This is a genomic window from Nocardiopsis sp. iso_237, from assembly GCF_056173345.1.
This window is the reverse complement of sequence record NZ_CM149669.1, coordinates 2,740,977-2,971,662: the sequence shown is the minus strand read 5'-3', so window position 1 is coordinate 2,971,662 and position 230,686 is coordinate 2,740,977. Positions and strand designations below refer to the sequence as shown.

193 protein-coding genes and 3 pseudogenes (2 of these 196 only partly in view) are annotated in these 230,686 nt (G+C 71.1%); 80 read left to right on the top strand and 116 right to left on the bottom strand.

Annotation, left to right across the window (positions count from 1 at the left end):
* On the top strand, positions 1-1,021 hold the final stretch of the coding sequence (locus AC0VYM_RS13590) for an acetate--CoA ligase family protein (protein WP_475462632.1). Its footprint begins 1,067 nt before the window's first position; the window shows 1,021 of its 2,088 coding nt (coding positions 1,068-2,088); its start codon lies beyond the left edge, outside the window; the stop codon is at positions 1,019-1,021.
* 140 nt (positions 1,022-1,161) lie between these two features.
* Here AC0VYM_RS13590 and AC0VYM_RS13585 read toward each other — a convergent pair.
* The 5 genes and pseudogenes from AC0VYM_RS13585 to AC0VYM_RS13565 form a co-directional block, all read right to left on the bottom strand.
* Positions 1,162-1,464, bottom strand: a pseudogene (locus tag AC0VYM_RS13585) (3-oxoadipyl-CoA thiolase); the annotation flags it as partial.
* A gap of 503 nt (positions 1,465-1,967) precedes the next feature.
* Positions 1,968-2,246: a DUF2637 domain-containing protein gene (locus tag AC0VYM_RS13580; protein WP_475462631.1), complete on the bottom strand. Its 279-nt coding sequence runs from the start codon at positions 2,244-2,246 to the stop codon at positions 1,968-1,970.
* A gap of 277 nt (positions 2,247-2,523) precedes the next feature.
* Positions 2,524-5,151, bottom strand: coding sequence for an RNaseH domain-containing protein (locus tag AC0VYM_RS13575; protein ID WP_475462630.1), 2,628 nt, complete (start codon positions 5,149-5,151; stop codon positions 2,524-2,526).
* Positions 5,151-8,450 carry a hypothetical protein gene (locus AC0VYM_RS13570; RefSeq protein ID WP_475462629.1) on the bottom strand — a complete coding sequence of 1,100 codons (3,300 nt, stop codon included), beginning with the start codon at positions 8,448-8,450 and terminating at the stop codon, positions 5,151-5,153. Before AC0VYM_RS13570 ends, AC0VYM_RS13575 begins: the two co-directional genes overlap by 1 nt.
* A 20-nt stretch (positions 8,451-8,470) precedes the next feature.
* Positions 8,471-9,625, bottom strand: a complete 1,155-nt coding sequence (locus AC0VYM_RS13565; protein WP_475462628.1) for a restriction endonuclease-related protein — start codon at positions 9,623-9,625, stop codon at positions 8,471-8,473.
* A 507-nt stretch (positions 9,626-10,132) separates the two neighbouring features.
* Between AC0VYM_RS13565 and AC0VYM_RS13560 the strand changes: the two genes are divergently transcribed.
* The gene (locus tag AC0VYM_RS13560; RefSeq protein WP_475462627.1) at positions 10,133-10,738 is read left to right on the top strand and encodes a hypothetical protein; all 606 of its coding nucleotides are present in this window, start codon (positions 10,133-10,135) and stop codon (positions 10,736-10,738) included.
* A 160-nt stretch (positions 10,739-10,898) separates the two neighbouring features.
* On the opposite strand, the gene AC0VYM_RS13555 is transcribed toward AC0VYM_RS13560, so the two are convergent.
* On the bottom strand, positions 10,899-11,633 hold the full coding sequence (locus AC0VYM_RS13555; RefSeq protein WP_475463031.1) for a DUF2637 domain-containing protein: 735 nt from the start codon (positions 11,631-11,633) through the stop codon (positions 10,899-10,901).
* A 230-nt stretch (positions 11,634-11,863) separates the two neighbouring features.
* Between AC0VYM_RS13555 and AC0VYM_RS13550 the strand changes: the two genes are divergently transcribed.
* A complete protein-coding gene (locus AC0VYM_RS13550) occupies positions 11,864-12,061 on the top strand; it encodes a hypothetical protein (RefSeq protein ID WP_475462626.1) in 198 nt (65 codons plus the stop codon).
* Positions 12,062-12,225: 164 nt separating this feature from the next.
* On the opposite strand, the gene AC0VYM_RS13545 is transcribed toward AC0VYM_RS13550, so the two are convergent.
* From AC0VYM_RS13545 to AC0VYM_RS13510, 8 genes are all read right to left on the bottom strand, one after another.
* Complete coding sequence (locus tag AC0VYM_RS13545; RefSeq protein ID WP_475462625.1) at positions 12,226-13,053, bottom strand: alpha/beta hydrolase family protein; 828 nt, start codon at positions 13,051-13,053, stop codon at positions 12,226-12,228.
* Between the two features lie 878 nt (positions 13,054-13,931).
* On the bottom strand, positions 13,932-14,750 hold the full coding sequence (locus AC0VYM_RS13540; protein ID WP_475462624.1) for an SAM-dependent methyltransferase: 819 nt from the start codon (positions 14,748-14,750) through the stop codon (positions 13,932-13,934).
* Positions 14,751-14,867: 117 nt separating this feature from the next.
* Positions 14,868-16,118 (bottom strand): cytochrome P450 family protein, encoded by a 1,251-nt coding sequence (locus AC0VYM_RS13535; protein WP_475462623.1) that lies wholly within the window; start codon positions 16,116-16,118, stop codon positions 14,868-14,870.
* 75 nt (positions 16,119-16,193) lie between these two features.
* On the bottom strand, positions 16,194-17,411 hold the full coding sequence (locus AC0VYM_RS13530; RefSeq protein ID WP_475462622.1) for a cytochrome P450: 1,218 nt from the start codon (positions 17,409-17,411) through the stop codon (positions 16,194-16,196).
* Positions 17,411-18,022, bottom strand: a complete 612-nt coding sequence (locus AC0VYM_RS13525; RefSeq protein ID WP_475462621.1) for a GTP-binding protein — start codon at positions 18,020-18,022, stop codon at positions 17,411-17,413. Before AC0VYM_RS13525 ends, AC0VYM_RS13530 begins: the two co-directional genes overlap by 1 nt.
* Positions 18,003-18,359, bottom strand: coding sequence for a DUF742 domain-containing protein (locus AC0VYM_RS13520; RefSeq protein ID WP_475462620.1), 357 nt, complete (start codon positions 18,357-18,359; stop codon positions 18,003-18,005). The genes AC0VYM_RS13525 and AC0VYM_RS13520 overlap by 20 nt, the downstream gene beginning before the upstream one ends.
* A complete protein-coding gene (locus AC0VYM_RS13515) occupies positions 18,356-18,760 on the bottom strand; it encodes a roadblock/LC7 domain-containing protein (RefSeq protein WP_475462619.1) in 405 nt (134 codons plus the stop codon). The genes AC0VYM_RS13520 and AC0VYM_RS13515 overlap by 4 nt, the downstream gene beginning before the upstream one ends.
* A complete protein-coding gene (locus AC0VYM_RS13510) occupies positions 18,760-20,112 on the bottom strand; it encodes an ATP-binding protein (RefSeq protein WP_475462618.1) in 1,353 nt (450 codons plus the stop codon). Before AC0VYM_RS13510 ends, AC0VYM_RS13515 begins: the two co-directional genes overlap by 1 nt.
* 657 nt (positions 20,113-20,769) lie before the next feature.
* Here AC0VYM_RS13510 and AC0VYM_RS13505 point away from each other — a divergent pair.
* Positions 20,770-21,153 carry an RNA polymerase-binding protein RbpA gene (locus AC0VYM_RS13505; protein ID WP_017535724.1) on the top strand — a complete coding sequence of 128 codons (384 nt, stop codon included), beginning with the start codon at positions 20,770-20,772 and terminating at the stop codon, positions 21,151-21,153.
* 88 nt (positions 21,154-21,241) lie between these two features.
* Here the strand turns inward: AC0VYM_RS13505 and AC0VYM_RS13500 are convergent, their stop codons facing one another.
* The 5 genes from AC0VYM_RS13500 to AC0VYM_RS13480 form a co-directional block, all read right to left on the bottom strand.
* Complete coding sequence (locus AC0VYM_RS13500; protein WP_475462617.1) at positions 21,242-22,045, bottom strand: HAD-IIA family hydrolase; 804 nt, start codon at positions 22,043-22,045, stop codon at positions 21,242-21,244.
* A 79-nt stretch (positions 22,046-22,124) separates the two neighbouring features.
* Positions 22,125-22,919: an SCO1664 family protein gene (locus AC0VYM_RS13495; RefSeq protein WP_475462616.1), complete on the bottom strand. Its 795-nt coding sequence runs from the start codon at positions 22,917-22,919 to the stop codon at positions 22,125-22,127.
* Positions 22,920-22,927: 8 nt separating this feature from the next.
* Positions 22,928-23,512: a DUF3090 domain-containing protein gene (locus tag AC0VYM_RS13490; protein ID WP_475462615.1), complete on the bottom strand. Its 585-nt coding sequence runs from the start codon at positions 23,510-23,512 to the stop codon at positions 22,928-22,930.
* 48 nt (positions 23,513-23,560) lie between these two features.
* Positions 23,561-24,340 carry an MSMEG_4193 family putative phosphomutase gene (locus AC0VYM_RS13485; protein ID WP_475462614.1) on the bottom strand — a complete coding sequence of 260 codons (780 nt, stop codon included), beginning with the start codon at positions 24,338-24,340 and terminating at the stop codon, positions 23,561-23,563.
* Positions 24,341-24,448: 108 nt separating this feature from the next.
* Positions 24,449-25,288, bottom strand: a complete 840-nt coding sequence (locus AC0VYM_RS13480) for an undecaprenyl-diphosphate phosphatase (RefSeq protein WP_475462613.1) — start codon at positions 25,286-25,288, stop codon at positions 24,449-24,451.
* Positions 25,289-25,470: 182 nt separating this feature from the next.
* Between AC0VYM_RS13480 and AC0VYM_RS13475 the strand changes: the two genes are divergently transcribed.
* Positions 25,471-26,424, top strand: coding sequence for an aldo/keto reductase (locus AC0VYM_RS13475; RefSeq protein ID WP_475462612.1), 954 nt, complete (start codon positions 25,471-25,473; stop codon positions 26,422-26,424).
* Between the two features lie 25 nt (positions 26,425-26,449).
* Here the strand turns inward: AC0VYM_RS13475 and AC0VYM_RS13470 are convergent, their stop codons facing one another.
* Positions 26,450-28,714, bottom strand: a complete 2,265-nt coding sequence (locus AC0VYM_RS13470) for an LLM class flavin-dependent oxidoreductase (protein WP_475462611.1) — start codon at positions 28,712-28,714, stop codon at positions 26,450-26,452.
* An 88-nt stretch (positions 28,715-28,802) separates the two neighbouring features.
* On the opposite strand from AC0VYM_RS13470, the gene AC0VYM_RS13465 reads away from it, so the two are divergent.
* Together AC0VYM_RS13465 and AC0VYM_RS13460 are read left to right on the top strand one after the other, a co-directional pair.
* A complete protein-coding gene (locus AC0VYM_RS13465; protein WP_475462610.1) occupies positions 28,803-29,309 on the top strand; it encodes a MarR family winged helix-turn-helix transcriptional regulator in 507 nt (168 codons plus the stop codon).
* Positions 29,310-29,391: 82 nt separating this feature from the next.
* On the top strand, positions 29,392-31,137 hold the full coding sequence (locus AC0VYM_RS13460; protein WP_475462609.1) for a helix-hairpin-helix domain-containing protein: 1,746 nt from the start codon (positions 29,392-29,394) through the stop codon (positions 31,135-31,137).
* 44 nt (positions 31,138-31,181) lie between these two features.
* On the opposite strand, the gene AC0VYM_RS13455 is transcribed toward AC0VYM_RS13460, so the two are convergent.
* Positions 31,182-34,601: a phosphodiester glycosidase family protein gene (locus AC0VYM_RS13455; protein WP_475462608.1), complete on the bottom strand. Its 3,420-nt coding sequence runs from the start codon at positions 34,599-34,601 to the stop codon at positions 31,182-31,184.
* A 462-nt stretch (positions 34,602-35,063) separates the two neighbouring features.
* Here AC0VYM_RS13455 and AC0VYM_RS13450 point away from each other — a divergent pair, with 462 nt between their 5' ends.
* Positions 35,064-35,930 (top strand): metallophosphoesterase family protein, encoded by an 867-nt coding sequence (locus tag AC0VYM_RS13450; protein WP_475463029.1) that lies wholly within the window; start codon positions 35,064-35,066, stop codon positions 35,928-35,930.
* A 207-nt stretch (positions 35,931-36,137) separates the two neighbouring features.
* On the opposite strand, the gene AC0VYM_RS13445 is transcribed toward AC0VYM_RS13450, so the two are convergent.
* A complete protein-coding gene (locus AC0VYM_RS13445) occupies positions 36,138-36,533 on the bottom strand; it encodes a Fur family transcriptional regulator (RefSeq protein ID WP_475462607.1) in 396 nt (131 codons plus the stop codon).
* Positions 36,534-36,784: 251 nt separating this feature from the next.
* On the opposite strand from AC0VYM_RS13445, the gene AC0VYM_RS13440 reads away from it, so the two are divergent.
* The 8 genes from AC0VYM_RS13440 to rpmF all read left to right on the top strand — a co-directional run bounded on the left by AC0VYM_RS13440 (position 36,785) and on the right by rpmF (position 40,979).
* A complete protein-coding gene (locus tag AC0VYM_RS13440; protein ID WP_475462606.1) occupies positions 36,785-37,888 on the top strand; it encodes a CobW family GTP-binding protein in 1,104 nt (367 codons plus the stop codon).
* 2 nt (positions 37,889-37,890) lie between these two features.
* The gene (gene rpsR / locus AC0VYM_RS13435; RefSeq protein WP_475462605.1) at positions 37,891-38,142 is read left to right on the top strand and encodes a 30S ribosomal protein S18; all 252 of its coding nucleotides are present in this window, start codon (positions 37,891-37,893) and stop codon (positions 38,140-38,142) included.
* 96 nt (positions 38,143-38,238) lie between these two features.
* On the top strand, positions 38,239-38,475 hold the full coding sequence (gene rpmB / locus AC0VYM_RS13430; RefSeq protein WP_475462604.1) for a 50S ribosomal protein L28: 237 nt from the start codon (positions 38,239-38,241) through the stop codon (positions 38,473-38,475).
* On the top strand, positions 38,475-38,780 hold the full coding sequence (gene rpsN, locus AC0VYM_RS13425) for a 30S ribosomal protein S14 (RefSeq protein WP_475462603.1): 306 nt from the start codon (positions 38,475-38,477) through the stop codon (positions 38,778-38,780). The genes rpmB and rpsN overlap by 1 nt, the downstream gene beginning before the upstream one ends.
* A 168-nt stretch (positions 38,781-38,948) precedes the next feature.
* A complete protein-coding gene (locus AC0VYM_RS13420; RefSeq protein ID WP_475462602.1) occupies positions 38,949-40,196 on the top strand; it encodes a GTP-binding protein in 1,248 nt (415 codons plus the stop codon).
* Between the two features lie 127 nt (positions 40,197-40,323).
* Positions 40,324-40,488, top strand: coding sequence for a 50S ribosomal protein L33 (gene rpmG, locus AC0VYM_RS13415; RefSeq protein WP_014908751.1), 165 nt, complete (start codon positions 40,324-40,326; stop codon positions 40,486-40,488).
* 28 nt (positions 40,489-40,516) lie between these two features.
* Complete coding sequence (locus tag AC0VYM_RS13410) at positions 40,517-40,759, top strand: type B 50S ribosomal protein L31 (RefSeq protein ID WP_475462601.1); 243 nt, start codon at positions 40,517-40,519, stop codon at positions 40,757-40,759.
* 49 nt (positions 40,760-40,808) lie between these two features.
* Entirely contained in the window at positions 40,809-40,979 is a 171-nt protein-coding gene (rpmF, locus tag AC0VYM_RS13405; protein WP_475462600.1) for a 50S ribosomal protein L32, read from the top strand.
* A 279-nt stretch (positions 40,980-41,258) separates the two neighbouring features.
* On the opposite strand, the gene AC0VYM_RS13400 is transcribed toward rpmF, so the two are convergent.
* From AC0VYM_RS13400 to AC0VYM_RS13380, 5 genes are all read right to left on the bottom strand, one after another.
* Positions 41,259-41,813: a pentapeptide repeat-containing protein gene (locus AC0VYM_RS13400; RefSeq protein ID WP_475462599.1), complete on the bottom strand. Its 555-nt coding sequence runs from the start codon at positions 41,811-41,813 to the stop codon at positions 41,259-41,261.
* Between the two features lie 8 nt (positions 41,814-41,821).
* Positions 41,822-42,124 (bottom strand): multiple cyclophane-containing RiPP AmcA, encoded by a 303-nt coding sequence (gene amcA / locus AC0VYM_RS13395; RefSeq protein WP_475462598.1) that lies wholly within the window; start codon positions 42,122-42,124, stop codon positions 41,822-41,824.
* A gap of 126 nt (positions 42,125-42,250) precedes the next feature.
* A complete protein-coding gene (locus AC0VYM_RS13390; RefSeq protein WP_475462597.1) occupies positions 42,251-43,867 on the bottom strand; it encodes a GMC family oxidoreductase in 1,617 nt (538 codons plus the stop codon).
* 21 nt (positions 43,868-43,888) lie between these two features.
* A complete protein-coding gene (locus tag AC0VYM_RS13385; RefSeq protein ID WP_475462596.1) occupies positions 43,889-44,323 on the bottom strand; it encodes an HIT family protein in 435 nt (144 codons plus the stop codon).
* Positions 44,324-44,382: 59 nt separating this feature from the next.
* Positions 44,383-45,120 carry a hypothetical protein gene (locus AC0VYM_RS13380; RefSeq protein WP_475462595.1) on the bottom strand — a complete coding sequence of 246 codons (738 nt, stop codon included), beginning with the start codon at positions 45,118-45,120 and terminating at the stop codon, positions 44,383-44,385.
* Positions 45,121-45,378: 258 nt separating this feature from the next.
* On the opposite strand from AC0VYM_RS13380, the gene AC0VYM_RS13375 reads away from it, so the two are divergent.
* The gene (locus tag AC0VYM_RS13375) at positions 45,379-46,257 is read left to right on the top strand and encodes an MBL fold metallo-hydrolase (protein WP_475462594.1); all 879 of its coding nucleotides are present in this window, start codon (positions 45,379-45,381) and stop codon (positions 46,255-46,257) included.
* A 426-nt stretch (positions 46,258-46,683) separates the two neighbouring features.
* On the opposite strand, the gene AC0VYM_RS13370 is transcribed toward AC0VYM_RS13375, so the two are convergent.
* The gene (locus tag AC0VYM_RS13370) at positions 46,684-47,649 is read right to left on the bottom strand and encodes a helix-turn-helix domain-containing protein (RefSeq protein ID WP_475462593.1); all 966 of its coding nucleotides are present in this window, start codon (positions 47,647-47,649) and stop codon (positions 46,684-46,686) included.
* Positions 47,650-47,772: 123 nt separating this feature from the next.
* Here AC0VYM_RS13370 and budC point away from each other — a divergent pair, with 123 nt between their 5' ends.
* The 3 genes from budC to AC0VYM_RS13355 all read left to right on the top strand — a co-directional run bounded on the left by budC (position 47,773) and on the right by AC0VYM_RS13355 (position 50,377).
* Positions 47,773-48,576 carry a meso-2,3-butanediol dehydrogenase gene (gene budC / locus AC0VYM_RS13365; RefSeq protein WP_475462592.1) on the top strand — a complete coding sequence of 268 codons (804 nt, stop codon included), beginning with the start codon at positions 47,773-47,775 and terminating at the stop codon, positions 48,574-48,576.
* A 311-nt stretch (positions 48,577-48,887) separates the two neighbouring features.
* Complete coding sequence (locus AC0VYM_RS13360; protein WP_475462591.1) at positions 48,888-49,055, top strand: hypothetical protein; 168 nt, start codon at positions 48,888-48,890, stop codon at positions 49,053-49,055.
* A 1,001-nt stretch (positions 49,056-50,056) separates the two neighbouring features.
* On the top strand, positions 50,057-50,377 hold the full coding sequence (locus tag AC0VYM_RS13355) for a hypothetical protein (RefSeq protein ID WP_475462590.1): 321 nt from the start codon (positions 50,057-50,059) through the stop codon (positions 50,375-50,377).
* Positions 50,378-50,876: 499 nt separating this feature from the next.
* Here the strand turns inward: AC0VYM_RS13355 and AC0VYM_RS13350 are convergent, their stop codons facing one another.
* The 8 genes from AC0VYM_RS13350 to AC0VYM_RS13315 form a co-directional block, all read right to left on the bottom strand.
* A complete protein-coding gene (locus tag AC0VYM_RS13350) occupies positions 50,877-52,826 on the bottom strand; it encodes a DUF3732 domain-containing protein (protein ID WP_475462589.1) in 1,950 nt (649 codons plus the stop codon).
* A 31-nt stretch (positions 52,827-52,857) separates the two neighbouring features.
* Positions 52,858-53,319 (bottom strand): three component ABC system middle component, encoded by a 462-nt coding sequence (locus AC0VYM_RS13345; RefSeq protein WP_475463028.1) that lies wholly within the window; start codon positions 53,317-53,319, stop codon positions 52,858-52,860.
* A 20-nt stretch (positions 53,320-53,339) separates the two neighbouring features.
* The gene (locus AC0VYM_RS13340; protein WP_475462588.1) at positions 53,340-54,551 is read right to left on the bottom strand and encodes an ABC-three component system protein; all 1,212 of its coding nucleotides are present in this window, start codon (positions 54,549-54,551) and stop codon (positions 53,340-53,342) included.
* 1,204 nt (positions 54,552-55,755) lie between these two features.
* A complete protein-coding gene (locus tag AC0VYM_RS13335; protein ID WP_475462587.1) occupies positions 55,756-56,514 on the bottom strand; it encodes an SDR family NAD(P)-dependent oxidoreductase in 759 nt (252 codons plus the stop codon).
* Positions 56,515-56,618: 104 nt separating this feature from the next.
* Positions 56,619-57,383 (bottom strand): enoyl-ACP reductase FabI, encoded by a 765-nt coding sequence (gene fabI, locus AC0VYM_RS13330; protein WP_475462586.1) that lies wholly within the window; start codon positions 57,381-57,383, stop codon positions 56,619-56,621.
* 25 nt (positions 57,384-57,408) lie between these two features.
* Entirely contained in the window at positions 57,409-58,113 is a 705-nt protein-coding gene (gene fabG / locus AC0VYM_RS13325) for a 3-oxoacyl-ACP reductase FabG (RefSeq protein WP_475462585.1), read from the bottom strand.
* Between the two features lie 199 nt (positions 58,114-58,312).
* Positions 58,313-58,972 (bottom strand): response regulator, encoded by a 660-nt coding sequence (locus tag AC0VYM_RS13320; RefSeq protein WP_475462584.1) that lies wholly within the window; start codon positions 58,970-58,972, stop codon positions 58,313-58,315.
* Complete coding sequence (locus AC0VYM_RS13315; protein WP_475462583.1) at positions 58,947-60,251, bottom strand: sensor histidine kinase; 1,305 nt, start codon at positions 60,249-60,251, stop codon at positions 58,947-58,949. The genes AC0VYM_RS13320 and AC0VYM_RS13315 overlap by 26 nt, the downstream gene beginning before the upstream one ends.
* A gap of 347 nt (positions 60,252-60,598) precedes the next feature.
* Here AC0VYM_RS13315 and AC0VYM_RS13310 point away from each other — a divergent pair, with 347 nt between their 5' ends.
* The 3 genes from AC0VYM_RS13310 (at position 60,599) to AC0VYM_RS13300 (ending at position 65,786) form a co-directional block, all read left to right on the top strand.
* Positions 60,599-61,363 (top strand): ABC transporter ATP-binding protein, encoded by a 765-nt coding sequence (locus AC0VYM_RS13310; RefSeq protein WP_475462582.1) that lies wholly within the window; start codon positions 60,599-60,601, stop codon positions 61,361-61,363.
* A 5-nt stretch (positions 61,364-61,368) separates the two neighbouring features.
* Entirely contained in the window at positions 61,369-64,089 is a 2,721-nt protein-coding gene (locus tag AC0VYM_RS13305; RefSeq protein ID WP_475462581.1) for an ABC transporter permease, read from the top strand.
* Positions 64,090-64,193: 104 nt separating this feature from the next.
* Positions 64,194-65,786: an MFS transporter gene (locus AC0VYM_RS13300; protein ID WP_475462580.1), complete on the top strand. Its 1,593-nt coding sequence runs from the start codon at positions 64,194-64,196 to the stop codon at positions 65,784-65,786.
* Positions 65,787-65,791: 5 nt separating this feature from the next.
* On the opposite strand, the gene AC0VYM_RS13295 is transcribed toward AC0VYM_RS13300, so the two are convergent.
* From AC0VYM_RS13295 to AC0VYM_RS13275, 5 genes are all read right to left on the bottom strand, one after another.
* The gene (locus tag AC0VYM_RS13295; protein WP_475462579.1) at positions 65,792-66,088 is read right to left on the bottom strand and encodes a hypothetical protein; all 297 of its coding nucleotides are present in this window, start codon (positions 66,086-66,088) and stop codon (positions 65,792-65,794) included.
* A 183-nt stretch (positions 66,089-66,271) separates the two neighbouring features.
* On the bottom strand, positions 66,272-66,538 hold the full coding sequence (locus tag AC0VYM_RS13290; RefSeq protein ID WP_475462578.1) for a hypothetical protein: 267 nt from the start codon (positions 66,536-66,538) through the stop codon (positions 66,272-66,274).
* A gap of 77 nt (positions 66,539-66,615) precedes the next feature.
* On the bottom strand, positions 66,616-67,434 hold the full coding sequence (locus tag AC0VYM_RS13285) for a polyprenol monophosphomannose synthase (RefSeq protein WP_475462577.1): 819 nt from the start codon (positions 67,432-67,434) through the stop codon (positions 66,616-66,618).
* 133 nt (positions 67,435-67,567) lie between these two features.
* Entirely contained in the window at positions 67,568-68,374 is an 807-nt protein-coding gene (locus tag AC0VYM_RS13280) for a DeoR/GlpR family DNA-binding transcription regulator (RefSeq protein WP_475462576.1), read from the bottom strand.
* A gap of 57 nt (positions 68,375-68,431) precedes the next feature.
* Positions 68,432-68,566, bottom strand: coding sequence for a hypothetical protein (locus AC0VYM_RS13275; RefSeq protein WP_431872379.1), 135 nt, complete (start codon positions 68,564-68,566; stop codon positions 68,432-68,434).
* Between the two features lie 102 nt (positions 68,567-68,668).
* On the opposite strand from AC0VYM_RS13275, the gene AC0VYM_RS13270 reads away from it, so the two are divergent.
* Positions 68,669-69,448: a 4'-phosphopantetheinyl transferase family protein gene (locus AC0VYM_RS13270; RefSeq protein ID WP_475462575.1), complete on the top strand. Its 780-nt coding sequence runs from the start codon at positions 68,669-68,671 to the stop codon at positions 69,446-69,448.
* Between the two features lie 287 nt (positions 69,449-69,735).
* Here the strand turns inward: AC0VYM_RS13270 and AC0VYM_RS13265 are convergent, their stop codons facing one another.
* Positions 69,736-70,890, bottom strand: coding sequence for an acyl-CoA dehydrogenase family protein (locus AC0VYM_RS13265; protein WP_475462574.1), 1,155 nt, complete (start codon positions 70,888-70,890; stop codon positions 69,736-69,738).
* A 267-nt stretch (positions 70,891-71,157) separates the two neighbouring features.
* Between AC0VYM_RS13265 and AC0VYM_RS13260 the strand changes: the two genes are divergently transcribed.
* Complete coding sequence (locus AC0VYM_RS13260) at positions 71,158-72,090, top strand: LysR family transcriptional regulator (RefSeq protein ID WP_475462573.1); 933 nt, start codon at positions 71,158-71,160, stop codon at positions 72,088-72,090.
* 21 nt (positions 72,091-72,111) lie between these two features.
* On the opposite strand, the gene AC0VYM_RS13255 is transcribed toward AC0VYM_RS13260, so the two are convergent.
* Genes AC0VYM_RS13255 through AC0VYM_RS13240 form a run of 4 tightly spaced genes read right to left on the bottom strand, consistent with a single transcriptional unit; the run spans position 72,112 to position 76,104 of the window.
* Positions 72,112-72,582, bottom strand: a complete 471-nt coding sequence (locus tag AC0VYM_RS13255; RefSeq protein ID WP_475462572.1) for a hypothetical protein — start codon at positions 72,580-72,582, stop codon at positions 72,112-72,114.
* Positions 72,579-73,169, bottom strand: coding sequence for a hypothetical protein (locus tag AC0VYM_RS13250; RefSeq protein ID WP_475462571.1), 591 nt, complete (start codon positions 73,167-73,169; stop codon positions 72,579-72,581). The genes AC0VYM_RS13255 and AC0VYM_RS13250 overlap by 4 nt, the downstream gene beginning before the upstream one ends.
* The gene (locus AC0VYM_RS13245) at positions 73,166-74,203 is read right to left on the bottom strand and encodes an enediyne biosynthesis protein UnbU (protein ID WP_475462570.1); all 1,038 of its coding nucleotides are present in this window, start codon (positions 74,201-74,203) and stop codon (positions 73,166-73,168) included. The genes AC0VYM_RS13250 and AC0VYM_RS13245 overlap by 4 nt, the downstream gene beginning before the upstream one ends.
* On the bottom strand, positions 74,200-76,104 hold the full coding sequence (locus AC0VYM_RS13240) for an FG-GAP repeat domain-containing protein (RefSeq protein WP_475462569.1): 1,905 nt from the start codon (positions 76,102-76,104) through the stop codon (positions 74,200-74,202). The genes AC0VYM_RS13245 and AC0VYM_RS13240 overlap by 4 nt, the downstream gene beginning before the upstream one ends.
* A 222-nt stretch (positions 76,105-76,326) precedes the next feature.
* Here AC0VYM_RS13240 and AC0VYM_RS13235 point away from each other — a divergent pair, with 222 nt between their 5' ends.
* On the top strand, positions 76,327-78,768 hold the full coding sequence (locus AC0VYM_RS13235) for an excinuclease ABC subunit UvrA (RefSeq protein ID WP_475462568.1): 2,442 nt from the start codon (positions 76,327-76,329) through the stop codon (positions 78,766-78,768).
* A 96-nt stretch (positions 78,769-78,864) separates the two neighbouring features.
* On the opposite strand, the gene AC0VYM_RS13230 is transcribed toward AC0VYM_RS13235, so the two are convergent.
* The 3 genes from AC0VYM_RS13230 to AC0VYM_RS13220 all read right to left on the bottom strand — a co-directional run bounded on the left by AC0VYM_RS13230 (position 78,865) and on the right by AC0VYM_RS13220 (position 81,119).
* Complete coding sequence (locus AC0VYM_RS13230; protein WP_475462567.1) at positions 78,865-79,632, bottom strand: ABC transporter permease; 768 nt, start codon at positions 79,630-79,632, stop codon at positions 78,865-78,867.
* Positions 79,633-79,704: 72 nt separating this feature from the next.
* On the bottom strand, positions 79,705-80,688 hold the full coding sequence (locus tag AC0VYM_RS13225) for an ATP-binding cassette domain-containing protein (protein ID WP_475462566.1): 984 nt from the start codon (positions 80,686-80,688) through the stop codon (positions 79,705-79,707).
* 53 nt (positions 80,689-80,741) lie between these two features.
* On the bottom strand, positions 80,742-81,119 hold the full coding sequence (locus AC0VYM_RS13220) for a DUF3052 family protein (protein WP_475462565.1): 378 nt from the start codon (positions 81,117-81,119) through the stop codon (positions 80,742-80,744).
* Positions 81,120-81,400: 281 nt separating this feature from the next.
* Here AC0VYM_RS13220 and AC0VYM_RS13215 point away from each other — a divergent pair, with 281 nt between their 5' ends.
* Genes AC0VYM_RS13215 through AC0VYM_RS13185 form a run of 7 tightly spaced genes read left to right on the top strand, consistent with a single transcriptional unit; the run spans position 81,401 to position 88,950 of the window.
* Complete coding sequence (locus tag AC0VYM_RS13215) at positions 81,401-82,666, top strand: ester cyclase (RefSeq protein WP_475462564.1); 1,266 nt, start codon at positions 81,401-81,403, stop codon at positions 82,664-82,666.
* A gap of 13 nt (positions 82,667-82,679) precedes the next feature.
* Positions 82,680-84,188 carry a Dyp-type peroxidase gene (locus AC0VYM_RS13210; RefSeq protein WP_475462563.1) on the top strand — a complete coding sequence of 503 codons (1,509 nt, stop codon included), beginning with the start codon at positions 82,680-82,682 and terminating at the stop codon, positions 84,186-84,188.
* Positions 84,185-84,628, top strand: coding sequence for an SRPBCC family protein (locus AC0VYM_RS13205; RefSeq protein WP_475462562.1), 444 nt, complete (start codon positions 84,185-84,187; stop codon positions 84,626-84,628). The genes AC0VYM_RS13210 and AC0VYM_RS13205 overlap by 4 nt, the downstream gene beginning before the upstream one ends.
* Positions 84,625-85,845, top strand: a complete 1,221-nt coding sequence (locus AC0VYM_RS13200; protein WP_475462561.1) for an AarF/UbiB family protein — start codon at positions 84,625-84,627, stop codon at positions 85,843-85,845. Before AC0VYM_RS13205 ends, AC0VYM_RS13200 begins: the two co-directional genes overlap by 4 nt.
* A 31-nt stretch (positions 85,846-85,876) precedes the next feature.
* Entirely contained in the window at positions 85,877-87,268 is a 1,392-nt protein-coding gene (locus tag AC0VYM_RS13195; protein WP_475462560.1) for a KR domain-containing protein, read from the top strand.
* Positions 87,269-87,302: 34 nt separating this feature from the next.
* Positions 87,303-88,130, top strand: a complete 828-nt coding sequence (locus AC0VYM_RS13190; RefSeq protein WP_475462559.1) for an SRPBCC domain-containing protein — start codon at positions 87,303-87,305, stop codon at positions 88,128-88,130.
* Positions 88,120-88,950 (top strand): helix-turn-helix domain-containing protein, encoded by an 831-nt coding sequence (locus tag AC0VYM_RS13185; protein ID WP_475462558.1) that lies wholly within the window; start codon positions 88,120-88,122, stop codon positions 88,948-88,950. The genes AC0VYM_RS13190 and AC0VYM_RS13185 overlap by 11 nt, the downstream gene beginning before the upstream one ends.
* A gap of 60 nt (positions 88,951-89,010) precedes the next feature.
* Here the strand turns inward: AC0VYM_RS13185 and AC0VYM_RS13180 are convergent, their stop codons facing one another.
* The 4 genes from AC0VYM_RS13180 to AC0VYM_RS13165 all read right to left on the bottom strand — a co-directional run bounded on the left by AC0VYM_RS13180 (position 89,011) and on the right by AC0VYM_RS13165 (position 93,502).
* Positions 89,011-90,315: an AarF/UbiB family protein gene (locus AC0VYM_RS13180; protein ID WP_475462557.1), complete on the bottom strand. Its 1,305-nt coding sequence runs from the start codon at positions 90,313-90,315 to the stop codon at positions 89,011-89,013.
* Positions 90,312-91,418 carry an SRPBCC domain-containing protein gene (locus AC0VYM_RS13175; protein ID WP_475462556.1) on the bottom strand — a complete coding sequence of 369 codons (1,107 nt, stop codon included), beginning with the start codon at positions 91,416-91,418 and terminating at the stop codon, positions 90,312-90,314. Before AC0VYM_RS13175 ends, AC0VYM_RS13180 begins: the two co-directional genes overlap by 4 nt.
* 84 nt (positions 91,419-91,502) lie before the next feature.
* A complete protein-coding gene (locus AC0VYM_RS13170) occupies positions 91,503-92,138 on the bottom strand; it encodes a DUF6073 family protein (protein WP_387518557.1) in 636 nt (211 codons plus the stop codon).
* Between the two features lie 56 nt (positions 92,139-92,194).
* Entirely contained in the window at positions 92,195-93,502 is a 1,308-nt protein-coding gene (locus AC0VYM_RS13165; protein WP_475462555.1) for a HEAT repeat domain-containing protein, read from the bottom strand.
* 586 nt (positions 93,503-94,088) lie between these two features.
* Here AC0VYM_RS13165 and AC0VYM_RS13160 point away from each other — a divergent pair.
* Genes AC0VYM_RS13160 through AC0VYM_RS13150 form a run of 3 tightly spaced genes read left to right on the top strand, consistent with a single transcriptional unit; the run spans position 94,089 to position 96,561 of the window.
* The gene (locus AC0VYM_RS13160; RefSeq protein ID WP_475462554.1) at positions 94,089-94,910 is read left to right on the top strand and encodes a helix-turn-helix domain-containing protein; all 822 of its coding nucleotides are present in this window, start codon (positions 94,089-94,091) and stop codon (positions 94,908-94,910) included.
* Positions 94,907-95,863: a DUF1702 family protein gene (locus AC0VYM_RS13155; RefSeq protein WP_475462553.1), complete on the top strand. Its 957-nt coding sequence runs from the start codon at positions 94,907-94,909 to the stop codon at positions 95,861-95,863. Before AC0VYM_RS13160 ends, AC0VYM_RS13155 begins: the two co-directional genes overlap by 4 nt.
* Positions 95,860-96,561 (top strand): TetR/AcrR family transcriptional regulator, encoded by a 702-nt coding sequence (locus AC0VYM_RS13150; protein WP_475462552.1) that lies wholly within the window; start codon positions 95,860-95,862, stop codon positions 96,559-96,561. The genes AC0VYM_RS13155 and AC0VYM_RS13150 overlap by 4 nt, the downstream gene beginning before the upstream one ends.
* A 41-nt stretch (positions 96,562-96,602) precedes the next feature.
* On the opposite strand, the pseudogene AC0VYM_RS13145 reads toward AC0VYM_RS13150, so the two are convergent.
* The 3 genes and pseudogenes from AC0VYM_RS13145 to AC0VYM_RS13135 form a co-directional block, all read right to left on the bottom strand.
* Positions 96,603-96,926, bottom strand: a pseudogene (locus AC0VYM_RS13145) (flavin reductase family protein); the annotation flags it as partial.
* An 80-nt stretch (positions 96,927-97,006) separates the two neighbouring features.
* Complete coding sequence (locus AC0VYM_RS13140; RefSeq protein ID WP_475462551.1) at positions 97,007-97,465, bottom strand: acyl-CoA thioesterase; 459 nt, start codon at positions 97,463-97,465, stop codon at positions 97,007-97,009.
* Complete coding sequence (locus AC0VYM_RS13135) at positions 97,462-103,332, bottom strand: SDR family NAD(P)-dependent oxidoreductase (RefSeq protein WP_475462550.1); 5,871 nt, start codon at positions 103,330-103,332, stop codon at positions 97,462-97,464. The genes AC0VYM_RS13140 and AC0VYM_RS13135 overlap by 4 nt, the downstream gene beginning before the upstream one ends.
* 372 nt (positions 103,333-103,704) lie before the next feature.
* Between AC0VYM_RS13135 and AC0VYM_RS13130 the strand changes: the two genes are divergently transcribed.
* Entirely contained in the window at positions 103,705-105,015 is a 1,311-nt protein-coding gene (locus AC0VYM_RS13130) for an ABC transporter substrate-binding protein (protein ID WP_475462549.1), read from the top strand.
* A gap of 31 nt (positions 105,016-105,046) precedes the next feature.
* Here the strand turns inward: AC0VYM_RS13130 and AC0VYM_RS13125 are convergent, their stop codons facing one another.
* From AC0VYM_RS13125 to AC0VYM_RS13105, 5 genes are all read right to left on the bottom strand, one after another.
* A complete protein-coding gene (locus tag AC0VYM_RS13125; protein WP_475462548.1) occupies positions 105,047-105,709 on the bottom strand; it encodes a TVP38/TMEM64 family protein in 663 nt (220 codons plus the stop codon).
* Between the two features lie 32 nt (positions 105,710-105,741).
* Entirely contained in the window at positions 105,742-106,779 is a 1,038-nt protein-coding gene (locus AC0VYM_RS13120; protein ID WP_475463027.1) for an AI-2E family transporter, read from the bottom strand.
* Between the two features lie 47 nt (positions 106,780-106,826).
* Complete coding sequence (locus AC0VYM_RS13115) at positions 106,827-108,245, bottom strand: sensor histidine kinase (protein WP_475462547.1); 1,419 nt, start codon at positions 108,243-108,245, stop codon at positions 106,827-106,829.
* Positions 108,246-108,398: 153 nt separating this feature from the next.
* On the bottom strand, positions 108,399-109,214 hold the full coding sequence (locus AC0VYM_RS13110; RefSeq protein ID WP_475462546.1) for a TIGR03943 family putative permease subunit: 816 nt from the start codon (positions 109,212-109,214) through the stop codon (positions 108,399-108,401).
* Positions 109,211-110,287, bottom strand: coding sequence for a permease (locus tag AC0VYM_RS13105; RefSeq protein ID WP_475462545.1), 1,077 nt, complete (start codon positions 110,285-110,287; stop codon positions 109,211-109,213). The genes AC0VYM_RS13110 and AC0VYM_RS13105 overlap by 4 nt, the downstream gene beginning before the upstream one ends.
* A 157-nt stretch (positions 110,288-110,444) precedes the next feature.
* Between AC0VYM_RS13105 and AC0VYM_RS13100 the strand changes: the two genes are divergently transcribed.
* The gene (locus AC0VYM_RS13100) at positions 110,445-111,806 is read left to right on the top strand and encodes an MFS transporter (RefSeq protein WP_475462544.1); all 1,362 of its coding nucleotides are present in this window, start codon (positions 110,445-110,447) and stop codon (positions 111,804-111,806) included.
* 85 nt (positions 111,807-111,891) lie between these two features.
* On the opposite strand, the gene AC0VYM_RS13095 is transcribed toward AC0VYM_RS13100, so the two are convergent.
* The 8 genes from AC0VYM_RS13095 to AC0VYM_RS13060 all read right to left on the bottom strand — a co-directional run bounded on the left by AC0VYM_RS13095 (position 111,892) and on the right by AC0VYM_RS13060 (position 121,292).
* Positions 111,892-112,224 (bottom strand): hypothetical protein, encoded by a 333-nt coding sequence (locus AC0VYM_RS13095; RefSeq protein WP_475462543.1) that lies wholly within the window; start codon positions 112,222-112,224, stop codon positions 111,892-111,894.
* Positions 112,225-112,302: 78 nt separating this feature from the next.
* Positions 112,303-113,910, bottom strand: coding sequence for an alanine/glycine:cation symporter family protein (locus AC0VYM_RS13090; protein ID WP_475462542.1), 1,608 nt, complete (start codon positions 113,908-113,910; stop codon positions 112,303-112,305).
* Between the two features lie 184 nt (positions 113,911-114,094).
* On the bottom strand, positions 114,095-115,720 hold the full coding sequence (locus tag AC0VYM_RS13085) for a DEAD/DEAH box helicase (protein ID WP_475462541.1): 1,626 nt from the start codon (positions 115,718-115,720) through the stop codon (positions 114,095-114,097).
* A 346-nt stretch (positions 115,721-116,066) separates the two neighbouring features.
* A complete protein-coding gene (locus AC0VYM_RS13080) occupies positions 116,067-116,909 on the bottom strand; it encodes an enoyl-CoA hydratase/isomerase family protein (protein WP_475462540.1) in 843 nt (280 codons plus the stop codon).
* 71 nt (positions 116,910-116,980) lie between these two features.
* Positions 116,981-117,187, bottom strand: a complete 207-nt coding sequence (locus tag AC0VYM_RS13075) for a helix-turn-helix domain-containing protein (RefSeq protein WP_475462539.1) — start codon at positions 117,185-117,187, stop codon at positions 116,981-116,983.
* 278 nt (positions 117,188-117,465) lie between these two features.
* A complete protein-coding gene (locus AC0VYM_RS13070) occupies positions 117,466-119,064 on the bottom strand; it encodes an ABC-F family ATP-binding cassette domain-containing protein (protein ID WP_475462538.1) in 1,599 nt (532 codons plus the stop codon).
* A 272-nt stretch (positions 119,065-119,336) separates the two neighbouring features.
* Positions 119,337-120,656 (bottom strand): AI-2E family transporter, encoded by a 1,320-nt coding sequence (locus tag AC0VYM_RS13065; protein WP_475463025.1) that lies wholly within the window; start codon positions 120,654-120,656, stop codon positions 119,337-119,339.
* A gap of 228 nt (positions 120,657-120,884) precedes the next feature.
* Positions 120,885-121,292: a YccF domain-containing protein gene (locus AC0VYM_RS13060; protein WP_475462537.1), complete on the bottom strand. Its 408-nt coding sequence runs from the start codon at positions 121,290-121,292 to the stop codon at positions 120,885-120,887.
* A gap of 850 nt (positions 121,293-122,142) precedes the next feature.
* Between AC0VYM_RS13060 and AC0VYM_RS13055 the strand changes: the two genes are divergently transcribed.
* Positions 122,143-122,442, top strand: a complete 300-nt coding sequence (locus AC0VYM_RS13055) for a WhiB family transcriptional regulator (RefSeq protein WP_017588640.1) — start codon at positions 122,143-122,145, stop codon at positions 122,440-122,442.
* Positions 122,443-122,595: 153 nt separating this feature from the next.
* On the opposite strand, the gene AC0VYM_RS13050 is transcribed toward AC0VYM_RS13055, so the two are convergent.
* On the bottom strand, positions 122,596-123,915 hold the full coding sequence (locus AC0VYM_RS13050; protein ID WP_475462536.1) for a phosphoribosyltransferase family protein: 1,320 nt from the start codon (positions 123,913-123,915) through the stop codon (positions 122,596-122,598).
* 155 nt (positions 123,916-124,070) lie between these two features.
* Positions 124,071-124,631, bottom strand: a complete 561-nt coding sequence (locus tag AC0VYM_RS13045) for a GNAT family N-acetyltransferase (protein ID WP_475462535.1) — start codon at positions 124,629-124,631, stop codon at positions 124,071-124,073.
* A gap of 310 nt (positions 124,632-124,941) precedes the next feature.
* On the opposite strand from AC0VYM_RS13045, the gene AC0VYM_RS13040 reads away from it, so the two are divergent.
* The gene (locus tag AC0VYM_RS13040) at positions 124,942-126,144 is read left to right on the top strand and encodes an MFS transporter (RefSeq protein WP_475462534.1); all 1,203 of its coding nucleotides are present in this window, start codon (positions 124,942-124,944) and stop codon (positions 126,142-126,144) included.
* An 87-nt stretch (positions 126,145-126,231) separates the two neighbouring features.
* Here the strand turns inward: AC0VYM_RS13040 and AC0VYM_RS13035 are convergent, their stop codons facing one another.
* From AC0VYM_RS13035 to AC0VYM_RS13015, 5 genes are all read right to left on the bottom strand, one after another.
* Positions 126,232-126,996: a hypothetical protein gene (locus AC0VYM_RS13035; RefSeq protein ID WP_475462533.1), complete on the bottom strand. Its 765-nt coding sequence runs from the start codon at positions 126,994-126,996 to the stop codon at positions 126,232-126,234.
* A gap of 30 nt (positions 126,997-127,026) precedes the next feature.
* Positions 127,027-128,505, bottom strand: a complete 1,479-nt coding sequence (locus AC0VYM_RS13030) for a hypothetical protein (protein WP_475462532.1) — start codon at positions 128,503-128,505, stop codon at positions 127,027-127,029.
* A gap of 386 nt (positions 128,506-128,891) precedes the next feature.
* On the bottom strand, positions 128,892-129,650 hold the full coding sequence (locus AC0VYM_RS13025) for a hypothetical protein (RefSeq protein WP_475462531.1): 759 nt from the start codon (positions 129,648-129,650) through the stop codon (positions 128,892-128,894).
* Positions 129,651-129,705: 55 nt separating this feature from the next.
* Complete coding sequence (locus AC0VYM_RS13020; protein ID WP_475462530.1) at positions 129,706-130,080, bottom strand: hypothetical protein; 375 nt, start codon at positions 130,078-130,080, stop codon at positions 129,706-129,708.
* 261 nt (positions 130,081-130,341) lie between these two features.
* Positions 130,342-131,343, bottom strand: coding sequence for a YihY/virulence factor BrkB family protein (locus AC0VYM_RS13015; RefSeq protein ID WP_475463023.1), 1,002 nt, complete (start codon positions 131,341-131,343; stop codon positions 130,342-130,344).
* Between the two features lie 118 nt (positions 131,344-131,461).
* On the opposite strand from AC0VYM_RS13015, the gene AC0VYM_RS13010 reads away from it, so the two are divergent.
* The 5 genes from AC0VYM_RS13010 to AC0VYM_RS12990 all read left to right on the top strand — a co-directional run bounded on the left by AC0VYM_RS13010 (position 131,462) and on the right by AC0VYM_RS12990 (position 135,194).
* On the top strand, positions 131,462-131,551 hold the full coding sequence (locus AC0VYM_RS13010; protein WP_338042027.1) for a putative leader peptide: 90 nt from the start codon (positions 131,462-131,464) through the stop codon (positions 131,549-131,551).
* 183 nt (positions 131,552-131,734) lie between these two features.
* Entirely contained in the window at positions 131,735-133,432 is a 1,698-nt protein-coding gene (locus tag AC0VYM_RS13005) for a nitrite/sulfite reductase (protein WP_475462529.1), read from the top strand.
* Positions 133,433-133,522: 90 nt separating this feature from the next.
* Complete coding sequence (locus tag AC0VYM_RS13000; protein ID WP_017545529.1) at positions 133,523-133,729, top strand: hypothetical protein; 207 nt, start codon at positions 133,523-133,525, stop codon at positions 133,727-133,729.
* Positions 133,726-134,427, top strand: coding sequence for a phosphoadenylyl-sulfate reductase (locus tag AC0VYM_RS12995; protein WP_475462528.1), 702 nt, complete (start codon positions 133,726-133,728; stop codon positions 134,425-134,427). Before AC0VYM_RS13000 ends, AC0VYM_RS12995 begins: the two co-directional genes overlap by 4 nt.
* On the top strand, positions 134,424-135,194 hold the full coding sequence (locus AC0VYM_RS12990; RefSeq protein WP_475462527.1) for a sirohydrochlorin chelatase: 771 nt from the start codon (positions 134,424-134,426) through the stop codon (positions 135,192-135,194). The genes AC0VYM_RS12995 and AC0VYM_RS12990 overlap by 4 nt, the downstream gene beginning before the upstream one ends.
* 91 nt (positions 135,195-135,285) lie before the next feature.
* Here AC0VYM_RS12990 and AC0VYM_RS12985 read toward each other — a convergent pair whose 3' ends face one another.
* Entirely contained in the window at positions 135,286-136,467 is a 1,182-nt protein-coding gene (locus AC0VYM_RS12985; RefSeq protein ID WP_475462526.1) for an MFS transporter, read from the bottom strand.
* Between the two features lie 346 nt (positions 136,468-136,813).
* Between AC0VYM_RS12985 and AC0VYM_RS12980 the strand changes: the two genes are divergently transcribed.
* The 5 genes from AC0VYM_RS12980 to AC0VYM_RS12960 all read left to right on the top strand — a co-directional run bounded on the left by AC0VYM_RS12980 (position 136,814) and on the right by AC0VYM_RS12960 (position 143,556).
* A complete protein-coding gene (locus AC0VYM_RS12980; protein ID WP_475462525.1) occupies positions 136,814-137,482 on the top strand; it encodes a pyridoxine/pyridoxamine 5'-phosphate oxidase in 669 nt (222 codons plus the stop codon).
* A 113-nt stretch (positions 137,483-137,595) separates the two neighbouring features.
* Positions 137,596-139,227 (top strand): acyl-CoA dehydrogenase family protein, encoded by a 1,632-nt coding sequence (locus tag AC0VYM_RS12975; protein WP_475462524.1) that lies wholly within the window; start codon positions 137,596-137,598, stop codon positions 139,225-139,227.
* A 295-nt stretch (positions 139,228-139,522) separates the two neighbouring features.
* Positions 139,523-141,667 (top strand): glycogen debranching protein GlgX, encoded by a 2,145-nt coding sequence (glgX, locus tag AC0VYM_RS12970; RefSeq protein WP_475462523.1) that lies wholly within the window; start codon positions 139,523-139,525, stop codon positions 141,665-141,667.
* Positions 141,668-141,797: 130 nt separating this feature from the next.
* Positions 141,798-142,601, top strand: a complete 804-nt coding sequence (locus AC0VYM_RS12965) for a pyrimidine reductase family protein (RefSeq protein WP_475462522.1) — start codon at positions 141,798-141,800, stop codon at positions 142,599-142,601.
* A 166-nt stretch (positions 142,602-142,767) separates the two neighbouring features.
* Positions 142,768-143,556 carry a GntR family transcriptional regulator gene (locus AC0VYM_RS12960; RefSeq protein ID WP_475463021.1) on the top strand — a complete coding sequence of 263 codons (789 nt, stop codon included), beginning with the start codon at positions 142,768-142,770 and terminating at the stop codon, positions 143,554-143,556.
* A gap of 316 nt (positions 143,557-143,872) precedes the next feature.
* Here AC0VYM_RS12960 and AC0VYM_RS12955 read toward each other — a convergent pair.
* A pseudogene (locus AC0VYM_RS12955) lies at positions 143,873-144,244 on the bottom strand (hypothetical protein); the annotation flags it as partial.
* 253 nt (positions 144,245-144,497) lie between these two features.
* Between AC0VYM_RS12955 and msrB the strand changes: the two are divergent.
* The 3 genes from msrB to AC0VYM_RS12940 all read left to right on the top strand — a co-directional run bounded on the left by msrB (position 144,498) and on the right by AC0VYM_RS12940 (position 146,666).
* On the top strand, positions 144,498-144,944 hold the full coding sequence (gene msrB / locus AC0VYM_RS12950; protein WP_475462521.1) for a peptide-methionine (R)-S-oxide reductase MsrB: 447 nt from the start codon (positions 144,498-144,500) through the stop codon (positions 144,942-144,944).
* A gap of 257 nt (positions 144,945-145,201) precedes the next feature.
* Positions 145,202-145,870 carry a phosphatidylserine decarboxylase gene (locus AC0VYM_RS12945; protein WP_475462520.1) on the top strand — a complete coding sequence of 223 codons (669 nt, stop codon included), beginning with the start codon at positions 145,202-145,204 and terminating at the stop codon, positions 145,868-145,870.
* Positions 145,857-146,666, top strand: a complete 810-nt coding sequence (locus tag AC0VYM_RS12940; RefSeq protein ID WP_475462519.1) for a CDP-alcohol phosphatidyltransferase family protein — start codon at positions 145,857-145,859, stop codon at positions 146,664-146,666. The genes AC0VYM_RS12945 and AC0VYM_RS12940 overlap by 14 nt, the downstream gene beginning before the upstream one ends.
* Positions 146,667-146,742: 76 nt before the next feature.
* Here AC0VYM_RS12940 and hemQ read toward each other — a convergent pair whose 3' ends face one another.
* Together hemQ and hemG are read right to left on the bottom strand one after the other, a co-directional pair.
* The gene (gene hemQ / locus AC0VYM_RS12935) at positions 146,743-147,453 is read right to left on the bottom strand and encodes a hydrogen peroxide-dependent heme synthase (RefSeq protein ID WP_475462518.1); all 711 of its coding nucleotides are present in this window, start codon (positions 147,451-147,453) and stop codon (positions 146,743-146,745) included.
* Positions 147,450-148,925, bottom strand: a complete 1,476-nt coding sequence (gene hemG / locus AC0VYM_RS12930) for a protoporphyrinogen oxidase (RefSeq protein WP_475462517.1) — start codon at positions 148,923-148,925, stop codon at positions 147,450-147,452. Before hemG ends, hemQ begins: the two co-directional genes overlap by 4 nt.
* A gap of 116 nt (positions 148,926-149,041) precedes the next feature.
* Between hemG and AC0VYM_RS12925 the strand changes: the two genes are divergently transcribed.
* The gene (locus AC0VYM_RS12925) at positions 149,042-150,100 is read left to right on the top strand and encodes a DUF4349 domain-containing protein (protein ID WP_475462515.1); all 1,059 of its coding nucleotides are present in this window, start codon (positions 149,042-149,044) and stop codon (positions 150,098-150,100) included.
* A 78-nt stretch (positions 150,101-150,178) separates the two neighbouring features.
* Here the strand turns inward: AC0VYM_RS12925 and hemE are convergent, their stop codons facing one another.
* Entirely contained in the window at positions 150,179-151,147 is a 969-nt protein-coding gene (hemE, locus tag AC0VYM_RS12920; protein ID WP_475463020.1) for a uroporphyrinogen decarboxylase, read from the bottom strand.
* Between the two features lie 353 nt (positions 151,148-151,500).
* Between hemE and AC0VYM_RS12915 the strand changes: the two genes are divergently transcribed.
* From AC0VYM_RS12915 to AC0VYM_RS12900, 4 genes are all read left to right on the top strand, one after another.
* A complete protein-coding gene (locus AC0VYM_RS12915) occupies positions 151,501-152,076 on the top strand; it encodes a DUF3000 domain-containing protein (RefSeq protein WP_475462514.1) in 576 nt (191 codons plus the stop codon).
* Positions 152,077-152,203: 127 nt separating this feature from the next.
* Positions 152,204-153,451, top strand: a complete 1,248-nt coding sequence (locus AC0VYM_RS12910) for an HRDC domain-containing protein (protein ID WP_475463019.1) — start codon at positions 152,204-152,206, stop codon at positions 153,449-153,451.
* Positions 153,452-153,659: 208 nt separating this feature from the next.
* Positions 153,660-154,652: a tetratricopeptide repeat protein gene (locus tag AC0VYM_RS12905; protein ID WP_475462511.1), complete on the top strand. Its 993-nt coding sequence runs from the start codon at positions 153,660-153,662 to the stop codon at positions 154,650-154,652.
* A gap of 217 nt (positions 154,653-154,869) precedes the next feature.
* The gene (locus tag AC0VYM_RS12900; RefSeq protein WP_475462509.1) at positions 154,870-155,376 is read left to right on the top strand and encodes an FBP domain-containing protein; all 507 of its coding nucleotides are present in this window, start codon (positions 154,870-154,872) and stop codon (positions 155,374-155,376) included.
* On the opposite strand, the gene AC0VYM_RS12895 is transcribed toward AC0VYM_RS12900, so the two are convergent.
* The gene (locus AC0VYM_RS12895) at positions 155,360-157,189 is read right to left on the bottom strand and encodes an ABC transporter ATP-binding protein (RefSeq protein ID WP_475462507.1); all 1,830 of its coding nucleotides are present in this window, start codon (positions 157,187-157,189) and stop codon (positions 155,360-155,362) included. The two genes, AC0VYM_RS12900 and AC0VYM_RS12895, sit on opposite strands and share 17 nt — an antisense overlap.
* A gap of 216 nt (positions 157,190-157,405) precedes the next feature.
* Here AC0VYM_RS12895 and AC0VYM_RS12890 point away from each other — a divergent pair, with 216 nt between their 5' ends.
* The 4 genes from AC0VYM_RS12890 (at position 157,406) to AC0VYM_RS12875 (ending at position 161,679) form a co-directional block, all read left to right on the top strand.
* Positions 157,406-158,581 (top strand): thiolase family protein, encoded by a 1,176-nt coding sequence (locus AC0VYM_RS12890; protein WP_475463017.1) that lies wholly within the window; start codon positions 157,406-157,408, stop codon positions 158,579-158,581.
* Positions 158,578-160,671 carry a 3-hydroxyacyl-CoA dehydrogenase NAD-binding domain-containing protein gene (locus tag AC0VYM_RS12885; RefSeq protein WP_475462504.1) on the top strand — a complete coding sequence of 698 codons (2,094 nt, stop codon included), beginning with the start codon at positions 158,578-158,580 and terminating at the stop codon, positions 160,669-160,671. The genes AC0VYM_RS12890 and AC0VYM_RS12885 overlap by 4 nt, the downstream gene beginning before the upstream one ends.
* 122 nt (positions 160,672-160,793) lie before the next feature.
* Positions 160,794-161,093: a hypothetical protein gene (locus AC0VYM_RS12880; RefSeq protein ID WP_475462502.1), complete on the top strand. Its 300-nt coding sequence runs from the start codon at positions 160,794-160,796 to the stop codon at positions 161,091-161,093.
* A 124-nt stretch (positions 161,094-161,217) separates the two neighbouring features.
* The gene (locus tag AC0VYM_RS12875; protein WP_475462500.1) at positions 161,218-161,679 is read left to right on the top strand and encodes a MarR family winged helix-turn-helix transcriptional regulator; all 462 of its coding nucleotides are present in this window, start codon (positions 161,218-161,220) and stop codon (positions 161,677-161,679) included.
* Here AC0VYM_RS12875 and AC0VYM_RS12870 read toward each other — a convergent pair whose 3' ends face one another.
* Both AC0VYM_RS12870 and AC0VYM_RS12865 read right to left on the bottom strand, forming a co-directional pair.
* Positions 161,680-163,863 carry an MMPL family transporter gene (locus AC0VYM_RS12870; protein WP_475462499.1) on the bottom strand — a complete coding sequence of 728 codons (2,184 nt, stop codon included), beginning with the start codon at positions 163,861-163,863 and terminating at the stop codon, positions 161,680-161,682.
* Positions 163,864-164,029: 166 nt separating this feature from the next.
* A complete protein-coding gene (locus tag AC0VYM_RS12865) occupies positions 164,030-166,240 on the bottom strand; it encodes an MMPL family transporter (RefSeq protein WP_475462496.1) in 2,211 nt (736 codons plus the stop codon).
* A 150-nt stretch (positions 166,241-166,390) separates the two neighbouring features.
* Here AC0VYM_RS12865 and AC0VYM_RS12860 point away from each other — a divergent pair, with 150 nt between their 5' ends.
* Positions 166,391-167,164, top strand: a complete 774-nt coding sequence (locus tag AC0VYM_RS12860) for a TetR/AcrR family transcriptional regulator (protein WP_475462493.1) — start codon at positions 166,391-166,393, stop codon at positions 167,162-167,164.
* A gap of 15 nt (positions 167,165-167,179) precedes the next feature.
* Here the strand turns inward: AC0VYM_RS12860 and AC0VYM_RS12855 are convergent, their stop codons facing one another.
* Positions 167,180-167,854: a hypothetical protein gene (locus AC0VYM_RS12855; protein ID WP_475462490.1), complete on the bottom strand. Its 675-nt coding sequence runs from the start codon at positions 167,852-167,854 to the stop codon at positions 167,180-167,182.
* Positions 167,855-168,331: 477 nt separating this feature from the next.
* Between AC0VYM_RS12855 and AC0VYM_RS12850 the strand changes: the two genes are divergently transcribed.
* Positions 168,332-169,177 carry a neutral zinc metallopeptidase gene (locus AC0VYM_RS12850; protein ID WP_475463015.1) on the top strand — a complete coding sequence of 282 codons (846 nt, stop codon included), beginning with the start codon at positions 168,332-168,334 and terminating at the stop codon, positions 169,175-169,177.
* A gap of 2 nt (positions 169,178-169,179) precedes the next feature.
* On the opposite strand, the gene AC0VYM_RS12845 is transcribed toward AC0VYM_RS12850, so the two are convergent.
* From AC0VYM_RS12845 to AC0VYM_RS12810, 8 genes are all read right to left on the bottom strand, one after another.
* On the bottom strand, positions 169,180-170,571 hold the full coding sequence (locus tag AC0VYM_RS12845) for an FAD-dependent oxidoreductase (RefSeq protein WP_475462487.1): 1,392 nt from the start codon (positions 170,569-170,571) through the stop codon (positions 169,180-169,182).
* Between the two features lie 54 nt (positions 170,572-170,625).
* Positions 170,626-172,554 carry a 1-deoxy-D-xylulose-5-phosphate synthase gene (gene dxs, locus AC0VYM_RS12840; RefSeq protein ID WP_475462484.1) on the bottom strand — a complete coding sequence of 643 codons (1,929 nt, stop codon included), beginning with the start codon at positions 172,552-172,554 and terminating at the stop codon, positions 170,626-170,628.
* Positions 172,555-172,841: 287 nt separating this feature from the next.
* Entirely contained in the window at positions 172,842-173,612 is a 771-nt protein-coding gene (locus AC0VYM_RS12835; RefSeq protein WP_475462481.1) for a sulfite exporter TauE/SafE family protein, read from the bottom strand.
* A 39-nt stretch (positions 173,613-173,651) separates the two neighbouring features.
* Entirely contained in the window at positions 173,652-174,917 is a 1,266-nt protein-coding gene (locus tag AC0VYM_RS12830; protein ID WP_475462478.1) for a styrene monooxygenase/indole monooxygenase family protein, read from the bottom strand.
* A 762-nt stretch (positions 174,918-175,679) separates the two neighbouring features.
* Positions 175,680-176,957 (bottom strand): sugar ABC transporter permease, encoded by a 1,278-nt coding sequence (locus AC0VYM_RS12825; protein ID WP_475462475.1) that lies wholly within the window; start codon positions 176,955-176,957, stop codon positions 175,680-175,682.
* Positions 176,954-177,754 carry an ATP-binding cassette domain-containing protein gene (locus AC0VYM_RS12820; RefSeq protein ID WP_475462472.1) on the bottom strand — a complete coding sequence of 267 codons (801 nt, stop codon included), beginning with the start codon at positions 177,752-177,754 and terminating at the stop codon, positions 176,954-176,956. The genes AC0VYM_RS12825 and AC0VYM_RS12820 overlap by 4 nt, the downstream gene beginning before the upstream one ends.
* A 118-nt stretch (positions 177,755-177,872) precedes the next feature.
* Positions 177,873-179,015, bottom strand: coding sequence for an ABC transporter substrate-binding protein (locus tag AC0VYM_RS12815; protein WP_475462469.1), 1,143 nt, complete (start codon positions 179,013-179,015; stop codon positions 177,873-177,875).
* Between the two features lie 259 nt (positions 179,016-179,274).
* Positions 179,275-180,450, bottom strand: a complete 1,176-nt coding sequence (locus AC0VYM_RS12810) for an ROK family transcriptional regulator (RefSeq protein WP_475463014.1) — start codon at positions 180,448-180,450, stop codon at positions 179,275-179,277.
* Between the two features lie 128 nt (positions 180,451-180,578).
* On the opposite strand from AC0VYM_RS12810, the gene AC0VYM_RS12805 reads away from it, so the two are divergent.
* On the top strand, positions 180,579-181,184 hold the full coding sequence (locus AC0VYM_RS12805) for a uridine kinase family protein (protein WP_475462466.1): 606 nt from the start codon (positions 180,579-180,581) through the stop codon (positions 181,182-181,184).
* Here the strand turns inward: AC0VYM_RS12805 and AC0VYM_RS12800 are convergent.
* The 6 genes from AC0VYM_RS12800 to AC0VYM_RS12775 all read right to left on the bottom strand — a co-directional run bounded on the left by AC0VYM_RS12800 (position 181,178) and on the right by AC0VYM_RS12775 (position 193,317).
* Positions 181,178-183,301: a serine/threonine protein kinase gene (locus AC0VYM_RS12800; protein WP_475462463.1), complete on the bottom strand. Its 2,124-nt coding sequence runs from the start codon at positions 183,299-183,301 to the stop codon at positions 181,178-181,180. The genes AC0VYM_RS12805 and AC0VYM_RS12800 overlap by 7 nt on opposite strands.
* A 66-nt stretch (positions 183,302-183,367) precedes the next feature.
* A complete protein-coding gene (locus AC0VYM_RS12795; RefSeq protein ID WP_475462460.1) occupies positions 183,368-185,671 on the bottom strand; it encodes a serine/threonine protein kinase in 2,304 nt (767 codons plus the stop codon).
* A gap of 125 nt (positions 185,672-185,796) precedes the next feature.
* Entirely contained in the window at positions 185,797-187,092 is a 1,296-nt protein-coding gene (locus tag AC0VYM_RS12790; RefSeq protein WP_475462457.1) for a hypothetical protein, read from the bottom strand.
* Positions 187,085-189,115 carry a hypothetical protein gene (locus AC0VYM_RS12785; RefSeq protein ID WP_475462454.1) on the bottom strand — a complete coding sequence of 677 codons (2,031 nt, stop codon included), beginning with the start codon at positions 189,113-189,115 and terminating at the stop codon, positions 187,085-187,087. Before AC0VYM_RS12785 ends, AC0VYM_RS12790 begins: the two co-directional genes overlap by 8 nt.
* Positions 189,116-189,279: 164 nt before the next feature.
* Positions 189,280-192,042 carry an aconitate hydratase AcnA gene (acnA, locus tag AC0VYM_RS12780; RefSeq protein WP_475462451.1) on the bottom strand — a complete coding sequence of 921 codons (2,763 nt, stop codon included), beginning with the start codon at positions 192,040-192,042 and terminating at the stop codon, positions 189,280-189,282.
* A 339-nt stretch (positions 192,043-192,381) separates the two neighbouring features.
* Entirely contained in the window at positions 192,382-193,317 is a 936-nt protein-coding gene (locus AC0VYM_RS12775; RefSeq protein ID WP_475462448.1) for an LLM class F420-dependent oxidoreductase, read from the bottom strand.
* Positions 193,318-193,454: 137 nt separating this feature from the next.
* On the opposite strand from AC0VYM_RS12775, the gene AC0VYM_RS12770 reads away from it, so the two are divergent.
* The 7 genes from AC0VYM_RS12770 (at position 193,455) to AC0VYM_RS12740 (ending at position 202,242) form a co-directional block, all read left to right on the top strand.
* Positions 193,455-194,045, top strand: a complete 591-nt coding sequence (locus tag AC0VYM_RS12770) for an RNA polymerase sigma factor (protein WP_475462446.1) — start codon at positions 193,455-193,457, stop codon at positions 194,043-194,045.
* The gene (locus tag AC0VYM_RS12765) at positions 194,042-194,842 is read left to right on the top strand and encodes a zf-HC2 domain-containing protein (protein WP_475462442.1); all 801 of its coding nucleotides are present in this window, start codon (positions 194,042-194,044) and stop codon (positions 194,840-194,842) included. Before AC0VYM_RS12770 ends, AC0VYM_RS12765 begins: the two co-directional genes overlap by 4 nt.
* A complete protein-coding gene (locus AC0VYM_RS12760) occupies positions 194,839-195,729 on the top strand; it encodes an ATP-binding cassette domain-containing protein (protein ID WP_475462440.1) in 891 nt (296 codons plus the stop codon). The genes AC0VYM_RS12765 and AC0VYM_RS12760 overlap by 4 nt, the downstream gene beginning before the upstream one ends.
* Positions 195,726-197,258 carry a hypothetical protein gene (locus AC0VYM_RS12755; protein WP_475462438.1) on the top strand — a complete coding sequence of 511 codons (1,533 nt, stop codon included), beginning with the start codon at positions 195,726-195,728 and terminating at the stop codon, positions 197,256-197,258. The genes AC0VYM_RS12760 and AC0VYM_RS12755 overlap by 4 nt, the downstream gene beginning before the upstream one ends.
* A gap of 190 nt (positions 197,259-197,448) precedes the next feature.
* A complete protein-coding gene (locus AC0VYM_RS12750) occupies positions 197,449-198,381 on the top strand; it encodes a DMT family transporter (RefSeq protein WP_475462435.1) in 933 nt (310 codons plus the stop codon).
* Positions 198,382-198,572: 191 nt separating this feature from the next.
* On the top strand, positions 198,573-199,727 hold the full coding sequence (locus tag AC0VYM_RS12745) for a hypothetical protein (RefSeq protein WP_475462433.1): 1,155 nt from the start codon (positions 198,573-198,575) through the stop codon (positions 199,725-199,727).
* Positions 199,728-199,881: 154 nt separating this feature from the next.
* Positions 199,882-202,242, top strand: coding sequence for a M64 family metallopeptidase (locus AC0VYM_RS12740; RefSeq protein WP_475462430.1), 2,361 nt, complete (start codon positions 199,882-199,884; stop codon positions 202,240-202,242).
* A gap of 137 nt (positions 202,243-202,379) precedes the next feature.
* On the opposite strand, the gene AC0VYM_RS12735 is transcribed toward AC0VYM_RS12740, so the two are convergent.
* Together AC0VYM_RS12735 and AC0VYM_RS12730 are read right to left on the bottom strand one after the other, a co-directional pair.
* Positions 202,380-203,254, bottom strand: a protein-coding gene (locus AC0VYM_RS12735; protein ID WP_475455515.1) for an IS5 family transposase whose coding sequence is annotated in 2 segments (ribosomal slippage) — positions 202,380-202,888 and positions 202,888-203,254 — 876 coding nt in all. Because the reading frame shifts where the segments join, the coding sequence is not laid out codon by codon here.
* Between the two features lie 343 nt (positions 203,255-203,597).
* A complete protein-coding gene (locus tag AC0VYM_RS12730) occupies positions 203,598-204,893 on the bottom strand; it encodes a class I SAM-dependent RNA methyltransferase (protein WP_475462427.1) in 1,296 nt (431 codons plus the stop codon).
* A 228-nt stretch (positions 204,894-205,121) separates the two neighbouring features.
* On the opposite strand from AC0VYM_RS12730, the gene AC0VYM_RS12725 reads away from it, so the two are divergent.
* Both AC0VYM_RS12725 and AC0VYM_RS12720 read left to right on the top strand, forming a co-directional pair.
* On the top strand, positions 205,122-205,808 hold the full coding sequence (locus AC0VYM_RS12725; RefSeq protein WP_475462425.1) for a potassium channel family protein: 687 nt from the start codon (positions 205,122-205,124) through the stop codon (positions 205,806-205,808).
* Positions 205,801-206,508, top strand: a complete 708-nt coding sequence (locus AC0VYM_RS12720) for a potassium channel family protein (protein ID WP_475462423.1) — start codon at positions 205,801-205,803, stop codon at positions 206,506-206,508. The genes AC0VYM_RS12725 and AC0VYM_RS12720 overlap by 8 nt, the downstream gene beginning before the upstream one ends.
* 25 nt (positions 206,509-206,533) lie before the next feature.
* Here AC0VYM_RS12720 and AC0VYM_RS12715 read toward each other — a convergent pair whose 3' ends face one another.
* Positions 206,534-207,280, bottom strand: a complete 747-nt coding sequence (locus AC0VYM_RS12715) for a DUF3159 domain-containing protein (protein ID WP_475462421.1) — start codon at positions 207,278-207,280, stop codon at positions 206,534-206,536.
* A 237-nt stretch (positions 207,281-207,517) separates the two neighbouring features.
* Between AC0VYM_RS12715 and AC0VYM_RS12710 the strand changes: the two genes are divergently transcribed.
* Positions 207,518-208,648 carry a serpin family protein gene (locus AC0VYM_RS12710; protein ID WP_475462418.1) on the top strand — a complete coding sequence of 377 codons (1,131 nt, stop codon included), beginning with the start codon at positions 207,518-207,520 and terminating at the stop codon, positions 208,646-208,648.
* Between the two features lie 12 nt (positions 208,649-208,660).
* Here the strand turns inward: AC0VYM_RS12710 and AC0VYM_RS12705 are convergent, their stop codons facing one another.
* The 5 genes from AC0VYM_RS12705 to valS form a co-directional block, all read right to left on the bottom strand.
* Complete coding sequence (locus AC0VYM_RS12705; RefSeq protein ID WP_475462415.1) at positions 208,661-209,458, bottom strand: alpha/beta hydrolase; 798 nt, start codon at positions 209,456-209,458, stop codon at positions 208,661-208,663.
* 233 nt (positions 209,459-209,691) lie between these two features.
* Entirely contained in the window at positions 209,692-210,432 is a 741-nt protein-coding gene (locus tag AC0VYM_RS12700; RefSeq protein WP_475462413.1) for a PIG-L deacetylase family protein, read from the bottom strand.
* Between the two features lie 65 nt (positions 210,433-210,497).
* Positions 210,498-211,322 (bottom strand): DUF3710 domain-containing protein, encoded by an 825-nt coding sequence (locus AC0VYM_RS12695; protein WP_475462412.1) that lies wholly within the window; start codon positions 211,320-211,322, stop codon positions 210,498-210,500.
* Between the two features lie 59 nt (positions 211,323-211,381).
* Positions 211,382-211,858, bottom strand: a complete 477-nt coding sequence (dut, locus tag AC0VYM_RS12690) for a dUTP diphosphatase (protein ID WP_475462409.1) — start codon at positions 211,856-211,858, stop codon at positions 211,382-211,384.
* A gap of 116 nt (positions 211,859-211,974) precedes the next feature.
* Positions 211,975-214,548, bottom strand: coding sequence for a valine--tRNA ligase (valS, locus tag AC0VYM_RS12685; protein ID WP_475462407.1), 2,574 nt, complete (start codon positions 214,546-214,548; stop codon positions 211,975-211,977).
* 186 nt (positions 214,549-214,734) lie between these two features.
* Here valS and AC0VYM_RS12680 point away from each other — a divergent pair, with 186 nt between their 5' ends.
* Positions 214,735-215,010, top strand: a complete 276-nt coding sequence (locus AC0VYM_RS12680; protein ID WP_475462406.1) for a DUF4235 domain-containing protein — start codon at positions 214,735-214,737, stop codon at positions 215,008-215,010.
* A 187-nt stretch (positions 215,011-215,197) separates the two neighbouring features.
* Here the strand turns inward: AC0VYM_RS12680 and AC0VYM_RS12675 are convergent, their stop codons facing one another.
* From AC0VYM_RS12675 to AC0VYM_RS12665, 3 genes are all read right to left on the bottom strand, one after another.
* The gene (locus AC0VYM_RS12675; RefSeq protein ID WP_013153901.1) at positions 215,198-215,494 is read right to left on the bottom strand and encodes a DUF4193 domain-containing protein; all 297 of its coding nucleotides are present in this window, start codon (positions 215,492-215,494) and stop codon (positions 215,198-215,200) included.
* A gap of 458 nt (positions 215,495-215,952) precedes the next feature.
* On the bottom strand, positions 215,953-217,224 hold the full coding sequence (locus tag AC0VYM_RS12670) for a sensor histidine kinase (protein WP_475462404.1): 1,272 nt from the start codon (positions 217,222-217,224) through the stop codon (positions 215,953-215,955).
* Positions 217,221-217,874, bottom strand: a complete 654-nt coding sequence (locus tag AC0VYM_RS12665; RefSeq protein ID WP_475462402.1) for a response regulator transcription factor — start codon at positions 217,872-217,874, stop codon at positions 217,221-217,223. The genes AC0VYM_RS12670 and AC0VYM_RS12665 overlap by 4 nt, the downstream gene beginning before the upstream one ends.
* A 691-nt stretch (positions 217,875-218,565) precedes the next feature.
* Here AC0VYM_RS12665 and AC0VYM_RS12660 point away from each other — a divergent pair.
* Positions 218,566-218,730 (top strand): hypothetical protein, encoded by a 165-nt coding sequence (locus AC0VYM_RS12660; RefSeq protein ID WP_378739480.1) that lies wholly within the window; start codon positions 218,566-218,568, stop codon positions 218,728-218,730.
* A gap of 151 nt (positions 218,731-218,881) precedes the next feature.
* On the opposite strand, the gene AC0VYM_RS12655 is transcribed toward AC0VYM_RS12660, so the two are convergent.
* The 3 genes from AC0VYM_RS12655 to AC0VYM_RS12645 form a co-directional block, all read right to left on the bottom strand.
* Positions 218,882-219,694, bottom strand: coding sequence for an inositol monophosphatase family protein (locus AC0VYM_RS12655; protein WP_475462400.1), 813 nt, complete (start codon positions 219,692-219,694; stop codon positions 218,882-218,884).
* 206 nt (positions 219,695-219,900) lie between these two features.
* A complete protein-coding gene (locus AC0VYM_RS12650) occupies positions 219,901-221,943 on the bottom strand; it encodes a S9 family peptidase (protein ID WP_475462398.1) in 2,043 nt (680 codons plus the stop codon).
* 125 nt (positions 221,944-222,068) lie between these two features.
* A complete protein-coding gene (locus tag AC0VYM_RS12645; RefSeq protein WP_475462396.1) occupies positions 222,069-222,728 on the bottom strand; it encodes a GntR family transcriptional regulator in 660 nt (219 codons plus the stop codon).
* 164 nt (positions 222,729-222,892) lie between these two features.
* On the opposite strand from AC0VYM_RS12645, the gene AC0VYM_RS12640 reads away from it, so the two are divergent.
* Positions 222,893-223,741, top strand: coding sequence for an isocitrate lyase/PEP mutase family protein (locus tag AC0VYM_RS12640; RefSeq protein ID WP_475462394.1), 849 nt, complete (start codon positions 222,893-222,895; stop codon positions 223,739-223,741).
* An 81-nt stretch (positions 223,742-223,822) separates the two neighbouring features.
* On the opposite strand, the gene AC0VYM_RS12635 is transcribed toward AC0VYM_RS12640, so the two are convergent.
* Positions 223,823-224,854, bottom strand: a complete 1,032-nt coding sequence (locus AC0VYM_RS12635) for a ferrochelatase (protein WP_475462391.1) — start codon at positions 224,852-224,854, stop codon at positions 223,823-223,825.
* A gap of 131 nt (positions 224,855-224,985) precedes the next feature.
* Here AC0VYM_RS12635 and AC0VYM_RS12630 point away from each other — a divergent pair, with 131 nt between their 5' ends.
* A complete protein-coding gene (locus AC0VYM_RS12630; RefSeq protein ID WP_475462389.1) occupies positions 224,986-226,284 on the top strand; it encodes a D-arabinono-1,4-lactone oxidase in 1,299 nt (432 codons plus the stop codon).
* 27 nt (positions 226,285-226,311) lie between these two features.
* Here AC0VYM_RS12630 and AC0VYM_RS12625 read toward each other — a convergent pair whose 3' ends face one another.
* On the bottom strand, positions 226,312-227,457 hold the full coding sequence (locus AC0VYM_RS12625; RefSeq protein ID WP_475462387.1) for a hypothetical protein: 1,146 nt from the start codon (positions 227,455-227,457) through the stop codon (positions 226,312-226,314).
* 567 nt (positions 227,458-228,024) lie between these two features.
* Between AC0VYM_RS12625 and sepH the strand changes: the two genes are divergently transcribed.
* Entirely contained in the window at positions 228,025-229,470 is a 1,446-nt protein-coding gene (gene sepH / locus AC0VYM_RS12620; protein ID WP_475462385.1) for a septation protein SepH, read from the top strand.
* Positions 229,471-229,554: 84 nt separating this feature from the next.
* Here the strand turns inward: sepH and AC0VYM_RS12615 are convergent, their stop codons facing one another.
* Positions 229,555-230,686, bottom strand: partial view of a PH domain-containing protein gene (locus AC0VYM_RS12615; protein WP_475462383.1) — the 3' portion only. The gene runs 1,091 nt beyond the window's last position; the window shows 1,132 of its 2,223 coding nt (coding positions 1,092-2,223); its start codon lies off the right edge, out of view — the gene reads right to left on this strand; its stop codon occupies positions 229,555-229,557.

Genomic DNA, 230,686 nt, shown 5'->3' with positions numbered 1-230,686 from the left:
CCACAGCCTCATCGCCGACCTGGGCCTTGCCGGAGCACGACACGACATCGTCTCCAACGCCCTGCGGCTGATGCAGGACAGCGGCGAGTTCGACCTCATCGTGTTCGTCATCGGATCGTCCGCACGTCTGAACCCCGAGCTCGCCGTACAGGCGATCGCTGAGAGAGGCGGCCACGAGGTTCCCCTGGTCGCCTTCGCTCTCCCGGAAGCCCCAGACGCCGCCCACCTCCTCAACTCGTCCGAGGTACCGGCGTTCCGCACACCCGAGACATGCGCGGACGTCATCGCGGCTGCGTTCGATCGCCGTGTGAGCACCATCGCGACCACGACCGGGCTCCTCGCCCCCGGGACCGCCGGGTCGCACACGCTCGACGAGAGCGACTCGGCCACTGTCCTGGAGCGACGGGCGATCCGCACTCCCGCATCCGCGGTCATCGACATCGCCACGATCGACTCCCCCCTCGACCTGTCCTTCGGGTTCCCCGTCGTGGTCAAGGCCCTCTCAGCGGATCTCCCCCACAAGACGGAGGCCGGCGGAGTCGTCCTCGGCGTCGCCGACGAGCCGGGAATCCGTGACGCGACCAAACAGATCGTCGCCAACGTCGCCGAGTTCGACCCTCGTATCACCATCGACAAGGTGCTGGTCCAGCAGATGGCGGGTGCGGGGGTGTGTGAGGCGCTCGTCGGCTACAGAGTGAGCCCCGACGTCGGCCCTCTCGTCGTCCTCTCGACCGGCGGTGTTCTGGCCGAGGTCTTCGCCGACACTTCGGTGCGCCTGGCACCGGTCACCTTGGAGACCGCGCACGAGATGGTTCAAGAGGTGAAGGGGCTGGCTCCGGCCCGGGGCTACCGCACCGGCGCCGAGGGAGACATCGATGCCCTGGCCGCTGCCATCGTCGCCGTCTCACAACTGGCCGATCACGAGCCCGACGTACTCGAAGCCGAAGTGAACCCACTGCTGGTGGGCGTGAAGGGGGCCGGTGTCACCGCATTGGACGCCCTGGTGCGCGTGACCGACTGACGCCTCGACGGTCCTGGGCCCCTGAGAGCTCAGGACCGTCTGCTCACACCTCGACGTCGGCGATGCGGGCGGGGAGGACAGCATCGCGCGGTCTCCACAAACCGCACCGGTCCGAGACCGGCATCGAAAGTTCGAACCCGTCAGGGCCCCTCGCTGTACAGGACGACGGCGAGGCCCTGCCCCACCCCGACGCACAGCGCTGCCAGCCCGCAACTCGTGCGCGAGCGATCCGACGGGGCGAGCCCCGGAGGCCCCGAGCGGGCGCCCCAGCGCGATAGCGCCACCATTGGATCTGACGATCTCGGGGCCCAGATCCCTCCAGGCACGCAGGCAGGCCAGGGCTTGGGCGGCGAGAAAGCCTCGTTGAGCTCGACGGCGGTCAGGTCGGCCCAGCCGACCCCGGCCCGTTCGAGCGCGATCTCGGCGGCACGCACCGGCCCGACTTCCTTCCGTGCAGATTGCTAGCACTAGTACCTGGGAGATTTTTGCGAGACGCGAACGTCCCCTAACGGCTCCCAACCACCGCGAAGCGAATGCTTGTAAGCGCAGGTCGCTGCGACGCCGAAACTACCTCGACACGGCAGAGGTCTTGTCAGGCAACGGATCAAGGCGCCCCTGTTTTCCCCATTCGCCGCGATCTGCTCGCCAGTTGGCAGCGAACCATCGTCCTGTCGGTTGTCCAAAGCCCACTTCCCGGCGTCTCGCTGCACTTTGGGTGGCGGCCGATCGTTGTTGTCTGCCTCGATGTGGTCGACGTCCCCCGAGCTCGAACCTTGTTCTTGCACCACGCGCAGGTGCCGCGCCCCCGGGCCCTCAGAAGTCCTCTTCGCCTCTGCACCGTCCCCACGAAGGCCCTCATCGGCGGAGTGCGTACGCTCTGCGTCAGCAGTTCGTACGCCGTGCGCGGCCGTGCGGAACTCCCGCATCAACAACTCGTACGCCCCGATCAGGGAGAAGCTCGGCCAAGCATGGATGATCCGCGACCACACCGAGGGTCGGCCACCGCGACGTTGGCCGCCAGCGACGCGGCCAACCCGATGATCAGCAGACTCCAAGGCAGCAGACCACCCTCACGGCCGTTGCGCGCGTCGCTCAGCAGCGTCATGGAGGAGGCGACGATCATGCCGTCGACGGAGAGCGGGAACAGGGCTGCGCGCCACTCGGGCTCACCGTGACGCAAGGCGAGTTCGTACATGTGCGAGTAGGAGACAACCGCTGCGATCACGGCCAGCATCAGAACGGCGGCGATGGTTGTCCAGCGAGACCAAAGGGAGGGGTCCTTCACCGGTTACCACCGTCCAGCGACAGGTCAGTGCTCAGGACCAAGGTGCTCTGACCCCGTGGGGGAATGGTTGAAGTCCCCTGCGGACTCCGCCCCACGGCAGGACTACACGAACGTGCTCAAGATCTACTTGCGTAACTCAAGCGCTGAACTCGGGAGGGCCCTGTGGCCGGAGGTCTCTCCGCCGTCGAGAGCGATCATACGATCGCAAATTCACCCATCACACCGTTGCAGGACCAGGAATCTCATCCTCTTCAGTGTCGCCCTCAGCGTCGTGGTCCCCGTACTCGGGATGGTCGCAGTCCGCCCGGTAGGCAAGATGCAGTGGCACGGGGCGCACAGTTCGATAGTCCCATCCGACCGCTTGGTCACACATGCGAGCAATGAGCACAGCCAGATCGCCAGGCTCCCAGCACCCCTCTCGGGGGACAGTGATTTCGATCCTGCTAGTCGCGTGCATGTCCTTGGCCATGTGGCTGGGTACGACTTCATGGAAGTGTTCTCGCATGCGGTCCGTGCCCAGGCGCTGCGGTGACATGCTTCCCTGGTGTTGGTGGGAGTCCTGGGTGAAGAGCCAGCTGGTTTCGCCTCCTTTACCGTGGGAGAACAGGATTCTCTTCGAGTACGAAGGCTTCATCGTTCGAAGTTCGTCCTTGCGCTCGCGGTAGGCGGTAGCGGGCCTGGGCGCGTGGGCCCCAAGGGCGATTCGGGTGATGGCGACATCGACCCCGTCCTCGATGAGGCCCCTTCCGGGGAGCGGACCGGTAAGCGAGGTATTGCCACCGAGGGTGGGGTAGATGCTCTGCGCCCCCTCCTTGTCCGCGACAAGGACGACTCGGTTGGTCTCTTGCGGGAGAATCAGGCTATCCAGGGCGGTCTCGACGTGCTGACGCACCTCTCGGGCGCCTTCGCCGTCGCGACCCCAATTCTCCTCTCCGATAATTCCCGCATGGAATGCCGCGGCCCCTTCAGCCAGACGCAGCCATCGACCCTTGTCGTACATTTCAAAGCGTGTCGGCGTTTGAGGATCTGTGCCCAGGTGGGCTGCCACCAGCCGGACGACGAGCTTGGATGACTTCTTTGCCTGCCCGCGAACTCGTTTGTAATTGTGACGCCGGAAGTAAAGGCCCACGACTGTGGTCGGCGCGGACAGAGGTGACTTTTTGCGGATTCCGGGCGTCGCGCATGTCGCGAAACTGACGCGGTTGTCGATGATCCCGCAGTTCTGAAGGACGTTGCGGAGCGCCGACCGAGCAGGGTGATCGACCTTGGTGTCCTCGTCGCCGTCGCCCTGTCCCTCAGCGTTGAGGAACTGGCTGACGATGCCTGCTTCGGCAAGAGCTCGCCGGGTGGGGAACTTGCCGTCATTCTCGGCTCGAGTCCCGTTCCAGTTGGTCTCGCAAATAGCGACGACGAGTTGGTCGGGGTCAGTTGGCTTCAGACAAGGAGTCTTGCTGATGATGGCGGCTCGGTCGTGGATTCCGTGCATGACGAGTTCGGGTGACTTGCACATGACGAGGGTGACACTTGGGGTGATGTCGATCGCCGCCCCGTCGAAGGCGTCTTCCGGACCGGCGAGATCCGGGGGAAGGGCGAGGCCTTGTTCCGTTGTCAGTTCTTTAAGAATACGGAGTGGTGTGGTGTCCGAGTGGTAGAGGACGGCGATTCGGAGTGAGCGCCATCCGGCGTAGTTCACGGCTTGCTGAAGTTTATCCAAGGGGATCGGGCCGCGTGTGAGGCTCTTTTCGGGGATGTTGTAGCTTGTCGCATCGTAGATGAGCGGATCAGTGCCCAGGACGTCGCTGATGTGGGTGGCCATACGCAGGGTGAAGTAGGCACCAACACCTTTGCCGATCTTGTGTTTGCCCTTGCTTCGAAAGACGGCCCGTACGGTGTCGGGGGCGGCGTCTGCCTGTTCGGGAAGCGTGAGCGGTTCCAGGCCGCACGCTTGCACGATCGCGGCCGTGTGTCCACGGAACCTCGTTTCCCAGACCAGATTGCCGTTAGGGTCGGTGACCTTGTCTCCGTTTTCGTCCCGGAGGGGCAGAGATCGCACGGGGACCCGAAGGATAGTCGGGAAACGGGGGTGACGCACGTGAACAGTCTTGATGTTCTTGTAGGTGCGAGCGACCCGTGTGATGTGGCAGTCGACGCGAACGACGGGACCGGGGTGACCTCGCAGCGTCGTACCCACAGCTGATACGTAGGCCATGCCGAGCTCGGTGCGCTCGTTCTTCTGACCCTTGTATGTCGTGTAGAAGAGTGGGTAGTCCCAGGCGATGAGTGTCCTTCCCGTGCTGACCTGGAACGGTGTGGTGCTGTCATTGCGCGCGGCGTCCACGAGAGGGTGCGGGGCGAGCGTCTTGATGACGGACCAGCCGACCGCGTCTTTCCACCACCAAGGTCCAGTGATGTTGTCGGCCTCGTCGTGTTCGAGCGCCTCTGCCAGCGAAAGGATCCGTGTCCCTTCGAAGTCGACGTACTGGCTCAGCCATTCCCCGGTCCGTGGCGGTCCGTAGGAGAGTCTCTGCCAAGCGTCGAAGCAGGTCCTGGTCCGTTCAGGGAGGAGCGGTCCGTCCGAGACGAGCAGGCTGCGTTGGGAGAGTGGCGCGTCGTTGTGTTCGTTATTGCGCACAGTGATGATCACCATGTGTCCGGTCACTGCGGCCAGTGCGGTGCGCAATGCCCCGTGCGGGGTGGTAAACCCTTCCTTGGGGCGCCACCTCTTGGCCAGCCGATCCCACAGACGGGCGAAGTTGGGGGTGAGCGGGTAGACGTGCACCTCGCCCATCTGTTCCGCGGTGAGTGGGTAGTCCAGGGTGTAAAGGCGTCGAGGATAGCGGGCCATCAGGTGTTGGTCCCTTCGTCGGCGAAACTGAAGATCGCTCGAAGCGTGCTGCCGTAGATGTTCTCCAGGAGCGAGAGCTGTCCGTCGCGCTTCCACTGGTCACGCAGATCGCCGATGAGTCTGGGCAGGTCGCTGCCGGTGGAGGTGTCGTGGAAGGCGTGGTCGGCGAGGTAGAGCTCGCCCCGGTCTCCACCGCGGCGAACCCTGCCGCCCAGTTGGATCATGCCGATGAGCATCTCCGCGACGATGGACAGACGTACTTTGTCGGGTAGGGCCTGGAAGTAGTGGTGCGTACGGAAGAGCCCCTCATACACCCCGGTGGAGGTGACGGCCAGGTCGTGCAGCATCTTCGCGGGGTCGCTGGTGGGCCGGGACGTGGTGTAGGCGTGGCTGGAGATCAGTGCGAGCAGCTGGGCTGGCTCGTCCATGAGGGGGATGGGACGCACCGCCAGGACGACGTGACCGACGAGTGAGCGCCCGGTGGTGTCCACCATGTTCAGCCCGCGCTCAGCGATGGCCAGCGGCGCGATGAGAACTTTCGCCTTCGGGTGGTGGGGGAAGCTCTCAAGCGCGTCCGAGGAGATCTCGGTCCAGGTTGGCCTGCGACGGTAGTGGTTGGGCAGGGTGTTGAACTCTCCGGTGTCGACTCTGGTGGCGACGGCGATCGTCTCGGGGTCAGCGCCGGCGGAGATCATGCCCTCGGCCAGCTGCGCGGCGCCGATGTAGGACGTGCACGCCACCAGGATGCGAGCTCGGTGCTGGGTCGCGGGCCTGTTGGCAAGCTTTTTGAGGTTTTGGATCACGTGCTGGCCCCACAGGGCGCGTCCCATCTTCTGGTGGGCCATGTCCCGGCGAACGTCGGAGCTGCCAGAGATACGGATGCCTACACCGGTGTCGTCCTTCAGACGGAGGGGGCGCAGTCTGAGGGTTCCAGTGATGTCGTCGGGAACGTACCAGGTGGGTTCGACGATGAGATGGTGCATCGTGCCGCCCGGCATGTAGGCGGTGGCGGACATGCCGATGACGATCCGACGGCGCCCGACCAGGGCCAGGGCAGTGGTGTCGCCCAGCTGGACGGTGGAGGCGTGAGGGTCGTCCGTGAACGAGGTCAGCGCCAGTTCGGAGCGGTGTTTGTCCTCGTCGTCGTGGGCGGCGTTGAACCCGAACACCGGAGCGCCGAGTGGGCCGTAGGGGGCGGCGCGCCACTGCTTGTTGTCGTCGAGCATCTCGACGAGTTCATTGGCGGCGGTGATACCAGATGCCTTGAGCGGCGCTCCCGAGCGGGACATGTACTCGACCTGGGCACGGATCTGTTCGAGGTAGGCGCGGCGGACCAGGAGGTCAATCAGAAGCTCCCGGTCCTGGGCGGACACCGTCTCTGCCAGGAGAGGGGTGATCGCGTCAGCGATCCGCGTGTGCGCCCCGGCGTAGATGGGGTCCTCCCCGTTGCGGAGGTTGCTGGTCTCCAGCAGAACGCTGCGAAGACGCACCAGTCGGTCCTTGCTGTCTGTAACGCCTGGCACCGGGGGTACGTCCTGTTCCAGTGCGATGGCGGCCTCGTCGCGGGGGTCGAACAGCGTTTGGAAGGTGTCGTTCTGTTCGCGGCTGGGCGTGTCCTCCTCCGGGATCCGCCACAACATGCTGGTGCACCAGGAGTCCCAGCGTCGGGGCAGGATGAGTCGCCGGCGATTGGAACGCTGGGGTCCCCTGTCCTGCGGCCCGGTTTGGGCGATACGCCCGTGGGCGGCGTTGCTGACATAGCTTTCCGCCAGGAACTTGGCCTGCGCGATCTTGGGGTGGATATGCCGTTCGAGGTCGTACGTCAGCTGGCCTGAGCGCGAACTGAACTGTTCGCTGAGTTCCTGGAGGGCGCTGGGGTGACGACTGTCGTAACGGGCGAGCGTGACGTGGTGGGCGCTCTTGGAGAAGCCGGTGGCCTGGTAGGAGTCCACCTCGTCGATGAGCACTTGGTGGCACAAGTGCAGGACCGCCTCCTCGATCGTCATGCTGTTGCGGATAACCCCATTGGCGATGACCGGGATGTGCATCCGGCCGGACATGAGGTTGATGTGGTTGGTCACGATGATGTCGGCGCGCGCAAGGTCCGTCTGAGCACGGTGTTTACCGCAGAGCCCATGCCAGAGGCACCGGTATCGCTGTTTCTCCCCGGTATCGGGGTCCAGGCCTTCCAGGCTTGTGCAGGGTTCTTCGCCCGGCTGCCAGAGATCGACGTCCTGGACGTTGGTCGACTTGGCTTGGAGGGGGCAGCCGTAGGCGAACTCTCCGAAGGCGTCGCCCGCTTTCTCGCCCCTGCCAGCGTCGGTGTGAGTCCTGGCGAGCTTCTCAGCCGCCTTCTGCATGCTGTTCGGTGAGAGCAACGGCACGACCCGTGCAGTCTTGTGGCCGAGTTTCCGAAGCTCCTCGCGCAGCGTCAGGGTGAAGTCCAGGACGTTGTCGTTGCGCGGGACGACGATGCAGGTGACCAAACCATGTTCGACTCCCCATTCGGCGAGGAGTTTAGCCAGGATGCTCTTTCCGGATCCGGTGCAGGCACTGAGAACCCTGATCGTTCCCGCCGTGAGCGTCAGGGCATCTGCCCCCAGAGGGTGCCCGTCAGCGGTGCGCAGGTGCTTGGTCAGTCGGTCCAGGCACGCCCGGCGATGTGTCTGGTTGAACGCATCGTCCGCCTTGATGGCGATCTCACGTAGTTCGGGGATCGGCACCTTCTTCTCAGTCATATCCACAGGCCGTCCCAGGTCCGGTAGGTCTGGAGCTGCCTTGTCCTGTTCGGAGTCAAGGACGTAGTTGGCCTGGATGACTTGGTTTCCAGGGCTGGAGGGATCGGGGATTCGGGTTCTCACCTGAAAGTGACCGTTGGTCGCGACGGGGCGGGTCCGTCGCTCCTCCGCTGCCTCCCAGCGCTCATCCAGAACCCCAAGGATCCTGTCCACCAGGGCGGTGAGTGTTCGGTGCCTTTCCTCTGTGACGACGAAGTGGTCTTCGTCCAGCAGGGCGAACCCCTCGGGCATGTCAGGGTCGGAGATGACCGCCTCAACGGTGTTCCGGAACGAAGCGAGGATGGCCAGACGGCCTTTCCGGTGGAAGAGAAGCCGGGCGATGCGCCGACACTCCTCGTCAGCGAGCCGTTGGTAGTTGTCCCACAGGTGTGTGTGGCCGGTGATGAGAAAGTGCGCGTCCCTCAGAGCACCGGCGATCCGGAACTCCTCGTCCGCACGGTTCTCGAAGAGTCGTACCGCCATGGTCATGGCGCCCAGGGTCACCAGATGGCGGCTGCTCATCTTCGTCAGTGAACCGCCCACTACGCCCCCGCTTTCAGGGCCCGGCGAACCCTGGACTTGAACTGGTGGACGGTGCAGGGCGTGAACAGATCTTTAGGAAGTGAACGGCGCAGCTGGGGGATCTGGCCACGGCGATAGTCGGGCACCACGACGTAGCGCACACGGGGCGGCCTCGCCGCGATCTTCGAGGGACTGCAAGTATCCTTCAGGTCCACCTGGAACTCGGTGGGTCCTGCCTGCACGGTGATGTCCCACCGATCTTTGTGGGGCCAGCGCTGAACACCCGCCTCACCGATGCCGCTCTGAGCCACCAGCCAGTCCATGAGCTGGACTTCCGTGACACCGGGAACGGTGATGTAGCGCCAAACCGCTTCGTGGACGCACACAACATCTTCCGCATCGTGCGCCGTTACCTGAGACGGGCCCCCGATCGTCGGTGTTCCGTTCTTGCTCTCCCCAACTCGGAAAAGGCCGCGGTGCTGTCCATACCGGCAGTGGAGTGTGCCGCCACTCACGTGCATCGGCCAACGGCACACAGGGCAGGGGACGTACCAGGACCGTGCCTGCCAGATGAACCGCTGGTCAGGTGGGATCGGCACATGCGCGCCCGTGTGCAGCGCTCCCCGCTTCTGCAATTCATAGGTCACGGTCTCGTAGGGACCCGCTGGGACCTCGATCAGTAGGCGGCGCGTCGCCACGTACTCGTCCTGACCCGCGGAAACGAGCACCCCGTAGACAGCTCGCTCCACTTTTTCGAAGGCTTGGTGGGCCCACTGGGGGATCTTGTCCGCCGCTTCGCCGTGGTTCTCGAATAGTGCCTCGGCGTAGTCAGATCCGTACTCAACCGCGTCAGCAGTGAGAAAATCGTTTTCCTCTTCGAGGATCGAAAACGTGCCGAGGTCGTCAGGAAGGTCGTCCCAGGGCAGTGCGACCCACTCACGCATCGGCTGTCTGAGGTTCCTGATCATGTCAACGGGCGTGGCTGGTGCAGTACCCGGTGGCAGGAAGCTCAGCATGACGCCATGCATGCGGGAGACCTCCCGCCACGAATCCGGATCAATGCTCCGAACACTCCACGCCTTCGCGGCCCGAAGAGCAGCGGTAGTGAGGCCTCTGACCGTCTGGTCCCTGGCTTCTAGTGCGTTCTCCCGATGCACAGCACCTCGCAGCACCATTGATTTCAGAACGTCTGTCTAGCTCAAGAGAAAGTCTTCTCCAGTCCTACTTCCGACACTTCCAGCGCACTCCACAAGAGTTCACGTTTGAGGAATAATGCGTCGGCTGACCCGATCATAGCGAACCATGATCAGGCCATCAGGAAAACCTCAAACCCAGCCAGGCGACAAATGTTATATGTGGCAAATAAATGCCATATTAACGTCCATCTTTTTTCCCAAGTTCTCACATTGGCTGAGGTCGGTGCCCCGCTTGCCCACCAGAGCTCCGGGGGCGCGGGCTTCGACCCGGGGACCTTGGATAAGCTGGGACGGTGCCCGGAACACCAGACCGCCGAACGCCGAAACCACCGCCACCCCGGGAACCCCGGTTCCTCCAGCCCTGGCAGCGCGCCCTGCTGTGGTCCCTGGGCGGCATCGCCTTCCTCGCTGGGACGATGTCGGTGTTCGTCACCGAAAACGGCAGTGGGTCCTTGGCGGCTGGTCTTCAGCGGGTTGTCACTTGCCGTGGCCGTACTGGGGGACCGCATCGAGCACTTCGAGTTCGGCGGTGCCAGACTCCGGCTCCGAGCCGCCGCGGCCGATCGTTACGCTCAGGCTGACCAGGCCGAAGAGGACGGGGACGGTCAAGGCGCCGCCCAACTGCGCGACGAGGCCCGCACGCTGTTCGACGCGGCGGGTTCGCTCCTTGCCGACTACCGATCGACACGGACCAGCATGCCTTCGGGAGCCGCCCGGGTCCGCGCGTTGGAACGGATCATGTCGCGCACCCGCCACCTGGCGACAACACGGACCTTCGCTCCGCACGAGGTTCGCGACTGGCTGAGGAGCGGCAACGACGAAGAACGCATCACCGCACTCGGGCTGATGCAGGCCAACGCGCCCCTGCGCGACTTCGACACCCTTCTGGCCGTGCTTACCCAACCCCGCAGCGCCTTCGAGCACTACCAGGCCATGGTCCTAGCCGAGCAGATGCTCGATGACCTCGACCCCGAACAGCGCCGTGACCTCACGACGGCCCTGCTCACCGAACAGGTCCAGAACCTACGCCCGACCAGTGACCGCCGCGTTCTCAGCGACGCCATACTCCAGACCCTCACCCCCAGCAGTTGACCCCGTCTGGCCAGACCCCTCAGGTCCGGTCCAGGGGCCCCTGAACCTGCGGTGTAGACCAGACCCCCATGTATGTCAGACCGGAATGGGACGATCCCCCTCGCAATACAGTTCCCCACACCGAGGGTGACGACTCTGGGCGATATCTCCCACCAAAGGACTACGGGGTTCGGCGATGGCCCGGCGACCCCTGATCGTCCACGTGTGGTCGCCCCCAACCGGCGGGAGTAGTTCCGTGCTCAGCAAGACCACGCTGCTTGACCAGCCGACCCCAGCGCTCCTTGCGGTGGAACTGCTCCGCGATCACTCGCCCCTCTGGCAGCTTCCCTGTCTCACGTTCACGGGCGAGAGCCCACTGCCAAGCTCGGGTCTGAAATGGAGTGAGCGGCTGGGGTGACTCCTCCCGTCCCGACGAATCCATAACATGCAGACTTCCGCCCATGGAGGGCCCTTCCTCGATCTCATCACCCTTAGCAGCGTGCTCATCTTCTGCGGACGCAGTGCGCACGCACTGCGCGGTCGTGCGGAACTCGCGCATGAGCAGCTCGTACGCACCGATCAACGCAAACGATGGCCAGGCGTGAATGATCCTCGACCACATCGTTGGATCTGCGACAGCGACGTTCGCTGCCAGGGAGGCCGCAGAACCGATGATCAGCAGAGCCCAGGGCAAGAGACCGCCCTTGCGGCCCTGGCGGGCGTCGCTGAGTAGCGTCATGCTCGCGCCCACGATCATGCCGTCGACCGAGAGCGGGAACAGGGCGGCTCTCCACTGGGGTTCGCCGTGGTGCAGGGCGAGTTCGTACATGTGGGAGTAGGACACCACCGCGGCGATGCCCGCGAGCATCAGCACGGCGGCGATGGTCACTGCTCGTGACCAACGGGAGGGCTCCATCACGATCACTTCTTTCGTGTGATCGAGAGACCTTCACAGCAGCGGAGCCGCCGGTGTGGGTGGTGGGAGACGACCGTCTCCCACCACCCCTGGGAGATTCTTGGGAGACAGGAACGTCCCCCAACGGCTCCCAACCGCCGCGAAGATCCCTCAACAGAACCCTCTGACCTGCACTGATACTGGTTTTCACAGGTCACCGCAAGACCCCGTACTACCAGAACCTGGTCATCGTGGCCGTGTCGCTGGGCTTCGGCATCCTGTCGATCGTCGCGCCCGACTTCTTCGCGACCTTCCCGACGTGGGCCACGATGATCCTGCACTCGGGCATCGTCACCGCCACCGCGTCCGCGCTGGTGCTCAACGTGGTCTTCAACGTCCTCGGCGGCAGGGACCGTCCGGAGCGGGCCGATTCCGCTCCCGTGGCCTGAGCCGCCTCCCGTGCGGGCCCCGGGTCCGGATGGAGCTGGTCGACCCGACGGGGCACCGGCGACGGCTGTCGTCCAAGCCTGCCCGCGCTTCGCGTGGGCAGGCTTCCGGTCGCGCAGCACCAACCTGCCTCACCACGGCCCTGGGAACGCCTACCGACCGCTGCTCACCGCGTCGCGAACCTCCGGACGAACCACCGGGTGAGCACCCCATCAACCGCCACCGCCTCGGGCGACTGGGGAGCCGGTGCGAGCCCAGGCTCGTCGGCCAGCGGGTGGGCCAGGCCCGGCACCGTCGTCAGCTCGACCTCCTCCGGACGCGCGTACCGTCCACGAAGTTCGCTGACCAGGGAAGAAGCGTCTTCACGCAACGACGGGTGGTCGTGCTCGCCGCTGACCAGCAACAGTGGTGGCTCCCCACTCAACTCACCGGCGCGGGCGACGAAGTCCAGGCCCTCGGCCGCCCCACGGGAATCGGCGGTCCAACCGTAGGGCTGGCCGAGCCCGGCGGCGAGGAGTTCGACGCCAGTACTCACCCGCACGGCCGGGTTGACGAGCGCGACCGCCCCGATCGGAGTCGGCGGGGCCGTGAGGACCTGCAGCGCCACCGCCCCGCCGAGCGAAGCGCCGAGGACACCGATGGGCTGGTCGTCCACCGGTAGCTGACGGCGCAGCTCGGCCAGCGCGGCCGGGAACTCCTCCACGGCCTGGCGGATGATCGGGCCGAAGTACGCCAACAGGATGTCCTCGCGAGCGAGTTCGACGTGTCTGTCGAGACTGCCCCCGACCATCCGCGGACCGCACAGCGGCATACCCAGGTGGACCCGCCAGGAAGGGACACCGGCCATGGGCAGTGCCGCCGCGAAGGCCGCGTCGGTGCGGGGCGCGTCCAGCATGTGCCAGGTCACGATCAACCGCGCGGGGCCGTCGCCAGTCCCGGACGGCGGGAGGGCGGTGAAGGGCACACCTGCGGCTGTACCGGTGATCGCGTCCATACGCACTCCTACGGCTTTCGGGGGTGGATCGCCTCACCGTAGGGGAGGTCGGCCGGGCGCGGACGCCCTTTCTGCTGCGGGCAGAGGGCCAGGGCCTCGGCGTCCTCACCGCCTCACGCCTCGTTCGGATTCGCGTCGGTCCCACCGCTCTTGTGAAACGCGACCTTCCTCTGGCGTGCTACGACTTCCATCAGCCTCGTGTCGCGAGCATTCTGTTCATTGCCACAAGTGACCGCGTCCCACCGAACCAATGCATCATCCTGGTCGTGACAGTTCGCGACCTGGGTCTCCAAAGGGATCGATGACCGTTTTTGGCCCATCACGCGCGTCAGGGCCGGAGCGCCCACCGATTCCCAGGGATTGCACTACTCCCGGTTCCACGCCTTGCGCGGACACGCCCTGCGGTACCTCCCACTCCCAAGCGACCTCGCTGACACCGCTGGGTACCGGGGCGGGTGTGGTCGGGAAAGCATCGGCGACCGTGTGCTCCGTCGGCTGGTGCACGGCCAGCAACCACCAGAGGCCACCGTCGGGAGTCGTCAACCTCTCTTCCATGAGGGGGAACCGCACCACGTCGATGGCCGCGAGCAGGATCCCGCCGCAGACCAGCCCCAGACCAACCCAGCTCACCGCCTCCGGCCGGACTCGGCTGGCGACCCGCGACTCGTTCTCCACCTACGGTCCTCGTTCCTCACCGCGTTCGTGACCCGACTCCAGCGGACAGCATGGGCCAAGGTGCGGATACCGATCACTTCACCGTGTGACGGAGGACGACCCCCGGCCCCCGAGAACCTCGCGAGGTGCCATCGGACGCCGCCACGGCCACACGACCGGGGTCTCGACACGTGTCGGGACCCCGGTTCCCGTTTCGGGCGTGGTCAGGGCTTACGGGCCACCCCGCAGAAGTCGTCCACCTCGACGACCTGGCCCACCTCGACCTCGTTGGGGCGCCAGCGGGTCACCGACACCACACCCGGCTCCAGCAGGTCCAGCCCCTCGAAGAACCGCGCGATCCTCTCCGGGGTGCGGTTCACGCGCGGGTTCTGGCCGCTCTCGTTCCAGTGCCGCACCATCGCGTCCATCGTCTCGGTGTGGATCACGTTGGTGTCGTCGTACAGCACGAGGTAACTGCCGGAGGGCAGCGCCTCCACGAGTCGGCGGACGAGCGCGTACGCCTCGTCGTCGTCGGTGATGTGGCCGACGATCCCCATGAGCATCAGGGCGACGGGCTGGTCGAAGTCGAGGGTCCTGCGGGCCTCGCGCAGGATGTGCTCCGGTTCGCGCAGGTCGGCGTCGACGTAGTCGGTGGCGCCCTCGGGGGTGCCCACGAGCAGGGCGCGGGCGTGGGCCAGCACGAGCGGGTCGTGGTCGGTGTAGACGATGCGTGACTCGGGGGCGATCGCCTGGGCCACCTCGTGGGTGTTGTTCGCGGTGGGCAGGCCGGTACCGACGTCGAGGAACTGGCGGACCCCGACGTCGCGGGTGAGGTGGGTGACCGCGCGGACCAGGAACGCGCGGGCGGCGACGGCGATCTCCACGATGTGGGGGTTGGTACGGCGGATCTCGTCCCCGACGGCCCGGTCGGGCGGGTAGTTGTCCTTCCCTCCCAACCAGTAGTTCCAGACGCGGGCCGACTGGGGGACGGTGGTGTCCAGTCGGAGTCGCGAGGGGGTGGCACGCGTGTGGTCGTTGGCCATGGGGATCCCGTCGGTGTGGGGGGCGGACGGGTCTCAGGCTAGCCAGTGTGTCCGGTGCCCCGGCCGCCGTGACCGACCCGGGGCCGCTCCGTTCCGGAGCGCCCCGGGAGACTCCGCCTAGTCCCTCGGACGCAGCAGGACCGGCAGCTCCTTGAGGCTGTTGACCACGATGGAGGGGTGGTTCTCCAGCTTCTCGTCCGGGACGGCGAGCCGCAGGTCGGGGAAGCGCTCGAACAGCAGCGGGAGGGCGATCTGCCCCTCCATGCGGGCCAGGTGGGAGCCCGGGCACACGTGCGGCCCGTACCCGAAGGACATGTGGCGCCCCTTCTCCCGGGTCAGGTCGAAGGTGTCCGGGTGCGGCTCCTCGCCGTGCTCGTCGCGGTCGCGGCTGATCGCGCCGTAGGAGGTCATCAGGGCCTCGCCCTTGCGGATGGTCCGACCGCCGAGCTCCACGTCCTCGGTGGCGAACCGGAAGACCATGTTGGAGGTGGGCGGGTCGAAGCGCAGGGTCTCCTCCACGACCGCGTCCCAGCCGATCCTGCCCTCCTTGACCAGGTCGAACTGCTCGGGGTGGGCCAGCAGGGCGCGCACGGCGTTGCACAGCAGGTTGACGGTGGTCTCGTGCCCGGCCGCCACGACCACCTGGAGGGTTCCGCGCACCTCCAGGTCGGTGAGCGCGTCGCCGTCCTCCCCGGTGTTGAGGAGTTCGGTGGTCAGGTCGTCGCCCGGGTTGGCGCGCTTGGCCGCGATCATGCCCTCGTAGTAGCGCTCCAGGGTCGCGTAGGTCTCCAGGAACTCCTCGGGGCCGGTGACCGCGCTGAAGAACTTCACGTACATGTCGCGCAGGTAGCCGTGCTCGGCCGCGTCCACGCCGTAGAGCTCACCGATCACGCTCATCGGCAGTTTGAAGGCGAACTCGTCCTTGAGGTCCAGCGGCTCGTGCGCCCCGGCCTCCAGAGCGTCCAGGAGCTGGACGGTCAGGTCGTGGACGCGGGGACGCAGGCGCTCCACCCGCCGGGCCGAGAACGCCTTGGCGGTGAGCAGGCGCAGGCGCTTGTGCTCGGCGCCGTCGGTGCCCAGGAGGTTGGTCGGGGTGGGCGGGATGGTGCTCATCAGCGGCCACGTCGCGGGGATCCGGCCCTGCTGGTAGTCGTCCCAGTGAGCGATGTCCTTCACCAGGCGCGGGTCGGTGAGCGCCGCGCGGGCGGCCTCGTGGCGGGTGACGGCCCAGGCGGTCACCCCGTCGGGCAGCTCCACGCGGGTGACCGGACCGGCGGCGTGGAGGATCTCGCGTTCGGCGCGCAGGTTCGTGACGTAGGGGTCCAGGGTGACGGTTGCGTCGGTTCCATGCTGAACGGGACAGGGCATCGGTGCACTCCTCGGGTCGGTTCGGGGGATGGTGGGGAGGACGCGGGGATCGGGGCACACGAGGGCCGGGAGCCGTCAGTGGCCCCCGTAGGGATCGGTCGGGGTGAAGGTCACGGGCAGGGAGGCGACCCCCCGCACCCACGGCGAGGGGCGCCAGCACAGCTCCTCGGCGGGGACGGCCAGTTCGATGTCGGGGAGCCGGTCCACCAGCACCTCGACGCCGGTGACGGCGATGATCTCCGCGATCTCCCGCGCCGGGTAGGGGCACTGGTGGGGTCCGTGCGAGAACGACAGGTGGGCCTGGCTGCCGCGGTCACCGATCCGGCCCGCGGTGGAGCGCACGAGGGGGTCCCGGTTGGCGCCCGAGATCCCGAGAAGCACCAGGTCCCCCTGGCGGATGACCTGGCCTCCCAGCTCCACGTCGTGCGCGGCGAAGCGTCCCGCGTGGATCTGGGTGGGGGTGTCCTCCCACAGGACCTCGTTGAGGGCCTCCTGCACGCTGTTGCGTGCACCGGCGATGGACGCGCCGAAGCGGTCGTCGGTGAACATGAGCCGCAGCGCGTTGCCCAGCCACTCGGCCGTCGGCTGGTTGCCGCCGCCCAGCAGGACGATGAGCTCGGGGATCGCCTCCTCGTCGCTGTACGCGGCGGGGTGGCCGAGCAGCCGGGAGACGACGTCCGGCCCGGGCCTGGCGCGGCGCTCCGCCACGAGCTCCCCCATGGCGGCCATCAGCGCCTGCTGGGCGACCATGGCGTCGGGGCCCCCGTCGATCATGGTGTTCATGTCGTCGGCGAGGCGGTCGCCGCGCGGGTCGTCCAGCCCGTACATCCAGCTGAGCACGAGGGCGGGCAGCCGCGCCGTGTAGGAGGTGCGCAGTTCCGTGCCGTCGGTGGAACAGAAGGCGTCGATGAGCCGGTCGGCCATCCGCGCGGTGGTGGTGCGCAGCTCGTGCAGGTCGGTGCCGGACAGGGCGTCGCTGAGCGCGCCGGTGCGGCGGCGGTGCTCGGCGCCCTCGGAGTAGAGCACCGACGGCAGCTGGATCACCATGGGCAGCATCGGCCAGTCGGCGGGGACCAGGTGCCAGGAGTTCCAGCGGCTGGAGCTGCGCGCGAACGTCGTCGTGTCGTTCATGACCTGGTGCAGTTCCCGGTAGCCGACGACCAGCCACGCGGGGACGTCGCCCTCCATGCGTACGGGGACGACCGGCCCGTGTTCGGCCCGCATCCTCTCGTAGAGGCCGCCCGGGTCGGACTGGAACTCGGGGCCGTACAGCTGGACGGGGCAGCCGGTCATCAGGCACCTTCCGTGATCAGGGAACGCACGTGTTCCACCAGGGCGATGAGCACCTTCTTGGCCGAGTCGCGCTCGCGGGCGTCGCAGCGGAGCAGGGGGATGCCCGGGTCCAGGTCCAGGGCGGTGCGCACGTCCTCCAGGGAGTGCTCGGACGCACCGAAGTCGTTGTGCGCCACCACGAAGGGCGTGCCCTGGTCCTCCAGGCGGTCGATCGCGTAGAAGCAGTCCTCCAGGCGCCGGGTGTCGACCAGGACGACCGCGCCCAGTGCGCCGGTGAACAGCCGGTCCCACAGGAACCAGAAGCGCTCCTGGCCGGGCGCTCCGAACAGGTAGAGGACCGAGGTGGCGTCGAGGGTGATGCGGCCGAAGTCGAAGGCCACGGTGGTGGTGCGCTTGCCCTCGACCCCTTCCAGGTCGTCGATGCCCGCCCCGGCGCGCGTCATGGTCTCCTCGGTGGTCAGCGGGCGGATCTCGCTGACGGAGCTGACCATGGTGGTCTTGCCGACCCCGAAGCCGCCGACCACGGCGATCTTCAGGGCCTGTTCGGTGCTGTCGGCCAGCGGGGTGACCGGCTGGTCGGTGCGAGCGGGTTCAGAGGTTGTGGAGTGCAACGAGCACCTTCTCCAACACGTCCGGGGAGGCGAGGGGGTGCGCCGGTGAGGGCGCCGGGGCCGGGTGGCGGGCGGTGACCCGGCCGGTGTCAAGGAGGTCGGTGAGCAGGATCCGCGTGACCGCCACGGGCAGGCGCAGGTGGGCCGCGACCTCCACCACCGCCATGGGGCTCACGCACAGGCGCAGGACGGCGGCGTGTTCGGACTGCATGCCGGGGACCGGCGCGCTCTCCGCGACGATGAGGGCGACGGCGTCCAGGGAGTCGTCGGCGCCACGGCTGCGGCCCGAGGTGATGATGTAGAGCCGGTCGGGGCTCTCCCGTCGGTACGGGCTCACTCCGCTTCGGCTCCGACTCGGGACGGCGTGGTGAGGTGCTCGCCCATCTGCTCGACCAGTTCGTTCATGTTGTGGCCGACCAGCCCGGGCTCGGCCTCACCGTTGGTGATGACCGCCAGGTGGGTGCCGTGCCCCGCCTCGACGATGAAGAGGAGGCCGCCGTAGAACTCGGCCATCGCCTGCCGGACCCCGCCGCGGCCGTCACCGAACTCCACCGAGGCGCTGTGCGCCAGGCTCTGCACCCCGGCCGCGATCGCGGCCAGGTGGTCGGCGCTGTCGTTGCCCAACCCGGCGGTGTGGCACAGCTTGAGGCCGTCCCGGGAGAGCACGAGAGCGTGTCGGGTGCCGGGGGTGCGCTCCAGCAGGCCTTCGAGCAGCCAGGTCAGCGTCTTGAGGTCCATCATGTTTCCTTCGGTGAGTCGGTCGTCTCCTGGCCGCGCACGGCGGAGCGGAACGCGCCGAACCCCTGGGACGGGGTGCGGGGGCCGGCCTCCTTGGGGGCGGGCCGGTTGCGTTCCGCCGCCGCGAGGGACCGGCCCCGGCGGCGCATGGGCAGTCCGCTGTCCGCCCTGGGGGCGGGGGCCGTGTCGGCGGAAGGGGCCGCCGTCTCGCGGGAGGAGGGCTCGGGAACGGTGATCGGCTGTGCGGGGACGCTGGCGGGCAGCGGTTTGACGATGCGCTGCGGCAGGAGCAGGACCACGGCGGTGCCGCCCCTGGAGGAGGAGCGGAAGGAGACTTCGAGACCGTAGCGCTGGGCGATGCGGCCCACGACCGACAGTCCCAGGCGGGTCCCGGAGATGGTGGTGATGTCGAGGCCGTCGCTCACCGCGGCGCGGGCCCGGCGCAGTGCCTCCTCACCCATGACGAGGCCGCCGTCCTCGACCATGACGGCGATCCCGGCCTGGACCTCCTCCACGTGGACGTGGACCTCGGCGGTGGGCGGGGAGAACTTGGCCGCGTTGTCGAGGATCTCGGCCAGGGCGTGGATGACGCCCTCGGCGGCGAACCCGGCGACCGCCAGGTTGGTGACGCTGTGGGTGCGCACGCGCTGGTAGGCGCCGATGCGGCCCATGGCGCCGCGCAGGACGCTCTCCATGGGGATGGCCCGGCCCCAGCGGCGGCCCGACCGCGCGCCGGTGAGGATCGCGATGCTGTCGGCGACCCGCCCGGTCTGCGCGGTGGTGTGGTCCAGCTGCATGAGGTCACCGAGGACGTCGGCCCCGGCGTCGCCGTCGCCGTGGCGCTCCTGCATGCGGCGCAGGTCGGCGAGCATGGTGGTGGACAGCGCCTGGACACGTCCGGCGGCCGTCGCGCACGCGGCCATGGCGGCGGAGCGGCGGCGCTCGGAGGCGGAGATCTCGGTGGCCACGCTCCGAAGGGCGGCGGAGATCGCGGGGTCCGCCACCTCGGGCATCCGGTGCAGGACGGTGTCGGCGGAGTCACCGGCGCGCAGCTGCTCGACCATCCGGGGCAGGAGCCGGGTGGAGAGCGCCGCGGTCTCGGCGTGGGCCCGTTCGACGCGGGCCCGCAGCTCGGCGGCCTCGCGGTCGCGGCGTCCCAGGAGGAGCGCCAGGACGAGGATCAGCAGGAGCGCGATCCCTCCGGCGGTCAGGACCGGGGCCCACCCGTCGGGCCGGGCCGCCCAGAGCGCCCACCCCCAGGCGGGCAGGGCCGGTACCAGGACGAGCAGCCAGCGCGGGGTGGTCGACCCCTGGGGCGGCGCTCCGTCGGGACGGGGGGTCTGGTCAGTCATGGTGCTCCATGTCCGGACACGTCCTCACTCTTTGTACACGCCGAAGGGCACGCCGAACGGGCATCCTCGGCCCACGTGCACTGTTGTGTTACATAGGCGGTCGCAAGGCCCTCAACCTGCCCTTTGTTCACACAGCGAGCAAAGATACCACTTGACTCAACTGTCTCCCATGTCGAAACAATGACAATTACCGGAGTTATCAGACAAAGCCAGCGATACCGCACGGGGGGCGATACATCACCGGACCGGAGTGCGAAGCGACCGCCCGGAGAATCCCGGGGGAACGCCGACCGAATCCCCGGGTGCCTTTCCTCTAACCGCGCCGACGTGCGAATACGGACCCGCCCGAATATCCGCGTCCCCGACCTCGGGAACCTCGGACCACACCGGACCGGGTACCGCACGGAGGGGTCGCGGGCCACGGGCCCGGAGGCGGGGGTCGGGTGTGTCGGGGTGGGTGCGCGGACTTCGACACCCGGACCCCTAGAGTGGTGCAGGTCACAACCACCGGAGGGGCTCGGTGAGGCGGGCCCTCGTGGCGCGGGCGGGCTCCCGCGTCCGCCCGGGAGGTTCGACCTCAGGTCAGTGGGGAATCTTGACGTGGACCGACGCGTTACACCCCGCGAGACCGCACAAGCGCCTGGAGGCACCCACACGATGGCCGAGCGAGCACTTCGCGGCACACGGCTCGGGGCGACGAGCTACGAGAACGACCGCAACACCGACCTGGCTCCCCGGCAGGAAGTCACCTACGACTGTACCCGGGGTCACCGCTTCTCGGTCACCTTCGCGACCGAGGCCGAAATCCCCGCCGAATGGGAATGCCGTTTCTGCGGCGACCGCGCACTGCGCCGTGACGGCGGCGGCGAGGAACCCAAGAACACCAAACCGGTCCGCACCCACTGGGACATGCTGCTGGAACGCCGCAGCATGGAGGATCTGGAGGAGGTTCTCGCCGAGCGGTTGGAACTGCTCCGCGCCCGTCGCCGCGAAGAGGCGGCGAAGGTCGAGGAGATCGCCAAGCAGCGGCAGAGCGCCTGACCCCTGGGACGGCCCGACGGCCTGCCCCTCGACGGATACGGGGGCGGTGGACATGGTCCACCGCCCCCGTCGTCGTGTCCGGGTCCGGTCAGGCCTCGGTGCCGAAGGGGTCCTGGGTGTGGCCCACGAGCTCCTTGACCGACCCGAGCACCCGGGTGGGCCGGTAGGGGAACTGGTCGGCGGTGTCGCGGCCGGAGATGCCCGTGAGCACCAGGACGGTCTGGAGGCCGGCCTCCAGGCCGCTGAGGACGTCGGTGTCCATGCGGTCACCGACCATGAGGGTGTTCTCCGAGTGCGCGCCGATCCGGCGCAGCGCCGAACGCATCATGAGGGGGTTCGGCTTGCCCACGAAGTAGGGGCGGCGGCCGGTGGCCTTCTCGATCAGCGCGGCGACCGCGCCGGTCGCGGGCAGCGGACCCTCGGCGCTGGGCCCGGTCTCGTCGGGGTTGGTGGCGATGAACCGGGCGCCGTTGCGCACCAGTCGGATCGCCCGCGTGATGGCCTCGAAGCTGTAGGTGCGGGTCTCCCCCAGCACCACGTAGTCCGGGTCGCGCTCCGTCATCACGTAGCCCACGTTGTGCAGGGCGGTGGTCAGACCCGACTCGCCGACCACGTAGGCCGAGCCGCCGGGGCGCTGGGTCTGGAGGAACTGGGCCGTGGCCAGCGCGGAGGTCCAGATGGACTCCTCGGGGATGTCCAGCCCGGTGTTGAGCAGTCGCGCCCTCAGGTCGCGGGGGGTGTAGATGGAGTTGTTCGTCAACACCATGAACGGGGTCCCCTGCTCGCGCAGCTCCGCGATGAGCGTGTCCGCTCCCGGGATCAGGTGCTCCTCGCGTACGAGCACGCCGTCCATGTCGAAAAGGTAGTTCCACTCGTTGCTCACGTGCCCCATTGTGCAGGTACGGACCACTAAGGCGCCATTCCTACCGACCGGTATCCGCGTGTTGGGCAGTTGAGACTGCTCACACCGGTCACACGGGCGGCCAGGGGACGGAGGGCCAGTCGGGGGCCGGGTAGGGGTGGATGCCGTGGTGGATGAGCAGGTCCACGCGTTCGCGCACCGCGTAGGCCTCGGGTCCGGTCAGGTGGGAGGCCAGAGTGGCGCTGAGCGGGTCGTCCGGGGCGCGCAGCCGGGTGCGCAGGGAGGCCAGGGAGATCAGTGCCTCGTCGGTGAGGGGCTGCCCCTGCCACTGCCACAGGACCGTGCGCAGTTTGTAGTCCTCCGCGAAGGACACCCCGTGGTCGCAGCCGTACAGGTGCCCCTCGGGCGTGGGCAGCAGGTGGCCGATCTTGCGGTCGGAGTTGTTGATCACCGCGTCCAGGACGGCCATCCGGCGCAGCCCCGGGTGCTCGGTCTCCCGGGAGAGCGCGACGAGGTCGACGGTGGTGTCGCCGTGCACCCACAGCTGGACCATGCCCTCGCCGTAGGGGCCGTCGCGGTGGACGGTGGGCGGCACCACGGACCAGCCGAGCGCCTCGGAGACCGCGTAGGCCGACACCTCACGACCGGCGAGCGTGCCGTCGGGGAAGTCCCACAGGGGCCGCTCCCCCGCCACCGGCTTGTACACGCACACGGCCGAACGGGCACCGTCGGAGACCGTGCAGTACAGGGTGGCGTTGGAGGCCGCCGTCAGGCGCCCCTCCACGGTGATCTCCCCACGGCGCAGGAGGTCCAGCCCCTCGTCCGGGGTGAGCCCGCCGAAGGCCGCCGTGGTCACCGTCGGCGGTGGTTCGGCGGTCGGGGAGCCGCAGGTGTCGTCGTCCACGAGGTGCCTCAGACGAGACGGTCCGGGCGGTAGCCGTTCTGGCGCGCGCAGATGTGGCCGTTGGGGTCGAGCGGACGTCCGCAGAGCGGGCAGTCGGGGCGCCCGGCGGAGACGACCTTCAGGGCGCGTCCGGCGAAGGCGCGCGCCTCGCCGGGGCTGAGGTAGACGCGCAGGACGTCGCGGTGGGCGGGTGCCTCCTCCGCGAAGACCTCCAGCTCCTCCTCTTCGTCGTCCTCGACCAGCTCCTCGGTGGCGGTCTCGTCGATCTCCTGGGCCTCGATGATGACCCGGGCCACCTCGGCGTCCCAGGCCAGTGCGAGGGTGCCCACGCGGAAGTCCTGCTCGATGGGCTGTTCCAGCGGGCCGTCGTCCTCGGGCGGGGCGACGTCGTCCGGCGGCGCTCCGAAGCGGCGGTGCACCTCTTCCAGCAACTCCTCGATACGGGTGGCCAGGGCCTCCACCTGGGACTTCTCCAGCGCGACGCTGGTGATGCGACCCTCACCGACGGCCTGGAGGAAGAAGGTGCGGTCCCCAGGCTGGCCGACGGTCCCGGCGACGAACCGTTCCGGCGGATTGAACTGAAAGACGGGCATGGGTAGCACCCTAAGGGATGACGGTGACACGGTGCGATACGCCCACGGTCAGGGGCGGGGCGTCCCGTCCCCGGTCCCGTCCTCGGTCCCGGCCGTCTGTCCCGCTCCGCCGCCGACGGCCGCGTCGCCCCGGGTCTCCGCCGCCGTGGGCAGGGCCCCGGCCAGGGGCTCCCCGGTGTCGTTGAGCTTGTTCAGGAAGGGCCGGGTCCGCGTGTAGGTGATGGAGGTGACCGAACACGGGTCCACGCGCAGGCGCTGGAAGAGGTCGAGGTGCATGCCCAGGGCGTCGGCGACGATCGCCTTGATCACGTCGCCGTGGCCGCACACGACGTACACGGGAGGGGCGGAGCCGGGCGGGGCCTGTTCGAGCAGTCGGCCGTTCCAGTCCCGGACCGCCTCCACGGCGCGGGCGGAGGTCGTGGCCAGGGCCTCCCCGCCGGGGAAGCGGGCCGCGCTGGGGTGGTCCTGGACCACCCGCCACAGGGGTTCGGCGGCCAGTTCGGTGAGGGAGCGGCCGGTCCAGCTCCCGTAGTCGCACTCGACGAACCTGTCGTCCGTGGTGACGGAGGTGCCCAGGCGCTCCGCGATGGCCTCGGACGTCTCCTGGCAGCGTTCGAGCGGGCTGGACACGAGCGCGGCGGGGGCCAGCCCCGCCAGTCGATCGGCCAGGCGGGAGGCCTGGTCGCGGCCCACGTCGTTGAGGTGGACGCCGGACGCGCGGCCGGCCAGTCGCGGCCCGGTGGCGTCGGTCATGCCGTGCCGGACGAGCAGGAGGGTGATCGCCTCGGGCGCGGGGGCGTCGGCTGGGGTGTCTGCGGGTGTGGCCATGGCACCAGGGTAGGTCGCCCCGACCCTCGGGGCGGGCCACCGTGGCCGGTGGCCCGCCCCGGGGTGCGGAACGTCCTGGGACGCCCGGAACGCGGGCGGCGGGAGCGGCTATCCGACCCCGGCTCCGCCCTGCGGGGAGAGGGCCCCGGTGGTGACCAGCACGATGATGAGCACGCCCAGGGCGATGCGGTAGTACACGAACGGCATGAAGCTGTGCGTGGTGATGAACTTCATCAGCCAGGCGATGACCACGTAGCCGATCACGAAGGCGACCAGGGTGCCGACGATCGTGGCGCCCCAGCCCGCGTACTCGTTGCCGCCGATGTCGAGCATCTTGTACAGGCCCGAGGCGAACACGGCGGGCATGGCGAGCAGGAACGCGAACTCGGCCGCGGCCGGTCGGGAGAAGCCGAGCAGGCGGCCGCCGGTGATGGTGGCGCCCGAACGGGAGACACCGGGGATCAGCGCGAGGGTCTGGAACAGACCGAAGGTCACGCCCCGGCCGAGGGTGAGGTCCTCCAGCTCGTTCTGCTTGCGGGCGAAGTGGTCGACGGCGCCCAGGAGGAGGCCGAAGAGGATCAGGGTGAGGGCGATGAGGCGCAGGTCGCGGAAGACACCGTCGATCTGGTCCTCGAAGAGCAGGCCCAGGACACCGATGGGGATGGTCGCGAGGATGATGTACCAGCCCATGCGGGCGTTGACGTCGCCGCGCAGGTCCCGGTCGACCAGGGATCTGCACCACACGGAGATGATCGCCCACACCCGTTTGCGGAAGTACACGACCACCGCGAGTTCGGTGCCGATCTGGCTGACGGCGGTGAAGGCCGCACCCGGGTCGGACCAGCCGAAGAAGGCCGCGAAGACGCGCAGGTGGGCGCTTGAGGATACGGGCAGGAACTCGGTGAGTCCTTGGATGAGGCCGAGAACGACCGCCTCGAAGATGGACACTCGGTACGGACTTTCGTGACGGGTCCGAGCCCTCGGGGGCACGGACACGAACCAGATGGGGTGACGGCCCGGACGGCCCGCGTGACGAGAGGACGCGTCGGCGCTGGTCCGGCCCTCACCGACAGTACGCAGCGAAGATGTACCCAGGGCCTACTTCCGATGAACACGGTAATCTCCGCCGCATGGAACAGCGACAGGTGGGCAGATCAGGGCTCTGGGTGTCTCGTACCGCCCTCGGCACGATGAGCTGGGGAAACGACACCTCTGAGGAGGAGGCCGGGCAGCAGCTCACCGCCTTCGTGAACGCGGGTGGCACGCTCGTGGACACGGCGGACATCTACACGGGCGGCCAGAGCGAGCGGATCCTCGGGCGGCTCCTGCGCGGGACGGTGCGCCGCGAGGACGTGGTGGTGGCCACCAAGAGCGGGCACACGCCGGAGGCGTACCGGCCGGTGGACGGTTCCCGGCGCCACCTCCTGGCGTCGCTGGACGCCTCGCTGCGGCGCCTCCAGACGGACTACGTGGACCTGTGGCAGCTGCACGTGTTCGACCCGCGTACGCCTCCCGAGGAGACGCTGTCCGCGATGGAGACGGCGGTCACCTCGGGCAAGGCCCGCTACGTGGGCACGGGCGACCTCAAGGCCTGGCAGTTCGCCACGTTGGCGACCTGGCAGCGCGCCCAGCCCGGACGGGTGCCGCTGGTGAGCGCGGGCACGGAGTACTCGCTGCTCAACCGGGGCGCCGACCACGCGCTGCGCCCGGCCGCGGCGGCCAGCGAGGCGCACGTGATCGCCTGGTCCCCGCTGGGTCGGGGCGTGCTCAGCGCGAAGTACCGCAACGGGGTCCCGGCGGACTCGCGCGCCGCCTTCCCGCACATGGCGCCCTATGTGGAGCCCTACCTCGACGACCGCAGCCGCAGGGTGGTGGAGTCGGTGTGCACGGCCGCCGAGGGGTTGGGGGTGTCGCCGCTCGCGGTGGCGCTGAGCTGGGCCCGCGACCAGGACGGGGTGGCCTCCGCCGTGGTGGGTCCGCGTACGCTCTCCCAGCTGGAGGAGATCCTGTCCGTGGAGAGCGTGCGCCTTCCGCCGAAGATCCGCGACGCCCTGGACGACGCCACCGCCGGACCCGAGCGCTGAGGGCCCGGGCCCGCCGCGCCCGGGCTCAGGAACCGGGCGGGATCGGGAAGTTCTGGTCGAAGACGTGGTCCGGGTCGTACACGGCCTTGAGCGCCCGTAGGCGTCCCAGCGCCGGTTCGGGGAACGCCTGGGCCAGGACCTCGGGGCCGGTGCGCGTGTCGAAGCTCAGGTAGAGCCCCCGCGCCGCCTCACCCAGCTCCGCCCAGCGGCGGTCGAGGGGTTCGGCACGGCGCCCCATGGCGGCCAGGGAGAACTGGGCCGAGCGGTGCGGGTAGGCGGTGGCGTCGGCCGCGACGTCGTTGACCGCCCCGCCGACCTGGCGCAGCTGCATGAAGTAGGCCTCGCCCGTGGCGAGCGCCCGGGCCATGGCCTCGGCGGACTCGTCGGTGACGTGCTCCAGCAGCGCCGATCGGGCGACCGGTGTCCCGCCGCCCTCGTGGGGACCGGCGTGCCCGACCAGGACCGCCGGATAGGGGGCGACCTGCGCGCGCTGGTCCAGGACCGGGCCGACCTTGAGGAAGGGTTCCAGGGCCTGGACGGCCGCGTCGGTGTCGTCCCCGGCGAACACGACCATGGCCTGTGCCACGGGTCCCTGGCCGCCCCGGGCCTGTCCCAGGGTGAGGAAGGCGGTGACCTCGCGCGGCGCGGACTCGGCCACCTCGCCCCAGGTGCGGAGGAAGGCCGCCGTGTCCGAGGCGTCGTAGGCGAACTGGCCGAGGACGACGTCCCGGACCGGTGCCGCGACCGCCTCCACGGAGGTGACCGCGCCGAAGTTGGCCCCGGCGCCGCGCACCGCCCAGAAGAGGTCGGGGTGGTGCTCGGCGTCCACCCTCAGCAGGTCGCCGCCTGCGGTGACCAGCTCGACCGCGGTGAGGCGGTCGATGGTCAGCCCGTGGGCGCGGGACATGTACCCGAGGCCCCCGGTGGTGGCGAGCCCGCCGACCCCCACTCCCCCGTGGTCGCCGGAGCTGATCGCCAGGCCGTGCTGGTGCAGGACCGAGCCGACCTCGCCCCAGCGGGCGCCCGCGCCGAGCCGGACGAGGCCGGAACCGGCGTCCAGGACCTCCACCTCGTTCATCCGGCCGAGGTCGACGACCACGCCGCCGTCGTTGGTGGAGCGGCCGCTGATGCCGTGTCCGCCGCTGCGTACGTTGAGCGGCGCGTCCTGTTCGAGGGCGTAGGCCAGGGCCTCGGCCACCTGGTCGGGCTCGGTGGGGCGGAGCACGAGCCCGGGGCGGCCCCGCTGCATGTACCCGTGCCGGACCTTCGCGTACCCCTTGTCGCCGGGTTCGACCGCCGTGTCGCGCAGGGCGTGCGGGACGGCGTCGTAGTCGATGCCGGGGCGGCGGGCGGTGAGGGCGGCGGCGGGGCGGACCGGTCCGGCGGGGGTCCCGGCGCTGGCGCGTGCGCGTTCGACCGCCTCGCGCAGGGCGGGGGCCACCTCCTGTCCGAAGGTGTCGATGGTGCGCGGGTCGTCGGTGGGCAGCACGAACGTGGCGAACCCGTGTTCCAGGGCCAGGGGCAGCAGCTGTTCGACCCACTGTTCGGGCGGCCCTTGGAGGAATCCGCCGCCGACCGGGGAGAACGCGGCGCCCGTCAGGTTGATCAGTCGGCGGATCTGCCGCGGGTCGCGGCCGTGTTCGCGCGCGGAGTCGTCGATGGTCGCGTTGAGCCCGGACAGGTCCTCGGGCTGGACGTAGCCGAGGCTGGGCAGCCAGCCGTCGGCCTTGGCGCCGACCAGGCGGAGCATGCGGGGCTTGTAGGCGCCCAGCCAGATCCCGATGTCGTGGGCGGGCTCGGGGCCGCGCTTCATGCCGTGGACGGAGTAGTGCTCACCCTGGAGGCGCACCCCGCCGCGGGCGTCGGTGTCCCACACCGCGCGGATGAGGTCGATCGCCTCGGAGAGGGCGTCCACGGACTGGCCGGGGGTGCGGCGTCCGCCGCCCATGGCGTGGATGGCGTCCCAGATGCCCCCGGCGCCGAGGCCCAGCTCGAAGCGGCCCTGGGAGAGGCGGTCGAGGCTGGCGGCGGCGCGGGCCAGGACGGCGGGCGGACGCAGGGGCAGGTTGACCACGTTTCCGGAGACACGGAGGCGTTCGGTGCGGGCGGCGACCCAGCTCAGCAGGGTCCAGGTGTCGAGGAAGTCCGGGTTGTAGGGGTGGTCCTGGAAGGTGGCCAGGTCCAGCCCGGCGGCTTCGGTGAGCTCCGCGAGCCCGACCACGCGGTCGGGGTCCTGGGCGGTCGGCGTGAGGAAGGTGCCGAACTCCAGGGGGTGTCCGTAGTCGGGCATGGCCTGGTCTCCCGGGGATCGTTTGTGTGGCAAATGATGTTCAGATCAACTTATCTGGTTCAACACCTATTCCTGGTAATCTCGGGCCATGACACCCACCACGCCGGAGCCCGACACCGGCACCGGGGACCACAACCTGGGCTGGTCCCTGGCCGTGCTGCTGCGCCGCTGGCACGAGCACGTGGAGGCGGCCCTCGACGACCTCCCGCACGGCAGCCGCGGCTACCACGTGCTGGCCGCCGCCTCCAGGGGAGACGCCCCCACCCAGGCGGCTCTGGCCGAGCGCCTGCTCATCGACCGCAGCGTGATGACGTACCTCATCGACGACCTGGAGGCCGCCGACCTGGTCCGGCGCCGGGCCGACCCGGCCGACCGCCGGGTGCGCAGGGTGTGCTCCACCGACCACGGCGCCGAGGTCCTGGCCAGGGCCGACCAACTGGTCGAGCACGTGGAGGAACGGCTGCTGGGCGGACTGGACGCCGACACCCGGGCGCTCTTCCGTGCCGCCGCGGGGCGGGCCGCCACCGCCGTGCAGGAGGCCTCCCCCGACACCGACCCCTGCGCCGCCGTCCTCCAGGTGACCCGGGACACGTGAGCCTGTGGACGGCGAACACCGCGTGTCGCCGCGAGTCGGTAGGCTCCCTCCGAGTCCACGAACCACCTGACGAGGGGAACCGGTGTCCGAGGCTGTCGAGAAGGTCCTAGCCGTCCTTGACCGGATGGGCGCGCCGCACGCCCTGGCACCGCGCCTGGTGTCCGCGCTGGGCCCCCAACCCGCCGCCGAGCTGGACGCCAACCCCTGGCTGCTGCTGCGTCTGCCCGAGGTGACCGTCGAGCAGGCCGACTACTGCGCCCGCAAACACCTGGGCGGGGCCGCCCGCCCCGACGACCCCCGCCGCCTGGGCGCCCTGGTCGGCCACACACTGCGCACCGCCGCCCGCCGGGGCCACACCGCGATCGAGGAGAAGCGGCTGACCACGGTGGTCGGCCAGCTCGGGGTCGCCGACCCCCGCTCCGCGCTGGAGGCCGCGGTCGCCGCCGAGGAGATCGCGCTGTTCGAGGGCGGCGACGAGGCCGACGACGACTTCGACTTCGAGGAGGGCGGTGTCCCGGAGGTACCGGACCTGCCCGACCCCGAGCGCCACTACGCCCCGCACGACGTCGGCCACGCCGAACAGCGGCTCGGTGAGCAGCTCCTCCGGCTGATCGGTGGCAGCGAGCCGATCATGGACCCGATGACCGCCGCGGAGACCCTGGCCGCCGCCACCGCGGAGCACGGTCTCGCGATCTCCGAGACCACCCGGGAGGCGCTGCTCACCGCCACGATGCGCCCGGTGACGGTGGTGCACCACGGCCCCGGCGACCAGGCCGAGACCGCCCGGGCCCTGCTCTGTCTGGCGGCGATCGCCCGGGAGAGTCAGGTGGGGATCGCGGTGGTGACCCCCACCGCGCCCACCGCGGCCGCCGTCAACGCGGACCTGGACCGGCTGCTGGGCGAGGGCGAGCCGCCCGTGCGCGCTTGGTCCCTGGCCGCCCTGCTGTCCGGGGACTCCTCCCCGGCGGGGATCGTGGTGCTCTGCGAGTCGATGTCCCTGGGCGTGGCCCGGATGGCCGACCTGGTGTCGACCTGCGTGGACGACGCCCACCTGGTGCTGCTGGCCGACCCCGACCAGGCCCCCTCCGCCACCCCCGGGCGCGTGGTGGTGGACGTGGCCGCCTCGCGCACCGCGCACGTGGCGGTCGTGGCCGACGACGCCGAGCCCTCCCCCGTGGCCGTGCTCGCCCGCGCGGTCGCCGAGGGCGACTGGCCCGAGGTGGAGGCGCCCGACCGCGAGGTCGTACGGGTCCCGGCCGCCTCCGGTGAGGAGGCCGCCCACCGCGTCACGCAGCTGGTGACCGACTCCATCCCCCGGGCGCTGGGGATCGGCTCCGACGAGGTCCAGGTGGTCACGTGCCGCGAGGACGGCCCGGCCGGTGCCCGCGCGCTCAACGCCGCCTGCAAGGAACGCCTCAACCCCGGCCCGGGGGCGCACGGCGGCTTCGACGTGGGCGACCGCGTGGTGCTCACCGCGCAGGGCCCCGGCTACGGCCCGGGCGACACCGGTCACCTGCGTGAGGTGTCCGAGGGGGCCGTGATCGAGCTGACCGACGGCACCCGGGTCACCGTCACCGACCCAGCCGCCCTGCGCCCGGGCTGGGCCGTGAGCGTGGCCGTGGCCCACGGCAGCCGCTGGCCCGCCGTCGTGGCGGTCTTCCCGCCCCAGGTCCCGGTGTCCCGCCCGCAGGCGTACACGGCGCTGACCAGGGCCACCCGGCACGTGTCCGTGGTCGACGCCACCGAGGGAGCCCTGGAGACCGGCGTGCGCGAGACCCTCGCCCCGGACCGCACCACCCGTCTGGCCCTCATCCTCCGCGCCGGCTGACCGAAGGCGCGGCCCGGATCCGCCGGGCCGCGCCGTGCCACCGGTCAGGGCGTGAGTTCGACGGTGGCCTGTTCGGTGATGCTGTTCACGGTGACACCGAGCTCCACGGTCCCCTCCCCCAGGGCGGTGAACCGTCCGGTCGACGGGTCGAACACGGCGACGTGGTCGTCCCCGGCGTCGTCGGCCGATCCGATGTGCACGTCGTCGGAGCCGAACCAGTCGGCGCTGACCGGTGGGGCGACCGGCACCGGAGCGTCGTCGTTGTCCACCGTCGCGGTGACCTCGGCCTGCTCCCCCACGGCGACCGAGGCGGGCGCGTCCAGCTCCAGCCCGTCCACGTGGGGCCGCAGCTCGGTCACCACCCAGTCCTCCTCTCCATCGGTGTTGACGCCCCACAGCGACCAGCCGGTGAAGCCGCCGTCGGCGGGACCGGCCGAGGGGTTCTTGCCGACGTTGCCGTTCACGACGTAGGGGACCCCGTCCACGCGGTCCGCGTGGAACATCCCCACGTGCGCTCCGATGAAGGCCGCGCCCTTGCCTGTCTCTGCCTGGAAGCCGGACAACCAGCTCTCGACGGTGGCCGCCTCCTTGCGGTCCGCCAGCTCGCTCGCCTTGGTGGGCAGCGGGTCGCGGAGGGGTACGTGCTGGGCGACGACGACGGACGTCACCGAGGGGTCGTCGGCCGCCGCGTCCAGCTGCTCCCGCAGCAGCCGCAGCTGGGACCAGTCGCTGGCCTGGTAGGAGAGTCGCGCCGTGTCCAGGAGGACGAACCTCGTGCCGTGGTGGTCGACCACCTGGTGGGTGTCGCCGAACGCCTCCCGGAAGTTGTCCAGGGTGCCCCCGGAGACCTCGTGGTTGCCCGGCACGTAGTAGTAGGGCAGCTCCCCCTCCAGCTCCTCGTCGAGGATCCTCCGGGCCAGCGCGAGGTCCTCCGGCGCGGCCTCGTCCACGAAGTCGCCGTTGATGATGAGGAACTCGGCGTCGCTGGCGCGGATCTCCCGGAGCGCCCGCCGCGTGTAGGCGACGATCTCGCTGTCCGGATCCCGGGCGACGAACTGCGCGTCCGACAGGACGGCGAACCGCCAGTCCTGCGCGGCCACCTCCGCGCCGGGGGCCACCACCGGGTCGACCACCGGGTCGGCGGGTGGCACGTCGACCGACGGCGGCACCATGGCGGTGAGTTCGTCGATGACCACGTCCCCCTCGTAGCTCGCGCCGGGTTCGGTCTCGGCGAAGTAGACGCGACGGAGCGACAGCGGGTACTGCGTGCCCGGCGGGACCTCGAAGACCAGCTGCCGCCACCCCGGTTCGTCGAGGTGGCCGGCCCGCAGCGCGGGCACCAGCTGCCCGGCTCCGTCCCAGACCTGGAGACTGGCCCACTCCCCGTTGCCCTCGGAGTGCACCCAGGCGCGCAGCTCCTGCGGCTGACCGGGGATCTCCCGTTCCCCCGGGGGCAGGACACCGCCGGTGCGGGTCCCGGTCGAGGCCGTGAAGTCGTAGGTGAGCCGCACGCCCTTGCCCTGACGGCCCTCGGCCACCGCGACGTCGCCGTCGGCGCGCTCACCGAAGTACGACCAGTCGGCCGCGTCCTCGAAGTCCGCGACGACGACCTCCTCCAGCCCCACGGTGACCGCCATGGTCGTCTCGACGTCCCCGACCCGTACGGTGGCGAGCGTGGAACCGCTCTCGGTGGCGGCCCGGACCTCGAAGCGCCCGTCCTCGGTCACCGAGACCCGCGCGACGCTCTCGTCGATGGTCAGCTCGACGTCCTCCGGCTCGATCGGTGCCGCGAACCCGTCCGCGTCGTAGCCGGTCACCTGGAGCACGGCGGAGGCCTCCGCGTCGGCCAGCCCCACCCGTTCGGGCGTGGTCCGGATCCTCGCCAGCTCGCCCAGGACGGTCAGTTCGATCTCGCCCCGGGCGCGGAGCTTGCTGGCCGTGACGGTGGCGGTCCCGGCGGAACGGGCGGTGAACACACCGTCGCGGTCCACCACGCCGACCCGGCCGTCGTCGGACCGCCAGTTCGGCACCGCCTCGGCGGGCCCGTAGGTCTCGTCGTGGCCCGCCGCCGTGAGCGTCCGTGTGAGTCCGGGGAACACCCGGTCCGTGCGCGCGGGTGCGACGTGGCCGGAGCCGTCGGCGCTTTCAGGGGTGGTCCTGGTCTCCACCCAGAATCCGTCGACCCGACCGCTGCCCTCGGGGGCGAACAGGCCCAGGCCGTTGGGCACGAGGCGTTCCGCCCCGTCCGAGGGCCGGTTCTCCACCCGCACCCCGTCGGCGCCCGGGGTGCGCGCCACCATGGTGGCCGAGCCGCCGCCGTCCAGGTTGACCGCGGTGTGCGCACCGGCCTCGACCATCATCTCGCCCAGCTCGTCGAGGCCGACACCCGCCGCGAACGAGGGCTGCCGTCCGTCGACGCTGAGCAGGTACATCCGCGATCCGTCCTCGGAGAAGCCGATCGCCATGCGCGGCGCGCCCGGGGTGTTGTCACCCTCCGAACCCCGCCGCACCTCGCCGTCGACGACGAGCATCTGGCGGCCGTTCAGGGCGGCGTGGATCTCCTGGTCCCCGCTGGCGCGCGCGTCGTAGTCGACGGCGACCGGATCACCCACCGCCAGGTCGGCCAGGGTCCGGGCACCGGCCTCACGACCGACCAGGACGAAGGCGTCCTCGGGGATGTCACCCCCGCGCGGTTCCTCCACGACCTCGGTGACCACCCCGTCGGTGACGACGACCTCCCGCGTGTCCGAGGTGTCCTCGACGACCCGGCACCGGCAGTAGGACCCCCACAGCGGGGTGAACGCGGCGATCTCGTCGGCGCCCAGCGCCGGTTTGTTGATCGCGTCCAACGACGCGGTGGTGTCGGGCAGCTCGATGGTGCCCTCGAAGAACACCTCACCGATCGAGCCGAGCCCGTCGGGGGTAAAGACGGCGGAAGACTCCCTGTAGTCGTTGGTCATGGGCGACTGGATCAGCTCACCGGACCTGACCCCCACTCCCTGCGGCGCTCCGGAGGCGTTGATGTCGAAGAAGTCGCCGTTCACCGCCGCGACCGCACCGGCCCGGTCGGCCTGGGCGCTCAGGGCCTCCCGACCGGTCACCTGGCCGGGGAAGAGGTAGTCGACGCTGACACCGCCGGTCAGGTCCGTGGTCAGCAGGTCGGCCTGGAGCCAGTTGGGCGTTCCCGTGTACCCGTCCGGCCCGTAGGCGTCGAACGAGGTCAGCGTGACCCCGGGGGCGACCGGGCGCTCGGAGTTGAACGTCTCCAACCGGGGATCCGGGTCGTCGGCCCTCGCGACCGAGCCGTCCGGCGGGATCTCGACGGTCTCACTGAACCCGGTGTGCTCCCGGGGGTCGTCGCGGGTGTCGGCCGCACCCGCGACCGGGGTGAGAGTGAGGACCAGGACGGAACCCGCCGCCACGAGGGCACTCGCGCGTGAACGGATCGACCACCGGCGATTCATGGAAAGCCTCCGGGCGGCTGGGGGATCGAGGAAGCCCTGTGCGTGAACTTCCTATCAGCCAGCCGAACCGATGTGTAGGAGGTGAACCGTCGTCGTGGCCCGTTCACTCACCTGGGAAACGGTCCCCGATCAATGACGTGAACTGCGTGAAGGCACGTCCGCCATCGACACCGAAGAAATCCTTGGGTGCCCAGATTTCACCTGGAAACAGCCGTTTCGTCACGAACAGGCCGACCGGTGGCGCCCTTTCCTTCGACCGATTCACCGCAGGGACCCTGGGCGACGTGGACACGCGCAGGAAACGGTCCGCGGTCGAGGGGAAATGGCGGGGACCATCATTCGCCGTCGCCCCCGGCGCGGAGCGGACCGCCCGCACCGATCCCGGGTCCGATAGCGTTCCCCTGTTCCGCCGCCCCGGCGCGCCGTCTGACGAAAGGAAGGTGAGGATTCCCCGTGTCTTCCGTGCCAGCCCTTCCACCCCGGTCCTCCGACAGCCCTCGGTTGTTCGCCGTCAGCGACCTCCACGTGTCCCATCCCGAGAACCGGGACATCGTCGACCAGCTGACGCCGTCGACCGAGGGCGACTGGCTGATCGTGGCCGGAGACGTCGGTGAGGTCTTCGCCGACATCGAACGGACCCTCAGCACACTCGCCAGCCGTTTCGCCCGCGTGATCTGGGTACCGGGCAACCACGAGCTGTGGACCCACCCGTCCGACCCGAACCAGCTCCGAGGCGAGGCGAGGTACCGCGCCCTGGTCGACATGTGCCGCCGTCTCGGCGTGCTCACCCCGGAGGACCCCTACCCCGTCTGGACCGGTGACGGGGGCCCGGCCCAGGTGGTGCCGCTCTTCCTCCTCTACGACTACTCGTTCCTCGCGCCGGGCACCGATTCCAAAGAGAGCTCGCTGGCCCTGGCGAAGGAGAAGGGCGTGGTGTGCACGGACGAGTTCCTGCTGCACCCCGACCCGTATCCGAGCAGGGAGGCGTGGTGCGAGGCCCGCGTGCGCGAGTCCGAGCGCAGGCTCGCCCTGTGCGACACGGAGACCCCGAAGATCCTCGTCAACCACTACCCGCTGGTCGAGGACCCGACCCACGTCCTGCGCTACCCGGAGTTCGCCCAGTGGTGCGGCACCGCGCGGACCGCCAAGTGGCACCTGCGCCCCGACGTGACCGCGGTGGTCTACGGTCACCTGCACATCCCCCGGAGGACGGTCCACGACGGCGTCCCCTTCCGGGAGGTCTCCCTGGGCTATCCGAGGGAGTGGCGCCACTTCGGAGACCGCCGCAGGTGGCCCGTCCAGATCCTTCCGGTGCCGGAACAGGACTGACCGGACCGCACGCTGCCCGTGAGCTCGGCGCCCGGCCACGAGGCGCCGACGTGAGTGCGCGCGGAACCGTTCATCGCCCGAATCCGGGGGCATGCTCGGCGAGGCGTGGGCCACGGTCGAGCCCGAAGGAATCCTGGTTGACCGCCGGTTCTCCGACGGTGATGTGACCTGGTAGCACGATCTGACCGAGACGTGCCCAGCGCCGGTTCACCGGCAGCGCGGGCACACGCCGGTGAGTTCGAGGGTGTGGTTGATGTACTCGAAGCCACTCGTCCGCCCGACGCTCTTCACCGCGTCGGAGATCCCGTCGAGCCGGGTGATCTCCTCCACCACGCCGCAGAGACGGCAGAAGAGGTGGTAGTGGCGGACGGATGTGGCGCACCGTCGATAGAGGCGTTCCCCTTCCGGTGACCGGATCACGTCCAGCTCACCGTCCTGCGACATCCGGTGGACCGTGCGGTAGACGGTGGACAGGCTGGGCGGGGTGGAAGCCGGTGCCGTCTGCCGCTCGATGCCTCGGAGAATCTCACGACAGCTCAGGAACCTGCTGCCGCCGTCGAGAGCCCTGAGCACGGCCTTCCGGTACTTGGGTGTGTTGGCCATGTCAGTCGACCGCCCGGCCCGGTGCCTCCAGCGCCCGGGGAACTGCCCGGCGTTGACTTCGCACTACGTACACGAGATGGACTCCTGGGGAGCGCGAGCCGATCAGATGAAAATGATTATCAGCACCGTAGCACGCGCATGCCCCCTCGATCCGACCCGCCCGCCGGAGCGGGCGCCCTCCTGGTCTGTGTAGAGTATGGAAACGGTTTTCATTTTCATCACTGAGGCGACACCCAGGAGAGGAGCACCCGATGCGCATCGCACTGGTCACCGGCCTGCACGCAGAGGCGCGAACGAAGGCCGTGGACGAGTTGCTCAGGGCCGTCCCTCGATCGATCGCGGTGCACCATGACATGAGGGACATCGGTGACGGGGTGGTGCGCCGAGTGGTTCGGCACCCCGCGGGCACCAGCAGGAGCGAGCAGGTGGAACTCGACCACGCCTGTGCGTCGTGCACGGTGCGGGAGGACCTCATCCCCTACCTCCTGCGCACCGCGGCCGACGGTCGACACGACCTGTGCGTCGTGGACTCCTGGGAGGGCCTGGAGCCCCGGTCACTCGCCGAGAGCATCGCCGCGCAGTCGGAACTCGCCCTGGCCACCGTCGCCACCGTGGTCGACACCACGCGACTCACCTCGGACGTGGGCAGCCCGGACGAACTGGGCGACCGCGAGATGGACATCGCCCAGGACGACACCCGCACCGTCGCCGAAGTCCTCAACCGGCAGGTGGAGTACCCCCACGTCCTGGTCCTCTCGGCGGAAGCGGATCACGCTCACGCCCGCGCGCTCCTGCACCAACTCAACCCCGCAGCGGCGATCGTCACCTCGGGAGCCGACCTCTCCGTTCTCCTGGACCAACGGTTCGACCCGGAGTCCGCCCACCGGCGCCTCAACCCGTCCTGGGCGCACTACATGGACCACGACGAGACCCAGGGGGTGAGCACCGTGACCTGGACGAGAAAGCGCCCGATGCACCCGGAGAGGCTCTCCGCCGCCCTGGAACAGATCGTCGCGATGTCCCTTCGTGGCCGAGGACGATTCTGGCTGGCCAGCCAGCCGGACACCCTCCTGGTGTGGGATTCCCACCAGGACCTGCTCATGGTCGAAAGTGGCGGACCGTGGCTGAGTGCCCTGCCCGAGGCAGCGATGGAACTGGTCTCCCCGGACCGGCGCGCCAGAGCCCTCATCGACTGGGACCCGATCGTGGGTGACCGTCGCCAACACCTGTCCTTCACCGGTGTCGGCATGGACACCGCGTCCCTCCTCTCACTCCTGGACTCGTGTCTGGCGACCGACACCGAAGTCGGCCAGGAGTTCCAGAACGACCCGTTCGCCGAGTTCTCAGAAGGGTGACCATGACCCCGAGCAAGCGCCGTACCGAAAGGACGCCAGGCAGGCGCTCCTTCACCAATCCGCTGGGCGAAGCGACCCACGTCGACTACAAGGACACCAACCTGCTGCGCAAGTTCATCTCGGAGAAGGGCAAGATCCGCAGCCGTCGCGTCACCCGGGTCACCGCACGACAACAGCGTCTGATCGCCGCGGCGGTCAAGAACGCCCGCGAGATGGCCCTTCTTCCCTACCCTTCCTCCGCACGTCAAAGCTGAACGTGTGAAACCCGAACCCACAGCCGTCGCGACCGTTCTCACGACAGCGGAGAAGCGAACAGAGCGCGACCCAGAGAAGGAACAGGAGAAAAGACCATGGCCCGAGTCTGCCAGGTGACCGGGAAGGCGCCGAGCTTCGGTAATGCCGTCTCCCACTCGCATCGGCGCACCAAGCGTCGGTTCGACCCCAACATCCAGAACAAGCGTTACTGGCTGCCCAGCGAACAGCGCTTCGTGAGACTGCGGCTGAGCGTCAAGGGCATGCGCGTCATCGATGCCCGCGGTATCGAACGCGTGGTCGCCGACATCCGTGCCCGAGGGGAGAGGGTCTGATGGCCAAGAAGAGCAAGATCGCCCGCAACGAACAGCGTAAGGCCGTCGTCGCGCGCTACGCCGAGCGACGGGCCGAGCTCAAGCGCCTGATCAGGAGTCCGCACACCAGCGAGGCCGAGCGCGTGGCGGCGGTCGCCGAACTGCGTCGCCAACCACGGGACGCCAGCGCGACCCGGGTCCGCAACCGGGACGTGATCGACGGTCGTCCCCGCGCGCATCTGAGGAAGTTCGGAGTGTCGCGGATCCGGTTCCGGGAAATGGCGCACCGTGGTGAACTCCCCGGGGTCACCAAGTCCAGTTGGTAGTTCCGGACCCAGCCGGTTCAGTGCGACGCCTTGGTTCCCGGAGCGGGCACTCCCTCCGGGAACCGATCCCCTCACCGCACCAGTAAATGGAATGTCCGTCCCAACCGGAACAATGGTCTGTCCCCTTGGGTCTGGGCTCTTCACGGTCCACCGAAAGAAGAAGTAGCGATGGGCACCCCGAACGCTCCGACGACACTTCCTGTCACCGTTCTCTCCGGATTCCTGGGAGCGGGCAAAACCACTCTGCTCAACCACGTGCTGGGAAATCTGGACGGTGTGCGGGTCGCCGTGATCGTCAACGACATGAGCGAGATCAACATCGACGCCGACCTGGTCAGGGGCGAGGGGCACCTGTCCCGGACCGATGAGCGACTCGTGGAGATGACCAACGGCTGCATCTGCTGCACGCTGCGCGACGACCTGTTGGAGGAGGTCGCCGAGCTCGCGGCGCGAGGTCGCTTCGACCATCTCCTCATCGAGTCGAGCGGCATCTCCGAACCCATGCCGGTGGCGGCCACCTTCGCCGTCCCCGGGCCCGACGGCACCCCGCTCCTGGAAGGGGCGCGTCTGGACACCATGGTCTCGGTGGTCGACGCCGCGGGGTTCCTTCACGAACTCGACAGCGGGGATGACCTGGTCGAGCGCGGCCTGGACGCCTACGAGGACGACGAACGAACCGTCAGCGACCTGCTCGTCGACCAGGTGGAGTTCGCCGACCTGATCCTGGTCAACAAGATCGACCTGGTGACCGAGGACCAGGTCGACCGCGTCGAAGCAGCCGTCAGACGACTCAACCCTCTGGCACGAGTCCTGCGGATCCACCATGGACAGGTGCCCCCGGCCGAGTTGGTCGGGGCCGGCCTGTTCGATCCGGAACGAGCTTCACGGGCACCGGGCTGGGTTTCCGAACTCAACGGCGACCACGTGCCCGAGACCGAGGAGTACGGCATCTCCAGCCTGGTGTTCCGGGCTGACCGGCCCTTCCACCCCGATCGCCTCTGGAGGATGATCACTTCCGGGTTCGAAGAGGCCGGGTACGGCACGATCCTACGTACCAAGGGGTTCTTCTGGCTGGCGAGCCGCCCACGGATGACGGGACTGTGGTCCCAGGCCGGGCCGGTCGCCCGCTTCGAGCCGACCGGAGTCTGGAACCCCGCCGACGGACCGTCCTTGGGTTACTCCGCCGAGGACCTCGTGGACAGCGAACCGGTCACACCCCGCCAGGAGCTGGTCTTCATCGGTCAGGACCTGCGTCGAGACGCGCTGGATGCGGCTCTGCGCTCCTGCCTGTTGACCGAGGACGAGTTGCGTTCCTCCTGGGACCGGTTGCCCGACCCCTTCCCGGAGTGGGACGTGCGGGGCATGCACGACCACCATCAGTCTGGGCCCGTCGCCGACGGGCCCGGTTCGCAGTAGCAGGCCAGGTCGCGCTGGCACGTACACGACCCAGCGACCTCAGCGGGCGGTGCTGATCTTCGGGAGCGCAACTCGCGCTTCAAGAGAACGGTTGCCGCATGCAAGGTCTGGTCCCCGAAAGGAACCCATGGCACGCAACGACGTTCGACCCATCATCAAGCTCCGATCCACGGCGGGCACCGGAACCACCTACGTGACCCGCAAGAACCGCCGCAACACCCCGGATCGTCTGGTCCTACGCAAGTACGACCCCAAGATCCGCCGCCACGTCGAGTTCCGCGAGGAACGCTGACCGAACACCCGCACCCAACGGAGAACCCATGCAGAAGGACATCCACCCCAGGTACGAGCCCGTCGTCTTCCGTGACAAGGCGGCCGACTTCGCGATTCTCACCCGTTCCACTCGGACCAGCGACAGGACCATCGAGTGGAACGGCGACACGTACCCGGTGATCGACGTCGAGATCTCCAGCGCCAGCCACCCCTTCTACACAGGCACCTCACGCGTGGTGGACACCGCTGGCCGGGTGGAGCGCTTCCAGCGCCGCTACCAGCGCAGGTAGCCACGACCGATCACCCGGCCCTCATCCCGAACCGAAAGGAGCCACTCCCATGGCAGCACCCAAACGCAGGATGTCGCGGTCCAACACCCGCACGCGCCGATCCCAGTGGAAGGCCACGGCCCCCGAACTGGTGACCCTCCACATCCGAGGCCGCGAGCACCGGGTTCCCCGCAACCTCGTTCGCGCCTACCAGCGCGGTCTCGTTCCCCTCCCGGACTAGTCGCGTTTCCTGGACCACACCACCTGGCCTGGGGTGCAGACTCTCTCGGGTGAGGTGCCTCTGCCCCTACCCGTGGTGGTTCTGTCAGAGGCATGACCGACACCACTGAGGCCCTCTCCCGCGAAGTCCGTGCTCTCGCCCGCCTATGGGCGGGCGAGAGCACTCGCGGCCAGGTGCGTTACCTTCTCGGTGGCTTCCAGTATCAGCTTGAAGTGGTCCCTTGCTCAGGGGAAAGCCGCTGCATGTACGGAGGCCAGTCCTGGTTGAGCGCAGCCGCGCCTACAACGGGATCTCCGCGATCGTGAGGTCCAAATCGCGGATCATGACCTCGCTCAACTGCCGGAGCTGGATCTCGGTCACCTTCGCTCCGTGGAGCGAGGCCAGCCCGGACAGGTTCGACAGGTCGCTGCCGCGCAGGTCGGTGCCGGACATCTTGGTGTTCTTGATGTCCGCGGCGAAGGTGCAGTCGTCGAAGACCGCATCGCGCAGGTCGCTTCCGATGATCTCGGCTTCCTTGAAGGAGCAGCCGACGAACGCCACATCACCGGTGACCTTGACCTGCTCCCAGCTGGCGTAGTCGAACTGGCAGCCCTCGAAGAGCACGTCAGTCATCGAAACGCGCGCCAGTGACACCCCCATCAGCCGTGAACCCGTGAACCGGCACCGGTTCAGGGTGGTGTCCACCAGGCGGTGTGAGGTCAGGTCGAGGGAGGTGAAGTGGGTGTTGGCGACCTTCTCCTCCTCCAGCGGGTTGGGGTAGGGCCAGGCGCGCACCGTCGGCTCGTCGTCGCTGGGCAGGAGCACTTTCGCGCCCCGGATCTCGGCGGTCTGCACAGGTTCCCCTACTTCTTCCAGTTGTCCCACGTCGAACGGTTGTCCCAGGGGCCTCCGCCGACGTTGTCCCAGGTGTCGCGGTTGTCGCGGTTGTCGAACAGCCCTACCGGGGTGGCCGGTTGGAGCCGGTCGATCAGGTCGGCGGCCCGCTCGATCGCGCGGGCGGCGTCGTAGCGCGTGTCGGTGACCGCCTCGGTTTCGGTTCCGGTCAGCTCGGTCAGATCCAGGCGCAGGATGCGGGCCAGGCGGGCGATGACAGCTCCCGAACTTGAACATCGCGATGCTGGGTTCGCGCGCGTGGAGAACGGCACCGGAGATCGAGCGTCGGCCGGTCGACCCGGCCTGCAGGACGACCTCCGGTTCGGCAGGACGAATCGCCCGCCACCGTCCACGACGGCACCGCCCGTTCGCCCTGCCCCTGAGGCTGGCCGTTCGTCTCAGCCCTGCTCGGTCGCGAGAATCTCCGCCGCCCGCTCGCCGATAACGATGGAAGGCGCCATGGTGTTGGCGACCGTCACGTGGGGCAGCACCGAGGCATCGGCGACGCGAAGGCCCTCGATGCCGTAGACCTTGAGGCTCGCGTCCACCACGGCCCCCTCATCCCGACCCATCCGGGAGGTGCCGCTCTGGTGCCAGTAGGTTTCCACAGCGTTCCGCACGAACATCTCCACCGTGTCAGCCGCAGAGGACGCCGGGGACACCTCCCGCTCGACGAACGGGCGGAGCGCCGCGGAATTGCCGATCTCCCGAGCCATGGCAACGGCGGACAGGGCCGAGCGCACGTCATCCGGATCGACGAGGAAGTTCGTCTCGATGCGCGGTCGGGCCATCGGGTCCGTGCTCACCAGACGGACCCGACCACGACTGCCACGGCGTGGGCGCATGGCGGGCATCAGGGTGAAGCACCGCTCCGGCGGCGGGTACTGCACCGCACTCTCGGGGGAGACGGACGGCGCCGGCGAGACGTACATGACGAACTCTGGGGCGCCCGGCCGTGTTTCGTCTTCCCAGAAACAGACGGCCTGGCTGCGTGTGGGCATCGGCAGCGGCACGTCCGTCGCCTCCCACATACAGGGGAGACGTATGTGGTCATCAAGGTTTCGCCCGACGCCGGGCAGGTGCTGGATCACCGGGATGCCCAGGGTCCGCAGTTCGCCCTCGTCCCCGATACCGGACCGCATGAGCACGGCCGGGGTACCGAGCGCGCCCAGCGACAGCACCACCTCTCGCGACGCGTGGGCGCGCACCACCTTGCCGTCGCGCACGAGCTCGACACCGTGGGCCCGCCCCGCGGAGAGCAGAACGCGGGAGACCGTCGTGCTCGGGAGCACCATGAGGTTCGGCCGCCCCACACGTTCGGCGACGTAGCGACGGAAGGGGGTCTCCCGCACGCCGTCGTGGATGTTCTCGTCCCGCACGGCGCATCCGGAGGCCTCCTCCATCAGGATCCCGTTGGCGCTGTCGAATCGAGGGACGCCGCCTTCCTCGGCGCCGTCGAGGAAGGCGGTAAACAGCGGATGCACGTCCTGCGACGGCCGTACCCGCATCGGCCCGCCGACCCCCCGACGCTCGGGGTCGGGCGAGCCCTGCCAATCCTCGATGTCACGGTAGTGCTCCAGCACGTGCGCGTATCCCCACGCGGAATCGCCTGCGGCATCGGCGTAGGAGTCCCAGTCGCTCCGGTGACCACGAGCCCACACACCCGCGTTGACGGCCCCTCCCCCGCCCAGTCCACGACCGGTGGCGTAAGCGAGTCGGCGCCCGTTCAGATGCCGGTTCGGCTCCGTGACGTGGCCCCAGGTCCGCTCAGTGCCGAGATTGGTCGGCCACAGGTCGGGATCGCGGACACGCTCGTCATCGTCGTCGCCGCCGCTCTCGACGAGCAGGACAGTGACGGCCGGGTCGGCCGCGAGTCTCCCAGCGAGAACGGAACCGGACGACCCGGCGCCGCACACGATGTAGTCGAACGCGGCACCGTCGTCCAGATGGTCGGCGAATACGAGCCGCGAGGTCGCGGTCGCCGCGGTATCGGCTTGTTCATGGGGGGTGCTCATGTTCGGCGTCTCCTCGAAGTATCAGCCGCGGTCGGTGTCCCGGGCCTGTTCATAACCGAGTTCGAGCAAGGCGGCGCGCAGTTTCTCCGCGGCGTCCTCCAGAGAGGACTGGTCCTCCTCCGGTTCGGCCTTGCTGAAATCGAAGTCGGACATGTCCCAGACGGGAGAGACATGTATATGCAGGTGTGGCACCTCGAAGCCCGCGATGACGAGGCCGACTCTCGGAGCGTCCCAAGCCCGCTGCACCCCTTTCCCGACGGCTTGGGCGACCTCCACGCACCGGCCCAGAAGCCCGCTGTCGGTGTCCGTCCACCGGTCGATCTCGCGCCGAGGAACGACGAGGGTGTGGCCGGGCCGCAAGGGCGCGATGGTGAGAAACGCGGTGACCTCGGGATCCCGCCAGACAAAGCGTCCGGGCAGTTCACCGGCGATGATGCGTGAGAACAGAGTGGGCACGGCCGAAGTACCTTTCACATGCGGTGAGCGGACCGTCCGCGGAGGGGCGCGAACGGGTTCTATCGGTGTCCCTGGTCCTGGGTGGGATCCGAGGGCCGGAAGGAAAGTTCCTCACGCGACCACCTGGTGTCCCGTTGAAAGGCTTCGTCGTCGAAGCCCTCGAGGGTGTCGCGGAGCTGACGGAGATTGCCTTGTGTGAAGTACAGGGCGCGCAAGGTGTACTGAGACACGGCCATGGTGTGCCTGCGGTCCTCGTGCGGGATCAACCCCATCTCGGCGGCGCGGCGGTGCCCCCACACCACATCTCGGATATCCTCGTCCACCTGTCGCAGGCGGGCGTCGACGAGGGCGAGCAGGCTCGACTGTGGTGCCCCGCGGCCGAGAAAGACCCGGAGCAGTAGGGGGTCTTTGACCGTCATGGTGTCCTCGTCGCCTTCGACGACCCAGAGTCGCAGCGCGCTCTCGCCCTCCTGGGTGATGCGGAACACCTGAGCACGGCGCGATCCGCCCAAGGACACCTCACTGTCCTGGACCAGGCCCAAGGCCAGTAGACGCCGCAATTCTCGGCGGATGTGGCTGACGGCCGGCGCCGAGTAGAAGAAGCGCAGGGCGAAGGCCGTCCGTTGCTTGATCTCGCCCGCTGAGAGCATCTCACCGTTGACGGACAGGATTCCGAGGACGGCGTACGCGGTAGCGGTCAGCTCCTCGGCCGCCTGGTGTGGCTCGTGTGACGCCTCGTACTCGGTGGCCGTGTCGCCGTCGACCCCCGTCCGGGGCGTGTCGCTGTTGTCCTTCATGCGCGAAGCATAGGCGGCAGGGGCGCCATCCATGTACGGGAAGTCACCATCACGTGCAACTATTAGTCCAACAGAAGGAGGTCGCTCCACGCGAGGCACACGCGCCCTCGACGCGAGCGATGCAGTGAAAAACAGGCCATGCAGACCACTTTGACCGACAAGTCCAGGCAAGCGATGACACACGAAGGCCACGCAACACCCCCTTCCCATGAGACTATTAGCCTCATGGAGAGTAGTCGATCGCCAAGAGGAGTAGCAATGGGGAACTCGGACACCGAGGACCGGCTGCGGCGACCGGCGCGCATCCGTTCGTTGCGGGTGGGTGAGCTGAGCGTGAGTTATGTGCCGGACGGAGCGGTCAAGATGGTTCCGCGCAGCCTCTTCCCGACGACGTCGGACGAGACCTGGGCACGGAACAGCCGGTACTTGGACCCGGCCGGTAGGTTGACGATCAGCGCGGGCGGCCTGCTGATCGAACATGGTGAACGAGCCATGCTGGTCGACGTCGGCTACGGCCCGTTCACCGAGCCGATCTCCATGATGGAACACGGCATGGCGTCGATGTACGGCGGTTCGCTTCTGGAGAGTCTCGCCGAGCTCGGACGCGACCCCCACGACATAGAGGCGGTCGCGATCACCCACCTCCACATGGAGCACCTGGGCTGGGCCGCGCACCCGGAGCCGGGCGGCACCCTCCCCGCCTTCGGACACGCGCCGTACCTCGTCTCGCGGCGGGAGTGGGAAGACCGCCACACGACGTTCGGAGTGACGGAGGAGATCGCGGACACCCTCGCTCGACGGGTGCGTGTCGTCTCGGACGGGGACGAGGTCTTTCCAGGGGTGCGCGCTGTCGCGTTGCCCGGCCACACGGCCGGGCAAATGGGATACGAACTCACGTCCGGTGACGACCGGCTGCTCGCGTTCGCCGACGTGCTGCACTCCCCAGCGCAGGTAGCGCACCCGGATTGGGTGACCGTGGGCGAACCGGCGCCCGACGCCTCGGCCGGGCTCCGGCGCCAGGTGCTCGGTCGGCTCGCCGACCAGGACATCATCGGGTTCGGTATCCACTTCGCCGACGTCCCCTTCGGCCGGGTACGCCGTACTGGAGACGTCTTCGACTGGGAGCCGCTGGCCTAGGTCGTGTTTTTTGGATCATTCCTCCCGCCCGTCGCCCGCCACCACCCTCAACGGACGCCTTCGGCGCTGTGTCCTCGCGTTACCACCAGGCTGCCTCTCGCCGCGCCGATGAAGCTCGGACAGCCAAACCCGGGCGGGCCCCCGCTGTGCGACACTGCGGAGCTTGCGTAGCAGCGCACAGTAGGGGCGACGGCCGCTCGCATCGATGGCGGCTCCGCCGCCACCGGCGAAAGCATCCACAAAACACTTCCTAGGCCGAAGTCGCGACTCGGCCGACGGCTCCGGGTAGCGGCCGACGCCGACCCCCGGACTCCGGCAGTACGGTGTCCGGCGGACATTCCGGTCGGGAAAGGGGCCCCGGGGAAGGATGCGCGCAGTCGCTCCAACCGTGGTTCGCCTTCGTGCCTCTGCCCGCCGACAGGCCCACTATCGGCCAGTCTGATCCTCTGACCGGTGGTTCTGCCGAGCGTGCTCGGTGGGTGTGAGTCCGTAGCGCTGTTTGAAAGCACGACTGAAGTGGCTGCTGTCGGAGAACTGCCAGTGCGCGGCGATTTCCGCGACGGTCAAGCGAGACGCCGAGAGCGCCCGCCCGGCCGACTCCAAGCGCTTCTCCCGGATATAGGCGGTCACCGATTCCCCGCAGGCCGCGAAGGCGCGCTGCAGGGTACGCACGGAGACGTTCAGTTCCCGGGCCAACATCGCCGACGAAAGGTCGGCGTCGGTGAGCCGCTGCTCCGCGAGGTCCTTGGCCGCCTGGACGAGGGTCGGAGCGAGGCGAGTGTCCACATCGTCGAAGCCGCGCTGCGCCACCGCGGTGGCCAACTCGACCAGCGTGTCCCGCGCGGCGCGGGCACCGGCCGGGCTCAGATCGGCCAGAACCTCTTCCACCATGGTGGCATGCGCGACTAGGAGGCGGACCTCGGCGGCGTCGGCGTGGCCGGTGACTCCGCGGCCGGGGAGTGACAGGGAGAAGGGGGCGGCGGGCAGCACGACGCACCGCGCGCGCGTGTGGGGCGGGAGCGCGAAGTGAGGCGTTCCCGCGGCATGCCGCAGCAGGAAACCTCCCGCCGCCACGGTATGTTCCACGCTGTTCCGCCTGCTGCCCAGAGCCCAGGCTCCGCTGTGCACCAGCCATAGGCGGACCTGATCGGTGTCCTGAACCGGTTCGTCCGCCGTCCGCGCCGCCGATGCTCCGTCCACAGTGGTGATGGCCACGTCATGCACCTTGGCGGCACGGAAGCGTACCCGGAAGTCGGCCGCTGTCGCCGCGCTGAACCTGGGGAGAGGGAACTCGTCTCCGACGTGGGCGCGCCAGTTCCGTTCGTAGTCGTCCCGACCGGTGGTGGCCGCTTGACGTGAGTCGAGCGAGAAGGATGCGGTCTTGTCGTCCATGGTGCCACCAGTCTGCCGTCGGGATGTGTGTCGCCGATCTTCCAGTCGGTCGTCGCCCTGGTACAAGCCGAGGCTTCGACAATCTTCGTAGTGTGCGAAGCACCCACGTTTCAGGAGGACTCGATGAACGAGCGGCACGACCACCGGCACGACAGGCAAGACCGAAACGGCCGCGTGGCCGTGATCACCGGCGCGGGAGGAGGCCTGGGTGTCCACATCGCGCACCGCTTCGCCGCTGACGGATACACCACCGTACTGGTGGGGCGTACCGAATCGACCCTGCGCCGGGCCATCGAGAGCGGCCAGGGCGGAGGAGACATGCACGCGTGTGTCGGCGATGTCTCCGACCTGGCCGCCATCACCGCGCTCATGGACGGGGTCGCCGAGCGGTACGGGCATCTGGACGTCCTCGTCAACAATGCGGGGCTGGCTCGGCCGGGCACCGTGGAGAGCACGAGCGAGGACACCTATCGCGCCATGATGAGCGTGAACGTCGACGGTCTGTTCTTCGCTTCCCGCGCTGCCCTACCCCACCTGCGCGCGGTCGGTGGATGCATCGTCAACATCGGATCCGTCGGTGGCGTGGGTGGTGACTGGGCACAGGCCGCCTACAACGCGACCAAGGGCGCGGTGGTCAATCTGACCAACGCGATGGCTCTCGACCACGGCCGGGAGATCCGGGTCAACGCGGTCCATCCCGGCGTGACGACCAGCCACGAGGAGATCCGCGCGGCGCTCGCCGAAGGCACGTCACTACGCGACCGGTTCGACGACCGAGTGCCCATGGGCAGGCCCGGCGATCCCACCGAGGTGGCCGCTGTCGTAGCGTTCCTCTCCGGCTTCGGCGCTTCGTACGTCAACGGCGCGCACATCGCCGTCGACGGTGGCCTGACCGCGTCGAACGGCCAGACCGCTCTCTACCACTGACACACCACGACCGCGGCTGTCGACCCGGTCAGGGGAAGCTCGGTGTGGGCCGATGGCACGCCAGACCCATCAGCTGGCGAGCGGTGCGAGACACCTGCGTCGCGGGACTGCCGTGGGGTCTCTGACCAGCATCCTGACCACGAACAAAAGTGACCGGTTTCGGTGGAATCCTGTCCGGATCGGCTGTGGACAGGGACCAATCGGTTCTATGAGACTCAGCTGGATCTGGCCGGTGGTACTGGGCGTGATCGCGGCGGTGCTGGCAGGGGTCTGGATCCTGGCCCCGGGCGTTCCCCGGCCTGGGGTGGGGGTTGGATGGGCTGAACCAGACCTCAGGAATCGTCTCCCTGGAGGTGGCCGTGGCGACTCTGGTCATGGCCGTGTGGACGCTCTGCACGGGCCCGCCCTCGGACGACAGTGCCCAGGACAGGGGCGGTGACTCGATCCACATCAACAAGGCGCGGGCCAGGGGACTGTGACGGGGAAGGAAGGCTCGGAGGCGGAACCGACCGGGGACCGGATCCGGATGCGGGGCATTCGCGCTGGTAAGGACGTAGTCGGAAAGAAGACCACCCGAGCCCGCCGGAGGCCGTCCCGGTGACCGTCGAGGAAGCGACACCCCAGGTGCCTGTGGCCGACATTGACATGCGGTGGATCGTCGCCGGGAGCGACGTCATTGGGCAGTTGATCAACCTGCCCTGACCGCTGCCCACTGCCCTGTTCTCCCTGCCCCGCCGCCGACCAGATTGGCGGGCCGCGTGACGGAGCTGGAGGCGCTGCTCACAGAGCTCGCTCCTGCTACCGACGACGGTACGGACACCGATGTGTCCCCGGCCGGGAACGCCTCCTCGGGAGTGGTGCTCTCGGTGCTAGTCGGGATGGGCGGGGTGGGCAAGACCGCACTGGCCCTGGCCGCTGGTGCGATCTCTCGCTATAGGGAGTGGTTCTGCGCCGAGCTGTACGTGGACCCACGCGGCTACACCCCCGGTGCTGAGGCGTTGTCGGCGGAGGCGGAACTAGACGTGCTGCTACGCCAGATGGGCGTGGACGTCCAGGAGATCCCACCCGAAGCTCAGAACGTGCCGCCCACTACCGCTCCGCCCTGGCGAAGCTGTCCCAGGCCGATGAGCGTCACCGGCCGGTGCTGGTGGTGGCCGACGACGCCCACTCCGCCGCCAGGTACGGCTCCTGCTGCCCGGGACAGGCGAGCACCGGCTCCTAGCCACCACGCGCGGCGGCTTGCACTCCCTGGCCGGCGCCCACCACCTGGACCTGGACGTGTTGGACCCGGCGGACTCCCTGGCGCTGTTGGCCTTCGCCCTCAAGGCGGCTGACCCCCAGGACACGCGCGCTGACGACGTGGTGGAGCTGAGCAGGTTGTCCGAGTTGTGCGGGCACCTGCCGCTGGCGCTGGAGATCCGCCGGAGCCCAACTCGCCCGCAAGCCCCGCCTGTCCCCGAGCACACTCTCCGAGCGGCTGGTGAAGGCTGTCTCCCGGGTCGACAAACTCAAAGACCACGGTCCTCATGCCGAACCGACCCGGGTACTGCGGGCAGTTTTCGACACCTCCCGGGATCAGCTCACCCCCGAGGAGGTGCGGGTGTTCCTGCTCGTGACCGCCGCTCCGGGCCCGACCACCTCTACCGTCTCGGCCGCAGTACTCACCGGCTTGGTGGGCGACGAGGTTCAGGAGCTGTTGGAGGAGCTGCAGGCCGCGCACTTGCTCACCCAACCTGCCCACACCTGCCCACGACCTGCTTACCGACCACGCCACCACCTGCTTGGCTTCCAGGCGCTGTGAGAGCAGGTCAGCGACCATTGCGCCACCTGCTCTCAGCAGGAATCGTCAGGCTGAAGACCGCTTCGATGAATCCATCCATGCCCCCACTGTGGCCAGCCCAGAGGAGTCATCTCATGACCAGCCAGTCATACATTCACCGATGTAGCGCACCGGCTCTGCCGTGAGTGACGGGAGGCGATCCCGGCACACGCTAGAGCCTCCATCACGCTCAGTACAAGACACCGCCACGCGCATTCCTCAGATCGGATCAACGTCGAGAACGCCTTGGCCCGACCAGAAACGTTGGAAGCAACTGATGCGCCGGACCCATCGGCGGGAGAACCTCCCGGCGACGTATCGGGCTATCGCCGGGCTGGTCTCCGACCGCACCGCGAACGTCTGACAAGGACCACGGACGGGACCACCATGTCTCACCCGCTATCAAGCACCAACTCGTAAGGTCGGCCACCCCTGGCGGGGTGTGGTTCCCGGCACGCCGGGATCGGCTGTGCCAGCAACCTCAGTCGAGCCACTCCAACGGAATCAGCGCAGTGCGATTACCTTCGGCGTCGGGACGCCAGTTGCCGATCACGGCTTCCTGGAACCAGTCTTCGGGCAGGTTCGCGTGGTCGCAGACGATGATCTGGAACGATCCGTTGTTGAGCCGGACGACGTCGTTGAGGAGTTGGAAGTAGGCGGTGACGGTTGTCCAGTCGGCGTCTTCGATGGTGGAGGCGTCACGGGGCTTTTCCGGGAAGAAGGCCTGGGTCGGCTGGTCGAGCATGAGGAACCCGGGGACGGGCCGGTTGTTGCGTCGCAGGTAGGTGTGCAAGGCGAGGTGGGCGACCAGGTGGTAACCAATGTGGTTCTTAGCGCTGCCGATACGTGTGAGGGGCAGCCGCCCGGCAGGCCGTCTGAGGACGACGTTGAGAAGCTTGAGGCTGATGGCCACTTCGGTGGCGTCCGCTGCGCCTCCAAGGTTGAGCTGCTTGGCCCAAAAAGTCATGCCGATGGCGATGTCGGCGAGGCTGCGCTCGGTTTCGGCTGCTACATCGTCTTCATCGACGAGCTGTTCGAGCGTGGTCGTGCGCTCTTCGGCGAGGGCGAGGTTGTGGCGCAGGCGGGTGATGTCGTCGTTTGTGCCTGTGCGGGTGAGTGCTTCCGAGATACGGCCTTGGACGTGAGCAACCCGCAGGTTGTATTCCTGCAGGCGGCTCATGCGTTCGTCGCTGGCGAGGAGTTCTCTGAGCTGGGTGCCATTCAGCCTGAGCTGTTCGGCCACGGCGGCACGTTCAGTCTGCAGAGCGAGTCGGTGCTCTTCCCGAACGGGCTGGAGGGTTCGCGCCTGGGCAAGTTCTTGTGAGAGATGGTCAGTCAGCTCGGAGATGTCCTGCGCGGTGGGGTCGGGGTGTGGCAGGGGCTGGGTACACATGGGGCACACGCTGGTGTTGTGCTGGCGTTCAGGGCCCAGAAGCTCGAGCGTCTTGAGGCGGTCGAGCTGAAGGTGGAGTTCGCCTGTGAACGCGCGGCCCTGCTGCTGCCAGCGGTCGACTGCGGCCAGTGCCTCGTCGAGGTCCTGGAGCTGTTCGCGCAGCACGCGTCTTTCGTCGTTGAGTTCCTGGCGCCGGTCGCGTATGTCGAGTGGGGCCGCGGTCTGGGGCGCGGTGGCCAGGGCCTGGTGGAGAAGGTCGAATACCTGTGCGTTCTCGAGGGCTGCGGGGACATCAGTGAGGAGGCCTTCGGCCTCCGCGAGGCGTACGAGGGCTAGGCCGTTTGCGTCCATGGCCTGCTGGTGGCGCAAGGCGTCTTCGAGTTTCCGCTGTGCTGCGCGCTGGGTTCGCCGGGCTTCGCCCAGATGGTGGCGGCGCAGTGCTTGTTCGGGGCCAGCTGCTCCGAGGAAGTACGGCAGGGTGTCCTTCAGTGCCTGTGCCATGCCGGACTCGGTCTGGCGGTGAAACAGAGCCGTCTGGTCTGCGATCTCGTTCTGATTCTGGAAGCAGAGCAGGGCCGCTTGGGCGATGGAGACGTCGAAGGCGCTGCGGGCGGCACCGGTGGGTGGCTGGAAGCGGAAGTCCTCGATCCCCAGGCGCGCGCTGATTTCGCTGCGCAGGGCCGCGGCGTTGGAGTTGGTAACAAGTTCGTCGGAACGTGGGATTCCGAGCGTGGAGTCGCCGGTGCGGATGAAGGCGTTCTGGGTGGAGGCTCCGGCCGGGCGGGGCCGTGCCAGGACCATGCGCGAGGTGTCCGAGAAGGTGACCAGGAGGGCGTACCAGCCGACGGTCTGGTCGATCAGGTCGTCTGGCAGGTTGGGGGCGCGGCGTCCGAGGCAGTAGTCGACGATGGTGAGAACTTCGGACTTACCGGTTTCGGACTCGCCGGTGAGGATGTTGAGAGCCCCAGGACGAAAGCGCAGGAGCCTTGGGGTTTTCCTGCCGTCTCGGTGGTACAGGGCCAGGGCGAGCAGCTGCATGACGGTTCTGGGGCTCCTTTGCAGGGACGGGTCAGGGTCGGACGCCGAGGGTGGTGAAGGCTCGAGTGGGGTCAGTTACGGCGAGCCAACGGCCGACGAGTGCAGCTGCGCGGGCGCAGTCGGCGACTTCCTCGCCGGGGGCAGCGGACGGGGGTTTGGGGGCGCGGGGGCAGATCAGTCCGACTGGAGTGACGTCTATGGCGTGGTGGCGTATGGCGGTGCGCAGACTAATGCGGGTGTAGGTGGTGAGTGTCGCGGCGCGTTCGGCGAATGCAGCTTGGAGGCGCGGGTGGTCGTTGGCCCAGGCGGTGAGTGTGACGGTGGACTTGGTTGGGAGAGATTCTCGTGTGTCTGTGGGCAGGACGAGGGGCAGGATCAGGAACGCGCTGGGCCAGGGCAGGGGTTGATGCGCTCTTTTTGTTGCGGCGTTGACGGCACTGGCCAGGAGGTAGGCGCCGAAGGCAGGGTTGAAAAGCGCTTGTGCCTCCGACACGTTGCGGTGGGAGTCGGTCGTCACTGTTCCTGCGCTTCGTCGGGGCTCTTACAGCGGTTTTGGTAGTCAGGGTGCCAGCCGAGTTGCCGCTGGGGCGTGGCGGTGTCGGCCTGGTCGGATAGGCCGTGGGTGCTTCCTTTGCCGACCCAGGGTGCGGTGACTGTGCCAGAGCGCAGCGGGGTGTCGGCGACGCGGTCCATGGTGTCGTCCAGGATTTCCTGACCGATGTCCTGGCGTGCTTCTTCGCTCGTGTCAGCGGGGATGCGCCGAGTGCGGCGGCGGAAGGCTGTCTCCCACTCGTAGTGCAGTTCGCCTTCGTATTCTTCAAGCCGTTCCGGGGTGATCTTGAAGGTGCGTAGCCATTCGGAACGCTGTGCCCGGGCGAGGTGGTAGTCACGCAGGTGCATCGCGACTTCGCCGTCGGGAAGGCCGATCCACCGCATCTGAGTGACGACCAGGCGGTCGCTGTAACCGGCGATCTCAGCCTCGGTGAGGTTGCGCAGGGTTTCGGTGATCGGCAGGTGTTTGCCGGTATAACGGCCGGTGACCTCGTCGCGGCGGCACATGAGTTCCTGGGCGCTGGCGGAGGCACGTCTACGCTGAGGGTTCTTGCGTTCCAGGAGTTTGACCGCCACGCCGTACCACCACCCTTTGATCTCCTCGAGGGCCTCCTGAGCGTGATCGCTCGGCGTGATCCCCAGCTCCTTGGCCAGGCTAGGGTCGAGGTCTGACATCAGCGGGGCGCCGCCGTTGACGGTGATGGCGCTGACGAGCTCCTGCCGCCGGGCCGGGGTAAGGCTCATGAACAGTCGGCGGTCCTCGGCGGTGGTGTCGGGTCCTTTCTCGTCGTTAGCAGCTTGCTCCATGCGCTGCAGCGCCCTGGCTTCGTCTCTGTCCGGGCCAGCGCTGAGGTAGTGGAAGAAGGTGCCCGGTAGTGCGATCTGGGTCGAGACGAGGCGCAGGATGGGCATGGCGGCGCCTGAGGGCTCTGAGAGCTTTTTGAGGGCGTCGATCCAGGATCCAACCGAACGCCAGAAGTCTTTCCCGGTCTCACTCAGCGAGCCAGCGGCTTCGCGGTGCTTGGCCTGCAGGAGTTCCCGCGGCGTCTTGTCCTGGTCGAGGAACTCGATGTCGTCGAGGAGTTCCATGCGGACCTCAGCGGTTGGGTCCTGCCAGCTGCGGCGGGCGAGCTCGAGCAGGGCAAGCTCGCACTGGTAGAGATATCCGGTCATCTGCCCTGCCGCCGAATGCGACCTTGCTCGTGCCACGTTCCCCACTACTGCTCGTGCTTGTCCCAGCGGTCGCGAGTCTCAGCCCTATGACTGACCACACCAGAACCTAGGTGTATTTACCCTGAGCGTAACGTCTGGCTGTGTCGCGGCTGGTCATTCCTTGCGACGAAAAGCGTCAGCGAGAGGCGGCGGGTTCCTCAAACTTGTGTGGAGCTTCTGGTGTCGCGACTGGTCATGTGCCCCGAAACAACAGCGACAGCGAAGGGCATCAGTCCCTGGCCCCTGGGTGTGTCCCGCTGGTCCCGGCCACGGTGCTCGAAGTTGACCTGTGTGGGGAACTGCTGGGGCCTTGCTGCCTGAGCTCCCGGGGGTGAGTTTCGGCCCGCTCCTCGAAGTTGATCTTGCTACCAGAAGCAAGTCCGACGTCGGACTTGCTTCTGGTAGCAAGATTATCGAGAATATGCCGGCCTCGGAAGCGTTCGACGCATTTCGGCCCTGGTTTGAGGCACTCCAGCTACGCACCCCACTTGCCTGACGACCCCGCTCCCTCTCCTGTACCTCCGGCTGAACCCCTGCCCACCAGCGCCCTTGCCACGCTGTAGTGCCGCAAAGAACGACCGGCCAGGACATGTCCAGACGTTGGGAGCAGGTGTTTCGTGCCGGGTGTAGTAAAGGATCATCGGCACGGCCGAGCCCTGAGGAGGCTGAGTGACTTCTTCGACCGGCCGTTGCACGGGCAGCGAGGATTTCCACACTCCCCAGCAGCCAGTATTCCTGGAACCGTTGTGTACTGGCAGAGCACACGCGTCGCGTGCACGAAAGCCATCATCCGAAAACCTCGCCCTCAACCATCGGACGCCGCCAACGGCCCGTGTGTGCTCCGTAGTTTTGGACCGGGGCAACACCTGACGGCACGACGTGGCACAGGATGGCATCCTGATTCGGATGGTGTGGGACGCAACGGCACGAAGTGACACGTGACGGCACGCAACCAGGGCACTTCTGATCCGATGGTCCTTGCGGCAAGAGGGCATGCCGCAGCGCAGGGGACGGCTGCTGTTCAGAGGCGGGCCCGACCACTTCACCAAAAGGCTCAGGGCATGGAGATGTGTAAGTCCCGTGGCGGTTTCTCTTCATGGCCCTCGGGTCATCGGACCACGGAGCGGGGCCCGTGCTCCTGTAGTTCGGGAGCACGGCCCCCGGGTCAGACCTGGTCGAGGAAGCCGCCGTCGACGACCAGGTTCTGGCCGGTGACGTAGGTGGCGGCAGGGCTGGCCAGGAAGGCGACCGAGCGGGCCACCTCCTCCGGGCGGCCCAGGCGGCCGTAGGGGACGCGCTCGCGGACGCTCTCGTAGAAGTCCGGGTCGCTGCCTCGGCGCCGCTCCCAGCCGCCGCCAGGGAACTCGGTGGGGCCCGGCGAGACCGTGTTGACCCGTACGCCGTCGGGCGCCCACTCACGGGCGAGCGAGGACGCGTGGTGGTTCAGGGCCGCCTTGACGGCTCCGTAGGAGCGGGCGCCGGCGGGGGTCGTGACGTGCAGCGCCGAGGTGGTGGAGACCAGGACGACCGAGCCGCGCTCGGAGCCGATCAGGTAGGGCCTCGCCGCCTCCGTGAGGCGCACGAACGGCATGAGGTCCGCGTTGAACCCCCGCTCCCACTGGTCCGGGGTGGGCGCGCTGCCACCGGACACGTTGGACACCAGGACGTCCAGGCCGCCGAGCTCGGAGGCGGCGTCGTTCACGAAGGACGGCAGCGCGATGTGGTCGGTGACGTCCAGGGAGCGCGTGAAGACCTTCGCCCCCGCGTCGGAGAGCTCCCTCGCGGTCTGGCCCAGCGCTTCGGCCCCGCGGGCGCAGATGGCCAGGTCGGCGCCCTCCTGGGCGAACACCTGGGCGATGGCGCGGCCGATCCCCCTGCTGGCACCGGTCACCACGACCCGCGCCCCCGACAGTCCCAGATCCATACCGTCCGCCTTCCGAAACGACACCGTGCCGCGGGGCAGATGGTACCGGTGCCGCGAACACACGTGTGGGCGGCGCCCCGGTCGGGGTGCCGCCCACACACGGATCAGGCTCCCGTGGAGTGGAACCCGCCATCGACGTGCACGATCTCGCCGGTGGTCGCCGGGAACCAGTCCGACAGCAGGGCCACGACCGCCTTGGCGGCGGGCTCGGGGTCGCTGACGTCCCAACCCAGGGGCGCCCGCTCGGGCCAGTGCCTGGCCAGCTCCTCGAAGCCGGGGATGCTGCGGGCGGCCATGGTGCTCAGCGGACCGGCGGAGACCAGGTTGACCCGGATGCTCCGGTCGCCCACGTAGCGGGCCAGGTAGCGCGCGGTGGAGGTCAGCGCGGACTTGGCCACGCCCATCCAGTCGTAGATGGGGTAGGAGACGCTGTTGTCGAAGTCCAGGGCGACGACGGATCCGCCCCGGTCCATGAGGGGCAGGAGCGCGGTGGTGAGCGACTTCAGCGAGAACGTGGACGTGTGCATCGCCTGGGCGACGTCGTCCCACTCGGTGTTGAGGAAGTTGCCGCCCAGCGCACCCTGCGGGGTGAAGCCGATGGAGTGCACGATGCCGTCGAGGCCGTCGACGTGCTCCCCGACGCGTTCGGCCAGGCTCGCCAGGTGCTGGTCGTCGGTGACGTCCAGTTCCAGGACGGGCGGCGTCTCGGGCAGGCGCTTGGCGATGCGCTGCACCAGGCCCATCCGGCCGTAGCCGGTGAGCACGACCGTCGCGCCCTGTTCCTGGGCGAGTCGGGCGACGTGGAAGCCGATGGAGGAGTCGGTGAGCACACCGGTGACGAGGATGCGCTTGCCTTCGAGGATTCCCATGGTGGTCCGTCCTGTTCTTCGGGGATCAGTGGCCCATGCCGAGGCCGCCGTCGACGGGGATCACGGCGCCCGTGACGTAGCCGCCGCCGGGGCCGGTGAGGAATCCGACGGTCTTGGCGATGTCCTCCGAGGAGCCGAGGCGGCCCAACGGGACGTTCTTCTTGATCTCGGCCTGGCGGTCGTCGCTGAGGGCCGCGGTCATGTCGGTCTCGATGAAGCCGGGGGCGACGACGTTCACGGTGATGTTGCGCGAACCCAGTTCGCGGGCGAGGGAGCGCCCGAAGCCGACCAGCCCGGCCTTGGAGGCGGCGTAGTTGGCCTGCCCGCCGGAGCCCAGCAGGCCCACGACGGAGGAGATCAGGACGATGCGGCCGAAGCGCTTGCGCATCATGCCGCGCACCGCGCGCTTGGCCACCCGGAAGGAACCGGTGAGGTTGGTGTCCAGGACGGAGGAGAAGTCGTCCTCGCTCATGAGGGCGAGGAGCTGGTCCTTGGTGACCCCGGCGTTGGCGACGAGCACCTCGACGGGGCCCTGGGCGTCCTCGACCTCCTTGAAGGCGGCGTCGACCTGCGCGGAGTCGGTGATGTCGCAGCGCACGCCGAGCAGGCCCTCCGGGGGTTCACCGGAACGGTAGGTGACCGCCACGTTGTCCCCACCTGCCGCGAGCTCACGGGCGATGGCCAGACCGATCCCTCGGTTGCCACCGGTGACCAGTACTGAGCGCGACATAGGGGCTCCTCTTCTCTGCGGCTTGTGGTGAACAGCCACGATGTGTTGTTCCGGGTGCGGATCGCCTTGCAGGTTACCGAGCTACCGGCCGGTAGACGCAACCGAGGCGGGGCAGGGGACCACTCCGGACGATCCGGACGATCCCGTACGGCGTGGAGTGCCCGGTGGCGGGGCGATGGAAGGGTCGGGGTGAACCCGGTCACGCCCATCCCGCGTCGTGCGCGAGGATGGCGGCCTGCACCCGGTTGGACATCTCCAGCTTGGCGAGGATGCGGCTCACGTGCGCCTTGACCGTGGTCTCCCGCATGTCCAGGGCACGGCCGACCTCGGCGTTGGACTTGCCCTCGGCCACCGCGACGAGTACCTGCCGCTCCCGTTCGCTGAGCACCGAGAGCCTGTCCAGGGCCTCGGTGCGGCCCGCCGCGGAGTCGGCGGGGGCGGGCGAGGCGAAGCGTTCGAGCATGCGCTTGGTGACGCTGGGCGCGAGCATCGCGTGGCCCTCGTACACGGTGCGCACGGCGTTGATCAGCTCACGGGGCGGGGTGTCCTTGAGCAGGAACCCGACCGCCCCGGCCCGGAGCGCGGCGTGCACGTACTCGTCGAGGTCGAAGGTGGTGAGCAGGACGACCCGGGGCGGCCGGGGCAGCGTGCTCAGCCGCGCGGCGGCGGCCAGACCGTCGGTGCCGGGCATACGGATGTCCAGCAGCACGACGTCCGGACCGAGTTCCTCGGCCAGGCTGACGGCCTCCTCGCCGTCGCTTCCCTCACCGACCACCTCGATCCCGGGGTCGGCCTCCAGGATCATCCGCAGGCCGGACCTGACCAGGAGTTCGTCATCGACCAGGAGCGTGCGGATCACCGTCGGTGGCCTCTTCCTCGACTTCGGTGTTCGGATCGGGGGCCGTGTCCTCCCCCAGGGGCAAGATAGCGCGCAATCGCCATCCTCCGTCCGGGCACACCCCCGAGCTGAGCTCTCCCCCGGCCAGGACCACGCGCTCGCGGAGCCCGGTCAGGCCGAACCCGCTGCGCGGCGGGGCGTGGACGGGGGCGCCGACCGGGTCGTTGGCCACCTCCACCTCCAGCTGGTGCTCGCCGTGGTGCAGCCACACCTCGACGGGGGCACCGGTGGCGTGCTTGGCGGCGTTGGTCAGCCCCTCCTGGACGATCCGGAAGGCGGTGCGCTGGACCGCGACCGGCATCGGGCGGACCCGGCCGCTCTCCTCCCGGCTCACCCGCATCCCGGCCCCGCGCCACTCGGTGATCAGGCGGTCGAGGTCGCCCAGGACGGGTTGGGGGGCGGTGGGCGCGGTGTCGGTGTCCCCGTCACGCAGCACCCCGAGGATGCCGCGCAGCTCCGAGAGGGCCTCGCGCCCGGTGGTGCGGATGAGCCCGGCGGCCTCGACGGTGCGTTCGTCGGTGGCCGAGACCTCCAGCCCTCCCGCGTGCAGGACCATGAGGCTGACCCGGTGGGCGACGACGTCGTGCATCTCCCGGGCGATGCGGGTCCGTTCGGCGCCGATGGCCTGCTCCGCCATCATGTGCTGCTCGCGTTCGAGTCGTTCGGCCCGCTCGTGGAGGCGGTCGACCAGCTGCCGCCTCGTACCGATCCACAGCCCGGCGATGACCGGAACGACCAGGTAGAACACGGCCAGGATGACGTAGGCGACCGGGGTGGAGTAGTAGAGGACCCCGAGGGTCAGGAGGGAGAGCGCGAACCACATGGCGAGGGGCCGGCGGTCGCTGAAGTGCGCCGGGTAGGAGTACAGGCCCACCATGAGCGGGATCGGGTTCCCGTACAGGAACAGCATGAGCAGCCCGGTGACCAGCAGCCAGGAGGGCTTGCTGCGCCGCCAGAGCATCGTCACGGAGGCCAGCGTCCCGGGCAGGGCGTAGGCCAGGAAGCCCACGGCGAAGACGGCCGCGGGGCTGTCGATGAGGACGATCCCCATCGCGAAGGGCGTGGTCAGCAGCCCCGGGCCGGTGGTGGTTCCGGCGAGCATCATCAGCCCGCTGAACGGCAGGGTGAAGACGGCGTAGCACCAGTCGGCCAGGCGCAGCCGTCGCTTCCACCACCAGTTCCAGTTGTGGCTCAACAGGGCACTGAAGTCCCGCAGGCGATCCCGCAACCACGTTTTCATCCGCCAGAGTCTACGGTGGCGCTCCCGGCGGGGGTCGTCCGTTCGACCGACCCGGAGCGTCGGGGGTCCCATAGTAGATTCACCGCCATATACGCAGCTCAGACCCGATTTCCGTTGAGGTGGGCCGTTCCTCCCCAGGACGGACCCCCTACGAAAGTCGGGGGTGGAACCTGACGAAGGAGTCGCGAACCCGCTCGGTGTCATGCCTTTGGCCGGTACGAGGTTCAGCCCCGAGACCGAGGTGTCGGGGGTCTTCCCGCACCTAGCGTGGAGACACACGCCGAGGAGCACGGTCCGTCCCGATCCGCCGGCATCCTCACCTTCCCGATCTCTGGAGTTGTTCTGTCGTGACCGAGTCCGCTGTGAAGCCCACGTCCCCGGTCCAAGCCCCGCCGGTGGTGGTGGCTCGGGGGCTCACCAAGATCTACGACACCGGCGGCAGCCAGGTGCACGCCCTGGCCGGTGTGGACGTGGAGTTCCACCGGGGCGCGTTCACCGCCATCATGGGCCCCTCCGGCTCGGGCAAGTCGACCCTGATGCACTGCCTGGCCGGGCTGGACGTGCCCACCTCCGGCACCGTGCACCTGGGCCGCACCCAGATCACCGGTATGCGCGACGGCGACCTCACCCTGCTGCGCCGCGACCGGATCGGCTTCATCTTCCAGTCGTTCAACCTGCTGCCGATGCTGACCGCCGAGCAGAACATCCTGCTCCCCTCGCAGATCGCCAAGCGCAAGGTCGACCAGGCCCGCTTCGACCACATCGTCGACGTCGTGGGGCTGCGCGACCGGCTGAACCACCTGCCCACCAAGCTCTCCGGCGGCCAGCAGCAGCGTGTGGCCGTGGCCCGCGCCCTGCTCAACGCCCCCGAGGTGGTCTACGCGGACGAGCCCACCGGCAACCTGGACTCCCGCTCGGGCGCCGAGGTCCTGGCGTTCCTGCGTGACTCGGCCAAGGACCTGAACCAGACCATCGTCATGGTGACCCACGACCCGGTCGCGGCCTCCTACGCCGACCGCGTGGTGTTCCTGCGCGACGGCAGCCTGGTGGACGAGGTGCACTCCCCGACCGCCGAGGTCGTCTCCGAGCGACTGCTGAAGCTGGAGGCCTGAGCTCCATGCTGCGCACCACACTCGCCGGGCTGAGACTCCACAAGTCCCGGTACGTCACCACCGTGCTGGCCATCCTGCTGGGTGTCATGTTCGTCTCGGGGACCCTGGTCTTCGCCGACACCCTCAAGGCCAGCTACGAGAAGTCCGTGATGGGGTCGGCCACCAGCGTCGACGCCATCGCCGTCCCCGAGGCGGAGGACGGCGTGGACGAGGACGGCTTCGCCCTGCAGCCGGTCCCCTTCGACGACGCGACGCTGGACGACATCCGCGCCCTCCCGCAGGTCTCCGAGGCGGACGGCCTGGTGAAGGGCGAGGCCGTACTCCTGGACGCCGAGGGCCGGGCGTTCGGCTTCGTGCCGCCCGCCGCCGTGGCGTTCGGTGAGACGACGCGGTTCTCCGCGAGCGAGGGAGAACTCCCCTCCGCCGACGACGAGATCGCCCTGGCCACGTCCACCGCGGACCAGACCGGTTTCGAGGTCGGTGACACCGTCACGGTGCTCGACCCCGAACAGGAGAAGCGCGAGTTCACCGTCACCGGCCTGGTCAACTTCGGTGTCGACCCCGGTTACAGCTTCGGCGGCGCGCTCGTCTTCCCGCCGGACACCATCCAGGAGATGACCGGTGCCACCGGTTACTCCGAGGTCAACGTGCGGGCCGCCGAGGACTCGTCCCCGGGCGAGGCCGCCACGGCGGTCGCCGAGGTGACCGGTACCGACGTCCAGACCGGTGACGAGTTCGGTGAGGAGATGGCCGAGAGCGCGGGCGCGCAGACCGAGATGCTGCGGATCGCGCTGCTGCTCTTCGGTGTCATCGCGATGTTCGTCGCCGGGATCGTCATCTACAACACCTTCGCGATCCTCATCGCGCAGCGTCAGCGCGAGCTCGCCCTGCTGCGCTGCGTGGGCGCCAAGCGCGGCCAGGTCTTCCGTTCCGTGCTGGGCGAGTCGTTCGTGGTCGGGCTCGTCGCCTCCGCGCTCGGCGTGCTCGCCGGTGTGGGCGTGGGCGCGCTCGGTGCCAGGTTCGGCGGCCAGCTGGTGGAATCCGACGTCACGGCCACCGTGGTCGTCAGCCCCACAGCGGTGATCGTGGGGCTGCTGGTCGGCACCCTGATGACCGTGTTCTCCGCGCTGGTCCCGGCCACCCGCGCCACCCGTGTGGCCCCGCTGACGGCACTGCGCACCAGCGCCACCGCCTCCGGTCTGGAGAAGGGGACCGGCTGGGTGCGCGTGGTGTTCGGCCTGCTGGCCTTCGGCGCCTCCGCCGCCCTGGTGGTGCTGAGCCGGTCGATGAATCAGGACCCGAACAGCCTGTTCGTCGTGACCGGAGCGGCCCTGATCGCCTTCGTGGGCGTGGTCGTCCTTGGCCCGCTGCTGGTGCGCGGGATCGTGAAGGTGGTCGGTGTCCCGCTGCGCCGCGTGGGCGTGCCCAGCATGCTGGCGGTGGACAACTCCACCCGGAGCCCCCGCCGTGCCGCGACCGCGATGATCGCCCTCACGGTGGGCGCCACGCTCATCACCGGCTACTCGGTGATCAGCTCCTCGTTCGAGACCACCCTGACCGAGCAGCTGGACGAGCAGTTCCCGGTCGACTACCAGATCAGTGCCCAGTACGCGCCGGAGGGACCGAACACCGCCGCTCCGGAGGAGGGTGCCGAGGAGGGCGCTGCCGAGGAGGGTGAACTCTCGGAGGCCTCCCTGGAGGAGGGCGCCCCGGAGGAGGGTGCTCCCGAGGAGGGTGCGCCCGAGGACGCCGCCGTCGAGGAGGCCGTCGCGGAGGACGCGCCCGTCGACGAGGCGAGCGGTGACCCCCTCGTCCCGAGCGAGGTCCAGGAGGAGCTGGCCGCGAGCCCGCTGCTGGACAAGGTGATGTCCGAGCGCTCCACCTACCTGGAGGACGAGTCCTCTCCCGGGTCGATGGCTCTGCCGGTGACCGCGTTCTACGGCGCCGAGGTGGGCACCGACATCAAGGGCGAGGTGGTCGAGGGTGACCCGACCGACCTGGAGGCGGGCAGGGTGGTCCTGTCCCAGAACTACGCGGAGGGCGTGGATGCCGGTGACACCTTCACCGTCCCCGCGCCGAGTGGGGACCTCGACCTGGAGGTCGCCGCGGTCGTCGCGGACGACGCCTCCTTCTGGGGCGCGATCATCTCGCCCGAGGACTTCTCGGCGGCCTTCCCCGAGATCACGGAGAGCCGCTACCTGCACCTCCGTGCCGCTGACGGGGCCGACCCGGCCGAGGTGCGCGAGGCCGTCTACACGGCGGTCGACGAGTACCCGATGGTCCAGGTCATGTCGGTCGCGGAGATGAAGAACCAGTTCTCCGAGATGATGGACATCGCGTTCTACACGATCGCGGCGATGCTGGGCCTGGCGATCATCATCGCGGTGTTCGGCATCTCCAACACGATGGCGCTGTCGGTCCTGGAGCGCACCCGGGAGTCCGCGCTGCTGCGGGCGCTGGGTCTGGCCAAGGGCCAGCTGCGCCGGATGCTGAGCGTCGAGGCCGTGCTGCTGTGCCTGATCGGCGCGGGGATCGGCATCTCGCTGGGCGTGCTGTTCGGCTGGGCCGCCGGTGCCGCGGTCCTGCCGGGCCTGGTCTTCAGCATCCCGACCGTCCAGATCGCGGTCTTCATCGCGATCGCGGTCCTGGCCGGTCTGCTGGCCGCCGTGCTGCCCGCCCGCCGGGCCGCCGGGACCTCGATCACCGGAGCGCTCGCCAGCGAGTAGCCCCCGGTCAAAACCGAACAGGACGACGGAAAGTCGGCGCGGACCCCCACCCACGGGCGGGGGTCCGCTCCTATGGTGTCGGTAGTCCTCGGGAGGGGTGTCGTATGAGTGGTTCGGCCTCGGTGCCGGTCGCCGGGCAGGTCGTGTGGGGAACCCCGGCGGCGCGGTGGATGCTGACCGCCACGGTCCTGGGTTCGGGGATGGCCTTCCTGGACTCCACGGTGGTGACGGTGGCGCTGCCCGCCATCCAGGGCGATCTGGACACGGGTCTGGCCGGTCTCCAGTGGATCGTCAACGGCTACATGGTCACGCTGTCCGCGCTGATCCTGCTCAGCGGCTCCCTCTCCGACCGGTTCGGCCGGGTGCGGCTGTTCATGGTGGGCGTGGCGGTCTTCGCCCTGGCCTCGGCGCTGTGCACGTTCGCACCGACCCTGGAGTGGCTGGTGGCCGGGCGGGTGATCCAGGGCGTGGGCGGAGCGCTGCTCACCCCGGGGAGCCTGGCCATCCTCCAGGCGGGGTTCCGCGAGCAGGACCGGGCACGGGCGATCGGTGCGTGGTCGGGGCTGACCGGTGTGGCCTCGGCGGTGGGCCCCTTCGTGGGCGGCTGGCTGGTGCAGATCGGTGACTGGCGGCTGATCTTCCTCATCAACCTGCCGATCGCGGTCGTGGTGCTGCTGATCGCCTGGTTCCGGGTGCCCGAGTCCCGGGACACCTCCGACGTGGGGCGCCTCGACTACGGCGGCGCGCTGCTGGGCGTGGTGGCGCTGGCCGGGATCACCTACGCGCTGATCCAGTGGGGCGCGGTGGGAGCCACCCCGGCGGTGTGGACCGGCGTGGCCGTGGGCGTGCTGGCGCTGGCCGCCTTCCTGTTCACGGAGGCACGCGGTACCTCCCCCATGCTGCCGTTGGGCATCTTCCGGTCGTTGCCGTTCAGCGTGACCAACGGGGCAACGGTGCTCATCTACGGGTCGCTGGGGCCACTGCTGTTCCTGATGGTGATCTATCTCCAGGAGGTGGCGGGCTACTCCCCGATCGCGGCCGGGGCCGCCTCCCTGCCGATCACCGTGCTGATGCTCCTGTTGTCCGCGCGCTCGGGGAAGCTCGCCGCCCGGATCGGCCCCCGGATCCAGCTGGTGCTCGGCCCCCTGCTGCTGGCCGCCGGGTTCGTGACACTGTCCCGGATGGACGGCGACGCCCCGTACCTGACCGGGGTGCTGCCGGGGGTCCTGCTGGTGGCGCTGGGTCTGTCGACGACCGTGGCACCGCTGACCGCGACGGTGCTCGCCTCGGTCCCGGAGCGGCACGCGGGTCTGGCCTCGGGGGTGAACAACACGTTCGCCCGGGGCGCGCAGCTGATCGGTGTGGCGGCGGTGCCGGTGCTGGCGGGGATCGGTGGTTCGGGCGGTGGGGGCTCGGCGGGCGGGCACTCGGCGTCCCTCGCCGAGGGGTTCGGTACGGCCATGCTGATCCTCGCGGGTCTGTGCGTCCTGGCTTCACTGTGCGCCCTGGTGCTGCCGCGCGGCCGGATGCCCGAGGCCTCCGAGGCCGCCGACCGGGGATCGCTCCCCGAGGAGACCAGTGCGGTCGAACCGCTCGGTGAGGAGCAGCCGATGCGGTTCTGCGGGGTGACCGGTCCCCCGCTGCGCTCCTGCCCGGGGTCGACCGCCGGGAGCGGGGCCGAACACGCGGGTGACTGAGGGGGTCAGCTCCCGTACCCCTCCGGGGGGTGGTCGTTGACGGCGTTGGGGTCCGAGACCACGCTCAGCGCCTGCTCCTCGGCGCTGGGGTCGTCGCCCCAGCGCTGTCTGGGAACGGCGCCGCCCAGCCGTTCGGCCCGCACGCCCTCGGAGATCCCGAGGCTGCCTCGGCTGTCGTCGTCCTCGAAGTCGTAGCTGAGGATGTTGTGGTCGGGGTCGAGGACCCGCTCTCGTTGGGCGACCTCGGTCGCCTGTGGGTCGTCTCCCAGGTCCAGGTCCACTTCGTAGGGCTGCTCGGTCACGGTGTCCGCCTCCTTACCTGAGTTCTTCCCCGCTTTGACCTTCGAGATCACTTCTCTCCCCCGTCCCTGTGGACGACTTCGCGTGGGCGCGCGCGAGCCCCGGGCGCACGACGGCGCCCGGGGCTCGGCGGATGTCCCGCGGTCGGGCCTCGGAGAGCGCGTTCTCCGAGGACGTCGCTCCGGTCAGGTCTGGTCGGGCTCGTCCACCTCGTGGACGGCCTCGGACTCCGCTCCGGGGTCGTCGAGGTCGAAGTCCTCACGCGGGATGACGTCGTCGCGTTCCTCCCGGACCTCCTCGTCGATACCGCGTTCGGTGGCGGCGCTCTCGTCCTCGAAGGTGTAGCCGTAGACCGGCGCGTCCGGGTTCTGGCGGCTCTCGGCCTCGGCGATCTCGCTCTCCTGGGGGTCCTCCCCCATGTCGGCGTCCACGTCGTAGGGCTGTTCGGACATGTGTCCCCCTTGCTCACCGTCCAGTTACCCGCATGATCGCAGTTCGGGGGTGATCGGTGAAGGGGGACACGGCCCCGTCAGTGCCTGGCGTTCTCCGCACGGCGCAGCCTCAGCGGACGCAGGGCCGCCTCCAGGGCGACCGCGCCGTCGAGCTTGCTCTGGCCGACCACCCGGTCCTCGAAGTGGATGGGGATCTCCATGATCTTCTGGCCGCGCCGGAAGGCCCGGTAGTGCATCTCGACCTGGAAGGCGTACCCGGTGCTCTCGATGCTGGCCAGGTCCAGGACCTCCAGCGCGGAGGCCCGCCAGACCTTGAACCCGGCGGTGACGTCCTGGACGGGGATGGACAGCACCCGCTTGACGTAGGTGTTGGCCCAGCCGCTGAGCAGGCGGCGGCGCAGGCCCCAGGCCTCGGAGAGGCTGCCGCCGGGCACGTAGCGGCTGCCGATCACCACCCCGGCGTTGGTGGAGTGCAGGGTGCCCAGGAGCTGGGGGACGTAGCCCACCGGGTGGCTGAGGTCGGCGTCCATCTGCACGACGTAGTCCGCGCCGTCCGCGAGCGCGCGGGTCATGCCCTCCACGTAGGCGCGGCCGAGGCCGTCCTTGCGGGTGCGGTGCACCACCGAGAGCCGTCCGCCGAGCTCCACCGCGAGCTTGTCCGCGACCTCCCCGGTTCCGTCCGGGGAGTTGTCGTCCACCACGACGACCCGCAGTCGGGGCAGGTCCAACGCCATGAGCTGCCTCACCAGGACGGGCAGGTTCCCGGCCTCGTCGTAGGTGGGCACGACCACGGTCAGGGCCGAACTCCGCCAGGGTTCGGGCAGCGCCACCGGTTCGGGGGTGATCCGCACCGGAGCGGTCGGTACGGGCTCCGGGTGCGACGGGTGGGTCGGCATGCTCGGCGGCTCCTGAGTGGGTGGACGTCGATACTGTCGGGGCGGGTGCGTCAAGGATCACGCATCGGGTGTTCACCACACAATAGGTGCGGGCGGTGGAGTACACGCCCCTTTCACCATCAAGCGGTCGGGCTCACTGGCCCCGCTCGTCGGCCACGACGGTGACGTGCACGAGGGCCCCGGTCTCCTCCAGTGTCATCAGCACTTCGGGGTCGGCGCTGCTGTCGGTGACCAGGTGGGCGATCTCCTCGGGGGCCACGGTGGTCACCATGGTGTCGGCGCCGACCTTGGTGTGGTCGGCCAGGACGATGGTCTCCTCCGCGCAGGCGGACAGGGCCCGGTCGACGCTGGCCACGGCGGGGTTGGGGGTGCTCAGACCGCGGTCGGCGCTGACCCCGTTGCCGGACAGGAAGGCGCGGTTGACCCGCAGCCCGGCCAGCGACTCCTCGGCCGCCGCCCCGACCAGGGCCCGCATGGGCGCGTGCAGGGTGCCGCCGGTCATGACGACCTCGACCCCGGCGGCCACCGCGAGCACGTCCGCGACGCGGAGGGAGTTGGTGACCACGGTGAGGTCGCCGTGGCCCAGAAGCGCCCGGGCGAAGGCCTCGGCGGTGCTGCCGGGCCCGATGGTGATGGCGTCGCCGGGACGGACCAGGCGGGCGGCGACCGTGGCGATGGCGGCCTTCTCCGCGGCGCACTGGCCGCTCTTGCCGGTGTAGCTCTGTTCGTGTCCGATCCGGCCGGGCAGCGCGGCGCCGCCCCTGCGGCGGTCCAGCAGGCCCTCGGCCTCCATGGAGCGCACGTCACGCCGGACCGTGACCTCGGAGGCGCGCACCTTGGCAGCGATGTCGCGCAGGGACATGCTGCCGTTGGCCCGCACCAGTTCCAGGATGCGCTCCCGGCGCTCGGCGGCGAAGGCCGGTCGGCTCTCCTCGGTCATGGGTACGGTCCGCCCTTCCGTGCTGTCGGTGGCGCACGGTCGGGGAACCGCGCCTCCCTAGAGTACGGACCCGTCTCTGGTGGGCTGTGCCTCCTCCTCCGGCCTGTCGGACAGGAGGGTCACCAGGAAGAGCACAGTGAGGGCGACGAGGCCGACGAGGGCTCCGGCACCGAGCATCATGACGACAGACATCTGAGCCTCCAAGGGGGCGGGCTGACCTGCCACTTACCGGATGCCCCGTTTGGGTCGGCCTCACACCACCGATCGTCCGGAAGATCGGCGACAATGGGGGGCATGACCCTCAGCTCCGCGCCCCTCGACACCACGGTGTGGTGGGCCCACACCTCCGCCGCGAGCGAACGCCTGCTGCGACTGCTGGACCGCTCCGAACGCGAACGCCAGTCGCGGTTCCGCCTCCAGGCCGACCGTGACCGCCACCTGCTGGGCCGGGCCCTGTCCCGGCTCGTGCTGGCCGACAGGGCCGGTTGCGCTCCGGAGGAGGTGACCTTCGACCTGCACTGCCGCTCGTGCGAGGAGAAGTCGCGCACCGGCGCGGACGGGGGCCGGAGCGGCCCGGAGGGCCCGCACGGCAAGCCCGTTCCCTCGGGGACGGCGCGGGGGTGGGAGATCTCCGTCAGCCACTCCGGCGAGTGGGTGGCCCTGGCGCTGACCCGGGAGGTGCCGGTCGGCGTGGACGTGGAGCGCATCTCGGAGACCCGCGACCTGGCCGGGCTGGCCGGGTACACGCTGGCCGACGACGAGCAGCGGGCGTGGAACGCGCTGGCGGAGAAGGACCGGGCGGGGGCGTTCTTCGGTTACTGGGCGCGCAAGGAGGCGCTGCTCAAGGCGACCGGCCTGGGGCTGTCGGGCGGGTTGCGCAGGGTGGTGGTCAGTCGGCCGGACACGGGGGCGCGGTTGGTGTCCTGGGAGGGCGGCGGCGGCCCCGGGGCCGCCTGGCTGTCGGACCTGGACCGGGGCCCTGAATACCGGTCGGCGCTGGCCGTGCTGACCGATCGCGAGGTGGAGCTGACGGTGCACCCTGCCGAGCGCACCGCCGACCTCCTCCGGAGGTAGCCCCGGGGGGGTGCGCCCCTGCCCGTGAGCGCCCACGGGTCCGGCGTCCGGACCCTGGGAGCACCCGTGACGCGGCCCTGACCCGCCCCTCTCCCCCGGCTCCGGGAGCAACCCCGCGCGGCGCGGGCCACGCAGCGGTACGTCCGCAGGCGGAGCCGATCACCCATGAACCGACACCCCACCCCCGGTACGACGTGATCCACGCGGGACCGACGGACACCGGGGCGGCGCCGCGCGGACGCCGCCCCGGAGGGTTCACCCGGGTCCGCTCCGGGGGAGGGCGCGGGCTACCCCTCCTTGGCGAGGTGCCGACTGATGACCAGGCGCTGCACCTGGTTGGTCCCCTCCACGATCTGGAGCACCTTGGCCTCACGCATGTAGCGCTCGACCGGGAAGTCGCGGGTGTAGCCGTAGCCGCCGAAGACCTGGACGGCGTCGGTGGTGACCTTCATGGCGGTGTCGGTGGCCATCAGCTTGGCCATGGCGGCCCGTTGGCCGAACGGGCGCCCGGCGTCGCGCAGGCGGGCGGCGGACAGGTACAGCTCACGGGAGGCGGCGACCTGCGTGGCCATGTCGGCCAGCATGAAACCGATCCCCTGGAAGTCACCGATGGCCCCTCCGAACTGGCGCCGCTCGCGGGAGTAGGCGACCGCGGCGTCCAGAGCGGCCTGGGCCAGGCCCACCGCGCACGCGGCGATGCCCAGGCGACCGGAGTCGAGGGCGGACAGGGCGATCCCGAAACCGCGGTCCTCCTCCCCCACCAGGGCCTCGGCCCCCAGCTCGACGTCGTCGAAGAGCACCCCCGCGGTCGGTGAGGAGCGCATGCCCATCTTGTGCTCGGGGGCGGCCGAGCCGAGACCGACGGTGTCCGCCGGGACGTGGAAGCAGCTGATCCCGCGCGCGCCGGAGTCCGGGGCCCCCGTGCGGGCGAAGAGCGCGTAGTAGTCGGCCCGTCCGCCGTGGGTGATCCACGCCTTCGCGCCGTTGACCCGGTAGCCGTCCGAGGTGCGCTCGGCGCGGGTGGCCAGGGCGGCGGCGTCGGAGCCGGAGGAGGTCTCGGACAGGCAGTAGGCGCCGAGGAGTTCCCCGCCGACCATGGCGGGCAGGTGCGCGGCCTTCTGCTCGTCGGTGCCGAAGGTGGCGAGCGGGTAGCAGGAGAGCGTGTGGACGCTGACGCCGAGGCCGACCGCGAGCCAGCCGCGGGCGAGCTCCTCCACGACCTGGAGGTAGACCTCGTAGGGCTGTTCACCGCCGCCGTACTCCGCCGGGTACGGGAGTCCGAGCAGTCCCGTCCGGCCCAGGGTGGTGAAGACGTCGCGGGGGAAGACGGAGTTCTCCTCGTCCTCGGCCGCGCGCGGGGCGATCTCCTTGTCCACGAGTTCCCCGGTCAGCTCCAGGAGCTGTTCGGCCTCGGGTGTGTGCAGCGTGCGTTCGACCGCCATGAACTCTCCCACGGTTGGGCGCCCAGGTGCGCCTCGGACCGACCGGCTTCGCGGGGTTGACCACGAAGTAGTAGGCCATCCAACTATATGGTGACGCACGGCACCTTATCCCAACGAACCGCACCGGAGGGGACCCGGGTCGGCCCGGACCGGTCGGCCTTGGACAGAAGGGCGGAACGGGGCCGGAACACCGCACGGGATGTGCGACTCGTCCGTTCTGGCCGCGACGTCTGTACACGGAGCCCCCCGGCGGCCTAGATTCCACGCATGGACCTCGAACTCCGCCATCTGCGTACGATCTGCCTCCTGGCTGACACCGGCAGCGTCACGAAGGCGGCCGCCGCGCTGTCCACGTCGCAGCCCGCGCTGACGACCCAGTTGCAGCGGATCGAACGCGAGGTGGGCGGCCCCCTCTTCCACCGGGGGCGCGCGGGGGTACGGCCGACCGAGCTCGGTGAGTTCGTGCTGGTCCGGGCACGTGCGGTGCTGTTGTCGATGGACGACCTGCTGCACGACATCACGGCGCGCGGCGCCTCACCGAGCACGCTGCGCGTCGGCGGGGTCGGCCCCCTCACCGTGGAGCTGTCGGCACGGCTGCCGGAGGTGTTCCCCGACGTCCCGGTGCACGTGCGCACCGAGTACTCCCCCAAGCTGGTCACCGACCTGGTCCGCGCCGGGCGGCTGGACCTGGGGACCACCATCGACTACGTGGACCGCGACCTGCCGACCGACGGTCCGCTGGCCTGGGCGATGCTCGCGGTGGACCCCCTGCACGTGGCGCTGTGGGCGGAGCACCCGCTGGCCCGGGAGACCCACATCCGGTTGGAGGACCTGGCCGAGTGCCCGTGGGCGCTGACGCCCCCGGACGGCACGGGCTGGCCGGAGTGCTTCTACCTGGCCTGCCAGCGGGCGGGGTTCAGCCCCCAGGTGCCCTACCGGCTCTACGAGAGATCGGAGATCCGCGATCTCATCGCGGACCGCCGGGCGGTCGCCCCGTGCCAGGTGGACTTCGAGTCGGGCCGCGGCGTGGTGGTGCGGCAGTTGGAGGGCGCCCCCATACAGCTGCGGCACCTGCTGGTCTGGCGCCGCGACAGCCCGGTGGACCAGGCCTCGGACCGCATCGCCAGGCTCGCCCGCGAACTACTGGACCGGACGCCCGTGGACGGGGGCCGCACGGCCGCGCGGCCCGTCCGCCCCTGACGGACGGGCCTCCGGACGTACTCAGGCTCCGGAGCGGTCCGGGGCCGATCCGTTCCTCGCCCTTCCGGCGCGCGGCAGGTGCGTCAGCGCCCACGTTCCCATGGCGGCGCCCACCAGGATGAGCGCGGCGGTGGCGATCCACTCGTGGGAGCCGTCCGGGTGGTAGACCCGCGTGGTCGAGCCGATGTCCACGGCCGCTGACCGCGTGCCCGTCTCGCAGGCCAGGTCGCCGCCCGACAGGAACACCCCGGCGAGCTCCACCGCGCCGTCGTCCGACCGGTAGTCGCCGTAGCAGGTGCAGGACTGGTGCCCCAGGTGGCTGACGCACTCCACGGCGGTGGCCGTGAAGCGGCCGGGGTCCCCGTCCGCACGGGCCGCCCGGACGGCGCGGTCGACGTTGGCCGCTCCGAGGTACACCACGAACACCGCCAGGGCGAGCACCACCAGGGGGAAGGCACGTCCCCCGGCGCCTCCGTGCCGGGAACCGCTCACCGCAGTGACCCTTCCGGGTCGTCCGCACCCGAGTCCCGGGCGCAGGAGCACACCATGCGGGCCCGTTCGGCGGGGCTGGGCCGCGTGTGCAGGTACATGGCGACGACCATCGGGGCGAAGACCACGGCGTTGTAGAACAGGTGCAGTTCCAGGCGCGGCGCCACGAGCTGGAGGAGGCTCGTGGGGGCCTCCCTGCCCGCGATGTTGGCCCCGGCCAGGGCCTGGACGAGGAGCAGGAGGTGTTCGAAGTGGTGCCACACCTGGATGCCGAGCGAGATCCCCCACCAGGTCCGGGAACGTCCGGTGAAGCCCGGGAGCAGCAGGATCAGGCCCACCAGCATCACCAGGGCGTAGCCGTAGTGCATCCACTCGGAGGTGACCAGCCAGGGGAAGGGGATGCCCAGCACCCCCCGCGCCTCCTCCAGGGGCCAGTCCAGGACGTACACCTGGACGGCCTGGACCAGGTGCTCGGCCCAGTGGGCGACGACCACCACCATGAACAGCCACAGGCAGGTCCGGTGTCGCTCCGTGTTCACGCTGTCGAGTCCTCTGCGGTAGCCCCTGGCCACACGCTCCTGAACGGTCATCGGTCACTCCTGGGCTCGGTCGGGCTGACGGAGGCGGCGCGGGTGACGAGGGGTGCGGCCAGCAGGACGACGCCGCGCAGCGCGCACACGATCACGAGGGCGAAGAAGAGGCCGAAGACGACGTGCCAGGTCACCAGCAGCCCGTAGACGGCGGCCACGGTCACCCCGAAGACGACCTGGTTGCGGGGCCTGTGCGGTGTCGTTCCGGGGTCCGTGATCATGTAGTTGGTGAACAGGATGAAGGCCAGTCCGGTCATCGGGAGCAGGGCCGCGACCAGGGCGTGGTCGAGGACCAGCCAGCGCACCACGGCCTGCGCCGCGAACCCGCCGACCCAGCCCAGGATGAGGGGCCACCGTCCGCTCAGCCGGACGTTGAGCATCGTCCCGGCCATGAGGACGCCCAACGGCAGCAGCCAGTCGAGGGTCCCGGTGATGTTGTTGGTGAAGTGGTACGGCGGGGCGATCCCGACCCAGGGGAAGAGCACCAGCGTGACCGCGATACCGAAGTTGGACGGGTTGAGGAAGTGGCGCCTGCGGCCCTTCACGGGGATGCGGATGAGGTGCTTGCCGACCACCGCGACGGTGATCGCGAACAGGTAGGGCCACAGGGACTCGTTGCCCCACAGCAGGATCGCGCAGGCCAGTCCGGCGATGTGGGTGGGCAGCAGGTAGGTGATCAGCGCGCCGGTCCCGCCCGCGTAGCCGGGGGCGCGGCCCTCGGAGCGTGCGCCCAGGGTCTCCATGACCAGGTCGACCGCGTAGCCCATGAGAACGGCCGCGATCGGGGTGATCGGGGACTGCTCGAACCCCAGGAGCAGGTGGCCCAGGACCGTGAAGACGGTGATGCTGGTGGCGAACATGCGCAACGCCATGACCCGCTTGTCGGGCCCGGGGCGGCGACCCGTCCCGGGGCCCGTCGTCGGCGGTCCCGGAGGCGTGCCGGGCTCGGGGCTCCGTTCCCGCGGCGCGGAGGGGCCGGACGCCAGGTCGGGAGCGGCGGTGGGGGCGGGCTCACCCGGTCGTGTCGCGGTCATGGGGCGGTCACCGTTCCGTCGTCGTCGAGGTGCAGTGTGTGGGACCCGGGTTCCAGGTCCGCGTCGGCGGTGTGCACCTCACCGCCGGTGTCCCGCCAGGAGACGCTGACGGGCAGGGTTCCGGCCTCGGGCGCGGCCAGGTGCAGGATGTCGGAGGACACCCCCGTGTGGCCGTTGGCGGGGAAGAGCTGACGCGTCTGGTCGGGCGCGCCGCCCTCGCGGACGGTCACCTTCGCGCCCAGCGCGGGACGCCACTCGCCCCCGGCCGCGCTCGCGGGTACGAGCAGGCGCAGGTTGATGCCGGGCGGGGCCTCGGGGGCGTCGTTGATCAGGACCCGGGAGTCCTCCCACTGGTTGGCGACCAGAGCGTCCAGGAGGCCGTCGCCGTTGACGTCCCCGAACGCGAAGGCCCGGGAGACGTCGGGGGTGTCCAGTCCGAGCTCGGCGGCGGCGTCCCCGTACCGGCCCCCTTCGTCACGGACCCAGAACGGGTTGTGCTCGTGGCCGGAGAGGTCGTCGCCAGGCTGGAAGTTGGGCCAGGCCCACGGGTGGCGGAGCAGTTCGTCGTTGGCCAGGGCCAGTTCCTGGAGCTGCGGCCACCGGTCGGTGTCCCCCTTGAGGAAACCGGTGGCCTGGAAGAGCTCGTCGGTTCCGTCGTTGTCGAAGTCCCCGGCCCTGACGTCCCAGGACCATCCGCTGCGCGAGAGCCCGAGTGCCTCGCTCTCCTGGCGGTAGGGGACCCGGCCCTCCAGCAGGTCGGCGCCCTCACCGGTCGGGACGAACGCGAAGTTGCTCTCGTGGAGGGCGTACTCGCTGGTGATGTTGCTGACCACCATCGTCGGCAGGTCGGCGCCCTCGTCGTAGGTGAAGGTGACGCCCATGCCCTTGAAGGAGCCGTTGCCCATGACGCTGGACTTCGGGGTGACCATGTCGCGTTCGCCCCGGACGAGCTCCAGCGACAGCTCACCCGGTTCGGACCGGTTGACCAGCAGGTGGTCGTTGCCGAAGTCGTTGGCCATGTAGACGTCGGGGAGCGAGTTGCCGCTGAGGTCCTGGAACCCGAAGGCCAGCGTCCATCCGGTGGTCGCCTCCTCGGGCAGCGCCGTGCTGGCGTCGGTCAGGGCGGGCGGGGTGTCGGGCTCCCCGGTGGGCTGGGTCAGCAGCACGCGGTTGCGCCCGGCGTTGGCGGCCAGACCCATGCTGTCCTGCATCTCCATGCGGGTCTCGTCGTCGGCGTCGGGGTCCAGCACGCGCGCGCCGTCGGGGAAGTAGTTGCCGACGATGACGTCCAGGCTGCCGGAACCGTCGAGGTCGGCGACGTTGAGGGCGGTGGTGTTCCACACCTGCATGGGCTCGACCAGTTCGTGGGACTCGAAGTCGTCCGCCGCGGGCGGGCCCTGGCCGTCACCGGTGTTGAGGAAGAGCACCGGGGAGCGCCCCCAGTAGTAGACGACCAGGTCGGTGTCGCCGTCCTCGTCGAGGTCCGCGGGGACGCAGCCCATGGGGGCCATCGTGTCGTCGTAGGGCAGGTCGGGCACCAGCTCCACCACCGGGTACTCGTCGGCGCCGCTGCCGGGCACCGACCGCAGCGTGACGCTGTCGTCGCGGGGGTCGACCAGACAGGCGTCGGCGGGCCGCCCGAGGCCGCGCAGGTCGGTCAGGGCCACCGCCGCTCCCACTGCGGAGATCCAGCCCCGGAAGTGCTCCAGGTCCGGGGCGACGTCGCGTTCGTACCGGGCGTTCTCGGGTGCGGAGTTCAGGTCGAGCGTCGTGAAGGAGAAGGGCGCGGCCAGCGCGGCGGCCTCCACCTCGTCGTGGGTCGGGCGCACGGTCATGACGGCCAGCCCGACGACGAGCACGACGGCGAAGGCGACCCTGGCCAGGAGGAACATCAACCGCATCGGGTTCTCCTTCGGGGGTTGGGGACGACCTCGGTGGTCGGTGGGACTTCGCCCATCGTGTGTCGCGCGGGAGGTCGCGTCCTCTTCCGGATTGCTGTTCCGGGCAGTCCCGCACGGCGGAAGAAGAACGGGCCGCCGGAGCGGAGGTGAGCAACCCAGGAGAAGGGGTCGCGTTCTAGGCTGGACGATCGGTGTACACGGAGAGTGATCGGGAGGCCGCCGGTGGCGGAGACGACGGAGGACCACCGGGGCGGCGGCCCCGATCTGCTCCGGGTGCGCGGCGCGAGGGTGCACAACCTGCGCGGACTCGACGTGGACTTCCCCCATCGGGCGCTGGTGGCGGTGACGGGGGTGTCGGGTTCGGGCAAGAGCTCGCTGGCGTACGGGACCGTCTACGCGGAGGCGCAGCGACGCCACCTGCAACCGCTGTCCGCGTTCACGCGGCAGCTGGTGGGCGGTTCGCTCCGGCCCGAGGTGGACTCGGTGACGGGGGTGTGCGCGGCGGTGTCCGTGGCCCAGGCGCGGGGGGCGACCAACCCGCGCTCCACCGTCGGCACCGCGACGGACGTGCACGACTACCTGAGGTCACTGTTCGCGGCGACGGGCCGGTCCGACGGGTCGGCCGGTCCCGCCGAGATGACGGCCCGGGCGTTCTCCTTCAACTCCTCCGCGCACGCCTGCCCGGAGTGCGACGGGATGGGGACCGTGCCGCGCGGCGATCCTGGCCTGGTGGTGCACGACCCCGCCCGGTCGTTGGCCGAGGGGGTCCTGCGTCCCTGGCAGGACTCCCGGACCACGCTGGAGCACGAGCTGTCGCTGCGGTTCGCGGAGTCCCTGGGAGCCGATCCGTCCACCCCGTGGGGGCGGCTGGACCCGGACGTGCGGCACCGGCTGATGCACGAGGAGGGCGCGCCGCTGCGCGCCGAGCTGACCATTCGGGGTACGCCGACCGTGCGCGAGACCCGGTTCCTGGGGGTGGTGCCCTGGCTGTCGGCCTCGCTGCGCGACGCGTCCGGACAGGCGGCCCGGGACCGGGCGACCACGTTCATGTCCGACCTGACCTGCGCGGCGTGCGGAGGCGGACGTCTGTCCCCCGCCCAGCTGTCGGTGCGCGTGGCCGGGCACACCATCGCGGACGTGTGCCGGATGGAGATCGCGGACGCGCTGGCGTACGTGGACTCGCTCGCCCGGGACCCGGCGGTGCCCGCCGAGGCGGCCCAGGGCGTGGCCGAGCTCCGTACCCGGGTGGACCACCTGGTGCGGGTGGGGCTGGGCTACCTGACGCTGGACCGCCCCGTCCCGACCCTGTCCGGCGGGGAGGCGCAGCGGGTCCGGCTCGCCACCCACCTGGGGATGGAGATGTTCGGGCTGATGTACGTGTTCGACGAACCCTCAGCCGGGCTGCACCCGCGCGACACCCGCCTGCTGTTGGACGCGCTGCGCCGGTTGCGAGACCAGGGGAACACGGTGCTGGTGGTCGAACACGACCTGGAGATCGTGGCCGCCGCCGACTGGGTGGTGGAGGTCGGCCCCGGCCCCGGAGCCGACGGCGGGCGCCTGGTGTACTCCGGCCCGGTGTCCGGTATCGGGACCGCTCCGGAGTCGGTGACCGCCCCGTTCCTGGCCCCGCGTCCGGCGGGGGCCTCCGTGCCCTGGCGCACAGCCGAGGATCCCGACTGGGGTTTCGCGGAGTTCACCGGGGCCGAGGCCCACAACCTGCGTTCGGTGTCGGTCCGCTTCCCCATGAACGCGCTCACCGCCGTGACCGGGGTGTCCGGGGCGGGCAAGAGCTCGCTGCTCACCCACGTGGTGGAGCCCGCGGTGGCCGCCGCCGCGGGCGAGACCACCCGCCCGGCGCCCCGGTGCGCCGAGGTCGCCGGTCTGGGCGACGTGCGCAGGCTGGTGACCGTGGACCAGTCGCCCATCGGGCGCTCGCCCCGGTCCAACGTCGCCACCTACGTGGGCGTGCTGGACCGGCTGCGGAGGATGTTCGCCGCCTCCCCCGGCGCACGCGAGGAGGGGCTGGGCGCGGGCGCGTTCTCCGCCAACAACCCCGGGGGCCGCTGCCCGGCCTGCGAGGGGGCGGGCGTGGTGCAGGTGGAGATGTTCTTCCTCCCCGACGTCCAGCTGGCCTGCGAGGTCTGCGGCGGTCGGCGGTTCGCCCCGGCCACCCTGCGGGCGACGGTGCGCGGGTACTCGATCGCGGACGTCATGGAGATGACGGTGGCGCGGGCGGTCGAGGTGTTCTCGGACGTGAAGGGTGTCGCGGGGCCGTTGCGTTCACTGGTCGACGTGGGTCTGGGCTACGTGCTGCTGGGGCAGTCCGCCACCACCTTCTCCGGGGGTGAGGCGCAGCGGGTGAAGCTGGCGAAGGAGTTCGCCGGCGGGACCGCGCCGGGGACCGTCTACCTGTTGGACGAACCGACCAACGGGCTGCACGCGGCGGACGTCGCCCGGCTGGTGTCGGTGCTGCGGGCCCTGGTGGAGGGGGGCGGGACGGTCGTGACCGTCACCCACGACGTCTCGGTGATGGCGGCCTCCGACTGGATCGTGGAGCTCGGTGACGGGGGCGGCGCGAGCGGCGGGAAGCTGGTCGCGCAGGACGTGCCGGGGGTGGTGGCCCGTCAGCGCACCCACACGGGTCTCGTGCTGGCCCGCCGCTGACCCCGGCGGCCGGGACCGCCCCGCGCCCCCTCACCGGGAGTACCGCCGTCCTCCCCGTCGCACGACGCGTGGGGAGGACGGCGGCGCGCGGTCCGGTCAGACCGGCGAGTGGCGCATCGACCGGACCCCGACCAGGAGGCCGAGTCCGGCCACCACGAGGGCCGCCAGGGCGCCCCAGCCGACGTCGGCGGTCAGGATCTCGCCGGAGAACAGGGCGCGCTCGGCGGTGACCACGTAGGTCAGGGGGTTGAACGCGGCGACGGTCTCCAGCCAGCCGGGGCCGATGTCGGTCGGCAGCAGGATGCCGGACAGGATGAGGACCGGGAAGAGCAGGGTCTGCTGGATGCCCCAGAAGGCCCAGTCCTGCCTGCGGACGGCGATCGCCAGGGCGTAGGAGAGAGCGCCGAGGCCGATGCCGAGCACCCCCAGGAGGAGCACGCCCAGGACGGTGCCGAGCAGGTGGGGCGAGAAGCCGAAGGGCGTGGCGACCAGGACGATCACCAGGGCCTGGAGCACGAGTGGCGCGAACTCCTTGAGCGCGCGGCCGACCAGCATGGAGCCGCGGGACATCGGGGTGACCATGAGGCGTTCGTGCGCGCCGGTCTGGATCTCGGTGAGCAGGTTGGACCCCATGGTGGAGGTGCCGACCAGGCTGATCATCACCATGATCCCGGGGACGAACCACTGGAGGGCGCTCTGCCCTCCGAAGACGCTCTCGTCCACCGCGCCGCCGAGCAGGGGGCCGAACAGCCCCAGGAACACCAGGGGTTGGATGAGGCTGACCACGAGGAAGAGGGGTCCGCGCAGGATCGGCCGGAGCTCGCGGCTCGTGACGGTCGCGATGTCGGTCAGTAGTTTGGGCATGGGTCGGTCCTTAATCTCCGAGGGCGACGGGGGCAGGGCGTGTGTCCGTCGGACACGCCCTGGGGCGGCGGTTCAGGCGCCGTCCTCGGACCGGTACCGCTGGTCGCCCTCCCGGAGGGAACGCCCGGTCAGTTCGAGGAACACGTCGTTGAGGGTCGGCTCCGCGAACGAGAGCCGGCGGGCCCGGATCCCGGCCTGGTCCAGGTTGCGCAGCAGGACCGGCACCGAGGTGTCGCCGCTGTCCGCGCGCAGCCGCACGTGCTGGCCGTCCGCGCGCACGTCCTTCGCGTCGGGAAGCTCCTCCGCGATCTTGGCCGCGCGCCGGGCCTCGTCGGGGCCGTCGAGCTCCACGGCGATCCGGTGGCCCACGCGGTCGCGTTTGAGCTGGGCGGAGCTGTCGTCCGCGATGACGCTGCCGTGATCGATGATCAGGACGCGTTCGGCGTGGCTGTCGGCCTCCTCCAGGTAGTGGGTGGTGAGCAGGATGGTGGTGTTGAAGGCCGAGCGCAGCCGGGCGACGTGCTCCCAGAGGTTGGCCCGGTGGTGCGGGTCCAGTCCGGTGGTGGGCTCGTCCAGGAACAGCAGCGGAGGCCGCGGGACGAGGCCGAGCGCGAGGTCGACGCGGCGGCGCTGGCCACCGGACAGGGAGCGCACGGGGCGCTTGAGGAAGGGCCCGAGGTCGAGCATGTCGACCAGCTCCTCCGCGCGGCGGCGGATCTCGGCCCGGGGCAGGCCGTAGGCGCGGCCCTGCGCGTGGAGTTCGTCGTCCACGCGCTGTTCGTGGGCGGCACCGTTGCCCTGACCGACGAAGCCGATCCTGCGGCGTACGCCGGTGGGGTCGTCGACCACGCTCACACCGTCGATGGTGGCGGTGCCCGAGGTCGGCGGGACGAGGCCGGTCAGGACGCGCAGCGCCGTGGACTTGCCCGCGCCGTTGGGCCCCAGCAGTGCGACCATCTCCCCCTCCTCCACGGAGAAGGTGACGTCCCTGAGGGCGTCGACGTCCTTGTCCCGGCCGACGCGGAAGCTGCGGCTCAGTTTGCTGACACGAATCATGGTGCTCCTGGGTCGGGCGCACGGCACGGGTCCGCCGTGCGTGGGGTCGTCGGTCAGGCCCGCTTGATGCGGTTGGCCGACCAGCCGTCACTCAGGGAGACCCCGTAGACGGCCTTCCAGCCCGCGTTGACGGCCTCCTCCATGACGATGGTGCGGTTGAGCTCCCTCTTGCCGCCGCCCTTGGGGTAGGACAGCCAGACCACGGTGGTGTCCGGGACCCCGGGCAGGTGCTCGGTGAGGTTCTTGCGCAGTTCCTCCAGGGTTTCGGAGAACAGGTGCAGCAGGTCGGGCGCGGCACCCGGCTCCTCGGTGACCGCGGCCCCGGCGGGGAGTTCTCCGAGAAGGTCGGCGTAGTCGTCCGGCGCACCGTGCGCGACGACCAGGAACCCGGACCTGACACCCAGTTTCGCCGCTCCGCTTTTCTCTGCCATGAATTCCTCCTGGTGAATGCCCTGAACCCCTTTCGTTGCAGTCCGTGAAAGGAGCTGGCAGGGGTGGTCGGATTCTCACAGTACCGCTCTGGAACCCGCACGCACCGTGTTCGACTTCTCCTGGATTGCGCTCCTTGGAGGGGCCCTTCCGGTGCGACTTCGACCAGCTGTTATTCACTTCCCCGGCAGCCAGCAAGCCGCGAGAAGGAATGGAACTCGACCCGGTCGTAATGTCGAGAGGAATCCCATCCTGTCCCGAGTCGGACAGGGAAAGGAGAACCATGAGCGAGTCGACCAGACCGGAAGTGGTCAACGGCATCCGACGGTGGGTGCAGGAGGTCTTCAACGAGCACCGTGTGGACCAGGTCCAGACGTTGAAGGTGGCCGATTACGTCGACTGGAATCCCTATCCGGGCCAGGACGTCGCACTCCACGGATTCAAGAACGTCCTGGAGGAGTTCCTGGCGTCGTTCCCGGACTTCCGTTACGACGTGGACGAGGAACTGTTCGAGGGCGACAGCGTGGTGTGCGTCGGCAAGTGGTACGGCACCATGCGCAACGACTTCATGGGGCTGCCCGCCTCGGGTGAACGGATCACCGCGCGCCGAACGGACGCGGTGCGGTTCCACGGCGACAAGATGACCGAGCGCTGGGGGGTCGGCAACGAGCTGCGGATGCTGCGCTTCCTCGGGGTGGCCCGCACCGACGCGGAGGTGGAGGAGGCCGCGTCGTTCGAGGACGCGGTCCGGCTGTACCTGGACCGGGTCCTGGGCGGTTTCGACCTGGCCGCGCTGGACGCCCTCGTGGACGTGGACGCGGTGTCGGACGCGGCCGGGTCCCTGGTGCACCTGTGCGTGGTGGGCGCCCTGGACGACCTCGCGCTGACGGTGCACGAGATCGTCGTCGAGGAGGGTTCCGCCCGGGTCCGCGCCACGGTCACGGGCCGGTTCGCGCGCCCGCTGTGGCGGGCCGAGCCCACGGGTGACGAGGTCTCCTTCCCCCTCACGCTCGCGCTGTCGGGTGAGGGCGCGTGGATCACCTCGGTGTCCATGGACTACGACCTGGCCGAGATGGCGCGCGTCCTGGGTGTTCCGGCCGAGGCCTCCGAGGCGGAGGTGACGACGCCCACCGGGACGGCCGGAGACGGCAAGTTCGTCCTGCGGGCCTTCGTCCAGGAGGTCCTCAACGGTCGGGACGTGTCGGCGGTCGGCCGACTGGTCGCGCCGGGCGCGACCGACCTCCACCAGGAGACCGTGACGATGGCGGCGTTCCTGTACGCCTTCCCCGACTACAGGTTCAACATCGAACGCGTGATCACCGACGGTTCGCGGGTGTCGCTGCTGGCGGCCTTCGCGGGGACGCACCGGCGTCCGCTGTTGGGGCACGAGGCCACCGGGACGGGTGCGATCACCCGTTCCATCGACGTGTTCACCGTGAAGGAGGGGCGCCTGTCGGAGATCATCTACGGCTTCGACATCTACTCCCTGCTGACCCGGCTGGACATCTTCCCCGACGAGGGCCGCTACCCGGGCACCGCCGCGAACTGACCACGGGACACACGTGAACACGAACACCGTGGGTGACCGGACGGACCGGGAGCCGGTCCTGGACCTGCACCAGATCCAGGGCAACATCCTGGTTCCGTTCGGCACCCCGTTCCAGTCGTTTCTCCACCTGGCTCTGGACCGCGCCGACGCCGGGGCGTGGGTGGCGCGCGTGCTCCCCGAGATCACCTCGACCCGGTCCCTGATCGACGCGCGCCGGGCGGGCGGGCCCCGCACCGCTGTGGGCCTGTCCCTGTCCGCGCCGGGCCTGCGTGCCCTGGGCGCGCGCCCCGACACCCTGCTCGACGTCCCCTTCCAGGACGGTCTGGCGGCCCGCTCCACCCTGCTCGGGGACCCCCACGACCCCGACGACCCGGGGCACGCGCGGAACTGGCCGTCCGGCGGTCCGGGGACGACGGCGGACGCGCTCCTCGTCGTGGGCGCGGACACGGCCGAGGCCGTCGCCGCCCTGGCCGACCGGCTGCTGTCCGGGAGGGGGGCGCCACGGGTCCTGCACCACGACCGGTGCGCGGCCCTGCCCGGCCCGGACGGCGACCGCGAGCACTTCGGGTACCGGGACCCCGTCTCCCAGCCCGCCGTGCGCGGGGTGGCCGCCGACACGGGCGAGCCCCTGTGCCCGGTCACCGACCCGGGTCGGCCGGAGGAGGCGCTGCCCGGGCAGAAGCGGCTCTGGCCCGGCGAGTTCGTGTTCGGCCACCCCGGGCAGGACCCGGTGGCGTTCGCCCCGCCGGGAACCGTCGCCTCCGGCGGCCCCGCGTGGACGGACAACGGTTCGCTGCTGGTCGTACGCCGCTACCGCCAGGACGTGGCCGGGTTCCTGGGCTTCGCCGCGCGCACCAGCGCCGAGCTGGAGCGGCGGGGGCTGCCGGGATGGTCGCCGGACGCGGTGTCGGCCCGGCTCTTCGGGCGCTGGCGCGACGGCACCCCGCTCAGCCTGAGTCCGAAGGGACCGGACCCGGCGCTGAGCGGCTGCCCCCTGTCCGTGAACGACTTCGGGTTCACCGGGCTGCGCGGCCCCGTGGACGACACGGCGGGGCACCGCGTCCCGGTCGGCGCGCACATCCGCAAGGCCTACCCCCGTGACCACACGACCGACCTGGAGACGCTGGCCAGCATCGAGACCCACCGTCTGTTGCGCCGGGGCATGCCCTACACCGGCCCGGACGGGGAGACCGGCATGGTCTTCGCCTGCTACCAGACCTCCATCGAGCGCCAGTTCGAGTTCGTGGTGCGCTCCTGGCTCAACAACCCCTACCAGCAGCACGAGGGCGACAACCACGACCCGATCGTCGGCCGTCCCCACCGCCCCGTGGGCGACGCCGTCCCGCGCGAGTTCGTGTTCCGCGTCCCCTCCGACGACCCCGCCGGGACGGAGGTCCGGGTGCCGCTCCCCCGGCACTTCACCGTTCCCCGGGGCGGCGGCTACTTCCTCACCCCCTCGCTGTCGGCCCTGGAGACCCTCGCGGGGCCGACCGCGCACCGACCCCTCGGAGGATCCCCATGACCGTGCCCTCGCCCACCGTCGAGGTGGAGTCCAGCCCGGACTCCCGCAGGATCGTTCTGACCCTCCCTCTGGAGGCCCCGAAGGCCCGCGTGTGGGCCGCCCTGACCGAGCACGCGTCCGTGAGCCGGTGGCTGACCCCGGTCGCACCCGACCCGGACTCGGCCCGGAGCCACCGGCTCACCTTCGAGTACGAGGGGACCACGCACACCAAGACCTTCGCCGTGACGACCTGCGCACGGGAGGAGTGCCTGGCGGGCACCCTGCACGACCCGGGCTTCCCCGACTCGTCCCTGGAGGCCAGGATCGACGGGACCCGGCTGGTGTTCACCCACTCCGAGGTGCCCGAGGAGCTGTTCGAGGGCTACCGGGCCGGTTGGACCCACTACCTGGGCGCCCTGCGCGGCGAGCTGGCCGGCGGCTTCGAGGGCGGGCGCCCGTGAGGCGCACGGGACTCCGCGTCGCGGTGATCACCGCGCGCACCGCGTACGCCGGGTGCCGGGCCCTGCCCCACCTGCTGCGCTGGTACCGCTCCCCCCGGGACCCCGGGCGCGCGCCCGAGCGGGTGGGCGGAGCCGTCGCCGACCTGTGCGCGGGGCTGGGACCCGCGTTCGTGAAGCTGGGCCAGCTGGTCTCGACCCGTGAGGACCTCCTGCACCAGGACACGTGCCGGGTGATGCGCGAACGGCTCGCCCTGGGGCACGGGCTGGACCCCGACGGGGCGGGCGCCGGGGTCCACCGGCGGGCGGGCAGCATCGCGGTGGTGGAGCGGCGTTCCGGCCCCTCGGGGGACGTGGCGGTCAAGACCTGCCACCCGCGCGTGCGGGAACGGCTGGAGGCCGACCTGGCCGTCGTGGAGGCGGCGGCCCGGCTGGTCGCCCGTCTGCCCGTGTGCCGGGACGTGCCCGTGGTCGCGCTCGCGGACGACTTCTGCGCCGTGGTGCGCCGACAGACCGACCTCGCGGCCGAACGCACCGCCCTGGAACGGTTCGCCGTCCTGGAGGACCGCCACCCCGTGGTCTTCCCCCGCCCGCTGGGCGATCCCGCCGAACAGGACCGCGACACCCTGGTCATGGAGTGGCTGCCCGGTCAGGAGGACGCGTGGACCCACCATCCCGGGGCCCGGGGCGGCCGCCTGCTGCTCACCCTGGTGTTCGAGATGCTGTTCACCGCGGGCGAGGTCCACTGCGACCTGCACCCGGGCAACTGGTGGTTCCTCAGCGACGGCCGCCTGGCGGTCGTGGACGGCGGGTTCACCTACTCCCTCGACCGGGAGACGCAGGAGCACTTCACCGAGTTCTTCCTGGGGATGGCGGCGGGCAACTCCGAGGTGTGCGCCGACCACGCCCTGGCGGTGAGCATGAAACCGGTGTCGGCCGAGGACGAGAGGGGGTTCCGTCGCGAACTCGACCACCTCATCACCGAGGTGCACGGCCTGACGGCGGGTTCGTTCAGCCTCGCCGCGTTCATCGCGGACTTCTTCCTCATCCAGCGGCGCCACAACGCCTACTCCCGGACCTCCTTCGTGTTCCCGCTGGTGGCGCTCCTGGCCGTCGAGGGACAGGTCAAGCAGGTCTGCCCGGAACTGAACTTCCAGGCGGTCGCGCATCCGGTCATCCTCCGGGGGCTGCTGGCCCGCAACCGCAAGCCCACCTGGTGACACACGCCCGCACACCACGGAGTGATCCACAGTGCCCCCACCTGCCACCCCGGTGACCTCGGGAGGCGGCTCCCACCCCGCCGACCTGGTCTTCCACGACACCTGCGGGTCCCTCCCCGACACGGGCCCCCGCCCCGTGCGCACGGCCTTCGACACCGGTCCGGGCGGGGCGCGGGTGCGCACCGGCTGGCGGTGGTCTCCGGGGGACGGGGCCCGGCTGCTGGCGGCGATCGCCGCGGCGAAGCGGGACCGGCGCCCCCTGGAGGTCGTCGAGCACGGCCTCCGCCTCTCCGGGGTGCTGGCGGCGGCCGCCGCCGAGTCACCGCGTCTGCGCGTGCGCGTACGGACCGGGCGGGCCGCCCTCGGCACCTCCGCGCCCTCCCCCGCCTCCCGGGGCCCGGTGGACGCCGGTTCCTGGGTGCACGTCCCGGACCTGCGGTGGCGCCCGCTGCGGCCGGGGCCGGTGGTGGTCACCGGCGGGCTGGGCGGGATCGGCCTGCGCCTGGCGGCGGAGTTCGCGGCGCTGGGTCACCCCGTGGCCCTCGTCGACCGGACGGCCGAACACGACCTGGGACCGGAATCCCGCCGGGCCTTGGAGCGGGTGCGGTCCACCGCGCCCACCACGGTGGTCCGCGCCGACCTGGACCGGGCCGACCCCACCGATCTCCTCCCCCTCCTGCCGGAACGTCCCGCCTACCTGGTGCACGCGGCCGGGGAGCTGTCGCTGGGGCGACTGGACCGTGCCTCGGGCGCGGACCTGGACCGGGCGGCGCTGGGACGCCGGGGCCAGCTGGTGCGGCTGGTGGAGGCGCTGGGGCGGGGACCGCTGGAGGCGGTGCTGGTCCTGGGGTCGTCCGAGAGCCGCGCCAGCCACACCGGGTTCGGCGCGTACGGGCTCTCGCACACCTGTACCCGGGCGGCGGTGCGGGACCTGGCGCACCGCTTCCCCCGGACCCGGTTCACGGTGGCGGAGTGGACGCTGTGGAGCGAGGTCGGCATGGCGGCCGCGACGGCGGGTCCGGGGCTGAGGGCGGCCGGGTTCGCGACGGTGTCCCCGGCCTGGGGGGCGCGGGCCGCCGTCCGGTTGCTCGGCCAGCCCGGCACCGAGGACCGGCACGGCGCCGCCCGGGTGTTCGCGCTGGGCGGCCCCCGCCTGGACGCGAGGTTCGACGCCGTGGCGGTGGTCGGGGGTGTGGGCGGCGCGGCGATGGTGGGCGGCCGGGCCCCGGAGCGGTCCGTGTCCCGCCTGGTGCGGGGCTGCCTCCCGGGGCTGCGGGAGGTCGCGGTGGAGCCGCCCCGGCTGCGCTCCCGTACCCCGAGGGCGCTGCGCGCGCTGGTCGGCCCGCGGGGGCTGCGGCTCTGGTCCTCGGCGGTCGCGGACTGGCGGCCGGACGGGGAGTACGAGGCGCTGCTCCCGTTCTGAGGTACCGCACCCGTGAGGAGGCAGGAGGCAGAGGGTGGAACCGATCCGACGCGCGATACCGCTGCGAGCGGCGCCGGACCAGGTGTGGACGGCGCTCACGGCCCCGTCCCGGGTGGGCCGGTGGCTGGGCGGGCTGGACGAGGACAGCACACCAGGCGTGCGGCGCGCGTGGGTGCTGACGACCGACGCCGTGGAGTACGTGCGGCTGTGGGTGGAGCACGTGGACCCGGGGCGCGCGCTCACCCTGCGCTGGTCGGAGTTCGGGGTGGAGCCGCCCAGCCTGGTCCGCCTGTCGGTGGAGCCCGGTCCGGTCGGTGCGGTGCTGTGGGTGCGGGAGAGCTTCCCCTCGCCCCGGTCGGTGCCGCGCGTGAGCCGGGAGGTGTTCTGGGACGACTGCGCGGAGCGGCTGCGCCGCCACCTGGACCCGGAGACGCCCGACGCCGACGGGGTGCGCTCCATCGAAGTCGGTGTGCGGGTCCCGTCGGCGTCCTGGCTCCCGCTGCACCGGGGCAACGTGTTCCAGTGGCTGCCGGTGAGCGGGACGGGGTACCCGCCGACGGCCTTCTACGTGGTGGACGGGGCCGGACCGTGGCGGTTCCCGATCCGCAGGGTGGAGGACTACTTCGACGAACGCCTCACCCTCACCATCGATGTGGGCGCCGGACTGACCCGCGCGGTGGTGCGCACCCACCACGACGGCACGGGTGTGCTGCTGTCCGTGCGGCACACGGACTGGCCCACGGATCAAGGGATCCGAGGTAAAATGACCCGATTGCGCGACGTGTTCGAGATCACCTGGCGGGAGAGCTTGGCCAAGGCCGTGAGCGCGGCCGGTGGCGAGGGAGGACCGCGTGTCCGTTGACCAGACGACCGTCCCGACCACCGTGCCGGGTGTGTCGGCCCAGCGTGAGGCCGTGTTGCTCACGGTCGCCGCGATTCGTGAGGACCTGGCCTCGCCCCACCTGCTGGCCGACATGGCCGCCTCGGGTTTCTACAGCCAGTTCCACTTCCACCGCTTCTTCACGCGGCACACCGGGACGACCCCCGGCCGGTTCCTGACCGCCCTGCGCATGCAGGAGGCCAAACGGCTCCTGGCCCACACCTCCGCGACCGTCATGAGCGTCAGCGACGAGATCGGCTACCAGAGCATCGGGTCCTTCACCACCCAGTTCACCCGGCTGGTGGGCACCTCGCCGGGCCGGTTCCGCGAGCTGGTGGACTCCCTGGCCGGGCACCGGCTGACCGAGCCCGACCTGGACCGCGCCCGGAACGCGGACCAGCGCCCGCTGGACTGCTCCCTCTCCGTGGCCGACGGCGTCGGATCGGACCTGACGGACCGGATCTCCTTCGTCGGGCTCTTCGGGGCGGGTCTGCCCCAGGGCGGGCTCTCCGGGTTCGGCATCGTCCAGGGTTCCTCCGGCACGGTGGCCGCGGGGGCGCACCCCGGCCCCCGGCCGAGCCGGACCGAACTGTTCCTCATGTCGCTGCCCGGGACCGCCGACCTCACCGACCTGGCGGTGGGCGGGGGCGACGGGCTGCTGGTGAGCCGGGGCCGCGTGGTCGGTACGAGCGACAGTGCGGACCTCGTCCTGCGTGAGACCGGTCCGCTGGACCCGCCGGTGGTCTCCGCCGCCCCCGCCCTCCACCTGCGCGCCTTCCTGGGCTCCGGTCGACACGGCTGAGCCGCCGCCCCACACCGGACGGAGGGCGACGGCTCCGAGGCGCGGGTCCCCGGTGCCGGGTCAGAACCCGTTCTGGATCTCCACCGTCGGCATGAGGTCGCGCAGGGTCCCCTCCACCACCAGCAGGGCCGACAACGGGAACACGAACTCGGCCCGTGAGTGCACGCCGTGGCGCGTCTGGAGTTCGAAGACGCCGTTGCCGAACTCGGCCATCGTGAACACCCCGTCGCCCGAGGCGTGCCTGGCCACGTGGGCGGCCATCGCCGTGACGAACTCCTCCCGCCGCGCGGCTTCGACCGGTTCGAGGGCCGTGTCGGCCATGATCTCGCCGCAGGTCCGCCCGTCGCCGAGCGCCACCGCCCGGAAGAAGCGGTCCAGGTGGTCTCGGGTGGTGTCCGAGACGCGCACGGCGTACCCGGCGTCCAGCAGGACGACCGCGCCGTTGCCGTGCACGTACAGGTTGCCCGGGTGCAGGTCGCAGTGGACGAACCCGTCGTCGAAGACCATCCGCCGCACCGCCCGCAGGGCTCGGCGCGCGGCCACCGCCTGGGCCGTGGGAGTGAAGCCGCCGGGCGGTCCCTCCCCCAGTCCGGGCACGTAGTCGGTGACCAGGACGCTGGGGCCGCACAGCCGGGGGCGCAGGCCCGGGATCAGCACCCCCGGCATTCCGGACAGGTGGCGCTCCAGGGTGCGGTGGTGGTCGGCCTCGGCGGTGTAGTCGGTCTGCGCGAGGATCACCGCGCTGACGTGGTCGACCAGATCGGCCAGGGGGCGGCCGCCGGTGCCGTCGAAGCGCACGGCGAGTGCGGCGGCGGCGCGCAGCAGCCGCAGGTCCGCGGTCATCACCCGGTCGACCCCCGGGCGACGCAGCTTCACCGCCACCTCGTCCGGGCCGTGGCGTCCCAGGTAGACGCAGCCGACCGTGCCGGACCCGAGCAGGACCCCGGTGACCTCGACCTCGGCCAGGGCGGGCACCTCCGCCCTGGCCCGGGCCAGGGCCCTGGCCCGGTGCCGTTCGGACATGGGTCTGGACCGGTCGTGGAGCACGGACAGGGCGTCGGCCCACTCCGGGCCGATCATGTCGCGGCGGGCACCGACGAGCTGCCCCGCCTTCGCCGCGGTGGGCCCGAGGGCCTGGAGGCCGCCCGTCACGGCGCGGGCAGCCCCGCGTCGCGCGCCTCGGCGGCCGCCGAGGACCAGCCCGACGGCGGCCCCGGCCAGGGCGGTGACGGCCGTACCGACCCCGACGAGGGCGATAGCGCCCAGGCGGCGGGCGAGGACCGCCCGGCCGAGGGGAGGCGCGGGAGCGGCGGTCGGTCCCGGGTCGGCCAACCCGGCGGCCGACCGGCCACCCGGGGTGATCACCGGCTCCACGCGTGGGGCCCCGGGCCGTCACCGGGAGCCCCGTCGGGGCCACCGGGGCCACCGGGGCCACCGGGGCCACCGGGGCCACCGCCCAACATCATGGCCAACCGCTGGAAGGCCGAGGTCCAGAAGGTGACGAGCAGGCCCCGGTCCACGGGGGCGTGTTCGAGCTGCCCGAACTGCTCCCATCCGGAGTGGAAGACCTGGAGGACGCTGCGCCCGAGCCCGGCGGGTTCGATCCACAGGTGGCAGGAGAGCGGTCCGGGCCAGCTCGGACGGCTCAGCTCGAACTCCAGGCGCGGCTGGAAGGAGGGGAAGCTCTGGTTGGCCTCGACGTGCTCGACCACGGTGATGCGCGCGACGCCGCTGGCGTCACCGAGGGTGAAGTCCACCTGCCCGCCCGGGTCGAGGGTGCCGGAGCTGCGGCCCAGCCAGAACTGGAGGGCCGGCACGCTGGTCAGGGCCGACCACGCCTCGAAGGTGCTCACCGGCAGCTCGGTCTGCACATAGGGGCCCATACGGCGCCAGGTCCAGCGCTGACGCCGCCCGGTCCGCAGGTGTTCGGCCAGCTGGTCGAGGATGCCGGGCCAACCCATCCCGTTCCAGGACCGCCAGTCCGAGGGCGGGTTGGTGGCGCGTTCGACGACGCGCACGCGGACGACCGCGCCGGGCAGCTGGGACAGCTCCCAGCGGACGGTGGTGGCGGGTCCCACCCCGACCCAGCGCCACAGGTACTCCAGGAGCGCGGCGCCGTCGTTCGGGGGTTCGGTGACGGTGGTGCGGCACCAGAAGAACTCGCCGTCCTCGAAGTCCAGGGTGCTCTCCCGTCCCGGCGCCGCCCAGAACTCGTCGGCGTCGGCCAGCCACTGGGCGACGGTGTAGGGGTCGGTGAGGGCGCGCCACACGTCGTCGACGCTGTGACCGCGCACGTGGACGTCGCTGACCAGTTCCTCCCATCGGCGCTGGGAGACGGGGTGGGCGCCGGTGGAGCCCAGGGGTGGGAAGGCCAGGACCTCGTGAGGGAACTGCGGGCCGTCGGGGGGACCCGAGTCCAGGGGCGGCCGGGGGTCCCGGGTCTCGTCGGGGGCGGACTCCACGGACATGGGCGGTGTCTCCGTTCGGTGGGGGGCGGTGGACACGCGTCGGCGGGCGGACCGGCACGGGGCCGGTCCGCCCGCGGACGGGGATCAGGCGAAGCGCTCGGGGGGCAGGTAGCCGCCCATGTTGAACTTCAGGCTGGTCAGGTAGGCCAGCGGCTGGTCCCAGGGGGTCCTGACGTCGTAGAGCGGCAGCATCCGGTAGATCTGGCCCTTGCCGGGGGCACCCGCCGGGGGGATGGAGCGCACGTCGTCGATGGTGAGGATGACCGGTTCGCGGTTGAACAGGCGGGTGCCGAGCTTGGGGATGTCGAACATGCAGCCGACCGCCATCCGGCAGGCCTTGGCCGAGGGGCCCTCACCGGCGTAGGGGTCGAAGGGCGTCCGGATCTGACCGGCGGAGAGGTACTCCGGGTTGAGGGTCACCGTGATGGTGCCCAGTTCCTCGGAGGCACCGGTCATGTGCATCTCGATGAGGTTGGTGTAGACCTCGGCGCCGGACCACTCCTCGTCCGTGGCGGGGGAACGCACCACGCGGACCCAGCCGTCGAACTCCACGTCGAACTCTCCGACGCCGGGGATGGCGAAGGTGTCCCAGGAGTGCAGTCCCAGGTTGTCGATCCCCGGTTCGGGGGCCTTCCACTTGACGACGGGCGAGCCCTCGTACAGGTTCGGTACTCCGTCGGTGTCCACGGGGCGGCCGAGCAGGGTCTTCTTTTCGGACATGACTTTCGTGCCTTTCACGTGAGGGTGCTCGGGGAGAGGGGGACCCGTGGGGTGCCTCAGACGCGCCCGGGGCGGTGGTCGGAGCAGGTGCGCCCGGGCTCGTCGGGGATGCCGTCCTGGTCGCTGTCGAGCTCACCGTCGACGGTGCTGTACACGTCGCGGGAGTTGAGGTCGATCCGGCCGTCCCCGTCCCAGTCGTTGAGCTTGCCCTTGAAGGTGCCGAGGATGAAGACGTTGGTCTTCGGTCCCACCTCGGGGTCGTGCAGGGTCGACAGGATGCCGTTGCCGGGGGCGAGGATCTCGGTGATGTCCTTGTCCACCATGTTCGCGACGTCGGTGTAGCCCCAGCCCTGGAAGCGGCCCCGCACGTAGCGGATGGCGGACTCGCCGCGCACCTTGATGTCGGGGTCCAGGAACCACGTGCCGAAGCGCGCGAAGCCGATGTCGGTCTGCCGGGTGCCCTGGCTGGGGTCGGCGGCGCGGCCGGAGTGGTAGAAGGTGCGCGGGACCTGGGACTCGAAGTAGAAGTTCCCCCGGTCCGCCCTGGTCCGGTCGGTGAAGCCCCGGAACAGGTAGTTGTCCATGTGCCGGGTGCCGTCCTCGTACAGGCCGTCGATGGTCTTGGCCATGAGGAGCTGGCGTTCGCGGGTGGCGACGTTGGGGCAGGCGTGGGCCTGGCCGTAGACGCGGGCCAGCCCGCGCGGGCCGAGGGAGAGCTTGCCCCAGTGCCGGTTGGTGTCGTCCAGGCGGACGTAGAGGTCGCAGTGGATGAGCAGGTAGATGGTCTCGTCGAAGGTACGGCCCTCGGTGAAGACCGCCTCGCGGGAGTCGAAGGCGGGGTCACCGGTCTGGAGCTCGCTGAGGAAGAGCTTGGACCACTCCGCGATCTCCGGGTCGGGGTCGTCGAGGAAGCGGGAGAGGGTGCTCATGGCGTGCGGTCCGCCGAGCTTCTCGATGGCCCACAGGGTGTCCCACCGGATCTCGCGGTCCTTCTCCGTGCGGACGACGCGCTCCAGCACCTCGAAGACGTCGGCCGGGTCGCGGTCGGCGTACTCGAACACGGCCTGTTCCCGCGCGACCGGGTCGGGGTGGTTGAGGGCGTCGCGCGCCAGTTCCTCGTCGGTCCTGGTGTCCAGGCGCACGGCGGCCTTGTTCAGCGCGTACCCGAAGTCGCTCTGCCAGGCGGCCGGGTCGCCGGCGACCAGGCGCGGGTCCATGCTGAGCGTCGTGCGATAGGAGAAGTTGAGCGCGTCGCGCTGTTCCGTGGCCAGTTCGGTCAGCGGGGGCTGACCGGCCAGGGCCGCGCGCGCCTCGGCGTCCTCGGGGTTCGGTGGCGGTTGTTTGTGCGCCAGGTCGATCGCCATCTGATCTCTCCTTAAGCGGGGTTAATCGGCACCGTGGATTATGTGTCCCAAGATAGGAGAGGAGCCTCCCGGATCCCTTCTCATGCATTGCGCCGAACCGCCGTGACACAGGAAATGTGAACTGACAACACCACCCCGCACACCACCCACAGAGCCGGGGAATATCCCACCCCGCCTCACTCTCCGCAAGAATGCATAACGCTCGGCACCCCTTGCGAAACCGAGTTCCAATGTGCGCGTTGTGTGCACACATGGACTCCAGTGAAAACAGGAGCCCCAACAGGGCGCCCCCAAACCTCGAAGACGGGTCGAACTCGCAGGGTAAGCGCGCGAACACGCGCGCCCGACCGTGGAAGCGCATTGCACTCCCCCGGCCTGGACCTCCGCAACTTCCGGAGTGTTCTTTCGCCCTTCCGAGGCCGAAGAAAGAGCAATACGGGAGATGCCGACCGCCACTTCGATAGCCAAGATTGAGCGACGGCCCCGGCCGTGAACGAACCCCCGACCGTCCTGTGCGCCCTGAACCCAGATTCCCCCGGCATCACGAGGAGTAGCATTGCGCGAATCAGTCCGTGAGGCAGTTTTGGTGATTCACAGGCGATTTTCGGAGCCCATCACTCTGAACGACGTCGCGGCGGAGGTATTCGTCAGCCCCTTCCACCTGTCGCGGGTCTTCTCCCAGGAGATCGGCGTCCCGCCGGGGCGGTACCTGTCGGCCGTTCGCATGTTCGAGGCCAAGAAGCTCCTCGTCGCCTCCCGCATGACCGTCTGTGACATCGTCTACAGCGTCGGGTACAACAGCGTCGGCACCTTCACCAGCCGGTTCAGCCGAGCCACGGGCATGACCCCCCGCCAGTACCGTCGGCCCGAGGTCGAGCGCCTGCTCGTGGCCGCCTCCGGCGGGTTCAGCCGGATGCCCCCGCTCAAGGAGTTGAACCGTCCGTCCCAGCAGCCCGGGGCGGCCCGCCCCGCCGAGCACACCGGCTCGCTCAGCGGCGTCGTCGAGCTCCCGTGGCACCGCCCCGGAACCAACCTGTTCATCGGCCTCTACCGCGATCCCATCCCCCAGCGGGCACCCGTCGCGCACCTGGCGCTGCCCGCCGACGCCAGCACCCGCTTCACCTTCCCCTCGGTCCCCGCCGGAGCGTGGACGGTGATGGCCGTAGCGATGCCGCCGGGCACCGCCGCCAACAGCGCCGACGTCCTCGTCGGCGCGCCCGCCGCCCGGGTCACCGTCCGCCCCGGCACCGGCACGCGGACGCGCTTCACGATGCGGCGGCTGACCAACACGGACGCCCCCATCGCGGTGACGCTGCGGACCCCTCCCTCGGCCGTCCCCCACCCCGAACGGCCCCTGCCCCGGCAGCGCACGTCCACCGACGCCACACTCTCCGGGAGCCCCAGATGATCACCGTCGTGCGGTCCCTGCGACGCCGCGTCCTCACCCCGAACACGGCCGAGACCCGCGTCAGCACGCGGGGGTTCCACCCGGGACGGCCGACCGAGCGCCACATGATCGAGACCGTGGGCGCGTACTTCCTCACCGGGTACGGCCACGCCGTGGAGACCGGCTCCACCGAGCGGGTCGGCCCGCTGCTGGAGGACGTGCCGGAGCGCTATCGCGGTTTCGCCCACGAGGGCGCCGCCATGGGCTTCGCCGTCATGGACGGCCTCACCCGGCGGGGAGGACGGCTGGGCGCCTTCCTCCGGGGCACCGGGGACCCCCACCTGTACATGGCCTACGTGGGTGCGGGCTGGGCCATGGCGCGCCTGCCCCGGCCGCTGTGGCCGGACCCCGCGGGTTTCGACCCCGTGCTGCGGTGGCTGGTCCTGGACGGCTACGGGTTCCACCAGGCCTACTTCCGCACGGACCGGTTCGTGCGGGCGCAGGGGTCCGATCCCCGGCCCGCCCGATGGTCCGGCGACCCGGCCTACGCGGCCCGGGCCGTGGACCAGGGGGTGGGGCGGGCGCTCTGGTTCGTGGCCTGCGCCGACCCCGGCCGCGCCGCCGACCTGGTGGAGTCCTTCCGTGACGAGCGCAGGGCCGACCTGTACGGCGGGATCGGTCTGGCGGCCACCTACGCGGGCGGCGGCGCGGACGGGCTGGCCGAGCTGTGCGAGCGGGCGGGGAAGCACCGCCCCTGGCTGGCCCAGGGCAGCGCCTTCGCCGCCGAGGCCCGGGCCCGCGCGGGTCTGGTGGTCCCCCATGTGGGTGTCGCCACCGCGGCGCTGTGCCACAGGACGCCTGAGGAGGCGGCCGCCCTGGCCAGGGAGACCCGGCCCCGGGAGGAGCGGCCGGGCGACTCCGTGCCCGCCTACGAGACCTGGCGCGCCCGGTTGGCGGATCGGCTGGCGCGGTGAGCCCCCGGCGGGTGGACCCCCGGGTGCGCCCCGCCCTCATCAGGGTGGCGGCCCGGCTTCTGTCCGCCGAGGGGCCCGGCGCCCTGACCACCCGCCGGGTGGCCCGCGAGGCGGGGTGTTCGACCATGGCCGTGTACACCCACTTCGACGGTATGCCCGGGCTGGTGCGGGCGATGGTCCATGAGGGGTTCTCCCGGCTGCACGCGCACTTCGCGCGGGTGGCTCCCAGCACGGACCCGGTCGCCGACCTCGCCCTGTTCGGGCGCGCCTACCGCCTGAACGCGGTCTCCAACCCCCACCTGTACGCGGTGATGTTCGGCGCCGCGTCCCTGGGCGGGTTCACCCTGACCGAGGAGGACCGCCAGCACGGCCGGTACACGATGGTCGGGGTGATCGAGTGCGTGGGCCGGTGCGTCGGGTCCGGCCGGTTCCGCGACGCCGACAGCGCGATGGTCGCGCACCACATGTGGAGCGCCGTCCACGGGCTGGCCTCCCTGGAGCTGGGGGACTACCTGGTCGAGCCCTACGGGGCCGACTCCTGCTTCGAGACCCAGCTGTGCGCGCTGATGACGGGTGCGGGCGACCGCCCGGAGAGCGCGTCCCGCTCCGTCACCGCCTCGGGGGCGACCTTCCGGTCGGTCTTCGGCCCACCCGGCGCACGGGTTCCGCGCGGGGAGGCGGCGCGCAGCTCTCCGTGAACGAACAGGAGGGCCTCGGACCCCGTCCCCGGGAGGGCGGTGACCACCCGGCCCAGGAGGATCGCGTGGTCACCGCCCGGGTAGCACCGTTCCACCTCGCACTCCAGCCAGCCCAGGGAGCCGGACAGCAGGGGCGCTCCGGTCCGGGGGCCCGGCGCCCAGCCGAACCCGGAGAACTGGGCCGGTCCGTCGGGACGGGTCTTGTCCGCGAAGTGACGGGCCGCCCCCTCCTGTCCCGCCGCCAGCAGGGACACCCCGAAGGTCCCGGTTCCGGTCACGGCACCGTACAGGCGCGCGCTGAGCGAGACGCAGCACAGCACCAGCGGGGGGTCGAGCGAGACCGAGGTGAAGGCGTTCGCGGTCATGCCGTGGGGGGCGTCGCCGCCCACGGTCAGGACGGTGACGCCGGTGGCGAAGCGGGACATCACCCCGCGCAGCCCGGCCATCAGCCACCCGCCGGGTGCGGGGCCGCCGTCGAGAACGGCGCGAGCGCGCGGCGCAGTCCGTCGGGGACCCGGGCCGGAACGGTGGCGTTGTTGGGGCCGCGCATGCAGGCCACCCGCTGCCCGCCGCGGGCCACGAGGGTCTCCCCGGCGGCCTCCAGGCGGACGTAGTCGAAGGCGAACGCGATCTGGGTCTGGGTCAGCTCCTCCAGGCGCATGCGTACCGCGAGTTCGTCGAAGGCGGTCGTCTCCGTCAGGAAGTCGCAGTCCACTCGGAGCGTGAACAGCTTCAGGTCCTCGCGCAGCTCGCCGAGGATGCCGGGGGCGTGCTCCCGGAGGAACATCTCGCGGCACCTCCCCTGCCAGCGCAGGTAGTGGGCGTAGTAGACGTTGCCGACGAGGTTGGTCTCCTCCAGGCCGACGACGTGGCGCATCTCGTAGTAGCCGTGGTGGACGTTCACGGTCGCGGTTCCTCTCGGGTCGGGTGGGTGGTGCCGGGCGCGCGGTCGGACACCGCGACGACCACGGGCGGGCCCTCGTTCGCCAGGCGGGTCGACCAGGTGGCGATCCTGACTTCCCCGCAGGCCAGGACGGTCCAGCCGTCGGGGTCGACCCGCTCCAGGGTGAGGGCCCTGGTGGCCGTGCCGGTCTTGCGCAGGCACTCCAGCGCTCCCCACACCCGTGTCCCGGTGACCGCGGGGTCCTCGCCGGTCTCTCGGGAGAGGAGGTCAGCGACGGCCAGGGCGGCGGGGCCGAGCAGGTCGGCCCAGACGGCCCGTGGGCGTTCGGTGGCGCTCTCGACGTCGCAGCCGAGCGGTTCCGGGCCGGTGACGGCCATCGTCACCCCGGCGCCGTGGGAGACCGAGACGTGCGCACCGGCCGCCTCGGGACGGCCGTCCGCCCGGTGCCGGAGTGCGGCGGGGCGGTCCAGGAGCCGGCTGACGGCCAGCTCGGACCGGGCGCGCCGCTCCTCGGTGGAGCGGGATCCGCCGGGAGTGGTGGCGGGCTCCGGTTCCACGGCGACCGCGATCCCTGGTCCCAGCACCCTCTCCAGCGAACGTTCGAGGTGGGGGCCGAGCAGCGCCGGGAGCCAGGGGCCCCGGCCTCCGCGTGAGCGCACCGCCCGCAGGCGCAGTCCCTCCCAGCGTTCGACCACCCGGCCCGAGGGGTCGCGCACGTCCACGTCGTAGGTGAGGGAGTCGCCGTCCCGGTCGCGTTCCCTGGCGTCCACGACCAGGGGGCCGTCGTACCGGTCGCCGGGGTCGGCGGGGCGGAGGCGGTCCACGCGTTCGGGGAGCAGGACGGCGTCGGGTACGCCGGTCTGAAGCGCGTGCATGACGGTGTCCCGCGCGCCCGGGTCGGCCAGGACGAGGTCCTGGGGCAGGTAGGGGGCGAACCACGCGGCGGCGCCGGTGGCGTGCGCCTCGACCTCGGCCACCGTGTGACGCGCGCTCACCTTCCGGTAGGCCAGCAGGCGCTGGAACAGTTTGCCCTGGAAGAGCAGGCCTCCGTAGAGGTCGGTGGCGGGGTCCAGGGGTACGCGGGGCAGCGCGGGCCCGGTGCGGCGGCCGCCCCGCTCGGAGACCGTGTCCGGGGCGGGCCAGCGCAGGACGGCCCGGAAGTGGTCGGTGGCGTACCCGGTCTCCTCACTGCGCACCGCGACGTCCACCGTGCCGGGGTCCCGCAGCAGCGCGGCGACCCGGACGGTGGTGCTCCCCGTGGGCGGGACCGTGACGGGGCGCAGGAACTCGGCGTCCTCCAGCACGGGGACTCCCGTGTGGCCGCTGAGGGCGGCGGCGGTCTGGGCCATCGCCTCCATGCCCAGGACGGCGGGCAGGAGGGCGTCGCCGTCCAGCATGTGGTCGGCCAGGTAGGGGTCGCTCGCGGCGGACAGCTCCGTCTCCGTGATCAGCTCGACGCCGGGGTAGTGCACCACGGCGCGGTCCACGAACCGTCCCAGCGGAAGTTCCGCGGGCCGGTGGAGCGTGGGCGCGGGACCGGTGCGGCCGCTGACGACCACCACGGGTCCGGGGTCGGGGTGGGAGAGGAGTCGGCGCAGTTCCCGGACGCCCTCGTCCACGGAGATGGGCGTGACGCCCTCGCGGCCCAGCGCCTCGACCACGCCCATCCGCTCGCCCATGCCCGCTCCGGACCACACCGACCACTCCACCGCCAGGACGCGGGTGTGCGGGTGGCGTCGGCCGTACTCGGCGGTCAGGGCGCTCATGCGGTCGTTGGCCAGGGCGTAGTGGGCCTCGCCGCGCAGCCCCGCGCGTCCGATGACGCTGCCGAAGGTGACCAGAAGGCGGAGTCGGCCGGGGTCGACGGCGTCCAGCACCGCGCGCAGTCCGTCGGTCTTGGGGGCGAGCGTGGCGTGGACGGCGTCGGGGGTGAGTGCGCCGAGCGGCGCGGGTTCGTTGCGCCCGGCGCCGTGCAGCACCGCGGTGACCGGTCCCAGCCCGGCCGCGCGTTCGACGGCCTCCCGGACCTGGTCGGGCCGGGTGACGTCGGCGCGTTCGTAGCGGTGGCGCACCCCGGCGGCGGTGAGCCGTTCCAGGTTGGCCGCCAGCTCGGGGTCGGCGGCGGGGTCGGCGCGGCCCAGGAGGAGCAGGCTGAGGCCGTGCTCGTCGGCCAGGGCCCGGGCGCACTCCCCCGTGATGCCCTTGCCCCCGCCGGTGACCAGGAGGACGTCGTCCGGGCCGAGGACGGGGTCCCGCACGGGTTCGTCCCCCTGCGGGAGGACGGTCAGGACCGGGACGGCGCGGGACCCGTCGGCGCCGTGCCGGGACTCGGCGTAGGCGGTGGTGGCGGCGGTCTCGGCGACGACCGTCGTGATCAGGCCGCGGACCTCCTCGGAGCCGGTCGGGGCCGTGTCGGCCGCCTCCACGACGGTGACGGGTGTGTGGGGAGCCTCCAGGTGCAGGGTGCGCGCGAGCCCGGACACCAGGGGGCGGTCCTGGAGGACGACCAGCCGTACCCCGCGCCGTTCGGCCTCCTGGGCGGCGGTGAGCGCCGACGCGGTCTCCTCGCCGTCGGGGACGAGGAGGACGCCCGCACCGATCCCGGCGCCGGATAGCGCGGCACGCAGGGGTTCGGCCACGGGGTGACCCGGGGGCGCGTACACGGACCAGGGGGCGGACGCGGCCCGGACCGGGGCCGTCGGTGCCGCAGGGGGCGGGGACTGCCGGTGGCCGACCCGGAAGGAGCGTACCCAGGGCCCGATTCCGGCGGGTTCCCCAGTGGGCCCGGTCCCCGCACCGGCGGTACCGGCCAGGTCGTCGATGGTCGCGGCGAGGTCGGCCAGGCTGGAGGTGGCGTAGCCGCTGGTCGCCTCCAACGGCGGCAGGCCCTTGGCGCGCGTGGCCTCGTTGACGATCTGGCCGACGGTGATGGAGCTCAGGTGCAGTTCGTCGAGCGGCCGGGTGTGCTCGGTGACGGTGTCCACCGGCAGTTCGACCCGCGCGGCCACGAGTTCGCGCAGGAGCTGGAGGGTGTCCGTCCCCTCCGCGACGGTCGGTTCGGGTGCGGTGGCGGGTGTGTCCCCGGCGGCGGGCTCGGGCGCGGACCCGGTCGTGGCGGTGTCTCCCTCCCGGAGAGACACCGGGGCGCTCTCGCAGGGGTTCGCGAGGAAGGTGAACGTCTCCGGCAGTTCCCTGGTGAGGCGGCCCCGGAAGAGGCTTTCGGTGTCCAACGGCGCCCCCAGCGCGAAGGCGGCCCCCAGAGCGTTCAGGAGCGGTCGCAGGGAGGCGGAGTCGGTGTCGGTGGGCAGCACGCGGACGTCGGCGGCGGCGCGCGCGGTGAGGTCCGAGAGGACCCTGCCGGGCCCCACCTCCAGGAAGAGGTCGGTGTCGGTCGCCGCGCGGGTCACCGCTTCGTGGAAGAGGACCGGCCGCACCACCTGGTCGCGCAGCAGGCTCCGCAGCGGTGTGTCGTGCGCGAGGTCGGTGCCGGTGACGGTGGAGACGACCCTCCCGCTCAGGGGCGCGAAGGTGGTCTCGGAGAGGAGGCGGTCCAGCGCGGTGGCGGCCGGGGCCACCAGCGGCGAGTGGAAGGCGTGGGAGACGTTGATCCGCGCCGAGGAGACACCCCGCTCCTTCGCCAGGGACCGGAGGCGTTCGACCCCGGCGACCGGCCCGGAGACGACCGTATGGTCCGGTCCGTTGTGGCCCGCGACGACCACCTCCTCTCCGGGTGCGGCGGCGAGCTCACGAAGCAGGAGGGCGACCCGCTCGGGTCCGGCCGACAGTCCGGCCATGGCGCCGTTCCCCGTTCCGGTGGCCGCCATGGCGCGGCCCCGGCCGGAGGCCACCGACAGGAGGCGTTCGGCGTCCATGGCCCCGGCCCAGTGCAGCGCGGTGAGCTCACCGAGGCTGTGGCCGACGGCGGTCTCCGCCGACACCCCCAGTTCCTCCAGAACGGCCAGCGCCGCCAGGGAGCCCGCGACGATCCGGGGCTGGGCGACCTCGGTGGCCGCCGGGTCGGCTCCCTCGGGCAGGTCCGCGCGGGCCAGGGCCGCCTCGGCACGGGCGAAGCGGCTGCGCACCGCGCCCCGCCGTCCGTGTCCCGACCCCTGCCCCGGGAACAGGAAGGTGATCCGGGGCGCCCGGTCGTGGCGGGAGAGAAAGGTCCCGGACGCCGCCGAGAACACCTCGGTCACACCCTCGTCCAGGCGGTCCGTCAGGGCCGTGGCCGCCCGGGCCGCCGAGCGCGGGTCGGCGGCGACCAGCGCGCAGCGCACGGGCCGATCCGCCAGGCGGCGCGCCAGGGACGCGGCCAGGTCGGTGAGTTCGGCGTAGGAGAGCCGGGGCAGCAGGTCGGCCAGACGGCCGAGCTCCCGCCGCAGGCCCTCGGCCGAGTCCGCGTCCAGGAGCAGGAGCTCGGCGTCCTGCCGCCCCGCGACCACGGCCCGGGCACGGGCGTCGGGACCGGTGGCGTGGCCGGGAGCGGCCTCCAGCGCGACGTGGGCGTTGATCCCCCCGAAGCCCATGGCCGACACCCCGGCGCGCACGGGGTGGTCCCCCGGCCAGGGCTCGGCCCGCTCGGGGACGCGGAGGGCGGGCGCATCCCCCGTCAGGAGCGGGTGGGGGTCGTGGTGGGCGGTGCCCGGCGGGATGGTGCCGTGGTGGACGGCCAGGGCCGCCTTGATGAGCCCGGCCACCCCGGCGGCGGCCTTGGTGTGGCCGATGTTGGCCTTGACGGTTCCCAGTGCGGCGGGACGGGAGGGACGCGGCCCCCGGGCGTGGGACAGCGCGGCGATCTCGGTGGCGTCGCCCAGCGCGGTCCCGGTGCCGTGCCCCTCGAAGTAGCCGACGGTGTCGGCTCCGTACCCCGCCCGCTGGTAGGCGCGCCGGAGCGCGAGGCCGTGGCCGGTCTCCTCGGGCCTGGTCATACTGCCGCGTCCGTCGGAGGAGACCGCCCAGCCCGTGACCAGCGCGTAGACGCGGGCGCCGCGCGCGCGGGCGTCGTCCTCACGCATGAGGACGACGGCGCCCGAGCCCTCGCCGGGCCAGAAGCCGTTGGAGGAGCGGTCGTAGACGCGCATCTCGCCGGTGGCCAGGGCCCCGGTCCGCGCGAAGCCGACGAGTTCGAAGGGGTCGACGGACAGGTCCACTCCCCCGGCGAGTGCCACGTCCAGGTCCCCGTCGATCAGCGCCCGCGCTGCGGTGGTGACCGCCAGCAGGGAGGAGGAGCAGGCGCCGTCGACGGTGTAGCCGCCGCCGTTGAGGTCGAAGTGGTTGCACAGGCGTCCGGCGATGGTGTTGGAGAGCCCACCGGCGAGCGTGTCCTCGTCCACCTCCGGGAAGGGGCGCTTGTAGGAGGTCTCCAGCTCCGCGAGGAAGGGCGCGGACTCCTCGGCGCCCCAGCCCCGCTCCCGGAGCGCGGCGGCAAGGGTGCGGCGGACGTAGGGCCAGCGCAGGCGCATCGCGTTCGCCCGGGAGAACTCGCCGGTGAGGCTGTTTCCCAGGACGACCCCGGTGGTGGCGCGGGGCAGCCCCTCGCCCCCGGGGTGGCCGGCGTCGGCCAGGGCCCGGTCCGCCGTCTCCAGGGCGAGCCAGTGCGTCATGTCCGTGGACCGGAAGGTGCTGCCGGCCACCCGGTGCTTCTTCCGGTCGAATGTGAATCCGCGGAGAAGTGCCGCCCGGTCGGAATAGAAACGGTCGGGCGCGTCCGGGTCGGGCGACCAGTAGTCGTCCAGACTGAGGCGTTCGGAGGGGAGCGCGCGGAAGGCCCTGCGGCCCGCCAACACGTTCTCCCACAGCTGTTCGGGCGTGTCGGCGTCCGGGTAGCAGAGGCCGATGCCCACGATCGCGATCCGCTCGCCGCCCATGGGGCACCTCCGGTCCGTGGGAACAACAGGAATGACTTCTGTTCGCGCGGTCCAGCATGAATCGGCGCCCCGTCGCTTTCTTCTTCGTTTTTGCGAAGGAGGGCCTTTTATGGGGTAACGCTGTTATATTCCTGAATTCGGGCCCCGGGTTCCGCGCGGCCCCCGGAGAGCGGGGCGAGGTGCCCGCGACCCCCGTGAGGGCTACCGCTGGTTGCAGGCGCGGGGCCCGTTCGTATGATGTTTACCAGCCGGTAACGTACTGGCGAGTAGGCACCGTCGCCTCACTCTCCTTCTCCCGAGCACGAAGCCGCTTTCCCCCAAAGGGCCGTCAGGCCCCCCGCAGCGAAGGCACAACGAGTTCAGGAAAACCACATGCGAACACTGGGAACAGCCGCCGCGGCACTCGCCGTCGCGGTACTCGCCGCCTCCTGCGGCGCCTCCGAGTCGTCCGACGAGGAGACCTCCCCCGGCGCCGCCACCACGGGGGTCACCGACGACAGCGTCGTCATCGGGACCCACCAACCGCTGACCGGACCGGCCTCCCCGGGGTTCGTGCACGTCTCCACCGGGGCCAGCGCCGTCTTCGACTACGTCAACGACAACGGCGGCATCCACGGCAGGCGGATCGACTACCGGGTCGAGGACGACGGTTTCGACCCCGCGCGGACCATGGACGCAACGCGCTCCCTGATCAACGACGACGAGATCTTCGCGCTCCTCGGCGGTCTGGGCACCCCCACCCACGAGTCGGTCATCGAGGAGCTGAACGACGAGGGCGTCCCCGACCTCTTCGTCTCCTCCGGCGCGCTGGCGTGGGACCAGCCCGAGGAGTACCCCCACAGCTACGGCTTCCAGGTGGACTACTCCAAGGAGGCCAAGGTCCAGGGCGCCTACATCGCGGAGAACTTCCCCGGTGACGACGTCGGCCTCCTCTACCAGAACGACGACGTCGGCCCCGCCTCGCACGCGGGGATCGAGCAGTACCTCATGGACGACATCGTCGCCTGGGAGTCCTACGACCCCGGCGTCCCCGAGCTGGACGGCCAGGTGGCCGAGCTCAAGGCGGCCGACGCCGACGTCGCGGTCTGCTACTGCATCCCGGCCTTCCTCGGCCTGGCCATCCTGGAGGCCCGGTCGATCGGCTACGAACCGCAGTGGGTGGCGCCCAGCTTCGGCGGCGACGTGGAGATCGTCTCCCAGCTCATCGAGGAGTACGCCGAGGGCACACCGGCCGAGGACGTGCCACCGGAGGCCTTCACCGACGGACTCATCATCACCGCCTTCCTCCCGATGGCCGCCCAGAGCGACGACCCGTGGACCGCCTTCTACCGGGAGATCCACGAGGAGTACAACGAGGGCGCGCCCTTCACCGACACCACGGTGTACGGCATGGTGCAGGCGACCCTGTTCGCCCAGCTGCTCATGGAGGTCGGCCCCGACCTGGACCGCGAGCGGCTGCTGCGGACCCTCAACTCACGGGAGTGGACCGGCCCCGGCCTGGTGCCCTTCGTCGCCACCGAGAACGACCACAGCGGCTACTCCGGGGTGATGGTGGTGCGCAACCGCGCCGGTGAGGAGCCCGAGGTCCTCCAGGAACCCCGGGTCACCGACAGCGACGGCGGGGAGATCCTCCCCTTCGAGCTGGACCGGCCCGACCCGGACGAGGTTCCCCTGTTCGGCTGAGCCTGCGAACGGCGGGCCGGGCCGCACCGGATCAGGCCCGGAACCGCCGTTCCCGCTCCCGCGCGCGGCGACGGCGCGAGCGCAGCCACCAGGCCAGCGCGAGGAGCGCGGCCGCCGCCCCCGTGGCCACCGCCACCGGGAACCCGAGGTCGATCCCGCCCGTGCCGACCAGCACCATCGCGGCCGTGGCGGGCAGCGACCCGAGGGCGGTCCCCAGGGCGAAGGGCGCGGCCCCCAGCCCGGTCAGCCCGAAACCGTAGTTGACCATCTGGTAGGGAATCACCGGGACGAGTCGGAGCTGCACGACGGCCAGCAGTGCCCGTCGTCCCACCAGCCCCTCCAACCGGGCCCGAACCCGTTCGGGGAGACGCCGGGAGAGCGCGTCCCCGGCCACGTACCGGGCCACCGCGAACTGGACGACGGCGGCCAGCACCCCTCCGGCCAGAGCAAGGACCACCCCCGCGACCAGGCCGAACAGCAGACCTCCGGCGATGTTCAGGGCCGGGCGCGGCACCAGCGCCTGCACCGCCAGGACATAGGCCGCCAGGTAGACCACCGCGCCCCAGAACCCGGCGTCCGCCGTCCAGGCCCGCACCGCCTCCAGGTCCGGCCCGCGCAGGATCGCCCACGCCAGGACGGCGACCCACACCACGAGCAGCGCCACGCGCCACACCTGCCCCCACCTGTGCCCCATTCGTCCCAGGTTAGGGGCTGGTTCGGGGGTACTCAGCGCTGTTCCAGGCGGGGAAAGACCACCTTCTTCAGCACCAGGGTGAGCGCCGCCGCCGTCGGAATGGCCAGCAGGGCACCCACCAGGCCGAGCAGGGCGCCGCCCAGCAGCGCCGCCGTGATGTTGACCGTGGGCACCACGTCCACCGCGTGCCGCATCACCCTGGGCGCGATCACGTAGCTCTCGATCTGCTGGTAGATCAGGAAGAACACCAGGGTGACCAGGCCCATCAACGGGTCACCGACGGCCACCGCCAGCGACGCCACCACCGCGCCGATCGTGGTGCCGATCAGCGGGATCAGCGCCGTCACCGCGACCACCAGGGCCAGGGTGAGCGCGTACGCCGAGCCGGTCAGCCACAGGAAGAGGAAGGCCACCACACCGCCGAGCCCCGCGACCAGCAGCTGACCGGCGATGAACGCCCCGATGCGCTGGACGATCTCGTCCCCGATCTCGCGGACCCCGGACCGGCGCGAGCGGGGCACGAACCGGTAGGTGACGTCCATGATGCCCGGCAGCGAGGCCATGAAGAACAGGGTGAGGATGAGGACCGTGAAGGTGGCGAACAGCGAGTTGAACACCACCTGGCCCACGCCGACGAGTCCGCCGAAGACCTGCTGGCCGAAGTCGCCGCCCGAGACCACGCCCTCGATCCGGTCGAGCACGTCGTAGCGCCGGTCGAGGTCCCGGAAGAACGCCGAGTGCTGGAGCTGGTCCAGCGACGAGGGCAGGGACGACGCGAAGCTGCTGACCTGCTGGGTCAGGGGCGGAACGATCGCCCACACGAACACGACCAGGAAGGCCACCAGAGCGAGGCAGACCGAGAGGATCGCGGCCCAGCGGGGCAGCCGCAGCCGCCGCAGGGCCTCGATGGCGGGGTTGAGCCCGATCGCGAGGAAGAGCGCGACCAGGATGTAGACGAACACCGCCCGGGCACCCGTCAGGGCCTGCACCAGCAGCCAGGCGCTGAGCACCCCCAGGGCCCCGACGAAGCCGAGCAGGAAGTAGTTGGGGCGCCGCGCCTCCTCGGTCACCGGTTGCCGTTCCGGTCGCCGCTCGGCGGGTTCGCGCTTCTTGGCTGTCACTGGCTCCGCTCCGGTGGGTCGGGGATGCGCAGGGTGAAGAGGGCACCGCCGAGCAGGTCGCTGTGCCCGGCCACCAGGGTGCCGCCGTAGGCGCCCGCGATCTCCCGGGAGATGGCCAGTCCCAGGCCGCTGCCGCCCGGGTCGCGCTCCTTGGACTCCGACAGCCGCGCGAACCGCTCGAAGACGCGTTCCCGGTCCTTGACCGGGATGCCCGACCCGTCGTCGTGCACCTCGACCACGGCCGCTCCCTCGTGGTGCTGCACGATGACGTCGATTCGGCCGTTGGCGTGGCGTGTGGCGTTGGCGACGAGGTTGGTGAGCACCCGAACGATGCGCAACCGGTTGACCAGCGCGTACACGGGTTCCGATGCGTGCAGGAACAGCTGGGGCGGACCGGGCTGGCCGGAGAACTCCTGCCGCGCGACTTCCGCGAGGTCGACCCGCTCGCGTGACACCGCCTGGTCGGTGTCCAGGCGGGCCATCTCCAGGAGGTCCCCGACGATGTTCTCCAACCGCTCGGTGTCGGAGAGCAGCCCCGTCAGCAGCCGTTCCCGAGCGCGCAGGTCGGGGTCGGGATCGGAGAGCTCGACCTCCAGCTTGGTGCGCATCCCCGCGATCGGGTTGCGCAGTTCGTGGGAGGCGTCGGAGACGAACCGGCGCTGCCGGGTGACCGCCTCCTCCAAACGGGCCAGACTGGAGTTCGCGGTGCGCGCCAGGTGGGCGATCTCGTCGTCGCTCTTGGGCAACGGGAGTCTGCGGTGCAGGTCGCTGACGGAGATCTGCTCCATCTCGTCGCTGATCCGCCCCACCGGGCGCAGGGCCCGGCCGACGCCGTACCAGATGACGAAACCCGAGCCGAAGATCAGCAGGGCCGAGGCGCCCATCAGGACGAGCTCCAGGACCTTGTCGCCCAGGATGAGCGGGGTGCGGGTGGCGGCGAGCACCATGACGTTGTCGCCGTAGACGGAGCCGTTGACGACGTACCCCACCACCTGGAAGCAGTCCCCGGTGTCGTCCTCGGGGATGACGTCGCAGACGTAGTCGTCGACACGGAAGTCGTCGGGCGCGGGGTCCTGCTCGTTCAGGGGCGGCACCCCGCTCAGGGCCACACTGGACGCCAGGACCTCGTCGGTCTCCCAGTCCACCACCTGGAAGCGCAGGATGGGTTCGGAGGCCGGAATCGGACCGTCGTAACGCTCCGTCATGATGTGGTCGGCCACGTGCCGGGCTCCCTCGGCGGCCCGGTCCCGGAGCTCGGTCAGGGTGACTTCCCGGATCAGCAGGATGGAGGCGCTGAGGAGAACACAGATGACCAGGGCGAGGATGGCGACGGCACCGAGTGTGACCCGGGCTCGGATACTGCGCGGACGTAGTGCGCGCCAGGGTCTCCAGGATCGCTCGTACCGTTCTGCCACGCACCCATTGTTACTCAGGGCAATAAGAAACCCTTGAAGGGTCACCGGTGTGGCGACCGAAACGTACGAAGGTGTGCGAGATCCCGACACGGGTTCTTTCGCCCCCCGCGCCGCCCCGCGAGCGGGAGGACGCTCGCGGGGCGGGACTCCGGACTACTCGTAGGGGTCCGGCGGGTTGGTGACCTCCTCGACCGAGGTGGTCGCGATCTCGTGCTGGGAGACGTCGTACAGGTCCCCCTCCGGCTCCACCCAGGTGCCGCGCACCGTCCACCAGGTGTCGGCCTCCGGTGCCGGATGGTCGGTGATCAGCACCTTGTTGACCACCGCGTCGGCGGCGCAGCAGGCCATCTGCAACCTGGCCAGGTACCAGCCCTCCCCGTCCTGGGCGGGCACGGCGAACCCGGTGAGCTCGACCTCGCGACCGGAGAGTTCGCGTTCCTCATCGATCCAGGCGCGCATCACGAATTGCTGGATGTCGAGCGGGACCACGTCTTCGGGGGCGGCCTGTGACAGTTCGTCGGTGAACCGGGAGGGCGCCCGCTCGTCACGGGGCGGCGGGCCGGAGGAGGCTCCGGTGCTCTCCACCGTGTAGGCGCCGAGCGCGGGCGGCGCGATGACGAACACCGCGAACACGGGGAGCAGGAGCAGCCACGCCACCCCGGGCGCGACCGAGTGGTCGTGGCCGTGGTCCTTCCCTCCGCCTCCGTACTCGGCGGCGGCGTGGTCGAGTTCCGAACGCGCCGAGGCCTCCTCGGGGACCGCGTCCTCCTCGTCCAGGGCGTGGCTCTCACCGCGCAGCTCCGCGACGATGACCAGGACGCCGAGCAGCACCATGACCACTCCGGCGGCGATCAGGAACGGGCCGAAACCCGCCTTGACCCAGTTCAGGTACAGGTTGGTGGGGACCGTGCTGGTCAGCGCGGCGGCGCCGAGCAGGACGAGGGTGAGCCCCTGGGCGATCCGGTTCACAGGAGGACGGCTCCGATCAGGAACGTGCTGAGCAGACCGACCACAAGGCAGATCGGGACGAAGCGGGCGACGAAGCGCCAGCCGAACACCCCGGCCTGCATCGCGATCAGCTTGAGGTCCACGATGGGCCCGATGACCATGAACGCGAGCTTGGCGGTCGGAGAGAAGTCGGTGAGGCTGACCGCGACGAAGGCGTCGGCCTCCGAGCAGATCGAGAGCAGGATGGCCAGCAGGGCGAGCACCAGTACCGAGACGATGGGCCGCTCGGCCACGGCCAGCAGCCACTCACGGGGCACCATGACGTTCAGGGTCGCGGCCGCGAGCGCGCCGACCACCAGGTAGCCGCCCGCGTGCATCATGTCGTGCAGCATCGACTCGCGGAAGACCTGCCACTTCGACGCCCCGGGCGCGTGGGTCCGCGAGGGCAGGCGCAGCCAGTCGGCCTTGCCGAAGCGCACCCAGATCCAGCCGATGACCACCGAGGCCAGCAGCGAGGCCACGAAGCGGGCCAGGATCATCTCCGGTTGCCCGGCGAAGGCCACGGCGGTGGCGATCATGACGATGGGGTTGATGGACGGCGCCGCGAGCAGGAAGGTGAGCGCCGCCGCCGGAGCGACCCCGCGCTTGATGAGGCTCCCCGCGATGGGCACGGAGGCGCACTCGCACCCGGGCAGGAGCGCTCCGGAGGCACCGGCCACGGGCACCGCCCGTCCCGGCTTGCTCGGGATGAAACGCTGGTAGGCCGAGGTCGGCACGAAAGCGACGAGCGCCGCCGACAGGGCCACCCCGAAGACCAGGAAGGGCAGCGCCTGGAAGCTGATGGCGGTGAAGATGGTCGCCCAGGCCAGGAAGGCCTGACTGGTCAGTTCGTCGGTGAGCCAGGAGTGGGCCACCGCCATCGCGGTGATGAGGAGGGCGAACAGCCAGACCGTCCCGGTGCGGCGCGAGTCCGTGCGCCGCCCCCAGTCGGAGGGGGGCAGTTCGTCTCCCTGGTCGCCCCAGTCGCGGGCGATCGAGTCACCGAGTGAGGGATCGGGCGCGGAGTCGCGCTCCGATGTGGTCCGTTCGGACACGGGAGTACTCCGTCGGGTTCGGTTGGGGACTTCCCGAATGGTAACCGAAAATGATTTTCGTTTGTACATCCGTGGCGGCTCCACACATGGCGGAGCGGGCAAGTGTGCCGACAGCCCCCATAGTCAGGGGCTTCCCCGGTCCCTAGCGTGAGCGGGCATGGAACCGAGTACGACACCGTCCTCCGAGGTCGGAGACGCTCCGAAGACCCCCTTCCACCGCGTCGTCACGGCCAGCCTCATCGGCACCACCATCGAGTGGTACGACTTCTTCCTGTACGGGGCCGCCGCGGCCCTGGTGTTCAACCACGTCTTCTTCCCCGAGTCCGACCCCCTGGTCGGCACCATGCTGGCCTTCACCACCTACGCGGTCGGCTTCGTCGCCAGGCCCTTGGGCGGGTTGGTCTTCGGGCACTTCGGCGACCGGATCGGCCGCAAACAGCTGCTCGTCCTGAGTCTGCTCCTCATGGGCGGCGCCACCTTCGCCATCGGCCTGCTGCCCACCTACGCCGCCGTCGGCGCCGCCGCTCCCCTGCTGCTCACGCTGTTGCGCGTGGTCCAGGGGTTCGCCCTGGGCGGCGAGTGGGGCGGGGCCGTCCTGCTCGTCGCGGAACACGGCGAGGCCCGCAACCGGGGCTTCTGGACCTCCTGGCCACAGGCCGGGGTGCCCTGCGGCAACCTCCTGGCCACCGCGGTACTGGCGGTCCTGGCAGTGGTGATGACCGACCAGGCCTTCCTCGACTGGGGCTGGCGCGTGCCGTTCCTGCTCTCCGGGGTCCTGGTGTTCATCGGCCTGTGGATCCGGCTGGCGGTGAGTGAGTCCCACGTCTTCAAGGAGGCCTCCCGCAAGGCCGCGAGCGACCGTGGGGCGGAGCGCGCGCCCATCCTGGACGTGCTCCGCCACCACTGGCGCGAGACCCTCGTGGCCATGGGCGTGCGCATGGCGGAGAACGTGTCGTACTACGTGGTCACCGCGTTCATCCTGGTCTACGCCACCCAACAGGCCGGGCTGGCCAACGACGCGGTGCTGAACGCCGTGCTCATCGCCTCGGCCGTCCACCTGGTGACGATCCCGATGTGGGGCGCCCTGTCCGACGTCGTCGGCCGCCGACCGGTGATCGCGGTCGGCGCGCTGGGGGTCTCCGCGTGGAGCTTCGCGTTCTTCCCCCTCATCGACATCGGCACCTTCTGGTCGGTCACCCTGGCCGCCACCGTGGGCCTGCTGCTGCACGGCGCCATGTACGGCCCGCAGGCGGCGTTCTTCTCCGAGCTGTTCAGCACCCGCGTGCGGTACTCAGGGGCCTCCATCGGGTACCAGCTGGCGTCGATCCTGGCGGGCGGGCTGGCCCCGCTCATCGCCACGGCGCTGCTGGCGACCTTCGGGACCAGCGTGCCGATCTCCGCCTACGTGGCCGGGGTCGGGGTGGTCACCCTGGTCGCGGTGGTGTTCGCCCGGGAGACCCGGGGATCCGACCTGTCCTCCGTCCCCAAGGGCGGCGCCCCCGCCGAACCGAGCCCCTGACCCTCCGGGCCCGTGTCAGCAGACGGGCCGGGGCCGACCCGAACCGGGTCGGCCCCGGCCGCGTTCACGGATGGGGGGATCTCACCTACTCGGGGCCGGGGATCGGGTTCCCCACGCGTCGGAGCGGCCCCTGGTCGATGATCGCGAGGCTCTCGGCTCGCAACCGGTCGGCCGTTCCGGCGTCCGCCGCGCGCAGTTCCCGGAGGGCGGTCGAGAGCCTGACCTGACGCTCGGAGACCGCCTCGATCCGCTTCTGGTCGGGGGTGTCCTTCGACCGCTCCTCGTGCTTCGTCCTGGAGAGGACCCCGATGGCGTCCCTGACGAGCTCGGCGAGGATGTCGTGGTCGACCACTTCCTCGTCCCTGCTCTGGGACCTCGGGATGTCGGAGAGTGCGGGGGAGCTTTCGTCGGGTCGCATCCCCGCATCCCATCATCCGTCCCGGTGCGGCACCAGGCCCGTGGAGGGGGTTCCCGCATCGTCCCTGCTCCGTGGACCCTAGTCGTCCCGGCCGGGCTCCCGGCCGTCCTCGGAAGCCCCGCCGTCGTCCGGGCGGTGGCCGTCGTGGTCCTGTTCGGGGCCGTGCGTGCCCTCGCCGCCGGGCATCGGCTCGTCCTGCGGCTCGGCGTCGCTCGGCGCGGAGCCCGCGGACCGCTCGACCTCGTCGGGCAACGGGCCGCCGGGATCGCCCCAGCAGTGCACGTTCCGCAGGTCCGGCATCTTGGCGAGGTTGAACTGCGGGTCCAGCCCGTTGCGGAGCTGGCGGCTGTAGTCACCCAGCAGGCGGAAGGCGATCGTGGACAGCGGTGCGATGGCCAGCAGGTTGACGGTGGCCATGACCCCCATGGCGATGTCCGCGAGGTTCCACACCAGGGTCAGTGGCGCGATGCAGCCGATGAAGATGGAGGCCAGGACGGCGGCCCGGAAATAGGTCAGGTGCCTGTCGTCGGCGTCCAGGAACTGGAGGTTGGACTCACCGTAGTAGTAGTTGCCCAGCAGCGAGGTCCAGGCCAGCAGGAACAGGATGACGGTGAGGGCGTGGATGGCCCAGCCGCCGAGCGAGCTCTGGAGCGCCATCTGGGCGACCACGATCGGCTCCTGACCGGGGACGAACTCGGTGCTGTACAGGAGCACGATGAACGCCGTCACCGAGCAGACCAGCCAGGTGTCGAAGTACACGCCCAGGGTCTGCACCAGGCCCTGCTTGGCCGGGTGGGAGACCGAGGCGGTGGCACCCGCGTTGGGTGCCGAGCCCAGACCCGCCTCGTTGGAGAACATGCCGCGCCGCATCCCCCACAGGATCGCGGTGCCCACGCCGCCCGCGGCCACCTCGCGCAGACCGAAGGCGTGGGCGAAGATGCTGTTGACCACCCCGGGAACGGCGTCGATGTTGACGATGACCACGGCGACGCCGAGGAGGATGTAGAGGATCGCCATCAGGGGGACCAGGCCCTGGGCGACGTTGGCGATGCGCCGCACCCCGCCGAAGATGACCGCTCCGGTCAGCGCGGCCAGCCCGAGGCCGATCACCGCGTCGAACCAGAAGCCGGTGGGGACCCCGAACTCCTCGACCGAGGTGCCGATCGCGCCGGTGATGCCGTTGGCCTGCACCGAGTTGAACACCAGGCTGAAGGTGATGGTGATGATGACCGCGAACAGGACGCCCATCCAGCGGCGTTCGAGTCCGTAGAGCATGTAGTAGGCCGGACCGCCCCGGAAGCCCGTGTCGGTCCGCACCTTGTACAGCTGGGCGAGGGTGGACTCCACGAACGACGCGGCGCCCAGGACCCCGGCCATCAGCCACATCCAGAACACCGCGCCGGGGCCGCCCAGCATGATCGCCAGCGTCACGCCGACGATGTTGCCGGTCCCCACCCGTGAGGCCGCCGAGAGGGCGAAGGCCTGGAAGGCCGAGATCTCCCTGCCGCCGTCGGGAGCCGTCCCCGGGCTGCTCCGCATGACCCGGAACATCTCGGGCAGAAGACGGATCTGGACGAACCCGGACCGCACGGTGAAGTAGATGGCCAGGATGACCAGCAGCGGGATGAGGAAGAAGGTCCAGAAGAAGTCGTTGAGGGCGACCAGAGCGTTGTTGAGGACGGTCACTCGTTCCCCTTCGAGCGGTGTGCGGCCCCGCTTTCGGTATCGGGGTTTTCCGACCAACTGTCCACTTGGGCGGGGGTTTCGGTCGCCTGGGACACGCGAAGGGGCGGTAAAGGACCGTAAACGATGACGAGGCGGGCCCGACCTGTGGTCGGACCCGCCTCGGGTGCCTCAGTGACGCTCGGCGCTAGTGCTGCGGAGCGGAGTCGTAGCGGTCGTTGCGACGCGGGCCGCCACGGTAACCCCCACGGGAGTCCCCGCCACGGGAGTCCCCGCCACGGTAGCCGCCACCGCCGCGACGGTCGCCGCCACGGTAGCCGCCGCCCTCGCCACGGCGCTCGCCGCCACGGTAGCCGCCGCCTTCGCCGCGGTAACCGCCGCCTTCGCCGCGGTAACCGCCGTCACCGCGGTAGCCGCCCTCGCCACGGGACTCGCCGCCACGGTAGCCGCCGCCCTCACCGCGGTCGTTGCGGCGCTCGCCGCCACGGTAACCGCCCTCGCCACGGGACTCGCCGCCACGGTAGCCACCGCCGCCGCGGTAACCGCCGCCACCGCGGTAGCCGCCACCGCCGCCGCCACGGTAACCACCGCGACGGGGGCCGCCACGGCCGCGACGCTCGCGGACGGGCTCCGGCGGCTCGATCCACGGCTCCCAGCTGGGCTCCTTGGCACCAGTCACCTCGGAGAGCAGTTCGTCACCGGGGTTGACCAGGTGCTGCTTGGCGTCGACGCCGGCGTCGCTGAGCAGACGTCGGGCCATGCGGCGCTGGTTGGGAGCGACCAGGGAGACCACGGCGCCCGAGGAACCGGCGCGGGCGGTCCGGCCGCCACGGTGCAGGTAGTCCTTGTGGCCGGTGGGCAGGTCGATGTTGACGACCAGGTCGATGCCGTCGACGTGGATGCCGCGGGCGGCGACGTCGGTGGCGACCAGGGCCTGGATCTTGCCCTCACGGAACTTGGCCAGGGTGCGCGTGCGCACGCTCTGGGTCTTGCCGCCGTGCAGGGAGGCGCAGGGCACACCGGCCTCGATCAGCTGCTCGCTGATGGTGTCGGCGCGGTACTTGCTGCGCACGAACAGGATGGTGCGTCCGTCGCGCGCGGCGATCTGGGCGACGATCTTGTTCTTGTCCCGGGGCAGCACCTTGAGCAGGTGGTGCTCCATGGTGGTGACCTGGGAGACCGGCGGGTCCACGGAGTGGGTCTGCGGGTCCTTCATGTAGCGGCGGACCAGCTTGTCCACGTCACCGTCGAGGGTGGCGGAGAAGAGCAGGGTCTGGCCGTCGGGGCGCACCTGGTCGAGGAGCTCGCTGACCTGCGGCATGAAGCCCATGTCGCACATCTGGTCGGCCTCGTCCAGCACCGAGATCTCGACGTCGCCCAGGTCGCAGGCGCCCTGGTCGATGAGGTCGGTGAGACGGCCCGGGGTGGCGACCAGCAGGTCGACACCGCGCCGGAGCTCGTTGATCTGTCGGGTGTAGGAGCTGCCGCCGACGACGTCGCCGACCTTGACGCCCAGGACGCGGGCGTAGATGCGCAGGGCGTCGCGCACCTGGTGCGCGAGCTCGCGGGTGGGGACCAGGATCAGGGCCCGGGGGCGGTTGGCGGCGGCGCGCTGCTCGGCGCAGCGCATCAGGACCGGCAGGCCGAAGGCCAGGGTCTTGCCCGATCCGGTGCGCCCGCACCCGAGGACGTCACGGCCCTCGATGGCGTCGGGAATGGTCGCGGCCTGGATCGGGAACGGGTTGGTCACACCGTTCTTGGCCAGCTCGTCGACGATGTCCTTGGGAAGCCCCAGGCTGTCGAAAGCGGGCATTACGGCAGTGTCCGTCGTCAAGTGACGTGTACCTTCCTCATCGTTTGGCGGCGTTTCGAGGAAGGCTCCACACGGTCACAGCGGACCCAGCGAAGAAATCACACAAACGCGCCTGATCACACGCGGAAGCGGCCCTGGCTGTGTGGGCTCGTGTGCTCTTCGGGTCAAGAGTGATGTCGAACGTCGTCGACACGCTCTCCGCGTCTTGGCGGCCCGGCGCGCTCGGATGCGCGCGGCATTCATCGACCGCTTGCAGCAGCGTACTAGAGATCATTCGAAAGCGGGGACGGGATGGGGGTTTTTCACCGGTGATACCGGTCTCCCCCCACCCGTCCCCCCTGCTCCGTCAGGCTCCCGGCGCCATGGCCCCGGCCAGGGCGGTGAGGCGTCCCACCTGGGCACGGCGCTCGGCGGCGCACTGCTCTTCGAGGGTGTTGTCCCCGGCCTGCTGGAGGAGCGCCTTGGTCGCGACGGCGGCCTCGGGGTTGGTGGCCAGCAGTGCGGCGACGGCGTCGTCCACGGCGCCGTCGAGCTCGTCGACACCGACGACCAGGGTGGCCAGACCGAGCTCGCGGGCCTCCTCGGCGCCGACCTTGCGGGCGGTCAGGCAGATCTCGGTGGCGCGGTGCACGCCCACGATGTCCACCAGGGGCTTGGTGCCGGTGAGGTCCGGCACCAGCCCCAGTGCGGGCTCCTTCATGCAGAACCGCGCGTCGTCGGCGAGGATGCGCAGGTCACAGGAGAGCGCCAGCTGGAAACCGGCGCCGATGGCGTGGCCGCGCACCGCCGCGATGGTGACCAGGTCCGGTCGGCGCAGCCAGAGGAACCCCTGCTGGAGCTCGGAGATGTAGGCGTCCAGGTCGGCCTCGTCGGCGGAACCGTCCGCGAGCCCGGCGACGATCGAGCGCTCCCCGTCCACTCCCTCGGGGGTGAACATGTTGAGGTCGATCCCCGCGGAGAAGATGTCCCCCTCCCCGGCGATGACGACAATTCGGACATCGTCCGGGAGTGCCTGGCCGATGTGGGCCAGGGTGGTCCAGGTGCGTCCGGTCATCGCGTTGCGGCGCTCCGGGCGACTGATGGTGACGCGGGCGACCGCGCCCTCGACCGTGAGCCCCAGTCCGGCCCGGGTCAGCTCCTCCCCGGTGGGCAGTTCCTGTCTCCCGGACTCCCGCGGGTCCTGTGCCATGGGTTCCTCCGTCGCGTCGGTTGGCTACCCACTGACCCTACTCGCCGGTAACCCCGGGCTCACCGCCGGGATCAGGCCTTGCGTGTCGCCCCACCGCGCCCCCGGAGCTCCACTCCGGCCTCGCTCAGCAACCGGTGCACGAAACCGTAGGAACGACCGGTCGCGGCCGCCAGACTGCGGATGCTCTCACCCTCGTCGTAGCGGCGCCTGAGCTGTGCGGCCAGCTCGGAACGGTCCGCTCCCGACACTCGGGTGCCCTTCCTCAACGCGTCACTCACAGTTCTCTTCCCTTCCACGGTGGTGGGGTCTCCCACCGTCCGGAACCACTGCCATGATCGGACATCCCTTTCACGCCCCGCCACATTCGCCCGGCGCCACGCCGATCGGGCCGGGTTTCGGAAGACCGCTAACCAGGCCCGAAATGTGGCCGAGTGAACCTCCCGGTGGTCTGGGCGTCGCCGCCGCCCAGGCACGGCCCGGCGCGCACCGTCCCCGGACACGCGGAGGACCCCGGCCCGCGAAGGGCCGGGGTCCTCCGGCGCGTGGGCCCGACGGATCAGGCCAGCGCGATGAGGTCCTCGAAGTCGGCGTTCCACACGTCCTCGACACCGTCGGGCAGCATGATGACGCGCTCGGGCTGGAGGGCCTCCACCGCGCCCTCGTCGTGTGTCACCAGGACGATCGCGCCCTTGTAGTTGCGCAGCGCCGCCAGGATCTCCTCGCGACTGGCCGGGTCCAGGTTGTTCGTGGGCTCGTCCAGCAGCAGCACGTTGGCGCTGGAGACCACCAGGGTGGCCAGGGCCAGCCGGGTCTTCTCCCCACCGGAGAGCACACCTGCGGGCTTGCTCACGTCGTCACCGGTGAACAGGAACGACCCCAGGGTCTTGCGCGCCTCGACCTCGGGCAGGTTCGGGGCCGCGCTCATCATGTTCTCCAGCACGCTCCGGTCCACGTCCAGGGTCTCGTGCTCCTGCGCGTAGTAGCCGAGCTTGAGCCCGTGCCCCGGGACGACCTCACCGGTGTCGGGTTCCTCGACACCGCCGAGCAGCCGCAGCAGGGTCGTCTTGCCCGCGCCGTTCAGGCCCAGGATGACGACGCGGCTGCCACGGTCGATGGCCAGGTCCACACCGGCGAAGATCTCCAGCGAACCGTAGGACTTGGACAACCCCTCGGCCGTCAGCGGCGTGCGACCGCTGGGCGCCGGGTCCGGGAAGCGCAGCTTGGCGACCTTGTCGGACTGGCGCACCCCCGCGACCCCGTCCAACAGCCTGTCGGCGCGGTTGAGCATCTGCTGCGCAGCGCGCGCCTTGGAGGCCTTGGCCCGGAACCGGTCCGCCTGCTTGCGCAGGGTGTCGGCCTGCTTCTCCGCGTTGGCCAGCTCCCGGCGGCGACGGCGCTCGTCGGCCTCCCGCTGGGACAGGTACAGCTTCCAGCCCATGTTGTAGATGTCGATGGTGCTGCGGTTGGCGTCCAGGTAGAACACCTTGTTGACCACGTGCTCGACCAGTTCCACGTCGTGGCTGATCACGATGAGCCCGCCCTGGTGGTGCTTGAGGAAGTCGCGCAGCCAGACGATGGAGTCGGCGTCCAGGTGGTTGGTGGGCTCGTCCAGCAGCAGCGTGTCCGCACCGCTGAACAGGATGCGGGCCAGCTCCACCCGGCGGCGCTGACCACCGGAGAGCGTGTGCAGCGGCTGGGACAGCACCTTGTCCGGCAGGCCCAGGCTGGAGGCGATGGCGGCGGCCTCGGACTCGGCGGCGTACCCGCCCAGCACGTGGAGGCGCTCCTCCCAGCGGGCGTACTGGCGCACTCCCTTGTTGCGGGTCTTCTCGTGGTCGCTGGCCATCTTCTTCTCGGCCTCGCGCAGACCGTTGAGGGCCTCGTCGATCCCGCGCGCGGACAGGACCCGGTCCTTGGCGATCACGTCGAGGTCGCCGGTGCGCGGATCCTGCGGCAGATAGCCGATGCTGCCGGAGCTGGTGACCGTGCCGCCGGTGGGCAGCCCCTCCCCCGCGAGCACCTTGGTCATGGTGGTCTTGCCCGCACCGTTGCGGCCGACCAGTCCGATCCGGTCCCCCGCGGCGACGCGGAAGGTCGTCGGCTCCAGCAGGAGTCGAGGTCCGACGCGCAGTTCGAGGTCGGTGGCGATCAACATGGGTGGGGCATCCTCAAAGGTGGTGGTCCGGCGGGTTCGGGGCGGTCGGGACACGCGCGGTACCGGCCCCGGCGGGGGCTGGTTCGGCGGTGGCGCCGCGACGGGGCGACGGCGGACGTGTCCTCGGGACCGGCCGACCCAGCCTAACGGCATGGAGCGGGGACGGTGCGAGGGATTTTCCCCACGGTGCGGCCCGGACACGGGTGCGCCCCCGACCCCACAACGGGGCCGGGGGCGCGACGCATTCCCGCGGGAGGGGGTCGCGGGACGGGTCACTCCCTCCCGGGGGTGTCCTCGCGTGCCGTGGTGTCCGGTGCCGGGGCGACGACCACGACCGCCGTCTCCTGCTCCGGTGGAGCAGTCGAGGAGCCCTCCGGAACCTCCGCGCGGCCGCTGTCCTCCTGTTGCGCGGGCGGGCGGTTGCGCAGCAGGGCGGCGAGCACGGCCGCGACCGGGGTGGCCAGGAACATGCCCGGGATGTTGCCCAGGATGCCGCCCGCCGTGATGGCGATCAGCACGATGGGCGAGGGGAGCTCCAGGGCCTGGCCGTAGATTCGGGGCGCGAAGATGCTGCTCTCCGCCTGCTGGACCACGACGACCGCCGCCACGATGATCAGGGCGACCACCCAGCCCTCGGCGACCAGGGCCACCAGTGCGGCCAGGAGGCCGGTGAGGAAGGCGCCGATGACCGGGAGGAACGCGCCCACGAAGGTGAGCACGATCAGCGGGATCGCGAGGTTCACGTCCAGGAAGATGAGCAGGACGATGCCGATGCCCACGGCGTCGATGAAGCCGACCATCGCCACTCCGCGCACGTAGCGGCCCATCACGCCGTAGGCCACACCGCTGGCGTGCCGCAGGCCCGGGCGGGACTTCGGCGGCAGCAGCGTGACGAACCAGTCGATCAGCTTGTCGCCCGAGTGCACGAAGTACACGGTGAGGGCGATGATCAGCACCAGGCTGATCAGGATCTGGAGGACTGCCGCACCGGCGGTCCAGGCGCCGTTGACCAGCTCCTGGGTGTTGTCGGTGATCATCCCCTGGATCTGGTCCCAGGCGTTGGTGAACGCGTTGGTGATGAAGGCCGGGTCCGCCTCCAGACCGAAGGGGAGTTCGATCTGGAGTTCCTGGAGCCCGGTGAGGGCACTGGAGACGCTGGCGATCATCCCGTCGAAGCCCTGTATGGCCGGCTGGATGATCATCGTGATCACGCCGCCGAGGACGACCAGGGCGGTGAGGACGGAGACGGCGGTGGAGGAGCCGCGGCCCATCCCCTTGCTCCGCAGCCACTTGGCCAGCGGCATGAGCAGCGCGGTGACGAACACCGCGATGATGATCGGGAGGGTGACGACGGACAGGTAGATGACGGCGTAGACGAGCAGTCCCGCCACGACCCCGATGATGAGCATCCGCCAGGCGACGTCGCTGACCACCCTGAGCAGGTCGCCCGCGCCCACGTCCTCGGGTTCGGGGGCGGGTTCCTCGACCACCTCGGGTTCGGCTTCGGCGGCCTTCTCCTGCGCCTCGATCTGGGCGAGGCGCTCGGCTCGGGCTCGGCGGGCGACGAGCCACCTGTTCAGGAGCGCCCACACTCCCGGCCGCTGGGCTTGCACATGGACTCCGATCTATGGATTGCTGCGCGGTGACCGCTCCGGAGGCGACGGCCACGTGATGACACTGTTCCGGGGGATGTGGGAGGGGATGTCAGGGAGATGCACCGGCGGGCGTTCTGGTTCCGCCGGACGTCGTGGGAGGTCGGCCGGTCGCACGGAACCGCTCGACCCCCTCGGGGCCGAACGGTTCCGGTGGGGCCGGTCGTCTCAGAACTGCCAGGGTTCCCGGGGGTGGCCGGCGCGCACGATCTCGTTGCCGAACGGGGCCAGGGCCACCGGGATCATCTTGAGCGAGGCCCACGCCATCGGGATGCCGATGATGGTGATCGCCAGGGCGAGCGCGGTGGTGATGTGGCCGATGGTCAGCCACCAGCCGGCGACGATCAGCCAGATGACGTTCATGACGGTGGTGCCGCCGCCGGAACCGGGCCTGCGCACGAGGTCGCGACCGAAGGGCCAGATGGCGTAGCTGGCCATACGGAAGGACGCGATACCGAAGGGGATCGTGACGATGAGGAGGCAGCAGATGAGGCCGGCGATGACGTAGCCGACTGCCAGCCAGAATCCGGCGACGAAGAGCCAGATGATGTTCAGGATGAGCCTCAAGAGGGCCACGGTGTTCGTCTCCTTGGTTCGGTCCCGTGCTTGTCCGGTCCCGTGGGCGGGTGGTGCGCGTTCCCTCGGGAAAGAACGGAGAACGAGCGCACCCTGTTTTCTATCGTCTGGGACGCGGACGCACCATGACCTGTTCCTCCCTGTTTCCCTGATCCTTCCCCTAAGGGGCGTCCTGGACCGGGGGACCCGGATCCTGGCGGGAGGGGCGACGCGGCGGCCGGGGGTCCGGGGGTGCCGCGGGCCCGCGCGCGGGTTGGGAGGGGGCTCGGGGGGACGGCGCGCCATGAGGCGCCACGCGATACACCGACCCTACTGGCAAGGCGGTTCGGCTCCCGGAGCCCGTCGCACTGTGTGAGGACATACGGTCACACCCAATCTCGCGAGCATGGGCAGACCACAATGTGATCGGCGCATCAGGAGGACCCCCTAGGCAGGAGGGACATCGCCCCATACGATGTGCTGTGTCCTTCGCAAGACGGTAGTTCTGGCGATTTGCGACAGAATCTGACAGACAACCAGAGACCGGACGCCAAGCATCAGGTTTCGGTAACGGTTGGATGAGCAATTTCTCCACCCCCCGTGCAGGATCGGGAGTGGGGATGGCATGATTACGTACCGGCACAGACGGAGACTGTCACCGCCTCCGCGGCCGTTCGCGTGAGAGCACCCCTTCATCGGCAGGCATCGCCTCCGTGATGGCGCTTCTCGTGGTCTCAGCCACACCGGGGAACAACGTCAACACCGCTCGACGTTTGCGTCGTGCGGGGTGCCTCACGCCGCATGACCAACTTTTGGTGACTGAAGCTTTTTCAGACAGCTTACTAGTGATTTCAGTAGAGGTGGTTCAAGCATGTCTCAGGTACGTCGGCAGGCCGCGCTGCGCCCCCGCCCGAGCTGGGGGTGGCAGGATGCCGCCGCGTGCCGGGGCGAGGACCTTGTGCTCTTCTTCGGCCCCGATGGCGAACGCCAGCCGGAGCGGGAGATTCGCGAGCGCAAGGCCAAGGAGATCTGTGCGGCCTGCCCGGTGCGGACCGACTGCCTGGACTATGCGATCTCGCGTCCGGAGAAGTACGGCACCTGGGGCGGACTGAACGAGGACGAGCGCGCCTCCGAGCGCCGTCGCCGCATGCGCCGCGCCAACGCCGCCTAGAGTTCCCGCCGAGCGGATCTCTCCCCGCTGGCCCCGGCCCCGATAACCCGCGGCGCCCCGACGTAGTACGTCGAGGGCGCCGCGGGTTTTCTCGTTTCCGCGTTCCTCCCGGGCGGACGCCACCGGCACCCGGCCCCGCGGCCGGAACGGGGCTCACCCCGGCCCGCGTGACAGGTACCGGTCGAACCAGTCCAGCGTCTCCACCGCCACCTGACGCCACCCGAGGTCTCCCCGCAGCAGCTGTTCGGCCCCGGACACCACCCTCAGCTCGGAGCTCCCGCCCAACCGGCCCCGGGTCCACTCACCCAGCTCACGGACGAAGGAGTCCCCGCTCTCCAGCAGGACCAGGGTCGGCGCCCGCACCGACGACAGGTGCGGTTCCGCGCGGTCGACGCGTCCGCCGTGCACCACCACCGCGCCCACGTCCTCCGGCCGCTGCCCGGCCGTCACCAGGGCGGCCGGGGCGGCGGGCCCCGAACCCAGCAGGCCGAGGGGTTCGCTGGCCGCGTCGGTGGCGCGCCGCAGCCAGGTGACCGCCGCGCTCAGCCTCTCCCCCAGCACACCGGTGTCGGTCTCCCCGCCGCCCTCCGCGCCGTCGTCGGCCCGTTCCTCACCCGTGAGCAGATCCAGCAGCAGGGTCGCGTACCCCGCGCGGCGCAGGGACGAGGCGGTCGCCCTCCACCGGGGGTCGGCCTGGCCCTCTCCGAAGGCCATCACCACCGCGCCGCGCAGCGCCGTGGGCATCGTGAGGTCGCCGTCCAGGTAGACCTGGCCCGCGCGGATCCGCACCCCCCGCGAGACGTCGGGCCCCCGTGGGAGACGTTCGCGTTCGGAGAGGATCTGGATGACCCTGCCGTCGGACAGCTGGTCGAAGTCCCGGTACCACTCCCCCACGGCCTGGAAGTTCTCCGGCGCGGACAGCACGACCACGTCGTCGGCCTCCTCCTGGAGCGCCTCCAACGCCTCCGGCGCCGCCACCGGCACGGCCAGGACCAGACGCGACGGACCCGCCTGGCGCAGCATGCGCAGTGCCGCGCGGGCGGTGCCGCCGGTGGCGACCCCGTCGTCGACGACCACGCAGTCGCGGCCGGCGATCCTCGGCGACGGGCGGTCCCCCCGGTAGGCCTGGCGTCTGCGGTCGAGTTCGTCCCGCTCGGAGGCCACGGTGTCGGACAGCGCCTGACGGGGCACCCGCATCCGGGCCAGGGCGCGGTCGTCGTAGATGACCTGTCCGTCCTCGGCGATCGCGCCCACCCCGGTCTCGGGATGACCGGGCAGGCCGATCTTGCGGACCATGAGCACGTCGAAGTCGGCGTCCAGGCGTTCCGCGAGTTCCGCTCCGACCGGGACGCCGCCACGCGGCAGGGCCAGCACGATCGGGTCGTTGACGGCGTAGGGGCGCACCCTCTCCGCGAGGTGTCGTCCGGCCTCGGAACGGTCGGTGAAGGGCAGTGAGACGGGTACCGGGTTCATGTCCTCACCGGCGCCAGGGCCGCGGAGCCCGACGCCGCTCCTTCCGGCAGTGTGGAGTGGGCCGCGGAAAAGTGGTACCGGCATACCCCGCCTCATACGGGTCGCAACCCCGCGCAGGGGCAAAAACCACCCCGGCCCGGTGCCCCCGGGAGCGGTCAGCGCCCCCGGGACCCGCCGCGCAGCACCGCCATCAGGAGGGCGTCGTGGCGGCGCCCCTCCCAGAGCAGGGCGTCGCGGAGCCGCCCCTCCACGTAGAAGCCGCAGGAACGGTAGACGGCGATGGCGCGCATGTTGAAGGCGTAGACGTACAGCCAGACCCGGTGCAGCCCGATCTGCTCGAACGCGTACTCCAGGACCAGTTGGGTGGCCTCCCGTCCCAGTCCCTGGCCGGTGAACTCGATCGCGGACAGGGCGATGCGGTACCCGGCGGTCTCGTTCTCGGGTGAGACCGCGTAGATGGACAACTCGCCCAGGTAGCGGCCGTCCCGGGGCGCGATGATGGCCAGGTCCAGCCGGTCGGTGCGGCCCGCGCGGCTCTCGCACCACTCGCGCGCCTGTTGGTAGGTGATGTGGCCGTGGGATCCGGTGAGCCGTCGGACCTCCTCGTCGAGGCCCGCCGCGAAATAGGCGTCCGTGTGCTCTGGCCCGAGGGGCACCAGTCGTACGCTCTTCCCGGTCAACGTGGGCGTCTCTCGCAGCGCGCTCGTTCTGATCATGTGATCTTCCGGTTCCGACCGGGACCGTCGGGGCACGGCGCGTCCCGGTGTGGGGGAGTCGGCGGGCAGGGGTCGCCTACGCGGGAGCGGGCCGCGGGGCGGGCCGGTGTCAGGGGCCTCTGGCGGGAGGAGGGGCGGGGGCGCGGGTGGGACCTCCGGGGTTCCACGTCGACGGGGGCGGACCCCCTATGTAAATCGGCTCCGGGTCCCATGGCAAGCCCGGCCCCGCGGACACCGCGAAAATGTCTGTCCCCCGGGCCCGCGCGCCGGATAACATCCGCACGCACAGAATCGACCCTTGGAGCCCTCCTTGAGCGCGCAGACCGACAAGTCCACCGGACCCCCTCCCGAGGCCAGGCGCGCCCGGGTCGGGGTGTCCACCCTGTTCTTCGTCAACGGGTTCACCTACACGAACGCCGTTCCGTGGCTTCCGGTGATCAAGGTCCACCTGGGGTTGACCAACGCGGAGCTGGGGCTGGCGATCGCGGCGATGCCGTTCGGGGCGATCCTGACCGGGATGCTCGCGGGACCGCTGATCCACTGGTTCGGCAGCGGGCGGACCGCCGTGGGAACGAGTCTACTCTCGCTGGGAGCGCTTCCATTCATCGCGCTCGCGCAGAACTGGTGGATGCTCGCCGCCGCGCTCTTCGTCATGGGCTCCGCCGACGCCTGGACCGACTCGGCGCAGAACTCCCACGGCCTGCGCGTGCAACGCCGCTACCGGCGGAGCATCATCAACACGTTCCACGCGGTGTGGAGTCTGGCGGCGGTCTCCGGTGGTCTCCTCGGCGCGGCCATGGCCGGGTCCGGGGTGCCGATCCTCTGGCACCTGTCCGGGGTGACCGTCGTGCTCGTGGTGGTCAACCTCGCGATCAGCCGCATGCTGCTGCCCGGACCCGAGAACACCGAGCGCGGGGACGGGGTCAACGAGCACGACGGCGGCCGGTCCCGCATCCCCGCCAAGGGTCTCCTCCTGCTGGTGATGCTGGGCGTGCTGCTCATGATGGCCGGCGGCATCGAGGACTCCGCCGCCTCGTGGGGCGCGGTGTACATGAGCACCGAACTGGGTGCGCCGCTGTTCCTGGCCGCCATGCCGTTCGTGGCCTGTCAGGCGATGATGACGGTCGGCCGACTGCTGGGAGACCGGGTGACCGACCGGTTCGGTGCGGTCGCGGTGGGGCACGCCTGCGGTCTGCTGTCCGCCGGGGGGCTGGCCTTCGCCCTCCTCCTGCCGCACCCGGTGACCACCGTCATCGGCTTCGGCGTGATGGGGCTGGGCGTGTCCACCCTGTTCCCGCTGACGCTCGCCGCCGCCGGGAACATCCCCGGGGTGCGCACCGGCGACGGGGTGACGGTGGTGGGCTGGCTGGGCCGCGCCGGGTTCCTGGCCTTCCCGCCCCTTGTGGGCTTCCTCGCCGACTCGCTCACGCTCGGCAGCGCCCTCTGGGCGATCGCCGCGGCGGGGGTCGCGGCCTTCCTGCTCGCCTCCGCGCTGCGTCCTCGGTCCCAGTGACACGGGAGGGCCCCGTCCGCCGGATTCCTCCGGTGGACGGGGCCCTCCCCGCGTCAGACCCACGAGAACGCGGGAGCGGACGCGGTGTTACTCGGCCATGCCCGGACGGCGGCTGCCGACCCACAGGGCCAGAGCACCGATACCGGCCACGACGGCGCCGCCGAGCACGAAGCCCGACATGTCGACGCCCGTGGCGGCGAGCTCGCCGCCACCGGTGGTGTCACCGGCGGCCGGCGCCGGAGCGCTCGGAGCCTTGGCCCCGGGCGACTTGTCGCCGGGGGGCTGGCTGTTGTCACCCGGGTCGGTACCACCGTCCGGGTTCTCCGGCGGGTCCGTCGGGTCCGGGGGGTCCGTCGGGTCCGGGTCCGGAGGATCGGTCGGGTCCGGGTCCGGGGGGTCCGTCGGGTCCGGGTCCGGAGGATCGGTCGGGTCCGGGTCCGGGGGGTCCGTCGGGTCCGGGTCCGGGGGATCCGTCGGGTCCGGGTCCGGTCCCGGCGTCTCGCCGTCACCCGGGTCCGGCGGGTCGACCGGGTCCGGCGGGTCGATCGGGTCCGGGGGATCGATCGGGTCCGGTCCCGGCGTCTCGCCGTCACCCGGGTCCGGGTCAGGGCCGGGGAGGATCGGCAGGTCGATCAGCACCGGAGGTGCCGCGACCTCCTCGAACGCCTGCTCCACGACGGGGGTCGCTTCGAACAGGGGGGCAGGCTCCTGGACCGCCGCGGGGGCGGCCTCAGGGGCGACATCGGGGACGGTCTCTTCCGCGGTCTCGGCCGCGAAGGCCGGTGTCACCGAGAAGCCGGCCATGAACAGGCTGGCTGCCGTGACGGTGAATACCCGCTTCTTAAGGGACATCCCACTCCTTTCTTTCGCTTGCGTAGTGAACTATTCAGGGGGGATGGCATACAGGCGGCCCTCATGGACCACCACCGCGCGGTCGCCGAGAAGGCCGCGCGGAGTCTGTGCGTCCTCGTGAACCTCGGAGGGCGTGCCGGTGGCGTCCAGCGCCACCCGGCTCCCGTCCAGTTCTCCGAAGACCTGTTCACCGACGGTGATCTCGGGTGTGAAGCCCGGAACCACGTTCGTCTCACCGGTGGCGGGGGAGAACAGCACCGGCCCGTAGGCGACCAGTTCGGTGCCGATCGGCCCGGAGAGGTGACTGACCCCCTCCAGGGCGTCCTCCGAGATCTCCGCCGCGCCGAGCACGGCGCCGTCCTCACGGTCGTGGAAGGCCAGGATCGAACCGTCGCCCCCCTGCGCCTCCCAGCGGACGATGACGTACTCGCGCAGGGCGGTGACGACGTTCTCCATGTCGCCGGCCCCGTGGGGGCTCTCGGCCTGGACCTCCTCGTCGTCCTCGCCGGGCTGGACCCACTGCCAGGGACCGTTGACCACGGCGGTCAGGGCGCGGCCGTTCGTCGCGAGCATCGGCTCCGAGTTGCCCGGGGCCTCGAACTCCTCCAGCTCGCCGTCGATGGGCAGGTACGAGGCGTCCTCGGTACGGACCAGGACGGAGTCGCCCGCGTACCGGGCGGAGCCGGACTCGGGGAGCGCGACGCTGACGGCTCCCTCACCCGAGGCGGGCCAGAACCACAGGGTGTCGGCGGTCTCCATCACGATGGCGTCCTCGCCGCCGTACTCGACGAAGCGTGGGGCTCCGAGCCCGGCGCCCGCCTCGAAGGGCAGGTCGACCGACCACTCACGGGTGCCCTCGGGCCCGAGGAGGTTGAGCTGCTCCCCCGGGTCGATGTAGGCCAGGTAGGCACCGTCACGGCTGATGCCGGGCTGGGTCTCCGGGGCCAGTTCCTCACTGAATTCGACCGTGCCCGCGTACCCCGGCGGGGGCGGGAACTCCAGGGGGACCCCGGAGGCGTCGGGTTCCTCGTCCTCCGCGGAGGGGGCGGAACCGCCCAGCATGACGTTGGTGACGACCACCCCGCCGCCCAGGACGAGCAGCAGGGCGAGCGCGACCGCTCCCCCGATGAGGGCCTTCCGGCCCGCACCGCCCTTCTTGTCCGCCGAGGGCGGCGACGCGTCCTGGCCCGTACCGTCGGGGGAACCCCCGGGGGCGGACTGCTGGGACCGGTCCGAGAGCGCCTGGTCCGCCGCCTGCACGACGCCCGAGGGGGTCGCGACCAGGCGCCAGTAGCCGTTGGCGTCGCGCGCGTCGACCAGCACCGGCTGCCCGATGTGGGCGGCGTAGCCGGTGGCGACGTCCAGCGCCGCGCGTCGGGTCTCCTTGGGGGCCAGGCCGGTCACGACCTGGCGCTGCCCTTCGATGACGATCTCCGCGCTGCGCTCGTCGGGCGCGATGACGATGACGGCGGTGGGCCGGGGGTGCTCCGGACGGGACGCCCGACTCATGGTGTCTCCGAAGGCATGGGGAACGTGAACCTGTTCGTGTACGGGAGCAGGGGGACGATCAGCGATGACGGTCGGTCGCGGCGTGACGGGGTCCGCCAGCGGGGGTCGAACGGCACACGAGTAGTCAATGCTGCACGTGATGATACTGACCGTCTCAGAGGATGTTCACTCCGTTTCGCCATCAAGGAACCGGACACCTGCCCCGCCCCACCTGCCCGCACTGGCCCCCTGACGCCACTGACCTGCTGTGACACGCGCAGGAGGGCGCTGGGGCCCGCTTGGGCAACCTACTCACGCTGGAGAGGACACCCAAAAAGGCAATCAGGTTCACGCCGAAATTGGCCGGATCCGGCCATGGAGTTGTCGGTTATCCACGTTCCCGACACTCACGCAGGTGTCCCGGGCTCACGGAGGACAGGCGCACCGACTCTGGAGAGTCGCAGGGACCGGCGCCCTCCGCTCGCCAAAGGGTTGGGCCGGTAACGCACCTCGACGTGCGCCTCCTCCCCCGGCCGCAGGTCGACCTCAAGTGGAGCCGAGCGTTCCAGGGAGATGAGCGCGCGGACCCGGTGCCGCCCCGGGGCCAGTACGACCGTCGCCCGCTGGCCCGCCGTCAGGCTCACGACGTTCTCACCGTCCACCTGGAACCGGGGGTTCAGCCTGTTCAGTCCTCCCGGGCGCTGCGAGGGGAAGCCCAGGTACAGGACCGACCATCCCGGAGAAGGCGCCACGTGCGCACCCCAGCCGACGATCATCGGCCCCGGACAGGGCGGGGGCTGCCTGGCCTCACTCAGTTGGCGGACGATCGCCAGCACGTACAGGGAGACGGTGAACACGAGGAGGAAACCCACCTGCCAGGAGCCACGCCAGGCGATGGTGATCACGGTGATCACCAGGAGCGGCCCGCACACGAGGTGGGACACGATCCCGAACAGCAGACGGTGCAGGCCTCCGGTGGCGCGCCGCTCCCGCTCGTACTCGGCGGGCGAGATCAGGAACGCCATCCGGACCAGGTACACGCACATGGCGCCGAGGACGTACCCGACGATGAGCACGACGGAGAACGGAGGGCCCCAGAATCCCAGGTTGAGGGCCACGAACAGGGAGAGGAGGGTGACCACGAGGAATACGGCGGAGAGTCTCATCGGCCCTCTCCCAGCGGTCGGGAGGTCGAAGGAACGGTCTGTGTGAACGAGGACCTCATACGGATTCCCCCTTCTGCGCCCTTTCGGCGCGTTCCCGCGAGTACCCGCGCGTGCTCAGGACGGCGAAGCCGAGGGCGCCCAGCGGGAGCAGACCGAGGGGCCACAGCGAGGAGGGTCCGACCGGGTAGACCAGGTACGTCGCGATCGGCAGCGCCGCGACCGGAACCATGGGCCAGGCCAGCCAGACGAAGACGGCACCGTTGGCGGGGGGCTTCCCGGACCCGGCGATCCCAGGGGGCAGGGTCCGGGCGACTCCCTGGAGGATCTGCACGACCAACACGGCCACCAGGATGAACAGGGCGAAGGAGAAGGAGGGTCCGCTCTGGATCAGGGCCTCGTTGGTGAGGAGCATGTGCAACGTGAGGCTCACCAGGGCCGTGGTCAGGGCGGCGGTGCCGAACCTCTGTGCGGCGCGCGTCGGGTGTCCGCGGGACGGTGGTGAGAGCCGCGGCCGTGATCGAGCCGACCCAGAGGCGCGTGGACGCGTGGATCGGGGGCCCGGAGGGGGAGGGCACTGGGGGCCTTTCGGGGGGAGCGTCCAGGCTCGGTGCGGCGGGTTCGCGGCCTCCCGCTGGACACGGTACGAAAATACCGACAATCCCGGCTTAACGGGCACCCTGGCCGCTTGTGGTCAGCGCCCGTTGAGGGTGTCGATGACCGCCTGCTCCCGCCGCTGGGCGAGGCGGTCGGCCCTCTCGAAGTGGCGGTTGGCGAGCTCCGCGCGGGCGGCGGCGGTGCGCACCGTGGGCCACAGCGCGTCGATCTCGGAGTTGAGCGAGGACCCCACCAGCACGGCGATCGCCATGACGTACAGCCACGCCAGGATCGCGATGGGGGCGGACAGCGAACCGTAGATGCTCATCTGCCCGAAGGAGGCGTCCAGGTAGGCGCGCAGTCCCGCCGAACCGGCCAGGAGCACCAGAGTGGCCAGGAGCGCACCGGGAAGGTGCCGCCAGAGCGGGGTGCGGACGGGGACGCTCAGCGCGTAGAGCAGCGTGACCGCCGCGGTGACGAGCAGGCCCACGATCGGCCAGTAGAAGAGGTTGAGACGGCCCACGGTGAGCGGCAACAGCTCGTGGACGATGTCGGGCCCGGCCACCATCACCGGCAGCACCAGGACCGCGAAGAGCAACCCGCCCAGGTAGGCGAAGAAGGCGAGCACCCGCTGCCACAGCCAGCCGCGCAGCTCGTCCAGGCCGTAGGAGATCGTGATCGAGCGGATGAAGACGTTCATCGCCCGCGACCCCGACCACAGGGACACCAGGAAGGTCACCGAGAGGACGCCGCCCGGGACACCGCCGAGGAAGTCGTCGACCAGTGGCTCCACCACGCTCTCGACGGCGGCGGGGGTGAGGACGCGCGCCGCCAGGTCCAGCATCCACTCGCGGATCTCCACCACGAGGCCCTCCCCGAACACCATGGCCAGCGGGCCCAGGGCTCCCAGGAGGCAGAGCAGCAGCGCGGGGAGGGAGATCAGCGCGAAGAAGGCCGACTCGGCGGCCAGGCCGACCACCCGGTCGCGGGAGAGGGCCCGGAGGGTGCGCAGCACGAGCAGCGTGCCGCTGTGGAAGACGGGATGGCGTCGCAGCCAGGCGTCGGCCATGCGCCACAGGCCCTCCCAGAATCCCACCACGGGGATCACGTTAGCGCTCCTCGGGGCGGTCGGCACCACGCGGGCATGACGTGACTCACATTCGGGCCCGTGGCGCACACCCTGGACAAGCACCGGAAGCCCGTGTCATTCTCGAAACATGAACGCTGTCCTCGACCCCATGCTCCGCGTGCGCCGCCACGTGGACTTCCTTCGGGTCAGCAGCGCCATCTGTTGCAGCGTCGGATAACTTCTCGCCGCCTTTTGACGCACCCTCAGGGGTGCGCGCGGCCCCGGCGCTCCCCCTCTTCCTCGAACTCCCACACACGGACTTCACCCGTGACACCGTCCACGACGACGTGCGGTGTCCACGGGCCAGTGGTGCGGGCGCCGGGACCGTGAGCACCCCGCGACCCCAACGGAGACACCCGCGATGCCTCCCTCTTCCGCGCAGCCCGGCAAGGCACCCACGGCAGCCCAACCCAAACGCCGCCGTGGTGAGGGCCAGTGGGCCCTCGGCTACCGCGAACCGCTGAACAAGAACGAGGAGAACAAGAAGAACGACGACGGGCTCAACGTCCGCGATCGGATCATCAACGTCTACGCGAAGGGCGGGTTCGACTCGATCGACCCCGCCGACCTGCGCGGACGCTTCCGCTGGTTCGGCCTCTACACCCAGCGCGCCCCCGGCATCGACGGCGGCAAGACCGCCGTGCTGGAGCCCGAGGAGCTGGACGACCGCTACTTCATGCTGCGCGTGCGCATCGACGGCGGGCAGCTGTCGGCGGCCCAGCTGCGCGCGGTCGCGGAGATCTCCCGTGACTACGGGCGCGACACCGCCGACATCACCGACCGGCAGAACGTGCAGTACCACTGGATCCGGGTCGAGGACGTGCCCGCGATCTGGGAGAAGCTGGAGTCGGTCGGGCTGTCCACCACGGAGGCCTGCGGCGACACCCCCCGCGTGATCCTGGGCTGCCCCCTGGCCGGGGTGGCCGAGGACGAGGTCCTGGACCCCACCGAGCAGATCGAGCAGATCTACGAGGAGCACATCGGCAGTCCGCTGTACTCGAACCTCCCCCGCAAGTTCAAGTCGTCGCTGTCCGGGTGCACCGTGCACTGCGTGAACCACGAGATCAACGACGTGGCCTTCGTGGGCGTGCGCGACGCGGCGGGTGAGGCCGGGTACGACCTGTTCGTCGGCGGCGGTCTGTCCACCAACCCGATGTTCGCCCAACGGCTGGGCGCGTTCGTGCGCCCCGACCAGGTGAGCGAGGTGTGGGCCGGGGTCTGCGCGATCTTCCGCGACTACGGTTTCCGCCGCCTGCGCACCCGGGCCCGGATCAAGTTCCTCATCAAGGAGTGGGGCGCGGAGAGGTTCCGCGAGGTCCTGGAGCGGGAGTACCTCGGCTACGCGCTCCCCGACGGCCCGGCGCCCGTGCTGGACCCGGGGGTGCGCCGCGACCACGTGGGCGTGCACCGCCAGCGCGACGGCCGGTTCTACGTGGGATTCGCGCCCAAGGTGGGCCGGGTCTCGGGCACCTCGCTGCTGCGGGTCGCGGAGATCGCGGAGGAGCACGGGTCCGACCGCGTCCGCACCACCGCCGACCAGAAGCTGGTCATCCTCGACATCGAGGAGGAGCGGGTCCCGTCGATCACGGCCGCGCTGGAGTCCGAGGACTTCCAGGTCAACCCGAGTGTCTTCCGTCGGCAGACCATGGCCTGCACCGGGATCGAGTTCTGCAAGCTGGCCATCGTGGAGACCAAGGGCCGCGCCGCGACCCTCATCGACGAACTGGAGAAGCGGCTCCCGGACTTCGAGGAGCCGGTGACCATCAACGTCAACGGCTGCCCGAACTCGTGCGCGCGCATCCAGGTCGCCGACATCGGCCTCAAGGGGCAGCTCGTCATGAACGAGCGGGGCGAGCAGGTGGAGGGCTACCAGATCCACCTGGGCGGCGGCATGGGCCTGACCCAGTCCTTCGGCAAGAAGATCCGCGGGCTGAAGACCACCGCCGACGACCTCCCCGACTACGTCGAGCGGGTGCTCCGGCGTTTCCAGGAGCAGCGGGAGGACGGCGAGAACTTCGCCGCATGGGCGGGCCGCGCCGACGACGCGGACCTGAAGTGACGACCTGACACCCAGGGCCCGGGCGCTGCTCGCCCGGGCCCGCCCGGCCCCCTGCCCCGGGCCGGGTCCACCGGAAGGAAGAGGTGTGCCGTGTCCGAAAGGGCCGCACCTTACTACTGCCCCTACTGCGGCGACGAGGACCTGATGCCCGAGGAGGGGGCGGCCGTCAAGGGCGAGGGCTACCCCTGGGCCTGCCTGTCCTGTGCCCGGGTGTTCCGGGTCAAGTACGTGGGCCTGCGCTCCGCCTCGTTCTCCGCGGGCGGAGCCCCCTCCAGACCGACGGAAGGCAACGAATGAACGCCACCATCGCCACGACCGGCGGACCGGAGCTGGCCGCGCGGGCCGCGCGTGAGCTGGAGGAGGCCTCGGCCCCGGAGATCATCGCCTGGGCCGCCGAGACCTTCGGCTCCGAACTCTGCATGACCTCCTCCATGGCGGACGCGCTCATGGTGGACCTGGCGTCCAGGGCCGCTCCGGGGATCGACGTGATCTTCCTGGACACCGGCTACCACTTCCCCGAGACCATCGGCACCCGTGACGCCGTGGCCTCCGTCTACGACATCACCCTGATCAATGTGGAACCGTCCCGGACCGTGACCGAGCAGGACCTGGTCCTGGGCCCCCGGTTGCACGGGCGCGACCCGGGCATCTGCTGCCACCTGCGCAAGGTGGAGCCCCTCCAGCGGGCGTTGGAGCCGTACTCGGCGTGGCTGACGGGGCTGCGCCGGGAGGACTCGGTCACCCGCCGGGACACCCCGGTGGTGCAGTGGGACCGGCGCCGGCGGATGACCAAGGTCAACCCGATCGCCCGGTGGACCCAGGAGGAGGTGGAGGCCTACATGTCCGAGCACGGGGTGATGGTGAACCCGCTCCAGTACGACGGGTACCCCTCGATCGGCTGCGAGCCGTGCACCCGCCGTGTGGAGCCGGGCGAGGACCCCCGGAGCGGGCGGTGGTCCGGGACCGGCAAGACCGAGTGCGGGATCCACGTATGAGCGGCGGCGGGGGTACCGGGCCGCGCGCCCCGGTCCCGCTGCTGGCGGTGGCGCACGGGAGCCGGGACCCGAGGTCGGCGGAGGCCGTCTCGGCCGTCTTCGACCGGGTCCGGTGCCTGAGGCCGGAGCTGGACGTGCGCCTGTCGTTCCTGGACCACGTGGCGCCCGCCGCCGAGGAGGCCCTGGACGACCTGGCCTCCGGCGGCGCCGGTGAGGTCGTGGTCCTGCCCGCGCTGCTGACGGCCGCGTTCCACAGCAAGGTGGACCTGCCGTCGGTACTCGACCGGGCGCGCGAGCGCGGCCCGTGGGTGCGGATCCACTACGCCGACACGCTGGGCCCGCATCCGCTGCTGTTGGACGCGGTGGAGCGGCGTCTGGCGGAGGCGGGGGCGTACGCCGAGCCGGGGACGGCGCTGGTGCTGGCCTCGGCCGGGTCGAGCGACGCGGCGGCCAACGAGGTGATCGGGGCGATGGCCCGGGAGCTGGCCGATCGGGGCCCGTGGACGGAGGTCGTGGCGGCGTACGCCTCGGCGTCCGAACCGAGCCCCGGCCAGGCGGTGCGGGAGCTGCTGGCGCGCGGCCACGGCCGGGTGGCGGTCAGCGGCTACCTGTTGGCGCCCGGGTTCTTCTCCGACCGGGTCCGCGCGCAGTCGACGGAAGCGGGGGCCTCGGTGGTCGCCGACGCCCTCGGGGACGTGCCGGAGCTCGCGCGTGTGGTGCTGGAGCGCTACGACGCGGCGGTCGCGGCCCGGCACGCCACCGTGTGAGGACCCGGCCGGTGTGAACCGGCGTGAAGGGGGCGGGCGGCTCCGAGGGGCCGCCCGCCCCCGACGTGTGCCGGGACATGCCGGGAGCGGGTCAGACGGCGGCGACGGCCGCGCTGAGCAGGATCGCGGCGGAGAACAGCAGGGCGCCCGGGGCGCCCACCGCTCCCGCGACCCCCGCGGCCGCCGCCGGTACGGCCACCTGACCCAGGCGGTTACCCCAGATGCGCAGGGCCAGGGCCGCCCCACGGGCCCCCTCCGGTGCCAGGGTGGTGACCTGGGCCATCGTCAGGGGCTGCCCCAGGCCGAGCAGGAATCCGCCCACGACCAGCACACCCGCGAGGACGGCGAACCCGCCCAGCGGCAGCGCCACCAGGGTGAGCGCGACGGCCGCCACCGAGGTGCTGGTGACGACCAGCGCCCTGCGCGACCAGCGGCGCCGCATCCACGGCAGGGTCAGCCGGGAGAGCAGGGAGGCACCGGCGCGCAGGCTCAGCAGGACACCGACGAGCATCGGGGACAGCCCCCGGCTCTCGGCGATGAGCGGCAGGTAGGCGGTGAGGATGTCCACGGCGGTGAGCAGCGCCAGGCTGGTGAACAGCGCCGAGGGCATCCGGCGGCGGCGCAGGAGGTCCCGTGTGGGGACCGGGGGCGCGGCCCTCTGCGCGTCGGTGCGCCGCATCGGGCTCAGCCGCGCCAGCGGGATCAGCGGAAGGAAGCCCAGGGCGGCGACGGCCCCGGCCACCAGCAGCGCGGTGGAGGTGGCGGTGAGCAGCTCCGGCCCGGTGGAGTCGGAGAGGATGACGCCGGAGATCAGCGGACCGACGAGTTGGCCGAGGGAGGCCGCGGCGGTGAACCAGCCGAAGTCGCGGTCCAGGTGTTCGGGGCGCGAGTAGCGGGCGATGAGGGCCTGGGCGGAGACCATGCACAGCAGGTGGCCCACGCCCACGACCGTGCTGGACAGGGCGAGTCCGAGCAGCCCCCCGGACCCGGCCAGGAGGAGGCTGCCGACGGCCAGGACGACCGAGCCCAGGCCCGCGAGCCACGCGATGCGGCCCGCACGGTCGGTGAAGCGGCCGAGCGAGACCGCGATGACCAGTGGGAGCAGCGCGTAGGCGGCGGTGACCAGTCCGACCTCGACGGCATCCCCGCCCACCGCGATGGTGCGGTAGGAGATGAGGGGTCGGACGAGGTTGAGCGCGGTGTGGGTGAGGACCACGCTGCCCAATAGCCCCCAGAGCCATCGGGAGTGTGCCGTCTGTCCCGAGTCCGTCATGGTCCCCCTCGCGGCGTGCCCGGTGCGCGCCCCGCCGTTCCGTTCCCGTGACGGTCCGGACCGTCACGGCCCGCGCATCGTACCGGGGACGTTCGGTGCGAAACCGGGCGGGGTGCCCACCGGGTGCGCGCCGCCGCGACGACGGGCCCGTCGGACAGGATGCCGAGGTGGGGTCGGTACCGACCCCACCGTCGCCGCCGTCGCCGGACGGCGGCCCCGGGAGGCGACGGACTCCCCGGGATGGGCCCCGGTTCCGTCCCACTGGGCGGTGACGGCGTCGCGGGGCCCCGGGCGGCGCGGGGTTGAGTAGGTTCGGGGTACTGGAGCCGAGTGGACGGGGTGTGTGATGGCGGGACGGGACGGAATCCGGGACCTCCTGCGCGGGCTGCGGGTGTTCGCGGGGCCGCTGGCGAGCTTCGACCCCACCGAGGCACCGGACGACCCGGTGGACCTGTTCGTGGAGTGGCTGGGCGAGGCGATCGCGGCCGGGGTGCCCGAACCGCACGCCATGACCCTGGCGACGGCCGACGCCGACGGGGCTCCGTCGGCGCGCGTCCTCATCCTGAAGGACCTCACCGACGAGGGGTGGTCGTTCGCGACCACCACGACCTCGGCCAAGGGCCGGGAGCTCGCGAGCAACCCCCGGGCCGCGCTCCTCTTCTTCTGGGGACTCCAGGGCCGTCAGGTGCGGCTGCGCGGTCCCGTGGAACTGGCCGGGGCCGAGGAGCGCGCCGCCGACTTCACCGCACGCCCCCTGGAGGGGCGTGTGGCGGGGCTGCACGGACGCCAGAGCCAGCCCCTGGACAGTCTGGAGACCGTCCACGCGACCGCCGAGGAGAGCCGCGCCCGACTGGAGGCCGACCCCGGGCTGGCACCCGACGACTGGGGCCTGTACCGGCTCGCGCCCACCGAGATCGAGTTCTGGCAGGCGGACCCGGACCGGCGCCACACCCGGCTGCGGTACCGGCGCGCGGACTCCTCCGCGCCGTGGGAGCGGGGTCTCCTGTGGCCCTGAACGGGCCCGGGAAGCGCGAGGTGACGGCGTGACCGAACCAGGTTCGGTCGGGTGTTCCGGGCAGGGATAGGATTCCCGCACCCGTCCACCCCCGAACCAGGATCGGAGCCGGAATGCCCGACACACACGAAGTGTTCAACCAGGCCACTCCGCTCGGTGACTACAGCGCCGCCGACGACCCCGCCCTCCTGGAGGGCCTGCGCCGCGAGGGCGCGGGCTGGGCCGAGGCCGACGTGCGCGAGATCGGCGACGCGGCGGGATCCGAGCGGGTGCGTGCCTGGGGCGAGTCCGCCAACGCCTACCCCCCGGTCCTGCGCACCCACGACCGCTACGGCCACCGCGTGGACGAGGTCGACTACCAGCCCGCCTACCACGTGCTCATGGACCAGGCCGTGGAGCACGGCCTGCACGCCGCCCCCTGGGCGGACGCGCGCGAGGGGGCCCACGTGGCCCGCGCGGCCAAGTTCTTCCTGTGGTCGCAGGCGGAGAGCGGCCACGGCTGTCCGATCTCCATGACCTACGCGGCCGTCCCGGCGCTGCGCCACTCCCCCGAGCTGGCGGCGGCGTACGAACCGCTGCTCACCGCCCGCGCCTACGACTTCGGGCTGCGGGCGCCGCTGACCAAGCGCGGGCTCCTCGCGGGCATGTCGATGACCGAGAAGCAGGGCGGCTCGGACGTCCGCGCGAACACCACCCGTGCCGTGCCCACCCGTGAGGGCCACCACCTGCTCACCGGCCACAAGTGGTTCACCTCCGCCCCCATGAGCGACGTGTTCCTCACCCTGGCGCAGGCCCCCGAGGGGCTGACCTGCTTCCTGGTCCCGCGCGTGCTGCCCGACGGCTCCCGGAACCGGATGTTCGTCCAGCGGCTCAAGGACAAGCTGGGCAACAGGTCCAACGCCTCCGCCGAGCTGGAGTACGACGGCGCCGTGGCGTACCCGGTCGGGGAGCCGGGCCGGGGCGTGCCCACCATCATCGAGATGGTCAACAGCACCCGCCTGGACTGCGTGATCGGCTCCGCCTCGGGCATGCGCGCCGCGGTGGTGCAGGCTCTGCACCACGCCGAGACCCGGAGCGCCTTCGGTACTCCGCTCGTGGACCAGCCGCTCATGCGCAACGTCCTGGCCGACCTCGCCCTGGAGTCCGAGGCGGCCACGTCGCTCATGACGCGCCTGGCCGGATCGGTGGACCGCGCGGTGCGCGGCGACGAGGGTGAGGCCGCCTTCCGCCGCCTGGGCGTGGCCGTGGGCAAGTTCTGGGTGACCAAGCGCCAGCCGGTGCACGCGGCCGAGGCCCTGGAGTGCCTGGGCGGCAACGGGTACGTGGAGGAGTCGGGCATGCCCCGCCTGTTCCGCGACTCACCGCTCAACTCCATCTGGGAGGGCTCGGGCAACGTGGCCGCCCTGGACGTGCTGCGGGCGATGGCGAGGGCGCCGGAGTCGGTGGAGGCCTTCCTCGCGGAACTCGACACCGCGGCCGGTTCCGACGACCACTACGACGCCGCCCTCAAGCGGCTGGGGCGGGCCCTGGGCGATCTGGAGGAGGTCCAGTACCGGGCCCGTGCGGTGGTGGAGCTGATGGCGCTGACCCTCCAGGCGTCGGTACTGCTGCGCTACGCGCCCACCCCGGTGGCCGAGGCGTTCACCGCGTCCCGGCTGGGCGGCGAGTGGGGGCACGTGTTCGGGACGCTGCCCAGGGGCGTGGACACGGAGCTGATCCTGGACCGGGCCCGCCCCCGGGGCTGATCCGCTGGCCGGGCTCCGCGCCGGGACCCGCCGTGTCCCGGTGCCGACCTCCCCTCTCCCGGTGCCGACCCCCTTTCGCGGGGATCGGCGCCGGGAGCCCACGCGAGAAACCCCCGGAACTCCTTTCCTCCTCCCTTTCACCCCCGCTCACATAAGCCGCAGAAAGTGCAGAACGGGCAGCCGAGAACGAACATCGGCCCAGTTCGGCATACTTCCGCGGTCGAAGCGGAAGAAAGAAGTCGTCACCATCAAAATCGCCCTTACGGGCCCCGAAACCTAGAGACTGACGACGCCTATGGTGGAAGTCTGGCCAGGTAGTTCCTATCCGCTCGGTGCGACCTACGACGGTTCCGGCACCAATTTCTCCCTCTTCTCCGAGGCGGCCGAACAGGTGGACCTGTGCCTGTTCGACGACGACGGAGAGGAGACCCGCGTACCCCTGACCGAGTACGACGGTTTCGTCTGGCACGGGTACCTGCCCGGTGTCGGCCCGGGACAGCAGTACGGGTACCGCGTCCACGGTCCCTACGCACCCGACCAGGGGTTGCGCTGCAATCCGAACAAACTGCTCACCGACCCCTACGCGAAGGCGATCAACGGAGACCTCACCTGGCACGAATCGCTCTTCAGCTACCACTTCGCCGACCCGGCCCGCAGGAACACGGCCGACAGCGCGAGATACGTGCCCAAGTGCGTGGTGGTCAGCCCGTTCTTCGACTGGGGCAACGAGGCACGTCCCAACACCCCGTACCACCAGACGGTGATCTACGAGGCGCACGTACGCGGGCTGACCATGCGCCACCCGGCCATCCCCGAACACCAGCGGGGCACCTACTCGGGGCTGGCCCACCCCGAGGTCATCGACTACCTCACCTCCCTGGGGGTGACCGCCGTCGAACTCATGCCCGTGCACCACTTCGTGCCCGAGCACGCGATGGTGGCCCGGGGGCTGACCAACTACTGGGGCTACAACACCCTGGCCTTCCTGGCCCCGCACAGCGGATACGCCGCGCGCGGCTCGCGCGGGCAGCAGGTCCAGGAGTTCAAGGCGATGGTGAGGTCGCTGCACGAGGCGGGCATCGAGGTTCTGCTCGACGTGGTCTACAACCACACCGCCGAGGGCGACCACATGGGCCCCACGCTGTCCTGGCGGGGGATCGACAACCTCGGCTACTACCGGGTCAGCGACGAGGACCAGCGCTACTACCTCGACTACACGGGCTGCGGGAACAGCCTGAACGTGCGCCACCCGCACTCCCTGCAGCTCATCATGGACTCGCTGCGGTACTGGGTCCTGGAGATGCACGTGGACGGGTTCCGCTTCGACCTCGCCTCGGCGCTGGCCCGCGAGTTCCACGACGTGGACCGGCTGAGCACGTTCTTCGACATCGTCCAGCAGGACCCGGTGATCTCCCAGGTGAAGCTGATCGCCGAACCCTGGGACGTGGGTCCGGGCGGCTACCAGGTGGGCAACTTCCCGCCACTGTGGACGGAGTGGAACGGCAAGTACCGCGACACCGTCCGCGACTTCTGGCGCGGTGAGCCGGTCAAGGGGGAGCTCGCCTCACGGCTGGCCGGGTCCAGCGACCTGTACCAGGACGACGGGCGCCGCCCGGTGGCCTCGATCAACTTCATCACGTGCCACGACGGCTTCACGCTGGCCGACCTGGTCTCCTACAACGACAAGCACAACGAGGCCAACGGCGAGAACAACCGGGACGGCACCGACGACAACCGCTCCTGGAACCACGGCGTGGAGGGGCCCACCGAGGACCCCGCCATCCTGACCCTGCGCCGCAGGCAGGTCCGCAACCACCTCACCACCCTGTACCTGTCGCAGGGGGTGGTGATGCTCTCGCACGGGGACGAGATCGGGCGCACCCAGGGCGGCAACAACAACGCCTACTGCCAGGACAACGAGATCGCCTGGATCGACTGGGAGGGCGCGGGGCTCACCGGCGAGTACCCCGGCAACGACCTGCTCGCCTACGTCCGCGACCTGGCGCGGCTGCGGCGCGAGCACCCCGTCTTCCGGCGCCGCCGGTTCTTCCAGGGCAGCCCGGTGGAGGGTGCCAGGGCGGGGTCGGACGGGCTGCCGGACATCTCGTGGCTGCGCCCGGACGGGTCGACCATGGAGGGCGACGACTGGGACACCGGCGAGCGGGCGCTGGGGGTGTTCCTCAACGGGGACGCCATCACCGAACCGGACTCGCGCGGGCGCCCCATCCGCGACAGCTCCTTCGTACTGCTCCTCAACAGCGGTCCGGAGACGGTGGAGTTCAAGCTGCCCGGCACCGAGTACGGCATGGCCTGGGAGACCGTGCTGGACACCGCCGAGCCGGACGTGGAGGGGCGGCCGTTCGTCACGGCGGGCGGCCCGCTCCGGGTGATCGACCGCGCCCTGGTCCTGCTGCGGCGCGTCTCGCACCGCCACGGCTGACCGGGGCCGCGTCCGGTACGACTCCCCGGGGGTGGAGGGCCCCGGGGAGCGGCCGCGGAGGGGCCGGGAACCCGCGACGGGACCCGGCCCTACGCCGTCCGCGATCGCGACGCCCCTAACCTGGGTGACCATGTCGAGCACACACAGCGCGGGCCGTGCCCCGGAGCCCGCCCGCTTCCGCGAACTCCTGCCCGTCCCCGGCCAGACCGACGTGGACCTGGCCGAGGCCTACGCCTACCCGCTGGGCCTGGACCGGCCCTGGCTGCGCGCCAACATGGTGGCCAGCGCCGACGGCGGCGCGATCGGCCCCTCGGGGCGCAGCCGTGACCTGTCCTCGGACCCCGACCGCCGGGTCATGGGGGTGCTGCGCGGACTGTGCGACGTCGTCCTGGTCGGCGCCGCCACCGCACGCAAGGAGGGCTACCGGCCGGTGCGTCCGCGCGAGGTGTGGACGCGGCTGCGTGAGGGCCGTCCCGCCACACCGCGCGTCGCGGTGGTGTCGCGCTCCCTCGAACTGGACGCCGAACTGCTCACCACGGCCCCGGACGACGCCCGCACGATCGTGTTCACCGTCGCGGACGCCCCCGCCGAGCTCCGGGCGTTCGTGGCCGAGCACGCCGACCTCGTGGTGGTCGACGGGGTCTCGGTGGGCCCCGAGCACATCGTGAACGCCCTGGCGGAACGCGGCCTGTACCGGGTCCTGACCGAGGGCGGCCCGCACCTGCTGGCGGAGTTCGTGGCGGCGGGCCTGCTGGACGAGCTCTGCCTGACGGTGAGCCCGCACCTGCTGGGCGCGGGGTCGCCCCGCATCGTCACCGGCGGCCCCGGGACTCCCGGCGCCCTGGAGCACACCTCGGCGAGGACCACCCCCTTGCGGATGGCCCGTCTGCTGGAGGCGGAGGGCCACCTGTTCACGCGTTACCTGAGGGAATAGGGGCCCGCGCGGGCCCCTCCCCATAACCGCTCGGTTTCGGTCGCCCCACAATGACGCATGAACCATCCCGCAACCGGACATACCCGTGGTGTGCCTTCCACAGGAAGAGCCGCGAATGACACACCGCGCCGGCGGGGCTCACCGGTGCGGCCCCCTGGGCGAGAGGATGAACGTGGTGCCGACGTCCGAGAACGGGTCCCCTCCGGTGTACCGGGAGATAGCCGAGGAACTACGAGGACGGATCCGCTCCGGACAGTACTCCGACGGCGACCGTCTCCCCGGGGAGAACGCCCTCATGGAGCGGCACGGCGTCGCCCGGGCGACCGCCCGGCAGGCCCTGTCCGTGCTCATCAACGAGGGCCTGGCCGTGGCCGTGCGGGGATCGGGCATCTACGTGCGCGCCTTCCGGCCCCTGCGAAGACACGGCGCCCGACGCCTGTCGAAGGACCTGTGGGGCGCCGGACGGGCCATCTGGCAGACCGACAGCGACACACGCGGCTACGAGGTGGAGGGGCTCGTCGTCGACGAACTCGTCCCCGACGGGCACGTCCTGCGGGCACTGGACCTGGACGAGGGGGCCACGGTGGTGCGCCGCTCCCGGCGCTACCTGGTGGACGGCAGACCGGTGCAGAGCGCCGTCTCACACCTGTCGCCGCACCTGTGGTCGGGGCGGGAGGAGGTCCCCGCCGCGCGGCGGGTCCGGGCCCACGACAGCGGCCCCGGGGGCATCTACGCGCGCCTGGCGGAGCTCGGGCACGCCCCCGCCCACTTCACCGAGGAGATCCGGGTGCGCATGCCCACCCCCGAGGAGGCGGAGGAACTGACCCTGGCCGCGGGCACCCCCGTGCTGGAGGTGGCCCGCACCGCGCTGACCGCCGACCACCGGCCCGTGGAGTTCAACGAGATCACCATGGACGGCTCGGCGTACGTGCTGCAGTACGACTTCGACGCCTGACCCCGCGCCTCGGAACCACCCGGCCCCGGCCCCTCGGGCCACCGGGCCCCGCGGCACCTATCCCGGGCCGACCCCGCCGCACGACGACGGGAGGGGTGCCCCGCTCGGGGCACCCCTCCCACCCTCATGGCGGACCGGTCACGGCCGCCGACCGTCGCTACCTCGTGACGCTCACACCCGGACTCTCCGCGATGGGAACCCTCGCACTCGGAATCGTCGTGAGGAGGCTCTCCTCGTCCGGGTCCTGCCCGTTCGGGCCGCCCCCGTCACGCGACTCCCCCTCGCTCGGGTCCTCCGCCTCCTCGCTCCGGACCCGACCGCGTCGGGACGCGAAGACCAGGTAGGACAGCGGCAGGAGTGTGAGTCCCACCGCCACGGCCCCGGCCGCCGCGAAGAACATGGCGCTGGACGAGGTCATCGCCCACTGCGCCATACCCATCCCCAGCACGACCGCCACCACCAGGGCGCCGACGGCGATCGCCGTCACCAACCCGAACAGCTTGCGGTCCCCCCAGGGCTCCGGCCGCGCGTACTCGATCCCGGCGACGGTCGAACGCAGGCTGAGCTCCGCGGCCCAGCGCAGCTCCCGCCCCACGGTGGCGGCGCCGTCCCCGACGACCCGCATCCGTGACCGGGCACCCGTGGTGGCCTGGTCGAGCCTCCACAGTCCGTACCGGATCCTGCCCACGCGCAGAGGCCGCCTGTTCACTCCGAGTGCCTGTTGAGCTGTAACAGCCATGCCACCTGCCTCAGTGCACCTCGATCACTGACCCCTGTCTGAGCCCGTACCCGCACCCACCGGCACCGAACGTCGTCAAAGGTGAAGTTAGGTGTATGTGGCTCTTAAGAATGATTTACCTGGAGTGCGTGGTTTGGACCCGATTTCTTCACACCGTGTCCCCTGTCGGCACCGGAGCGCGTTTGCGGGTAGCGTCGTCACCATGGCTGACGCAGCGGACCAGGCCCCGGACACCAACGGCGGGGCACCCAGGGACCTTCCCCGGACCGACCAGGAGTGGCGCGAGCGCCTCAACGAGCAGGAGTACACCGTGCTCCGCCAGGCGGGCACCGAGCGCCCCTGGACCGGGGAGTACGTGGACACCAGGACCACCGGTGTCTACCGTTGCCGGGGATGCGGGAGCGAACTCTTCCGCTCCGACGAGAAGTTCGACTCCCACTGCGGGTGGCCGAGCTTCTTCGACCCGGCCGACTCCGACGCCGTCACCCTGCACGAGGACGCCTCGCTCGGGATGGTGCGCACCGAGGTGCGATGCGCCACCTGCCACTCCCACCTGGGTCACGTCTTCCGCGGGGAGGGGTACGACACCCCCACGGACCTCCGGTACTGCATCAACTCCGTCGCCCTCGACCTGGAGCCCACCGAGTAGGCGGCATGGCATCCTGGTCCGGGGACCCGAACGCCCACCCGCACGGGCCGTCTCCGGAACCAGTCCGATCCCCCTTCCCCCAGGATCAGCGATAATCTCACCAGCGCACCGACGTTCGGCCATAAGTCGACCGTGGGGCGCGCGCGGCGGGCCCCACCCGGAGACCGCGCACACGCGAACCAGGCCACAGCCGGGTTCACCCCTCACAGCGGTATCCGATGTGCGGGCGACCGACCGACCCGCGACGAAAGCGCTCGATGACCGACGACTCACCTTCCTCCTCCGCCTCCCCGCGCCACCCGGCCAGACCACGCTTCGGCATGGCCCAGGGTTCCGCCCCGTGGCTGGTCCCGGCGCTCGGCGCGGCGGGTGCCGCCGCCCTGCTCGCCCGGCGTTCCCGGGTCGGCGCCGTGGCCGCCGCCCCGGTGATCGCCCTGGCGGCGGGGATGACCTGGTTCTTCCGCGACCCCAACCGGGGTCCGGCGACAGGTCGGGTGCTGTCCGCGGCCGACGGCGTCGTACAGAGCCTCGACCCCCAGCCCGACGGGCGGATCCGGGTCGCGGTGTTCATGAACCCCCTCAACGTGCACGTCAACCGTGCGCCCCTCGCCGGAGTCGTGACCGGCGTCGAGCACCGCCCCGGGGGTTTCCGCCCCGCCTTCGACAAGGACAGCGAGCGTAATGAGCGCGTCATCTGGACCCTTGAAACCGAGATCGGTGAGATCACGGTCGTTCAAATCGCCGGCGCGTTGGTCCGGCGTATCGTCCCGTATCTCGCTGCGGGGCAGAAGGTCGAGCAAGGCGAGAGGATCGGCCTCATCCGGTTCGGGTCACGCGTCGACGTCTACCTTCCGCCCGGGGTCACCCCGGCGGTGGAGGTCGGCCAGAAGGTCCGCGCCGGAGAAACCCGTCTTGACGCCGACTGAGGCCGTTCCTGCGGCACGGGCCGCCACGGACCTCTCCGGGGAGGCGCCCCGGCTCCGCCTGGGCGTGGCCGACTACCTGACCCTGGGCAACGCCCTGTGCGGTTTCCTCGCGGTGTGGGCCCTGGCCACGGCGCAGGCCGCGCACATGGCGCTGGGAGCGGCGGGACCGTTGCCGAAGTCGGCGATGGCCACAGCCGTGGGCCTGATGATCGTCGCGGCCACCCTCGACGTGCTCGACGGCCGGGTCGCCCGCAAGCTGGGCGGCAGCGGCATGGGCGCGGAGCTGGACAACCTCGCCGACGTGATCAGCTTCGGGTTCGCGCCGGCGTTCTTCTTCGTGGTGTGGGGCACCATCACGGGCGGCGCCGGCGTGCTGCCCGTCCTGGCGGGCGGTGCCGTGCTGCTCGCGGTGATCGTCCGGCTGGCCAGGTTCTCCTGCCAGGCCCCCGACGCGAACTACTTCACCGGCCTTCCGTGCCCGTTCGGGGCGATGGCCGTGGTGACGATCGTGCTGTTGGACCCGCCGCTGCTGGCCGGGGTCGCGGCGGTGCTGCTCGTCTCCTGGCTGATGGTCAGCCGGATGGAGTACCCCAAGCCGCGCGGGAAGCGGATCTACGTGGTGTTGGGCATGCTCGCCACGGGCGTGGCCTTCATCGCCGCGTGGGGCCTGGGACTGCCCGCCGGGGAGGCGCTGATCTACCTCATGAGCGCTCTGGTTCTGCTCACGATCGTCTCGCTCCCCTTCTACGTGATCGCCACCCGCCGCGCGCCGCACGTCGCACCCAGCGTCGACTAGCGCGCCCGGACGCCGGAACGGCACGGGACGGCCCCCGCACCAACGGTGCGGGGGCCGTCCTCGTTCGCGGCGCCGGTTACGGCAGGGAGTCGACCAGCTCGGCCACGCTCTTGCGGCGCCCCGTGTAGAAGGGCAGCTCCTCACGGGTGTGCAGGCGGGCCTTGGCGCCGCGCAGGTGGCGCATGAGGTCCACGATGCGGTACAGCTCGTCGGCCTCGAAGGCCAGCAGCCACTCGTAGTCGTTCAGACCGAACGAGGAGACGGTGTTGGCCCGGACGTCCGGGTACGGGGCCGCCATGCGGCCGTGCTCCGCGAGCATGGCGCGGCGCTCGTCGTCGGGCAGCAGGTACCACTCGTAGGAGCGCACGAACGGGTACACGCAGATGTTGTCGCGCGGCTCCTCCCCGGCCAGGAAGGCGGGGACGTGGCCGCGGTTGAACTCGGCGGGGCGGTGCAGGCCCATGACCGACCACACCGGGGTGCTGGCGCGGCCGACCCGGGTGCGGCGGAACTCGGAGTAGACGCCCTGGAGCTGTTCCGGGGTGTCCGCGACCCACCAGAACATGATGTCGGCGTCGGCCCTGAAGCCCTGGACGTCGTAGCTGCCCCGCGTGGTGACGCCCTGTCCGGCGGCCTTGTCGAGGAGGCCCTGGAGCTCCTCGGCGGCCGCGGCGCGGTCCACGCCCTCCAGGCCGTCGACCAGGAAGACCGACCACATGGTGTAGCGGATGAGTTTGTTGAGGTCGGTGCCGTCCTGGGAGACGGCCTCGTTCTGCTGCCCCGTCACGGGTTGACTCCTTGCTGGTTCGGTCCGGCGGCGCTCTGGTCGCCGCCGCTGGTGCGGCTGTGGTCGGTGAGGGTGTCGGCCAGGCGTGCGGCCTCGTGTCCGGCGTCGGCGACGCAGGCGGGGACGCCCACGCCCCCGTAGGCGGCGCCGCACACCCCCAGGCCGGGGTGGCGTCGCACGCCCGACCGGATCCGCTCTACGCGGTCGGCGTGGCCGACCGCGTACTGCGGCAGTCCGTCGGTCCACCGGGTCACCCGGGTCTCCACCGGGGTTCCGCGCAGACCGGTCACGCGGGCGAGGTCGGCCAGGGCCGTCTCGGCCAGTTCCTCGTCGGAGCGGTCGAGCGAGCCGCCGTCCCCGAACCGGCCGATGGAGCAGCGCAGGAGCAGGAGGTCCTGCCCCGGGTTGACCCTATCCAGCTCCTGGGCCAGCCAGGGCCACTTGTTGCTGGAGAAGGTGGCGGCCTTGATCGTCAGCCCCTCCCCCGCCGGGACCAGGAAACCGGTGCCGGTGAGCGGCCGGGGGAAGGCGGAGGCGGGCAGGGCGAAGGTCACCAGCGCCATGCTGGCGTACTCGATCCGGCGCAGCTCGCGCGCGGCCTCGGGTTCGGTGTCGGTGAGCAGGCGGGCGGCCTCGGCGGCGGGGCAGGCGAGCAGCACCGCGTCGCAGTCCACCCGACCCCCGTCCGCGCCCTCCAGACGCACGCTCCAGCCCTCGGGGCGCCGCTCCAGGGAATGGGCCCGGGTGCCGGTACGCAGGTCCTCCTGTCGCGCCGCGAGCGCGTCCACGAGTGAGGCGACACCGCCGCGCAGGGAGGCGAAGACCGGCCCCGACCTGGTGGGTGCGGCGCCCCGGCCGCTCAGACTCGTGTGCACGGCCCTCATCAGGGAACGGTCCCGGCGGGCCATCGGCGCGATCTGCGGCAGGGTGGAGTCCAGGGAGAGCTCGTCGGCCCGTCCGGCGTAGACGCCCCCCAGGAGGGGTTCGACCAGCCGGTCCACCACCTGGCGGCCCATGCGGGTGCCGACGTAGGAGGCCACGGGCACGTCCGAACCCACCTGGGTGCGGGGCCACACCAGGTCGAGGGCGGCGCGCAGGGTTCCGGCCGGGGAGAGGACGCCGCTGCGGGCCAGGGCCCGCAGGTCCCCGGGGACGCCCATGAGCTGTCCCTTGGGCAGGGAACGGACGCGGCCCCGGCTGTAGATGGCCGCGCTCCCCGGGCCCGGGTGCACCACCCGGTCGTCCAGACCGAGCTCGGTGAAGAGGTCGAGGGCCTCGGGGCGGCGGGCGAGCACCGCCTCCGCACCGGCGTCGACCGGCACACCGGCCACGGGCGAGGCGCGGAGCTTGCCGCCCGGGACGTCGGCGGCCTCGATCACCGTGGTGGTGACCCCCCGGCCGTTGAGGCGGTGCGCGGCGGTGAGTCCGGAGACGCCGCCCCCGATCACGACGACATGCGGTGCTTCAGGCATGTCACCAGCTTCCCAGATGCCGCGGGTCACAGTGATCCGCCGTCCCCGTAGGCGGCCGTTGCGGTCCCGTTATGGTGCGGCGGAAACGGGGTCATCGCGGGGTGCGTCGAAGCGGCATGGACACTTCAGCGTTGACACCGTCCCGTGTCGGACGTGCCGTCGGACTGACCGCCGCCTCCGGCCTGGCCGTGCTGCTGCTCGCCTCGTGCGGGGCCTCCTCCGAGAGCGGCGGCGCCCCGGAACCCGCGAACCTGGCCGTCCCCGACCAGCGGGCCGACTCCGCGGCCGAGTTCTCGGCGGAGGGCGCCGTGGAGGAGGAGGCCGGAGCGGAGGCCGGTACGGGCACGGACGTGGAGGTCGCGGACCGGCGGCTGGTCCACACCGCCGACATGACCGTGCGCGTGGACGACGTGGCCGAGGCCGCGGAGCTGGCCAAGCGGCTGACCCTCGACTCCGACGGTTACGTGGAGTCCGAGAGCCTCTCCACGCCCCGGGACGGCCACCCCGAGGGCGTCCTGACCCTGCGCGTGCCGGACGGCGACTACGAGGGCGTGCTGGAGGAGCTGGCCGAACTGGGCGACCGCTCCATGTTGGAGCGGTCCGTGCAGGACGTCACCGAGGAGGTCGCGGACGTCGAGAGCAGGATCGAGTCCTCGGAGACCGCCCTGGAGACCCTGCGCGGCTACCTGGAGGAGGCCCGGGACGTCGACGACCTGCTGCGGGTGGAGGGCGAGATCCAGCGGCGCCAGGAGGACCTGGAGGCGCTCCAGGCCCGGCTGAAGGTGCTGGACGACCAGACCTCCTACTCGACGGTGCACCTGACCCTCCAGCCGCCCACGACCTACCTGGAGGAGCCGGTGCGGGACTCCGTCGGGTTCCTGGGCGGCCTCGAACGCGGTTGGCGCGCGCTCGTGGGCCTGGGCCAGGGCCTGGCCGTGGTCGCGGGCTGGCTGCTGCCCTTCGCCGTCGTGCTCGCGGCGGTCGGCGCCTGGCCGCTGTGGGTGTGGCTCGGGCGCCGCCGGGCCCGTCGCGCCCCCGCCCCCGCCCCCGACGCCGCCGTGGACGCGGGCGCGGGCGCGACCCGGGGTCGGGACGGCGACGCGCCGGACCCCGAGCCGGAGTCGGCCCGGTCCGAGGAGACCGGCCCGGCGAAGGACGACGAGGACGGGCGCTGACCCTGCGGGTCCGTGGAACGCGCCGAGGCCCGGCTCCCTCGCGGGGGCCGGGCCTCGGCGCGTGTGTCCGGGAGGAGCCTAGTTGGCGGTCTCCTCGTGCACGAAGGCGGTGAGCCGTTCGAGCATGTTCGGGTCGGTGCTGGGCAGCACGCCGTGACCGAGGTTGAAGATGTGGCCGTCGGCGGCCCGGCCCCGCGCGAGGATGTCGCGCGTCCGGTCGGCGACGACCTCCCAGGGAGCGAACAGGGTGGCGGGGTCCAGGTTGCCCTGGAGCGCCGTGCCCGGCTGGACCCGCTGGACGGCCTTGTCCAGCGGCACCCGCCAGTCCACGCCCACCACGTCGGCCCCGGCCTCGCTGAGCAGGCTCAGCAGCTCGCCGGTGCCCACACCGAAGTGGATGCGCGGCACCTCGTACTCGCTGAGCTGGCCGAAGATCCACGAGGTGTAGGGCAGCACCGAGGCGCGGTAGTCCTCGGCGCTGAGCGCCCCGACCCAGGAGTCGAAGAGCTGGACCGCGCTGGCCCCCGCCTCGATCTGGGTACGCAGGAAGCCCAGGGAGATGGTGGCCAGGCGCCGCATGAGCTCGTCCCACAGCTCGGGCTCGCCGTACATCAGCGCCTTGGTGTGCTCGTGGTTCTTCGACGGCCCGCCCTCGATGAGGTAGGAGGCCAGCGTGAACGGGGCACCCGCGAAGCCGATCAGCGGCTTGTCACCGAGCTCACCCACGAGCTGGCCGACCGCCTCGGTGACGTACGGGACGTCGTCGGGCTCGATCTCGCGCAGGCGCTTGATCCCGCCGGCGTCGCGGATCGGCTCGTCGACCACCGGGCCGACGCCCGGCTTGATGTCCAGTTCGATCCCGATGGCCTTGAGCGGCACCACGATGTCGCTGAAGAAGATCGCGGCGTCCACGTCGTAGCGGCGCACCGGCTGCATCGTGATCTCGGTGATCATGTCGGGCCGCGCACACGCCTCAAGCATCGGCACGTCGGCGCGGGCCCGTCGGTACTCGGGCAGGGAGCGCCCGGCCTGGCGCATGAACCACACCGGTGTGTGGGACACCGGGAGGCGCCGGCAGGCGCGAAGGAAGGGAGATTCTTGAAGCGTCACCCTTGAATCGTGCCATGCCCGCCCCGGTGGTCTCACTCGGATCGCCGGAGTCGGTGGTCACCCTCGGGGGAACGATCCGGTCCGGTGGGGGGACGAACCGGGGCGGACGGGTGCCCGGGCGGTCCCAAGATCATCACAAAACACCGACACGCCGGAGGAACTGCGGCCCGGCGCGGGTCTGTCGTGCCACGGTCGAGTCCGTGCCCACCATCACACCGTCGGCGGGGCACGTCCCGACTACCCCCGCCAGGACGCGTGATCACCACCTAATGAAGGCTGACGTTTCCACCATGCCCGATGTCGGTAGCGCCGAGAACGCTCAAGAGACGTTCCGGCGAGCGGTCGAGGCCCTGCGCTCTCCCCTCATCCGCCCCGAGATCACCGTTCGGGAGATCCCCTCACCCCAGAGGCTGGCGCCCCACTCCGCCGCCGTGTCCGCCGAGGTCACGGTCCAGGGCGAGGAGATCGCCTGGGGGCGGCTGATCGTCCTGTACGACCCCGAGGGCACCCGCGACTGGCCCGGCCCCTTCCGCGTGGTCTGCCAGGCCAACTCCGAGCTGGAGTCGGAGATCGCGACCGACCCCCTGCTGGGCCCGGTCGCCTGGAGCTGGCTCACCGACGCGCTGGAGGCCCACGGCGCGGCGCACCACACGCTGAGCGGCACGGTCACCCGGGCCACCACCGAGGGGTTCGGCACCAAGGCCCACGAGGGCGCCACCACCGAGGTCGAGATGCGCGCCTCGTGGACACCCGAGTCCGACGACCTGACCGGGCACATGAACGCCTGGCTGGCGTTGCTGGCGTCCGCGTCGGGGCTTCCGCCGCTGGACGTCACCGACATCGCGCGCCAGCGGTCCCGACCCTGACCTGCGCCCGGACGCGCCCCCGACCCCGGCGCGCGAAGCGGGCGGCCGGTATCGCCCGACGATCCCGAATCGGCCCGTATCTGCGTTCGGTGGCGACAGCGCATACCGTAGTGGTGTGGCGAACGCGTTGAACTCCAAGACAGACCCCCGCGAACCCGACGACGACGCGGAGAGGGCGCCCCTCCTGCGGGAGCCGCGCGAGGGCCTGCCCGAGGTGACCTCCGACGCCGACTCACTCGCCGGAGTCATAGCCGCCCTGGACTCGGGTTCGGGGCCCGTGGCGGTGGACGCCGAGCGCGCCTCGGGGTACCGGTACGGCCAGCGCGCGTACCTGGTGCAGCTGCGCCGGGAGGGCTCCGGTTCGGCGCTCATCGATCCGATCGCGTGCCCCGACCTGAGTGAGCTGAACTCCGCGATGGGCGGCGCCGAGGTGGTGCTGCACGCGGCGCACCAGGACCTGCCGTGCCTGACGGAGATCAACCTGCGCCCGGAGCGGCTGTTCGACACCGAGCTGGCCGGACGGCTGCTGGGCTACCAGCGGGTCGGGCTCGGGTTCATGGTGGAGCGCCTGCTGCACGTCCGCCTGGCCAAGGAGCACTCGGCGGTGGACTGGTCCCAGCGCCCCCTGCCCGAGGACTGGCTGCGCTACGCGGCTCTGGACGTGGAGATCCTCATCGAGCTGCGGAACGCGCTGGAGACGGAGCTGGAGGAGAGCGGCAAACTGGGATGGGCCCGCGAGGAGTTCGACTCCGTGCTGGCCGCCCCGCCCAAGGAACCGCGCGCCGATCCCTGGCGGCGCACCTCGGGCATCCACAAGGTCCGCAACCAGCGTTCCCTGGCCGCGGTGCGCGAGCTCTGGTACGAACGCGACCGCATCGCGCAGGAGCGCGACATCTCCCCCGGGCGGGTGCTGCCGGACGCGGCGATCGTGGAGGCGGCGACGGCGATGCCTCGCGGCACGACGGACCTCACCAGGATCCGGCAGTTCGGGATCAAGCTGGCCCGCCGCTACGTGACCACGTGGATGAAGGCGGTGAACCGGGCCCGGGAGATGCCCCAGGCTGAGCTGCCGCGTCCCAACGCCCCCGGTGACGGTCCGCCGCCGGTGAACCGCTGGGCCGACCGCGCCCCCGAGGCCGCGCGTCGTCTGGAGGCCGCGCGGGCCACCGTGACGGGGATCGCGGAGGACGTCGTGATGCCGACCGAGAACCTTCTGCTGCCGGACACCGTCAGAAGGTTGGCCTGGGCGCCGCCGAAGGCCGTGGACGCGGACTCCGTGGGCGAGTTCCTGCGCACACGGGGCGCCAGGAACTGGCAGATCGGGCTCACCGCGGAACCGCTGGCCACAGCGTTGCTCGGTGCGGAAAAAGGCTGATCACTACCCTCTTCAACCACTTTGAACCCAGACGTGACTGAACTCACCCCCACACAGGGGCGGTTCACGCCTGTTCCATAGCCCGCTGTCCGATTAAGTTATAGAAACGTGCTCTGAAAACTCAGGGCGGTTCCTCAACGGGTGTGTACCGATCCGTGGGCCCACAAGGCTCCCGGTTCGTGTGATCAGGGAAATGTGGTGAGTCTGCTTGTCGTTCTGGCGTGCGCTGCTACGCGAGGCGGGGTTGACGCGTTCTGCCAAGGTCGAGTCGACCGAGGCCGCCATGCCCGCTTCTGACGATCAGTTCGAGCCCGCCGCCGTGCCTGAGCAGGTACCGGCCCCGGCGGGCAGGGTGGCCGGCGATGCCGGGCACCGGCCGCTGCCGCAACGGACGGGTTCGTCCGCCCCGGTGACCAAGGGCCCCACGGCCGGGATGCGCGCGGCCTCGCTCGAACGCACCCTCCAGTCCCTGGTGGAGCGTCTGGGCACCGAGCACCCGGACACCATCACCGCCCGGAACAACCTGGCCACCAAGTACGCCCAGATGGGTCGGCGCCAGGCCGCCGTGCAGCAGTTCGAGCTGGCCCTGGGCGAGGCCGTCGCGGTCTACGGCGAGGACCACCCCCGGACCGAGATCATCCGGGAGAACCTCGCCTGGGCGCTGGAGGACGTGGGCTGCCCCGCCGACGCCGCCGCCCAGTGGGAGATCCTGCTCGGCCAGCGGGAGAGCCAGTTCGGTCCGGCCGACGAGGACACGGTGGAGGCGCGCATGCGCCTGGCCGTGTGCTACCGGCGCAGCGGGCGGGTGGACGCCGCGGTGGCCCACTACGCGCGGGCCATCGAGGACGTGGCCTCCACCGAGCGCCGTGAGGAGCTGCGGCTGGGCATGAGCGCGGCGCAGAGCATGGCCGGCCGGTACGAGGAGGCCGTCTCCCAGCTGCGCATGGTGCTGGCCGGGCGCCGCCGCCGCCTGGGCAAGGGCCACCTGGACACCCTCACGGTGCACCACCGGTTGGGCCGCGCCTACACGCAGGCGGGCCGGGCGGACGAGGCGGTCGAGGTGCTGCGCGAGGCCTACCGGGTGGCGCTCAACTCCTCGGGCGACCCGGAGGTCAGACGGTTGATCATGCGGCTGCGCCGCGACCTGGCGGGCGCCTACAACTCCGCCGGTCGCCACCGTGAGGCCAACGCGCTCCTCTGACACGAGCGACACACCCGTGCTCACCGGGGCCGGGAACTCCCTGGGAGTTCCCGGCCCCTTCCCGTGGGCGGGTGCGTGTGCGGGGTCCGGGGAGCGCGGGGGCTTCTCTCGGGGAAGTGGCCCGTCACGTGCGAAAAGCACTCGCGTGTGCCCGGTGGCGACTGGCAGTATCCCTCCTTTGAGACCCGTGATTCCCGCCGATCAACCGGAGAGCGCCATGCGCGAACTGAGCCACGAGGAGATCCGCTCCTCGTTCGTCAACTGTCCCAAGGGGGAGGCCAAACGGATGCACTTCCCGCCGGTCATGCCGCTCCTGGCCTGGGAGGACACGGACTTCCTCGGTTGGACCGACCCCAAGGCGCCGGGCCGCGCCTACCTGGTGATCGAGTCCGGGGAGGATCCGCTCGGGATCGCCCTGCGGCTGCCGACGGGGAACCGCAAGGGCAACTTCTTCAAGTCGATGACGTGCTCGTTCTGCCTGACCGTGCACCCCGCTGGCGGCGTCCGGCTGTTCAGCGCACCCAAGCCCGGCAAGGCCGGACGCCAGGGCGACACGGTGGGCCTGTACGTGTGCGCGGACCTGGCCTGCCCGCTGTACGTGCGGGGCAAGCGGGAGTCCGCGCTGATCCAGCCGGCGGAGACCATCACCCGCGAGGAGCGCGTCCAGCGGTTGAACCTCAACGTCGACCGCTTCGCCTCCTCCTTCCTCACTCCCGCGGGCTGACCCCCGCGGGCTCCTGGGAAGATGCGGGCCACTGGGGCCCGGCGGGCTCCGGCGCCAGGAGCTGCCCGGCGGCCAGGTCCCGGTAGAGGGAGTCGCGTTCGACCAGTTCGGCGTGGGTGCCCACCGCGCGGACCCGCCCCGTCTCCAGGACCACGATCCGGTCCGCGCTGGTGACCGTGGAGAGCCGGTGGGCGACGACGATCACGGTGGTGTCGCGTGCCGCCGCCAGCATGACCGCCTTGAGCGCGCCCTCGTTGGCGGCGTCCAGCTGGGAGGTGGCCTCGTCCATCAGGAGCAGGCGCGGGCGGCGGAGCAGGGCGCGGGCGATGGCCACCCGCTGGCGTTCGCCGCCGGAGATGGTCACGCCCCGGTGGCCGATCGGGTTCTCCAGCCCGTCGGGCAGGCGTTCGACCAGGTCGGTGAGGCGGGCGGTACGGATCACCTCCCGGATCTGCTCCTCGGTGGCGTGCGGCGCGGCCATGGTGAGGTTGCCGCGCAGGGTGCCGTCGAGGACCGGGGCGTCCTGTTCCACGTAGCCGATCTGGGAGCGCAGCTCCTCCAGGGGCCAGTCGCGGACGTCGGTGCCGTCCAGGCGCACGGTGCCGGTGGTGGCGTCGTAGAAGCGTTCGACCAGGGAGAAGACGGTGGTCTTCCCCGATCCCGAGGGCCCGACCAGGGCGGTCAGCCCGGGCCCCGAGGCCTCGAAGGTCACTCCGTGGTGCACCAGGGGCAGGTCGGGGTGGTACCGGAAGGTGACGTCGGTGAGGGAGACCTCGGCCGGTCGGGGTGAGGGGGGTTCGGTGCGGGCCCGTCCGGGGTCCTCCTGGTCGAGGTCGGTGACCTCGTCGATCCGGCGGACGGCGGCCAGGCCGGTCTGGAGCTCGGTGGCCGACTGCACGAGGGTGCTGATGGGTTCCATCAGGTAGAAGAGCAGCAGCAGGAAGGCGATGAGCGTGGACACGCTCATGGTCCCCGCCGCCACCATGCCGCCGCCGAGGCCCAGCACCACGAGGAAGCTGGTGTTGACCGCGAGCATGGACAGCGTGCCGGACAGCGCGGTCCATCCGGCCACGGAGACACCCCGCCGCCAGGACTCCACCGCGGACTCGTCGAGGCGGGCGATCTCGGCCCGTTCGGCGGAGGAGGCCTTGACCGTGCGGAAGGCGCCGAAGATCCGTTCCAGGAGGGAGCCCATCTCACCGAGCGAGGCCTGCGCCGCCTGGGTGGCGCGGCCGATCCTGGGCAGGACGACCCCCATGAGGACGCCGACCAGCACGATCATGCCCAGGGTGACGAGGAGCAGGAGCGGACTGAGCACCCCCATGACGACGATCCCGCCCACCAGCAGGACCGTACTGGTGAAGAGGTTGGTGATGCCGCTGGTGGCGACCGATCTGAGCAGGGTGGTGTCGGCGGTGAGCCGGGAGACGAGGTCCCCCGGTTTGAGCCGGTCGAGTTCGCCCACGCGCAGTCGGACGAGTCGGCCCACCAGGGTGCGGCGCACGCCGAGCACGACGCTCTGGCCGGTGCGTTCGAGGACGAAGGCGCCCAGGGCCCCGATGACGGCTCCGGCGAGCACCACGCCCAGCAGGACGAGGATCGGCCCGGAGATGGGAGCGCCGCCGCCCAGGGCGTCGATCACGTACTTGGCCATGAGCGGCTGGATCAGGCCGGTCATCCCGCCGAGGAAGGTGAGGACGCCTCCGGCGACCAGCGCCCGCCAGTGCGGTCGGGCGTACTCCCACAGGCGCCGCAGCGGCGCTTTGGGCGCCTGTCTGAGCAGTTCCTGGTGTTCCGTGTCCGGTCGTGGCATCGTCGTCCCCGTGTCCCCCTCGTTCGGAATCCACCCTCAGGGAACCGTGTTGGCCGGGGCGGCCACAAGCGCCGAAAGTAGGGGGTCCACCCGACTTCGGAAGTGAGGGGCCCCGCCGCTCGCACTATTTGTTACTGGCGAGTAGCATGGACCCATACAGTCCACCCAACGCTTGGAGAAGGAGGGGCCATCGTGTCGCGAACTGCCCGCGATGTCGTGTTTGTCGATGGGGTCCGCACCCCGTTCGGCAAGTCAGGCAAGGGCCTCTACGCCGAGACGCGCGCCGACGACCTGATCGTCCGCGTCATCCGCGAACTGATGCGCCGCAACCCGGGCCTGCCCCCGGAGCGCGTCGACGAGGTCGCCATCGCCGCCACCACCCAGATCGGCGACCAGGGCCTGACCCTCGGGCGCACCGCCGCGATCCTCGCCGGGCTGCCGCGCAGCGTCCCCGGTTACTCCATCGACCGCATGTGCGCCGGCGCGCTCACCGCCGCCACCACCGCGGGCGCGGGCATCTCCTTCGGTGCCTACGACGTCGTGATCGCCGGTGGCGTCGAGCACATGGGCCGCCACCCCATGGGTGAGGGCGTCGACCCCAACCCCCGCATCATCTCCGAGAAGCTGGTCGACCCGTCCGCGCTGGTCATGGGCAACACCGCCGAGAACCTGCACGACCGGTACCCGACCATCACCAAGGAGCGCGCCGACGCCTACGCGGTGCGCAGCCAGGAGAAGGTCGCCAAGGCCTACGCCGACGGCAAGATCCAGCCCGACCTGGTCGAGACCCTGGTCCGTTCGGCGGAGAAGGGCTTCGGCCTGGCCACGCAGGACGAGCCGCCGCGCCCCGGCACCACCATGGAGTCGCTCGCCGGTCTCAAGACCCCGTTCCGCGCGCACGGCAACGTGACGCCCGGCAACGCCGCCGGTCTCAACGACGGCGCCACCGGCACCCTGCTCATGGCCGAGGAGGTCGCTGAGGAGCTGGGCCTGGACGCCAGGATGCGTCTGGTCGACTTCTCGTTCACCGGTGTCGAGCCCGAGGTCATGGGTGTGGGCCCGGTCCCGGCCACCGAGAAGCTGTTCGCCCGCCAGGGCATCACGATCGACGACGTCGGTCTGATCGAGATCAACGAGGCCTTCGCCGTCCAGGTGCTCGCCTTCCTGGAGCACTTCGGCATCGCCGACGACGACGCCCGCGTCAACCCGTGGGGCGGCGCCATCGCGGTCGGCCACCCGCTGGCCTCCTCCGGCGGCCGCCTGATGATGCAGCTCGCGCGCCAGTTCGCCGAGCGCCCCGACGTCCGCTACGGCATCACCACCATGTGCGTGGGCCTGGGCATGGGCGGGACCATCCTGTGGGAGAACACCAACTACGAGGGGGGCAAGTGAGCACCGCCATCGAAGAAGCCCGCGAGCTTTTCAAGGACGAGGTCGTCACCAACGCGATCTCCCGCGATGTCGAGCTCCCCTACGGCGCGGGCACCGCTGTCCTGATCACCCTGGACAACGGGCACGACCACACCAAGCCGAACACCTTCGGCCCCGGCGGCCTGCTGAGCCTGGACGCCGCGATCGAGGCCGCCAAGGCGCGCACCGACATCGTGGCCGTGGCCGTCACCGGCAAGCCGTTCATCTTCGCGGTCGGCGCCGACCTCACGGGCGTCCCCGCGCTCCAGAACCGCGAGCAGGCCGAGGCCATCGGCAAGCTGGGGCACGACGTGTTCCGCAAGCTCGGTGAGCTGGACGTGCCGACCTTCGCGCTGGTCAACGGCGCGGCCATGGGCGGCGGCGTCGAGGTGGCGCTGCACTGCTCGTACCGCACCGTGTCCTCGGGCGTCCCGGCGTTCGCGCTCCCCGAGGCCTTCCTCGGCCTGGTCCCCGGCTGGGGCGGCACCTACCTGCTGCCCAACCTGATCGGCGCCGAGAAGGCCCTGAAGCTGATCGTCGACAACCCGCTCGCCCAGAACAAGATGATCAAGGGCAAGCAGGTCTTCGAGATGGGGATCGCCGACGCGATCTTCGAGCCCGCCGACTTCGTCGAGGAGTCCCTGCGCTGGGCCGCGAAGGTCGTCAAGGGCGACGTCACCGTGGAGCGCCCCGAGGTCGACAAGGGCGAGGCCTGGGACAACGCGGTCAACATGGCCCGTTTCGTGGTCGAGGGCAAGCTGCACGGCGCCGCCCCGGCCCCGGCCCGTGCCGTCGAGCTGGTCGCCGCCGCCAAGACCGCCACCCGTGACGAGGGCTTCGACGCCGAGGACCAGGCGCTCGCGGACCTCATCATGAGCGACGAGCTCAAGGCCGGTCTGTACGCCTTCGACCTCGTGCAGAAGCGCGCCAAGCGCCCGGCGGGCGCGCCGGACAAGTCGCTGGCCCGCAAGGTCACCAAGGTCGGCGTCGTCGGCGCCGGTCTGATGGCCGGGCAGCTGGCCCTGCTGTTCGCGCGCCGCCTGGACGTGCCGGTCGTCATGACCGACCTGGACCAGGACCGCCTGAACAAGGGCGTGGACTACGTCCACGGTGAGGTCGACAAGCTCCTCAAGAAGGGGCGCGTCAACCAGGACAAGGCCAACCACCTCAAGGCCCTCGTCACCGGTTCGCTCACCAAGGACGCCTTCTCGGACGCCGACTTCGTCATCGAGGCCGTCTTCGAGAAGATGGAGGTCAAGCAGCAGGTGTTCGCCGAGGTGGAGGCCGTGGTCTCCCCCGAGGCGATCCTCGCCACCAACACCTCCTCGCTGTCCATCACCGAGATGGCGTCGAAGCTCCGGCACCCCGAGCGGGTCGTGGGCTTCCACTTCTTCAACCCCGTCGCCGTCCTGCCGCTGCTGGAGATCGTCCGCGGCGACCGGACCGACGACGCCTCGCTGGCCACGGCGTTCGCCACGGCCAGGAAGCTGAAGAAGACCTCGGTCCTGTGCAAGGACGCCCCGGCGTTCGTCGTCAACCGCCTGCTCACCCTGTTCATGGGTGAGGTCCTGGGCGCCGTGGGCGAGGGCACGGAGCCGAAGGTCGCCGACCGCGCGGTCGCTCCGCTGGGTCTGCCGATGTCGCCGCTCATGCTGCTCCAGCTGGTCGGCCCGGCGGTCGGTCTGCACGTCGCGGAGACCCTGAACGGGGCCTTCCCGGAGCGCTTCGCGGTCTCCCCGCAGCTGGAGGCCGTGGTCAAGGCGGGCAAGACCGCGATCTTCGCCCCGGACCTGACCATCGACCCCGAGGTGAAGGAGCTCCTCAAGGGCGGGGACTCCCCGTCCGAGGAGAAGGAGATCCTGGACCGGGCCCTGCGCGCCCTGGCCAAGGAGATCCAGATCATGCTGGACGAGGGCGTGGTGGCCGAGGCCGCCGACATCGACCTGTGCCTGATCACGGGCGCCGGCTGGCCCTTCCACACCGGTGGCATCACCCCGTACCTGGACAAGGTCGGCGTGTCCACCGAGGTGAACGGCAAGCCGTTCCACGAGGGCGCCCCGAAGGCCTTCTAGGCCCCCGGTCGCCCAGGGCCCGGTCTCCCCCCAGGGAGACCGGGCCCTTTCGCGTCTCACGGCCCTGCCACGGGCGCAGGTAACTCACCCCCGCCGTCCAGTGGCCCTCTGTAACGTGTGACGTGAGTGTTGCCCCCACACACGGCCAGCGGGCCTTGGAGGAGCTCATGATGACGGACACGTACGAGTACACCAGTGCCTGGACCGAGGGTCTCAGGGCCGAGGGCAGAGCCGAAGGCAGGGCCGAAGGACAGGCCGATGCCAAGGCCGAGTCCGTTCTGCGTGTGCTCCGGGCGCGTGGGAAGTCCCCCGACGGCGCGGCGCGGGAGCGGATCGAGAGCTGCCGTGACCTCGACCAGCTCGACGTGTGGTTCGACAGGGCCCTGAGCGTCGGTCGGGTCGAGGAGCTCTTCGAGGACTGAGGGCCGGTTCGGCCGACCGGCCGGGGTGGGCGGTCGGCCGGGGTGGGCGGTCGGCCGGGGTGGGCGGTCGGCCGGGGTGGGCGGTCGGCCGGGGTGGGCGGTCGGCCGAAAGTAGAATGCGGCCATGAACGAGGCGAGTGGGTGGGTCTCCCCCCTGTGGCGACTGACCGGGTTCCGACTGATCAAGCTCGGAGAGCTCCTCCAGGCGACCACCGCGTCCGCCTTCGAGGACCTGGAGGTCAGCCCGCGCCAGTTCCACGTGCTCGCGGCGACGGCGTCCATGTCCGAACCCTCACAGCGGGAGCTGAGCCGGGCCCTGGGGATCGACCCCAACGTCATGGTCGGGATCGTGGACGAACTGGAACGGCTCGGTATGGCCGAGCGGGTACGCAACCCCCGTGACCGCAGGCGCTACATCGTGACCCCCACCGCACGGGCCCTGGAGGTCCTGGAGCGGGCCCGCGCGGAGGCCGAGCGGCTGGAGCGCGCCTTCTTCTCCGAACTGAACGAGGAGGAGCGCGCCGCCCTGCACGACCTGTCCGGTCGGTTGGTGACGGCGCACCCCCGGGTCACCAAGACCGAGTAGTCAGTGGTTCAGCCCCAGCCTGGCGTGCACACGGCGCAGGGGCGCGGGGGCCCACCAGTTGGCGCGCCCGGCCAGGCGCATGGTCACCGGGACCAGCACACCCCGGATCAGTGTGGCGTCGACCAGGATCACGGCGGCCATCCCCACCGCGAGCATGATCAGGTAGAACACGCTGGAACTCGCGTAGACCGCGAAGGAGGCCGCCAGCACCAGGGCCGCCGCCGTCACCAGCGGGCCGCTGCGCTGGAGCCCGGCCGCGACCGCCGACGCGGTGTCGCCGGTCAGGTCGTACTCCTCCTTGATCCTGGCCAGCATGAACACCTCGTAGTCCATGGACAGCCCGAAGGCCACGCAGAACATCAGGATCGGGAAGGTCACCTCCAGGGTCCCGTTGGCGGTGAAGCCCAACACCCCGGACAGGTGGCCCTCCTGGAACACCCAGACGATCACGCCGAACATCACGGCCAGGCTGAGCACGTTGAGCAGGATCGCCTTGAGCGGCAGCAGCAGGCTTCCGGTCATCAGGAACAGCAGCACGAAGGTGACCGCCAGGATCATCCCCACCACCAGGGGCACCCGTTCCAGGAGGGCGTCGCCGAAGTCGGTGAGGTCGGCCGGGTAGCCGCCGATCGCGGTGTCGGCCGGGGCGGGCACGTCGCGGACGCGGTCGATGAAGCCGGAGGCGTCCTCCAGCGCCGTCATGTCGGGAACGACCGAGAACCACGTCGCCCCCTCGGAGCCGAAGCGTTCGGTGGCCGAGCCGGGTGTGCCCGTGAGCCCCCCGTCCTGGTAGGTGCCGGTACGCGCGTCGACCTGGGACACCCCGGAGACCCGGGACAGGGCGGCGGCGTAGGCGTCGACCTCCTCCGTGGTGGTGTCGGAGTCGACCCAGACGTGCACGGCGTCCATCTCCTCCTGGGCGAAGCCCGCCTCGACCTGTTCCTGGACGTCCCGGCTGGAGTGGCCCTCGGGCAGGACGCGCGCGTCGGGCAGGCCGAAGTTGATCCCGAGCACGGGCAGCGCCAGCAGCAGGACCAGACCGAGGGCGGGCAGCCCGTAGAGCAGGGGACGGCGCGTGATCCGGAGTGCGTTGGCGTGCCACCATCCGCCGTCGGCGCGCGGCTCACCACGGGGGCGGACCCGGTGCCCCACCCGGGCGAGTGCGGCGGGCAGGACCACCAGGGCGGCGACCACGGAGGTCAGGACCACGCCCACCCCGGCGTAGGCGAACGACTGGAGGAACGGGAAGGGGAAGAGGAGCAGGCAGGACAGCGCGATGGCGACGGTGAAGCCGCTGAACACCACCGTGCGCCCGGCGCGGGCCACGGCCAGTTCCACGGCCGCGGGGACGTCGTGGCCCCGGGCCAGCTCCTCGCGGAACCGGGTGATCACGAACAGGCCGTAGTCCACGCCGAGCCCGATCCCCATGACCAGCGTGAGGTTGGCGGCGAAGGTCGACACCTCGGTGAGCGCGGCCGCCCCGCGCAGCAGGGCGAGGGTGGTGACCACCGAGTACACCCCCATGGCCAGGGTGAGACCGGCCACCGAGACCCTGCGGTAGAGCAGCAGGAGGAGGGCGAACACCAGCGGCAGGATGATGATCTCGGCGCGCACGAAGTCGCTCTGGGCCTGGGCCGCCGCCTGACGGAAGATCTCGTCCCCACCCCCGACCTCCACACGGATCACGTCGTCGGAGCGCGCGAAGTCGGGTGAGATGTCGGCGAGCGCGGTGCGGGCCTCGGTGACCGTTCCCGACATGCGCGCGGTGACCAGAGCCTGGGCGGCGTCGGTGGAGCGCATCGCCGGTGAACCGTCGCGCGACCAGTAGGAGGCGGTCTCGGCCACGCCGTCGCGGGAGGCCAGCTCCTGTTCCAGTGCGGTCGCGGCCTCCCGGACCTCGGGAGCGTCGACGGTGCCCCGCTGGGCGGTGACCAGCAGCAGGACGTGGTGTTTGCCCGTACCGAACTCCTCCTCCAGGGCCTGTTCCACCTGGTGGGACTCGGATCCGGGGCTCTCGAACCGGCTGAGTTGGAGTCGGTCGAGGGTTCCCGCGGCCAGGACGAGGGCGGCGAGGCCGACGGCCGCGGCCAGCAGGAGGACGCGGCCGGAGCGGCGGGCGACCGTCCGGCCGAGTCTGGCCAGGGGTGAGGGGCGGGGTGGGGTCGTGAGGGGTGGGGCGGCCAAGGCTTCTCCTGGAGCGTGCGTGGCGCCGGGTCAGGTGCACCGATCCCTTATTGGTAAAGCAAACATATCGTATGCACTCCATATGATTAAGGGGCTCCTCCCCCGGGACAGGCGGAACCCCGCCCGGCACACGGCCGAGCGGGGTTCCGGGGTTCCGGGGTTCGGTTCAGACGCCCGCGGGGATCCTCTCCCGCCGTTCGCCGGCCTCGGAGACCTCCTCGTCGCCGCCCTCGGAGATGCCGATCCGGTCGTGCAGCCACCGCAGCGGGCGCGGCAGCCACCAGTTCCAGTCACCGAGCAGGCGCATGGTGGCGGGCACCATGACCGCCCGCACCAGGGTGGCGTCCACCAGCACGGCGAGCGCGAGCCCGATGCCGATGATCTTCAGGAAGAGCAGCCCCGAGGTGCCCATCGCCACGAGCACCACCCCCAGCAGCAGGGCCGCGCTCGTGATGATCCGGCCGGTGCGCTGGAGCCCCAGGGCCACCGACCGGGTGTTGTCGCCGCTGCGCAGGTACTCCTCCCGGACCCGGCTCAACAGGAACAGTTCGTAGTCCATCGCCAGGCCGAAGGAGACGATCATGATGAGCACCAGGTACGTGGGATCGATGGTGCCGACCGCGTCGAAGCCGAGCAGCCCGGCGAAGAACCCCTCCTGGAAGCCCCAGATCACCACACCGAGTGAGGCGCCCAGCGACAGCGCGCCCATGAGAACCGCCTTGACCGGCAGGACCACGGAGCCGAAGGCGAGGAAGAGCAGCACCAGCGTGGAACCGATGATGAAGGCGACCGTCTTCGGGGCCTCCTGGACGATCGCGTCCAGGTTGTCCAACTGCATGGCGGCCACACCGCCGACCAGGGTCTCCTCGGCGCCGTCGGGACCGGGCTCGGCACGCACGTCGCGCACCAACCGCTGGACCTCGGGGTCGTCCGTGGCGCCCTGGTAGGCGACCTCCACGTGCGCGACGCCCTCGTCCGTTCGGGCGACGCTCGTACGGACCGAGCCGGGCAGGGCGTCGAGGCGCTCCACGTACTCGTCGATCGCCTCCTCCCCGGTGTCACCCAGCACCGCCACGTGCAGCCTGCCGACCTGTCCGGCGGGGAAGTCCTCCGCCATGGCCTCGGTGCCGATCCGGCTGGAGGCGTCGGCGGGCAGGTAGCGCTGGTCGGTGGCGCCGAACTGGGTCGAGGCGAGACCGGAACTGAAGGCCACCAGCACACAGCCGACGGCGACCAGGGACACGGCGGGGCCGCGCATCACGGTGCGGGCGAACCTCGCCCAGGCGCCCGCGTTCTCGTCGATCACACCGGTCACGGTCCGGCGCGGCAGCGGCAGTCTGAGCCGGTCGATCCGGCGGCCCACCACCGCCATCAGGGCGGGCAGGAAGACCAGGGCGGCGATCAGGTCGAAGGCCACCACGGCGATGCCGCCGAACCCGATGGACTTGAGGATGGGCTGGGGGAAGAACAGCAGGCCCGCGAAGGCGATACCCACCGTCACGCCGGAGAAGGCGACGGTGCGTCCGGCCGTGTCCACCGTGCGGCGGACCGCGTCGGGGACGGTGCGCCCACGGCCCAGCTCCTCACGGAAGCGGCTGACCATGAACAGTCCGTAGTCGATCGCCAGCCCCAGGCCCAGGAGGGTGGCGACGTTGATGGCGAAGACCGACACCTCGGTGACGGAGGTCAGCGCGCGCAGGACGGTGAGGGAGCCGAGGATGGCCAGACCGCCGACGGCGAGCGGCACCAGACCGGCGACCAGGCCGCCGAAGATCAGCACCAGCAGCAGGAGCAGGACCGGGAGCGTGATGAGCTCGGCGCGGATGATGTCGCTCTCCGCCGTCTCGGAGAGTTCGTGCTCGACCGCGACGGGGCCGCCCAGGTGGGTCTCCAGCGGGCCGGACTCCAGGGCCCGCGCCGCCGCCTCGAACTGGTGCAGGCGCTCCTCGTGCGTCTCGCCCGAGAGGGTGACCGGCACGTAGGTCGCGTGCATGTCCTCGGACACGAGCATGCCGCGCTCGACCTCCGAGAGGTCCTCGTCCAGGTACAGGTCATAGCCGGAGACCTCGTCGGGCAGGTCGTCGGTGATCCGCTGCACGGCCTGGGCGAAGGTCGGGTTGTCCACCCGCATCTCGTCGCTGCGGTAGATGGCGATGACGTCGATGTCGTCGTGGCCGAGCTCCTCCTGGAGCACGTCCATGGCCCGCGAGGACTCCGAGTCCGGGTCCTCGAACCCGCTCTGGCTGACGTCGGAGAAGACGCCGAGGCCCCACACCACGGAGAAGGCCGCGAAGAGTCCGGTGAGGGCCAGGATCCACCACCGGCCCCGGTGGGCGCCGAGCCCCAGTCGGCCGAAGAACCCCGTGTGTGTCGGCATGGGCCGCCCTTTCAAGCGAACGCTCGTCATGTTCGTGAACACCGTTTGCTAACGGTGTTCACTTAAGCGTGCAGGCATTACGATGTCAACATCACCGAGACAACCAATGCGCCTCGACCCTGGCGCGTGAGACGGGGTGTACCGCAGCACATGACGAAACCGCCGGTCACAAGCGACCATCGGACCGGGGGCACGCTGAGCCGCCGCGAGCGTGTGCGCGAGGCCACACTCTCCGAGATCAAGGAGATCGCCCGCAGACACCTCGTGGAGTTCGGGGTCGTCGGGGTGTCCCTGCGCGCGATCGCCCGCGAGATGGGCATGACCGCTCCCGGCCTGTACCGCTACGTGCCCGGGATCGACGCCCTGCTCGTGATGATCACGGCGGAGATGTACGAGGAGCTGGCCGACGTGGTGGCCGACGCCGACGCGAGCATGCCCGTGGACGACACCGACGGCCGCATCCTCGTCTCGCTGCGCGCGTTCCGGAACTGGGCCATCACCCACCAGGCCGAGTTCTCGGTGATGTTCGGGCCGAGGACCCGGCTGGACCCCGAGGCCGACATCACCCGCGCCCTGGAGGCGGGCCGCCGTTTCGGTTCCACGTTCTTCACCCTCTTCGACCGACTGGTCTCGGAGGAGCGCTTTCCGTTGCCGACGGACGAGGAGATCCCGAACGCGCTCCGCCCCGAACTGCGTTCCTTCGCCGACTCCGTCGGATTCACCTCACCCGACATCTCCGAGGGCGCCGTCATGGTCCTCACGGCCTGCTGGGTGCGCCTCTATGGCGTGGTCTGCATGGAAGTGTTCCAACATCTGAGTTTCGTGGTGGGGGACATGGAACCATTCTTCGAGTCCGAGCTTCAGAACATGGCGAAGGACCTCGGGGTTCGCTATTCCCCGCCCCGTATGGCGGGGGGTGCCTGACCGGGACTCGTCCGTTCAAGCCCCATACTGGAGGTCTGCGGCTATTGCCGGATTCGTGGGTACGAATCCGGCATGCCGTTCCCGTGTAGGCGCGACGACGAGGACGATCCCGTGGAGAACCGAACCGGAGCTGAACAGCCCGGGGAGAACCCTCCCCACCCGGACCGGACCGGCGCCCAGCAGCGACCGCCCGAACATCCGGGCACGTCCCGCCACGACGCCCCGAGCCCGGCCGAGGCCCAGCCCCCACGGGGCCCGGAGCCGGAACCGTCGGCTGCCCAGACCGCCCCGAGCCCAGCCGAGGACTCCGTCGATCCTGCGGAGTCCCCGCAGGCGCCCGGCACGCCGCACGAATCCCAGGCCGCCCGGACGCCACCCCCCACGCAGGTCCAGCCAGGGCAGCCGCAGAGCGCGCCGGTGTCCGCGCAGGCGAACCCTCAGTTCCAGAGACCCCAGCCGCCGCGCAGCCCGCACGGGCACCAGGGGTCCGCGCAGGGTCCACAGCAGCCCCAGGGCCGACCAGCCGCCTCTCCCCCACCTCCGCACGGTCAGCAGACCGCCCACAGCTCTCAAGCGCCGCTCGCCCCACAGGCACCACACATGGCACAGGGGCCGCAACCCGGACAGCCACAGGCTGGGCCCGCACACGCTCAGCAGGTGAACGTGCCGCAGGACCCGCCGCGTCAACATGTTCCGGGGGCTCAGCCGCCGCAAGCGTCTCAAGCAACCAATCTGATCCAGGGCCCCCAGGCGCCACAGGCCGCGCAGGGGCACTCAAACGAGCAGACCCCGAGGGCCCAAGCCCCACAGGGGCCACACGACCCACGGACCACCTACGGGCCTCAAGCGCCGCTCGCCCCACCCCCAAAGGGCCAGCAGGGGCCGCAGGGGCAACAGTTCGGCTCTCAGGCTCCGCGTGCGGCGCACGGACAGCAGCCGGGTCACCACCAGCCCGCACCTGGGACGAACGTCGCGTGGGGGCAGCCCCGGCCGCCGTACGCCGCGCAGGCGCCGCAGGGGTACCGGCCACCCACGGGGGCTCCCCAGTGGACGCAGGGCCACCCCCCGGCACACGTGCCGCCGTTCCACCCGCCGACGGGGGCCGGGTACCACCCGCAGCCGCAGTGGGGGACGTACCCGCCGCCGCGCCGGAACCGGGGCAGAGCCGTGCTGGTGGCGGCGTTCTCGGCGGCCTCGGTCGCTCTGGTGGCGCTGATCGCCAGCGTGGTCATCGTGGTGAACACCCCGCAGGAGGAGGTCTCCACCGGCGGGACCGACCTGTCGGCGTTCTACGACACCTCCCTGTACGCCCGGCCGAACCCGGCGGAGGTCGACATCGTCGACCACCCGCTCTACGGCGTCGCCATGCCCGAGTCCGTCGACTGCGCCCTGCCGGAACTGCGAACCGACTCGGACGACTCCTGGGAGGCGTTCGCCAACGAGGCCGGGACCTGCCTGAACGAGCTGTGGGCACCGGTCATGGACGAACTCGGCCTGGACCCCGAGCTGCCCGAGATCACCGTCACCGACGAGTCCCTGGAGACGGACAGCGAGGACTCCTTCACCCTGGCCTACTACGAGAGCGACCGGGGCCTGATCACCGTGGTCCTGCCGAACGTGCGCCAGGTCGGTGAGCAGATCCCCGACACCCACCAGGCGGACGTGTGGCTCGCGCTGATGGGCCACGAGTACGCCCACCACGTGCAGTACGCCACCGGCATCCTGAGCATCTCCCACGACCTGCGCCTCAGAGCGGGCAGCGAGGCCGACGAACTGGACACCCTGCGCCGCACCGAGCTCCAGGCCGAGTGCATGGCGGGTGTCGGGCTGCGCGGCCTCACCGATCCGGAGGGCGACTCCCTGGACGTGGTCAACCTGCACTTCAACGGCGGCGGCGACCTGGACACCCACGGAAGCGCGGCCAACCGCGCGCACTGGCTGGAGTCGGGGTACACCAGCCCGACCGTGGGCGGGTGCAACACCTACGACGCGGCCGCCGGGGACGTCACCTGACCTCAGCCCTGTCCGAGGATCCTCCGGTAGGCCTCCCAGTCCCGGTACTTCACGCGTTCCCCCCGGTCCAGGTCGGCGGCGTGCCCCGCCTCGGCGGTGTCGATACGCAGCCAGCCCTCGTAGTCGCTGTGCCGCAGCCCCCGGTCGTCCAGCACCCGTTCCAGGGCGACGGGCTCGGGGACCGAGTCGCGCAGGCGGGGGGCGTCCTCCAGCAGTGCGCGGACGGTCCCGGCGGCGTCGGACTTGTTCGTGCCGATCACCCCGCTGGCTCCCCGCTTGATCCACCCGGCCACGTAGTCGCCCGGCACCGGTGTCCCCTCGGAGTCCAGCACCCGGCCCTCCTCATGCGGGACGGTCCTCGCACCCGGGTCGAAGGGCACCCCTTCGAGGGGCACCCCGGCGTACCCCACCGAGCGCATCACCATGCCGACGTCCAGGACCTCGTGCTCGCCGGTTCCCTCCAGACGCCCCTCCGGGGTGAGCCGGGTGCGCTCGACGCGTAGGCCCTTCACACGGTCCTCGCCCAGGATCTCCTCGGGCCGGGACCAGAAGTGCAGTTCGACGCGGCGCGGGCGCCCCTCGGGGACGCGCTCGGCCTGTTCACGCAACAGCCTGAGGTTGGTGCGCGCCGCCCGGGACACGTCACGCAGCTCCGGGCGGTCGTCCCCGATCTCGGTGAGGTCGATGTCCACCTGTTCGGGGCGCACCACGATGTCCGCCCCGGGGAGGTCCAGCAGGTCGCGGAGTTCGGGCGCCGTGAACTTGGCCTGGAGCGGTCCCCGGCGGGCCAGCAGGTGGATCGTGCGCACACGGCTGGCGGCGAACACCTCCAGCACGGCCTCGGGGACGTCCGTGTGCCGGAGTTCGTCGGCGGTCTTGGCCAGGACGCGGACCACGTCGAGGGCGACGTTGCCCGCCCCGACCACGGCGACCTCCTCGGCGTCGAGGGCGAAGTCGTCCCACGTGTTGTCGGGGTGCCCGCAGTACCAGTTGACGAAGTCGGTGGCGGCGACGCTGCCGGGCAGGTCCTCACCGGCCACACCCATGCGCCGGTCCACGCTGGCGCCGGTCGCGTAGACGACGGCGTGGTGGGAGCGGGCCAGGTCGGCCCGCGTGAGGTCGGTGCCGAACTCGACCCCGCCGATGAACCGCACGTGCGGGTGCTCCAGGACCCTGCGCAGGGTCTGGGCCACGCCCTTGATCTTGGTGTGGTCGGGGGCCACGCCGTAGCGGACCAGGCCGTAGGGGGTGGGCAGCCGGTCCACGATGTCCACCCGGACCGGCACGCGGCGCTGGCGGGTGAGGGCGTCGGCGGCGTAGACCCCGGCCGGGCCGGAGCCGATCACGGCCACCCTGAGCGGAGTTTCGTCCTGGGCGCTGGGCTGGTCGGTCATGACCCCATTCTGGCAGCACCGGAGGCGGTTCCGGCGCTGCCAGAGGGGTGTGGGTCAGGCCTTCTCGTCAGCCAGTTCGGGCTGCTGGCCGCCGCGCTCACTGTGCCGGGAGACGGTCTCGGTGAGCTTGCGGGACAGCTCCTGCGGGGTCAGGCCCTGCTGCTGGAGGATGCGGTCGCGCTTGGCGTGGTCGAGGAACTCCTGCTCGATACCGAAGGTCCGCACGGGCACGTCCACGTCGTGGTCGCGCAGCAGGCGGGCCACGGCGTCCCCGACGGCGCCGGTGCGGCCGTTGTCCTCCACGACCGCCACCACGGAGTGCTCGGCGGCCTCGTCCACCAGGGCCTCGTCCAGCGGCTTGACCCATCTCGGGTCGATCACCGTGACGCCGATGCCCTGGTCGGCCATGCGGTCGGCCACCTCACAGGCGACCTGGGCCATGGTGCCCACGCCAACGATGAGCAGGTCCTTGCCGTGTCCGCCGTCGGTGGCGCGGCGCAGCAGGTCCATGCCGCCGACCTTGCCGATCTCGGGGAGCTCCTCGGCGACGGCACCCTTGGGGTAGCGCACGACCGTGGGGGCGTCCTCGACGGCGACGGCCTCGCGCAGCAGGGCGCGCAGCCGCGCGGCGTCACGCGGGGCGGCCAGGCGGAGTCCGGGGACCACCTGGAGGATGGACATGTCCCACATGCCGTTGTGGCTGGCCCCGTCGTTGCCGGTGACGCCCGCGCGGTCCAGGCAGAAGGTGACGCCCTGGCGGTGCAGGGCGGCGTCCATGAGCACCTGGTCGAAACAGCGGTTGAGGAAGGTCGCGTAGACGGCGACCACCGGGTGCAGGCCGTTCATCGCCATGCCGGTGGCGGCGGTGGCGGCGTGCTGCTCGGCGATCCCGACGTCGAAGACGCGGTCGGGGTAGGCGTCCGCGAACTTGTTGAGGCCGGTCGGGTGGAGCATCGCGGCGGTGATGCCGACGATGTCCTCGCGCTCGCCGCCCAACTCCACCATGGTGTTCGCGAAGACCGACGTCCACTTCTCGACCTTGGGGCCGGGTTTGGCCTCACCGGTGTCGATGTCGAAGGGGCCGGGGGCGTGGAACTGGTCCTCGTCGTGGTTCTCGGCCGGGGCGTAGCCCTTGCCCTTCTGGGTGATGACGTGGACGATCACCGGTCCGCCGAAGTCGCGGGCCCGGCGCAGGGCCTTCTCCACGGCGGGCTCGTCGTGTCCGTCGATGGGGCCCAGGTACTTCAGCCCCAGGTCCTCGAACATCATCTGCGGCTGGATGGTGTCCTTGAGGCCCTTCTTGAGGCCGTGCAGGGCCTCGTAGAGGGGCTGCCCGACCACCGGGGTGCGGTTGAGGGTGTTCTTGGCCAGGTCCAGCGCCTGCTCGTAGCCGGGGGTCATGCGCAGCGAGGAGAGGTGGTCGGCCAGACCGCCCATCGTGGGCGAGTAGGAGCGGCCGTTGTCGTTGACGACGATGACCAGGCGCCGGTTCCGCTTCTCCGCGATGTTGTTCAGGGCCTCCCAGGCCATGCCGCCGGTGAGGGCGCCGTCACCGATGACGGCGACCACGGTCCGGTCGGTACGGCCCTGGACCTCGTTGGCCTTGGCCATGCCGTCGGCGTAGGACAGCGAGGTGGAGGCGTGGGAGTTCTCGATGAAGTCGTGCTCCGACTCCGCGCGGGACGGGTAGCCGGACAGGCCGCCCTCGGACTTCAGGTCGCTGAAGTCGTGGCGGCCGGTGAGGACCTTGTGCGCGTAGGCCTGGTGGCCGGTGTCGAAGAGGATGGGGTCCTTCGGTGAGTCGAAGACCCGGTGCAGCGCGATGCTCAGCTCGACGACGCCGAGGCTGGGACCGAGGTGCCCCCCTGTCTGGGAGCAGGAGTCGACCAGGAAGTCCCTGATCTCCCGGGCCAGCGCAGGGAGCTGGTCGGCCGGGAGCTTCTTCAGCGCTTCCGGATTGTGTATCGACTCGAACAGTGTCACTGTCTCGTCAGTCCCCTCGTCCAGCGTGTCCACGTTACGTTTGCCCGCTCCAGCCCCTGACGTGGGCCGGACATGGCTACCGACAGGTATACGTACCCGAGTTTATGGGCCTTCGCCCGCGGGTCACACCCGGCGGCCCTCCGAGGCTACGGATTCGACGGTACCCACGGCATAAGGGTCTGCCCCTTCCGGAGGACACCGCCGGGCCCGCACCCGCCTCGGAGGTTTCGGCGTAGATTACTCCCTCTTGGGAGCGGGTTTACCTGAGACGGCCCGAGTGGCCGAGGTTAGCCGAGAGCGGCCTGTGTGAGGAGGCCGATCGCGGAGACGGTCACCACACACAGCAGGGCCTTCCTCATGAGCTTCGGATCGACCCACCGGCGGACCCGGTTGCCGACGAGGAAGCCCAGGCCCACGCAGGGGATGGCGGCGATCCCGGCGGCGGCGGTGCGGCCGTCCAGCTGCCCGCCGATCCCGAGGGACAGCAGGGAGAGGGCGCCCCCGAGCAGGAAGAACGCGGCCAGGGTGGCGCGCACGCGCTCCGGCGGTTCGTGCTGGTAGAGCAGGGCCATGGGCGGTCCGCCCACCGAGGTGGCGGTCCCCGCGAACCCCGAGAGGGTGCCCGCCGCGACCAGGGAGACGGGGGTGATGCGCACCCGGAAGGACCGCACGGTCAGGGCGACGGCAACGAGCACCATGACGCCGACCACCGCCGCGAGGGCGCGGGGTTCGAGGACCGCCACGACCCACACCGCCAGCACGGTTCCCGGCACGCGGGCGGGAAGCCCCCAGGCGAGGCCGCGCCAGTCCACGTGGCGCCACTCCTGGACGAGGGTGAGCATCGGCAGGACGATCACGGCGATCAGGAGGGAGCCGGGCATGAGCGTGGGGTCGAGGAAGGAGATCACCGGGGCGGCGACCAGTCCGAGGCCGAGCCCGACCATGCTCTGGACGGCGGCGCCGGCGAGGACGGCGGTGGCCGCCACCAGGAGGAAGATCCAGGCGTCGATCTGCCCGAACAGGGCGTGGGACGTGGGTGTGAGGAGATCAGCGAACATGAGGGGGCCGACGCTATATCCCCCTCTGGCCGATCGGGATTAGGAGATAGGGACATGGGACGACGGCGTCTCCGCGGATCGTCGCACCTGGTCCGCGTAGGCCGTCGCCCGCTCGGGGTGCAGGAACCAGTCGATCAGGCCGGTGGGGTCCCCGAAGGAGTTGGCGAACCGGTCGGCGGTGGGCTGGTGCCCCTCCGCCAGCCGGTACAGCTCCCACACGTGCTGCGGTCCGGCCAGCATCACTCTGCTCCACGCGGTGACCTGCCGCGCGTGGCGCCAGTAGGCCGCGAAGGCCGCGCGCATGAAGCGTTCGTCGAAGGGACGCGTCCCGTGGTCGACGATGGCGCGGCGGTAGACGTCGGCACACAGGGAGGCCATGTTGGCGCCCTGCGAGGTGACGGGGTCGTTGCTGACCACGGTGTCGGCCATGCCCAGGACGGGGGTGCCGTCGGCCAACCGGGCGACGGGCTCGCGCACCACCGGGGTGTGGGCGCCGTGGAGGGCGGCGAGGGGGTCGGCCAGCCGGGCCCCGGCGAAGCGCTCGTGTTCCCAGGGGGCGTGGCGGCGGAGGGCGTCTAGCAGGCCTTCGAGCACGTCCTCGCTGGTGGCGCCGGGGCGCAACGGCCGGTCGAGTGGCCCGCCGGGCACGGCCTCGACCATCAGGGCCTGGCAGAGGCCGTTCACGGAGAGAGTGGGCAGGGTGAGCAGTTCACCCGCTCCGGGGAAGGCCGTCCGCCCCAGGACACCGCCGTGCGGATGCGGGTCGGCCCCGGTGACATAGGCCAGGGAGAGCACGCGCTGGGGCTCGGTGAAGGGTGAACGGCGTTCGTCGCGCGGGAAGAGCCCGGCGAGTCCGCCCCGGCCCGCCGCGACGACGACCAGGTCGTGTTCGGCGTTCAGGGCCTCCAGGTCGTCGGGGGTGACCCGGCTCCGGACGACGCGGCCGCCGCCCCGGGCGAACAGCTCCGCCCACGCGGCCAGTTTGAGCCGTTGGTCCACCGACCGGGCGGGCTCGTCCAGGTGTCCCACCCAGTCGGTCTCGGGTGCGGTTCCCCCCTCCGGGGCGGCCACGCGCATCCCCACTCCGGTGACGTCGGGCGCCCGGTCGCCCCAGAGGTCCAGTCCGTGGCGGCGTTCACGGCGCAGGGCCGGTCCGAAGAGGCACTGGGTGGACATCACCCGCCCGGCCCGGATCTCCTCCGGGCCCCGGGGGTCGATCAGGGTGACGTCGTAGTCCTCCGCGAGCAGCCCGAGGGCGAGCTGGAGCCCGGACGGTCCGGCACCGACGACGAGGATCTTGCGCATGGTTCTCCTGGCTGGGTCCCGGGAGCGGCGCGGGCGCGAACGCCGGACGCCCGGGGCTGGGTCGAGGGACGCGGCGAACCTAACAGCGCTCCGAAGGCCGCTGATTCCGCCCCTGACCTCGGGACCTTCGACCCCGTGCCCGTCGGGACCAACGCCCCGGACACCGGGAGTGGCCCGGGTCACGGCGGCCGTCGGCCCCTCCGGACGACGCTTCGGGAGCGTGTCCGTGTCAGCGCAGGTCGCACCGGGTATCGGCGGTCCGACCCGGCGGGCCCGGCCACTCGCCCCCTCCCCCGCCGCCGGGGCGGTCCGCGCCCCCGTCCACGGGGAACGCGCCGTCGCGCGCGGAGGCCGGAAAGGGACACACCTCACACGCCCCGTGCACACGGGAGAGGCCCGGACCGGTGGGAGTGGAACCGGCCCGGGCCCCGCGGCGGCCCCGGGGAGGGACGACCGCCGCACTGGGGGGTGGCCCTAGGTCGTGTTTTTTGGATCATTCCGCGCTCGCGACCACCAGGCTGCCTCTCGCTGCGCCGATGAAGCTCGGACAGCCAAACCCGGGCGGGCCCCCGCTGTGCGACACTGCGGAGCTTGCGTAGCAGCGCACAGTAGGGGCAGCTTCGCTCCACGGCTTGCGAGAGATTGCCGGGCCCCCGCTGTGCGAGGCTGCGGAGCTTGCGTAGCAGCGCACAGTAGGGGCGACGGCCGCTCGCATCGATGGCGGCTCCGCCGCCACCAGCGAAAGCATCCAAAAAACACTCCCTAGGCGCCGCCCCTGGCGTGGGTCTTGCGTCCACGACGGGAGAGCGCGTCGAGCACGACCGCGATCAGCAGGACCGCCGCCGTGATCATGAAGCGCACCGACGTGTCCATCTGGAGCAGCAGCAGACCCGAGGTGATGGCGCCCAGCACCAGGCCGCCCAGCAGGGCCGAGTAGGCGTTGCCGCGCCCGCCGAACAGGCTCGTGCCACCGATCACCGCGGCCGCGATGGCCATCATCAGTTCGGCGCCGCCGCCCGTGGAGACGCTGGCCGCGAAGTTGCGGGAGACCAGCATGACGCCGCCGAGCGCGGCCAGGGTGGAGGCGATCCCGAAGACGGAGATCCGGATCAGGTCCACGTTGATCCCGGCCCGGCGGGCCGCCTCGGAGCTGCCGCCCACCGCGTAGACCATGCGGCCGTAGCGGGTCTTGCGCAGCACCAGGTCCAGCACCACCACGAAGCCCACGAAGATGAGGAAGGCGAGCGGTACACCCTTGTACTGGTTGAGCACCCACACACCGCCCGCCAGCGGCAGGGCGAGCAGGAGGGTACGGAACAGCACCTCGGTCAGCGGCTTGTAGGGCAGGCTCGCCGAGCGGCGTCGGCCCTCGACCACCAGCACCGACAGCAGGTAGAGGCCGAGTGCCAGCAGGACCAGGAACCAGCCCACGACCGGGACGAAGTAGGTCTGGGTGAGCATCGCGATGGCTCCGCTGGAGCTGGTGTTGATGCTCCCGTCGCCGCCCATGAGGTAGAGGTGCACGCCCTGCCAGCCGAGCAGACCGGCGAGCGTGACCACGAAGGCCGGTACGCCCATCTTCGCGAAGACGAAACCGTGGAGCAGGCCCACGAGGAGGCCCACGCCCACGGCGGCGCCGACGGCCGCCCACTCGGACCAGCCGTGCCGGACCGCGAGGACCGCCAGGACCCCGGCTGAGAGTCCCGCCACCGAGCCGATGGACAGGTCGATCTCACCGAGCAGCAGGACCATGATGACGCCGGTGGTCATGAGGCCGATCGCGGCGATCTGCACGGTGAGGTTCGACAGGTTCTGCGGGGACAGGAACCGGTCGTTCATCGACTGGAAGACGACGGCGATCAGCAGCAGGCCGACGATGACCGGCGCCGCGCCGAGCTCCCCTCCCCTGAGGTTGCGGCGCAGGGCCCTGAGCCATCCGCCGGGTGAGGCGACGGTGGCCAGCAGTCGGGGGTCGCGCCGGGGTCCGCTCGACGGTACGGACGTGTCGCCGTCCTGGGAGGCGTGTGTCTGCTGGCTCATTCCTTGTCCTTCGTGGCCGTGGCCGATGAGCCGGTACGGGTGGATCGACGGGTCACCGGGTTGTCGGAGGCGCCGGTGATGGCGGCCACGATCTCCTCGTAGCTGGTCGAGGCGATGGGGAAGTCGCCCGCGTTGCGGCCGAGGCGGAGCACGACGGCGCGGTCCGCGACGGCCCGGACGTCTGCCATGTTGTGGCTGATCAGGACCACCCCCAGCCCCTGGTCGCGCAGGCGCTCGATGAGGTCGAGGACCTGGGCGGTCTGGGCGACGCCCAGCGCGGCGGTGGGTTCGTCGAGCATCACCACGCGGGGCTGGCCCAGCAGGGACCGGGCGATGGCGATGATCTGCCGCTGCCCGCCGGAGAGGGCGGCGACGGGGACGCGCAGGTCGGGGATGCTCACCGACAGGGAGTCGAGGAGCTCCACGGCCCGACGCTCCATCTCGACCTCGTCGAGGGTGCCGGGGAAGTGGAGGCGTTCGTTGCCCAGGAAGAGGTTGCCGACGATGTCCAGGTTGTCGCAGAGAGCGAGGTCCTGGTAGATGGTGGCGATCCCGAGGCGTTGGGCGTCCGCGGGTGCCCCGATGGTGACCGGTGTGCCGTCCCAGAGGACGGTGCCGCCGTTGTCGGCGGGGTGGGCTCCGGCGATGACCTTGACGAGGGTCGACTTGCCCGCGCCGTTGTCCCCGAGGAGGGCGACCACCTCCCCGGGGTCGACCTGGAAGTCGACCTCGGAGAGGGCCTTGACGGCCCCGAAGGTCTTGGAGATCCCGGACAGTTCCAGGACGGGTGTGCTCATGTGCCTGTTTCTCTCTCTCGCCCCGGCGGGACGGGGCCGGTCGCTCCACGCGGCCCGGCCTCGCGGGGCTTCGCGTCCGGGCCGCCTCCGGTGGGGGACGGCCCGGACGTCGGGATGGCTAGAGGGCTTCCTTGCAGAAGTCGAAGTCGGCGTAGTCGTCGGTGCAGATCTGCTCGATCGTGTAGAAGCCGTCGGAGACGACCGTGTCCGCGATGTCGTCGACGGTGACCGCGACCGGGTCGAGCAGGACCGAGCTGACCTTCTCGCCGTCGGCGTCCTCGACCTCGGTGACGGAGTGCTCACCCGCGTCGAGTTCGTCGCCGGTGGCCAGGGAGACGGCCATGGCGGCGGCGATCTCGGCCTCGGGGCGGATGGCCTTGTAGACGGTCATGTACTGCTCACCGGAGACGATCCGCTGGATGCCGTGCAGCTCGGCGTCCTGTCCGGTGACGGGCGGAAGGTCCGCCACGGAGACCCCGGCGCTGCGCAGGGCGGAGATGATGCCCGCCGCCATGCCGTCGTTGGCCGAGTAGACGCCGACGATCTCGTCCAGGCCGAGGGAGGTGATGGCGCCCTCCATCTGGCTGTTGGCCTCGTCCGGCGACCAGTCGGGGGTGTCGAACTCCTGGCCGATCTCGACCTGGCCCTCGAAGATCTCGTGGGCGCCCGCCTTGAAGTCGCCCGCGTTGGGGTCGGTCGGTGAGCCGTTGATCATGACGATCTGGCCGTCACCGGCGGTTCCCTCCTGGTCGAGGGCGCCCAGGAGGGCCTCGGCCTGGACCTGGCCGACCCGGAAGTTGTCGAAGGAGACGTACATGTCGACGCCGCCCTGGGCCAGTCGGTCGTAGGCGACGACGGGGACTCCCTGGCCGCGTGCCTCGTTCACGGTTCCGGCGGCGGCCTCGGAGTCGACGGCGCCGAGCACGAGGACGTCGACCCCGGCGGTCAGCATCGCCTGGGCCTGGGTCTGCTGTTCGTCGACGTCCTGGTCGGCATTGGCGTACGAGAGCTCGCAGTTGGGACAGAGGTCCGTCAGCGCCTCCTCGAAGTAGGGCTTGTCGAAGGCCTCGTAACGGGCGGTCTGGAGCTCGGGGAGCAGCAGTCCGACGTGGAAGCCCTCCTCCAGGCTGTGTGTCTGGGTCTCACCGGCCGAGTCGTCCGTGGTGAGCGAGCCGCAGGCGGTGGCGAACAGGGCCAGCGCGGCACCGGCGGCGGCGATGCCGAGGGGGAGGGGACGGTGGTGGGGGCGTGTCGTGGTCAACGCGGGGGGCCTCTCTTGCGGAACCTGCGCGGACGAGAATGCGCGATCGATGGTGTGAAGTAGATCCCCGAGTCCACCTTGCCGTCAACTGTTGAACACATAACCGAAACATTACGAGTCTTGAGTTCACAAGCTGAATTCAGCATCCGGGCAGGCCAGGACGCTTGCACACAAGGCGGACACCGCGCGGAAGGGGTGCGAACCTCAGGCGGGCGCCTCAGAGAGACCCCGCCGAGTGGCTGAGCCGAGGTGCCCGCGTTCAGCGCAGGCTGTGCGCGGCCGTGAGCAGCGCGCCACGGATCGGCGCGTCCTCGCCCAGGGCGCTGGTCTCCACTTCGAGCTGGGCGAGGGCCCCACCCAGGGTTCCGAGCTCCATCGACCTGCGCATGGGGACCAGCAGCAGATCGCCCGCCTCGGCCAGGTCGCCGCCGACCACCACGCGGTCCGGGTTGAACAGGTTGGCCATGATCGCCACCCCCTGCCCCAGGGCGCTCCCGGCCTCCGCGACGACGCGGCGGCTGCCGGGGTCCTCGTCCAGAGCGGAGGCGACCAACTCCCGCAGCAGATCCCGGTCCGTACCGGCCGCGAGATCGTGGGTCCTGGGCAGCATGTTCAACAGGTACCCGGTGCCCACGAAGGTCTCCAGGCAGCCGCGGTTGCCGCAGCGGCACACCTGGCCGCGCGGGTCCAGGCCGATGTGCCCGATCTCGCCCGCCGTGCCGCCCGCGCCCCGGAAGAGCCGACCGGACATGACGATGCCCGCGCCCACGCCCTCCCCGAGGACCAGCTGGATGACGTGGTCGGCCCCCTGGGCGGCGCCCAGCTCACGTTCGGCCACCACCGCGAGGTTGGCGTCGTTCTCCGCCCGCACGGGCAGGCCGAGCCGCTCCCCCAGCACCTCGGCGGGGCGGAACCCCGCCCACCGGGGCAAACAGGAGATGGCACCGACCTCGCCGGTGTCGGGGGCGATCGGCCCCGGAACGGAGGCCACCACGGAGGCGACCGTGCCCAGGTCGATCCGGGCGCCCAGCAGGGTGGTCTCGGTCAGCCAGGCGGCCCGGCGGACCGCCCGCCCGGCGTCCGCGGCGACCTCGTAGGCGATGGACTCGCGGGCCAGCATGTTGCCTTCGCTGTCACCGACCGCCACGCGGATCCGGTCGTTGCCGAAGTCCACGGCCACGACCGTGCCCGGCGGACGGAGGAGGGTGACGGCCCGGGCCCGGCGGCCGTTGGAGGAGGTGTCGCGCACCGACACCGTCCCGGCGGCGCGCAGGCCCCGGACGATGTTGGAGACGCTGGCCGCCGAGAGCCCTGTGGCGCGGGCCAGCTCGGCCTGGGTGCGGGTGCCGTCGCGGCGCAGCACGTCCACGACGCGCCGTTGGTTGGCCTCCCGCAGAGCGGACTGGGACCCGGGGGTCGTGCCGGTCTCGGTCACCACGTACCCCTTCTCGGTCCGCTCGCTCTGGCGTTGTTCCGTCGAATGTTACAAGCATTGAACGGGGAACCGGACCTCAGAGTCGCGGCCCGGACGGCCGACCCCGGCCATGCCCTAGGTTCGTGGGCATGGAGAGGGTGAGCACCGACCGGCCCGGGTGGGCGGAACACGTGGCCGGGGCCGTTCTGGACGCCGACCGGCGGGGCCCGCTCGTACGGGTCGTGGCGGTGGAGGGGCGTTCGGGGTCGGGCAAGAGCACGGTGGCCGCCCGGGTGTGCCGTGCCCTGGCCGACCGGGGTGAATCGGTGGCCCTCCTGACGATGGAGGACCTCTACCCCGGCTGGGAGGGTCTGGCCGAGGCCTCCGCCCTGCTCAGGTCATGGGTGCTGCTGCCGCTCGCCGAGGGGCGCGCGCCCGCCTGGCACCGGTACGACTGGGAGCGCGGGGCGTTCGGCGCCGACCGGGTCACCCTCCCCGCCGACGTCGTCGAACACGGGGGCACCCTGGTCGTGGAGGGGTGCGGTTCGGGGGCCGCCGCCGTGCGCGACCTCCCGGACCTGCTGCTGTGGGTGGAGGCCGACGCGCCGACGCGGGCCCGCAGGCTCGACGCCCGGGAGGACGCGGAGGCGTACGCCCCCCACCGTGCGTCGTGGGCCCGTCAGGAGGACGCCCTGTACGCCTGCGACCCGCCTCGTGTACGCGCCGACCTGCTGGTCGGGAACGGCCCTCAGTAGTCCTTGGCGGGCGGCCGCGAGCAGAGTTCGCGGGCGCGCCGGACGTCGGCGTCCATCGTCCGCAGACCCGCCGCCAGCGCCTGCCCCTGGAGGGGAATGTTGCGCAGGCGCAGGTCACGCGCCTCCCGGGCGGAGGACCCCCCGAAGCTCCCGTTCTCCCTGAACCTCATGATCAGCGCGACGCTCCCCGCCGCGAGCGACGACAGGAAGAAGAGCATCCCCAGGCCCGACCCGTTGAGCCCCGCCCCGAGGACCAGGGACAGGAACAGGAAGACGACGGCCGCCACCACGAACGCCGTCCTGATCCTGGAGATCTGCCCCGACTCCGAGACCGCCGCGGTCAGCGAACTGTGTTCACGGCGCAGGGACTCCCGCTGCTCCGCCCACACCCTGCGCTGCCGGATCAGGGTCACGACGGCGGACAGCGAACCGTAGACAGCCGCCGCGTACCCCGCCCGTCGGGCTCCCGAGGAGAGCTCGACGCGTGACCAGAGCGCGCTCGTCCAGTTCAGGGCGCCGGGCATGTCCCCCGGGTCCGGGGGCACCATGAGCTCCGGGTTGAGCAGGAAGGTGAGCGCCAGAGCCGGGTCCATCCGTCCCTCGAACCCGCGCCAGCCGTTGAGGTTCTGGGCCAGTTCCCGGTGGAAGGCCATCCCGGTCCGCTCGGCCTCCTCGACGTCCCGGGCCAGTCGGCGCAGTTCCGGGCCGTCCGCGTGCCGGTGCTCCGCCATCTGCCGCAGCAGCTGGGGGCGGGCCAGCAGCATGAGTTCGTTGGCCTCGTGCCCTCCGGTGATGAGCGGACGCGGGTCGTGGAAGAGCTCCCGCAGCCCGGCGAGGGTGAGCTCGTGCCCCCGGAAGAGGGGTGGCAGCTCCGGGCAGACCTGGGCGACGAAGGAGGCCACGGCCATGTTCGCGTCCCGGACCTCGCGGCGGAACAGGGAGCGGTCCACCTTGGTGTCGTTGATGTCGTTCATGACCCAGGACCCGAGCATGGCCCGCTCGGCCGGGTCCCCGAGGATCATGACCGCCTCCGACCAGTGCTCCTGCATGGCGGCGGCCAGCGGCTCGATCCGGGTGAAGCGCACCCCCGCGAACCGGTAGGGCGGGACCTCCCCGTCGGCGTCGGCGTCGGGTGCGGGAGGGCCGTAGGAGTTCTGGAGCCGGACCAGGGACGGTGGCGGGGTGAGGTACGCGGGTCTGCCCGAGGGCGGTGCGGCCGCGTGGTGGGGCGGGGGGTCCTGGGACGGCGTCCGGGGGGCGTCCCCTCCCGGGGCGGGGGACGGCCCCGAGGACTGACCGGCGGGACCGGGAGCGGTCCCCGCGACCAGGTGGTGCAGGAGGGCGGGCGCGTCCGGGCGCCGCCTCGGGTCCTTGTCCAGGCAGGCCAGGATGGTGTCCAGCAGGGGCCCGGACAGGTCCCCGGTGTCGGGTTCCCCGGAGAGCACCCTGGCGATGCGCGCGGCCTGGGTGGGGCCGTGGAAGGCGTCCCTGCCGGTGGCGGCGAACACCATCACCGAGGCCCAGGAGAAGACGTCCACGGCCGCGGTGAGGCGCATGCCCTCCAGCTGCTCGGGCGCCATGTACCCGACCGTGCCGACGATGCCGCTGGCGGTCACGGAGGTGGACTCCACCGCGCGGGCGATCCCGAAGTCGATCACCCGGGGCCCGTCCGACGCGAGCATGATGTTGTCCGGCTTCAGGTCCCGGTGCACCACCCCCGCCGCGTGGATGGCCGCGAGGGCGGTGGCCGTGGCGACGGCGAGGCGCTGGAGCTCGGCGCCGGTGCGGGGGCCCTCGACGGTCACGGCCCGGTGCAGGGTGGGCCCGTCGATGAACTCCGTGGCGATCCAGGGCTGCTCCGCGTCGGGGTCGGCGTCCAGGATCGTCGCGATACAGAACCCGCTCACCCGCCGGGCCTGATCCACCTCGGCGGCGAAGCGGCGCCGCATGTCGGCGTCGCCTGACCAGTTGGCGTGCAGGAGCTTGACGGCGGCCCGGGTGCCGTCCCCGGCCTCACCGAGGAACACCTCCCCGAAACCGCCCCTGCCCAGCGATCGCGTCAGGGTGTACGGACCGACCGCGCGGGGGGCGGGCGTCAAGTCCGTGGTCTCGTCCACGAGCGCGTCCTTCCTTCTTCTCTTGTCCTGTCGTCCGAACGGCGGGGCCCGGGCCCGCCGGAGGGCTCAGCCGGAGGTGATTCTGCGCGCCTGGGCCAGGTCGGTGCGGATGCGCTCCACGCCGCTGGTCAGCTGGGGCAGCTGGTGGTTGGAGTTGTGCAGGTCCATGAGCCGCTGCCGACGGCGGTCGGCGGGTCCGCACAGCACCAGACGTGTCATGAAGGCACCGACCAGGCCGACGAGACCGAGCAGCGCGACCCACATCATGAGGTCGGCGACCACGTCCCACACGGGCATCACGGCGAGGAAGAGGCCGAGGGGGAGGCCGATGAGGGAGATCCGGCACCAGTGGATGATCCGCCCGGTCCGGGTCTGGAGCTCCACCTTGCCCACGAGCTCCTCGTGGGTGGTGGACACCTCGGCGTAGCGGCTCTCCCAGTAGCGGCGCTGCCTGGCCAGGGCCTGGAGGGTGCCCAGGGAGCCGTAGACCGCCGCCGCGTACCCGGCGCTCTCGGGAGTGCCGGTGTTCGACACGCGCTGCCACAGGATGTCCACCCACTCGGCGACACCGGAGTCACCGTTGTCGTCGGGCGGGACCATCAGGCGCGGGTTCAGGAGGAAGGCCAGGACCAGTGCCGGATTGACGTTGGGCTGGCTCGACCGCCACCCCACGAGCTGCTGGGAGAGCTGTCCGTGCAGGAGGGTGCCGGCGTTCTCGCCGCGGTCGAGGTGTTCGGCGAGCCGCTGGTACTCGACGCTCTCGGGGCCCTGGTGGGCGCTCATGATCCGCAGGAGCTCGGGACGGGCCAGCAGGACCATCTCGTTGCTGAGCGGGGCACCGGTCAGGAGCGGACCGGGGTCGGAGAACAGCGCCCGGAGCTCGGCCAGGGACACGCCCCGGCCACGGAAGACGGGCGGCAGGTCGGGGCGGACCTGGGCGACGAACGAGGCGACCGCGAGGTTGGCGTCCCGGACCTCGCGCCGGAACAGGGAGCGGTCGACACTGGTGTCGCCCAGGTCGTCCATGAGCCAGGCGCCCAGGGCCGCGCGCTCGCCGGGTTCGCTGAAGACCTTGACCGCGGCGCCCCAGTTCTGCTGCATGGCCTCGGCCAGGTGGGCGGGGTCGTGGAACCGGAGGCTGACGAAGTGGTAGGGCGGCGCCCCGAAGTGGCCGCTGTTCGAGGCGTGGTACCCGCTGGAAGAGGGATGGGCGCCCGAGGGGTACGCGCCGCTCGGGGGCGGGGTGTACGCCCCGCCGGGGGCCGACGGATACGGCCCGGACGGCTGGGCGCGGACCTGCCCCTCCGGCGCGTCCGAGGGAGCCATGTGTGTGTAGGTGCGGGTGGGTGCGGCATGGGCGGCCCCGCCCACCCTGGTGGGGTCGACGGGGGGCCCGCCGGAGTGCGGTGGACCGGCGACCCTGGTGCGGTCGACGCCGACGCGGGTGCGGGCTTCCGACGAGGGCGCCACCTCGGTGTGCGTGCGGTCGGAGTCCGTACCGGGGGCGACCGTCGTGGGCGCGTGGTTCCCACCGGTTCCGGCGGCGCGGACCGGACCGGGACCGGCCGGAGCGGAGATGATCCACCGCATGAGGGTCTCGGCGTCGGGCCGAGCTGAGGGCTCCTTGTCCAGGCAGACCCGGAGGATGTCGGCGAACGCGCCCTCCAGGCCCGCGAGGTCGGGTTCCCCGCCCAGGATGCGGGCGATGCGCGAGGCCTGGGTGGGACCGGAGAAGGCCTCGCGGCCGGTGGCGGCGAACACCATCACCGAGGCCCAGGCGAACACGTCCACGGCGGCGGTCAGCCGGGCGCCCTCCAGCTGCTCGGGCGCCATGTACCCGATGGTGCCGACCACCCCGCTGGCCGTCACCGAGGTCGACTCGACCGCGCGGGCGATCCCGAAGTCGATCACCCGGGGCCCGTCCGAGGCGAGCATGATGTTGTCCGGTTTCAGGTCCCGGTGCACCACCCCCGCCGCGTGGATGGCGGCCAGGGCCGTCGCGGTGCCCACGGACAGGCGTTGGAGCTCCACTCCCGTGCGCGGGCCGTCCGCTTCGACGGAGGCCTGGAGGGTGGGGCCGTCGATGAACTCGGTGGCGATCCACGGCTGGGCCGCGTCGGGGTCGGCGTCCAGGATCGTCGCGACGCAGAACCCGCTCACCCGCCGGGCCTGATCCACCTCGGCGGCGAAGCGGCGCCGCATGTCGGCGTCGCCGGACCAGCTGGCGTGCAGGAGCTTCACCGCGGCGAGGGTGCCGTCCCCGGCCTCACCGAGGAACACCTCCCCGAAACCGCCACGCCCCAGGGAACGCAGAAGCCGGAAGCCTCCGACCTCCTCCACTCGCATGGCCTGGTCCTGAGGGTCGTCCACAGCCCGCCCCGTCTCTCGTACGTCGTTCTCGGGCCCCGAGCGGGGCGCCATGTCAGGGTGCCACAGGGAACTGACCGCCCGTACACGGTCCCGGTTCCGGTCTCCTCCCATCCGATGCCCGGCCGTTACCTCCGGGCCCCGGTGTGGTCGCCGCGCAGGACCCGATCGACCAGGTCGTCGCGCAGGGCCCCGTAGCCGGTGGCCGACCAGACGCTCTCGTCGGCCGGCACCTCGTAGTAGGGCACCTCACTCCCCCGGTGGTGGTCGGGGAGCACCCGGGGACGGCGCCGCTCCCGAACCGCCTTGGCGCACTCCGCGCACAGCGGGACGCGGACGGTCCGGGTGCCGCCGAACTCGCGCCAGTCCGTCTGCTTGGTGGCGGTACCGTGCAGCGGGTTGGCGTAGCAGTGCACCCGGGGCTTGCGGGACCGGGAACGGCTGCGCAGGATGGCGTCCTCCGCCATGTCGAGCAGGACGAGGACCCCGACCGCGTCGGGCAGCGCGGGTTCGGTGGCGAGCATGCGGTCGTGGACCTTGGCGGCGGCGGAACGGGCGTCCAGAGCGTGCTGGAGAAGCCGGGTGGCCTCCTCGCTCTGGGAGCGCGAACGCAGCTGGCCCAGCCGCTCCCCCAGTTCGACGAGGTCGGTGGCGCCCCGCTCGACCAGCCGGTCCAGAGCGGCGCGGTCGGCGTTGTCGAACCCGGCGTGCTGGGTGACGGCCAGGGCCGGCAGCGAGGGCACCCTGGCCCGGCGGGACCGCCAGACCGCGCCGACGGCCAGGACGAGCGCCAGGGCGGCGACGGACGGCCACAGCCAGCCGGGCGCCCCCGTGCCGTCGCCCCGCCAGAACCCGGACAGCGGCCCGGCGGCGTCGTCCCGCTGCTCGTCGTAGGCCTCGCTGGCGGCGGTGTAGGCGGCCTCGGGGTCCTCGGACAGGGCCGACTCCACCGAGACCTCGACCAGCTCGGCGAGGTTGCCGTCGAACTCCGTGGCATAGGCGGAGGTGAGGGCCCCGTAGTGGGCGCGCAGGTCCGATCCGCCCCCGTAGTCCCACCCGTGCATGCGGTCGTTGGCGAACACCAGGATGTGGGCCCGGCCCCCGCCCATGCGGTCGTGGACCAGGACGGCCAGGTTCTCGGGGTCGCCGTCCCAGGTGTCCCCTGCGACCATCGGCACCGCGATCACGTACAGGGGCAGGTCGGAGTCCTCGATGAGTTCGACGGCCTCCTGGCGGACCTCCTCGGGCAGGGCACCGGAGTAGGCGGGGTCGACGTGGACCGGCGACTCGGCCAGGGCGGAGGTGATCGCCTCGGAGGCGTTCTCCCGCACGGTGTCGTCCGGCGCGGCGGCGACGGGCGCCGCCCCCATGAGGGTGAGGGCCAGGACCGCGCCCAGGACGGTGGGCACCTCGAACCTACGCATCGCTCTCCTCCAGAATCCCGTCGACGAGGCCGCGCTGCGTCGATCCGTAGTTGGTGTGCACCCAGACGCGGTCCAGGCTCAGGTGCGGGACCCAGGCCCCGCCGATCCGCAGCTCCAGCACGCGTGCGGTACGGGCGTCGTTCTGGAGTTCCAGGCAGGCGTCGCACAGCGGGCGGCGCCCCTGGACGACCGCGACCCTGCCGACCCGGTCCGCCCGGCCGTGCAGGGGGTTGGCCGAGCAGACCGGCCGCCGTCCGGCCCCGGGGTCGCCGGAGATGCCCGCGCGGGCGCGCCGGGCCAGGACCGTGGCCCCGAGGAGGTCGAGGGAGTCCGTGGGGCGCCGGAGCACGACCAGTGCGGCGTCGGCGTCGCGCATGGCCGACGCGGGGACCTCGCCGTTCCCGGCCTCCTCCAGCTCCCGGACCATGGCCCGGGTCTCCGACAACGCGAGTCGGCGCAGTGTGCGTGCCCTCATCCGCGTCCGACCGCCGACCGTGCCCCCGCGCACGGCGCGCACGGTGGCCACCAGGAGGAGCAGCAGGCCGAAGGCGATCCCGGAGAGCAGGGGTCCGACCACGAGGAGGCAGGGCAGGAAGCCGTCACCGAGGAAGCGCTCGGACCTGGGCCCGGGGTCCTCGTCGTAGGAGTACGCGAAGAGGGGTTCGGTGTCGGGCTGGCCGGGGTCGGTGGACAGCGCGGTGAGGGCGGGCAGCGCGGCCTCGACGGCCTCGGCCGGAGTGTCGCCCGTCACGTCCCGGACCGCCGTGCTCAGTTCGTAGGAGTCGACACCCAGGCCCGCGGTCCCGGCGGCGATCTGGACCCGCCCCTCGAAGTCCGCGGTGGCGACCAGGTACACGGAGGGTTCCTCGGTGAGCGCGGCCAGGGAGTACGCCAGAACCTCGGGGTCGCCCTCCGACTCGTCGGTCGGGCTCATCGACATCACCAGGGCGCGGACCGGGATACCGGTGTCCTCCAGCGTGTCCTCCAACCGCTCGGCGGTGGCGGCCAGGCCGGTGCGGTCCATCGTGACCAGCGGCGCCACGTACAGCGGCGCGGATCCGGTCTCGGAGACCAGGCGTTCGACCCGCTCGGTGTTGGCCACGTAGGGCGGGACGGACTGGACGTCCGGGGTCTGCCAGGCGGTCTCCACTCCCCCTTCGGGCACGCTCATCATGTAGGCGTGGGGACCGGCGACGGCGGCACCGGCCAGGGCCAGGGTGAGCACGGCCACGACGGTCACCTCGTGGCGCCGCCGACGGCCGCGCACGGAGCGCCACCACACCCAGATCACACCCGTGCCGAGCAGGAATCCGGCGGAGAGCCCGGAGAGGGTGCCGAGGTTCTCGGCGCCGACCGAACGGGTGGGGTCGACGTCGTCGAGGAACTCCTGCCAGAAGACCGTCAGCGCGCCGGGGTCGCTCCTCCCCTCGTGGCCGTGTGCGGGCGCGGGGGCCTCGCCCCGGAGGTGTTCCACGAGGACGGCGGCGACCTCGTCGGGGGCGGAGTCGTACTCCAGCCTGGGGTCGCCGCTCAGCGAGCGCGCGCTCTCCTCGGCAGGGAGGTCGTAGCCGCGGACCAGCACCTCCTGCATGAGGGTGTCGGGCCGCAGGTGCACGTAGACGCCGTCGCGGTCGAGCCGGTCCACCACCACGGGCAGGACCGTACCGGTGCCCCAGTCCGACCCGGTGCCGGGGAAGGGGCTGGCGATCACGTAGTAGGGGACGTCGAGGGTGGAGAAGAGGGCGTGCAGCTCCCCCTCCAGCTCGGCCGTGTCCACGAGGCCCGCCATGGCGTCGTCCACGATCACGGCGGCGCCCTCGGGGCGCTCCGCGAGCTCGTCCGCGTAGTACTCGGCGGGGGTCCTGGTGTCCTCGTGGGCCTCGACCGCCTCGGGCGGGGGTTCGGCCCGGGCGGCGGGCGCGGCGGCGAGCACCGCGAACAGTGACGCGGCGCAGAGCGCCAGGGCGCGTCGGAGCAGGTCCGCGCGCCGAGGGAGGGGACCTGGTCCGGGGGGCGAGGGCATGCACAGAGCATATCGGGAGCTTTCGGCCAGCCCGGAACTCGGAAGGGTCTGAACGCGGAAGGCCGGAACACGAGAAGGGCCGCCACCGTCGGTCGGACGGTGACGGCCCTCGAAGCACCGTTCGCGCCTGTTGGGCGCGGGCGGCGGTCTCGGAACGCCTCTCGCTACTTGGCGATCAGCTGACGCAGCACGAACTGGAGGATGCCGCCGTTGCGGTAGTAGTCCGCCTCGCCCGGGGTGTCGATCCGCACCACAGCGTCGAACTCGACGCCGGTGTCGGTGGTGACCTTCACCGTGCTGGGGATACGGCCCTCGTTCAGCTCGGTCACGCCGGTGACGGAGAAGGTCTCCTCGCCGGTCAGCCCGAGGGAGTCCGCGGAGTGGCCCTCCGGGAACTGGAGCGGCAGGACGCCCATACCGATCAGGTTGGAGCGGTGGATGCGCTCGTAGGACTCGGTGATGACCGCGCGCACGCCCAGCAGGCTGGTGCCCTTGGCCGCCCAGTCACGCGAGGAACCGGAGCCGTACTCCTTGCCGCCCAGGACCACCAGCGGGGTGCCCTGCTCGGCGTAGTTCTGCGCGGCGTCGTAGATGAACGACACCGGCGCGTCGGCCTGGGTGAAGTCGCGGGTGTAGCCGCCCTCGGTGCCCGGCGCGATCTGGTTGCGCAGGCGGATGTTGGCGAACGTGCCGCGGATCATCACCTCGTGGTTGCCGCGACGGGAACCGTAGGAGTTGAAGTCGCGACGCTCCACACCGTGGGCCTTGAGGTACTCGGCCGCCGGGGTGCCCGGCTTGATGGCGCCGGCCGGGGAGATGTGGTCGGTGGTGACCGAGTCGCCCAGCTTGGCCAGGACGCGGGCACCGGAGATGTCGGTGACCGGAGCCGGGGTCTGGCCCATGCCCTCGAAGTACGGGGGCTTGCGGACGTAGGTCGACTCGCCCTCCCACTCGAAGGTGTTGCCGGTGGGCGTGGGCAGCTCGCGCCAGCGGTCGTCACCGGCGAACACGTCCGAGTACGCGCTGGCGTACATGTCCGACGCGATCGCGGAGTCCATGACCTCCTGGATCTCCTCGGCGGTCGGCCACACGTCGGCCAGGTAGACGGGCTGGCCGTCCTTGCCGATACCCAGGGGCTCGGTGGTGATGTCGACGTCCATCGACCCGACCAGCGCGTAGGCGACCACCAGCGGCGGCGAGGCCAGGTAGTTCATCTTCACGTCCGGGTTGATCCGGCCCTCGAAGTTACGGTTGCCGGACAGGACCGCCGAGACGGCGAGGTCGTTGTCCTGGACCGCCTGCGAGATCTCCTCGGGCAGCGGGCCCGAGTTGCCGATGCAGGTGGTGCAGCCGTAGCCGACCAGGTTGAAGCCCAGCTTGTCCAGGTACGGGGTCAGGCCGGAGCGCTCGTAGTAGTCGGTGACGACCTTGGAGCCCGGGGCCATGGAGGTCTTGACCCACGGCTTGCGGGACAGACCCTTCTCGACCGCCTTCTTGGCCAGCAGGGCGGCGCCCAGCATGACCGAGGGGTTCGAGGTGTTGGTGCACGAGGTGATCGCGGCGATCACGACGGCGCCGTGGTCGACCTCGGTCTCCGTGCCGTCGGCCATGGTGACCTTGACGGCCTTGTGCGGACGCTCGCCGTTCGGGGCCTGGGCCGGGGCGTCGGAGGCCGGGAAGGACTCCTCGCCCGCCTCGTCGGCGTCGTCGGAGACGTAGTTGCGGACGTCGCGGCGCCAGGTCGGCTTGGCCTCGGACAGCGCGATGCGGTCCTGGGGACGCTTGGGACCGGCGATGGAGGGGACGACCTCGGCGAGGTCGAGCTCCAGGTACTCGGAGAACTCGGGCTCGTTGGCCGGGTCGTGCCAGAAGCCGTTGGCCTTGGCGTAGGCCTCGGTCAGGGCGACCTGCTGCTCGGAGCGGCCGGTCAGGCGCATGTACCGGATGGTCTCGTCGTCGACCGGGAAGATCGCGGCGGTGGAACCGAACTCCGGGCTCATGTTGCCGATGGTGGCGCGGTTGGCCAGCGGGACCGCGCCGACGCCCTCACCGTAGAACTCGACGAACTTGCCGACGACGCCGTGGTCGCGCAGCTTCTCGGTGATGGTGAGCACGAGGTCCGTGGCCGTGGTGCCGGGCTTGAGCTCACCGGTGAGCTTGAAGCCGACCACGCGCGGGATGAGCATGGAGATCGGCTGGCCGAGCATGGCGGCCTCGGCCTCGATGCCACCGACGCCCCAGCCCAGGATGCCCAGGCCGTTCTGCATGGTGGTGTGCGAGTCGGTGCCGACGCAGGTGTCGGGGTAGGCCTGGCCCTTGCGGTCCATGGTGACGCGCGCGAGGTGCTCGATGTTGGCCTGGTGCACGATGCCGGTGCCGGGCGGGACGACCTTGAACTCGTCGAAGGCGGTCTGGCCCCAGCGCAGGAACTTGTAGCGCTCGTAGTTGCGCTCGTACTCGATCTCGACGTTGCGCTCGAACGCGTCGGGGCGACCGAAGAGGTCGACGACGACGGAGTGGTCGATCACGAGCTCGGCGGGGGCGAGCGGGTTGATCTTGTCCGGGTCACCGCCCATGTCGCGGACGGCCTCGCGCATGGTGGCGAGGTCGACGACGCACGGGACGCCGGTGAAGTCCTGCATGATCACCCGGGCCGGGGTGAACTGGATCTCCTGGCTGGGCTGGGCCTTGGCGTCCCAGTTGCCGAGAGCCGTGATGTGCTCGGCGGTGACGTTCGCGCCGTCCTCGGTGCGGAGGAGGTTCTCCAGCAGCACCTTCAGGCTGTAGGGAAGTCGGTTGTAGCCCTTGACGGCGTCCAACCGGAAGATCTCATACGACTCGTCGCCAACGCGCAACGTGTCACGGGCGCCGAAGCTGTTCGCGGACACGGTGTCTGCCTCCTGATCTCGCCACTTTGTCCCCAGCATCCTGCCCCATGGAGCGGATGCGGGACCTACTGAGGCCGCCCTAACCGGATCACCGGGGCACGGGGGTCGCGGATGAGCACCCCCATCGCCTCCGTGATCCATCAGGGCCGCTTTGACCTGCGACGACGCCACATCGTCACCGGTCGCGGCCGACTGGCCGCACCACCTCACGGGCCCGGGACGCGCTGCCGAAAAGCGGTCGACCTCACAGGCCCGAGCCGGGAGCGGGTGGGGGGATCCCCGCTGTTATCTTGATGTCAAGGTATCCAACTTGTATCTCGATATCAAGTTATCGGGTGGGGCGCCATCCCCCTCGGGCACCCCCGCGCACGACCCCCCTCAGTCCAACTGCGGCGCCACCGCCGAGGCGACCAGCTCCAGGTGGTCCAGGTCAGACAGGTCCAGGAGCTGCAAGTACATTCTCTCCGCCCCGGCGGCCGCGAACCGGCCGATCCGCTCCACGATCTCGTCCGGGGTCCCGGCCAGACCGTTCTGGCGCAGTTCCGACACGTCGCGACCGATCCGGGCGGCCCGCCTGGACACCTCGGCCTCGTCACGCCCCGCGCACAGCACCTGGGCCGCCGAGTACACGATCGGAGCGGTGCGCCCCGACGCCTTCACGGCGTCGGCGGTGCGCCCGAAGGCCGCCTCGGTGTCCTCCAGCGAGCAGAACGGAACGTTGTACTCGTCCGCGAACTTGGCCGCCAGCCTCGGCGTGCGCTTCGGACCGGTCCCGCCGATCAGCACCGGCGGGTGCGGGCCCTGCTGCGGCTTGGGCAGGGCCGGGCCCTCCGCCAAGCGGAAGTGCCGACCCTCGTACCGGAAGGTGTCCCCCACCGGGGTGGACCACAACCCCGTGATGATGTCGAGCTGCTCCTCGTAGCGGTCGAACCGCTCCCGCGCGGAGTCGGGGAAGGGGATCCCGTAGACCGCGTGCTCCTCCTCGAACCAGCCCGCCCCGAAGCCGAACTCGACCCGGCCGCCGCTCATCCGGTCGACCTGCGCGACGGAGATGGCCAACGGACCGGGGTGGCGGAAGGTCGCCGCGGTCATCAGCGTGCCCAGGCGGATCCGGGAGGTCTCCCTGGCCAGACCGGCCAGGGTGATCCACGCGTCGGTCGGGCCGGGGAGCCCGCTGACATGGTCGCCCATGGACAGATAGTGATCAGACCGGAACAGAGCGTCAAATCCGAGATCCTCGACGGCTCGGGCGACGGCGAGTTGGTCCTCGTAGGTGGCCCCCTGCTGGGGTTCAAGGAAGATCCTCAGGCGCATACGCCCCATTTTCTCCCACCGCACCGACCGTTCGGAAACCGGCGCGCGGGTACTGTGGAAAAGCCGAGGTCAGGGCCGACCGAACCCGGCCGCCCCCGTCAGAACCGTTCCGTCCCCGACCCGCGATAGCCCTCCACGTGAAGCTTCTCCGCCGCGCACGACGACGCGCACCCGCCTACGGACCCGACAGCGGCGACCCCGTGCTGCTGTCCGCCGTCGCAGCAGGGGAGACCGACGCCCTGGAGATCCTGCACCGGAGGCACGCCCCCTGGCTGCGGGCCCGGCTGCGCTACCGCTGCTCCGACAACGACCAACTCGACGCCGCGCTCCAGGAGACCTTCCTGGCGGTGTGGCGCAACGCCGGTTCCTTCACCCCCCGCCCGGGTGACACCGACGCCGGAGCCTGGCTGTGGACCATCGCGATCCGTCAGCTCATCTCCCAGCTGCGCAAACGCGCCAACCGGTGGATCGCCGAGAACGATCCCGAACCGTACGAGACGATCGGCGACGCGTCCGCCGAGGACACCGTGCTCCTCAACATCGAGCACGGCCCCCTGGGCGCCGCCCTGCACGAGCTCTCCCCCGAACTGCGCTCGGCGATCAAGGCCACCGTGCTCGACGGCCTGACCGTGCGGGAGGCGGCGGAGATCCTCCAGATACCCGAGGGAACCGTGAAGACACGGGTCATGCGCGCCAAGGCGCGGCTACGGGAGGCACTGACCACATGAGCTGGCACCTGACCCACGACCAACTCCACCAGTACGCGGCCCACACGGCCGACGACGTCACCGCCATGTCCGCCGAGGCCCACCTGACCCACTGCGCCCACTGCCGCGCCCTGCTGCCCTCCGACCAGGACTGGCTGGACCGCAGCTGGGCCGATCTGCGCGACATCGTGGACCAGCCCCGACGCGGCCTGGTCGAGCGCCTGCTGGCCGCGGTCGGCCTGCGCGAGAACACCGCCAAACTCCTGGCCGCCACCCCGCAGCTCTACCGCGCCTGGCTGGGCGCGACCGTACTCGTCCTGGCCATGGCCCTGGTCGTCGCGCACGAGGTGCCGCGCGGCTCCCTGCTCTTCTCCTTCACCGCTCCGATCGTGCCCCTGATCGGGGTGGCCCTCGCCTACGGCCGGGGGGTGGACCCGGCGCACAGCCTCACGTCCGTCACCCCCCTGGCCGGGTACCGGCTCCTGTTCCTGCGCACGGCGGCGGTCCTGGTACCCGCCCTGGTCCTGTGCACGACGGCGGCGTTCCTGATGCCCTCGGTCTCCACCCTGGCGGAGGCGGTCTTCTGGCTGCTGCCGGCGCTGGCCATGGTGGCCGGGTGCCTGGCGCTCAGCCGGTGGGTGGCGCTGAGCCTGGCCGGAGGGATCGTCGGCGTCGCGTGGCTGCTCACCCTGGTCATGCTCGGCACGGCCGAGGGACTGGACCCGCTGCTGCTGTTCACGCCCACCGCGCAGGCCAGCTGGGCGACGGCCCTCGCCCTGCTCGCCGGCGTCGTGCTGTGGAGGGTCAGGACGGCGTGACCACGAGTACCGAGACCACGAACCGGGTCAGCGTGAGCGGGCTGGTCCGCAGCTACGGCACCCGCCGGGCCCTGGACGGGATCGACCTCGAACTGGGACCGGGGGTGACCGGGCTGCTGGGGCGCAACGGCGCGGGCAAGACCACGCTGATGCGCTGCCTGGCCACCGACCTGGAGGCCACCGGCGGCCGCATGCGGGTGCTGGGCCGCGACCCCGACCGCGCCGCCGACCGCACCGAGATCCGGCGCCGGATGGGCTACCTGCCGCAGTTCCCCTCGTTCTACCCGCACTTCACCGTCTTCGGACTGCTGGACTACGTGGCGGTCCTCAAGGAGCTGGGCGGACGCCGCGCACGGCACGACGAGGTGCGCCGCGCCATGCGCCGGGTGGACCTGTACGACCGCAGGCACAGCCGGGTGCGCCGTCTGTCCGGCGGGATGCGGCAGCGCCTGGGGCTGGCGGCGGCTCTGCTCGGTGACCCCGAGCTCCTGCTGCTCGACGAACCCACCATCGGGCTCGACCCCGAGCAGCGCATCCGCTTCCGCGACCTCGTCTCCGAACTGGCGGTGCGCAGCACGGTCGTGCTGTCCACACACCAGATCGAGGACGTGTCCGCGCTGTGCCGCCGTGTACTGTGCCTGGACGAGGGCCGCGTGATCTTCGACGGCACCCCCGGCGAGCTGGTGACCCGGGCGCGCGGGCGGGTGTGGGAGCAGGGTTCGCGCCCCGAGGAGGGAGTGACCTCGTGGCGGCTGGCCGACGGCCGGTACCGGGTGCTCGTCCCCGAGGGCGTCGGCGACCCGGACCCGGCGGCGGGCGTGCCGGTGGAGCCGTCGCTGGAGGACGCCTACCTGCTGCTCACCGGAGCGCGGGGCAGTACACGGTGAGCGGCGTCCCGACCTTCTGGGCCCTGACCCGGTTCAACCTGCGCCACCTGCTGGTGAGCCCGGTGTTCCTGGCCCTGGTGCCCGCGACCCTGGTCGGGCTGGCGTACTCGTCGTACCAACCCGTGTTGCCCGACTGGTCGGACCTGATCGACCAGGTGAAGCTCCAGACCCTCGGGCTCGCAGCGGTGATGTTCGCGGTCACGACCTTCCCCGCCCTCCGCGAGGCGCGCCATTCGGAGGGGTTCGCGCTGCCGTTGTCGGCCCGTGCCCGCCTGGTCTCCCTGGCCCTGGCGTCCGTGCTGGTCACATCGGTGTGCGTGGGCGTCCTGATCGTCTCCTTCCTGGTGATCGGCCCGTATCCGATCGCGGGGACGGCCAGCCCTCCCGCGGTGCTGGCCCTGTTCGTGCTGGGCTGGTGCGGGCCGCTCGGAGCCGTGGCCTGCGCCGTGTGGACCCGTTCCTACACCCCGCTCGTGGTGTTGCTGCTGCTCGTCCCGGCGTACCTGCTGTACACGGTCACCTCCATGGGGACCCGGGCGGACGAGATCCTGCGGCGGCTGAACGGTGTGGCCCGCTGGGTGCTGGACCCCCTGCCCGTCAACGAGCCCGCGGTGACCCAGCTCGGCGTGGTGTCCCTGCTGCACGTCTCGCTCCTGGCGGCCCTGATCCTGGCGGTCGCGCTCGCGCGCCGGAGCGGGAGGCGGCTCCTGCGCCCGGTCTCCCTGGGTGCGGTGGCGCTCCTGTTGGCCGGGGTGGCGTTCGTCAACGTGTACGCGCAGAAGACCTACTCCTACTACACGCCCTTCACCGACCGGGACCTGTACGGCGCCGAGGCCGACCCCTGCCGGGTCCGGGAGGGCGTGACCTACTGTCCGCTCCCCGGCTACGAGTCGTGGGTGGACTACTGGCACGCCGCGCTCTCCCCCACGGTGGAACGGATCCCGGAGCGCGCACGGGACCGCCTGCCGATGGTGTGGCAGGGCACCTCGCTCCTGCGCCGGGACGTCCGCGAGTTCCAGACCGGCGGGCTGGTGTTCGGGCACTCCACCCGGCCGTTCCCGCCGCCGGGCACGGTCATGGTGTACGACGAGTGGGACCCCGAGATCAGCTACTACCGCGACGGCCTGACCATCGAGGCCACCATGAACGTGCTCGGCCTCCCCAGGCACCTCGACTACTCGTGCTCGGGCGCGGGACAGGCCAGGATCGTGCTGGGCGCGTGGCTGGTGTCGGCGGACGAGCACTCCACCCGGACCGAGGGCACCGAGGCGGCGGAGGAGTTCCTCTCCTACTACGGCCCCTCAGCGCTCGACGTGAGCCTGACGCACGCGATGCTCGGACTGCCGCCGCAGACCGTCTCCCAGGTGGTGGAGGAGCACTGGGAGTCGTTGCTGTCCCCCGGCACCACCACAGAGGAGCTGGCGGAGCTGCTGGAGCTCCCGGTGACCGACGACACCGTCCCCGACCCGGCCTGGGCGACGAACCGGTGGAGCGAACACCCCGACCCGGCCGACCCCGTCTGCCCCTGACTTCCGGGCGCACGCTACCGTGGGGGCGTGAACTACTACTGGCACAAGGTCCTTCCGCCGCTGTGCGCCTGACCGGGCGCACCCGCTGACCTTCCCGGACCCCGAAGCCCCACCGACCCGGTGAGCGGCCCCGTCCGTCGTGCGCCCGTCAACGCACCCTTCCCAGGCGTCCAAGACGGAAAGTACGAACGTGCCAGACCACACCTCCTCCATCGCCACGCCCCGATCGACCCCGCACCGACTCACCGGTGGCGCGCTGCCCATCCTCGGCGCCGCCGTCCTGTGGGGCACCACCGGAACCGCCAGCTCCTTCGCGCCCGACGGGGCGCACCCGGCCGCGATCGGCTCCGCCGGGCTGGTCCTCGGCGGGCTCCTGCTCTTCCTGGTCGGCCGGGGCTCCACCGCCCTGGTCACCGGTTCCGACGCCCGGACCCGGTGGACGCTCCTGTTGGGAGCGGTCGCCGTCGCCGGGTACCCGCTGTCCTTCTACCCCGCCGTCGCCAACGCCGGGGTGGCGGTGGGCACCGTGATCACCCTGGGCAGCGCCCCGGTCTTCTCCGGTCTGCTGGCCTGGTGCGTGGACCGGACGAGGCCCACCGCGCGCTGGGTGGCGGCCACCGTGGCGGCGGTGGTCGGCTGCGCGGTGCTCGTCCTGGGCCCCGAACTCACCGGCGCCGCCAGCTCCACCAACGCCCTGGGCGTGTTCCTCGCCCTGGTCGCGGGGTTCTCGTACGCGCTGTACGCGATCATCGCCGAGAAGCTGATCCGGCGGGGGCACACCTCCGGCGCGGTCATGGGGACGATGTTCGCCGGGGGCGGCGTCCTCGTGCTGCCCGTGGTGCTGGCCACCGGAACCGCGTGGCTGGCCACGGTGAGCGGCGCGCTCGTCGCCCTGCACCTGGCCCTGTTCACGGTGTTCCTCGCCTACTGGCTGTTCGGCCACGGCCTGCGGCACACGTCGGCCTCCACCGCGACCACGCTGAGTCTGGCCGAACCCGCCGTGGCCGCGATGCTGGGCGTGGCCCTGGTGGGTGAACGCCTGCCCGTGGTCTCGTGGTCCGGCCTGGTCGTCCTCGCCCTGGGCCTGGCCGTCCTGAAGGTGCCCGTGCCCCGTCGTCGCTAGGCCCCAGGGGTGGCGCCCCGAGGCTCGGGCGCCACCCCTGTCCGCCCCCTGTGACGGCGGTGACCTGCGGGTATAGTTCGCGCCACAAATAGGAAGGTTTGTTAACTTTCACTCTTCGGGGGCGGTTAGATTCCCTCTGTCAACAATGTCCGGACCGGGCATCCGTCCCAGCCGCCACAGAGGGTTCAGCCTTGACACACACCACCACCTTCGGCCGAGCCCTCGGGGTCACCGCCGCCGCGGCCCTGGCCCTCGGCCTGGCCTCACCCGCGCACGCCGACGGCTTCCCCGTGAGCGCCAGCAGCGAACTGGTCGGGCTCACCGTGCCCGGCTCGTCCGTCCGGGGCGACTGGGGTTCCATCAGCGTCAACGAGGACGTCGGGGGCCAGTACCCCTCCGCCGACCTCGGCTCCGACCCCGGCGGCGTCCGGGACCACTTCACCATCGGGGGGCCGACCGAGTCCCGCGTGAACAGCACCGCCTCGGGCAACGGCCGGGGCGAGGCCAAGTCCGCCATCAACGGCGGCTTCACCCTGAACCTGCCGGGCTTCGACGGCCCCGCGGTCGAGTTCGCCACGCTCCAGAACTCCATCAAGTGCGACTTCTCCGGCAACCTCGTCTGGGAGAACCGGATCAACGGCGGCTCCGGCCAGAACGACCGCGTGGTCACGGTCTTCGGCAACCCGATCACCGCTGACGCCCCCGAGGTGACGGCCACCGTCGACGTGCCGGGCCACGCCCCCGCCGACGTCACCATCCGCAGTGTGGAGCCGACCGACCCCACCGCCGGGCGCGGCCGGGTGTACACCTCCGTCACGGCCGTGGCGGACGGAGCGACCCTGTTCGACCTCACCCTGGGCTCGGTCGCCGTGGACTGCCTCGGTGAGGGCGAGGAGGAGGTCCCGGTCGACCCCGAGGAGCCCGTCGAGCCTGAGGAGCCGGTGGACCCCGAGGTCCCCGTGGACCCGGAAGAGCCCGTCGAGCCCGAAGAGCCGATCGAGCCTGAGGTCCCGGTCGACCCCGAGGAGCCCGTCGAGCCTGAGGAGCCGGTGGCCCCCGAGGTCCCCGTGGACCCGGAAGAGCCCGTGGAGCCCGGGAAGCCGGAGGTCCCCGAGGAGGAGACCCCGAAGGCAGAGCCCGAGGTCAGCCCCGAGGAGACCGAGACCCCCGCGCCCGGGACCGGGGGGACGTCCGACGCCGGATCCGGCCGCTCCGGCCAGCGTCTGCCGGTGACCGGCGGCGCCCTGGCGGGTCTCGTCGCTGCCGGAGCCCTCGCTCTGGGTGGCGGCGGGGCCGCCGTCTACTTCGGCCGCCGCAGGCACACCTCGGACGACACCGAGGTCTGACCGACCCGTGACGGGCCCGCACCCAGGGGGTGCGGGCCCGTCGGCGTGCGGGGGGTTATCGAAGTGCTTATGGTCCTTTCCCTGGTAGACGGCGTGCGAACGTCAGTACGCTTCCCGGCAAACATCCCCCTCATCCCCTGACTAAGGAATCCCCTTGCGCAGATCCGCGGCGGCCCTGGCCGCCCTGTCCCTGCTGGCCACGGCCGCCGTGCTCGACGGCACCGCCGCCCCCGCCGAGGCCGCTCCCCTGGACGGAGCCTCCGTGGTACCCCTCCAGGTCACCGGAGACCCCTCGGAACGCTTCAACCTGGTCCTGCTCGGCGACGGCTACACCGAGGAGGAGATGCCCCTCTTCCGCGAACAGGTGGACCAGCACCTCAACGTGCAGTGGAGCATCGAGCCGTTCCGCTCGTACCGGAACTACTTCAACGTCTACCTCGTGGAGACCCCCTCGGCGGAGTCCGGTGTGGACTGCGACCCCGCCCACGGGTGGGAGCAGCGCGACACCGCTCTGGGCATGGGCTTCTTCAACGGCTGCGATGAGTCGGCCCTGGAGCGTCTGCTCACCGTCGACTCGTCGGCGGCCAACGCCGCCGCCGACATGGTCCCCGGGGTGTCCGCGAACAACCGGCAGATCCTGGCCCTGGCCAACAGCGGAACGTACGGAGGCGCGGGCGGACGCCTGGCCACCGCCTCGTCCGGCAACGCCCTCTCCGCGCTGATCAGCCCGCACGAGCTGGCGCACTCGCTGGGGGCGCTCCAGGACGAGTACCCGTACTACTTCCGGGACACCAGCCTGGGACGCTACACCGGCGGCGAACCCACCTCCGCCCACCACTCCCTGATGACCTCCGAGCAGATGCTCGAGGGGGAGACCAAGTGGTGGCGCTGGCTCGGTGAGGAGAGCGAGTCCGGCGGCACCATCGGCGCGGCCGACCCCGACGGGCACGAGGGCGGCCTCTACCACTCCGAGGGCGTCTGGCGCCCCAGCAACCACTCCATGCTCAAGACCCTGGGCTACTACTTCGACCAGGTCGGGCGAGAGGTGATGACCCACCGGATCTCGGGGCTGCGGGACCGCGCGACCCTGCCGGTCTCGTCCACCCCCGAGGGTGAGGTGGGCGCCGAGGACGCCGTGTGGGTCGAGGGCCCGCACCCCGTCCACCACGAGCTGGACTACACCTGGACGGTCGACGGTGAGGAGCTGACCGACGCCTCCGGCGCACGCGGGCTGGAGCTGGCCGGGCTCGACCTGGCCCCCGGGACCGAGGTCAGCGTCCGGGTCCAGGACCCCACCGAGTTCGTCCGCGACCCCGCCATCCGCGACTCCGCGGCCCTGACCCAGACGCGCACGTGGACCGTGGGCGAGCCCCTGGAGGACGTCGCGGCCGAGGCCGGGTTCACCCGGTACCGCGACACCGAGCGCGCCGTCGGCGCCACCGAGGTCGTCTACGCGGAGACCACCCGCCCCACCGACCGGCTCATGGAGGTCGCCTGGGAGCTCGACGGGTCCGCCGTGTCCACCTCCGCCGACGGGCGCACCCTCGACCTGGGCGCGTTCGACCTCGGCAGCGGTGACCACGTGCTGACGGCGACGGTGACCGACCCCGAGGGGCCGGGTTCCCAGACCCTCACCTGGTCCGTGGACGCCACCGACCCGAACGCTCCGCGCGAGCTCTCCGAGGCCGCCGCCACGGTCGCGGGCGGCGAACACCACCTGTACCTCAACGAGTTCTCCATGCGCCTGTCCCCCGAGGACGACGGCGAGGGCCACGTGGTCGGTGAGTTCCGGGTCGACGGTGACGGCTGGCACCACTACTACGGCTGGCCGGAGGACTCCGAGGCACCGTTCCGGTTCACCCCGGACGGGACCAACGTCGACGACCTGGTCTACGGGAGCCTCGGCAGCGGCGGCCTCTCCATGGCCGTGTTCGAGGTCGACTCCCACGAGCCCGGCTGGGGCACCCACACCGTGGAGCACCGGGCGATCGACTCGGCGGGCAACATCGGCTCCCCGGAGTCCTTCACCGCGACGGTCGTCCCCGGCGCGGAGCTGGAGTGCACCGAGACCGTGAGCGGCGCGGTCAACGGCGGCCTGCGGGTCGACGAGGGCGTGGTCTGCCTCGACGGCGCCGAGGTGCGCGGCAGGGTCACCGTGGCCGACGGCGCCTCGCTGGTGGTCGAGGGCGGTTCCCTGAGGGGCGGCCTGTCCGCCTCCGGCGCCGACACCGTCCGGCTCTCCGGCACCCAGGTGAGCGGTGCGGTGTCGATCACCGGGACCACCTCCGAGGTGACGCTCCTGGGCTCCACCCTGTCGGGCGCGCTGGCGCTGAACGACAACACCCAGGTGCCCGCCGACACCTGGTCCGGTGACGCGGGCGGCTACGGACCGGTCCTGGCCGGGAACACCGTGCGCGGCTCCGTGGCCTGTTCCGGCAACAACCCGGCCGTGACCGACTTCGGTGCGGCCAACGACGTCACGGGCTCCGTCGCGGGGCAGTGCTCCGACCTGTGACACCACCGCCCGCGCGCCCCGTCCGGCGCGCGGGCGGCCTTCGCACGACGAGGGGCCCGGGACCGGGCCCCTCGTGCGGCTCCGGTCCGGCTCCTCGCCGGACGACGTCAGCCGGGGCGGCGCCCCGGTCCGGGGTCCTAGGTCGTGTTTTTTGGTTCGTGGTTGAGCCAGAACAGGGCGCTGATCAGTACGGCTCCGGCGCGGTAGTGCGTGGCGAGTTTGTCGAAGCGCGTAGCGACCGCCCGGTAGTGCTTGAGCCATCCGATGCAGCGTTCGACCAGGTTGCGGCGCTTGTAGGCGCCGCGGTCGAAAGCGGGCGGGCGCCCGCCATAGGAGCCGCGCCGCTGTCTCCAGGCCTTCTGATCGCTGCGCTCGGGGATGGTGCACCCGATCCGGCGGCTGCGCAGCAGCCGCCGGATCGCCTTGGAGGAGTAGGCCTTGTCCGCGATGACGCGTTCGGGTCGGCTACGGGGACGTCCGCGGCCCGGCCGGGGAACCCGGATGGTGTTCATGAGCTGGGCGAAGACCGTGGAGTCGTTGGTGTTTCCCGTGGTGATGACCAGGGCCAGCGGTAGTCCGCGCCCGTCGGTGGCCAGGTGAACCTTGGTGCTCAGCCCACCTCGGGAGCGTCCGAGTGCTTGGTCCTGCTTTGTTCTGTGCTCGGTCCCTTTTTTGGTGCGCCGGCGGCGTGCTGGTGGGCGCGCACCACGGTCGAATCGATACTGACCTCCCATTCGATACGGCCGACGGCGTCATGACGGACCTGGACGTGTTCGAGGATTCGGTCGATGGTGCCGTCGTGGGCCCAGCGCCGGTAGCGGCCGTAGACGCTTTGCCAGGGTCCGTAGCGTTCGGGCAGGTCACGCCAGGGGCATCCGGTGGCGAGTTTGTAGATCATGCCGTTGAGCATGGTTCTGTGGTCGTGCCAGCGGCCGCCTCGGCCCTGGTTGGTGGGCAGGAGCGGGGCAATCGTTTCCCAGGCCTGGTCAGTGATCTCGTGTCGTCGAACCACGCTTCCATCACTAACAGCACGGCATCCGCCCCCGCAGCCGAACCACAAAACACAACCTAGGCCGTGTTTTGTGGATCATTCCGCGCTCGCGACCACCAGGCTGCCTCTCACTGCGCCGATGAAGCTCGGACAGCCAAACCCGGGCGGGCCCCCGCTGTGCGACTCTGCGGAGCTTGCGTAGCAGCGCACAGTAGGGGCAGCTTCACTCATCGTCTTGCGAGAGATTGCCGGGCCCCCGCTGTGCGAGGCTGCGGAGCTTGCGTAGCAGTGCACAGTAGGGGCGACGGCCGCTCGCATCGATGGCGGCTCCGCCGCCACCAGCGAAAGCATCCAAAAAAACGGCCTAGTCCTGCTCGGCCTCACGGTGGCGGCGGGCCAGCTTGACGGGCTCCAGCACGGCCAGGCACTCCACGTGGTGGGTCATGGGGAAGGCGTCGAAGGCGCGCAGCCCCACCAGGCGGTAGCCGGAGCGGTCGAACTCAGCGAGGTCGCGGGCCAGGGTCGCCGGGTCGCAGGAGACGTAGGCGATCCGACGCGGCTTCATGCCCGCCACCTTGCGGACCACCTCGACACCGGCGCCCGCGCGAGGCGGGTCCAGCGCCACGACGTCGGCGCGCACGTCGGCCCACTCGCGCATCTGCTTGGCCACGTCGGCGCGCTCGATCCGCACCTGCGGGAGGTCCTTGAGGTTGTACTGGGCGTCGCGCACGGCGTGCTCGCCGTTCTCCACGCCCATCACACGCCCCTCGGCGCCGACCGCGTCGGCGAGGGCGCCGGTGAACAGGCCCGCGCCGCAGTACAGGTCCAGGGCGGTCTCGCCCTCGCGGGGCTCCAGACCGTCCAGGACGGCGGCGCTCAGGGTCTCCGCGGCGGCGGGGTGGACCTGCCAGAAGCCGCCCGCGCCCACCCGGTACTCGCGCCCGGCCACGTCCTCGCGCACGCCCTTGCGGCCGCGCACCGACTGCACGCGACCGCCCTTGAACCGGCGGAGCACGGCGCTGGAGGCCTTGAGCTCGGGCAGCACGCCGAGCTTGGCGGTGGTCGGGGTGACCACGATGGCGCGGTCGGCGCGGGTGGCGGAGGCGACCGCCTCGACGTCCTTGACGCCCTCCCACTTGACCTCGGTCACGCCGAGCTCGCTGACGCCGGGGTGGGCGATCAGGCACTGGTCGACCGGCTCGATGTCGTGGGAGCGGTGGCGGCGCAGACCGGCCTGGCCGTCCTCGTCCACCGAGAACCGCACACGGGTGCGCCATCCGAGGCCGTCCGGGGTGCCCGGGAGCTCCTCGACCTCCACGTCGAGGTCGATCCCGGCGATCCGGCTCAGCTGGTCGGAGACGACCTTGGCCTTCATCCGGCGCTGGGACTCCAGGGTGGCGTGCTGCCAGTCGCAGCCGCCGCACATGCCGGGGCCGGAGAACCTGCACGGCGCCTCGACCCGGTCCGGGGAGGCGGTGAGGACCTCGACGGCCTCGCCGCGCAGGAAGCGGGTGGTCTGCTCGGTGACACGCACCCGGACGCGCTCGCCCGGCAGGGCGTGGCGGACGAAGACGACCTGGTCGTCCAGGCGGCCCACACACCATCCACCGTGGGCGACGTCGTCCACTGTCAGTTCGATCTCGTTGCCCACACGGGTCATGGCTGTGTCCTTCGCTGGTCGGGTCGTGTTACGGGTGACCCTGCGCGCACAGCCACCAACCGACCCCAATCTACCGGCCCCGGGGCACCACCCGCGCTGGTACGGACACGGCGGGGGCGGGGTGGACACGCGGACGGGGCCGTCGTGTGCCAAGGTGGAACCGCCGGGGCGCGTGGGTCTGTCCGTGTCCCGGGGGGTGGACGGCTATCCGACGGGAGTGCGGACGAGGTGCACATCGTGATCATGGGGTGCGGCCGCGTGGGTTCCACGCTGGCGCACACCCTGGTGGATCTGGGCCATTCGGTGGCGGTGATCGACCAGGACCCCGAGGCGTTCCGCCGACTCCGTACCTCCGTGGCCAAACACGCGGTGCGCGGTGCGGGCCACGACCGGGAGGTCCTGCTCAGCGCCGGTGTCGACCGGGCCGCGGCCTTCGCCGCCGTCAGCAACGGCGACAACTCCAACATCATCGCGGCCCGGGTGGCCCGCGAGGCCTTCGGGGTCCGCAACGTCGTGGCCCGGATCTACGACCCCCGCCGCGCGGAGGTCTACCAGCGCCTGGGCATCCCGACCGTGGCGACCGTCCGCTGGACGGCCGACGCCATCCTGCGCCGCGTGGTGCCGGGGGACGACCGGATCGGCGCCGCGCCCGAGTGGCAGGACGCCTCGGGCAGCCTGACCATGAACGAACTCACCCCGCCGGAGCGCTGGGTGGGGCGGACCGTCACCGAGCTGGAGGACGACTTCCGACTGCGCGTGGTCTACCTGGTCCGTCAGGGGCGCATCGCGCTGGCCCGTTCCGAGGAGACCATCGCGGACGGCGACGTGCTGCACGTGGTGGGGCACAGCCGGGACATGGCCGACCTGACCCGGCGGCTGGACGGTCGGCACGAGGACGAGACGGGGCGTGGGTGAGATGCGGATCGCCATCGCGGGAGCCGGGAGCGTGGGCCGCTCCATCGCCACGGAACTGGCGGGCAACGGCCACGACGTCCTGCTGATCGACCGGGACACCCGGGCGATCGGGGTGGACGACCTCCCCCAGGTCGAGTGGCTGTTGGCCGACGCCTGTGAACTGGCCACCCTGGAGGACGCCCGGCTGGGCGACTTCGACGTGGTCATCGCGGCCAGCAGCGACGACAAGGTGAACCTGGTCGTCTCCCTGTTGGCCAAGACCGAGTTCGCCGTCGACCAGGTGATCGCCCGGATCAACGACCCGGCCAACGAGTGGCTGTTCGACGACTCCTGGGGTGTGGACCTGGCGGTCTCCCCGCCGCGCCTGATCGCGGACCTGGTCGAGGGCGTGACCGACGAGGAGGACTACGCGGAGGAGGGCACCCTGCCCCCGCTGCCCGGCGCCGAGATCGCGGAGTCGGTGCTGCACGCGGCGAGCCCCTTCGCGGACCGGCCCGAGAGCGACCTCACGGCCGAGCTGCCCGAGGGTGTGGCCCTGGTCGCGGTGGTGGGTCCGGGCGGGGTGCGCCCGCCCTCACCGGAGCGGACCCTGTCCGTGGGCAACACCGTGGTGTTCCTGGCCGAGCCGGAGGCGCTGGGCTCCCTGGAGGAGCTGCTGGACCGGGTGGAGGACGGCGAGGAGGCCGCGCCCCAGGCCTGAGGCCAGGTCGCGGCCCGTGGGTCCCTCAGCGGTCCTCGGGGGTGTCGGCGGCCTCGGCCCGCGCCAGGGGGGTGCGCCCGCGTGCCAGCACCCACACCATGCCGGCGAAGGCCGCCACCTGGAGCGGCCAGCCCATGGCGACCTTGGACAGCCCCAGCAGGGCGAAGGTGTTGGCCCAGTCGTTGGTCTCGGCGAGCCAGAGTGGGTACTGGACCAGCACCCGGATGACACAGGGCAGCACGAGCAGCCAGGTCAGCCGGGAGGCGAGCGTGACCACGGCCGGGTCCCTGCGCCAGGAGGTGAAGTCCTCCCTGTTCCCGATGAACGGGCCGATCATGAGGCCGATCACCGGCCAGCGGACGAGGACCGACAGACTCAGCACCACCGCGTAGACCGCGTTGTAGATGATGCCGGGCAGGAAGGCGTCCTCGGCGTTGCCGCTGCGCATCGCGAAGACCGCCGCCAGGCCGATGCCGAAGAGGCTGGTGAACACGTACTGCAGCGAGGAGCGCCGCACGAGCCGGAGCACGCCCAGGAGCAGGGCCGCCCCGACCCCCAGCACGATCGACAGCCGCAGGTCCTCACTCACGATGTAGGAGATCGTGAAGGTCAGGGTGGGGATGGCGGTCTCGACCATGCCCCGCTTGCCGCCCAGGGCCTCGGCGAGCTTGGTCCGGACCAGCGCCTCGACCGTTCCCTCGGTGACGGCGGGCTTCTCCGTCGGCTCGTCGGTCTGGGCCGCCTCGTCGGAGGCCCGCTGCTGCTCAGTCATCCCGCTCCCGCTCCGGTGTCGCCGTGCGGCCTGTACGGCCGCCAGCCATGATGCACCACCCTATGCGACCCGTCACAGCCGGGGAGTGGCGTTCCGGTCAACCCGTGACCGCCCCGGTAGGGGCTTGCCCTCCTTTGTCAGGTGATGCGGCGTGCCCCTTCTCACCACGGTGGCTGGCCCGGGGCCGCGTCCTTCCGTACGCTGGCGGCCCACCCGCTCTCGTGAGGAGTCATCCCGATGACCACCCGGCAGGAAGCACCCGACGAGGAGCACCTCCGCTTCGCCCTCGCGCTCGACCCCGAGCTGGTCGAGGAGGGGAGCTCGCACGTGTGGTCCCCGTACTCGGTCGGCGCCGTGCTCGGTCTGCTGGCCACCGGCGCGGGCGGCGACACCCTCAAGGAACTGGTGGACCTCGTCGCCCCGGACAGCGGCGACCCCCGGGGGCACCTGGAGACGCTCAACGCCGCGGTCGAGGCCGCCGAGGGGCTGGACCTGGCCACGCTCAACGGCCTGTACGTCCCCGCCGACCTCCCGCTGCGCGCGGAGTTCGAGGAGCGGGTCGCGGGCCAGTCCGACGCCGAGGTGGACCGGGTCGACTTCCGCGGGGACGCCGAGGGGGTGCGCCGACGGGTCAACGGCCGGGTCTCGGAGGTCACGCGCGGGCTGGTGCCCGAACTGCTCGCCCCCGGCACCGTCCACCCCGACGTCCGCATGCTCCTGGTCAACGCCCTGTGGGTGAGGCTGCTGTGGGCGGAGCCCTTCGAGCCCTCCCGGACACGCGACCGCGACTTCCACGCCCCGGACCGCACCCACCGGGTTCCCACCATGCGGCGCACCGGGTCACTGGCCCACGCCGCGCACGAGGGACTGCGGATGGTCACCCTGGAGGGCGAGCACGGTCTGGCCCTGGACGTGATCGTGCCGGACTCCCCCGGGGTTGAACGCGCACCGATCCCGCCGCTCACCCCGCGGACCCTGCGCGGGCTGTACCTGGCGCGTCGGCGGGAGCAGGTGAGCCTGGCGCTGCCGCGTTTCGAGGTCCAGACGGACACCGCCCTGCTCGACCCCCTGGCCGCCACCCCCGCTCACGTGCGCACCCTGGCCACGGACGGCGCCGACTTCGGCGGGATCAGCGAAGAGCCCCTGAAGGTCGACGCCATCGTGCACCAGGCGGTGCTGCGCGTGGACGAGAAGGGAGCCGAGGGCGCCGCCGCCACCGCCGCCGTCATGCTGATGTCGGCCGCGGTCCCGCCGCCCCCCAAGGAGTTCGTCGTGGACCAGCCCTTCCTCTTCGTGCTGCGCCGTCGGGGCGCGGTCCTGTTCACCGGCCGGATCACCGACCCCGTGGACCCGGGACCGGCCGGGTGAACGCCGTCGGGCTCAGTCCCTCTGGAGGAAGGCGGCGGTGACCTCGGCCAGGGCCTCGTGCGCTTCCGCGTCGGTCAGCTCCGGTTCGGCGTCTCCGGACTGCGCCCCGTAGGCGCCGAACTGGGCGTGGTTCATGCCCTCGACCACGTTCACGTCGGCGTCGCCCGGCAGGTGGGGTCTGCGCTCCGAGACCTCCGACGGGGGCAGGACCCCGTCCCGTCCGCCGGCCACCGACAGCACGGCGAGGTCGTCGCGGTCGGCCAGCCCGGCGCTCTCGGTGGCGTAGGAGGCCCACAGGACCAGCCCCGCCCACTCGACGCCGCCGTCGTCGGAGCCCAGGTACTGCGCGGCGAAGGCCCCGCCCATGGAGTGCCCGCCCAGGTACCACTCGGAGACCTCCGGGGCGGCGCCGACCGCGCTCTCCCCTCGGGCGGAGTCCAGCACGGCCAGGTTGAGGCGCAGGTCGGGGACGACCACCGTGACCCCGGTCCTGGCCACCACCGGCGCCCAGGAGGCCGCGTAGGCGTCGGCCTCCACCCGGGCGCCGGGGTAGAAGACGACCCCCGTCCCCGAGGGGTTCTCGGCGGGGGTGATCAGCACGCCGTCGGAGCCGCGCTCCACGACGACGGCCGGGTCCCGTTCGGCCCGGGCCAGCGGTTCCGGCTCGGCCCGGTAGGGATCGAGCGCCCAGACCACGAAGGCCGTGGCGGCCACCAGCACCAGAGCGGTGCACACGGCCAGCGTCCACACCAGGACGCGTACGGCCCTGCGTCCCCGCACGCGTTCGCCGCCGACACCGTCACTGTCCATGTCCGCCTCTTCTCGATTCCGGGCGCCGGTCCTCGGAGCTGTACGGAGCACTGGCGGTGCGCGAACCGTGGTCGGGCACACGCGGGCACGACGAACCGAACACGCGACCCACCGACTCCGTAAGCGCCCTCGGCCCGGGCGACTCCACGTCCTTTCGCACCGTATCGCCCTGTTTGCACCGTCTCGCGTCGGGTGCTCCCCGGCCGGAACCCCACCGCGCGAGAGGCGGTGGGTCAGGTCTCGAAGACCTCGAAGGAGGTGGCCAGCGGCACCCCGGCCCACTCCCCCGAGCGCGCGGCGCCCTCTCTCAGGAAGGTCCGCTGGTCGAAGTCGTCCAGGTTGGCCAGGTACACCTCGTGCGCGTCCAGGGAGGCGACACCGGCGGCCAGGTCGTCCTCGCCCAGTTCGACGAAGTGGGTCGGTTCCGGGGCCGCGCCGAAGGCCACGAACCGCACGCCCCGCCAGGGCTCCAGTCCCTCCGCGAGCTGCTCGGTGAACACCCACCGGTTGTCGGCGTCGCGGACCGCGTCCAGCAGGGCGGGACCCAGGACCCGGTGGTCGGCGTGGTTGAACCCGCTTCCCCCGGCGAAGTACTCACGGAAGTTGATGGAGACGATCACGTCGGGTCGGTGTCTGCGGATCGCCCCGGCCAGGGCCGCGCGCAGCGGCAGACCGTACTCCAGGGTGCCGTCGGGGAAGTCCAGGAACTCGACGGTGGACGCGCCGACGGCCGCCGCCGAGGCGCGCTGCTCGGCCATCCGCAGGGGCGCGCAGGCCGCCGGGTCCAGGGAGTCGATCCCGGCCTCGCCCTGGGTCACCAGGAGCTCGACGACCTCCTTGCCCTGAGCGGTCCACCGGTGGATCGCGGAGGAGGCACCGAACTCCAGGTCGTCCGGGTGGGCCACCACCGCCAGCGCCCGTCCCCAGTCCTCGGGAAGCGGCCGGGGAGCGCTGTTCTTCGTTGTCTGAGCCATGTGGCCCACACTACGGAACGGCGCACCCCCGGGCACGGTTGTCCACAGGCCGGATACGCGAGGACTCAGGAACCGGTGGGCGGTCCGGCCGCCGAACCGTTGGGGGAGGCGCCCGCGTTGCCGTGCTGGGCCGCCTGCTGGGCGGAGCGCTGCTGCGCGGCCGCCGCCATCTGCTCCTGGATCTTCTTGGGCACCGTGATCTGCAGCAGCTCGTTGGGCGGCACCGGCTGCTCGCCGCGCACCACCACGATGTTGGCGAAGACCTGCTCGATCTCCGACATCACCTCGGGCTTGCTGGCGCCCTCGCCGCGGATCACGCCGCGCAGCACCCAGCGGGGACCGTCCACGCCGATGAAGCGCACCCGCTGGCCCAGCTGCCTGCCGTCCTCGGTCTTCTTCCCCTTGATGGGGATGACCGCCTGGAGCTCGGGACCGAAGGTGCCGTCGTGGTCCTCGGCCTTGCCGCCCTGCTGGGTGACCTGCTCGCGCAGTTCCTCGCGCATCTCGTCCCAGAGCCCGGACGACTTCGGCGCGGCGAAGGGCTGCACCTGGAGCGCGGTCTTGCCGCGGACCAGGGTGACCCCGATGATCTTCTGCTTGTTCTGCTTGTCCTGGGCGACGTTCACCTGGATCTCGGTGCCCTGCTCCATCGGCAGGAGCATGCTGCCCAGGTCCATCCGCTCGGCCTCGGGGGCGTCCTCGGTGGAGTCCCACGGTCCGGTCCGCCGGTACTGGTCGGCGTCCTTGGCGGGCTGTTCGGAGGCGCGCTCCGGCTCGATCTCGTTGTCGAAGGAAACCGCGCCCGCGGCGCCCCGCCGCTGCGGCTGGGCCTCCGTCTCCGTGGCTCTCTCGGTCTCTTTGTCCCGCTTCTTGCGGCGGCGTCCAAACACGCCTTCACCTCTCCGCTTCTTCCGTAGGTCCCGGGATCACACCGGGGAGTGAGGGGACGTCACCGCTGCGCGGCGTGGCCCCCGGTCGAACCGAAACCACCCGCACCGCGCACCGAGTCGGGGAGCGTGTCCGCCTCGACGAACTCCGCCCGCTCCACGCGCTGGATCACCATCTGCGCGATCCGGTCGCCGCGCGCGATCGTGACCGGGGTGTCGGTGTCGGTGTTGAGCAGGGTCACCCTGATCTCCCCGCGGTACCCGGCGTCGACGGTTCCCGGGGCGTTGACGACCGTGACCCCGTGCCGGGCCGCCAGCCCGGACCGGGGGTGCACGAAGGCCGCGAAGCCGTCGGGCAGGGCGATGGCCAGACCGGTGGGGACGGTGGCGCGTTGTCCGGGGTCGAGCCGGACGTCGACGGCGGCGTACAGGTCCGCGCCCGCGTCACCCGGGTGGGCGTACGCGGGCAGCGGGAGGCCGGGGTCCAGGCGACGGACCGCGATGGTCAACCGGTCGGCTTCCAGGGATGAGGTACTCACATTCGCCGAGCCTATCGCTCCCGGGGCTCTGCCTTGGTGTCCAGCGTGCCGGAACGACGGGGGCGGGTCCGCATCGTGTTCGGACCCGCCCCCGGGGGTGTCTTCGCCCGTGTCGGCTACTCGGCGGCCTCGGCCAGGGTCACCTCGACGCTGAGATCACCGTCGTCGGTGGTCGCGAAGTCGATCCCCGCGGCGCGACCGGCGGCGGCGATGTCGCCGGAGGCCGCGCGGGCGGACTCGGCCTGCTTGCCGGAGACGCGGACGAGGTCCACCTCGGCGCGCATCGACAGCTTGGCCTCCGACTTGGCCTTGCGGACCGCGCGCAGCACCTCGGCGGTGGCGGCCAGGACGGCCGGGTCGCCACCGGCGGCCGCGGCGCGGTACTCGGCGGCGTCGGGCCAGCTCTGGGCGTGCACCGAGCCGTCCTGCCACCAGCTCCAGACCTCGTCGGTGACGAAGGGGACGAAGGGGGCGAACAGCTTGTGCAGGGCACCCAGGGCGATGAGCAGCGCGGCGCGGGCGGAGGCGCCCTCGGCGGACTCGGTGTCGTAGGCGCGGGTCTTGACGAGCTCCAGGTAGTCGTCACAGAAGTCCCAGAAGAAGCGCTCGGTGCGCTCCAGGGCCCGGGTGTGGTCGTAGGAGCGGAAGGCCGTCGTGGCCTCCTCGACCACGTCGGCGAGCGCGGCCAGCATGGCCCGGTCCAGGGGTTCGGTGACCTGGGCCGGGTCGGTGGTGGCGTTCTCACCGGCGACCGACATGACGAACTTGCTGGCGTTGAGGATCTTGATGGAGAGTCGGCGGCCGACCTTCATCTGGCCCTCGTCCAGGGCGGTGTCGGTGCCCAGGCGGCCGCTGGCGGCCCAGTACCGGACCGCGTCGGAGCTGTACTTCTCCAGCAGGGCCACCGGGGTGACGACGTTGCCCTTGGACTTGGACATCTTCTTGCGGTCCGGGTCCAGGATCCAGCCGGAGATGCCGGTGGTGTTCCAGGGCAGGCTGTCGTTCTCGAAGTGGGCGCGGACCACGGTGGAGAACAGCCAGGTGCGGATGATGTCCTGGCCCTGCGGGCGGAAGTCCATCGGGAAGACCCGCTCGAACAGGTCCTGGTCGCGTTCCCAGCCGGAGGCGATCTGCGGGGAGAGCGAGGAGGTCGCCCAGGTGTCCATGACGTCCGGGTCGCCCATGAACCCGTTGGCCCGGCCGCGCTGCTCCTCGGTGTACCCGGCGGGCACCTGGGAGCTGGGGTCGATCGGCAGCTGGTCCTCGGAGGGCAGCAGCGGAGCGTCGTAGTCCGGGTTGCCGTCCGCGTCCAGCGGATACCAGACCGGGAACGGGACGCCGAAGAAGCGCTGGCGGCTGATCAGCCAGTCGCCGTTGAGGCCCTCGACCCAGTTCTCGTAGCGCTGGCGCATGTGCTCGGGGTGCCAGGTGAGCTCACGGCCGCGCTCGATGAGCTGGGCGCGCACGTCCTCGTCCCGGCCGCCGTTGCGGATGTACCACTGGCGAGTGGTGACGATCTCGAGGGGCTTGTCGCCCTTCTCGTAGAACTTCACCGGGTGGGTGATGGGCTTGGGGTCTCCGACGAGGTCGCCGCTCTCCTTGAGGAGTTCGACGGTGCGCTCGCGCGCGGTGTGGACCGTGGCCCCGGCCAGCCTGGCGTAGGCCTCGCGGGCGGCGTCGGAGTCGACCCCCCTGGGCGGGTCCGCGATGACGCGGCCGTCCCAGCCGATGATGGGGCGGGTCTCCAGCTGGAGCTCGCGCCACCAGGTGACGTCGGTGGTGTCACCGAAGGTGCAGATCATCGCGATGCCGGACCCCTTCTCGGGGTCGGCGAGGTGGTGCGCCCGCACCGGGACCTCGACACCGAAGACCGGGGTGGTCACCGTGGTGCCGAACAGGTCCTTGTACCGCTCGTCGTCGGGGTGGGCGACCAGGGCGACGCAGGCGGCCAGCAGCTCGGGGCGGGTGGTCTCGATGTGGACCGGGGTGCCGTCCGGCTTGTGGAAGGCGACCTTGTGGTAGGCGCTGGGACGCTCGCGGTCCTCCAGCTCGGCCTGGGCGACGGCGGTGCGGAAGGTGACGTCCCACAGGGTGGGCGCCTCCGACATGTAGGCCTCGCCCCGGGCCAGGTTGCGCAGGAAGGCGCGCTGGGCGGCGGCGCGGGAGTTGCCGTCGATGGTGGCGTAGGTGTGCCGCCAGTCGACGCTCAGCCCCAGACGGCGCCAGATGGACTCGAAGACCTTCTCGTCCTCGACCGTGAGGATGTCGCACAGCTCGATGAAGTTGCGGCGGGAGACGGGGATCTGCCGCTTGGGGTCGGGCTTCTGCGGCGGCTGGAAGTCCGGGTCGTAGGGCACCGAGGGGTCGCAGCGGACGCCGTAGTAGTTCTGGACGCGGCGTTCGGTGGGCAGGCCGTTGTCGTCCCAGCCCATCGGGTAGAAGACGGCCTTGCCGTTCATCCGCTGGAAGCGCGCGACGGTGTCGGTGTGCGTGTAGGAGAACACGTGACCGATGTGCAGCGAGCCCGAGACCGTGGGCGGCGGCGTGTCGATCGAGTAGACGTCCTCGCGGCTGCGGGTCCGGTCGAAGTGGTAGACGCCGGACTCATCCCATACGTCCACCCACTTCGCCTCGATACCGTCCAGCGAAGGCTTGTCGGGCATGCGGAAGGAATGAGAGCGGTTGGTCATGCGGGCAATATTAGCCCTCCGCGCACCCTGGTCGTCCCGCTTTTCCGCCCCTGGCAGGGACGACGGGGCGGGCCGTGACGGCGGCCACCGCTGCGGGCGTGAGGGCCAGCGTGAAAGGATTCCCCCAGCGGACGTCGCGCGTCCGCGCGCACCATCGTACGCACTAGGGAACGGTGAACGATTCACATGGCAAAGAAGGACGGTGAGGTCGCACCGGTCATCATCGGCATGGTCGCGGGTTTCGCGGCCGAGTTCGTCACACGCAAGGCCCTGACCTTCGCGTGGACGCGCGCCACCGGTGAGGAACCGCCCACGGACCTGGAGTCCCCGGACGTCAGCCTCGGGCGTGCCCTCGGCTGGGCCGTGGTGGCGGGTGTGGGCGTCGAGGTGGCCAGAGTGCTGGCCGTCCGCGCCGCCCGCAAGCAGCTGGTCGGCTCCGGCGGGCGGGACCTGGAGGTCTGAGCCCCGCCCGGCCGGGCATCTCGCGACGACGGTGGACGGCCCACCACATGGGTCCAACCCACGTGCGGTCGGCCGTCCACCGTCGTTCTGCGAGCCACCGTCCGACGGTCGATCGGGTCCTGGGCCCGTACTCCTCAGCGTCCTCGGATACCGTGGAGTGTCGGTCTAGGAACCGTCGCCGCCAGTGTCAGGCGCACTCCTTGCAGACCAGCTGACCGGCGCGCTGCTCAGCGAGCTGACTGCGGTGGTGCACCAGGAAGCAGCGCGAGCAGGTGAACTCGTCGGCCTGGCGGGGAAGCACGCGCACGGCGAGCTCCTCACCGGACAGGTCGGCACCGGGCAGTTCCATGCCCTCCGCCACCTCGTCGGGGTCGACGTCGATGGTGCCGGTGCCCTTGTCCACGCGCCGCGCCTGCAGCTCCTGGAGGCTGTCCTCGTTGATGTCCTCGTCAGTCTTGCGCGGGCTGTCGTAGTCGGTCGCCATCTCTGCTAACTCCATCCCCCTCGTTTAGTGCCTCGTCGCGCGGGTGTAACGCTTGAGAGACCTTAGTTGTGCCCGAATCGGCCGACGAGTTTTCCGGTGTCGTCCGACCGTGCCCCCTCCCGGGTCACAGTCCACAGGTCAGCAGCACTTCGACGGGATCGTGACCGGAGGCGGCCAAGGTTGGGTGGCCCCTCACGGGTCGTTCCCTGCGGTACTACCCGACACCGGGTGTCTCGTAGACCCGAAAACACGCTTGCGCCCACATGCCGGACCAGCCTGGAGCACTCCCCCGAGTACGGGCGAAAACCCAGACATGCCCACGTCAGGAGGGATTCCCTCCGTGTCCACGCCCGGGGAAGCATACCCACCGCAGGTCGACACTCGTGACAGGGGTGGGCGTGTCTTCGGACACGTATAGATACCACGAAGCGGAGCGGTACGCAGCTCGGCCCCCACCTCTAGCGACGTTCGGCGTTCTCCGTCCCGTTACCCGAAGGCACGGGCAGGCACACCGTGACGACCAGACCGCCGCCCGCGCGCGGCCACGCGGTCACCACGCCCGCGTGGGCGCGTACCACCGAACGCACGATGGACAGGCCCAGACCGGCGCTGCGCCCCGATCCCACGCGGTCGCCGGAACCGCGCCGGAAGGGTTCGAACAGGCCCTCGATCTCGTAGGCGGGGATGACCTTGCCCGAGTTCTCCACCTGGACGGCGGGCATCCCCTCGTACATGCCGCTGCGGACGGTGATCTCGCCTTCGTCGACGTTGTACTTGAGGGCGTTCTCGACCAGGTTGGCCACGAGGCGTTCCAGCAGCACGGGGTCACCGACCACCGGGGCGGGCCGCAGGTCCTGGCGCAGGGAGAGCCCCGACTCGTCGATGGAGCCGGAGAGCTGGCTGAGGACGGTCCCGGCGACCTCGCTCAGGTCGACCCTGGCCTTGGACTCCAGCTCGCGGTCGCTCTTGGCCAGGAACAGCAGGCCGTCGATGAGGCGTTCGTGGCGGGCGTTGGTCTCCAGGAGGGTCTGACCGACGGTCTTGAGGTCCGGTGAGACGTCCGGGGCGCTCAGGGCCACCTCCAGGAGGGTGCGGTTGATCGCCAGGGGCGTACGCAGCTCGTGGGAGGCGTTGGCGACGAACCGCCGCTGCCCGTCGAAGGCCCGGTCGAGGCGTTCGAGCATGCCGTCGAAGGTGTCCGCGAGCTCGCGGATCTCGTCGTCGGGCCCGGACAGGGCGATGCGCTCGTGCAGGGAGCGTTCGGAGAGCCTTCGGGCGATGCGGGTGATCTTCTGGAGCGGCGACAGCGCGCGGCCCGCCACGGCGTATCCCAGGGCCACGGCGAGCAGGCCCACGAGGAACAGGGCGAGCAGGGAGAACCGGGTGACGTGGGTGAGGACCTGCTCGATGTAGTGGCTGTTCTCGATCAGCTCCGCCGGGCTCTCCTCGGCCAGGAGCGCGTTGAGCAGGACCGCGACGACCAGGTAGTTGACCAGGACCAGCAGGGAGCCCGCCGCGAAGAACAGCATCCCGTAGATGAGCGTCAGGCGGGCGCGCAGGCTGAGGTTGTCGGTGAAGCGGTGGACCGTGGCGTGCACGGTCGTGTGCGCGGAGGAGCGTTCGGCACCGTCCCCGCTCGGGGCGACGGAGTTCAGGCTGCGCCAGGTCCCGGTGTCGCCGGGACGCGTGGGTTCGACCTGTCCCGGTTCCGGTCGCTCCCCCGGTCTCACAAGCGGTACCCCGCCCCCGGAACGGTCTGGATGACCGGTGGGTCACCGAGTTTCTTGCGCAGGGTCATGACGGTGACCCGCACGACGTTGGTGAACGGGTCGGCGTTCTCGTCCCAGGCCTTCTCCAGCAGCCCCTCCGCGCTGACCACGGTCCCCTGGGCGCGCATGAGCACCTGGAGGACGGCGAACTCCTTGGGGGTGAGCGAGACCTCGCGGCCGTCGCGGTGCACCTGGTGGTTGGCCGGGTCCAGGGTGATGCCGCCCCGCTCCAGCACCGGCGGCAGCGGGGGCGCGGAGCGCCGTCCCAGGGCGTGCACGCGGGCGATGAGCTCGGCGAAGGCGAAGGGTTTGGCCAGGTAGTCGTCGGCCCCGAGGGTGAGCCCCTCGACCTTGTCCTCGACACCGTCGGAGGCGGTGAGCATCAGGATCCGGCCGTTGTAGCTGTCGGTGACCAGGGAGCGGGCGACGTCGTCGCCGTGCGTACCGGGGAGGTCGCGGTCCAGGACGACGACGTCGTAGTCGTTGACCGAGGTGTACTCCAGGGCGGTGTCGCCGTCGTAGACGACGTCCACGGCCATGGACTCCCTCCGCAGACCGACCGCGACGGCGTCGGCCAGGACCCGTTCGTCTTCGACCACGAGTACGCGCAAGGTAGTCCTTCTGGAGCTTCGGTGTCTGGAAACAAAAAGGGGGCCGCTGCCGGCGCATCCCCCAACACACCGGCAGCGGCGTTCTTGGTCCCGGCCGCGTCAACCGTTCTTTCACAGTGGAGGTAAGGAGACGGTAAACCCTCGGGTTTCCTCTGTCCCCTCGCCCCCGTGTGCCACGGGCGCTGGGCCGGGAGCCTCGCGGCTCCCCCTACTGTGCACGGGGCGGCCGCCGCCGGCGAATCCCCCAACCGTCGGCGACGGCTCAACCCCGCACATCTCAAATCTGACACATCAAGAATAAGAAACAAGTAAGCACAAGGCCTGTTCGGAAAATGTGTCTTGCGACACTCTTTACCGTCACTTGACCGGGAGGCCACGCGGGCGCGGCCGCCTTCGGAGCGCCGACCGCCCCGTGCCCCACTGAGGGGCGCTTTTTCATCTTACGGAAGCGCCCCCTCGCCCGCCGGGGAATCACGGATCCGTCACACGCGGGGGGCGGGGGTTTGACCTGGATCACAGTGCGGTAGAGGTAGGAGACGCACGCGTGGACACCGGGCACCGCCCCGGACCGCGACGGGCACGCATGTCACAGGGTCGTGACGTCTTCGATTCGTGCGCACGCGCAGGCGTGCGCATACGGATTGTGCCGGGGCGCCACCATGCCCCGGTGCCTACCCCTGGAAGAGGTGCAATGGGCGAGTTCATGGCGGAGATCAAGGTCCGTATCAACGAGACCTACCGGTCGCTCGAATCGGCGAGGGACGCCGGGGACGAGTTCCTCGCCGACACCCACGCGTCGGAGCTGGAGGATCTCTACCGCATCGCGGCCCGCAACGGCGTCGACGCCCACTCCTGAACGGAGCGGCGGACGCCGTCCCCCGCCCCCCCTGAGGGGTCCGGGGCAGGCTACGTCGGGGCGGGGCGCGCCACCTCCTCGTGAGGGGTCGCGACCCCGTCTCCCCCGCGCCCCGGGTGCCACCGGCACCCGGGGCGTTCCCGTGTCCGGGTCAGCCGTCGGTGTCGGCGCCGAGCGGCGCGAGGAGGGCGTCGAGCCGCTCGTAGAGGCCGGTGCGGGCGACGATCACCAGGTCGTTGCTGGGCGGTCCCCCGTGCGGTCCCCCCACGCGCAGGCCGGCCTCGCTGGCGACCAGCCCGGGCGCGGCCCAGTCCCACAGGTGGAGTCCGCGTTCGTAGTAGGCGTTGTAGCGCCCGGTGGCCAGGCCGGTGATGTCGACCGCCGCCGAGCCGACCCGGCGGATGTCGCGGATGTGCGGGATCACCTCGGTGAGCACCCTGGCCTGCTGGAGGCGGCGTTCGGGGAAGTACCCGAAGCCGGTCGCGACCAGCGCCCTGTCGAGCGGGACCGTCTCGGGGGCGCACAGGTCCCGCCCGTCGAGCCGGGACCCGCCGCCCAGGACGGCGTCGAACATCTGCCCGTGCGCGGGGAGGTGCACGGCGGCCGCCACGACCACGCCGTCGATCTCCGCCGCGACGGCGACGCCCCAGTCGGGGCTCCCGTAGAGGTAGTTGACGGTGCCGTCGATGGGGTCGACGACCCAGCGCACCCCGCTGGTCCCCTCGACCCCTCCGCCCTCCTCACCGAGGACCGCGTCGTGCGGTCGGGCCGCGAGCAGCCGGTCCCGGACGAGGTCCTCGGTGGCGCGGTCCATCTCGGTGACGACGTCGGTGGGGCTGGACTTGGTGTCCAGGACGGTGATGCCCTCCTGCCCCTTGGCCGCGAGCTCTCCGGCCTCGGCCGCGACAGCGACGGCGAGGTCCCGCAGCTTCTCCGGATCGTGGGGGGACTGGATGGTGGTCACGGGTGCCCTTCCGCTCGTGGCCCCCGGGTCCGTCGTGCCCGGAGCGTCCGCACCCGAACTCTATGCGGCGCCCGCGCTCCCGCCGGAGGCGGCGGACGGCGGCCGCCGTGAACGGCGGAGGAGGGCCCCGGCGTGTGCCGGGACCCTCCCAGGGGCGCGTCCGCGTGTGTCGCGGGCGGGAGCCGGGGCGGGCGTCCGCCGACGGCCTAGAGCAGCTCGGGCCTGATCCACTCCTTGCCGTGGACGTGGTGGTCCAGGAAGGCGAAGATCGTCTCGTACCAGACCTGCGCGTTGCCCGGGGTGAGGATCCAGTGGTTCTCGTCCGGGAAGTACAGGAACTTGGCGTCGACCTCGTGCAGGAGGAGGTCGCGCCACAGGCGCAGCCCCTCCCCGATCGGCACCCGGTAGTCCTTGTCACCGTGGATGACCAGCATCGGCGTACGGATCCTGTCCGCGTGCAGGTGCGGCGAGTTCAGCTGGTAGCGCTCCGGCTGGGCCAGGGGCGTGCCGAACTCGCTCTCCCAGACCGGCGGGTAGTCGGTGGTGCCGCTGAACCCGTCCAGCTGCCACAGGGAGGCGTGCGAGACGATGGCCTTGAAACGGTCGGTGTGCCCGGCGATCCAGTTGGCCATGTACCCGCCGAACGAGCCGCCCATCATGGCGGTGTGCTCTGCGTCGATGTCCTCACGGGCCTCGGCGGCGTCGGTGATGGCCATGACGTCGGCGTGCGTGCGCGGGCCCCACTGGCCCCAGGCGCGGCGGAGCATGTCCTGGCCGTATCCGGTGGACAGCGCGGGGTCCGGGAGCAGGACGGCGTAGCCGCGGGCCGCGAGGATCCACGGGTTCCAGCGCCAGGACCAGCCGTTGAAGCTCATGTAGGGGCCGCCGTGCACCCACAGCATGAGCGGGGCGGGCGACTCGGCGGAGGCCTCCTCGGGCAGCACCAGCCAGGAGCGGACGCGGGTGCCGTCGTCGGCGGTGGTCTCGATCTCGGTGAGGGTGCCCGGCATGGTCAGCTCGGAGCCGGGGGTGCGCAGGTACGCGGGCTGGCCGTCGGTGGCGTCGGCGTCCAGGCGGACCGGGGTGGGCGGGGCGTCCCAGGCGTCGCGGAGGGCGAAGACGTGGCGGCCGTCCGGGGACGGGTTCAGGGCGCTGTAGGCGCCGTGGTCGCCGGTGATCCGGGTGAGTTCGCCGGTGGCCACGTCCAGGCGGAAGACCGGGCGGCGACCGTTCTGGTCCGCGATGAGGAAGACCGTGCCGGAGTCGGCCGACCACGCGTAGTCCCGGGGCCACAGCTCGTGCTCGGGCAGCAGGTCGCGGCCCTCACCGGTGGCCAGGTCGGTGATCCACAGCGTGGCGTCGCGGGGCTCGCCGTCGTAGCTGCCCTCGGTGCTGGCCTGCGTGAGGACCCTGGTGCCGTCCGGCGAGACCAGGGGGCCGCCGAACTCGTACACGGTGTCGGGGCCGCCGACGACGGTGCGGCGCTCGCCGGAGGCCGTGTCGATGGCGACGACCTCGTCCCGGCGGGCCCCGCCCGAGGTGGGCACGGACCAGCCGGTGAGCAGGGTGGAGCCGTCCGGGGTCAGTTCGGGGGCGGAGCCGAGCAGGGACAGGCCCGCGTCGGAGGTGAGGTCGCGGGGTTCACCGAGGCGGGCGTCGTCGTCCTCCGGCGGGGTGGCCGTGAAGACGCGGGGGTGGTCGGGGCCGATGTCGCTGTCCCAGGAGCGGACCGGGAGCGCCTCGTGGAGGATCGCGGTGATCCCGGCCTCCTCGCGGGCCTTCCTGGCCTCGGCGTCGGCTTCGGCGTCCTCGGAGCGGGGCAGGAGGTTGCTGGTGAAGGCGACCAGTCCGGAGTCACGGGCGACCGTGAAGGCGCCGACGCCGCCGGGCCGGGAGGCGACCTGGCGGGCCTCGCCGCCGTCGGCGGGCAGCAGCCACAGGGCGGACCTGGGCTTGTCCTCGCCCTTGGCCTCGGGGTCGACCCGGCCGGTGGTGAAGAGCACCGAGCCGTCGGGGAGGAACTCGACGTTGGACTCGCCCTTGGTGGAGCGGGTCAGGCGTCGGGGGGCGCTCCCGCCCTCGGACTCCGGGGCCACGTCGATCTCCCACAGCGCGCTGCGGAAGGACTTGGCGTCAGGGGCGATGTCGCTGACGGGCGCGACGAGGCGGGTGCCGTCGGGGGACAGGCGCAGCCCGTTCACGCGACGCAGACGGACGTATTCTGGAAGTTCATACCAGGAACGAACCAAGACAGTTACTCCCGAAAAGGTCGACTTGTGGTCTGAGCCGACCCTACCGTTCCCGGTGACCTGAATCACCCCACCTCAGAGGCGGTCAACATTGTTGACAGGGGGGCGCCCGGGAGACGGGATCCTCAGGAGGCGGCCTCCGTTCCACCGCCCATGACGCCCAGGATGTGGCGGAGGCTGTTGTTCACGTGGTCGGACGCGGCCCGCGCCGCCCTCTCCTCGGCACCCTCGCTCACGGCGGCGCAGATCAGGGCGTGCTCGCGGGCGCTCAGCGCCATGCGGGCGGGAGTGCGGCGCGCGACGCGGCGCAGCCGCCGCAGGTGCTGGCGGACGGAGGTGAGGGAGTCCGCCAGGTAGGGGTTGGCAGCGCCCTCGGAGACCTCGGCGTCCAGGCGCTCGGTCAGGGCGTAGTAGTCGGCGTCGTCGACCCCCGAACCGTCCTCGAACCGGGAGCACCACTCCAGGAACCGCCGCTCCAGCTCCGCGAACACGGCGCGCTCCTCGGCGCGGGCGCACAGCCGGACCGCGTAGGCCTCCAGGGCCTCGCGCATCTGGAACTGGTGCACGACGTCCCGGAGGGCGATCTCCGTGACGAAGGCACCCCGGCCGGGGCTGATCCGCACCAGGCCGTCCCGGGTGAGCCGGTGCAGCGCCTCGCGCAGGGGTGTCCTGGACACGCCGAGGCGTTCCGCGAGGCGGGTCTCGTTCAGGTGGGTGCCCGGGGGCAGCTCCCACTCCACGATCTCCTCGCGCAGCCGCCCGTACACCAGATCGCCCTGTCCCACCCGTGCTCCTCCCGGGTCCGTGCCGGAGGCCCGGCGCCGTCCGACCACGCCGCTTGACATCGTCCATCCTGCCGGTCCAAGCTCTGACCAGATTGTATACAAGCGGTATCCAGGGCGTGCGCCGACCGGACCACGCCCTGGAGACGAGGAGAGGGGCCCGGGAAATGAGGGCGACCACACGGCTGCGCGCACTGGTCGAGGGGGACGGCACCCACGTCGCCCCGGGGGTGTTCGACGGGCTCACCGCCCGCCTGGCCGAACGGAGCGGCGCCGAGCTGGTCTACGCCAGCGGCGGTGCGATCGCGCGGGGCCACGGGGTGCCGGACATCGGCCTGCTGGGGGTGACGGAGGTCGCTGACCGGCTGGCCCAGATCACGGCGGTGACGTCGCTCCCGGTCATCGCGGACGCCGACACCGGGTTCGGCAACGCCGTGAACGCGGTCCGCACTGTGGGGCTCTTCGAGCGGGCGGGCGTGGCCGGGCTGCACCTGGAGGACCAGACCTTCCCCAAGCGCTGCGGTCACCTGGACGACAAGTCGCTGGTGCCCACCGGCGAGATGGTGGGCAAGCTCCACGCGGTGCTGGACGCGCGGAGCGACCCGGACCTGGTCGTGATCGCCCGCACGGACGCGATCGCCTCGGAGGGGGTGGACGCCGCGTTGGAGCGTGCGCGCGCCTACCGGGACGCCGGGGCCGACGTCATCTTCGTCGAGGCCCCCGAGAGCGTGGAGCAGATCGAGCTGATCGCCCGGGAGGTCCCCGGGCCCAAGCTGATCAACATGTTCCACGGCGGGAAGACCCCGGTCGTGCCCCGGGAACGCCTGGCCGAGCTGGGGTACCGCCTCGTCATCATCCCCTCCGACCTCCAGCGGGCGGTGATCAGGGCCTGCGAGGACGTGCTGGCGGCGATCGTCCGCGACGGAGACAGCTCGGCCGTCGCGGACTCACTCGCGTCGTTCGCCGAGCGTGAGGAGATCGTCCGGACCACGGACTACCTCGCGCTCGGAACCTGAGACCGGTCCCCCGCCGGCGCGAACCGCGCCGGTGCGGGGGTGACCCGTCCGGGGGCGCGGTCCCGGGCTACCGGGTGGGGGTCAGCGCTGCGCGCAGCACTGGCCGCCGCCCTCGGCACAGGGCGGCAGGGAGGTCAGCCGCCGCTCCTCGGTGCGGCCGGTGTACTCGCGCACCAGCTCGGTCACCATCGACACGAACGCGGGGTGCGTGCCGGGGCTGAGCGCCCGCTCGTAGCCGATCCCCAGCTTCGCGGCGGTGTCGCGGGCCTCCACGTCGAGGTCGAACTTGACCTCCATGTGGTCGGAGACGAACCCGTGCGGGACGACCACCACGGCGGGGACGCCCTCGGCGGCCAGCTCCTCCATCCGGTCGTTGACGTCCGGCTCCAGCCAGGGCTGGCTGGGCGGGCCGCTGCGGCTCTGGTAGACGAGCTCGTAGGGGTAGGCGCGGTCCAGGCGCTCCACCACCAGGCGCGCCACCTCGGCCAGCTGGGCCCCGTAGGCGCCCGCCTCCCCGTAGCCCTGACCCGGACCTCCGCTGGCCTCGGCCATCGCGGTGGGGATGGAGTGCGCGGAGAACAGCAGGCGCACCCCCTCGCGCTGCTCCTCGGGGAGTCGCTCCAGGCACTCCTGGGTGTACTGCGCCAGGGGACCGACGAAACCGGGGTGGTCGTAGAACGGGCGGATCAGGTCGACCTCGGGGGCGTCCTCACCGAGCGCGGCGAGGGCGCGCTCGATGTCCTCGTGGTAGGCGGTCCGGCTGGACCAGTTGCAGTAGGCGGAGGTGGGCAGCGCCAGCACACGGCGCACACCGTCCTTGCGCATCTGCTCCAGAGTGTCGGTGAGCATCGGCTCCCAGAACCGGTTGCCCCAGTAGATCGGCAGGTCGATGCCGTGGGATTCGAAGTCGGCGGTGACCGCGGCGAGCAGGTCCCGGCACTGCTGGTTGATCGGGCTCACTCCACCGAAGAGGAAGTAGTGCTCACCGACCTCCGCCAACCGTTCGCGGGGGATGTTGCGCCCGCGGGTGACGTTCTCCAGGAACGGGATGACCTCGTCCTCGCCCTCCGGGCCACCGAAGGAGATCAGCAGAAACGCGTCGTAAGGCCTCATGCACCTCATGAAACCAGCTCCCCGCGACCTCCTCGATCCGCCCCGGCCCGAGTGACGGGACTTTCGTACCTTCCGTGACCAGCGACACTCCTGGTCTGTTCACGGAAGTGACCGATGGGTAATGTCGCCGCATGACTGATGTGTTGTGGCACACCTGGGCCGACACCCACCAGGCCCGCCCGCGCCGAACGGCGACCCCCGACAGCACCCAGGACGTCGTCTCCGCCGTCACCTCGGCGGCCGCGGAGGGCCTGCGCGTGCGCATGGTCGGCTCCGGGCACTCCTTCACGGACGTGGCCGTCACCGACGGTCTGCTCCTGGCTCCCACCTCACTGAACCGCGTACGGTCGATCGACGTCGGGGCCGGGACCGCCACCGTCGAGGCGGGAACGCCCCTGTGCGACTTCAACGACGCGCTGGCCGCCGCGGGTGTGGCCCTGTCCAACATGGGTGACATCGCGGTGCAGACCGTCGCCGGCGCCGTGCAGACCGGAACGCACGGCACGGGCCGGGACGCGGGCGGCCTCGCCAGTCAGGTCGTGGGACTGGAGATGGTCCTCGCCGACGGATCCGTGGTCGAGTGCTCGGCCGAACGCGACCCCGACCTCTTCCACGCGGCCAGGGTCGGCCTGGGCGCGTTCGGCGTGGTGACGGCGCTGACCTTCGCGGTGCGTCCGGCCTTCCTGCTGCACGCCCGGGAGGCGCCCATGCCCCTGGACGAGGTACTGGAACGGCTCCCGGAGCTGCGCGCGGAGAACGACCACTTCGAGTTCTTCTGGTTCCCGCACACCGGGAACACCAACACCAAGCGCAACAACGTCTCCGAGGGACCGGCCGCGCCGCTGTCCGCCTTCAAGGGCTGGCTGGACGACGCCTTCCTGTCCAACACCGTCTTCGACCGGATCAACCGGGTGTGCCGTCGCTTCCCGTCGACGGTCCCCACGGTGAACCAGATCAGCTCGCGCGCCCTGTCCGCGCGGACCTACACCGACGTCTCGCACAAGGTGTTCGCCTCGGTGCGCGACGTGCGCTTCGTGGAGATGGAGTACGCCGTCCCGGCGGAGCACCTGGTGGACGTGCTGCGGGAGGCCAGGTCCATCGTGGACCGGGGCGACCACAGGGTGAGCTTCCCGGTGGAGGTGCGCTTCGCCCCGGCCGACGACGTGTGGCTGTCCACCGCCCACGAGCGCGAGACCGCCTACGTGGCGGTGCACATGTACAAGGGAACGCCCTACGAGGCGTACTTCTCCGACATGGAGGCGGTGTTCACCTCCGTGGGCGGGCGTCCGCACTGGGGCAAGATGCACACCCGCGACCGCGCCTACCTGGAGGGCGTCTACCCGCGTCTGGGCGACGCGCTGGCGGTGCGGGACCGGGTGGACCCGCACCGCCGGTTCGGCAACGCCTACCTGGACAAGGTGTTCGGGTAGGCGTTGCCGGGTCGGGACGGTGTCCGGCTAGCCGACGGGGGTCGTGGCGGGCTCCGGGGCGGGGTCGCCCTCGGGCTGGGGCCGGGTCCCGGGGTCGGGTGCCTCTCCGCCGCCCGGGTCCACCGGCTCTTCCCCGTCCACGGGAGGTGCGGTCGGGTCGGTCTGCCCGCCGCCGGGCGTCTCCGGGTCGGTCTCGACCGGGGGCGTCCCGGTCTCGGGGCCGACCGGCTGCTGCTCGGTCTCCGGACGCTGGGTGCCGGTGTCGCCCTCGTCGGCGGGCTGGTCCCCGCCGCCGTCGGTCTCGGGCGTCTCGACGGGCTCCTCCTCGTCCTGCACGGGCGCGGAGTGGCCGCCGAGCAGCGAGGGCGAGGTGTGTTCGTCCTGCCCCTGGGTCCAGGCCGTGAGCGACCGTCCGGTGGCCAGCTCGAAGGCCAGGATCACCAGCATGACCAGGGTGAACACCGCCGCGGCCGAGATGACCACGGTGCGCCAGCCGCGCCTGGGGCGCTCGTCGTCGGACTCGTCGTCCGTGTCGGGGCCGGACGGGTCGGAGGGGTGTCCGGTGCCACGTCCGACCGCGGGGAGGAGTTCGGTGGCGTCCGCTCCGGCGGGTCCGCCGACGAGGGTGAGGTCCTCGGGGTTGCCGAAACCGTGCGCGACGGTCTGGCCCGGCAGGTCGCGCCCGACGGTCGGCATGGCCATCGTCCGGGTGGCGTCGTCGTCCTCGGGGAGGTCGAACGGCTCGGCGGTCCCGGTGCCGGTGTCGAACCCCGTGCTCACGAACCCGGCCTGCTCGAACGCGGCCGTCCGGGTCGCGGACAGGTGTTCGTCGGCGCGGGCCTCGGCCTCGGTGTCGACCAGGGAGCGCACCGCGGTGTGGTGGGCGGCCTTCTTCTCCGCCTTCTCCGCGAGCCCCTTGGCCTGCTCACCGCTGCGGGTGATCCAGTGCTGGATCACCGGTGCGGCGCTGGTGCTCAGCACGGCCATGACGCCCGTGCCGATGACGGTCCCGTAGACGTTCAGGTAGGAGGCGGCGGTGGCGGCGGTCAGCGTCGCGACCCCGGCTCCGGCGACCTGGGCCAGGCTCAGGTCGATCCGCCGCTTCCTGACCCTCTCCTCCTCCGGGCCCTCCCCTCGTGCCTCGAACTCGTCCTCGTGATCGGGTCTTGGCATCGTGCCCTCCCCCCTCTGTCGGCCGCGGTCGGCGCGGCGGGGCACTTGGTCGTGGGATGGGTGTGTGGTGGGGCAGACACACCCGAAGACCCCAAACTTCGCAAACAGCCCATAAGTGGAAACTTCACCTTACGGGCGACTAGCCGCTGATAACGCCATGAAATTGGAATGATCACTGTGTGGCATCCAACGGCGTGTCGAGTTGCGAACGAGGGGTCGCATCATGTTGGGACCTGGTCCGAGATCTGAGTTTTCCCCAGGCCTGGGGGGATTCGAGGCGCCCGGGATACCATCACGGCGGAGCCTTCGTGCGGGATCCGCGACATTCCCCCACGATCGCTCCCGGTCACGGAAGGTTCACCGTGTCAAGATTGGCACCGGAAGTGACCATAAGAGCCCCGAACCCGGGGCGGCTCCCACCGTGGTGTCCACCACGGGCCGGGAGGCGGGCACAGTTCGGACATGCCGGGCGCGGTACTGGCCGAACCGTTGTCGGCCGACCAGACTTGGAGAACGTGGGGGAAGGTCCACCGGACCGACCCTCGACGGGACGCGAAAGGGAGGGCGATGCACGAGCTTCGCCTCGTGGCCGTGAGCGAGGACGGCACCTACCTGGTGCTCGCCAGCACCGGCCGTGGCACCCGATTCATGCTGCCCGTCGACGACCGCCTCCGGGCCGCGGTACGCGGCCAGTTCTCCCGGCTCGGCCAGTACGAGATCGAAGTGGAGAATCCGTTGCGCCCCAAGGAAATCCAGGCCCGCATCCGGTCCGGCGAGACCGCGGAGGCCATCTCCGAGATCTCCGGGATCCCCATCGAACGGGTGCGCTGGTTCGAGGGACCCGTCCTCCAGGAGCGCGGGTACATCGCACAGCAGGCCCAGCGCGCCACCGTGCGCTCCCATGGCGAGACCGGCCCGGGCCCCTCCCTTGAGGAGGTGGTCACCAAGCGGATCGGCGCCCACCAGCTGGAGACCGGCGACGCCGAGTGGGACTCGTGGAAGCGGGAGGACCGCTCCTGGCAGCTCAAGCTGGTCTTCCTGCACGATGGCGACGAGCGGGTCGCCCACTGGCTGTACGAGCCCAGACACAACAGTGTGACCCCCGCCGACGAGGAGGCCGCCCGGTTCTCCTCCAACGAACCCCTGGAGGCCCTCTCACCGCCGCCCGGGGCCAACGTCACACCCTTCACGCCGCGACGCGGTGAGACCACCGACCTGCCCCGCCTGGACGCGCAGTCCGCCGCTGAGCGACGCCCCGACCACGTCGCCCCGCGCCGCCTGTCACCCGCGCAGGACACGCCGTTGGACGACCCGCTGCGCCCCGTGGCCCGCCAGACCGAGACCGACCAGTTCGGGGTCCCGATCCGTGAGGAGCGCCGCCGTCCGGCGCCGTCGCGGCAGGAGCCCGAGCCCCGACGCGCCTTCGAGGCCCCCGGTGACAGGTTCGCCGGCCAGCGGAACGAGATGCCGCCCGCCGCGCCGCTGCCCGAGGCCCCGAGGCACGCCGCGCACCGCGCCGAACCGGCCGCGCGGCGGTACGCCGAGCCGACCGACCCGCCGCCCGCGCGCCCCGAACCCCAGTGGTACGAACAGCAGCGCCCCGAGCCCAGGGGACCGGTCTTCGAGGAGAGCGCCTCCGCCGTCCACGAGGCCCCGGCCCGCCCCGAACCGCTCAGGCACGAGGCGCCCCACGAGCACCGTCAGCGTCCGGAGCCTCCCGCGGCGCCGGACTGGCTGGACGCCCGGCCCGCCCCGGCGCCCCAACCCGAGCCCGCCGAGGCCCCGGCCGAGGACGCGCAGCAGCGGCCGCGCCGCCGCCGGGCCACCATCGACCTCAACGACAAGGGCACGCCGCGCCGCGCCGCCGACCAGGGGCCGCCCACGGCCCCGGCGGTCCCGGCCGCGTCCAGCGGTTCTCCGGCCGGTGGAGCGGCGAAACGCAAGGGTCGGGGCCGTCGGGCCTCGGTGCCCTCATGGGACGAGATCATGTTCGGCTCCAAGAAGAACGAGTGAGCACACCCGGCCCAGGAGCCGGGACCCCGACGGTGAGGGGCGGTCGCACGACGCGACCGCCCCTCACTGTCGCGTTCGGCCCCGTCACGCGTTCCCGGTTCCGGTTCCGGGCTCCTCCTCGACCAGGAAGGGGCGCACCATCTCGGGGGTGATCCTCGCCGCGAACGCCACGGACTCGTCGATCGAGGCGTCCTGGGCGGTGTAGCCGCCCGTGCCCGCGCCCACGGTGACCTGGAGACTGGCCAGAGACGCACGGCGCTGGAAGAGCGTCTGGGTCCAGGACCAGCCGATCACCGCCGTCCGCTCCACCGTGGCCTGGGAGCGGGACAGGGAGCCCGATCGCACGCTCACCCGTTCGCCGTCGTAGCCGTGCCCCAGCGAGCGGTAGCGGTCGATCCCGAGGGGCACCCCGAGCACGGCCAGGACCCCGGCGGCCACGGCCAACCAGGTGACGTCGAAGTAGACGGCCACCCCGGCCACGACCGCGAAGGGCAGGACCGCGCGGGTCAGGCGCCGGAAGAGCGCGGCGCGGGGGTGTCGGACCAACCGCCCCCGGAACAGGGTCAGCGCCCGGTCCACCACCGGCTCCACCGTCGACCGCGGACCGAGCGGCAACAGCACGGCACGGGTGGCGGCGTCGCCCAGGCCGGTGACGATGGCGCGCAGACCCACCACCCCGCGGGTGCGTTCGAGGGGGTTGTCCTGGAGTTCGTACCCCCGGATCCGCCGCTTCTCCAGGGTGACGCTGCGCCGGGTGAACAGGCCGCGCTCGGCCACCAACGAGCCGTCCCGGTCCCGCAGGGAGAAGCCCCAGTGGGTGAGGGCGTAGGAGACGACCGCGAACACCGGCATCAGCAGCACCAGCACGCCCACGAACACCGCCGCGAAGAGCACCAGGAAGGCACGGTCCGCCGTGGTCACCCAGTCGATGAAGAAGTCGGTGACCATCTGGCCCGCCGACTGCTGCACCATGCCGAACAGGGTCGCCACGACCACGAAGGGGGTGACCAGGTAGCCCAGGCTGAGCGCCCCGTACAGGTACCAGCTCCGGGGCATGGTGAAGTACGTGACGGTGTCCTCGGGCCCCGGGCTCGTGCCGCCCGTGCTCGCGGTGCCGTCGGCCCCGGTCGCCTGCGGTCCGCTCCCCTGTTCGGTGAGCACCGCCTTGCGGTGCAGCAGGACCCGGCGCAGCCGCTCGGCCTCCTCGGCGGAGACG

Coding starts and splice junctions, on each gene's coding strand:
- AC0VYM_RS13575 (WP_475462630.1), bottom strand. CDS start 5,151: ATGGCCCGCTATCCTCGACGCCTTTACACCCTGGACTACCCACTCACC.
- AC0VYM_RS13570 (WP_475462629.1), bottom strand. CDS start 8,450: ATGAGCAGCCGCCATCTGGTGACCCTGGGCGCCATGACCATGGCGGTA.
- AC0VYM_RS13565 (WP_475462628.1), bottom strand. CDS start 9,625: ATGGTGCTGCGAGGTGCTGTGCATCGGGAGAACGCACTAGAAGCCAGG.
- AC0VYM_RS13555 (WP_475463031.1), bottom strand. CDS start 11,633: ATGGAGCCCTCCCGTTGGTCACGAGCAGTGACCATCGCCGCCGTGCTG.
- AC0VYM_RS13545 (WP_475462625.1), bottom strand. CDS start 13,053: ATGGACGCGATCACCGGTACAGCCGCAGGTGTGCCCTTCACCGCCCTC.
- AC0VYM_RS13540 (WP_475462624.1), bottom strand. CDS start 14,750: ATGGCCAACGACCACACGCGTGCCACCCCCTCGCGACTCCGACTGGAC.
- AC0VYM_RS13535 (WP_475462623.1), bottom strand. CDS start 16,118: ATGCCCTGTCCCGTTCAGCATGGAACCGACGCAACCGTCACCCTGGAC.
- AC0VYM_RS13530 (WP_475462622.1), bottom strand. CDS start 17,411: ATGACCGGCTGCCCCGTCCAGCTGTACGGCCCCGAGTTCCAGTCCGAC.
- AC0VYM_RS13515 (WP_475462619.1), bottom strand. CDS start 18,760: ATGGACCTCAAGACGCTGACCTGGCTGCTCGAAGGCCTGCTGGAGCGC.
- AC0VYM_RS13510 (WP_475462618.1), bottom strand. CDS start 20,112: ATGACTGACCAGACCCCCCGTCCCGACGGAGCGCCGCCCCAGGGGTCG.
- AC0VYM_RS13505 (WP_017535724.1), top strand. CDS start 20,770: ATGGCCGAGCGAGCACTTCGCGGCACACGGCTCGGGGCGACGAGCTAC.
- AC0VYM_RS13500 (WP_475462617.1), bottom strand. CDS start 22,045: ATGGGGCACGTGAGCAACGAGTGGAACTACCTTTTCGACATGGACGGC.
- AC0VYM_RS13490 (WP_475462615.1), bottom strand. CDS start 23,512: ATGCCCGTCTTTCAGTTCAATCCGCCGGAACGGTTCGTCGCCGGGACC.
- AC0VYM_RS13485 (WP_475462614.1), bottom strand. CDS start 24,340: ATGGCCACACCCGCAGACACCCCAGCCGACGCCCCCGCGCCCGAGGCG.
- AC0VYM_RS13475 (WP_475462612.1), top strand. CDS start 25,471: ATGGAACAGCGACAGGTGGGCAGATCAGGGCTCTGGGTGTCTCGTACC.
- AC0VYM_RS13470 (WP_475462611.1), bottom strand. CDS start 28,714: ATGCCCGACTACGGACACCCCCTGGAGTTCGGCACCTTCCTCACGCCG.
- AC0VYM_RS13465 (WP_475462610.1), top strand. CDS start 28,803: ATGACACCCACCACGCCGGAGCCCGACACCGGCACCGGGGACCACAAC.
- AC0VYM_RS13455 (WP_475462608.1), bottom strand. CDS start 34,601: ATGAATCGCCGGTGGTCGATCCGTTCACGCGCGAGTGCCCTCGTGGCG.
- AC0VYM_RS13445 (WP_475462607.1), bottom strand. CDS start 36,533: ATGGCCAACACACCCAAGTACCGGAAGGCCGTGCTCAGGGCTCTCGAC.
- AC0VYM_RS13440 (WP_475462606.1), top strand. CDS start 36,785: ATGCGCATCGCACTGGTCACCGGCCTGCACGCAGAGGCGCGAACGAAG.
- rpsR (WP_475462605.1), top strand. CDS start 37,891: ATGACCCCGAGCAAGCGCCGTACCGAAAGGACGCCAGGCAGGCGCTCC.
- rpmB (WP_475462604.1), top strand. CDS start 38,239: ATGGCCCGAGTCTGCCAGGTGACCGGGAAGGCGCCGAGCTTCGGTAAT.
- rpsN (WP_475462603.1), top strand. CDS start 38,475: ATGGCCAAGAAGAGCAAGATCGCCCGCAACGAACAGCGTAAGGCCGTC.
- AC0VYM_RS13420 (WP_475462602.1), top strand. CDS start 38,949: ATGGGCACCCCGAACGCTCCGACGACACTTCCTGTCACCGTTCTCTCC.
- rpmG (WP_014908751.1), top strand. CDS start 40,324: ATGGCACGCAACGACGTTCGACCCATCATCAAGCTCCGATCCACGGCG.
- AC0VYM_RS13410 (WP_475462601.1), top strand. CDS start 40,517: ATGCAGAAGGACATCCACCCCAGGTACGAGCCCGTCGTCTTCCGTGAC.
- rpmF (WP_475462600.1), top strand. CDS start 40,809: ATGGCAGCACCCAAACGCAGGATGTCGCGGTCCAACACCCGCACGCGC.
- AC0VYM_RS13390 (WP_475462597.1), bottom strand. CDS start 43,867: ATGAGCACCCCCCATGAACAAGCCGATACCGCGGCGACCGCGACCTCG.
- AC0VYM_RS13380 (WP_475462595.1), bottom strand. CDS start 45,120: ATGAAGGACAACAGCGACACGCCCCGGACGGGGGTCGACGGCGACACG.
- AC0VYM_RS13375 (WP_475462594.1), top strand. CDS start 45,379: ATGGGGAACTCGGACACCGAGGACCGGCTGCGGCGACCGGCGCGCATC.
- AC0VYM_RS13370 (WP_475462593.1), bottom strand. CDS start 47,649: ATGGACGACAAGACCGCATCCTTCTCGCTCGACTCACGTCAAGCGGCC.
- budC (WP_475462592.1), top strand. CDS start 47,773: ATGAACGAGCGGCACGACCACCGGCACGACAGGCAAGACCGAAACGGC.
- AC0VYM_RS13350 (WP_475462589.1), bottom strand. CDS start 52,826: ATGCAGCTGCTCGCCCTGGCCCTGTACCACCGAGACGGCAGGAAAACC.
- AC0VYM_RS13340 (WP_475462588.1), bottom strand. CDS start 54,551: ATGACCGGATATCTCTACCAGTGCGAGCTTGCCCTGCTCGAGCTCGCC.
- AC0VYM_RS13335 (WP_475462587.1), bottom strand. CDS start 56,514: ATGGATCTGGGACTGTCGGGGGCGCGGGTCGTGGTGACCGGTGCCAGC.
- fabI (WP_475462586.1), bottom strand. CDS start 57,383: ATGGGAATCCTCGAAGGCAAGCGCATCCTCGTCACCGGTGTGCTCACC.
- fabG (WP_475462585.1), bottom strand. CDS start 58,113: ATGTCGCGCTCAGTACTGGTCACCGGTGGCAACCGAGGGATCGGTCTG.
- AC0VYM_RS13315 (WP_475462583.1), bottom strand. CDS start 60,251: ATGAAAACGTGGTTGCGGGATCGCCTGCGGGACTTCAGTGCCCTGTTG.
- AC0VYM_RS13305 (WP_475462581.1), top strand. CDS start 61,369: ATGCTGCGCACCACACTCGCCGGGCTGAGACTCCACAAGTCCCGGTAC.
- AC0VYM_RS13300 (WP_475462580.1), top strand. CDS start 64,194: ATGAGTGGTTCGGCCTCGGTGCCGGTCGCCGGGCAGGTCGTGTGGGGA.
- AC0VYM_RS13290 (WP_475462578.1), bottom strand. CDS start 66,538: ATGTCCGAACAGCCCTACGACGTGGACGCCGACATGGGGGAGGACCCC.
- AC0VYM_RS13285 (WP_475462577.1), bottom strand. CDS start 67,434: ATGCCGACCCACCCGTCGCACCCGGAGCCCGTACCGACCGCTCCGGTG.
- AC0VYM_RS13280 (WP_475462576.1), bottom strand. CDS start 68,374: ATGACCGAGGAGAGCCGACCGGCCTTCGCCGCCGAGCGCCGGGAGCGC.
- AC0VYM_RS13275 (WP_431872379.1), bottom strand. CDS start 68,566: ATGTCTGTCGTCATGATGCTCGGTGCCGGAGCCCTCGTCGGCCTCGTC.
- AC0VYM_RS13270 (WP_475462575.1), top strand. CDS start 68,669: ATGACCCTCAGCTCCGCGCCCCTCGACACCACGGTGTGGTGGGCCCAC.
- AC0VYM_RS13265 (WP_475462574.1), bottom strand. CDS start 70,890: ATGGCGGTCGAACGCACGCTGCACACACCCGAGGCCGAACAGCTCCTG.
- AC0VYM_RS13260 (WP_475462573.1), top strand. CDS start 71,158: ATGGACCTCGAACTCCGCCATCTGCGTACGATCTGCCTCCTGGCTGAC.
- AC0VYM_RS13250 (WP_475462571.1), bottom strand. CDS start 73,169: ATGACCGTTCAGGAGCGTGTGGCCAGGGGCTACCGCAGAGGACTCGAC.
- AC0VYM_RS13245 (WP_475462570.1), bottom strand. CDS start 74,203: ATGACCGCGACACGACCGGGTGAGCCCGCCCCCACCGCCGCTCCCGAC.
- AC0VYM_RS13240 (WP_475462569.1), bottom strand. CDS start 76,104: ATGCGGTTGATGTTCCTCCTGGCCAGGGTCGCCTTCGCCGTCGTGCTC.
- AC0VYM_RS13230 (WP_475462567.1), bottom strand. CDS start 79,632: ATGCCCAAACTACTGACCGACATCGCGACCGTCACGAGCCGCGAGCTC.
- AC0VYM_RS13225 (WP_475462566.1), bottom strand. CDS start 80,688: ATGATTCGTGTCAGCAAACTGAGCCGCAGCTTCCGCGTCGGCCGGGAC.
- AC0VYM_RS13220 (WP_475462565.1), bottom strand. CDS start 81,119: ATGGCAGAGAAAAGCGGAGCGGCGAAACTGGGTGTCAGGTCCGGGTTC.
- AC0VYM_RS13215 (WP_475462564.1), top strand. CDS start 81,401: ATGAGCGAGTCGACCAGACCGGAAGTGGTCAACGGCATCCGACGGTGG.
- AC0VYM_RS13205 (WP_475462562.1), top strand. CDS start 84,185: ATGACCGTGCCCTCGCCCACCGTCGAGGTGGAGTCCAGCCCGGACTCC.
- AC0VYM_RS13175 (WP_475462556.1), bottom strand. CDS start 91,418: ATGTCCGTGGAGTCCGCCCCCGACGAGACCCGGGACCCCCGGCCGCCC.
- AC0VYM_RS13170 (WP_387518557.1), bottom strand. CDS start 92,138: ATGTCCGAAAAGAAGACCCTGCTCGGCCGCCCCGTGGACACCGACGGA.
- AC0VYM_RS13165 (WP_475462555.1), bottom strand. CDS start 93,502: ATGGCGATCGACCTGGCGCACAAACAACCGCCACCGAACCCCGAGGAC.
- AC0VYM_RS13155 (WP_475462553.1), top strand. CDS start 94,907: ATGATCACCGTCGTGCGGTCCCTGCGACGCCGCGTCCTCACCCCGAAC.
- AC0VYM_RS13135 (WP_475462550.1), bottom strand. CDS start 103,332: ATGGGCGGCGAGCGGATCGCGATCGTGGGCATCGGCCTCTGCTACCCG.
- AC0VYM_RS13130 (WP_475462549.1), top strand. CDS start 103,705: ATGCGAACACTGGGAACAGCCGCCGCGGCACTCGCCGTCGCGGTACTC.
- AC0VYM_RS13125 (WP_475462548.1), bottom strand. CDS start 105,709: ATGGGGCACAGGTGGGGGCAGGTGTGGCGCGTGGCGCTGCTCGTGGTG.
- AC0VYM_RS13100 (WP_475462544.1), top strand. CDS start 110,445: ATGGAACCGAGTACGACACCGTCCTCCGAGGTCGGAGACGCTCCGAAG.
- AC0VYM_RS13095 (WP_475462543.1), bottom strand. CDS start 112,224: ATGCGACCCGACGAAAGCTCCCCCGCACTCTCCGACATCCCGAGGTCC.
- AC0VYM_RS13085 (WP_475462541.1), bottom strand. CDS start 115,720: ATGCCCGCTTTCGACAGCCTGGGGCTTCCCAAGGACATCGTCGACGAG.
- AC0VYM_RS13080 (WP_475462540.1), bottom strand. CDS start 116,909: ATGGCACAGGACCCGCGGGAGTCCGGGAGACAGGAACTGCCCACCGGG.
- AC0VYM_RS13070 (WP_475462538.1), bottom strand. CDS start 119,064: ATGTTGATCGCCACCGACCTCGAACTGCGCGTCGGACCTCGACTCCTG.
- AC0VYM_RS13055 (WP_017588640.1), top strand. CDS start 122,143: ATGTCTCAGGTACGTCGGCAGGCCGCGCTGCGCCCCCGCCCGAGCTGG.
- AC0VYM_RS13050 (WP_475462536.1), bottom strand. CDS start 123,915: ATGAACCCGGTACCCGTCTCACTGCCCTTCACCGACCGTTCCGAGGCC.
- AC0VYM_RS13045 (WP_475462535.1), bottom strand. CDS start 124,631: ATGATCAGAACGAGCGCGCTGCGAGAGACGCCCACGTTGACCGGGAAG.
- AC0VYM_RS13035 (WP_475462533.1), bottom strand. CDS start 126,996: ATGTCCCTTAAGAAGCGGGTATTCACCGTCACGGCAGCCAGCCTGTTC.
- AC0VYM_RS13030 (WP_475462532.1), bottom strand. CDS start 128,505: ATGAGTCGGGCGTCCCGTCCGGAGCACCCCCGGCCCACCGCCGTCATC.
- AC0VYM_RS13025 (WP_475462531.1), bottom strand. CDS start 129,650: ATGAGACTCTCCGCCGTATTCCTCGTGGTCACCCTCCTCTCCCTGTTC.
- AC0VYM_RS13010 (WP_338042027.1), top strand. CDS start 131,462: ATGAACGCTGTCCTCGACCCCATGCTCCGCGTGCGCCGCCACGTGGAC.
- AC0VYM_RS13005 (WP_475462529.1), top strand. CDS start 131,735: ATGCCTCCCTCTTCCGCGCAGCCCGGCAAGGCACCCACGGCAGCCCAA.
- AC0VYM_RS12995 (WP_475462528.1), top strand. CDS start 133,726: ATGAACGCCACCATCGCCACGACCGGCGGACCGGAGCTGGCCGCGCGG.
- AC0VYM_RS12990 (WP_475462527.1), top strand. CDS start 134,424: ATGAGCGGCGGCGGGGGTACCGGGCCGCGCGCCCCGGTCCCGCTGCTG.
- AC0VYM_RS12985 (WP_475462526.1), bottom strand. CDS start 136,467: ATGACGGACTCGGGACAGACGGCACACTCCCGATGGCTCTGGGGGCTA.
- AC0VYM_RS12980 (WP_475462525.1), top strand. CDS start 136,814: ATGGCGGGACGGGACGGAATCCGGGACCTCCTGCGCGGGCTGCGGGTG.
- AC0VYM_RS12975 (WP_475462524.1), top strand. CDS start 137,596: ATGCCCGACACACACGAAGTGTTCAACCAGGCCACTCCGCTCGGTGAC.
- glgX (WP_475462523.1), top strand. CDS start 139,523: ATGGTGGAAGTCTGGCCAGGTAGTTCCTATCCGCTCGGTGCGACCTAC.
- AC0VYM_RS12965 (WP_475462522.1), top strand. CDS start 141,798: ATGTCGAGCACACACAGCGCGGGCCGTGCCCCGGAGCCCGCCCGCTTC.
- AC0VYM_RS12960 (WP_475463021.1), top strand. CDS start 142,768: ATGAACGTGGTGCCGACGTCCGAGAACGGGTCCCCTCCGGTGTACCGG.
- msrB (WP_475462521.1), top strand. CDS start 144,498: ATGGCTGACGCAGCGGACCAGGCCCCGGACACCAACGGCGGGGCACCC.
- AC0VYM_RS12945 (WP_475462520.1), top strand. CDS start 145,202: ATGACCGACGACTCACCTTCCTCCTCCGCCTCCCCGCGCCACCCGGCC.
- hemG (WP_475462517.1), bottom strand. CDS start 148,925: ATGCCTGAAGCACCGCATGTCGTCGTGATCGGGGGCGGCGTCTCCGGA.
- AC0VYM_RS12925 (WP_475462515.1), top strand. CDS start 149,042: ATGGACACTTCAGCGTTGACACCGTCCCGTGTCGGACGTGCCGTCGGA.
- AC0VYM_RS12915 (WP_475462514.1), top strand. CDS start 151,501: ATGCCCGATGTCGGTAGCGCCGAGAACGCTCAAGAGACGTTCCGGCGA.
- AC0VYM_RS12900 (WP_475462509.1), top strand. CDS start 154,870: ATGCGCGAACTGAGCCACGAGGAGATCCGCTCCTCGTTCGTCAACTGT.
- AC0VYM_RS12895 (WP_475462507.1), bottom strand. CDS start 157,189: ATGCCACGACCGGACACGGAACACCAGGAACTGCTCAGACAGGCGCCC.
- AC0VYM_RS12875 (WP_475462500.1), top strand. CDS start 161,218: ATGAACGAGGCGAGTGGGTGGGTCTCCCCCCTGTGGCGACTGACCGGG.
- AC0VYM_RS12865 (WP_475462496.1), bottom strand. CDS start 166,240: ATGCCGACACACACGGGGTTCTTCGGCCGACTGGGGCTCGGCGCCCAC.
- AC0VYM_RS12860 (WP_475462493.1), top strand. CDS start 166,391: ATGACGAAACCGCCGGTCACAAGCGACCATCGGACCGGGGGCACGCTG.
- AC0VYM_RS12855 (WP_475462490.1), bottom strand. CDS start 167,854: ATGTTGACGCGGCGGGTCCTGCGGCACGTTCACCTGCTGAGCGTGTGC.
- AC0VYM_RS12845 (WP_475462487.1), bottom strand. CDS start 170,571: ATGACCGACCAGCCCAGCGCCCAGGACGAAACTCCGCTCAGGGTGGCC.
- AC0VYM_RS12835 (WP_475462481.1), bottom strand. CDS start 173,612: ATGTTCGCTGATCTCCTCACACCCACGTCCCACGCCCTGTTCGGGCAG.
- AC0VYM_RS12830 (WP_475462478.1), bottom strand. CDS start 174,917: ATGCGCAAGATCCTCGTCGTCGGTGCCGGACCGTCCGGGCTCCAGCTC.
- AC0VYM_RS12825 (WP_475462475.1), bottom strand. CDS start 176,957: ATGAGCCAGCAGACACACGCCTCCCAGGACGGCGACACGTCCGTACCG.
- AC0VYM_RS12820 (WP_475462472.1), bottom strand. CDS start 177,754: ATGAGCACACCCGTCCTGGAACTGTCCGGGATCTCCAAGACCTTCGGG.
- AC0VYM_RS12805 (WP_475462466.1), top strand. CDS start 180,579: ATGGAGAGGGTGAGCACCGACCGGCCCGGGTGGGCGGAACACGTGGCC.
- AC0VYM_RS12790 (WP_475462457.1), bottom strand. CDS start 187,092: ATGCGTAGGTTCGAGGTGCCCACCGTCCTGGGCGCGGTCCTGGCCCTC.
- AC0VYM_RS12785 (WP_475462454.1), bottom strand. CDS start 189,115: ATGCCCTCGCCCCCCGGACCAGGTCCCCTCCCTCGGCGCGCGGACCTG.
- acnA (WP_475462451.1), bottom strand. CDS start 192,042: ATGCTGGGGACAAAGTGGCGAGATCAGGAGGCAGACACCGTGTCCGCG.
- AC0VYM_RS12775 (WP_475462448.1), bottom strand. CDS start 193,317: ATGCGCCTGAGGATCTTCCTTGAACCCCAGCAGGGGGCCACCTACGAG.
- AC0VYM_RS12765 (WP_475462442.1), top strand. CDS start 194,042: ATGAGCTGGCACCTGACCCACGACCAACTCCACCAGTACGCGGCCCAC.
- AC0VYM_RS12730 (WP_475462427.1), bottom strand. CDS start 204,893: ATGACCCGTGTGGGCAACGAGATCGAACTGACAGTGGACGACGTCGCC.
- AC0VYM_RS12715 (WP_475462421.1), bottom strand. CDS start 207,280: ATGACTGAGCAGCAGCGGGCCTCCGACGAGGCGGCCCAGACCGACGAG.
- AC0VYM_RS12710 (WP_475462418.1), top strand. CDS start 207,518: ATGACCACCCGGCAGGAAGCACCCGACGAGGAGCACCTCCGCTTCGCC.
- AC0VYM_RS12705 (WP_475462415.1), bottom strand. CDS start 209,458: ATGGACAGTGACGGTGTCGGCGGCGAACGCGTGCGGGGACGCAGGGCC.
- AC0VYM_RS12700 (WP_475462413.1), bottom strand. CDS start 210,432: ATGGCTCAGACAACGAAGAACAGCGCTCCCCGGCCGCTTCCCGAGGAC.
- valS (WP_475462407.1), bottom strand. CDS start 214,548: ATGACCAACCGCTCTCATTCCTTCCGCATGCCCGACAAGCCTTCGCTG.
- AC0VYM_RS12680 (WP_475462406.1), top strand. CDS start 214,735: ATGGCAAAGAAGGACGGTGAGGTCGCACCGGTCATCATCGGCATGGTC.
- AC0VYM_RS12675 (WP_013153901.1), bottom strand. CDS start 215,494: ATGGCGACCGACTACGACAGCCCGCGCAAGACTGACGAGGACATCAAC.
- AC0VYM_RS12660 (WP_378739480.1), top strand. CDS start 218,566: ATGGGCGAGTTCATGGCGGAGATCAAGGTCCGTATCAACGAGACCTAC.
- AC0VYM_RS12640 (WP_475462394.1), top strand. CDS start 222,893: ATGAGGGCGACCACACGGCTGCGCGCACTGGTCGAGGGGGACGGCACC.
- AC0VYM_RS12635 (WP_475462391.1), bottom strand. CDS start 224,854: ATGAGGCCTTACGACGCGTTTCTGCTGATCTCCTTCGGTGGCCCGGAG.
- AC0VYM_RS12630 (WP_475462389.1), top strand. CDS start 224,986: ATGACTGATGTGTTGTGGCACACCTGGGCCGACACCCACCAGGCCCGC.
- AC0VYM_RS12625 (WP_475462387.1), bottom strand. CDS start 227,457: ATGCCAAGACCCGATCACGAGGACGAGTTCGAGGCACGAGGGGAGGGC.
- sepH (WP_475462385.1), top strand. CDS start 228,025: ATGCACGAGCTTCGCCTCGTGGCCGTGAGCGAGGACGGCACCTACCTG.